We start from the raw sequence: 230686 nt of genomic DNA, 5'->3' as shown, positions 1-230686 counted from the left end.
CACCGGCCGCTACAAGATCTTTCCAGTCCTGGGCACGGCGCTGATGACACTCGCGTTTCTTTTGATGTCTCGCATGGACGAATCGACCACTGCGGCAGTGCATTCGGTCTACCTGCTGATCCTAGGGTCCGCCATCGGGATTTCCTCGCAGGTGCTGGTAATCATCGTGCAGAACACGTCGGAGTTCGAAGACCTGGGCGTTGCGACCTCTGGCGTTAGCCTGTTCCGAACCATCGGCGGCTCGTTCGGGGCCGCCATCTTCGGTTCCTTGTTCGTCAACTTCCTCAACTCGCGGCTGGCTTCGGCGCTGACGGCCACCGGCGCGGCCACCGAAGTGGCTAGTTCCCCCGAAGCGCTGCACCGACAATCCCCTGCCGTGGAGGCGCCGATCGTGCACGCCTACGCCGGATCACTAGCCCAGGTATTCCTTTGCGCGGCACCGGTCGCCGCCATTGGTTTCGTCTTGGCCTTATTCATGCGCGAAGTCCCGTTGCGCGATATCCACAACAGGGACCACGACGCACGCGTGCCGCCCGGCGATGGGTCGGGTCAGCAGAACAAGCTCGAGGGCGACTTGGACACCGGCGAATCCGTAGGCGCGCCGGGCAAGGAGCCGGATTTCGGTGTTGATCCCGCCATGGGGCCGGTTCGATAGTCCCGGCCCACCGTCACCTGCATGCCTTGGTGGCGCTTGTCGATACTACTGCGCGGCACACCAACTCATCGGCCGAGGATGTAGCCATTTTGTCGCGATCCCAGGCCCTGGGTTCAATCCCCTAGCGCATGCGTGCCGTGCAGAAGGCGGGCAGCCCAGCCGGCGCCAGAACACCACCAGGTTATCGTCACGATGTACTGCCTGAGGCATTTCTTCTCGCGGTCCGGGGGGCCGATGTGAAACCCGTCCGGGTGCGGGGCAATGTGCAACCCGAAGCCGCTGTGCTGACGTAGGTACCCCGCGCTCATCGCGTTGGGGTAGCCGGGCCGACAGACAATCTCACCGACCATGCCGGTAGGCAGTCCGGTGCCGTCGTCGTCGACGATCCGGACGTCGAAGTTCGGATTCGGCCGTGCCGCACGCCGGTCGCGCACCGCCGGGACCGTGAAGCGATCGACTCCGAGATCAGACGGACCGAAGGGCCCGCTCAGCTGCCGATCAGGCTTTCGACGCGGCCGAATCGGGCAGGCCGTCGGCGGTGTATCCGAAATCGGCGGGCGAGGTTTGCGCCCCCGGGTAGAAGCGGTGCGCCCAGCGACGAAGGGCGGCATAGTCGCGCGCGCCTCTTCGGGAGCCAGGTTCGGCTTCTCCAGGTATTTCATGTTCTCCCAGGTGAAGAAGTCTTGTTTGATGACTTCCTGCTGCAGCGCCAGGAACCTTGCGGCGCGACCGGTCGGTACGTCGCCGGCGTCGCCGGGTTCGCGGATGGAAGCCTGGGTGTAGAAGTAGTCGGTGTAGTCCTCGTCGACCGGTGTCTGTCCGGTGACTTGAACGGTGGCCACCAATTCGCTTGGAAAGCGCACAATGCCGAGGCCCAGTGAATAGTTGTCGTAGACGATCTTCGCATCAACCGGGCCATTCGGGGTCAGCCATGTCTTGGTCCGTCCGCCGCCGAAGTTCGCATTGACTGTCGCGTGCAGGTGATAGCCGGAGACCTCGAACGAGGCCGTGTTGGCGGGACTGGCCGCCTTGTGCACGTATTGAACGTGGTAGGGGTCCGCGGCGTTCTCGATGATCATCTGCGGATGCACCTTGACCCGGTTGAGCATCCGGGTATGTGGGTGCAACGGGTAGTACTCATTTGTTTCCAGCTCGGGCAGCACTGGCGGCTGCCAGTAGGGCGGCCGGCCGTGGCGCTCCTGCCAGACCAGGATAAAGCCGTACCACTGGATGCTCGGGTAGCTGCGGATTCGTACGTTCTTCTTGCAGCCGATCTTGCTGTAGGGAATCAGCGCGTTGGTGCCGTCACCGCGCCACTGCCACCCGTGCCATGGGCAGACGATGTGTTCACCCTCGACGGTGCCGCCGACGCCCAGGTTCGCGCCTAGGTACTGACAGTAGGCGTCCAGCGCATGCACCCGTCCCGACGCGGTGCGGAACAACACCAGCTCTTCACCAAAATAGTGCACTCGCTTGACTTCGCCGGCACCCAGCTCGGATGAGAACGCCACGATGAACCACCCCGTCGGGAACCGGTACGGCGACAGCGCGATGCCGGAGGGACCGAATTCTTGTTCGGAGAGTTCTTCGGCCGAGTTTGAGGCCGAGTTCGAGGTGGAAGGCGCCACAAGGCCTCCGTTTCCCAGGCGGCCAAGCGGCAACCGAGCCGCGCTCATGCTTCGTGGTCCGACGACCATGCCTATTTTTACTATTTTAGGCACCACACGTCAACGCGGGAGCGGACCGGGCAAGGCCGCTGTCCGAACAGGGTAGGCCCCGGCGCCGCGCGGCGCGGCGGAGTCATTCACTCTCGCGCGTCCGGCTCTCGGTTCTCTACCACTGTGCAGCAATCCGTTTCGGAATCGGCTCAGCGCCACCTTGCCGGCCTACAGCCCCCGATGGCGCCCCCTTCTTTGGCAACCGCCCAAGAGGCACCGCAGTTGCAGACGTTGGTACCGTCAGCGCTTTTCGACTCCCGCTGAGCGGCAGCGACATGTGTCTGATGTGGCCGAGTTTGAAGGTACGGGCGGCAAAGTCTGCACCTGCCCTACGGGGGCGCGAGGGCGATGAGATCAATCCATGCCGGGTTTCGCTTATCGAGTGCCGCCAAGCCCCCCCAGGGTGCGGAGTCATCCAACTCTGCGCTTCACCCAGCTCGGAGCACCTTCAATGACTGCGATGCGGCCGCTCCGGGCGCACGGTAGTTCGGACGTCAGTCGATGAGCCGCAGTGCGGCTTTCGGGCATTGGTCGACGGCAGCGTGCACATCGATCTGACGATCCGCAGGCACCGGGCCATCGGCGATCTGCACCACGTCAGCATCTCCGAGCGCAAAGATGTCCGGGGCGAGCGATTCACAGAATCCATTCGCCTCACACAAGGTCTCGTCAACGATCACTCGCATCGGCTACTCCTTTGCCATCAGACGCCCTTGGGGCGGGTCCCGATTACCTCACCGGCCCTGAGTCGCTCCAGTTCGTGCTCGTTCAGCCCGCACCGATCCCGCAGGATCTCCTTGGTGTGCTGGCCCAATGTTGGCGGCGGGCGCCGTAACCATTCGCTCTGGCCGGCCAGCCGGGCGAACGGCGGCGTGGGATAGAGCATCGGGCCGGTGCGTGGGTGGAGCAGCCCCTCGAAGAACCCGCGGCCGCGCAGTTGCGGGTTTTCGGTCACCGACGAAGGCGACACGACGGGCGCGGCTGGAATACCGGCTGCGGCCAATAATTCCACTGTCGAGTCCCGCGGCTGGATGGCAAACCATTCCCGCAACATGCCGTCGACTTCGTCGGCACGATCTCGCCGCCCGGCCGCGGTAGATAAGCCCGCATCGCACCACGGCGGATCATCCATCAGGTCAACCAGTGCCCGCCATTGCCGGTCGTCGCACACGCTGACCGCGATCCAATGATCGTCGTCACCGGCACAGCGATAAATGTTCTGCAACGCCCCGCCTAGGCCACGATTACCCCTTCGGCCCAGGGTAGTCCCGAACATCTCGAACTCGATGGGCTGAACTGCGGTGGTGTTCAGTACCGCTTCGACCATCGGCAGTTCGACCTGTTGACCCAACCCGGTTCGGTCGGCAAAGCTCAGCGCGGCAAGCACTGCAAAAGCGGCATGGACACCGGCCAGCGGGTCGCAGGCTCCCCGCGGCGTTACCGGTGGCGCGTCGGACAATCCGGTCAACCAGGTCAGGCCCCCGATCTGTTCCATGGTGGGAGCGAACCCGACCCGTTCGCGCCACGGGCCGTCCAGTCCGAACGCCGGCATCCTGGCGACAACAAGTTTGGGATTGGCCTGCAGCAGCACGTCGGCGCTGAGACCAAAGTGGTCCATTACCCGCGGCGAGAAGTTCTCGATAACCAGATCGGCATCGGCGATCAACCTCAGGAACAGACCGCGACCTTCAACCGAGCCCAAATCCATTGTTACCGAACGCTTGTTGGTGTTCATTGCATGGAACACCCAGCCGTATTCCCACCAGTCATCCACGTCGGTGCGCATGCCCCCCGAATAGCGAATGCCATCCGGACGCTGAATCGACTCGATCTTGACGACGTCGGCTCCGAACGCCGCCAGCAGGTGGGTGGCGGCGCGGCCGGCCCAGAAAGCGGTGAGATCGATGACGCGAACCCCCTCCAGCGGCAGGCCTTGGTCTACCGGCTTGGGCTTGGATTCGGCCGCGGACCAGCGGGGCTCGTCGTCGACGTCCGCACCGGGCGCAGCGGTGCGTCCAACCGGCGCCGGGGCGCAGCGCGACATCAACCACGGCGGGCGAGGCTGGTGAAAGCCCGCGGGATTTTCCACGAAGACCCCACGCGCGGTGATGTGGTCCATGTTGCGGATGGTGGCACCGTTGCCCAACGCCGCGATGGGTAGCCGGAAGAGCTGTCCCAGTTCGACGATCTCCTCGACGGTTCGTTCGGCCATCCAGGGACCGATCGATTCTCGGATCAGGTCCCGGTATTCCCATCGGCCGATCTGGAAGCGCAACTGCGGAATATCTTCCAGTTCGGGGCATTCCACCATCGCGCAGAAGTCGAGCCACTGCTGACCGGTGACCATGGTGATGCCGACGTAACCGTCTTTGACGGGCACGATGGAGGGGACCTCGAGGGTGCGTCGAACCGACGGAACCTGCAGCAGCTGCGAATGCAGCCATTCGCTGCTCTGCATCAGCGCCATCGCCTCGAGCATCGACAAGTCAAGGTGCTCCCCCGGACCGCCACGTTCGACACGGCGACTTATAGCCAGCGCACCGAATGCGGCGAACGCGCCGCCCATGTACTCGCCCAGGTCTCCGCCGATCGAGATGGGCGGTCCAGCCGGATCACCGCGAAAGCCAGGCGAGCCCGCCCACGCCTGCAGGGTGAACTCGCTAGCGGCACGCTCAGCGAACGGACCGGCCCAGCCGAAGTCGGAGATCGTGACGATGATGGCCTGCGGCGAGTCAGCAAGCAATTGCACCGGATCGATGCCCAGCCCCCCGGCCTGCGAGCGCCCGGCGGTGACGATCAGAACGTCTGCTGCGGCCAGCTCGGCGCGGTAGCGCTGCGAATCCGGCGCCAGGGTCAGGCTCTGCTTGCCGGCGTTGAGATAGCAGTACAACGGTGCGGCTGGCGCACCTTCTGGCACCGGAGCACAGCTCGCCGAGTAGGTCCTTAGCGGATCACCTTGTGGCGGTTCAATTTTGCGCACATGGGCGCCCGCATCAACCAACAGCTTGCCACAATAGCTACCGGCCATGCGGTCACTGATCTCGAGTACGTGCAACTTGTCCAGCGGGGTTGGTCGGCCCTCAGACCCATGACTCACGCTGCCGAGCATAGTTCTATCTATGCCATCACTGCTAAGATAGCTAAGCAAATCGAGTTCGCGGAGCCAGCGGCCGTGCGCTCCCCCTGTTGCCTAGCGCGAGGACCGGATGACCGCCTTGGGTATTGGCCCTGACCCCCGACGCAGACTGTCAGCACCGAGAATTGCCGAAATAGTAGCCGACGAGTTGCGCCGGCAGATCATCGACGGCGAGCTTGCCGACGGCGACCTGCTGCCACGCCAGGAAGTGCTGGTCGAACAGTTCAACGTCAGTCTGGTTTCCCTGCGAGAAGCGCTGCGGATCTTGGAAACCGAGGGATTGGTTTCGGTTCGGCGGGGCAATCGTGGCGGCGCGGTCGTGCACGCACCGGCCAAGACCAGCGCCGCTTACATGCTTGGGCTGCTCCTGCAGAGCGAGTCCGTGGCCGTGAGCGACCTCGGCGCGGCGTTGCAGGAACTCGAACCTGCCTGTGCCGCACTGGCGGCGCAGCGGCCCGACCGGGCCGACACGCTGGTGCCCGAACTCAAACGGGTCAACGAAGCCATGTCTGAGCACCTCGACGACGGCGCGATGTTCACCGAGATCGGCCGGCAGTTCCACGACCTCATCGTGCGCGGCTGCGGCAACCACACCATCATCGCGGTGGTCGGCAGCCTGGAGACGCTGTGGACCAGTCACGAACAGCAATGGGCGGACGAGAGCGCGGCCCGCGGCACCTACCCGTCACTGGCCAAACGCCGCGCGGTACTCAATACGCACATCAAGCTCACCGAGACGATCGCCGAAGGCGACGTGGACCGAGCCCGACGCATCGCCGGCCGGCACCTGGCCGACACCCAGACCTACGTCCTGTCGGGTCGCGCCGAACAACGCATCTACGCGCTTTCGCCCCAGGCATTGTCTCGCCCGCGTGATATGCGCCGTCCCTGAAATCCTGACGCCCTGCGAAGCCGCGTTGGCTACCGGTACCGAACCAACTCGTCCACGCTGCGGCAATCACGGCTTCAGGACTGGTGACCAAGCCCGCTCCTATCGCAACTGCGGTTGATGCGCCACGACGAACAGCGCCGACCAACCCCAAAAATGTCTGACCCTGCCTGGCCACCACCCAAACACCATCGGGATGGCCAGGCATTACCAAGAGATCTACAGGAAACTCCCAGGGGCAGGGAAGCCACCCACACTTCTGCCAAACTGCGCGCCGCCGGCACCGACCACCCGCGCCACAACGGCACGATCGAGTGGTTGCGAAGCACATCAAGATCTGCCCAGATAGGACAACATCGGCCTCTTTGATTCCCTTGCCGCGGAGTGCATCTCGGAATCCGTCGCGGTGTCGCGGACACTCGAGGCTGGATTTGCCCCGCGACCATGATCGGCTTGCCATGACCGAGCCGGTCGGAGCGGGGAGCACGCGCCCCAGCTGACAATGCCTCGCGCGCGAAGCCGAGAAAAGTTTTCGATGGGTTCACTTTTTGTCCTACATGTCGCATCATTGACGAAACCGACAATTAATAGAAACAATTAACAACCATAGAAACAGTGTTAGCAGTTCATAGTTCTTCCGTGAGTTGACCGGCTCCCCCCTCCCAGTCGCTCGGAGCGCAGCCATGACCGAACTAGTTGCCGCCGCCGCAGTACCCCCCGCCGTCAGGCTGCCCCTGGAGTTCCGAATGCCGAAGGCGCTGCAGGCCATTACCTACGTTGCACTACGCCGTTGGCTGCTGTTGCGATTGGCGCGCCGCTACGGAAAAGTCTTCTCGGTCAACTTGCCGCTCTATGGCCATATCGTGGTCGTCGGTGACTCCCTACTCGCTAAGCAAGTCCTAGCCACCAGCCCGGAGGAGCTGGGCAACATCGAGCCCAATCTCGGCCGGCTGTTCGGCCCGGGGTTGATTTTCTCCCTGGACGGTGAGGAGCATCGGCAGCGCCGGCGTCTACTGATGCCGCTGTTCCATGGCAACCTCATGAAGTCGTACGAGTCCATCATCGAAGACGAGACGCTTCGTGAAGTCGCCAATTGGCCCGAGGGCCAGTCGTTTCCCGCCATGCCCGCGATGGCTCAAATCACACTAGGTGGCATCTTGCGCGCCCTCTTCGGGCCCGAATGCGCCGAACTCGATGAACTACGGCGACTCGTTCCGCCATGGGTCACTCTCGGCTTGCGGATCGCATTGCTGCCCAGGCCTAGACGAGACTACGGCCGCTACAGTCCGTGGGCAAGGCTGGCGGAAATGCGCCACCAGTGCGAGATCGTCATCGAGAAACTGGTTGAAGCGGCTCGGACCGGGCCCAATCTAGCCGAACGAACCGACGTGCTCGCGCTGATGCTGCGCAGCTGCTACGACGATGGTTCGGCCATGTCGCACAACGATATTGTCGATGAACTGTTGACAATGATGGCCGCAGGGTATGAAACCACTGCAGCTACGCTCACCTGGGCGTTCGAGCGGTTGGGCCGGCACCCCGATGTGCTGGCGGCCCTGGTTGAGGAGGCCGACCGGGGCGGTCGCGCCCTCCGGCAGGCGACGATCCTGGAAGTCCAGCGGACCAGGCCGGCGGTCGATCGAGTAGTTCGACGCGTCTGCTCGCCCTATTACCGGCTCGGTCAATGGGTTCTGCCCCAAGGGTATTCGGTCCACCTTCATATCGAACAAGTTCAATCCGATCCCGAGGTCTTTCCCGACCCGGAGCGCTTCGATCCGCATCGCCACATGGGGGGCAAGCCATCGTCGCTCGGATGGATCCCATTCGGTGGCGGGACTCGCCGCTGCATCGGGGCTGCCTTAGCCAATCTGGAGATCGACGTGGTGCTACGCACGGTATTGCAACACTTCACCATCGAACCCAATGCGGCACCTGACGAGCGCTGGCACAACCGCGGGATTGCATTTACGCCGAAGGACGGTGGGCAGATTGTCGTACACCGACGCCACTAGACCGCAGGCGACATCCGCTTGCTCTCAACAAGTTCCGAACCCTGCGGATCACCCCTAGACAGCTGCGGCCAAGAGAGGCGATTACTGCGATGGTTCAGTTATCCAACGCCGTGCGGCGCGCCAGATCAACAACATCGGCCCTCCTCGGAAGCCCGGCAGACTCGCAGAAACCCTGGTATGCCCTCTGGGCATTGATGGTCGGCTGGTTCATGATCGGCTTCGACATCACCGTCGTCATGGTCGCCAACCCGAGCATCAAGGTTAGCCTCGACGCCGATTACAGCAAAGTGATCTGGGTAACCAGCGCATACTTGCTGGCGAGCACGGTGCCGCTACTAACGACCGGCCGGCTCGGTGATCGGTTCGGCCCCAGGGAACGCCGGAGCCCTGATGGCGCTATTCGTTTATTGGCAAGCAATCAGCTCTGGTGAGCCATTGATTCCGCTACGAATCTTCGGCAATAGGGAGTTTGCCTGGTCCAGTCTCGGGATCGTCGTTTACGGCCTCTTGATCATGGCGCTGGGACTGCCGACAATCTTTTATGCGCAGATGGTCTGTGGACTATCCCCGATGGGAACGGCACTGCTGTGTTCACCCATGCCAATCGCGGCGTTTCTGGTTACGCCCATAGTTGGCAAGATCGTGGATAGATCAAATCAGCGGCCGGTGCTCGGGTGCGCCTTCGCCACGGTGGCAGTAGCGTTGGCGTGGCTGTCGTTCGAGATGGTCCCCGATACCTCGATATCGCATTTGATAATGCCGACGATCGCGCTGGGCCTCGGGCTCGCGTTCATCAGGCCAGCACTGACCGCTACCGCTACCCGAAAGCGGGCGCCCCAGCTGGCCGGCGCCGGCTCGGGTGTGTACAACACAGCGGGAAGCCTCGGCCAGCTGCTGGGTAGTGCCTCGATGGCCGCATTCATCGCATCGCGGACCGCGGCCGAGATGCCGACCCCTTCCGATAGCGCGCAGCTATCCGCGCTCCGGGAAGCCGAGAAGACCGGTGTGCAACTGGTCGAGTCTTTGCGGGAGCCCTTCGCGGCCGTGATGTCGCAGTCAATGCTCCTGCTGGCGTTGATCGCGCTGATCGGCATGGCCACCGCATTCTTCATTGCCGACTGAACCCCGATTCACCGGTATCGATCAACGCCCCGGCCTCGACGTCCAGTTCGGCGCGCGCTGTGGATGGTTCCCCCTGCCGCCTGTCGGTGCCCTCAACAAAGCCCACCGGCCCCGGGTCACGGTCAACGGGGATCCGCAAACTCCTTGATGACAGATTCGCCGAACTCGGCCAACGTATCCGCAGCCGCGAAGTCGGCGAACCAAACGTAGAACCGTTGGACTCCCTGCGCGGCCAGGCCGGCAAAGTGTTCGATCATTTCTCCGGCGCCGCCGCAGACCAACCCCGTCCCAAGGTGAGCGAATCTGCGGGTGCTCACTTCACGCACGCTGGCCGAATCTTCACCGCTACGGACAAAGCCCACCAGCTGTTGAACCGATATTCGGGCTGACCCAACCGACGAGGCCAACCGTGGCAATCGGTCGAGCTGGTTCGCCTGAAGATTCCACCAATCAGCTTACTGTGCAACGAGTCTCATCATTCGGGGCCCGCTACCGCCCAACAGCAGCGGAATCGGGTACCAAGGCCGGGGGCGTTGAGCTTCATCGGTGTCCCCCCAGTACCGCATGATCAGCCGAAGATCTCGTTCGAGCTGTCGCACCCGGTCCACCGGATTCTGCTGTCCAACCTCGAATCTGGTGAATTCAACCGGCCAGGATCCGGCACCCAGGCCCAGCTCCAAGCGGCCGCCCGACGCGGCCGATAGGGTGACGGCTTGCTTGGCGAGCACGGCCGGGTGTCGGAACGCGTCGCAGAGCACCAGGTGCCCGACCCGCAATCGCGACGTCTTGGCCGCCACCCAAGTGGCGATACTCATTGCTTCCCAGATGCTTTCATCGCGCTGCCCGGGAGCTTCGAGATGATCGATGAACGCCACCCCGTCAAACCCGGCATCTTCCGCGCACATCGCCCGCTGCACGAACTCCGACACCGCCAACCGCAGCTGCGGCAGGAACAAGAACCACTCGATCATGCATCCACCCGTGTGTGTCCTGGACCGTTCGCTCGATTGCGTCCGATCGCCTAGTTTACTATTTTTATTATGTTAGGGGTGTTATGGATGTGGGTCTGACCTCGGAGCAGCTGGAGCTGCGCCACAACGCTCGCGACATCCTGCGCGCCGCGTGCCCACCGGACGCCGCCCGGCAGGCGATGACCGATCCGCAATGCTGGCGTGCACCGTGGAAGACCTTGGTAGACCTCGGCTGGACCGAACTCGCGGCATCGGATTGCCGGGATGATTTCGGCTCGGTCGAACGGGCGCTGGTCCTTGAAGAATGTGGTCGCGCCATCGCCCCCATCCCGTTGTTGAGCAGCATAGGTATGGCCGCGGGCGTGTTGCGCGGTTGCGGCCCTGCCGCAAAGGACGTCCTCAGCGAGATCGCCGCGGGTGTCGTCGCCACTCTGGCCGTGCAGTCCCCCGGCCATCGGTTGGCTCGCCCACCCATGGTGCTGCAGCACGGACGGCTGCGCGGGCATGCGGTCGCGGTCCCCAATCTGGCGCGCGCCGCGCTGATCGTCACACTCGCCACCACCGCCGACGGGCCGGTGGCCGCCGTGCTACGCCGCGGCGATGGCGTCACGACCAGGACAATGCCGTCATCCGACCCGGCCCAGCCCCTTGCCGACCTCGAGGTCGATGCCATCCCGGCGCTCATTGCGCCCGTTGCATCGATCGAATCCGTGGTCACCGCACCGCTACTGGCCGTTTCCGCCGACCTGGTAGGCGTGGCAGACGCCGTCCTGCAACATGCCGTCGAGCATGCGAAGTCGCGACATCAATTCGGAGTGCCGATCGGCGGGTTCCAGGGGATCAAGCACGCGCTGGCCGACAACTACGTCAGCGTGGAGCGCGCCCGCAGTCTTACCTACGCGGCAGCCTCGCATCCCGCGCCGGACTGGACCGCTGCCGCACTGGCCAAGGCCGCGGCGGCCGACGCGGCGGTTCGCTGCGCGACTACCGCGGTCCAGGTGTACGGCGCCATCGCTCAAACCTGGGAACACCACATCCACCTCTACGTCCGGCATGCGTGGCAGGGGGCCGCACAGTTGGGCGACAGTCGGGCGCTCTACCACGAGGTGGGACGCCGCTTTGCCGGAGGCCCGCAATGACGCCGGCTCCAGCGGTGCCAGTCGCCGAAGAATTCGCGAGCTGGCTCGCCGACTTCCTGCCAAGGGACTACTACCAGCGATACCCCCGGTGCCGCTGGGACATTGCCCTGCGGCGGGACTATCAACGTGCCGCCTTCGAGGCGGGGTGGATCCAACCCACCTGGCCCCGCCGCCACGGCGGGCGTTCGCTGGGCTTGGCCGAAGCCATGGAGATCCGGATCGAAGCCGCGTTGCGATCGGCGCCCAAGCTGCCCAACATCGCCGGGCCAAACGTCGTTGCGCCGGGTCTTCGTCAGTTCGGTACACCCAGCCAGATCGATCGCCTGATGGTGCCGCTGCTGCGCGGCGACCAATGGTGGGCATTGGGCATGTCCGAACCGGAAGCCGGGTCGGACTTCGCCGGTCTGCGCACCCGCGCCGAACTCGACGGCGCGCTGTTTCGGGTCAACGGCCACAAGATCTGGACCACCCAAGCTCACGAATCGCGTTGGTGCACGCTGTATGCGCGTACCGACCCGGATGCGCCGAAACACCGCGGCATCTCCTGCCTGATTCTTGACCTGCAGTCACCCGGGGTCCGTGTCGAACCCATTCGAATGGCATCGGTCTCCGATGAGATCTTCTGCGAGGTGTTCCTCGACGATGTCGAAGTGCCGTTCGACAACCTGCTGGGCCCTCTGCACGGTGGCTGGGATGTCGCATTGTCCTCACTGCACCATGAACGTCAGATGATCTGGATCATGAACTGGGTCGAAATCAAGCGCGGGCTGCAGGTGGCACGTAACACCCAGGACGACGACGTCTACAGCGAGCTGGGCTCGCTACTGGCCGACGCCGAAGCACTGCGTGCCACCGGATACCGCGCTCTGGACAACGAGCTCGCCGGGCGCCCCAGCCCGGAGGCCGACATCGTGAAACTGCTTGGTTCGGTTACGCTGCAGCGGGTTTGGGACCTTGCCGCCGTGGCCGCGAGGCCATCCTGGGCCGGCGACGCTGATCTGCTCCTCGAACGCCAGGACGCGCTGGCCGCCACCATCTACGGCGGAACATCTGAGATCCAGCGCAACATCATCGCCGAGCGACTACTCGGGCTGCCGAAGGGATGACCGATGGACTACGACCTCGGCGATGACGCCCGCCAACTGCGAGACCGACTGCGTAGGCTGATATCCGAGCACATCCCCGACGACTTCCTCGGTGCGTGCACCACCGATCCGCAAGATCTCGCGACCACCGAATCATTCTGCAAACTGTTGGCCGCCGAGGATCTGCTGGCACTGGCGTGGCCGGAGGAGCACGGTGGTGGTGGCGGTTCGATCTGGCAGCAGACCGTCTTGCGCGAGGAGATGTGGGCCCGCCATGAACCGCGCGGTCCGCAGTACATGGGAATCAACTGGGTCGGCCCGGCGATCATGCGCTACGGAACCCCGGCGCAGAAGACACAGCACCTGTCCGCAATCGCGGCCGGCGAGGTGGTGTGGTGCCAAGGATTCTCCGAGCCTGAGGCGGGAACCGATCTTGCGTCGCTGCGCACCCGTGCGGTACCCGAAGCTCCTGACGGCCCGGGGTGGCGTATCACTGGCCAGAAGGTCTGGACGTCATATGCGCAGATGGCGTCCTGGTGTGTGCTGGCGGCCTGCACTCATCCGGACGCGCCCAAACCCAAGCGCCTCACCCTGTTTCTGCTTCCCATGGACCGGCCGGGTTTCACGGTCCGGCCGATCCCCTCGATGCTGGGACCGCATCACCTCAACGAGATGTTCCTGGACGAGGTGCCGGCGTCGCCCAGCGACGTGTTGGGTGAGCCCGGTGACGGATGGCGAGTGATGCGCGAAGCGCTGGCATTTGAATGTGTCGGGATCGCCCGTTACGCCCGGTGCGAATCATTGCTGGATCGGATGCGCACCGAGCTCGGCGACGACTGGGCGCGATTACCCGAGTCGATTCGGGTCCGCTGGGTGCGGGCACTAGCGGACCTGCGCGTCGCGCGCCTGCTGGCCTACCGCGCGGTCGCGCTGCGCGACGATCCCACCGCGGGTGCCGCGGCAAGCGCCGCCCGCATCGTCACCACCAACTGCGATCAACAGGTCGCCGAGTTGCTGTTGGACGTGCTCGGACCGGCCGCGTTGGACAGCGGCGCCACGGCCCCATTGCACGGGGCGATCGAGGACCATTGACGTTACGCACAGGCAGCCACCGTCGCATCCGGCACCATTGAGGTGCAACGAATGCTCGTTGCACGTGATGTCTTGGGAGAACACCGGTGAATACCGAACTGCCGCAAGATGTTATCGACTTTGCCCGCGTCGCGGCCAAGCGCCTGGCGCGGGTGGGTGGGCCACCAGCGGCGCTAAGAGCCGAGACCGACGACGGCATCCGCCGCGCGGCCCGTGCCGCCCTCGACGACCTTGGCGCATTTGAACTGGACGTCCGATCCGGGCCCGATGACCTGCTGGCCGCCGCCGTGCTCTGCCGGGCTGCCGGCACCGTAGCGCTCCCCTACCCGCTCGTCGAGGAGTTGCTGTCCATCGACGGGGCCCGGCTGGCCTTGGTGAACCCAGATCTACCGCGCATTGACCACGGCGATCTGCCCGGCTCCTGGATCGCCGCCGATCTCGATGGAGCCCGTTATCGGCCACAGCCGGCGGCACGCACGGCCGCCAAGTTGGGCCCGTTCCTGGTGCCAGCCACGCTGGGTGCCCCAGAGGGAACCGTCGCGGCCAGTGACATCGATCTTCATCTCGTCCTGGGATCGTGGCGCATCCTGGGAGCGGTGCAACAATCACTGGACATCGTCACCGCCCACGTACGGACCAGGATCCAATTCGGCAAGGCGCTGGCGGACTTCCAGACAGTGCGGTTTTGTGTCGCGGATGCGGCCGTCGCGGTGCGCGGACTCGCTGAACTGGCCAAGTACACCATCAGCCGCACGGAATCGTATGCGGCGCGGGTTCGTTCAGCCGATGCGCTCTTGCTACGGCTCAAGGCCGCCGATACCGCGCGCCAGGTGCTGCGCATCTCACACCAACTGCTCGGCGCCCTGGGATTCTGCGACGAGTCCGACATCAGCGTGCTGGATCGGCATACCCAACCACTCATCCGGCTACCTCTGTGCGCCGAAGCGCTGGCCATCCGGCTGATACCTGACGCGGCGGACGGCTCTCTGGAAACTCTCTTCAGCGCACCGGTATCGGCATGAGCACCCAACCGATGGGGCCCGGCACCACGACGAACCCGTTGGCGGACGGGGTGCCCTTCGGAACCAGGCTCGAGGAGCTTGCCGAACAACGTCGCGACGAGACTGCGGTGACCATCGTCGCACCCGAGGGCAGCACGCAATCGATGACCTTCGGTGAACTCGACCGCCTTGCCAACCAGTGGGGACGGACTCTGGCCGCCCATGGCGCCCAGACGGGCTCCCTGGTGGCCTTGGCGATTCCGAACTCGCAGCATCTGGTGCTGGCCACATTGGGGTGCTGGAAAATCGGCGCGGTTCCCATTCCCATGCACTGGGATCTGCCCGAATGGGAGCGCGACCGGGTACGCGCGGTAATCGATCCCGCCGTGATCGTCGACGAACACAACCGTTGGCGGCTACAGGCCCACGCGGCTGGTGAATCCCGGGATCCGCTGCCCACGGCTGTTTCGCCCACCGCCAACGGCATCTGCAGCAGCGGATCCACCGGAGTACCCAAGGTGATTCTCAATCTCGCTCCGTCACTGTGGACCCCCGAACACGGCGAACCGTTCCTGTCGGCCTGGACCCCGGTAGCCCAGCCGCAGACCATCATGGTGCCGGCACCGATGTATCACACCAACGGTTTCGCCACCTTCCTGATGCTGCTGGGGGGCGACCATCTGGTGGTGCTCGAAAAGTTCGATGCGGCATTGGTGGTGGATGTGATCGAACGCTTTCGGGTCACCAACTTCACCGCGACTCCCACCATGCTGGCGCGCATTGCCGCGATCCCGGGTATCCGGCAGCGGGACTTGTCCAGCATCGTCTTTATCCTGCAAGGCGCCGCCGTGATGCCACCGTCGTTGTTGCACACCTGGTTCGAACTACTCGGCCCGGAGAAGATCGTGACCGCCTACGGAATGACCGAGAACCTCGGGCTCACCGCGCTACGCGGCGACGAATGGGTTTCCCATCCGGGCAGCGTCGGTCGCGGCTTCCGGGAAACCGAGATCCAGATCCTGGATTCCCAGCAGCAGCCGGTGGGCCCCGGCGAGCACGGTGACGTCTATCTGCGCGCGCCGATGAGCGCGGGATACCGCTATCTCGGTGGAGCACCGCCGCTGCCGTCGACCGGCGAAGGCTATCGCTGTGCGGGCGACATCGGATATCTGGACGAGGATGGCTACCTCTACATCGTCGACCGCCGCGTCGACATGATCATCACTGGCGGAGCGAATGTTTTTCCGGCAGAAGTCGAGTCGGCACTGGCCGGGCATCCAGGCATCGCCGACGTCGTGGTGATAGGCATCGCCGACGCACGCTGGGGACGTCGGGTACACGCGGTGGTACAAGTCGCGGCACCGCTGACCGAGCAGCAGGTGATCGAGTATGCCAAGAATCGACTCGCACCGTACAAGGTGCCCAAGACGGTCGAATTCGTCGACCAGATCCCGCGCACGGCAGCCACCAAAGTGAATCGATCGGCGATGATCGCCGCCCGCGGCGGCTGACCGCAACGGCGGATCGTGATCGACAAGCGGGTCTTCCACGTTGGGAAAGCCGGGCCCCGAACGCTCGCCGCGCAAACCCCGGACACACCGGATATATCCCTCTACGCTCAAGTAGCGCCTTCCCGGTGGCCGGCTTTTGCCGATCAGCACAACCGAGTACCGGCAACTGTCGGATGGCCTTCATCGTTGCGAAGGACGGTCCGATGACTTATGTGATCACGCAGCCAGACATTCTGACGACCGCGGCCGCGGACATCGCCGACATCCGGTCGGCGATCGGCATGGCGAACGCTGCCGCGGCAAGCCCGACAACCGCAATGATGGCCGCGGCCGGCGATGAGGTATCACAGCTCATCGCGAAGCTGTTCAGTGCATACGGCCAGGAGTGCCAAGCCGTCATCACAGACGCCGCGGTGTTTCACGACCACTTCGCTGCCACGCTCGCCGCGGCGGGAAGCGTTTACACGCAGGCCGAGGCCGCCGGCGCGGCCACCTTGTCGCAGGCGTTGACGACGCTGAGCTCACCCATCCGCGCATTGCTGGGCGGCACGGCGGCCAGCACGTCGGGTGCGATGGCGGCCGCCGCGCCGATGCCGCAGCCGGGGACCCGATCTACACCCTGGTCGTCGGCGGCAGCGGAAACCCGATCCCGTCGCCCGCCTACATCAGCAATGTTGTTTCCAAATTCGTCGCGCCGTATTTTCCGGTCGACCCGGCCTTGGTTCAGGGGCTGTTCACACCCGCCCAGTTCTACATCGATACCGGTATCAAGACCTTGCCCCTCAACGTGTCGGTCCCCCAGGGCGTAGCCATCCTCACCAACACCCTGGTCGGCACGAATCCGCCTTACCTAGGGCTGCTCACCAGCGGAAACACCGTAAACGTCACGGGCGACTCGCAGAGCGCCATGATCGCTTCGCTGGTGATGCGAGCACTCAATCCCACCAATTCAGGGGCCGCGGGCAGCCCGTATTTCGACGATCTGACCTTCTCATTGTTCGGCAACCCAATGAACCCCAACGGCGGGCTGTTTGCCCGCTTCCCCGGCCTCAGCCTGCCAAGTATGGGTCTCGACTTTTACGGCTCAACGCCAGACAATTCGTTTCCCACCAACGTTTTCACACTCGAATACGATGGCGCCGCGGACTTCCCTCGATACCCCATCAATTTCCTGGCGGACCTCAATGCCTTCCTGGGGATCCAGTCCTTGCACGGCCAGTACCCGAGTCTTACCCCCGAACAGCTGGATACCGCAATCCCATTGACGAACACGGTGGGCCCCACATCGACCAACTACTACATGATCCCCAGCCCCCATCTGCCGCTCTTGGATCCAGTGCGGGCAATCCCGGTCATCGGCACGCCGATTGCGGACCTGATCGAGCCTGATTTGAGGTATCTGGTCAACTGGGGCTACGGCGATCCCGCCTATGGATGGTCGACCTCGCCGCCGAATGTGCCCACCCCGTTCGGGGTCCTCCCGCCGCTGCAAGCAACCACTTCACTGCCGGGCTATCTGGCCATCGGAACCCAGCAAGGAGTCAACGCCTTCGTCAGTGACATCAACGCCGAGATATCGGCGTACTCCAACCTGCCGTCGACGCTGCTGTCCGCTCCACTAGGGGCGTCGGGCGCTGGGGGCACGCTACTGGCCGGGCTGTCGCCAGCGACGTTCTCCCCCAATGACTTTATCCACTTCCTACAGTCGGCAAACACCACCATCGTCAACGACATTTCGAACACCGCCGCCAACACCTACGCGTTCTTGCTTCCCACCGCTGACATCGCCAATGCGCTCGTCACCTCTGTCCCGTCCTACGACCTCAACCTGTTCCTGAGCGGGATCGAGCAAGCGATCAATGGGGACCCTGCCGGCGGGTTGGTCTATGCCTTCGGCGCCCCCATCGCCGCCAACATCGCATTGGGCACGCTCGCGGGCGGTTTCGAGTTGAGGGCTTTCTTGGGAGTTGCCAGCCAGTTCCTCTGACCCCTGCTCTGATGGGTGGCCCCGCCGGCCGGCAGCCGATCGCGTTCTCGCGACGGCCCAGCCATCGGCGGGTGGACGCCCGCGCCGACCGGTGTCGCCCTCCTCAGCAGCGAATCTCGTTGTCGCGCTGGGCAATGCCCTGGCGGAGTTCTTGGCTAAGACTCCATGGGCGCCCAGAACGCCGGCACCGCACGACTGCGGACGCCGCACCGTCCGGTTAAGGCTCTTCAAGAACTATTGAGGCGCGGCGCGCCCGGGCATACGCTGCCAATGGAATCGGCAACTATCTGGCGAGGAAACATGCCCCTACCGCGTCTGCGCCGGGCGGCCGCCGGCCTCGTCACCTGGGTGGCCACCATCGCTCTCGCGCCACCGGCCCTCGCGGACCCGATAGACCCGATTCCGGGCAACGGATTCTTTCTCGTCGGGCCCGACATTGCGACCGGCCTCTACCACACTGTCAGGTCGGCATCGGACTGGACGGTGTGGATAAACAATGTGCCGACACAGGACTCGATGTGCGTGTGGTTCACCTACAGCACGCCCGATGCGAACAAGGATCACGTCGTCGAAACGAATATTTCTGTCGGCCCGATGTATGCAAATATCAATTCGACGGTCAAGGCCTTCGAGTCGCAGAACTGCCAACCCTGGACTCGGGTCACCTGAATTGCCAGCGGGTCCAGCGTGCTGCCTCCAGTCCATCGACCAGGGTGGGGTCCGCCCGACCGCCCGGCTAGCAAAATCCGCCGCGGGTCGTCGACAAGGAGCGGCCCGGCGGTGCACCAAACTTGCTGCTTGCGACCGATCGTTTGCAGCGGTAGCGGTCTCGGTGTGCACCAAGCCGGTGGCGACTTCGGTGTACCAAAGCTGAAAGGTGGAACCGAGATGGGTCAGTCGCAGTTGATGGGCGGACTGCGCCGGGTGATTGTCGTGGTCAGCATGGTGTTCGGCGCCGCGACGTTCAACGCTGGTCAGGCAGGTGCCGACGGCCCGGTTCAGTTGAAGAGCCGGTTGGGCGATGTGTGTCTGGATGCCCCGAGCGGGAGCTGGATCACGCCGGTGGTGATCAACCCCTGCAACGGGACGGACTTCCAGCGCTGGAATCTCACCGACGCCCAGCAGCTCGAAAGCGTCGCCTTCCCCGGGGAATGTCTAAACATGCCGGGGCAGAGTTGGGCGGTGCACCTACAGCCCTGCGTCGATTGGTTCAGCCAGCATTGGACCATCCAGCCCAACGGCCAGGTCACCAATGAATTCGGCGGCTGCCTCACGGTCCTCGGCGGCCCGGCCCCTGGGACGTGGGTGGCCACACCACCGGAGAGCCGCTAGTCGCTCGGATAGCCGGCAAATCGCGGTAACCTCATTCTCAAAGCGTTCCGGACAACGCATCCAAAGAGGAGAATCCGCCCATGGCCGGCCCCAGCGAGCAAGTTGAAGCAACGCGCGCCGACCGCTTCATCAAAACGGCGGTGGAAATCCTGGGCGAGACCGGACGCACCGACTTCACGGTGCAGGAAGTCGTCACCCGCTCCAAGACGTCGCTGCGAGCGTTCTATCAACACTTCAGCAGCAAGGACGAGCTGCTGCGGGCACTGTTCGACCGGACCATGTCCCAGACCGCACAACTATGGCGCGCCGAGGCCGCCGGACTCGACAGCACCGCCGCACTCAAACTAGTCATTGATCGCATCAGCGCACAACCGGAGTCCAGCACCCAGGACAGCCTCAATCGTGCGTTGAGCCTCTACAATCAGCACCTCGCCGAAACCCGGCCTCGCGAATACGCCCGAGTGCTTTCCCCGCTGCATCGGTTGATTCGCGACATCGTCGGACAAGGCATCACCGAAGGCATGTTCAATCCCGGTCTCGACGTCGGGGCCGCGGCCGCGATCGTCATGCAAACCGTGCTCGGTGCGCTTCGATTACGTTGGCTCGGAACTGAATTGAATGCAACGCCGATAGACTTCGGCGAACTCTACGAGTTCTGCAGCCGGGCCCTGGGAGTTCGTGATACCGAGGAGTCGGCCGCATCCTCGCTGACCGAGCTGTTCGCGCAGATCGGGATGCGCCAAGAACCTTCCCACGATGACGGGTTCGCGATGACGATGCCCGTCAGCCCACAGGTGGTCAACACCTCCGGAGCCCTCCAAGGCGGCCTGATCGCCACGCTCGCAGACGTCGCGGGCGGCCAGCTCGGCCTGCAGTACTTGCCGCCCGGCGCGGCCATGACCACAGCCGACCTGTTCATCCGCTACCTGCGCCCGATCCGACAGGGCGCCGCCCGCGCGGTGCCGCGAATGCTCAGGGCCGGCCGGCGAGCGCTGGTCATGCAAGTCGATATTTTCGGCGATAACGCCGACGAGCTTGCCGCAACGGCGACGGTGAATTTCGCCATCATCGACCGTAATGACACCACCGAAACGGGTTAGCGGCAGCCTTGCATCTAGTGGTAACGTCATTACCACTAGGTGAGAATCGAGACTTTTCCAAGGAGATCGCCATGCCTTCTCGCGAGCTTCCCTTTCCGGTGTTTGACGCCGACAACCACATGTACGAGCCGCAGGAGGCCCTGACCAAGTTCCTCCCGGACAAGCGCAAACACGTAATCGATTACGTGCAGGTTCGCGGCCGCACCAAGATCGTGGTGCGCGGCCAGATCAACGATTACATTCCCAACCCGACATTCGAGGTGGTCGCCCGGCCCGGAGCCCAGGAGGAGTACTTCCGCAACGGCAGCGGCGGCAAGAGCTACCGCGAGGTGATGGGCGAGCCGATGAAGGCGATTCCAGCGTTTCGCGAGCCGGGGCCGCGACTCGAGGTCATGGACGAGCTCGGCCTCGATTACGCCCTGATGTTTCCCACGCCGGCCAGCCTGGTCGAAGAGCGGATGAAAGACGACCCGGAGATGACCCACGACGTCATCCATGCGCTCAACCAATGGATGTATGAGACGTGGGCGTTCAACTACAAACACCGCATCTTCGCCACCCCGGTGATCACCCTGCCCATCGTCGATCGGGCACTTGAAGAACTGGAATGGTGCCTGCAGCGCGGTGCTCGCACCGTGCTGGTCCGCCCAGCACCAGTTCCCGGCTATCGTGGCAGCCGCTCGTTCGGCTTCAAGGAGTTCGATCCGTTCTGGCAGGCCTGTATCAAGGCCGGGATCCCGGTCTAGATGCACGCCTCCGACAGCGGCTACTCCGAGTTCCTCAACGTTTGGGAGCCCGGCGACGAATTCCTGCCGTTCAAGCCCACCGCGTTTCGGATGCTGGCCATGGGTAAGCGGCCCATCGAAGATGCGATGGGCGCGCTGGTCTGCCACGGTGCGTTGTCACGCAACCCCGAGTTGCGCATCCTGTCGATCGAAAACGGTGCCGACTGGGTGCCAACACTGTTCAAAGGCCTCAAGGGTGTCTACAAGAAGATGCCGAACGGGTTCATGGAAGATCCGATCGAGGCGTTCAAGCGATGCGTATACATCAGCCCGTTCTGGGAAGACCGATTCGTCGAGATCGTGAAGATGGTCGGCACCGATCGGGTGGTCTTCGGCTCCGACTGGCCGCACCCCGAAGGCCTGAAGGACCCCATCTCATTCGTTGACGAGCTTGCCGGCTTCCCACCAGAAGATGTCGCAAAGATCATGGGCGGCAACATGATGGATGTCATGAAGATCGGCACAGCCGCCCCCAAACCGGTCAACGCCTAGCCGTAGGCCTCCCGCCGTACAAGACAGCGGACGCCGGTCAGCGACGAGGCTGCGCGGTAGCGGCGACCGTCAGGATTGCCCAAACTCACGTTCGAGTCCCCTAGCTGCACCGGGTGAGACGCGGTGCTGAGGGGGCTATTGCGCATCGCTAATCGCGCCTGAGGAGGGCGCCGAGTCGGCGCCCCACGTTCCCGGAATCATCGGCATGCGCGGGCCGCCGCTAAACGCATTGTCGCCCAGCGTGGTCAGGCCCGACGCGGCGGTGGTGGTCTGCCTGTGCCCGGTTCCGGCGAAACCCCCGTTTCGCGCGACCCGATCAGAGGTGGCAGCTGCAACCCGTTGCTCGTTGCACGAACGACTCCGGTCGTGGTCGGTATCGGGCTCCAGGTCCGCGTATTCAAAACCGCGGCCGACCTTTTCGATCTTGGCCCGCCGGCGGCGCTGCGATCGGGGTTGTTGTTGAGCCGGCGCCGTGCTCGCCGCGGCCTCCGCGTCACAGGGCTCCGGCGCCTTCGTTCGAGCGCTGGCATCGAACGCTGTCCTGGCAATGGGAGTCATGCCGCCCGCCAGGTACGCGTAGCCTTCCATGCCCACACCGGCCACCGGCTGTGGCGCGAACGCGGCGGCCGGCGCGGCCGGCGCCGTCGCCGCCGCGGGAGTCAGTTCGTCAGTTCCGTGCCCAAGGTGGCGGGCGGGGCCGAGGGCGGTGGCGGCGCCAGCGTTGCGCCGGGCGGCGCGGGTGGCGGGCCGGCGGCCAGCGATGAACCATCCGGCAGGACGAAGCCGGCACTCGACGTCAGCGCCACCGACGGAGCCACGCCAGTCAGAACGCCCCCGAGCAGCATCGGTACGTACGCGGCCGTGAGCTGCGTCAGAGTGGCCGCGAACTGCGTGACAAGTGACGTGATGTAGGAAATCGCTTGCATGAGCATCGTTAACGAGTATGCGACCGCCGTGTACACGGCATACACCATCTGCGCAATGGTGGTGACAAGGTTATAGATAAATGCCATCGCCGATGCGATCATGCTGACCGCGTTATAGACGGCAACAGCGGCGAAAAAGCGCAGCGCCCAGCCCAGAGCACGATCAACAAAACTGATGATGTTGCCGATCAGGCTAAACGTCTGGCCGACGAAGTTAGCGATTTGCCCGAGCGCCGCAACCAACAGTTGGGGAATCGTGGCGGGCTCGCCTTCCACCACGTTGGCGTTGTCGAAAACGACTAGCGCTCGGTCGGCGCCCACCTCAGCACCGTCGTCTGCGAGTTCCTCGATGATCGGTCCGGCCTCATTGTCGGGACGTTCCACTAGGCCGTTCGCATCACCGCCGTCCTCGATTGGATCGTCTTCGGGTTCCTCAATAATCGGTCCGGCAGGCTCCTGCTGATCAGGACCTCGCAGCATCAGCGGCGCCGGGCGGTTGCGTGGCGGGTTCAACGCCACCGCCATATTTGCCTGCTGCTGATACAACTGCATGACGCCCGCCGCCTGAACCCACATCCGCGCATAGTCGGCTTCATTGATCGCAAGCGGGATCGTATTGATCCCAAAGAAGTTCGTCGAAAGCAACGCCATATTGCTGGCGCGGTTGACCGACAACTCCGCCAGCGTTGGCATCTCCGCCAACGCAACGGAGTAAGCCACCGCCGCTTGCTCGTGTGCAATAGCTTGCTGTTGGCATTCCTGACCGGCCTCTTCCAACCACTCCAGGTAAGGCCCAAATGCACCCCGATAGCTCTCCGAACCCACGCCCTGCCACGGCACCACAGCCAGCTCATTGCTGAGATCTTTTGCTGCCCAATCGTATTCGAGGCCCAGCTGGTGCAGAAACGCGCCCGCCTCCGAAAGGGGGCCAGGGCCCGGACCGAAGCTCAGCGCACCCGAATGCACCTCCGGCGGCTGGCCCATCCAAAACGTCGGCACCACCGTGAAGATCGAGAGCAAGAATGGAAGCGTCACCTCGGCGCGCCAAACGTATACGAAGCCCCCGCCATGGCATCACGGGCCGCGTAGGCGGCCCCGGACTCGGCAACACCGACCCCCGAACGGGCGAGTTCATCGACTCCTTGGACACCCACCAGGGCGCGTTCCCCGCCCTGGGCGCTGAACACGACCGCGGTCTGCAGCGAGACCGGATCGACCGCCGGTGGCACTACCGCCGAAATCGCCGGCGCCGCAGCCGCATGCGCGGCCGCCCGCCGAGCGGTGATTGCTTGGGCCGCCGCACTGGCCGCCAACAAGCCTTCGGGAACTACTTGCAGTGTCATCACTTCCCGCCTCTTGAGGTCACTGGTACCGCTGATGCTTGGCACTGAATTGCCAACCGAAAAACGGGACCGACGCTAGCAGCAGCCTGCCCGCGGGCGTTGGGCAGCCCGGTCCGCCGGCGGCGAAATTCGTTTCCTGCCAGGCCTCGACGGCGCGCACTAAGGTGTGGAGGACGTCGCCCAACGCAGACCGGGTGTGCTGATGCTCGCGTTTCTGCGCTGCTAGATGCGGTGAAAGCGGCCCAGGCAGAGGCGCCGACCGGTGGCAACCCGAGTTTCGCGGTGATCGATCGACTCGCGTTTCGCCCGGGTTGCTGGGTTGGACCGCAAGCATTGCCGGACCATCGCTGAACACTCGGCGCGGCCAACCCCGTTGGGCCGCAGCAGCTATTGGCGCGGCCCCGGCAGGATACCGATGCGGTCCGTGACCGGCGGTCACCATCTGCTGATCCCGCGCGTTGCCGCCAACGGCGAGCCTGCCGACCCAAGCCCGCCGCGCCCGAAAGTGATACCAAACCAACACCGAATGGTGTGATGATGTTGACCGTCACCGAGTTTCGCAGACGCTTCAATGCCATGCCTTTTACCGCTCACCGCATCATGGAAACTCTGCTGGCCTGGCCACCATGATGGCCGCACTACCAATCGATCTTGTGCCTCAATCACATCCCTGCGCCCGATGTGTCATGGTTGCCCGCTGCTGAGTCATCGAATCCATTGTGCGCAGCACCGATGTGGGTCAGCTAGCGACGAATTCGCTGCCGCAATCACGTTCCCGAAGACGATCCGGATACCGCTGAGAAATTCCGTAGCAGGCGCTGCCCAATAGCTCCGGTGCCGCACCGCGATTTGGACCGCCCGAACCGCCGCGGCGACGCGTCAAAGCCGAACTTGACCAAAGTGACTTTTCCCGATCGCCGGCCGACCGAACCACCCCGACTCGCCGCCTCCACCGCGCGCCAAAACGCTGCAGCCTTGCTTTTCGGCCGCATCCGCGGGGCCAGAATCGACCGCCGAATCCACCCTGTCCTCATCACCCTGGTGGTCGCGGCCACGACCGGCCGCATTTTGGTGACGCGAGCAGGTAGCAGATATTGATAGCCTAGATGTTGCTGCTTGACCTGCTGCGTCAACGCACATACTCGTTTGTTCGCTCGGTCCACAGGAGGGACGGCCACATGGCGGCCGAAATGGACTGGGATAAAAGCGTTGGTACAGCAAACACGGTCCGTCGTATCTTCGAGAATGTCCCCACCATGCTTGTCGGTTTGGAGGGACCCGAGCACCGCTTCGTCGCCGCAAACGCGGCATATCGCAGGTTCAGCCCGACTTTTACCGCGGTAGGTCAACCAGCGCGAGAGGTCTATCCCGAACTCGAAAGCCAGCAGATTTATCACATGCTCGACCGGGTATATGAAACCGGCGAGCCACAGTCCGGGGCCGAATGGCGACTGCAGGCGGATTTCGACGGTTCTGGAATCGACGAACGATACTTCGACTTCCTGGTGACGCCGCGCCGCCGCGAGGACGGGTCCATCGAAGGCGTGCAGATTCTCTTTGACGACGTCACGACCAGGGTGCGAGCGCGGCTGGCCGCCGAGGCGCGCGTGGAGGAGCTCTCCGAGCGGTACCGCCATCTGCGAGATTCGGCGATCGTGATGCAGCAGGCGCTGCTCGCGCCGTCGGTGCCCGTCGTTTCGGGCGCCGATATCGCCGCACAGTATCTGGTCGCCGCACAGGACACCGCGGCCGGTGGGGACTGGTTCGACGCCGTGGCCCTCGGGGATCGGCTCGTGCTGATCGTCGGTGACGTGGTCGGCCATGGGGTGGAGGCCGCCGCGGTGATGTCACAGTTGCGTACCGCGCTGCGGCTGCAGATCGCTGCCGGACGCAGCATCGGCGAAGCGCTCGAGGCGCTGGACGCCTTTCATGAGCACATGCCCGGCTCCAATTCGGCGACCCTGTGTGTCGGATCCCTGGACTTCACCACCGGAGAATTCCAGTACTGCACGGCCGGACACCCGCCCCCCTTGGTGGTGACCGCCGAGGCCAAGGCCCGCTATCTAGAACCGTCCGGCGCCGGCCCGCTGGGCAGCGATACCGGATTCCCGGTCCGCACCGAGCTGATCGGGGTGGGCGACGTGGTACTGCTCTACACCGACGGTCTGATCGAACGCCCGGGTCGGCCGCTGGGGGCAAGCACCGCGGAATTCGCTGACTTGGCGGCAAACATAACTAGCGGCGGCGGGTTTGTGATCGATGCACAGTCACGCCCCATCGACCGGCTCTGCTCGGAGACACTCGAATTACTGCTGCGCTCCACCGGATACAACGATGACATCACGCTGCTCGCGGTGCAGCGCCGGGCACCAACGCCGCCGCTGAACATTACCGAGGATGCGACGATCCACGCCGCCCGGGCCATTCGCTCCCGGCTGCGCCAATGGCTTTCGGAGATCGGGGCTGACTCCGGCGACATCTCCGACATCGTCCACGCGATTTCCGAATTCGTCGAGAACGCGGTCGAGCACGGCTATAGCACTGATGTTTCCGATGACCTGGCCGTAGCGGCGGCGCTGGGCGGCGATGGCAAGCTGCGGGTCGCGATGATCGACCACGGCACCTGGAAGCATCACCGCGAAGGCGAGAGGGGCCGGGGCCGAGGACTGGCCATGGCCGAAGCCTTGGTCTCGGAGACGCATGTCAGCCACGACGGTGCAGGGACGACCGCGACCGTCGTGCACCGACTCTCACGACCGGCCCAGTTCGTCACCGACCCGGTCGTCAGCAGAGCACCAAACCGACCAGCCATCGATAGCGAGTTCGCCTCCACGGTCACCGAGTCCGGCCACATCGTCGTGCGCGGCGACGTCGATAGCAATACCGCCCCCACCCTCGACCGGCAGATCGCGGTCGAAAGCCGCTCCGGTATAGCGTCTTTGACGATCGATCTCAGCGCGGTCACCCATCTTGGATCGGCCGGCGTCAGCGCCCTGGTCACCGCCCGCGACCGGGCGCGCAAACAGGGCGGCAGGTGCGTACTGATGGCGCCGCCGGGAAGCCCCGCGCACCACGTCTTGTCACTGGTGCAGATACCGGTGATCAGCGGCGAAACCGAGAATGTCTTCGCCGAGGACTAGAAACGCACCCGGTCACCGTGGTGAGCCGCGGCGCACCTGGTTGAACGGCACGCCGCGGTCGGCGGCGAATTCGCGGGGAAAATTCAGCATCCGTTCGCCGATCACGTTGCGCGCCATCTCGGTGGTGCCACCGCCGATGGCAACCGACTGGCCGCCGGACCCGGCGATCGCCAACGAGGTATCCATCTCACACATCACCGTTTCGGCATGAAAAAGCCTGATCAGCGTTCCAGCGGCGGGCGGCAACGTGCCGTCGCGGGCACTGCGATACACGTGGTCGATCAATTGCTCGCAGACAGCGCGGTGCACCAGCGCGCGCCCGGCCATCTCTCGCACCCGATCGCTGTGCGCCTGGCCTGTGGTCTCCGCGAGTGCGACATAGTCGACCGGCGTCGCGTGACCGCCCTCGCTGCCCGCGCCGCTGGCGAATTCCGAACCCATTCCGACCGCACGCCGTTCGTGGTACAGCTGCCTCGATGCCACGGTCCAGCCGTTATTCACCTCTCCGACCACAGCGTCGTCGCCGACATCGACACTGTCGAGAAATTCTTCGCAGAACTCGGTGGAGCCATTGACCTGAGTGATGCGACGCAAGGTGATGCCGGGGTGATTGATGGGCACCAAGAACATGGTTAGACCGTCATGCTTGGGCACATCCCAGTTGGTGCGCGCCAAACACAGTCCATAGTCCGCGGCGAAGGCGCTGGTGCTCCACGTCTTGGCCCCGTTGATCACCCACCGGTCGCCCTGACGTTCGGCGCGGGTGAGGACACCGGCCAGATCGGACCCACCGCTAGGCTCAGATAGCAGCTGTACCAGCACCTCCTCACCCCGCAGGGCCGCGGCGATGTGCCGCTTCTTCTGGCTCTCGCGGCCGGTGTCAAGCAGGGTGGCGCAGCAGATGGTGAAGGTCGGGACGTTGAGGATCAACGGCATCTCATAGTGCAGGGATTCCTCGTCGAATGCCCGCTGGTACTCATACGCCAGGCCCTGGCCGCCGTACTCGCGCGGGAAGCAGATGCCCGCGAAACCTCCGTCGTGAAGCCGCCTTTGCAGTTGCCTGGCGCGTTGCCAGGAGGCTTCGTCATCGCGAGGCGCCTCCGGCGGCGACAACGGGTCGATCTGTGACATGTTGGCGGCCAGCCACTTTCTGGCCCGGGTCGCGAATTCGGCAACCGATTCAACCGCTGTCATGTGGCCGCCCGCTGCGCCTCATACACCCTTAGGTTGTGTTCTTCAGGAGTACCGAACATGGAGCGGTACAACATGATTCGCCTCAAATACAGATGCAGGTCGTGTTCCCACGTGACGCCGATGCCGTCGTGCAGTTGAACGCAGCTTTGCACGATCTGGCTGGCCATCTCCCCGACGTAGGACTTGGCGATGCTGGCGCAGCGGCCCGCCTCCGCAGAGCCGGCGGCAAGCTCGGCCACCGCAGCGGCCGTCGTCGCGCGACACGCTTCCACCCACATCTTCATGTCCGCGAATTTGTGTTTCAGAGCTTGGTAGGAGGCCAGCGGGCGTCCGAAGGTGTGCCGATCCAAGGCCCACTGCGCGGTGAAGTCGAAGACCGTTTGCAGGATGCCCACCACCTCGGCACACTGCAGCACCTGCGCGATCTGACTCTGCCGGTTGATCAACGACCGCGTCTCGGCGGCGGTACCGACCACAGCGGACTCCGGCACAACCACGCCGTCAAAGTCCACCCGCGCGTATTTCTTGACCAGGTCCACCGACTGCTGGGCGGTGATCCGCACGCCCGGGGCATCGGTGGGAACCAGGAACTGGCGGACCTGGCCGGCGCATCGCGCCACCACCAGCAGGACCGCACTTTGCGGCCCGGCCTCCACCTGATGTTTGCTGCCCTGGATCTGGTAGCCCGAGGCGATGGGGGTGGCCGTGACCGTCGGATCCACGGGGTCCCAGCCCCGGCCCGGCTCGGAAACCGCCCAGGACGCCACCGCTTCACCGGACATCAGTGACTCGATCAAATCAACGTGTGCGTCTCGCTGGGCGCAGTCCACCAAGGCGGCGAGCACCGTCGAGACCGGATGCAACGGGCCGGGCGCAACCGTCTTTCCGAGCTCCTCGGCAACCATCGCCAAGTCCACGACAGCGTTGCCAGAGACGCTGCCGCCCCCCAACTGCTCGGGGATCAGCAGACTCGTCCACCCGAGTTCGGCGGCCCGTCGCCACCATTTCGGATCGAACGACATACCCGCCGCGTTTAGCTCCCGGGCATGACGCAGCGACGCTTCTTTTTGCAGAAATGCGTGGGTGGTAGAGATAAAGAGTATGTTTTCGGAAGAGTCAACAGCGGTCATGACGCCGGCCGGACGTTCCTGGGCCATCCTTCGCCGCTGCGAAGGACGCAGGGGGGAAAGTCTGGGTGGCTGATCATCCGCCTAATCGATCCTCGTTGGAGCGGAGTTCGCGGGTGACTCTGATGTTAGCAATGAGCAATACCCGGAGTTCACTCGATAATGATCGTGACGGGCTGCAGCAGCGATGGCTGAGACGAACGAGCCGAGCTCGGAATTGCCGACCACGAAAGCCAACGCGATGGCGTTGGCCGCCGAAGCGGAAGCACTGGCCGCAGCGGCCCGCGCGCGGGCCCGCGCCGCGCAATTGAAGCGTGAGGCGCTGGCACTTGCCGAAGACGAAGAATACGACGAGTACGAAGACGGCGAGTACGAAGACGACGAGTACGAAGACGACGAGGAATACGAAGACTACGACGACTACGTCGCGGAGGATGAGGACGCCGAGTCAACCGAGGCAGAAGACGAAGAGCCCAACAAGCCGCTTTCGTGGCGCGACCGGGCTGTGAAGTGGGCGCGGGTAGCGCGGCTGTCAATCGTTGTCAAGGTTGCCGCACTTCTGATCGTCTTTGGCTTTGCCGGGCTGAGCGCCTACTTCGTATGGAATCACGGTCAAGTCACGCAACGGCAGGAGCGCGCCGAGGCCTTCACCGATGGGGCCAAGACCGGCGTCGTCAACATGACCTCCCTGGACTTCAACAAAGCCAAGGAAGACGTCCAGCGGGTGATCGATAGCTCCACCGGCGAGTTCAAGGAAGAATTTCAGTCTCGGGCAGCCGATTTCACGAAGGTAGTCGAGCAGTCGAAGGTCGTCACCGAGGGAACGGTGCACGCCGCGGCGGTCGAATCCATGGAGGGGCACACCGCGGTGGTGCTCATCTCGGCGACCTCACACGTAACCAATGGCGGTGACGGCAAGCAGGAACCGCGTATCTGGCGGCTCAGGGTAACCGTGACCGAAGAGGACGGACAGTACAAAATGGCGAAGGTCGAGTTCGTACCGTGACCGATGATGTGCGCAACCTCGACAGCGCCGAAACAACCCAGTTCTCCGCCGCCGATGAAACGGCGGCGATCGATCCTGATGCGCTCGAACTCGAAGATCCAGACGACACCGGCGAAGCATCAGATGCCGACTCCCCCGAGGCGTCCGGCAAACGCGACCTGTGGCGAATCAAGGTCAATTTGAGACCCGTCTCGATCATTTTGGTAGTGCTCGTGATGATCTCGGGTGGCATCGCGGCCTGGCTGTATGTCAAGACCTACCGGCCCGACCAACAGGTGGACCCCGCCGTCGCGCGCCAAGCGGTCAGTGCGGCCTCCGACGGTACGGTGGCACTGCTGTCCTACTCCCCCGACACCCTCGACGACGACTTCGCCGCCGCCAAGTCACATCTCTCCGGAGATTTCCTGGCCTACTACGAACAATTCACCGAGCAGTTCGTGGCTCCCGCCGCCAAGCAGAAGGCATTGAAAACCAGCGCTCAGGTGGTGCGCGCCGCGGTGTCCGAGCTGCATCCGGGCTCGGCGGAAGTTCTGCTGTTCGTCGACCAAAGCACCACGAGCAAGGACCACCCGGATCCCACCATGATGCCGATCAGCGTGCTGGCGAGCATGGCTCAGATCGACGGGAAGTGGCTGATCACGAAATTCACGCCGGTCTAGCGCTACGTCGCGAACGCGCGGCGCAGCGTCTGCGCATGCAAAGCCCGGACTTCCTGGGAAACAACCCAGTCCGGAGCCAGAGAATCAGCCCTTGTGGCCGTGCGGGATTCGTCTGCGTCGGGGCTGTCCGCCTCCCGGCCGCCCGAAGGTTCCCCGTCAAGGTAGACCCCGGCTCGGGGCAGCAAACCGTACGCCGCCCACGGCACCCGGACGGCCGCGAACCCCGTTGGGATTAGTTGCTATCTATACTATGATAGCGACATTCCAGCCCGGGGAGGAGCGCCGATGACGCTGCGCACCGATGCCGACGGCCAGCCCGTCACACTCGACCTGACCGGCGAGACAAGTCCCTACCCGTTCTTCGAGTACATTCGGCGCACCGACCCGGTCTGGCACGGTGCCCTGATGGACCACGGGCAGATGCCCGAGGAATTGCGGCCGAACGATGAGTGGGTGCTGTTCGGCTACGACGGCGTCTTTCAAGCGTTCCGAGACGGCAGGATCTTCACGTCGGCCGGATATGACAAAACCATCGGATTGGTCATGGGTCATACCATCCTGGCGATGGGCGGCAGAGAACACCACGATCACCGCAGCTTGGTGGCCAAGGCCTTCCGGGCCACCGCACTGGAGCGCTGGGAGCCCTCTGTCATCGGACCGGTCTGCGATCAGTTGATCGACGAAATACGAGCCGACGGTCATGCGGACCTGGTCAAGGCGCTGACATTTGAATTTCCGACCCGAATAATCTCGACATTGCTCGGGCTGCCCCGCGAGGACCTTGACCTGTTCCGGCGGCTGTCATTTGACCTCATCTCGATCCCCACCGACATCGTGGCGGGGTTCAACGCGGCAACCGAACTCCACGGGTACTTCCTCGACCAGGTCGAACAGCGGCGCCGCAAACTCACCGACGACATCATCGGCGACCTGGTCGCCGCCGAGATCGACGGGGAGAAGCTCGACGACGAGGCCATCATCGCGTTCTTGCGGTTGCTGCTACCCGCCGGCCTGGAGACCACTTACCGCTCTTCCGGCAACCTGCTCTACCTGCTGCTGACCCACCCGGAGCAATTGGCCATGGTGCAGCGGGACAGGTCGTTGATCCCCATCGCCATCGAAGAGGGGCTGCGGTTCGAAACCCCGCTCACCATGGTCATGCGGACCACCACCGAAGAAGTCGACATCGGCGGCAAGACGATTCCCCCTGATGCACAGATCGACCTTTGCATGGGTTCGGCCAACCGCGACGAGAGCCGCTGGCCCGACCCCAACAGGTTCGACATCCGCCGAACCCGGCACGCGCACATCAACTTCGCCGGTGACATCCACATGTGCCTCGGTATGCACCTGGCCCGCCTGGAAACACGGGTGATGCTCAATAGCCTTTTCGACCGAGTCACAAATCTGGCTTTCACACCCGACGACGGCACTGGGGTGCAATCTCGGATCATCGGGCTCACCTTCAGGTCGCCCAATAAGCTACCCGTCACCTTCACCCCCGCCGCATGAGAAGCCGGGCGGCCATCCTGCATGACGTTGGCGGGCCGTGGTCGGTCGAGGAATTCGAGTTGGACGCACCCCGCACCGGGGAAGTTCTCGTCGAAATGTCGGCCGCCGGCTTGTGTCACACCGACGACCACATTCTCAAGGGTGACATGTCCGCCCCGAACGAGGTGCTGCGGTCCCGGGGGCTGCCCACCATGTTCCCAACAATCGGTGGTCACGAAGGCTCGGGCATCGTGCGCGAAATTGGTCCCGGTGTAATTGATTTCGTGCCCGGCGATCACGTGGTGATGTCATTCGTCGCGGTATGCGGGCAATGCCGATGGTGCGCCAGCGGCATGGAGTACCTATGCGATGCCGGCATCGGCACCCTGACGCCCGGGATGCCCACCGATGGCACGTTCCGGCATCACACCGCCGACGGCACGCCACTGGGCCATCTGGCGAAGGTTGGCGCGTTCGCCGAGCACACCGTGGTGTCTCGGGATTCACTGGTCAAGATCGATCCGGACCTGCCGCTGGCCCCAGCGCGTTGCTGTCCTGCGCGATCCCCACCGGGTACGGGTCGGCAGCGAATCGAGCCGGCGTGCGCGGCGGTGACACCGTCGTCGTCCTGGGCGCCGGCGGGATCGGCACGAGAGCCATTCAGGGAGCTCGGATCAATGGCGCCGCGCAGATCGTGGCAATTGATCCGGTGGAGTTCAAGCAGAAATCCGCCTACCTCTTCGGGGCCACCCACGGCGCCGGATCGATCAGTGAGGCAATGGCTTTGGTTCGTGAACTGACTCACGGGGTGATGGCCGACTCGGTACTGGTCTCGCCGTCGCTGATCACCGCCGATGACGTGCGCGACGCCCTACGGCTCACCCGCAAGGGTGGCACCTGCGTGCTCGCCGGGATGACCTCACAACTGACCCGCTCGGTCAACATCGACCTGCAGGAATTCATCTTGATGAACAAGACCCTGGCCGGCACCATCTTCGGCTCGTGCAACCCCAGGGCCGACATCGCGCGTCTTGCCGGCTTGTATCAGAGCGGACAACTGCAACTCGACGAGATGATCACCCGCCGCTATCGCCTCGATGACATCAACGCCGCCTACACCGACCTGCTCAACGGTGACATCGTCAGAGGCATAATCGATTTCACGATCTGATGAATCCCGCTTGTCGCGGGCCGCGCTTCTCATCTCAGCTTTGCCAGTGTGCGGTCCCACAGCTCGCTGGCAAGGCGCGGGTCATAGGCCGCGCGATTGGCTTTGGCGATCTTGTGCCGCGAGTAGTACTCGCCCGACGTCCAATCGGTGCCGGCGGCGCTCGATGCCAACCAGACCAGTTGTTCGGCCCCCTGCTCGGCGGTGGAGGTGAATCGGGTGACCAGCGGTACGTGGTATTTCATGAAGGCGAGGGCGCGTGAGCCCGATGCCTCGCCGAAGTTGGAGTCGACATAGCCCGGATGAAACGTGGCCGCCGACAGCCCCTTGGCATGGTACCGGCGATGTAATTCCCTGGTGAACAACACGATCGCCAGCTTGGTCAGCGCGTAGGCGACGCTGGGGCGTCGCTGGGCGGTATTTTCCAGTTCGGCCAACGTGACTTTGGGTAGCAGTCTCTGTGATGAACTGGTGGTGTTCACCACGGTGGCGCGGGATTGGACCAGGACATCCAGGAGCAAAGTGGTGAGTAAGAATGGCGACAGATAGTTGACCTGGTAGGTCTTCTCGTAGCCGTCGGCGGTCAACTGGATTTCGTGACACATCGCGCCGGCGTTGTTGGCCAAGACGTCAATGCGTGGGTATTCGGAGCGAATCTTGTCTGCCAAGGCTCGGACCTGGGACAGGTCGGCGAAGTCGGCGACGAAGTAGTCCGCTCGCAGTTGCGCGGCGACCGCGGTGGTCTTGCTCTCCGACCGCCCAACCACCACGACCTTCTCGCCGTTTTGGGTCAGCCGGCGCGCCGCGGCGGCGCCAATGCCGTCACTGGCGCCGGTGATGACAATCGTCTTACCGGTCATGTTGGGTCCTCTGCGGGGGTCTATCGATACTGTGCCGGAACGTTGATCCGGTCAGGAAGCCACGTTGACCGGCGAATCCCTGCCGCACATTCTGCATAGGTCACTCACATCAGCGAGTAGCTCACCGGCAGGCGTTTGAGACCACCCACGAACGTGGTCGCGGTGAACTGTGGATCACCGCTCAATTCAATGGATTTAAGCCTGGGCAGCAGCTCCGTGAAGAAGCTGACGACTTCCATCCGGGCCAGGGCCGCACCCATGCAGAAGTGCACACCGTAGCCGAAGGCGACGTGTTTGTTGGGCTCACGCCCGATGTCGAACCGGAATGGCTGGTCGAACACCTCCTCATCACGGTTCGCCGATACGTAGGACAGCAGCACGGAATTCACCCGCGGCAATCGGGATTCCGCGCACGACGGTGTCGCTGGAGGCCGTGCGCATGAACTGCTTCACCGGGGTGACCCAGCGGATCATCTCTTCGGTGGCCAGCGACATCAGGGCCGGGTCGGCTTGCAGCCGCGCAAGTTGGTCGGGGTGTTCGATCAGTGCGTGCAGGCCACCAGAGATGGTGGCGCTGGTGGTGTCGTGGCCGGCGGTGGCGACAATGAGGTAGTAGGACACAGTGTCGATGTCCGACAGCGGTTCACCGTCGATGCGGGCGTTGCCGATCGCCGAGGCGAGATCCGCGGTCGGGTGCGCGCGTCGTGCCGTGGTCACCGCATTGAAGTAGCCGAACATGTCCAACAGCGCGGGCAACTGATCTTCGCTCGTGCTGCCCCGTTTGAACTCACTGTCGTCGCTGCCGAACAGTTCCTGGGTCAGTTTGAGCATCCGGGGGAAGTCGGCCTCGGGCAGTCCGAGCAGCGACATGATGACATAGAGCGGGTAATTGACGGCAATCTGCTGGACGAAATCGCACTCGGGCCCCGCGGCCATCATCGCGTCGACATAGTTCTTCGCCAGCTCATCGACGCGGACTTTCAGCGCCCGCATCGCCTTCGGGCGAAACCAATCCGCACCAATCGCACGCGCCACCCGGTGTTGCGAGTCATCCAGGTGGATCAGGGTGCGCACCCCCGCTGCGGCCTGCAACTCGTCGCCCGCAACGGTCGCCAATACCGGGCGCGGCTAATTGGTGAACAGCGTGTTGTCGCGCTCGATATCCATGACGTCGGCATGTCTGGTGATCGCCCAGAATCGGCGGTAGTTCGGGACGTCCGCCAAGGCGACTGGGGCTTGGGCCCGCAGCCGGGTCAGCGCCGCATGCAACCTCGTCTCATCGGTGTAGGCCAGCGGGTCGGCTAGCAGGGCGGCTTCGTCCATCGTCGGCGCACTCATCGGCGAAGCTCCTCGGGCGCCGGGGCTTGCTCAACGGCGCTGGCTGAGACCATCATCGTTGCGAGCTGAGTTGAGATTCTCGTCAATGGTGAGGCGGCGGGCGCTGGCCATGTGGGTAACTTTACAGTAAGCAATCCAGTATGTGAGCTTGGTTTATCCGGACCGACCCCATCCGAGGTAGGACAGAGCAATGACAAAGGCCCAGGACTGGGACGAAACGCTCGACGATCTCGACCGTCGCCGTGGACGTGCGCGCAGCATGGGCGGCCCCGAGCGGCTCGACAGGCACCACGGTCAGGGCAAGCTCGACGCCCGCGCGCGGGTCCAACGACTTCTCGATCCCGGCACGTTCCGCGAACTCGGCACACTGGTTGGCGGCGAGATCGCGGCCGACGCAATCATCACCGGGGCCGGCCAGATCAACGGCGTGCCGGTGCTGGTAGGCGCGGAGGACTTCACGACGCTGGCAGGGACCATCGCCCCGGGCAGCAATTCCAAGCGGTATCGCATCGCCGAGCTCGCAGTCCGCGACAAGATTCCGCTGGTGATGTTGCTCGAGGGCGCGGGCTTCCGCCCCACCGGTGTGCACTACGGCAGGACCCCCACCGACCTACTTGCGCAGGCACGCTGTTCAGGCCGGGTGCCCACGATCACCGCGGTGCTGGGACCGTCGGCCGGTCATGGTGCGCTGGTCGCCCCGGTGTGCGACTTCACCGTCATGACCCGCCAGGGCGCGATATTCACCGCAGGCCCCCCGGTGGTGAAAGAGTCCACGGGCGAAGATATTTCGAAGGAAGACCTGGGTGGTCCGGACATCGCGCTGGCCAGCGGGGTCATCCACAATGTCGCCGACGATGACGCAGCCGCTCTGGACATGATCCGCCGCTACCTGTCGTATTTTCCGCCCAGCGCGTGGTCGTACCCGCCTTCCCTGCCGGCCTCGGGCACAACAGCGCGACGCTCCACGCCGGAGTTGCTCGACATCGTCTCCCGCGACAACCGCCGCGTCTATGACATGCGCGCGGTGCTCGATGTGGTCTTCGACAGCACCGAATGGTTCGAGGTGCAACCACAGTTCGGTAAGGCGATCATCTGCGCGCTGGCGCATCTGGGCGGCCATCCGGTCGCGGTTGTGGCCAACCAGCCGCGGGTGCTGGCGGGCTCGATCGACGCGGACGCCGCCGACAAGGCCGCACACTTCATCATGGTGGCAGACTCGTTCCATCTGCCCATTGTGTTCCTGTCCGACAACCCCGGCATGCCGCCCGGTAGCCGCTCCGAGCGTGCGGGCGTATTGCGCAGCGGGGCAAGGATGTTCGCTGCGCAGACGGCGGCCACCACCCTGAAACTGCATGTCACGCTGCGCAAGGCGTACGGCTTCGGATCCATGGTGATGGGTCTGATCAGCTTCGACGGTCAGGTCGCGACATTCGCCTACCCTGGAGCGACGATGGGGGCGATGGGCGCCGCGGCACTCAGTCGCGCTTCGCATGCCGATGAGGATCTGTCCGCCAAGCTGCGCAATGCCGAGTTGCAGGCGTCCTATCGCTCAGCCGAGCAGATGGGTTTCGACGAGCTCATCGATCCCCGAGAGACCCGCGACGCGCTCCTGGCCGCCCTGCAGCGGGGTATTTACCACCGGCAGGCCGCTGCCGAACCGGTCAGCCGAACACTCATCATGCCGTGAGGGCGTCCAGGGCGCGATAGGCCCGCCACGCCTTGGGGATACCGTACTCGGCAACCAACAGCAGCACGGCCTTCAGTTGCGCGGGCCCGGCGCCAGCCGCGAGCGCAAGCTCGACGTGCATCGCAAAGGATTCGTCCAGGGTTTGGTTCAGCACGTCGGCGGCTAGGCAGCTCAGCGCACGCTCGCGCGGCGTCAGGCTTTGGTCGCCAGCCCACCGCTGATGGAACTGCCCCGTCACGAACCGCGCGAAGTCCTTATCGAGGGCGTCCAGGGCCTCGCCGATGTGGCCGGGCAGCGGCTGCGGTTCGACAGCCTGCGCCGGTTCTTCCCCCATCGGGCCCTGCTGACGCAGTTGCTGCAGCGCCACCGCGGCGGTCGGATAACCGACATAGGGCGCCAGATGTCGGATGCCCGCGGCGCACTCGGCAGGCGTCACGCCGTTGAACCCCGCCATCTGCACGTGGGTGAGCAGCGGGAAACCCAGGTTGGCGGTACACAGATCTGCCGCCAGGAATACGAAGCTCTTTTCGCGCATCGTCAGTTGCGGCAACGACCAGGCATGCTGACCCAGTTCGACGGCCATTTTCCCGAAGACAGGGTCAAGCGCCTGGACCTGGTCCTGGTTGGGCATCTCCATTGGGGCCATAGCGTCCACCACCTTCCTCTTTACGCGGACCTGGATATTGCCAGCGAACCCGGCTTGGGAAGCCCGAAAACCCTGCGGCACAGCGCATCCAAGGCCGGGGTCGGAAGCCAACGGGACACGGTCGCCAACATCCTGGCGTCCTTTCCCACCACATTGCGCCCGTGTGGCCGCGCCATGGTCAGCACCTTGAGCACCAGATCGGCAACCACGGTCGGCGGGCTGCCACGTCGCTCCCGAGACAATGCGGCCTTGACCATGCCCAGATACGCGTCGCGGTACAGCCGCGCCCCGTCGGCACCGAATTCGTCGATTGCCTTCTTGGCATCGCGTTCGAGTTTGTCGGCGGCACCGGAGTTGATGCTGGCCGGTTCGATCATCACCACCTTGATGCCCCACGGCGCGACCTCCTGACGCAGGGCATCGGCCAAGGTAGCGATCGCTGCCTTCGACGCGGCGAGGGGGCCACCGAAGGGCGGAGTGAACCGATCACCGATCGAGGCGATGACCACGATGCGGCCCGCCGCCCGGCGCAGCAGCGGGAGAAACGCTTGGGTGACCGCGATCTGACCCACCACGTTGACCTCTAGTTGCTGTCGCAGCGCGTCGAGCGGAACCATTTCGACCGGCGAGGCAACACCAATCCCGGCGTTGTCAACCAACCCGTCCAGACCCGCGGCGCCGATGTGCTCGCCGACTATCCCGACCGCGGCATCGATCTGCTCGGCGACCGTGACATCCATCAACAGCGGGCTGAGCTGCCCACCCGAGCTGGCCGCCTGCAACGCCTCACCATCGGCGGCCCGGCGCACTCCCGCGTATACGTGCCAGCCCGCGCTGGCCAGCCGTAGTGCGGTAGAGCGGCCGATGCCCGACGATGCGCCGGTAACCACCACATGTTGCCGAGTGCAGCTCATCTTTCCTCCAGCCAGGAGTCGACGGGAATCCGAGATCGCTTAGACACATTGGGCTGCAATGCTATTCAGAATATTGCGCACGGTTGAGCCATCGACTCGTCCGGACCGGCAGCCACGCATCGTCATTATCATACGTCGCGGCCACGGATCGCGGGGTTGTCGCTACTGGGCTTTCTGTCGATAGGCCGCGACGACGGGCTCCAATTCATCGGGCGTGGCACCGTGCATGATCACCGCGTCGGCCCCGTAGCCGAACTCAGCACGAATGCGATCCACGCACTGTTGCGCCGAACCGGTGGCCGACGGTTCCAGCCATTCGTCTGGCAACAAGGTGGCGATGTGCTCGATCTGCTCCGCAGTGGCCTTGTGGTCGATCCCACCGCGGACCGCTGTTACCACTGGATCCTCTCGAAATCGTTGCAGCACAGCCGGATCCCAATTGTTCGTGTGCACCAGAAGATCACCGTAGCCCTGCAGGTAGGTCGCCAGCCGGGCGACCGTCTTCTTGAGCCGCAACTGTTCGGGCAAGTGGTCACCGACCGTGGCGAAGCACGACCATACTCGCACGCTAGCCGGGTCCCGCCCGGCCCTGTCCGCCGCGGTCTTCACAATGCTGACGCAGCGCTGCAACGTTTCCGGGGTGAAGTAGGTGTGCAGGATGACGTCGTCAAACACTCGTCCGCCCAGCGCGAGAGACTTTGGTCCCAACGCCACCAATGCCAACCGAATGTCTTCGTTGAAATCGGGATCCAGAAACAGGACCGGGTACCGGCCCATCGGGCCATCGTGATTGAAGATCATCTCGCCTTTCCATAGGCGCCGCATGACCTGGGCCCAATCTTCCATCTGCGCTGTGGTGACCGCGGGGATGCCGAACGCCCCATAGATCGCGGCAATACCGCGGCCGATGCCCAACGTGAACCGGCCACCGGAGAGCCGGTGCATGGTGGTGGCCCAGGAGGCGGTGACCAGCGGATGGCGGGTGTTGTGATTCGTTGCGGCGGTGGCGATCTGCATCCGGCTGGTCACCGCGCAAGCGGCCCCGACGAGCGAGGATGCCTCCTTGACGTTCCAGCGTTCTGATACGAACGCGGTGCCCAAGCCCAACTCCTCCCCGCGACGGGCTTCGTCCATCAGCGTGGCAGGTCCTTCTCCCCCGGCCCCAGCCAGCAGGTAATAGCCAAGTTCGTTCAGCGTGCGATCGCTCAATTCCAAACTCCTTGCTGGTATCCGCAGTTCCATACCTCGGTGATCCGGCCTGCGACGACACGGAACACCTCGATGCTGGCGACATTGGTTTGCTGGCCATCGCCGGTAGTCATCGTCGAGTCGTAGACGATGGCGACGTGTTCCCCGTCTTGGCCCGCAATGACGACCCGCAGGGCGAAGTGCAGGGAGTCGAATAGCCTCCAGGCATCTGCCACTCGTTGGACTGCCTGAGCGTTTGTCAGCGTGTGCGTCGCGCCGACTTCATGACGAATAACGTTGTCGGCCAGTAACTCCCCCGCCAGCTCGAGGTTGCACTCGTTCCAGACCACGAGGTTGTAGAGCTCCACGACTTCGCGCGCCGAGCGGGCTGGCCCGGTCACCGCAACACCGTGGCCTCGGCGACCTCGCGCAGCAGGCGCTCAGACCTGCACTGAAGCGACGCCACCGGCGACCGCAACTGCAGGCCGAGTCCGGCACCAGACGCGCCCCGGTCCACCAGCAACGGTTTCGGGGCGGCAGGCGCACCGTCGATACGGCCCGCCGGATGCGAGCCCGTACCAACCACCAGCGCGGCGAGGGCCGCGCCGGGCTCAGCCGGGCCTCTTCGGGCCATAGAGCTCCCCTGGACGAGCGATGCGGAACTGCTGAAATCTATACTGTAACGAACTTAGTATCAGCCGGGCCGAGGCGAGGGGTGCGACTATCACCACGACCGACCAGCCAGTCGAGATCGGGGAGGCACCGTGACCGACACGGCACCCGAAGTCCGGGGCGGCTTTCCCGAAGTCAAACCCCTAGACGGCCCTCCAGAACTGGGCCGCTTCGTCGCCGCGATGCGCCGCCTGCAGGATTTGACCGTCTCCATCAATCCTGACGGCTCGACCTGGGCCGCGGCCGCCGAGCAGGTCGACGCCGTCTGCGCGTCGCTGGAGGGCCACCAGGTGCCCGAGCTTTCGGCGCCCGCCGGCCGCGTCATCGATCTCCCCGGCCTGGGCCATCCCTTGCTGCCACCCTGGACCGTTACCGGTTCCGGAGTCGACGGCGTCATCATGACCGGTCACTTCACCCGGTCGCATGTGGGTGGCAACAGTGCGGTGCACGGCGGGATGATCCCGCTCTGCTACGACTGGCTGTGCGGGATGGTGGTATCGACGGCCGGTATCCCTCCTACCCGCACCGCCTACTTGCACGTCGACTACCGCAACATCACCCCGATCGAGCAGACGCTGACCGCGCGCGGGCGGATCACGAAAACCGAAGGCAGGAAGATTTTCATCGCCGCGACCATGACAAGCGCCGAGGGCACCCTTCTCAGCGAGGCCGATGCCCTGATGGTCCGCCTCCTACCCCACCAACCGTGATAGCGCGAGCAGACGCGGAATCGCACCAGGCGAGCATTGCGGGTGCGATTTCGCGTCTGCTCGGCAAGAGAGGAAACCGGGTCCGACATGACTACCCAATTCACGGTGCCCGCTGTCGCCAGCGCCGTCACGGCCGCAATCGGTGACCGGGAACTGATCGCCCAAGGCGACCGGCGCCACACCTATCGCCAGATCCACCAGCGATCGAACCGCCTGGCCTCATACCTGCACTCGCAGGGCCTGGGTTGTCACACCGAGCGATCCGAACTCGCCGGCCATGAGGTGGGACAGGATCTGCTTGGCATCTACGCCTACAACGGCAACGAGTTCGTCGAAGCACTGTTCGGCAGCTTTGCGGCCCGAGTCGCTCCGTTCAACGTCAACTTCCGGTACGTGAAGAACGAGCTGCAGTACCTTCTGGCGGATGCGGGCGCCACCGCGCTGATCTACCACGCCACGTTCGCGCCGCGGGTCGCCGAATTGCTACCCGAATTACCCCGGCTCCGCGTCCTGATTCAAATCGCCGACGACTCCGGGAACGGCTTGCTGGACGGCGCGGTGGATTACGAGAGCATCATCGCCAACAGCTCACCCGAACCGCTACCGGTGCAGCCCTCCCCCGACGATCTCTATGTCGTCTACACGGGAGGCACCACCGGCATGCCGAAGGGGGTGTTGTGGCGCCAGCACGACATCTTCATAACATCGTTCGGCGGCCGCGACCTCTACAGCGGCCAGCCAGTGAACTCCGTCGACGAGATCGTGGCGCGAACGACCGCCGGGCCGGGGACCAAGCTGTTGGTCTTGCCGCCGTTGATTCACGGCGCCGCGCAGTGGACGGTAATGACGGCACTGACCACCGGACAGACGGTCGTATTCGCCTCGGTTGTCGATCATTTGGACCCACGGGACGTGGTGCGCACCATCGAGCGGGAGCGCGTCTCGGTGGTGACCGTAGTCGGCGACGCGATAGCGCGGCCCTTGGTCGCGTCGATCGAGAAGGGCACTGCGGATGTGCCGTCGTTGGTCGCGGTCGCCAACGGCGGTGCGCTGCTGACGCCCTACGTGAAGCAACGGTTGATCGAGGCGCTGCCCAACGCGGTCATCATCGATGGGGTCGGATCCTCGGAGACCGGCGCACAGATGCACCATCTCTCCGCGTCGGGTGCGGTATCGACCGGAACCTTCAACGCCGGCCCGGATACCAATGTGGCTGCCGAGGACTTGTCCGCGATCCTGCCTGCGGGCCACGAGGGAATCGGCTGGCTGGCCCAGCGCGGGTACGTTCCGCTGGGCTACAAGGGCGATGCCGCCAAAACCGCGGCGACATTTCCGGTGATCAACGGCGTCCGCTATACGGTGCCCGGGGATCGCGCCCGCCACCGCGCCGACGGATGCATCGAGTTGCTGGGCCGCGACTCGGCCACCATCAACTCCGGTGGGGAGAAGATCTTCGCCGAGGAGGTCGAGACCGCGATCGCGTCCCATCCTGCGGTCGCCGACGTGGTGGTCGCCGGACGCCCCAGCGAACGCTGGGGCCAGGAAGTCGTCGCCGTGGTCGCGCTCGACCCCGATGCCGCTGCCGATGCCGAAGAACTGGTCGCGCATGCCGCGAAATCGTTGGTGCGGTACAAGCTTCCCAAAGCGATCGTGTTCCGGGCCGGGATCCAACGCAGTCCGTCCGGCAAAGCCGACTACCGATGGGCAAAGGAGCAGGCGGCTGACGGCTAGCCAGCCATATTGCCTACTGTAACAATTACAGTACGATCTCCAACAGGTACTACGCCGCTGGAGAATGCTGGAGATCAGGTGACAAGCCCGGTTCACTCCGTCGCCGGCACCGGCGACCAAGCTGTCAATCCGCGCAACCCCTACCCCTTTTTTGCCCAACAGCGTCGACGCGGCGGCGTATTTCCAGGCACGGTGATGGACTACTCCAAGACGCCCGAGTCCTTGCGGCCGCGACGCGAGTTCTCGGCGATGTCGTTTGCCGCGGTCAACACGGTCTTTCGCGACAGTCGGGCGTTCACCTCCAAGACCTACTACAAAACGATCGGTCTATTCATGGGGCCCACCATCCTGGCGATGGAGGGCAAGCAGCACCGCGACCATCGCAACCTGGTCTCAGCCGCGTTCAAATCCAAAGCTCTGGCTCGCTGGGAGCCAGCCGTCATCCGGCCGATCTGCAACGCGTTGATCGACAATTTCATTGATGCCGGTAGAGCCGAGCTAGTCGGAGATTTCACCTTCGAGTTCCCGACCCGGGTCATCGCCAGGCTGCTCGGACTGCCCGACGAGGACCTCGCGATGTTTCACCAGCGAGCGGTGCAGTTGATCAGCTATACCGTCAACTATCAACTCGCCTTCGAAGCCTCAGCCGCGCTCAAGGAGTACTTTCTCGAGCAGATTGACAGACGTAGGTCCAAACCCAGCGAGGACATCATCGGCGACTTGGTCACCGCAGAGATCGACGGCGAAAAGCTCAGCGAGGAAGCGATCTACTCGTTTCTGTGTCTGCTACTGCCCGCCGGGCTGGAAACCACCTACCGATCCTCGGGCAACCTGCTCTACCTGCTGCTCGCCCATCCGGACCAGTTCATGGCCGTGCGGGCGCACCGTGAACTCATCCCGCAAGCGATCGAGGAAGGCCTGCGCTTCGAGACGCCGCTGACCACCGTGCAGCGATTCACCACCAAAGACACCGAAGTGCAAGGCGTTCCAATTCCGGCCCGTTCGGTGATCGGGGTGTGCATGGGTTCGGCCAATCGCGATGAGCACCGCTGGCAACGGCCAGAAGTGTTCGACATTTTCCGCGAGCGCATCCCGCACATCTCCTTCGCCGCCGGCGAGCACACCTGCTTGGGGCTTCACTTGGCCCGGCTGGAGACTCGGGTCGCGCTCGAATGCCTGCTGGATCGGTTGACCAACATCGATCTGGCCACAGCTGATGATCCGCACATCCACGGCCAGCCCTTCCGTTCGCCGAAAGCCCTTCCGGTGACGTTCGAAGCCGTGCCGACTTGATCAAGGTCATGGCCGGCTACCGGGTCCTCGAGGTAGCGCAGTTCACGTTCGTCCCGGCGGCGGGCGCGATCCTCGCCGACTGGGGAGCAGACGTCATCAAGGTCGAACACCCGAGACGCGGCGACACCCAGCGTGGCTTTCTCAACGTGGGGGGCATCGCACTCGATCCCGAGCGGCACCCGCTGATCGAGCACCCCAACCGGGGCAAACGCAGTGTCGGCATCGACCTCGCCACCTCCGATGGCCAAGACGTGCTGCACGAACTGGCCCGCACTGCCGACGTGTTCTTGACCAACTACTTGCCCAGCGCGCGGCAAAAGAACAAGTTTGACGTGGAACACGTCCGCGGCGCGAACCCGGACATCATTTACGCGCGCGGCACCGCTTATGGCGACAAGGGCGCCGAGCGCGATGTCGGAGGCTATGACGGGACAGCGTTCTGGACCCGCAGCGGCGTGGGACATGCGCTGACCCCTCCCGAATTGGGTGCTCCACTGGCACAAGGAATTCCGGCCTTCGGTGACTCCATCGGCGGGATGAACATCGCGGGCGGCATCTCGGCCGCCCTGTTGCATCGGGAGCGCACCGGGGAAACGCTGGAGGTCGATGTGTCCTTGCTGAGCACCGCGTGGTGGGCGGCGGGCGCAAGCGTGACTCAAGGCATGGACACCGGTGAGACGATGCGTTCGCGCATGCCGCAATCCGGCGGCATGCCGATGAACCCGTTCATGGGCAACTATCAAACCTCCGACGGCGGCACCATCAACCTCTGCATCCTCAGCCCGACCGGCTACATACGCGACACCTTTGAGCATCTGGGAATCCCCGAGGCCGCTGACGACCCGCGGTTTGGCGAAGCCGAGCAATTGCTACGCAATGCCGATGCGGCCGGAGCATTGATCGCTAGAGCGGTTGCCGCTAGGCCCTTCGAATACTGGCGACAGCGGTTGAAAACGATGAAAGGCCAGTGGGCGCCCTTCCAGAGCCTCATCGAATTGGCCGACGACGAGCAGGCCCTGGCCAATGACATGGTGGCCGAGGTCGACCTCGGTGCGGGCGGCCCACCGTTTCGGGTGGTACGCGGCCCGGTCCAGTTCAACCACGAACCGCTGACCACAACCCGGGCCCCACAGCCCGGCGAACACACCGAAACCGTGCTGCTCGAGCTGGGTATGGATTGGGACCGCATCGATCAGCTCAAGCGATCCGGTGCCATTTCATAACCGGCTACCATCGCAGCCTGTTCACGTTCGGTGCGGGTAACTCGGTTTGCCGAGCCCCAGGACGTGCTGGGCGATCATGTTGCGGAACACCTCGAGCGTGCCGCCGTAAATGCCGACCAGTGGGGCGCAACGGTAGACGTATTCGGCGCCGCCGTCATCGACCGCACCATCGGTCCCGAACGGTAGTGCGGCGGCGCTGCCGAGAATGTCCATCAGATCCGGTGAAATGTCGCGCATCGTCTGGGCAATCGCGACCCGGCCAAAAATGCTCGGGGCGGACAATGCGGCCTCCATCCGGGCGACACTGCGCCCCAACCGATACGCCACCGAAGTGTCGTCGATGGGGCGGCGTCCATCGGGGTCTGGCCGCATCACGCAGCTTGCGGCCCGGTCGACCGCTTCGGCCATGGACCCGGCCTGGTGCATCATGATCGAGGTGTCCTGCAGCCCATCGGGAGCCGCCGCAACCGCGCCGTGCTCGACGTTGAGCGGCTCACGCAGAACCGTCCATCCGCCATTCACCGCACCGAGCCGATATTTGTCGTCTATCCGGACGTCGCTGTAGTAGACGATATTGGTTCGGTCACCGTCGACGGTCCGGATACCCTGAATCTCGATGCCGGCAGAGTCCAGCGGAACCAGAAACATCGTGAGAATCTTATGTTTTCGCGCCTGCGGGTCAGTATTGGTGATCAGGAATACGTACTGGCAGTTGTGCGCTCCAGTGGTGAACATTTTCGATCCGTTGATCAGCCAGCTGTCTCCGTCGCGCAGCGCCCGGGTCTTGCAGGTCGCGACGTCCGAGCCGCCCTCGGGCTCGGTGTACCCCAGACACATGCGGACGTGGCCGCTGAAGACACCGGGGAGCACCTCTTCGACAAGCTCGGGCGAACCGAACTTCGCGACCGAGCGCGCCACCATGGCGGTGGTCCCCCAAGTCACCCACGGCACGTGGGCACGCCGCTTTTCCAGCTCCCAGATGCGCCGCCGCACCCGGCTGAAGCCGCCGTCGGCCTCTGGTTTCCACTCCGCTGCCAAGTAGCCTGCGGCGCCCAACGCCAGATGCAGACCTTCATGGAAGTTGTCGCCGGTCTCACGATCGTGCCGGCGAACCTCCTCGGTGACATGGGTGGCCAGGAAGCTACGCGCCGTTTCCCGAAACTCGCGGTCCGCGTCTGAAATCTGCACTCGGGAGAAATCCATCGCCCACTCCTGTCCTAGACTCCCGCGGTCTGTTCCGAACTCTCGCGGCCGGCCACGATCTCGGCGATTCGGCGGGCGGTGACGCCCGGATCACCACCGGCCAGTGCCCATCCCCTGGCCCGTACCAGATATGCGGTCGCAGCGGCCTCCGCCGAAACACCCAGGCCGCCTTGGATGTGCACCGCCATGGTGGCCGCCTTCGCGGCCTCTTCGGCCATGAAGACGAACGCCGAGAGCCCCAACTCCGGCCGCGCTTCGGGTTCGTTGTCCAAGAACCAGGCCGCGCGCCGAGCCAGGTTGCGGCCCCCTGCACCGTGATGGCCATATTCGCCAGAGGATGTGAGATGGCCTGCAATGTCGATATCGGCACTCCCAGCGTGTAGCGGGTCTTGGCGAACTCTGCCGCAATCTCCATCGTCGCCTCGACCAATCCCACCAGGGCGGCGGCGCTCAATAGTCGCCATTCATCCAGCACACGTTGGTAATTGGCGAGGGCATCGGGCCCCTGCGCGAGTACCCTGCGCAGATCGGCTGTTCCGGGATCTATCCATGCCATGGGCAATCGGCCGATGTTGTCGACCCGCGCCGGCCGACTGCTGAAGGAGAGCAGCACAATCGCGTCGCCGTCGCGAACGACGATGTGGTCGGCTATCGAGCCCGTCGGGATCAGCCGGGTGCCGTACCCGCTGTCGATGCGGGCGTCGAGTCCGGCAACCCGTTTGCCTTCGGTCACGGCCGCGGTCTCGGCATCCGGCGTCCCAAAGCGGGCTAGCAGTCGGGCCGCGCAGACATGGTCAATCCATGGCACCGGGGCCAGTGCACGACCGATCTCCTCGGCGACCAAGGTGGGGTCGACCAGGGTCGCACCGTCACCGCCCGCGGACTCGGGGACCGCCATCGTGGTAGCGCCCATCGCGCACAGCCGCTCCCATAGGTTCTTGTCGAACCCGGAAGGCTCTGCGGCACGCACGGTTTCAATCGGACAATGGGTCGCAAGAAACTGCCGGTAGGCCGATTGCAGCGCCAAGTGGTCCTCGGACAAGCTGTAGTCCAACCTGCGCAGTTCGAAACGGTTCATCGCCCACTCTCCTCCCCGAAGAAAAATTCTTGCGCGTTGTTGTAGAGGTAGTTGGCCAACACGTCGGCGGGCAGATCGAGCGCGCGCGCCTCGGGCACCACCCTGCGCATCCGCAGCACCGGCCAGTCGGAGGCGAAGATCACCTTGTTCTTGCCTCGCGTCCGCATGTAGTGCAGCAGGCTCTCCGGCAGCCGCTTGGGCGACCAAGCCGACGTCATCAGCCGCAAGTTGGAGTACTTGAGCAGCAGCCGGATTGCCACGTCCCACCAAGGATCGGCACCGTGGATCATGCACAGCCGAAGCTCAGGGAATCGCACGCACACCCGGTCAAGATGCATGGGATGCTGCACCTCGCCCGGGATGGGCGGCCCGGGGATCCCGGTGTTGATGCACAGCGCTAGCTCGAGTTCCGCGCACTTGGCGTAGAGCGGGTAGTAGACGGCGTCGCTGGGCGGGTATTGTCCTTCGCCCCAAAAGCTAGGCCCCACCGCGGCATAGGCGACTGGTAGTTCCCCAACGATCGCGGTGAGTTCCCGTAGCGGCCGCACCGGGCGCAGCAGATTGATGCCTCCCATAGCCAGGGCAAAGCGGTCGGGCTTGGCTTGAACAAACTTGCGTGCGGTGATCGAGGGACTGGCCAACGAGTCCATCAGGATCGCTCGTTGTACCCCTTGTTCGTCCATCACGTCGAGGAGCTGGGCCAGATCAACCGGCGAGAACATCGAGTCGGGGCCCTTGAAGTAGTCGTCGCGGACCTTCAGCATCCAGTTCGGCTGCGCCTCGGCTTCACCGAAGTGCACGTTCACCAGGCAGTCGATCGCCCTGTCAGTCATGCGGATCCCCCCACCGGAAGCTGCTGGGCCGCGGCTTGTTTGGCCCAGCGATAGTTCGGCTTGCCATTGCCAAGACGCTGAATGTGCGACACGAAGATGAAGGCCTTGGGCGCTTTGAAGTGGGCCAGCTTCGCAGTGCACAGGGCATAGAGCGCCCGCTCGTCGCCGGCCAGATCCACCCCGGGGCGCGCCGCGACGAGCTCGACCACTTCCTGCCCCCACCGCTGGCTGGCGCGCCCAACGACCAACGCATCCGCGATGTCGGGATGCCCACGCAGGACTTCCTCGACCTCTTCGACGAAGACCTTCTCACCACCGGTATTGACCACCAACGAATCCCGCCCCAAAAGTCGGATGGTGCCATCGTTCTCGATGGCGGCCCGGCCCCCGGGAATCACGACGCGATGACCCTCGATCTCGGGGAACGTCCGTCGGGTGGCCTCTGGATCGTTGAAGTACCCGAGCGGGATCCGGCCCATCCGGGCCGCCCAACCAATCTCAGCCGTACCGGGCTGCAGGAATCTGCTGCGATCAGCCGACGCGACCGCTCCGCCGAACCTCATCGCGAACGTCTCACTCGCCATGCCATTGCGGCTGTGGCCGAACGCCATATTGCCGGTTTCCGATGATCCATAGCCTTCGATGATCGTGACGTGCGGCAGCCGCTCCATCAGTGCGCGTTTGTACTTGGGGTTTGTTGCCGCGCCACCGGTTCCGATCGCCTGCAGGGCAGATAAGTCATAGGGGTGAGCGCTCAGCTCCGCGACCAGTGGGCCGGCGTAGGCATCGCCCACCATCGTGACCATGCCAACCTTTTCGCGTTCGGCGGTTGCCCACACCGACCGGACATCGAGCTTGGCGCGGTCGTCATACAGCACCACCGGAAACCCGCTGAGGAAACCCGAAAACGCGGTCCACAGGCCCGCCGCGTGCATCAGCGGCGAAACCGCGAACCAAGGTGAGCCACCGAGACGCACCTTCTGATGGATCTCGTCGACGTTGGCGTGATCGGCACCGACCATCGAGGCGACGTACATGTCGCCCTGTCGCCATAGGACTCCCTTGGGCCGACCCGTCGTGCCGCCGGTACACATCATGATCAGATCGTCGGGTGATCCAGTCGGCCGGTAGTTGGGTGCACCGGCGGTCACCACCTCATCCAGTGAGAGCGCACCGGGAAGTTCTGCGGCGCCGCTCCCGTCGTCGATGGACACCAGGAGGTCGGCCCCCGCTGCCGGCAGCAGATCAGCGAACCGCGCTCCCAGCGCGCGATGGTAGATGATGCCCCGTGGCCGGACATAGTCCAGCAACTCCGCGATCTCGCGCGGCGAGTAGTGGTGGTTGACGTTGACCGGGACCACGCGTGCCTTCAAGCAACCAATCACCATGTCGGGGTAGAGGTCGTTGTGCATGATCAGCGCAACCCGATCCTGACCGCATTCCCACCGCTGCAGTGTCTCTCGTGCGCGGTGCGCCCCGAACCCCTGTTTGTTGAGGTAGCTTGCCAACCGGCTGGTTCGTTGCGCCGCCTCGGCGAAGCTGGTGCGGCGGGGGCCGCACACGGTCATCGGGCGATCCGGAACGACCTCGGCGATAGCGTCCAGCACGGCGCCGATCGTCCATTCGGTCACGGCCACAACTCCGGAAAACCTAGGCGACCGACGCCACCGTGACACCGAGGAAGTCCAAGGCGTTGTCACGCATGATCTTTTGCACCTCTGCCCGGCTGAATCCGGTTAGCTCTTCGGTGAACGCCAGCGGCGACTCCAGCCCTTCACCGTGTGGCCAGTCCGAGCCGAACAGGATGCGGTCGACCCCGATCCTGTCGGCCAGCACCGTGAGATCTTCCTCGTAGTAGGGCGATATCCAGACATGCTCGCGCAACGCATCGACGGGGTCGTTGGGGAACGAGCGCGGGTGCTGATTGGCTAGTTTCTTCAGACGCTTGGCCAGCCTGTGCACCCATTCGGAGCCGTTCTCGATGCTGGCCACCCGCAGCGTGGGATGACGATCGAAGACCCCGTGGACGATCAACGACGCCATGGTGTCGTGGATGGCGCGGTCGTCGACGAGGATCTTGTCCAGCGGGTCGGGCGGAGCCGCGAAGGGCTCGAAGGTTTCCTTGCCTCCCCACATTCCGGCAATCTCAAGATAGCCACTGTCGCCCAAGTGAAACGCCACCGGAACGTTGGCCTCGGCCAACCGAGCCCAGACCCGGTCGTGCGACCTGTGACCGAGCGACCGGTTCCTGGGGACACCCGGTACCGGTGCCGGACGCACGTGCACCATCCGGGCGCCTCGCTCGAGCACGAATTCGACTTCCTGGAGCGCCTTCTCGGGGTCGGCCAGCGAGATCATGGGTGCCGCGATGATGCGATGGTCCGGCCGGTCGAAACCCCAATCCTCGTCCAGCCACAGATTGAACGCATGCAGCGATGCCGCGGTGGCCTCGATGTCCGCCTTGAGCGCCTCCTCGACTCCGCAGCCGAAGGTCGGGAACATGAAGATCGTCTCGATGCCCTGGCTTTCGACGACGACGACGCGTGCATCCCGGTTCCGGTATTCGGGACGAAGTTCCAGCTTCTCGACCTTCATCAGCGATGCCGGGTCTACGCCGTCGGGTATCTCGCCGCGGAACAGCAGGTCCAGGCAGCCCGGAACGATGATCGGGTCAAATGTCGGGTTGGGGATGAAGCGGTTGACCCGGTCGCCGATTATCACCTGAGTGTGCCGGCCGTCGGTAACCATTTGCACACCGCGTCTGCGGAACTTCTTGTCTAGATGCCGGGTGAACGCGTCCAGGGGCTCGTAGTAGTGGTTGTCGACGTCGATCGCCTTGTAACCCCTTGTAACCCAAGCTGTCCATGATCGTCCTTCCCGCAACGCCGAATCGCTCAGCGTTCCGATGAGGTCAGCGACGGAAACTGCGGTGGCCGCTTCTCCAGGAAGCTGACAATTCCCTCGATGACATCCGGCCTCGGCATCGCTTCACGCAGCAGCACTTCGGCGTGTGAGGTGGCTTCCACGACATCGCGGGTGGCGTCGCCGTAGACCTGGCGCTTGATCACCGCCATCGAAGATGGCGAACAGTAACGGGCGATGTCTTCGGCGTACTCGAGGGCGCGTGGCATCAACTGTTCGGGGGTGACGACTTCCTTGACCAACCCGAGCTGGGCGGCCTCCTCGGCCAGAAAGGTCCGACCGCTCAACAACAGATCGAGCGCGACCGCCCAGCTGGTCAGACGCGGCAAAATCCAGGAGATACCGAACTCTGCGATCAGGCCGCGCCGCGCGAACACCGCCGCGAACTTTGCCCCGGCCGCGGCGAATCGGACATCACACATCAGCGCCTGGGTCAGGCCGATGCCCACACATGGTCCGTTGATCGCGGCGATCACCGGCTTGCGCAGCATGGTCACGAAATGGGGTGGGCGTTCACCAACCAGATCGGCCAGGTTCGCGTCCTTCGCCTTCGCCATAGTCTTGTCGTACCCCGCCGCCGCATCCGCCGACCCAAGATAGGCGCCCGCGCAAAAGCCACGGCCCCGCCCGGTCAGCACGATGACCCTGATACCCGGATCCGCCTCAGCGCGATCGATCGCCGTGTAGAACCCGGCGGCAAGGTCGGGCCCCCAGGCGTTGAGGCGATCGGCCCGATTGAACGTGATGATCGCGACGCCGCCCGGCGTCGCTTCGTAGAGCACTGCGCCTTGCGCATCAGCAGCGCTCATCCGCATCTCCTCACCGCTGCCGGCCGACCGCGACCCCTATATGCATACTGTATACCTATCGGTACCGCATTCTACAACCGCCGCCGCAGGTCACCGGCCTGCAGCGGAACAGCGAATTGTGCCGCACCGGAGGACAACTTATGGCCACCATGCCGATGAACCCGATCCCCCGGCGCCCACGGTCTCGGCGGGCCCGGCCAGACCATCGACTTTGCCCCCTGGACACCTCAGTACAGCGAACCCACACGTGCGCCAGGGGTGTGACCGACTGACGCGCCGACCCAATCCATCGACGTTTGGGGCCACCGCCAGACCCCCACCCCACGTCTTGCCGAACTCATCGGGGTCAAAATCCGCCCCGCCTAGCCCACGGCAACATCACCAAAATCCCGAGTTCACGGCTACTTTTCCGGATCCCTTACGCCACGTCGACCATTGCCATGGTCAATTCTGTTGCACGTAAATAGATTCCATCCGAGGACTCGCCCCGCACAAAAGCTCAGCGCTAGCGCGCGGACCCCGGCACACGCCACGGTGGCGGCTAATACGGATTGGTCGCGGGCCGGGCCGCGGACCGTTCCAGCACGCCCGGATCGTCCCACGCCCCTTCCGGCCGCAACAACAGATAGGGGTCGCCCGCCAGCGTGATGGCGTCGGACCTCGGCCGTTTCTCGCACATCATTTCCAAATATTCATGATCGGAGAAAACAAGTTTGGCCCCTTTCCGCATGGGCTTGAACCCGAACTTCTCCCAAAAGTGCACAAGCCGCACCTGAGCATGGCCGTAGATTGCGGTGAAGCCCTTGCGGGTCGCCACATCAAACGACAACTCAATCACCGTGTTCACGACGTCAGAATTGCGGTACTGCGGGAGCACGCAAACACGTTCAAACTTTGCGAACTCCGCGAACCAGCGTACGCGCATCGTCCCGGCCGGTCGGCCTTCGACAAAACCCAGAATATGAGTGGCACAGAAATCGTTGCCATCAAATTCTTCCTCGTAAGGACATTCTTGCTCCGACATGAACACGGCGGAACGAATCGCAAAAGCTTCTGCCAGGCGATCATGGGTGACAACCACGGAGGCGGACAAGTTCACGGCAATACAGCTCGCACCGAGTTGGACACTCCCACCGCACGCTCGGGACGCTCTACCCGGTAGAGCTGGCCTGCGGATACGCCACCCTGCCCCTGGGCCAGAAAGCCGTAGCCCTGAGCCGCGTTCACGCCGTCCGTCGTTGCGGCGGTCGTGAACATCGGCGCACTCAGGGTTTCCGCACCCGCGGCATTGACGAAAAGCCACGTCACGATGCGCGAAATCCCGCGCACCGTCAGCAACATGACCCAGACGTAAAGTGCTGCGGGCTGGGTTCCCGACCCAACGATCAGGCCTAGATCGGGATCACGTCCATCAAATGCGCCAGATTCCAGGCGCTCAAGGCCGGTCTGATTCAAGTGAAGGAAGGCGTATGAGCCGATCAGTTCTGCATCGGCGCGCGTGTCATCACTCGAGCGATAGACGGCCCAAATGCTGTCAGCGTTCTTATTGAAAACACTTTCGAGCACTTCAAAACTCGCGACGTCGCCCACCTCACGCTTGATCAACGCATATAGCTCGGGGAGCTCTTCTCGCGTCGCACGGCGAACCCAAATCGTGCCGATATCGGGGACCGAGCAGCACGGTTCTTCTACGCCCTGCTCCGGTGCATGGTCCAGCAACTTGCCCAGGTTCTTCTCCATCTCGGGGTGCCCTCTCGCAGATCCTGACAGCCTGGCCTGTGTACCAATGCATCTGGACGCAACCCCGATCCGCGGATCAGGAAACGTGCGTCGCCCATTGGCGGGTATAAGGGCAGAGTAGCCGAACTACGGCGAGTCGCCCACCGAAGAATTTGCCGCGGTCGCGGTTGTCAACCTGTTCCGGTCGCCGACGACCACGCGGTCCAGGGCCAACGACCAGATGCTGTCACGCGCTGAGGCATTCGTCACGGATGCGCTGCCGCGACGGCCTCACATCGCCGTTGCGCCGGCGCCCGCCACCGGCGATAAGACTCAACCAATATCGATGAGCTTCCCGCTGCATCGTTGCGGCACAAGAAATTCGGCCCTATCATCCCCGCGCAACACCGCGGGAAGGCGTCTCATTGGAGGCGACGCGGCCCTGCTGGGCGATAGTACATTCACCGGTGACCACGCGCTCGTTGCGTACAATGAGACTGCTGGCGCGCCCTACCAGCGACCGGATCGGGCCGTACTCGAGCCCACCGTCCCGGTGCCGCGGGGTCGGTAGCTGAGCGGGCAACCTTGCACTCGGGTCAGACTGGGTTGTCGACAGCCAAACCCACAATCCCCCGACTAGATCGGCACCGCCTTCGCCGCAGCGGTCGTTTGGTTACCTCCGGCACAGCGCACTGCGCCACCGCGCCCGCACTCGATCGTGTTCACCCGCGCGCCGCTGGATACCAAAGTGCCTACGATAGGCATTACAGTAATAAAGGTAAGGCCGCCCGAATCAGTGCGGAGACGCTCCCACCTGGCATTACCGCATAGCTGTCGCCCTCAGCGATCGGCCCGCCCCCGGTAAGGTTGACGGTCAGGCTTGGCGACGACACGTCATCGTATACACAGGTCGGAGTGCAACTGCCGGTAGGTTCGTCCGGTGGTCGGCTTGGGATCGCACACGCAGGAGATTGATGGAGGTGCCGGTAGTGGCAAAGCGGGCAGCCGCCGACAAACGTCAACGACGCGAACGCGGTTCGATCAATCCCGATGACATCATCAGCGGCGCGTTCGAGCTTGCCGAGCAGGTATCGATCGACAACCTGAGCATGCCAATGCTGGGCAAACATCTTGGGGTCGGCGTTACCAGCATCTACTGGTACTTCCGCAAGAAGGACGACCTGCTCAATGCGATGACCGACCGCGCCTTGAGCAAGTACGTGTTCGCCACTCCCTACGTGGAGGCCAGCGACTGGCGCGAGACGTTACGCAACCACGCCCGTCTGATGCGTAAGACCTTCATGGGCAACCCAATACTGTGCGATCTGATTCTGATCAGGTCAGCCCTGAGTCCCAAGACCGCCCGACTGGGCGCGCAAGAGATGGAGCGGGCAATCGCGAATCTGGTGGAGGCGGGGCTATCCCCCGAGGACGCCTTCGACACCTATGCCGCGGTCTCGATACACGTGCGCGGATCAGTGGTGCTGCACCGGCTTTACGAGAAGACCCAGTCGGCCGACAGCGGCCCGCGGGCAATCGAAGACGCCATGAACATCGACCCGCTGACCACACCGCTGCTTGCGCAAGTCAGCGGAAAGGGACACCGGATCGCGACCCCCGATGAGGCCAACTTCGAATACGGCCTTGATTGCATTCTCGACCACGCCGGCAGGTTGATCGACGAACGGGCCAAAGCCGCCAAGTCGGCCCCGTCGCGGCCGCGCAAGGCGGCCAAGCCACCAGCGCCGCGAACCCGGGCAAAGGCTACGACGCGTTAGACCTTTCGGATATCAGGACTCGGGCTCGGGCACGTGAAAGTGCTCGTCACGCAGCCGGAATGCCTCCTTCGTTCCGTGCTCGGCCCGCGTTTTGACGAAATTGAACTCCCCCGGCGCGAACTGCAAGTTGGTGCCGAAGGCGTGGAAGAGATAGCTGGCGACTTCCTCACCCGCGTATGCCTGCGTCTGCTCAACCAGCCGAAAGGCCTCTTTGGCGATGACGATGCCGTCGGCGGGCATCTTTGCCGCCTTCTCTGCCCAGTACCGGGCTCGGGCCGCCACGGCGCCGCAATCGCAGGTGTCGGTGAAGATTCCAAGATGTTCGACGTCACCCGCTTCAATAATGTCACCGGTGAGCAGTACCCGGCGGGCCAACACCGGCCCCAGCCGGTGAAAGAACATGTGCAGACTGCCCAGCGCAGGCCCCAGGAATCGCGTTGCCGGCATACCGATTCGGGCGTTGCGCGCGATCACTGAGATGTCGGTCATCAGGGCCATCTCGAAACCTCCCCCCAGCGCATGGCCCGCGATCTCACCCACCGTGACCTTCGGAAAGCCCATGAGGTTGTGGTAGAAGCTGAATGACCTGCGGTCCACGGTAAGTCGGCGACGTTGGCTAGGGCGCCGCTGGGTTGGCGGATCCGCGGCCGGGGCGTCAGCCTCGCCGTACCACCCGTAGGCGTTGTTCATGTCAGCGCCGGCGCTAAAGACCCCGCCGGTGCCACGCAAGATGACGACGATGAGATCGTCATCCGCGGCAACGCGGTCCAGGTAGCCGGCAATGGCATCACGCATCGCCGCGTCATATGCATTGCGCCTCGTGAGGTTGTTCAGCGTGATGGTCGCGATTCTCGTACCCGGTTCCGCCTCGAACTGCATACGGTCATCCGGGCCGTCTGCGGCGGTCATGAGCCAGACACCTTTCGCCGTCGCCCGAATTGATACGTCGCCAACTCTTCCGGTCGCGATGCCAATGTCTGGACTTCGCCGGTGCAGAGCAGTTGTTCATCGACCATCAGCCACGCCTTCGAGGAGATGCCTTGGTCCGTCACCGATCTCGTGATGTCGAACCGCAGGTGGGTCAGTATTGGTGTAGGTCTGCGGAAGGTCAGTGCCAGGGAGCGGGTCTTGCCGGAAAGCCCACTGACGCAGTTGTGATGCTGGATGACGCAGTCGAAGAAGACACCAAGAAATCCGCCGTGCACCAGACCCGGCGGGCCCTCGTAGACCAACGGGAAATTGACCCCGCCGGCCGCGCGCTCGGGATCGAGTTGATCGAACTTGTATTCGGGAAAACACGGGTTGTAGGCGCCGATGTCAGTCGCGTGATTGAGGTAGACGCGGTTGCCGTCCGCATCCGGACCGATGCGCGCGGCATTGTCCGGGGCGGCCGCGGCCAGCTCACGTTCCCACTCGCAGCACTGCGCGAGCATGGCATCAACCGTGGGATGTGGGTGTTCCATCGCCAGCAACAGCGAGGTGAGGCGACGGATGACACCCGCGGCGGCGACGGTCTGGGCCAGCGGCGACTCGCCGAACCTGGCATCACCGGCAGCCGCCCGAGGTTCGCCTTGGGCCATGCGTCCCTCTTTCACCGGGATGTTCCGTCAGCAATGTTTCCTTGCTGACTTATACAGTGTAGCAATCGTATTGCCTACTGTATGGATAACGATATGGCGGAGAAAGGCCGGATTCGACGGTGAGTCTCGAGGCCGACTCGGCCGGGCCCGAGGGGTCGGTGACATCGCGCCGCGATGGCACCCTGCTGCGAATCACGCTCGATCGACCTTCACGGCGTAATTCGTTGACTCAGAACATGATCGAGATGTTGCTCGATACGCTGGGCGGCGCCGCCACTGACGACTCGCTGCGTGCGATTCTGATCCGGGGTGCCGGTGCCGATTTCTGCGCCGGCGCCGATTGGGTCGCGGCCAGCACCGGCACCCAACGCCCTCGCACCGGCGACCTGCTAAGGCGAATTCCGCACGCCGCGCACCGCGTCATCGAACTCCTGCACACCATCCACCTCCCGGTCGTGTGCGGTGTCCAAGGGTGGGCCGCCGGGCTGGGCGCCAACCTGGCGCTCGCCGCCGACTTCACCGTGGCCACCAGTGATGCCACGTTCTGGGAACCTTTCGTAGTCCGCGGGTTCAGCCCGGACTCGGGATCTACCTGGCTGCTGCCGCGCCTGGTTGGCTTGGCCCGGGCCCGGCGGATGCTGCTGCTTGGCGAGCAGGTGACCGCGCCCGAGGCAGCCGACTGGGGCTTGATCCACCAAGTCGTCGATGCGACGGACCTCGACAGCGCGGTCGACGAGCTGCTCACCCGACTGGCTCGCGGGCCGACTGTTGCGATCGGGCTTGCCAAGCAGGCCCTGAACCACGGCCAGCACGCAACCCTGACCGAGTCGATGACACATGAACTGTTCAACCTCGAACTAACTTGTCGGACCTCCGATTTCAAAGAAGGCTTGACCGCATTCCGGCAACATCGCACGCCGAAATTCGAGGGACGATGACCATGCCTGGCGACGCGTTCGACACCATCGGCTACGAGCTCGACGGACACACCGCCACCATCACGCTCAACCGACCTCACGCCCTCAACGCGCTGAGTCCGCACATGATCACCGAGTTGCGAGCCGCCTACGCCGAAGCCGAAGGTGACGACCGGGTGTGGCTGACCATCGTCACCGGCACGGGTCGCGCCTTCTGCACCGGGGCGGACGTGAAGGCCATTCCAGGCGACGGCAAGGTGATCTACGAGCGGCCCTACCTGGCAACCTACGAACAGTGGGAGGCGCCCCAAGAAGGTACGCCGCCATTTCGCAGCATGGCCAAACCCGTACTGACCGCAGTAAACGGCATCTGCTGCGGCGCCGGACTGGACTGGGCCACTACATCGGACATCGTCATCGCGTCGGAGACGGCAACGTTCTTCGACCCACACGTCAGCATCGGCCTGGTGGCCGGGCGTGAGCTGGTAAGGCTGGCCCGAGTGCTACCGCGATCGGTCGCGCTCAGGATGGCGCTGGTCGGCAAGCACGAGCGGATGGATGCAAGGCGCGCCTTCGACCTCGGCTTGATCAGCGAGGTGGTCGAGCACGACCGGCTGCTCGAGCGGGCACACGAGATCGCCGACATGGTCAACCGCAATGCCCCGCTGGCCGTCCGGGGTACTCGCCTGGCCATCCTCAAAGGGATCGACCTGCCGCTACCCGAAGCCGAGATGCTCGCCGAGGCATTCCGCGAGCGGGTACTGCGGACCCGGGATGCGCTCGAAGGCCCCAGAGCCTTCGCGGAGAAGCGAGACCCGGATTGGCAATGCCAGTGACACCGCAGCGATCCGAGAAACCGGACTTCACAACCATCCTGGTCGACGTCAACACCACCGACCACGTCGCCACCATCACGTTGCATCGGCCCGACCAACTCAACGCGTTCAACCGCACCATGTGCGAAGAGATGGCAGCGGCCTGGCACCTGATCAAACACGACGAATCGGTGCACGCGGTGGTATTGCGGGCGGCCGGCAGCCGCGCGTTCAGTGCGGGTCTCGACATCAAGACTCCGTACGGACAACCCAAAAATATCTGGAACCATGAGGATCCCGGCGAGTTCCTGAGCCCGAAATGGCAGAAGATGTGGAAGCCCGTGGTGTGCGCCGTTCAGGGCATGTGCACCGCGGGCGCGTTCTACTTCATCAATGAGTCCGACGTCGTCATCTGCTCCACAGGGGCAACATTCTTCGACTCGCACGTCTCGGCCGGTCTGGTCTGCGCGCTGGAGCCGATTGGCTTGATGCGGCGGATCGGCCTGGGCGAAACGCTGCGAATCGCCCTGATGGGCAACGACGAACGGGTCGGCGCCGAAACCGCACTACGGATCGGTCTGGTATCCGAAGTGGTCGCGCCACAGCGGTTGTGGGAGCGGGCACACGAGATCGCGGCGACGATCGCCGCCAAGCCGCCCTCCGCGACGCAGGGCACCGTGAAAGCGATCTGGGAGTCGCTGGACAAGCCCTACCGCGCCGCGGTGGAGCAGGGGCTGATCTACACCCGACTGGGCAACCCACTGGGCAGGGCCGAACTGGCCGACCTACCGCCCCGTCCTGACGGCAGCGAACCGAAGACTCGTTGATGTCGAATCACCCCCTGAGTCAACGCATCGCCGTCACCCTGGACCTGCAACCAGACGCCCGCGCTGTCGAGTACGACCGCGCCTGGCTGTCCTTGGGACAACTCGGCGCTGCGCCCCGGCGAGTGGCCGCACTCGCCGCCAAACAACCGAGCCCTGAAATCGGAATACTGTTGCGTAATCGTCCCGCACAGATGGCCGCGTTCCTCGGCGTCCTACTCGCCGGTGCCACCGTGGTCACCATCAACCCGTCACGCGGCGACGAACGCACCAGAGCCGACATCGCCGCTTTGGAGCTGCCGCTGATCGCCGGATCGGACGAGGACCTTGGGCTCCTGGTGACCAATACGACGGACAGCGCCACCGTGTCCCTATCGGATCTGTTCGACCACCCCGGCGAACCCGGCGACCACACCACCCGCGGCGCCGGTGCGGACGTCGCGGTGCGAATGTTGACCAGCGGCACAACCGGTCCGCCCAACCGGGTCGACCTGAGCTACGACATGCTCGCCCGCAGCGTCATGGGCCCAGCCCCGGATCGCGACCCGGCGCCCACCGAACCCCGACGCGGAGTTGCCATCGTGAACTCACCGCTGGTGCATATCGGCGGTGTCTACCGAGTGCTGCAGTGCATCGCGCAAGCCCGCCCCTTTGTGCTGCTGGACCGATTCGAGCTGAACGCCTGGGCCGCGGCGGTACGCAAACATCGGCCCCGCACCGTATCGCTGGTGCCTGCCGCGTTGCGGACGGTGCTGCACTCCGACCTCACCCGCGCCGACCTCGCCAGCGTCCGCACCGTCACCTGCGGCACCGCCCCCCTGGCCCCCGACGATGCCGATGCGTTCACCGAGAAGTACGGCATTCTCGTGCTGACTTCTTATGCGGCAACCGAGTTCGGCGGCGGCGTGGCCGGCTGGACCCTCGCAGATCACTCGCGATATTGGCACACCAAACGCGGTAGCGTCGGCCGGGCCAACCCGGGTGCGCAACTTCGGATCGTCGATACCGAGGGCGCCCCGGTCGAGCGGGCTAGCCTGGGCCTACTCGAGGTCAAGCCAGCCCAGTTGGGCGTTTCGGCCCCGTGGGTGCGTACCACCGATGTCGCCCGAATCGACGCGGATGGCTTTGTCTGGATTGTCGGGCGAGCCGATCAGGCGATCATTCGTGGAGGTTTCAAGGTGCTGCCCGACGATGTGCGAGCGGCGTTGGAGAGCCATCCGGCGGTGGCAGCTGCCGCGGTAGTGGGCCGATCCGACCAGCGCCTCGGTCAAACTCCGGTTGCCATGGTCGAACTGCGCGGTTCCGCCGACATCGGCGGTGCCGAGCTGGTGGAGTATCTGCGAACGCGGTTGTCCGGCTACGAGATCCCAACCCAGATTTCGATCGTCGCCGAAATTCCGAGAACAGCGTCGGGCAAGCCTGACCTCGGCGCAATCCGGCATTACTTTGGTGCCGCCGGTTCCCGCGCGGATCATGGCGGCTGACTCCCCGACGGTCGCGCAGATCCTGCGCCGCCAAGCCCGTTGTCGCCCAGATCACCCGTTCTTGGTGTGCGATAGCGACCGGATCAGCTATGCCCAGGCCGATCTGCGTTCGGCGGAGCTGGCCCGCGGGCTGATCGCCCTGGGCATCGGCAAGGCAGCACATGTCGGGTTGCTCTACCCGAACGGCTCCGACTTCGTCATCGGGATGCTCGCCGCGGCTCGAATCGGCGCGGTGGTCATCCCGATTTCCACCTTCGTCACGCCCCGGGAGCTGCACGAGCAGCTGGTCGACAGCGACACCCAGATCCTATTGAGCGCCGATACATTCCGCTCCCACGACTACGCGGGCCGATTGAGGCAACTACTTGGCGACACCGGCTTCGACGGAGAAGATCGGCTATTCTCCAGGGCAATCCCGCAGTTGCGGACGGCCTGGGTCAGCTATCGTCGCGGGGCACCACGACGAACCCGCAGTATCGAGTGCGTCTACCGCCTCAGCCAGACCATCGACCCCACAATGCTGCGCGCACTGGAAGATGACGTCGACGGCTCTGATGTACTGGCGATCGTGTACACGTCGGGCACCACCAGTGCCCCCAAGGGAGTCGTGCACACCCACAGCGCGCTGTTGAGACATCAGCAGAATCTCAACGTCATTCGCGGACTGGGCACCGACGACAAGTTGTTCTGCAACTCGCCATTCTGCTGGATCGGCGGGTTCGCCTTTGGGCTGCTGGCCACACTGCTCGCCGGATCGATACTGGTGTGTTCCAACGCCGACGCCGCTACCACCCTTGACCTGCTCGAGCGGGAAAAGCCGACCATGACAAACGGTTTCGCTTCCACAGTCGCACGGCTAGCCAACCATCCTAGCTTTGGTAGACGGGACCTTTCATCGATGCGCCGCGGCAATCTGTATCCGATCATGGCACCCGAAGCCAGACCGGTAGATCCCGAACTGCGGCACAACATGCTGGGGATGACCGAAGCCGGCAGCATCGTGCTGATCAGCGCCGACGAGTCAGACCAGCCCGAATCCCGGCGCGGGTCGTTCGGTAAACCCGCACCCGGGTTCGACACCATCATCATCGAGCCCGGCACCGGGGAAGTCGTCAACGTCGGCCAGGTTGGCGAACTGTGCATTCGTGGGCCCTTCGTCATGCAGGGCTACTACAAACGTAGCCGCGAGGAATGCTTCGATGCCGACGGCTGGTTCCATACCGGCGACTTGGTACGGGCCGACCAAGACGGATACATGTACTTCACCGGCCGTCTGAGCTCGCTGATCAAAACCGCGGGCGCAAACGTGTCGCCGGCCGAGGTCGAAAGGGCGATCGCCAAGCTGGGCATGGTGGCTCATGTCGTGAGCATCCCCGATCCCCAGCGCGAACAGGTGGTGGCCGCCGTGCTCGTCGTTGCAGACGGTGTCGGAGCGCTTGACGAGCTGGCGCTGCGCGAACGACTCGAGACGGAGTTGTCCGCCTACAAGATTCCGACCCGCCTCGCCACCTTGACCCCCAGCGAGATCCCGCTGCTGTCCAGCGGCAAGGTCGATACGCACCAACTGAAGAAGTGCTTCGATGCCTGACACCATCGACCACCTGGTGCGGTCGCAGGCCGCCCGGCACGGCGCCAAGCCCATGGTGATCGATCAGGCAAGTCGACTAAGCTACCGCGAACTTGATTCTTCCACATCGGATTTGGCTGCGGCATTCATCCAAGCGGGTGCCGGCATGGGCACTCGCGTTGGCCTGATCATGCCCAACGGTGTGCGCTGGGTACAGATCGCGATAGCGCTGACCCGCATCGGTGCGGTGCTGGTTCCGTTGAGCACTTTGTTGCGCCCCCGCGAGTTGGCATCGCAACTTCGTTCGGCCGCGGTGCAGTTCCTGATCAGCGTGCCGGAGTTCCGTGGCCACCGATACCTCGACGCGGTCGAGTCGGTACCTAGAGCCGAACTTCCAGCGTTGCAACGGGTTTGGGCGGACGACCAAGTCAGCTCTTCCAATGCCGGTGCCCGGGCACTCCGGATGGTCGAGCCGATCGCCGAAACAGTCACCGCGGCGGACACCCTGGTGATCATGTTCACCTCGGGCAGCACCGGAGCCCCCAAAGGGGTCCTGCATTCCCATGGAAGCGCTTTGGGCGCGGTGCGATCGGGCCTGACCGCGCGCCGCATCACCTCGGCACCCGGCTGTATCTGCCGATGCCGTTCTTCTGGGTGGGCGGGTTTGGTGGCGGAATCCTCTCTGCGCTGCTCGCGGGAGCCACCCTGGTGACCGAGGCGCGGCCGTTCCCCGAGAACACCTTGCGCCTGCTGGAGGCAGAGCGCGTCACGATGTTTCGTGGGTGGCCTGATCAGGCCGAGGCGCTCGCGCGGCACCCAAGCAGTGTCGACGTTGACCTTTCGGCTCTGCAGCCCGGCAGGCTACAGGCACTGCTACCACCCGAACGACGTGCCCAGCCCGGGGCACGGGCGAGGTTGTTCGGCATGACAGAAGCATTCGGACCGTATTGCGGCTACCGCGCCGACACCGATATGCCGCCCACCGCGTGGGGCAGCTGCGGCTAGCCTTTTCCCGGAATGGAAATCCGCATCGTGGACCCCGAGACCGGCACCCGAGTCCCCGCGGAAACGATAGGCCAGATCCAGATCCGGGGGCCGCACACGCTACGCGGCCTCTGCCGGCGCAGCCGCGAAGAGGTCTTCACGGCTGATGGTTACTACTGCAGCGCCGATCTCGGCCACCTCGACGCGAACGGCTACCTGTTCTACCACGGCAGGTCCGACGACATGTTCAAGGTCAGCGGTGCCACTGTCTACCCCGTGGAGGTCGAAACCGCCTTGCGGACAATCGACGGCGTCTCCAACGCCTTCGTCACCAACGTGGCTGGCGCCCAGGGCCAACGGCTGGCTGCAGCGGCGGTGTGCAGCACCCCGGCACTCACCTCCGAGGACCTCAGAACGTCGGCGGGCCAGGTGCTGAGCGCCTTCAAGGTTCCGACGGTGTGGCTGCTCTTGGCCGACGACGCTGATATTCCACGCGGCCCAACCGGCAAGGTCGATCTCCAGCGGCTGCGCGACATGCTGGCCAACACCGCATGACGCCTGCGAGCTCCGGCCGACATCTAGGATCCCGGAAATGACGTCGGTCGATGTTGCCGTCGACATCGTGATCGACCGGGACGCACCGTAGTCGCCGAGCACTGCTGCAGTCCGGACAACGCCACCCAGTGGTATGCGAACATCAAAGCTGTGCGGTGGCAGATGCCAAAGCCACTCGAGTTGGACCCGGCCCACCGATTCGTGATGCGCACGGCCCGGGGCCCGTTGCCGATGCAGACCACTTACGCCTGGACGGACGAGGCGATCTACGCAGGCGCAAAACGATTCTCCAACATTGACCGCAGCTCGGGTGGGGCTATCCGACCCGCATCCAGAGTTTGCAGTTCATCGTTTGAAAGGCCGCGACCGTTGGCGGGATCACCACCGACATCGGCCCCATGGAGGTATTGGTGTCGATGATGTCATCGGTGCTCGCCGCGGGTGTGCTGGGAGTCGACCACGAGCAGGTCGAAAGCTCCGATACCCGTCCGAAGACCAAGATGAGCGGATTGGCCGACCCCTCGGTGCGGTAGGTGCCCGGCAGCATGTCGGTGCCGACGAGAAATACCCCATTCCCGGGTATCTGATCACCTGGATCGGCAACGGTCGGTGCGGCGAACACGCAGGCTGTCATACAGGCAACAATTCCGGCGGTTGCGCCGGACAAGGACGCTAGGGCCATGGTGTTCCTCTCCCGGTAGCGTTGCCCGCCCTATACGCAGCGTATTCCCCGACGCACTCGGGCAACAACAGATCGCACCAAACTGGGTGCGGATATTCGACCGGACCCAGCAAACACCACACCGGGGCAGCAACCGGCAGGCCTGGCGCGCGAAGGGTGACCCTCCCGTCCGGCCCACGGGGCCGAGCCAGCACCGGGCGCTAGCCCCCTCGGGCCCGCTCGGCCGCGGACCCGGACGGCGCCGACTCCGCAACCACTCCCCGGGCGATGAGATGGTCGATCAACGGAACTGCGCTGGAGGCGAGGTGTTCTGACATCGCGGTTCGGGCAGCCTTGTCATCGTGTTTCTTCAGCGCCACCAACACCCGCCGATGGTCTTTGACCGCCCGGGCGGGCCAGTGCTCGATGCCGGGGAACACCGATTCGGGTTGGTAGCGGGTGATCTGTGACATCAGTTGGGAGAGCCGCGGAGAATCCGCAGCAAGATTGATGGCGCGGTGGAACTCGTGGTTCAACCGGACCGTCCGCTCGTCGTCGTCAGCGGCGTAGGCTTCCTCAAGCTGCGCTTGTATCTGCTGCAGTTCAGCTAGCTGCGCGGCGCCGATGTTGATCGCGGCCCGCGCCGCCAGCTCGCCGCCAACGTGAGCCTGCACATATGCGACATCGGCAAGGTCGCGCTTGGTCAGCGGCAACACCACGAAGCCGCGATGCGGCTGTTGGGCAACCAGGCCTTCGGCGCGAAGTGCGAACAGCGCCTCACGCACCGGTGTGACACTGATCCTCAACTCGGCCGCTAACTGGTCCAGCCGTATGTATTTGCCCGCGGCGTAGTTGCCTTCGTATATCCTCTTGCGGACGTATCGCGCAACGTCGTCGGAAAGTTGTGGCCGCGCCGCGAATTCCGGATCAGTCATCGCCCTACTAGCCCTACTCTCGGTACTCGTGCAGTAGCCGCTTGCTGATGATGGACTTCTGAATTTCGCTGGTGCCCTCGCCGATGAGCAGGAATGGTGCATCACGCATCAGCCGCTCGATCTCGTACTCCTTTGAGTATCCGTAGCCGCCGTGGATGCGGAAGCTCTGCTGGGTGACTTCCGAACAATATTCGCTGGCAAGATATTTAGCCATTCCAGCCGCGACGTCATTGCGCTCACCGGAGTCCTTCAGCCGCGCCGCGTGGACCATCATCAGGTGTGCCGCCTCGACCTTGGTCGCCATCTCGGCCAACTGGAATGAAATGGCCTGGTGCTCGGCGATCGGCTTGCCGAAGGTGTGGCGTTGTTGCGCGTAGCGAACCGCCAGCTCGAAGGCGCGCAGGCCAACCCCGCAGGCTCGCGCCGATACGTTCACCCGGCCGACCTCGATTCCGTCCATCATCTGAAAGAAACCCTGTCCCGGGGTGCCACCGAGGATGTCGTCAGCGGTTGCCCGATAGCCATCGAATATGAGTTCGGTGGTATCGATGCCTTTGTAGCCCAGCTTGTCGATTTTTCCCGGAATTGTCAGGCCCGGCAACACTTCCCCGAACCCGGTTGGCTTCTCGACCAGAAATGCGGTCAGGTTGCGGTGCGGCTGGGCAGCGCCTTCGTCGGTTCGCACCAGCACCGCTACCAATGTCGAACTGCCACCGTTGGTCAGCCACATCTTCTGCCCGTCAATGGTGTAGTTGCCGTCCGCGCCACGCGTGGCCCGGGTGCGGATCGCGGCAACATCGGAGCCCAGTTCGGGCTCTGACATCGAGAACGCACCGCGGGACTCCCCGGTGGCCATCCGCGGCAGAAAGCGTTGCCGCTGCTCCTCGGTGCCATGCTGGCGCAGCATGTAGGCCACGATGAAGTGGGTGTTGAGCACACCTGACACGCTCATCCAGCCACGGGCCAGCTCCTCCACGCACAACGCGTAGGTCAGCAGCGACTCGCCCAGCCCGCCGTACTGCTCCGGAATCATCAGGCCGAAAAGGCCGATGGAACGCATCTGCTCGACAATCTCGTGCGGATAGGCATCCTTGCGTTCCAGCTCGGACGCGTTGGGAATCACTTCCTTGTCGACGAATTGCCTTACCGTCGCGACAATCTCGGCCTGTAGTTCGGTTAGGCCCAGTGTCTGAGCGAGTTTGGCCACGCGTACTCCTTATCTTGCTGGCCGTCTGGACCGCCGATCGTCTTGGCGCTGGCCAAACGGGCGATATCTGCCGTCGTCAAACCCAGGTACTCGGTCAACACGTCGGCGGTGTGTTCTCCGAGCGCCGGGGCGGGCGCACCTGCGGGGTGACACCCGTCGAAAGCGGTCGGCAGGCCCGGAGCAAGGTAGTCCCCCACACCGGGCTGGCTCAGTTGAGAAAACAACGGGTTGGCAGTCACTTTCGGATCGGCTGCCACCTCCGCGAAAGTTCGGTACCGCTCGAAGAGCACAGTCGTGGCTGACAATGCCGCGCCGATCTGCTCGGCCGTGTGATCGGCGAACCAGGCGGCGAACAGACCATTGAGCACGCTGCGGTATCGGTATCGATCGCCTTCGGCATCGAAGTCCACCCCCAGCGCCTCGGCCAGCGCCGTTACCGCCGGACCGGTGCCGGTCACGTCGACCAGATCGCGAAAGTGCCGACGGGTCAGCGTGATGACCATGAACGATGTCCCGTCGCGGCTGGCGAAGTCCTGGCCGTACTGGCCGTAGATGGAGTTACCCAGCCGCTCACGCTGGGTACCGTTGACCTGCGGCTCGGTCAGCAGGCCCAGGTTCCCCGCCGTGGCCAGCGCCACGTCCTCCAACGCCAAACTGATCTGCGCTCCCGCCCCGGTCTGGTCGCGGCGGCGCAGCGCGGCAACCACGGCGAGCGCGGCGTAGAGCCCACAACTAACGTCCCACGCGGGCAGCACATGGTTGATCGGGCCGGCATGGTCGGCCGGACCGGTGACGAGCGGGAATCCGGTCGCCGCGTTGACGGTGTAGTCCACCCCGGTACCGCCGTCTCGCCGTCCCAGCAACTGCAGATGGATGACGTCAGAACGCGTGGCGGCCAATACTTCGTGGCTGAGCCAGGGCAGGCTGGCATTGGTCACCACGACTCCGTCGCCTTCCAGGACGAGGCGCTGGACCAGCCGCTGTCCTGCTGCCGAGCGCAGATCGATGGTGGCCGAACGCTTGCCCTTGTTCAGCCCGGTCCAGTAGATCGATGTGCCGCTGGCCGCCAGGGGCCAGCGGCGGATATCGGAGGCACCGCCGATCGGGTCGACGCGGATAACCTGCGCACCCAGCTGGCTCAGCGTCATGCCGCACAGCGGCGCCGCGACGAAGCTGGATACCTCTACAACGCTAATGCCGCTCAGCGGCAAGTCCGGCCCAGGCATGGCTACCCGACCCGCTCGAAGATCGCCGCCAGGCCCTGGCCGCCACCGATACACATCGTCTCCAGCCCGTAGCGCGCCTGACGGCGAGTGAGTTCACGAGCCAGGGTGGCCAGCATTCTGGCACCGGTCGCGCCCACCGGGTGGCCCAGCGAAATACCCGAACCGTGCACGTTGGTTCGGTCGCGGTCGGCGGCGCCGAAGTTCCATTCCCGCATCACCGCGAGCGCTTGGGCGGCAAACGCCTCGTTGAGTTCGATCAGATCGATGTCGGCCAAGCGCAGAGCCACCTTGGCGAGCGCGGCCTCGGTGGCTGGTACCGGACCGATGCCCATGACGTCGGGCGCCACCCCGGCCAGGCCCCAGGACACCAAACGCACCAAAGGTCTCAGCCCGTACTCGTCGGCCTTCTCCGGTGTGGTCACCACGCACATCGATGCGGCGTCGTTTTGCCCGCTGGCATTGCCCGCCGTCACCGTCGCTTCGGGATCATCTTGGTGCAGAACGGGTTTGAGCCCGCTCAGGGCCTCCACCGAGGTGTCGGCGCGTGGATGTTCGTCGGTGTCGATCATTTCCTCGCCTTGGCGGGTTCGCACCGGAACGGCAATGGTCTCCTCGGCGAAAATTCCATCCTTCTGGGCTGCGACCGCACGCTGATGCGATGTCACCGCCAGCTCGTCTTGCTCCAAACGCGAAATACCATACTGACGCCGTAGATTCTCGGCGGTCTCCAGCATCCCGCCCGGCACCGGGTAGTGTCTTCCACCCGCGGTGACGCGGCCGCGAGCCAGTCCGTCGTGCACGCGTATTCCGCCGCGGACACCGCCCCAGCGCATATCGGTGGAATAGAAAGTGACATTGCTCATGCTTTCGCAGCCTCCGGCAACGACGAGGTCGCTATCGCCGCTGCTGACTTGCTGGCAGGCCTGAATCACCGCTTGTAGCCCGGATCCGCAGCGCCGATCGACCTGCATACCGGGAACCGTCACCGGCAGGCCGGCATCCAGCGCCACCACCCGTCCGATGGCCGGGGCCTCGCTGCTGGGGTAGCAGTGCCCGAGGATCACATCCCCGACCGCAGCGGGCGCCAGGCCGGTGCGATCGAGCAGTCCGCGCAGCGCGACGACGCCCAGATCAACAGCGCTGTATGACTTGAACATTCCGCCGTAGCGACCGATCGGTGTGCGGACGGGTTCGCAGATGACAGCCTGGCGCATAGCGGCACTCATATGAACCGTCCTCCCGTCACGTCCAGCACGGTGCCGGTCATATACGAGGACAGATCGCAGGCCAAAAACAAGGCAACACTAGCGACTTCGCTGGGTTCGCCGGCTCGCCCCATCGGCACTTCAGCCAACTTCTGGTCCCAGATACGTTGCGGCATGGCTTCTGTCATCGCCGAGCGGATCAAGCCCGGAGCGATGGCATTGACCCGGACACCGACGTGGGCGAGTTCTTTGGCGGCCGCCTTGGTCATCCCGACGATCCCGGCTTTGGCGGCGGAGTAGTTGGTCTGGCCGACCATCCCCACCTTGCCCGACACCGACGACATATTGACGATTGCGCCGCGCTTGTTTTCACGCATGATGGCCGCGGCCAGCCGGATGCCGTTCCAGGTGCCCTTCAGGTGCACATCGATGACCTGATCGAACTGCTCCTCGGTCATTTTGCGCATCGTCGCGTCACGAGTGATGCCGGCGTTGTTGACCATGATGTCCAAGCCACCGAACCGTTCCAGCGCGGCCTGCAGCAGCGTCTCGACCTCGTCGGCCTTGGTCACGTCACACCGCACCGCCACCGCGACCTCCCCGCCGCCCAGCTGCTTGGCCGCGGCCTCAGTCGCCTCGAGGTTCACATCACCAAGGACTACCCGAGCACCCTCGGAAACGAACCGCTCCGCGATCGCCAAGCCCAAGCCCTGGGCCCCACCGGTAACTACCGCGATCTGACCGTTCAGCAACGACACCGACATCACACTTCCCTACGTCTTCTGGCCCTCGGAGGGCTCGGTCAGTCAAATATCATATTTCATATATGATCTTGCCGTGACAGCGGTGCCCAGGCGCCCACCCCAGAAGGAGCATCCGCCCATGACCGCCCCCCAGGTATCCGACGAGGACTTTGCGCAGATCCTGGCCCAGACCCGCCACTTCGTTCGCTCGGTTGTGCTGCCGCGTGAGCAGCAGATCCTCGACGAGGACCGGGTTCCCGAAGACCTACGTGACCAGGCCAAACAGATGGGACTGTTCGGATACGCGATACCGCCGCAGTGGGGCGGTCTTGGGCTGAATCTGGTGCAGGACGTCGAGCTGGCCATGGAATTGGGCTACACCTCACTGGCAGTGCGGTCGATGTTCGGCACCAACAACGGCATCGCCGGGCAAGTGCTAGTCGGGTTCGGCACCGATGAGCAGAAGGCGCGCTGGTTGGAGCCCATCGCGTCCGGCGACGTCGTCGCCTCTTTTGCCCTGACCGAACCGGGAGCCGGATCCAGCCCCGCCGGCCTGCGCACCAAAGCCGTTCGCGACGGCGATGATTGGCTGATTACGGGGCAAAAGCGTTTCATCACCAATGCGCCCGTCGCCGACCTGTTCGTGGTGTTCGCGCGCACTCGGCCCGCCAGCGACAAGAGCCCGGGCATCGCCGTGTTCCTGGTGCCCGCGCAGAGCGCCGGTGTCGAGGTGGGCGCCAAGGACGCCAAGATGGGCCAGGAAGGCGCGTGGACCGCTGACGTCAGCTTCACCGACGTCCGGGTTGACGACGCCGCGCTGGTCGGCGGCAGCGAGGACATCGGCTATCGAGCCGCAATGACCTCGTTGGCCCGCGGCCGGGTACACATAGCCGCGATCGCGGTGGGCGCCGCACAACGTGCGCTCGACGAGTCCGTGGCGTACGCATCCACCGCAACCCAGGGCGGTGTGACGATCGGCAGCTTTCAACTGGTCCAGGCGATGCTCGCCGACCAGCAGACCGGCGTGCTGGCGGGCCGCGCATTGGTGCGCGACGCCGCACGGATGTGGGTCTCCGGAGCGGATCGGCGGATCGCGCCGTCGGCGGCGAAACTATTCTGCACCGAAATGGCCGGTAAGCCGGTAAGGTGGCCGATCTCGCGGTGCAGATTCACGGCGGCAGTGGATACATGCGCGGAGTTCCGGTCGAGCGCATCTACCGCGATGTCCGTCTGCTGCGGCTGTATGAGGGCACCAGCGAGATTCAGCAACTGATCATCGGGTCCAACCTGATCAAGGCCGCGAATCGATGACCTCAGCCGATCAGCTCTAGCGTCTCTAGATCCCGGATGGCCTGACAACCTCGCCCCAGCATGGTCAACACCATCTCGTCGCCACTCTCGGTGGCGGTGGCGAAAGCAAATCCGAGGGCCGAGATGAGGACCGTGTGCGGCATGCCCAGTCGGTAGTCGCGCCAGCATGTTTCCCAGTCATATCCGGTGACGCCGTAGCTCAACAGCTTTCGGTGGTAGTCATCGACCAGGCTTTCCTCGATGTCCGAACGCAGCTGGGAATTCAGGCTGGTTGCCGTGAAGTACCCAAGGTCTCGAGCCGGAAGGCCGATACCAAGGGTTTGCCAGTCGACCACGGCGACGCGGCGCAGGTCAGGGTCGAACAATAGATTGTCGAGCCGGTAGTCGCCGTGCAGCAGCGCAAACCGGTCCCGCTCGGCGAGCAACCACGGCGTCACCAGATTCATGGTCTCGGTGAAGGTTTCGCGGTCGGCGGCGCTGAGCCGATCACCGAGCTTGTCCAGGGTGATCTCCGCACTCATCCGCGCCACCTCACCAAGACCGTTGGCGAAAGGTTCATCCGGGAAAGGGAATGCGATCCCGGGCTGGTCCAGCCAAACCGGATCACACCAGCTAGGCCCGTGCAGCCCGGCCAGCGCAACGACGGCCAGCCGCGCCTCCCGTTCGCCGCAGCCCGTGAGCTGGTCGCCCTGCACCGCGGGCGCCTGATCCTCCAGCAGCAGCGCGAAATCCATTGCATCTTCTGTGATCTCGCAGTAAAAGCAGCGGGGGGTCGGAACCCGGACCCGATCGGCAACCGAAGAATAGAACGCACATTCGCTGCGATAACCGACGACGACTCGGTCCCGCACGGTGTCATCCTGAGCCGGCAATTTGATCACAAAGGTGTCCGGCAGACCCGCCGGATCCGGGTCATAGGTGACGGTCAGCCGATAGGTGGCTCCGGTCTGCCCGGTGCCGATCGGGACCACATCGACTCCCGATACCCCGACCGGTGTGCCGCGTTCGCCAAGGACCGCCGCCAGCCACGGCGGGGTTACGTCGGTGGGGTGGCGAGGGATGGAAACCAAGGCGGCCACCTAGCAACTGTAAGCCATACGGCATCAGTTTCGGCCGACCTGATCTAGCCGGTGCGGATCCGCCATTCGGCGGCATCGTGCTGCTGTCGCCAGAACTCATGGAAGCGCCCCTGGGCGGCGAGCAGCTCATCGATCGATCCGTCCTCGACCACTCGACCATCCTCGACGAAGAGCACGCGGTCGGCATGACGAATGCTCGCCAGTCGGTGGGCGACGATCACCCGGGTGCGTGATTGCGGATCGGCCGTGAGTGCATCGACCACCGCGACCTCGTTCTCGGTGTCCAGCGCGCTGGTTGCTTCGTCGACCAGCAGCATCGGGGCGTCCTTGAGCAGGGCGCGCGCGATGCTGACCCGTTGGCGCTCACCGCCCGACAGCGCGGAACCGGCTTCGCCCACAACGGTGTCAGCGCCGTCCGGCAGCCTGTCGATCAGCTCGTCAACCCGCGCCAAGCGGATCGCCCGCCCCAATTGATCCTGGTCCGCACCCGGGTTTCCCGCCAGCACGTTCTCGCGGATCGAGCCATGAAACAGGTAGGGATGCTGGAACACCACGCTCGACAGCGTGCGACGGGTGTGCGCATCCAGCGTCGCGGCGTCGGCTCCGTCAATCAGGATGCGGCCTCCGGTCGGCTGGTGCAGACCCGCAATCAGCGCCAGGATCGTGCTCTTTCCCGATCCCGAGGGGCCCACGATCGCAGTCGTGGTACCCGGCTGCAAGCAAAAACTGACCCCGTCAAGCACCGGCTCGGTGGCGCCGTCGTAGCTGAATGCGACGTGGTCGAATTCGATCCGCGCCGCCGCAGGGCCGTCATCCAGCGTGGCGGTCCCGGCCGCCACGGCCGGCGCCGTCAACACCGACCGGATGCGATCGAGCATGGCGCGCACACTCTGCAGCGCGGGAGCGAGCTCGCTCACGGCGGTGAAGGGCTCCAGGTAACGGGCAATCACGACAATCAGGGCGATCGCCTCGGGAACCGTCAGCGTGCCGCCCACGGTCAGCGCCGCGGTCGCTCCGGCCAGCACGATGAGCGCCAGCTGGCTGGCGATGCTGAACAGCAGCTGGCCGGGAACCTGCATGGCGAACAACCGCATCAACGAGCCGTGCTGGCGCGCAAGCGCGGATCCGACCAGGCTGCGGGCAGGCTCGACACGACGCGCGGCACGTAGCGCCTGTTGGGTTCGGGCGAACTCGATGATGCGCTCAGTGAGCGCAATATTGGCTTCGTCGGCGACCTTGTCGGCACGTCGAGCAAATCGCCCCGACGCCCACAGCGCACCCAGCAGCAGGGGCACACCGGCAAGCGCGGCCAATCCCAGCTGCCAGGAAATGGGAAGCAGCGCCAGCCCGATGGCCAGTGGCAGCAGGACCGCCGAGACCAGCGGCGTCAGCAGGTAGACCACCAGTCCCACCAGTTCGGGCCCGCTGGCGGCGATCGCTTGGCGGGCGGTCGCCGTGTTGTCTGCGGTGAACCAGTCCAGTCGCACACCGGGCAGCCGGTCTGCCACACCGTGCTGGGAATGGTCGAGCACAGCGAAACCCAGCTCGAAACCGACGCGTGCGCCGATGGCATCGATCACCCACCCGGATACCGTCGCAGCGGTCAGCCAGCCCAGCCACACCAACGCCTGCTGTGGGGTGCTGCTGAACAGGGCACCAATGAGCGGAACCAGCAGCACCGTGCCGATCGCGCGGACCACAACCGAAAGCACCCCAACCGCGGCGCACAGGATCAACTTGCCGCGGCGGTCCGCCGGCACCAGCCCTATCCAGGTGCGGATCATCGTGCGCCCTCCTGGATCGCGGCCAGCTCCACCTGATTGCCACAACCGGTCTCCCACAACCGCCGGTAGCGCCCGTCGGCGGCGAGCAGTTCATCGTGGGTACCGCGCTCGGCGATCTGGCCACGATCGAGGACCACGATCTGGTCGGCTCCGGTGATGGTATGCAGTCGGTGCGCGATGACCAGCACGGTGCGATCCTTGGTCAGCCGATTAAGCGCCTGCTGCACCAGGTATTCCGATTCGGGATCCGCATACGCGGTGGCCTCGTCGAGGATGAGCACCGGTGTATCGGCCAGGATGGCGCGGGCGATGGTGAGACGCTGCCGTTCGCCGCCCGACAACGCGGCGCCGGCTCCCAGCACGGTGTCGTAGCCATCGCGCAACCGCAGCACGCGGTCATGGATCTGGGCCTGGCCGGCCGCGGCCTGGATCTGCGCGGCCGGTGCATCGGGAACGGCCAGCGCGATGTTCTCGGCAACAGTCCCGTGCACCAGCTGAGTCTCCTGCAGCACCAGCCCGACCCGCTCGTAGAGCTCATCGGCGCTCAGCGACCGAATATCTTGTCCCCCAACTCGTATCGAACCTTGCTCGACATCATGGAACCGAGCCAGCAGGGCGGCGAGGGTGGACTTGCCTGAGCCCGAAGGCCCGACGAGCGCGGTGACGGTGCCCGGACGCAGCTGCAGCGACACGTCCCGGATCACCGGCACTCCCGGCCGGTACCCGAAGCTGACCTTGTCGAACACCACCATCGCCGCCGAGTCGGCCTCGGCCAGCCCGGTGTGCTGTTCCAGTACCGGTTCATCGAGGGTGATTTGCAGCCGGCGAGCGGCCAGCACACCGGCGCTGATGCCGCCGATTCCGTAGGCGATGCCGAGTAGTCGGACACCGAACGTGGTGCCCAGCAATAAGAACGGCAGCAGATCTACCGGATCCATTCGGTGATTGATCACCAGCAGCGTGCCGGTGACGGCGATCAGCCACAGGAACGTCGAAGGCCGGGTCGCAAGGTCCATCATGGTCTTCTTGCCCACCAGCGGACGCTGCCAGGTGACCAGGAATTTGATGTACTCGTCGAGCTGGCGTTTGAAACTCGATGCCGCGGCGCCGCCAAAGACGCGAATCACCGGCTGGCCCTCCAGATAGGCCCCGGCCTCATCGTTCATCCGCTCGGCCCAGCGCTGCGAGGCAACCATGCGCGAGCCGGACTGGACCGCAAGCGATGACGTCATCACCAGATACATCAGCACCGGGATGAGCAGAGCCAGGGCAACCCGCCAGTCGACGATGAACAGGTAGACGAGCACCGCCACCGAGGCAACCACCGCGTTGACCGCGTCCGGAATCGCGTGCGTAACCAGATAGTGCAGCGACAGCGTGTCGTCCTGCACCAGTTGCTTGATGGAACCTGAACCGCGCCCGGTGAACCAACCCAACGGCAGCCCAGACATCTTGCCCAGCAGCCGCGCGCGCAACCCGCGAGCAAAGCGGGCGTCAACCACGTGCAGCCACAGCGTGAGGGCGGCACCAAGCAACGTGCCAAGGCCCAGCAGCGAAACGGCGGCCAGCCCAACGTGCCAGAGCCGGGATTCTTGGGCCCCCGACAACAATATTCGGGCCAACTCAACCAGCAGCACGAACGGGGCCAGCTGCACCAGGGTGGCCACCACCTGCAGCACCCCGGACAGAATCAGGGCGAAACGTAGCGGCGCGAGCAACCGGCCCGCGGCCTGGGCACGCCAACTGCCGCGCGGCGTGGCCGCCACCGGCGATTGGGCTACCGGCTCCGGGGTTTCGGCCTGCGCCAGCGCGACTTCGGGTTGGTCATCGAGGCAAGTCGAAGCACCGCCTGCGGCGGCGTCTGGCACGCCTTCACGGCAGGTGCCCATCTCGCGGCCGGCGGTCCAATACGCCTGGGCGTGCACCACGGACTTGGGGAATCCGAATGCGTCGCGCAGCCGCTTGCGAACGTGTTTGAGGGCGGTGGCCTCCGGCGTCGCCCACGCATACCAGTCCGACCAGTCCCTGGTCTCGATTGCTTCGGCCAACGATGTCTCGTCTCGGCGGCGAACCCAATGCACCCGCAATCGGGGATGTGCCGTGATGGGGATGCGCGTGTCGTTGTCGTCGTGTTGTTCGAGATACATCTCGATTGGTACGTCGTCGGGAACCGTTCCGATGATCCCGTTCATCCCCGGGATCGACGCCGAGTCTCCGATCAGCAAATAGCCGGCGGGTTGCTCCTTGGGTACGTCGAAGCGCGACGAGCTACCCATCAGCGACATCACTGCGATCGTGGCGCCGGGTTGCACGGTGCGGGCCCACTGCGATGCGGGGCCGGCCGGTTCGTGCAGCACCACGTCGACCGCGAAGCGGCCGGAAGCCGCATCGGCTTCGGAGAGGGTGTAAGCGCGCTGATACTCGGTGTTGGACCCCTTCGGGTCCGGGAACCAAAACCTCAGCCAGGCCGCGGGTTCGGCCTGAGCATCCTCGAAAAGCGTCGGCGAGACCATCCGGATCCGCAGGAAATGCGGTGCGATGTACACCGTTTCGACCACCGTTGCGGTGTGATCCCGAGCGCCGAAACCGCGCAACACTGCGCCTTGCAACCCGCGTGCCATCAGCGATCCTCTCTCGAGACGGTGCGCCCCACCGCGACTTTCCCGATCCGGCGACCCGGCGCAGTCTTCGCTACCGGCCCGCGGATCAACGCGGCCGACGACGGCCGCACCAACTCCGTAGGTACCCGACGATGGGCAACGGTCCGTTGCAGCACGATCACCTCACGTGTCCGGCCGGCGCCACGGACACCGGGATCGTCGCGTCGGCACCCGACCGCGATGGCCCGGGCGCGCGACCAACTCGAATGGTGTCGTCCATCGCGTTGAGCGGCGTTCCCCCGCCCATACGTGACGTCATGGTTTTCATCGAATGCGCACCTAGACCTAGGACCCCCACCGAATAAGGGTTGCCTTACTTTAAAGAATAAGGGTTACCTTACCTTAGAGCCCCACGTCTTCGCGCTCGTCGGCCCACCCCTGGTCCGGACGTACAGAAGGAGATAGAACGGCCCCGGCCAGACGCGACCGGCACCACCGGGCGTCAGCCCGGGAAACCACAACGGTGCGGGCGGAGGGACTCGAACCCTCAAGCTCTTTCGAGCACCGGCACCTAAAGCCGGCATGTTTGCCAATTTCATCACGCCCGCGCGCCTAGCGATATTACCCAGTCAGCCATCACACGAGACGTCAGCGGTACCGAACGCACCGTGACATCGGGTGCGGACTCGACCGTCGGGCCGTTGATCGCGACGGGCGGCATCAGCTCCCTACCGGGCCCGCGCGGTACCGTCAAGGGGTGTCCACCACCACCCCCCGCCGCCGCGCGCGCCGGCCCGCGCTGATCGCCCTGGTGATCATTGCGGCCAGCGGCTGCCTGGCGCTGGGCTGGTGGCAGTGGACCCGATTCGAGTCGACCTCGGGCAGCTTCCAAAATCTCGGCTACGCGCTGCAGTGGCCCATGTTCGCCTGGTTCTGCGTCTACGCCTACCGCAAGTTCGTGCGCTATGAGGAAACGCCCCCGCAGCCGCGCGACCCAGCAGCGGTAACGGAGATTCCCGCCGGACTGTTGCCGCAGCGAACCACGCCCGATCAGGCTGCGCCCGACGACCCCGCATTGCGCGAGTACAACTCGTACCTTGCCGCACTGGCCGAAGATGATGCCGAAAAGCAGAACAGGACTACCGCATGACCACACCCGAAACCCCCGAAGCACAGCAGACCACAACGACCTTTCCGGTCGAGAAGATCCGTAGCGCCCTCGTCGGCTATCGCATCATGGCGTGGACGACCGGGATCTGGCTGATCGCGCTGTGCTACGAGATCGTGGTGCGTTACGTCGTCAAGGTGGACAACCCGCCCACCTGGATCGGCGTAGTCCACGGCTGGGTGTACTTCGCTTACCTGCTGTTCACCGCAAACCTGGCGGTCAAGGTCCGGTGGCCGATCGGCAAGACGGTGGGTGTGCTGCTCTCCGGCACGATCCCGCTGTTGGGCATCATCGTCGAGCACTTTCAGACCAAGGACATCAAGACGCGCTTCGCCGTGTAAGCCCCCCGCGGCCCCCGGGTCAGGGTTGGGTTGTCACCAGGGCCCGCAGTGCGGGTAGCAACAGTGTCAACGCGCGCCCGCGATGGGAGACCGCGTCCTTTTCCGCCGGGCTCAGCTCGGCGGCGGTGCGGTTCGCGCCGTCGGCGATGAACACCGGGTCGTAACCGAACCCGCCGGCGCCGCGCGGCTCCTGCGCAACGGCACCGGGCCACTCGCCACGCACCACAACTTCGCCCGAGCCCGAGACCAGTGCGCACGCCGAGACGAACGCGGCGCCGCGGCGCTGCTCGGGTACGTCGCGCAACTGGGCCAGCAACAACGCCGTGTTGCCGGCGTCGTCCCCGTGGTTGCCAGACCACCGGGCGGAGAGCACGCCGGGCATCCCGTTGAGCGCGGCCACCGTCAAACCGGAGTCGTCGGCGACGCTGGGCAGACCGGTCGCAGAGAACGCTTCGCGCGCCTTGATCAGCGCATTTTCCTCGAATGTCGCGCCGGTTTCGGGCGCTTCATCAAACGGCGCGACGTCATTGAGGGACACCAGGGTCACCCCCGACAATCCGGCGGCATCGAGCACCCGGCGAAGTTCGGCCAGCTTCTTGGCGTTGCGACTGGCCACCAGCAGCTTGGTCACCACTCACTCCGAAACATGGTCATCTCCTCTGCAGAAACGATCTCGGCTCGCTCCCAGGGCTCCGGCGTTCCCTGGGCTCGCTCCCGTCTCGCGGGTGCCGGCTGCAGACGCGGAGGGTCATCGCATCCGCAGCGTCTGTTGGGTGCTGCCCAGCGCTGGCCGAGCGCGCGGCCAGGGTCGCGAACCTACGCGCGACTTTCCAAGTTTATTGCTGGACTTTCCTGGTTGATTTCCGGTCGTGTCGCGATTCCCCTGACGTAAGGGACCTCGCAATCCTCACAACCCCAAATCAACTTGTGCATGTAGCAGCCCACGCAAAATCCGAGCGTGGCCTCCGACCAGGTCAGGACAAAACAGATCGCGACAACAACCGCCATCGCCACGGGCGAGGCCCCCAACAGCCGCATGGCAAGACACGTCGCCGCCAAGGCGGCACCGAGCAACCACGCAAAGCGTTTTGGCCGCGTCGGTTTCCACACCGGGCGAGTACCCATCGTCAACGCCGTGCCCAGAATTCCGGTTGGGCTCAACGGTGTTAGTCCCGTGGCCGCCGCGGCCAACATGTCAAAAAGCACGAACGGACCAACGATGATCACCGGATCGGTTTCCGGCCGCAGCAAAAGCAACGCGATGGTGATTGCCGAGATGATGTTCAGCAAACCCGCCCGCGCGCGCGTCGCGACTTCGTTGATGCGTGGTTCCGCATGTCCATGCGTCATCTGCCCCATTGCCCACCACGGGGTATTGAGAAAGGCATGCTCGAGTGGGACTCGCCGACTAACCATTAATTGATCCTAGAAACGTGACGGAACATTGGTTTTGGCAAAACTCAATTTGGCGTCGCGAGTTTACCATAACGGTATGGCACGGAACGCTGACCAGCCACTTTGAGTCAACTAAAGTCAGCGAAAGCCAAGGCGAGCCAGCGGCAGCGACGTGCCCACGGCCGACCAATTTCCACCCCGAATCCACGCGGATTCGATGGCCCGGGAGGCCAGGTTGGCAGGCTCAGCTTGCGGCAAACAACGTGTCGCATGCCCCCAGCGCCATGTCCAGCAGCTTGTCCAAGGTCGACCGCGGGAACGTCGCACCCTCACCGGTGCCCTGCACTTCAACCAGCGTCCCGGTGTCGGTGGCAACGACATTCATGTCGACCTCGGCGCGGGAGTCTTCCTCGTAAGGCAGGTCCACCCGAACCCGGCCATCGACCACACCCACGCTGACCGCAGCGATGGCGCAGGACAACGGCCTCGGATCCGACAGCTTGCCGGCCGCCGCCAAGTAGTTCACCGCGTCTGCCAGTGCCACGTAGGCACCGGTGATGGCCGCGGTACGGGTGCCGCCGTCCGCCTGCAACACGTCACAGTCGACAGCGATGGTGTTCTCCCCCAGCGCCGCCAAGTCGATGCATGCCCGCAGCGACCGGCCGACCAGCCGGCTGATCTCCTGGGTGCGTCCGCCGACCCGCCCTTTCACCGATTCCCGGTCTGAGCGGGTGTGGGTTGCCGACGGCAGCATCGCGTATTCCGCGGTGAGCCACCCCAGCCCGGACCCCTTGCGCCAGCGCGGCACGCCTTCGGTGACGCTGGCCGTGCACATCACCTTGGTGCGACCGAATTCGATCAGTACCGAACCCGCGGGGTTTTCGGTGAACCCTCGGGTGATGACCACTGGGCGAAGCTCGTCGTCGCGGCGGCCGTCTTCTCGTTTGGACACGACGCCAACCCTAGCTCGACCGACAGAGACCAATCCGAGGGCGCCCGACACGCACGGGCGGCGCTGACGATCCGGGCCACCCGCGAGCCCGCCGCAGCAGTTCAGCCCAGGCTGACTTCGAAAGTCTCGTCGCACACCACCGCGTGCACGGGGCCATCAAATTCCGCTTTGGCCTCGCTGATCACGTCCTCACGCGACGTCCACGGCGGGATGTGGGTCAGCAACAGTTCGCGAACACCGGCGCGGGCCGCGGCTCTCCCGGCCTCAGTCCCGGACAGGTGCAAGTCCGGCGGGCGATCCGGCGAGTGCGTCCAGGACGCCTCGCACAAGAAAACGTCAACGCCGCGAGCCAGCTCGATGAGCTGATCACACATTCCGGTGTCACCGCTGTACGCCAGCGATGCGCCGGTGGAATCGGTGAAGCGCATGCCGTAGGACTCAGTGGGATGTGCGACCACCGTCGGCACCACTGTGACGCCGCCAAGGGTCACCGGTTCGCCGTCGACCCAATGGCGCACATCGAATATGTCCGAGCAATCGTCGATCTCTCCGCCGAAGGGTGATGAAGCCGCGCCCAAACGAGACCAGGTGTCACTCGGGCCGTATAGCAACGCCTTACCTTTGGGGCGCGACGGGTGGTAACGCCGCCACACGAACAACCCCGGCATATCGAGGCAATGATCGGCGTGCAGATGCGACAAAAGCACATGCACGGATGCGGGATCCAGATGCCGCTGCAGCGCGCCCACCACTCCCCCACCGAAGTCGATGACGATCGGTGGAGTGTCCGGAGCCCTCAGCAGATAACCCGACGCCGCCGAGTCCGGACCTACGACACTTCCGGAACATCCGAGCACCGTTATTCGCACGGACACTACTGTGCCATGCCCGTTACCTCGATGAGAAAAACATCGCCGCATTCGTTGATCAGAATCTTCCCGAGAATGCCGTTCTGCACTTTCAGCTTGCCAACGCGGCGGCGTTTCGCTGCGCGGCTACCGGTCGCGTCGGCGTGACGATGTGGGACCTGACGGCGCGGACCGCTCGCGGTCAAAGCCGAGGTCTATCGCCGCGAAATTCCCTAAGCGGGCTTCGCGTGCCAAGGTAATGTGGCCGCACGCACCGGAAGGTAGGGACACTGTGCCGATGGAGTGGCCACCATTGACCTCAACAATGTCGAGGCCCGTGCCCGACGGACCCTCCACGCCCGGGCACGCCGACGCGTGCCGCTCGGCGAGAAGAAGTAGCCGCCGTGGCTAAGGGGTCTGCCGAAACATCGGGCGACGAAGTATCCGGCAAGCCGCTGCCCGCGGACGAACCCGGGGACGAAGCGCAATCAAACCCGGCCGGCGCTGACTCCGACTCCGACTCCGATGCAGAGCCCGACACCGAACCCGACTCGGAATCGGATGGCGAGCCCGACGCGGACGCCCCGGCCGAAACCGAGGACGCCTCCCAGCCAGAGGACTCGCGGCCACGACGCCGCCGACCCCACCCCAAGTCCAGTTGGGCCGCCGTGTTGGCCTGGGTCGTGCTGCCGAGCCTCGCGCTGCTGCTGGCAATCACCGCAGGTGTCCTCCGCTGGCAGTACGACACGATGCGTTACGCCCAGATCGCCGGGGTCCAAGCGCTGCAGGCCGCCCGGGAGGGCACGGTGGCGATGTTGTCGTACAAGCCCGAGACAGTCGAAAAGGACCTGACCGCCGCCCAGGACCACCTCACCGGAACCTTCCGCGACTCCTACACCCAGCTGACCAAAGACGTGGTCATCCCCGGCGCCAAACAGCAACGGATTTCGGCGGTGGATCGGGTGCCCGCGGCCGCCACCGTATCGGCGGATTGGGGCCATGCCGTGGTGCTTGTCTTCGTGGATCAGACCACGGTCATCGGCGACGACCCACCCACCGATATGGCATCGACGGTGCGAGTGAAACTCGACAAGGTCGGCGACCGTTGGCTGATCTCCGAATTCCAACCCATTTGAGATCTACGAGTGCGCTAGCGCATTTGAATATCGCAAGAGCGTGACGGCTCTGCTGGTGGCCAATGTGGGCATTGTGAGCAATGAGTGATCATCGCGATCGGCCCAGCAGCCGCCCCTGAGGTTGCCCGTCTGGGCCTCACCGCGTGCCCGCGCACCAATTTGACGGGGCCTCCGGTGACTGCCGGTATATCGGGCGAACCGAAACCATTCGAAGCCGCAATCGACGTCAGCAGCGCTCATTCATCGATGCGATCCCACGTTTGGTTTTAGGTAGCCACATCCAGGGCCGCTCGCACAATGCTGTCGGTGTCGATGCCGTGGTAGCGGTAGACGTCCTCGAGCGTCCCGGCCTGGCCGAATCCGGATACTCCCAACGCGGTCAAACGGACCTGCTGGATGTTGGTCAGGAAAGCAAGGGCGTGAGGGTGTCCGTCGAGGACGGTGACCATCGGTGTCGCACGGTCGGCGGGGAAGAGCTGATCCAGAATCCAGGTATCGGCGGATCTCCTGCCCTGACGCGCCTGCCACGCTTGAAACAGCAGGCCGGGGCTGGTGATGCAGAGCACGTCGGCCGGCACCCCGGCCCGATTGAGCCGGTCGGCCGCGGCAAGGGCCTCGGTGATCACCGCACCCATCGCCGCAATGGTCACTTTCGCGCCGTCTGGGCGCCGCAACGGATAGCCACCCGCAACCACCTGGCGGCGACGACGCTCGCGGGCGGCGGGGTCATCCGGTACGGCGGCCAGGGCCTGGTCCACAGGCCGAGTCGACAACCTCAGGTAGGCCGACGTTCCATCGGGTCTTCCGAGCCGGGCGAGGCTGGCCAGCAGGGTCCATTCGACATCGATCGCGAACGCTGGCTCATAGCTGATGCAGCCCGGTTGTTCGAGCCCGATTGATGGGGTCTTGATGGACTGGTGTGCACCGCCTTCGGCGGCCAGGCTGACCCCTGACGGAGTGCCGATGAGGATGGACTGGCCGCCCGCGTGGATCCCGAAAGACCATGGTTCGAGCGCCCTCTCGACGAATGGGTCGTAGAGCACCCCGATAGGGAAAAGCGTTTGTCCCCAACGACTCCACGTGGCGCCCAGTTCGCCGATCAGGCCAACCAGGTTCGTCTCTGCGATGCCGAGTTCCATATGTTGCCCGCTGGGACGTTCGTTCCAGTGCATCAGAGTCTGGGCATCATCGGCGAACCAGTTGTGTCGCTCGCTCGCCGACCACACCCCGACCTTGTTCACCCATCCAGCCAGGTTAGTCGTCGAGCTGACGTCAGGGCTGACCGTGACGACACGCTTCGCCGCGTCGGGTGCCTCGCGGATCAGGTCGAGCAGGACACGGCCGAGAGCGGCCTGGGTCGTTGCGGTGCCTTTGGGAGTACGACCGATGTCGCTCGGGACGGTTGGGGATTCGGCGGCCGGAATCGGGTCGCGCCGCAGCCGCTCTGCGGTCTCGGCGCAGAGCCGCCCCATCGGGCCCTCAGGCGCGAAGCGTTGCCAAGGGCTATTGGGGTTCATTCCCAGTCGTGCTGCCAGAGCGGCGTATTCGTCATGGCTGAGCAGGGCGGAATGGTTCTGTGGATGGCCCTCTGTGGGCAGGCCGAAACCCTTGATCGTGTAGGCGATGATGACCGTGGGTCGGGTGTCATCGATCTGTTGGTATGCCTCGATCAGGGCGGCCAGGTCGTGACCGCCCAAATTGCGGATCGCCGCCGTGAGCGTCGCGTCATCGATGTCGGCGATCAACGCGGCGATTTCGCCGGAAAGTGGACCGTCACCGGGGAGTCGCTGGCGGATCTGCTCGGCATCGCAGCGCAGCAGACGTTGGTATTCCGCGTTTTCCATCGCAACGATGCGCCGGCGCACCGCTTCCCCTCCGGGACGGCTGAACAGGGACCGGAGAAGTCGGCCAAAGTTGACTGTTATGACCTGCCAGCCTGCCGCGTCGAACATTGTCTCGAGTCGGTGCGCAGCGATGTTGGGCACCACTCGGTCCAAGGACTGGCGGTTGAGGTCGACGATCCAGACGACTTCGCCGAGTTCGGCGATCCCGGGATCCAGTATGGCCTCCCACACCGCACCCTCGTCGAGTTCGGCGTCGCCGACCAGAGAGTACTGCCGACCGTTGCCGCCGGCATCCAACTGGGCGTTGACGTAACGGCGCGCCACTGCCCCCCAGATCGGGGCGGTTGCCCCGATCCCGACTGACCCGGTCGAGTAGTCCACCGGATCCGGATCCTTGGACCGGCTCGGATAGGACTGCAGGCCACCGAACTCACGCAGCGTGGTCATGTGTTCTTCGTCCAGCGCGCTGAGCAGGTAATTGATGCTATGCAACACCGGTGAGGCGTGGGGCTTGACCGACACCCGATCCCCGGCCTGCAGTTGTTGAAGCCACAGTGAAGTCATGATGGTCACCATTGACGCGCTCGAGGCCTGATGGCCGCCGACCTTCAATCCCGAGCTATCCGACCGCACCCGGTTGGCGTGATGGACCATCGACGTCGACAGCCACAGCACCCGCTCGGCGATGGCCTCGAGTGTGTCGACACTGACGATTCCACGACTGGTATCGACTGAGGTGGTCGAGTTCATGGTGCCCCGCCTAGGAGATTGGCCTGTGCAGATGAATCAGCAAGTGCAACGGTCTCATATGATTTCGGCAAGTAGGTCGATAAAATCTGAGCAATATGCTCACATGGGATGTGTTACTTCGGCCTCAAGGAGGGCAATATGCCCAAGCGGGATCACCTCATCGATGACATCGATACGCAAATCCTGCACGCCCTGATCAAGGATCCGCGCGCGGCCGTAGTCGCGCTGGCGCACACTACGGGGTTGGCCCGCAACACGATTCACGCACGGTTGGCCAAGCTGGAAGCGGACGGCGTCCTTCAGTCTTTCGAGCGCCGCATCGATCCTGCCGCACTTGGCTATTCGCTGACCGCCTTCATCATGGTGACCGTCACGCAACGCAAACTGGGCGAGATCGGCAATGCACTCGAGGGTGTGCCCGAGGTTCTCGAAGTCCACGGGCTCAGCGGTGTCACCGACTTGCTGGTCCACATCGTCGCCCGCAACGCCGAGGACCTTTACCGCATCGCAGGTCAGATCCTTGACATCGACGGCGTCGAGAAGACCACAACGGGGCTGGTGATGAGGCGCCTGGTCGACTATCGGCTCAGCCCGTTGCTGGCTTCCGCCCAGTCGACCGGCAAGTGAACGTCGGCGACCAGAGCATCCGAAAGACAGGGCTCCGGCGTTAACGCCGGAGCCCTGGGGGCCAACCGCTTTCAACTGGGTTTCCGGGTGCCGCCGGACCCAAACACCGATAACCCGGGAATTGTTTTGCCACACCGATCTAGCTGCGGGGACTGTGCATTTTCAGTTTGTTTCCTTTTACACTGCAGCATCATTGGCATCAGCTCTTACAGCGGCATCAATTGCCGGCCTTTGCTGAACCAAGCGCTTCCCGGCGACGATCGCGACCGCCTTCCGCGCGATATGTCAGGATGGTTGACATGGGTCAAGCCGAAGAAGCCCCGCTAGGGTTCCTGCTCTACCGGGCCGCAGCGGTGCTGCGGCCAGAGGTTTCTACCGCACTGAGCCCCCTGGGGCTGACGTTGCCGGAATTCGTCTGTCTACGCATACTCTCGGCGTCGCCCGGCCTGTCCAGCGCCGAGTTGGCCCGCCACACCAATGTCACACCGCAGGCGATGAACACGGTGCTGCGCAAATTGGAAGAGGTCGGCGCGGTATCGCGCCCAGCATCAGTGCCCTCCGGTCGCGCCCTGCCTGCCACCTTGACCGCACCCGGACGGGCCTTGTTGAAGCGCGCGGAGGTCGTCGTGCGCGGCGCCGATGACCGCATCCTGGCCAAGCTGACCCCAGCTGAGCAGCGTGAGTTCAAACGGATGCTGGAGATGCTGGGCACCGAATAGCGGGCACGTCTACATTCACCCGGGTACGTGGATGCGCGCGAAAGGCTGCGCTTCCTCCAATTCGTAGGCCAGCTCGAGCAGGCGGGCTTCGCGGCCGATGTCAGCCGTGAGCATCATGCCCACCGGCAACCCATCCGAGGATTGGGCCAGCGGTAGCGAAATCGCCGGGTCACCGGTGACGTTCTGCAGCGGAGTAAAGGTGACCCACTTGCGCAGCCGCTCGATGACCTGGTGGTAGTCAGTGGGCGAAAGGTAGCCGACCTGCGGCGGCGGGTCCGCGAGGGCAGGCGTGAGTACCACGTCATAGCGTTGGAAGAACCGCTCTGTGTGCCGCCGCAGCGTACGCAACCGGGCCACCGCCGTGGGTAAGCGGTGCACATTGCGGTTGGCGTGGCGAGCCAACCCGAGTGTCAAACTGTCCAACCGGTTGCGATCGAACGACTTACCGAAAGAATAGCGGCCGGTAAGCACCTGCGCGGTGGCCAAGAAGCCCCAGTACAAGATGAAGTCGTCGGGCAAAGACTCCGGTACCGGAACCTGTTCGACATATTCGACCCGGTGCCCAAGTTCCTCGAGAAGCCCGGCGGTCTTCAATGTCAGTTCCCGCATCTCGGTGCCGCATTCACCGTCGACCGAGCGAGTCACCACCGCGATCTTGAGCCGCTCGGTGCCGGGCCGGGTGACGTCCCCGATGGGTGGCAATCCACTCGGCCGCCAGCTGCGCTCGACCTCGCGGTAGATGGCAGCGGTGTCGCGCACCGACCGGGTCAGCACACCATTGGCGACGATGACCAGTGGCAGTCGGCGCAATTGCGAATTCAATGGCAGCCGACCGCGCGACGGCTTGAGCCCGACGAGGCCGTTACAGGATGCCGGAATTCGGATCGAACCCCCGCCGTCGTTGGCGTGCGCGATCGGCACCACGCCCGCGGCCACCAACGCCCCCGATCCCGACGAGGAGGCGCCCGCGGTGTGGCCGGTATTCCACGGATTACGGACCGGGCCCAACCGGGGATGCTCGGCCGCGGCGCAGAAGCCGAACTCCGACATCTGCGTCTTACCCAACGCGATCAATCCGGTAGACAGCAGTTCCCGGGCAATCTCACTGTCGGTACCGGCCCGACGGGGCACCCACGCGTCAGTGCCCCGCATCGTCGGCAGGCCACTGACGTCGACGTTGTCCTTGATATAACTCGGCACCCCGCCGAAGAAGCCGCGCCCCGACCCGCGCCCGTGCTGCTGAGCCGCGTCTCGCGCCCGGTCAAAATCGGCGTGCGCCACGCCGTTGAGCCGGGCGTTGACCGCTTCGGTCCGCGCGACGGCGGCCTCGACAACCTCGACCGCACCCAACTGGCCGGACCGGATGGCATCGGCTAGGCCGACAGCGTCAAGGTCACCGAGGACGTCGTCACCGAAAGCGTGGACACGGACCATACGGTCGACGGTAGCCCAAGCTAGGCCTGGCCCACCTCGAACCGGACGAACTGCGTGACCGTCACACCAGCGTCGTCGAGCAGAGCCTTGACGCTCTTCTTGCTGTCGGACACCGAGGGCTGTTCGAGCAGCACAGCGTCCTTGAAGAAGCCGTTGAGCCGGCCCTCGACGATCTTGGGCAGCGCCTGCTCGGGCTTGCCCTCTTCCTTTGCGGTCTCCTCGGCGATACGGCGCTCGCTGGCCACCAGGTCTTCGGGCACATCCTCGCGCGAGAGGTAGCGCGCCTTGAGCGCGGCGATCTGCAGTGCCACCGCATGCGCCGCTTCGGCACCGGCACCGGTGTACTCGACCAGCACCCCGACCGCCGGCGGCAGGTCGGCCGCCCGACGGTGCAGGTAGGTCTCGACCGTGCCGCCGAAGATCGCGACGCGACGCAGTTCCAGCTTCTCGCCGATCTTGGCCGAGAGCGCCCCGATGGCCTCCTCGACCGTCTGACCGCCGATGCTGGCCGCCTTGAGCGCGTCAACATCAGCGGCCTTCGACGCCACCGCCGCAGCGACGATGTCGTCGGCAAGCTTCTGGAACTCCGCATTCTTGGCGACGAAGTCCGTCTCGCAGTTCAGCTCGATGAGCGCGCCATCCTTGGCAGCAACCAGACCCTCGGCGGTCGCACGCTCGGCGCGCTTGCCGACGTCCTTGGCACCCTTGATCCGCAGCGCCTCGACGGCCTTGTCGAAGTCTCCGTCGCTTTCGGCGAGCGCGTTCTTACACGCGAGCATGCCAGCACCGGTCAGCTCCCGAAGTCGCTTGACATCGGCAGCGGTGAAGTTCGCCATTTCAGCCTTCCGTGGGGGTTGTTTCGGTTGCGACAGCGCCTTCGGCCGGGGCGGTGGCAGTGGCACCGGCAAGCAGCTCCTGCTCCCATTCGGCCAGCGGCTCCGCGGCCTCGACCACAGGCTTGCCATCACCGCGGCCCGCTCCGGCACGTGCCTGCAGGCCCTCGGCAACCGCGGAGGCAATCACCTTGGTCAGCAGCGCGGCCGAGCGGATCGCGTCGTCGTTGCCCGGGATCGGGTAGTCGACCTCGTCGGGGTCGCAGTTGGTGTCCAGGATCGCGATGACCGGGATACCCAGCTTGCGGGCCTCGCCGACGGCGATGTGCTCCTTGTTGGTGTCGACAACCCAGATCGCCGACGGCACCTTGGCCATGTCGCGAATACCACCGAGGCTGCGCTCGAGCTTGTTCTTCTCCCGGGTCAGGCCCAGGATCTCTTTCTTGGTGCGGCCCTCGAAGCCACCGGTCTGCTCCATGGCCTCGAGCTCCTTGAGGCGCTGCAGCCGCTTGTGCACGGTGGAGAAGTTGGTGAGCATGCCACCCAGCCAGCGCTGGTTCACGTACGGCATGCCGACGCGGGTCGCTTCGGCGGCGACGGACTCCTGCGCCTGCTTCTTGGTGCCGACAAACAGCACGGTTCCACCGTGGGCGACGGTCTCTTTGACGAACTCGTACGCCTTGTCGATGAAGGTCAGCGTCTGCTGAAGGTCGATGATGTAGATGCCGTTGCGGTCGGTGAAAATGAACCGCTTCATCTTGGGATTCCAACGACGGGTCTGGTGCCCGAAGTGGGTGCCGCTGTCAAGCAGCTGCTTCATGGTTACAACAGCCATGCTGATGCCTTACTTGTGTCGGTTGTTCGCCCGGTATCGGCTGAAACCGGGGCCCTGGCGCCTGCCGCGATGCCGAACCCGCTCCGGAGACTCCGGCTACGGGACCGCTCGGCATGCTGTTGCGGATCCCTGAACTACCGGGCCGCGAAGCAGACGCGCGAAGTCAGCCCGCGGTTGCGAGCTGCGTCGAGAAGTTTACACCGAAGCCGGCGACGGTTTTTCCACAGCGGCCCCGTGGCGCATAGATCCGCGAATTTGGCTGGCAAGGACGCCGGCGGCGCATTGAACTGATCATGTGCGACGGGTGACGGTGGCTGCATCCTGGTTGGCATCCTGGCTTGCCGCCTGGTCGCTGCTGGGCGCGGCGGCGGCACATGCCGACGACACCCGGTTGCAGTGGCCGTTGCGGCCGCCGGCGGTCGTGTTGCGTGGTTTTGATGCACCCACACCGAATTGGCGCCCCGGGCATCGCGGCGTCGACTTGGCCGGGGTCCCCGGCGAGCCGATCTTTGCCGCCGGTGACGCGACCGTCGTGTATGCCGGAACCTTGGCGGATTGGCCGGTCGTTTCGCTGGCCCATCCAGGCGGCTTGCGCACCAGCTACCAGCCGGTGCGCCCGACGGTGCGAGCCGGCCAGCACGTGACGGCGGGATCAGCGGTAGGCACCCTGGTGGCTGGGCACCCGGGCTGCCCAGCCAAGGCGTGGCTGCATTGGGGCGCGATGTGGGGGCCGGCGTCGGACGCCCACTATGTCGATCCGCTCGGCCTGCTGAAATCCACCCCGATCCGGCTCAAGCCCGTGACGGGCTGAGCTCCCCGCCGGAGGGCCCGGCTAGGCCCGCGGATGGGCCTGATCGTGTACGGCGCGCAGTCGCGAGACCGCCACGTGGGTATAGAGCTGGGTGGTGGCCAAACTGGAATGCCCGAGCAACTCCTGGACCACCCTCAGGTCGGCTCCACCTTCAAGCAGATGGGTGGCCGCGCTGTGACGCAACCCGTGCGGCCCCATGTCGGGGGCCCCATCCACCGCGGCGACGGTTTGATGAACCACCGTGCGGGCTTGCCGCACATCGAGGCGCCGGCCCCGGGCGCCGAGCAGCAGCGCCGGACCGGACTCCGCCGTTGCCAGTGCCGGACGTCCGTCTGCCAGCCAGGCCTGAAGCGCTTCGGCAGCGGGCTGGCCAAACGGCGCGGTGCGCTGCTTGTTTCCCTTCCCGAGCACCCGCACCAGCCGATGGCCGGTGTCGACGTCGTCGATGTCAAGACCACACAGTTCGCTCACCCGGATCCCGGTGGCATACAGCAGTTCGACGATCAAGCGGTCCCGCAAGGCCAGCGGATCCCCTTGCTGCGCGCCGGACTTCGCCGCCGTCATGGCCGCCAGCGCTTGGTCCTGGCGCAGCACGGCGGGCAGGGTGCGGTGCGCCTTGGGCACCTGCAACCGCGCCGCGGGGTCGGTGGCCAACAGCCCGCGCCGCACCGCCCAGGCGGTGAAGGCCTTGACCGCAGAGGTGCGCCTGGCCAGCGTCGTTCGGGCCGCCCCGGCCCCCGCAGCGGTAGCCAGCCACGACCGCAGCACGGGCAGACTCAGTGCCCGCAGGTCAGCGCCGCGGCCGGCGAGGTAATCCAGCAGCGATCGCAGGTCGCCCAGATACGCGCGACGAGTGTGGGCCGAGCGGCCGCACTGCAGTGCGAGGTATTCGTCGAACTCCTCGAGAATCGCTTCGCTGTTGTCCGGCACTCCCCCACCGTCGCAGACAGCGCTGCGGGTTTCAGTTGACGCGCCGCAATGTGTCCGGGGTGAGATCTTTGCGCGTGGGATACCCGTCGACGGCCATGATCAGGTCGGCTTCGGCGAGCAGCATGCGCAGTACATGCACGACGCCGTCCACGCCGCCCAGCGCCAATCCGTAGGCGTAGGGCCGCCCGATGCCGACCGCCGTCGCGCCCATCGCCAGCGCCTTGATGATGTCGGCGCCACTGCGAATCCCCGAGTCGAAAAGCACCGGCAGCCCGTCGGCCGCCTCGACCACACCCGGCAGACAGTCCAGGGCCGGAAGACCGCCGTTGGCCTGGCGTCCGCCATGGGTGGAGCAGTAGATGCCATCCACGCTCCCGTCCTTGGCGCGCCGGGCGTCATCGGGATGGCAGATGCCCTTGACGATGAGTGGCAGATCGGTGAGTTCGCGCAGCCAGGCGAGATCGCTCCAGGTCAGCGGGTTTCCGAAGAGCTGGGCCCAGCGCAGCACGGTCCCCTGCGGGTCTTCCTCCGGGGGGCGGGGCAGGCCGGCGCGGAACACCGGGTCGCTGGTGTAGTTGCTCAGGCAGTGTCCGCGTAGTTGGGGAAAATTGGCGGTGCTCAGGTCACGCGGCCGCCAGCCGGGGATCCAGGTGTCGAGGGTGACCACGATGCCCTTGAAACCCGCGGATTCGGCGCGCTGCACCAGGCTGGCGGCCAGCTCGCGATCCTTCGGCGTGTACAGCTGAAAGAACCCGGGGGTGTCACCGAACTCGGCGGCCACGTCTTCCATGGGGTCGGCTGTCAGGGTGGAGACCACCATCGGGACTCCGGTACGGGCCGCCGCGCGCGCGGTGGCCAGATCGCCGTGGCCGTCCTGGGCGCACAGTCCGATGACGCCGATCGGTGCCAGGAAGATCGGTGAGGGCAGGGTCAGTCCGAACATCTCCACGGTCAGGTCGCGTTCCGCGGCACCGACAAACATGCGCGGCATCAGACCCCACCGGTCGAAGGCCTCACAGTTGGCGCGCTGGGTGCGCTCGTCGCCGGCCCCGCCGACCACGTATGACCACACCGACGGCGGCAGCGCCATCTGAGCCCTGGACTCCAGTTCGGCGAAGGCCATCGGCAGCCCTGGCACTACCCCGGATAGCCCCTGGAAGTAGATCTCGTACTGATAGTCGCCGAATGCCATGCGATGAGAATGCCAGCCGGCGGTCAGCTACCCGCTTCTGACTCCGCCAATTCCCTTTTCCAATGCCGGAACGTCTCCTCGGTGCGCCCGCGTCGCCAGTAACCAGAGATTGAGGACGCCCATTTCGCATCCACACCCCGCTCCTTGCGGATCTAGGGGCGCAAGTTGTGCATGACGGCCTGGGCCTCGCCGTGGATGAAGACGTGCACCTGACCGGGAAGCCACAGGGCGGTCTTGACGGCCTCGATCAGCGGCGCATGGTCGCCGGCACGATCCGCTGAAACCAGATCGGCGCGACCACCGCGGTAGACCCAGTTGATCTGGACCGACTCCGGCGCGCGCAATTCGATCTCGTCGTCGGGACCGGCAACCTCGATGAACGCTTTGCCGACAGCGTCGGCGGGCAGCGCCTCGAGCGCAGCGGCGATGGCCGGCAGCGCGGATTCATCGCCGGCCAGCAGATGCCAGTCGGCCTCCGGGTCGGGCTTGTAAGCGCCGTTAGGACCCATCAGGTAGACCGGCTCGCCAGGTTGCGCGGCCGCCGCCCACTGACCGGCTACCCCGTGTTCGCCATGCGCCACGACGTCGAGCACGATTTCGCGCGCCGCGGCGTCGACACGACGGACGGTCAGGGTCCGCACCGCGGGCTGCTTCTCGGGCGGAAGACTGGAAAAGCAATCCAGTGTCAACGGCCGAGGCAGTGCGGCCACGCCGACGTCATGCGCGACGAAAACCAGCTTGACGTAAGAGTCGGTGAATTCGCTGGGAACGAATGTGTCGAAGCCGCTGCCACCGACTCGCACCCGGACCATGTGGGGCGCGAGTTGTTGGGTACCCACGACTTCGAAGGTGTGTACAGGTCGACCCGCCACTACGCCTCCTGTCCAGATCCGACCCCAGTCGACTATACGAGCCGCGCCCGCACGCCCTCGGCCGCGGGCCGTGCGCGGCCGGCGCGCACCAGGCGCCACCGCCCGCCGTCACGCTCGGCCAGTCCGGCCACCTCGAGGATCGCCAACCGCCCCATCACCTGTTCGGCCACCAGCCCGGATGCGACAGCGATCTCGTCGACGCTCATCGCGCCGCGACCCGGCAATGCCTCATAGGCCTGACTTTCGGACTGGCTGAGTCCGTCCAGGACGGACGTGGGACGCGATTGTTCGAGGGACAATTCGCCGATCCGACCGACCAGTTCGACTATCTCATCGGCGCGGGTGATCAGCTGCGCCCCGTTGCGAAGCAGCACATGGCAGCCCGCCGAAGCCGATGATGTCGCCGGCCCGGGCACCGCGGCCACGATCCGCCCCAGCGCCCGAGCCCACGCGGCGGTGTTGGCGGCACCGCTACGCAGCCCCGCTTCGACCACGACCGCGGCGCCACCGAGAGCAGCCACCAACCGGTTGCGGGTGAGGAACCGATGCCGGGCCGGCCGCACACCCGGCGGGTATTCGGTGACCAGCAAGCCGTGCTGGCCGATCCGATGAAGCAGGGCCGAATGCCCGGTGGGGTACGGGATGTCGATCCCACCGGCCAGTACCGCCACCGTGGTGCCCTCGGCAATGAGCACTGCGCGATGGGCCGCTCCGTCGATTCCGTAGGCACCGCCGGAGATGACCGCAACGTCACGTTCGACCAGGCCGCCAGATCCGCGGCCATGTGCTCGCCATATGCCGTCGCGGCGCGGGTTCCCACGAGAGCGGCGGCGCGCTGAACCACCTGGTCGAGGCGAGCGGGGCCCTGCACCCACAACGCCATCGGAGCTCCGCCGTTTCCCTTCGCCCGGATCGCCGAACCAGAAAAAGCCGTGAAGGCCACCACCGGCCACTCGTCGTCGTCGGGTGTGATCAAGCGCCCGCCACGGCGCGCGAGTTGCTCGAGATCCGCTGCGGCCCGATCGATTTCGCATCTGGCCCGGGTCAAGCGGGCAAGCTCGCCGTCAACCTGGCCGCGCCGGATCCGCTCGGCCGCCTCTACCGGGCCGACTCGTTGCACCAGGGCAGCCAATTCCGCGCACGGCGGCTCCGCCACGCGCGACAGGTAACCCCAGGCCCGCAAGGCACTATCGGACGCGCTCATCGGCAAGCTCCCGGCTGCCGAAAGCTCAGCGCGGTCGACACCTCGTCCAGGCCGGGTGCCGCCCGGCCGGCCAAGTCCGCCAGACTCCACGCGACTCGCAGAGTTCGATCGACACCGCGGATGCTGAGCAGCCCCCGATCCAGCGCCGTGCGCAACGGGACCATCGCTGAGTTGCCAAGCCGGAATTCCCGACGCAGCAGGGGGCCGCTGACTTCTGCATTGGCGCGAAAGCCGTGCGGCTGCCACCGCTGGGCGGCCGCGTTGCGGGCCTGGGCCACCCGGTCACGAACCTGCGAGGTCGACTCGCCCGCCACCGCCGAGAAGGCTCCGGCCCGCACCGGATGCATCTGTACCCTCAGGTCCACCCGGTCCAGCAACGGCCCCGACAGTTTGCCGAGGTAACGTCCCTTCACCGCCGCCGCACAGATGCAGTCTTGCGGGTCCGCTGGAGCGCATGGACACGGGTTTGCGGCAAGCACCAGCTGAAATCGGGCCGGGTAACACGCCACTCCGTCGCGGCGGGCAAGGCGGATTTCTCCGTCCTCCAACGGAGTTCGCAACGCTTCCATGGCGCTGACGCTGATCTCGGCGCACTCGTCGAGAAACAACACCCCACGATGTGCCCGGCTGACGGCGCCAGGGCGGGCCATGCCCGTGCCGCCCCCCACCAGCGCGACGACGCTGGAACTGTGGTGCGGCGCCACGAACGGCGGCCGGGTGATCAGCGGGGTGTCCCCCGACAACAAACCAGCCACCGAGTGGATCGCGGTGACCTCCAGTGACTCGCCGCGCGACAGCGGCGGCAGTAAACCCGGAAGGCGTTGTGCCAGAATCGTTTTGCCTACCCCGGGAGGACCGGTCAGCATGAGATGGTGCGCACCGGCCGCCGCCACCTCGACCGCAAAACGCGCTTGGGACTGCCCGAGCACATCGGCCAAGTCGGCCGAAGTCCCCTCGCTGGTGGCCGCGGGCCCGCTGCGACTGTCCAAACCGGCAGCACCCGTCAGCCAGCCCTGCAGTTGTCCCAGGGTGCGCACACCCCAGACATCGATGCCATCCACCAGGCTGGCCTCGGCCAAGTTATCCGCCGGAACCACCACGGCCGGCCAGCCATCGCGCTTGGCGGCCAACACGGCCGGCAGCACGCCACGCACCGCGCGGACCCGGCCGTCCAGCGACAACTCCCCCAACAACAGCGTCTTTTCCAAACGCTGCCACGGCTTTTTTCGCTGCGCCGACAACACCGCGGCGGCCAGGGCAATGTCGTAGACCGAACCCATTTTCGGCAGGGTGGCCGGCGACAGTGCGAGCGTCAGCCGAGCCAATGGCCAGCTGTTGCCGCAGTTGGTGACCGCCGCGCGAACCCGGTCGCGGGATTCCTGCAGTGCCGCGTCGGGCAGACCCACCAGATGCACCCCCGGCAGCCCCGAGCTGATGTCGGCTTCGATTTCCACGATCTCGCCGTCCAGCCCGCACACCGCCACCGAGAACGCCCGCCCCAGCGCCATCAGCCCACGCCCATCAGATGCGTAATCTCGGGGTTGGCGCTGCGGCCGATGCGCACCCCGATGACATCGAGGCGCACGGCCGCCCAGCCGCGGTCCTGACCGGCCAGCCACAACCCGGCCAGGCGGCGCAGCCTGCGGACCTTGCCTTCGGTCACCGCCTGGGCCAGCCCGCCGTACCCGTCGCCGGTGCGCGTCTTGACCTCAACGAACACCACGGTGCGGGTGGCAGCTTCACAGGCGATCACATCGAGTTCGCCATAGCGGCACCGCCAGTTTCGGGTCAAGATCTGTAGCCCCTGACCGCTCAGATGCTCCACGGCCAGCTGCTCCCCCAGGGCTCCCAGTTGCATGCGAGTCAACGTCTTCATGCGCCCAAACCTGCACGCCGGACCCGACACTGGCCGCCGGACCGAGGGCGTCAGGGAAGCAAAACCGCCCGATTATCAACAGTCGCGCACTCGTCCACAACGGGCCGACAGTGGATTCAGACGATGCGGTCCGGGCGCGTGTAGACGTTCATCGAGTCTTCCCGCAGAAACGCCACCAGCGTCATCCCGGATTCTTCGGCCAGCGAGACCGCCAGCGACGACGGGGCGGAGACCGCGGCCAGCACCGGGATCCCGGCCATCAGCGCCTTCTGCGTCAGCTCGAACGATGCGCGACCGCTGACCAGCAACACCGACCCCGCCAACGGAACCCGATCGTGCTCGATGGCCCAGCCGATGACCTTGTCTGCCGCGTTGTGCCGGCCGATATCTTCGCGGATCACGTGCATTGTGCCGTCCGCGCTGAACAACGCCGCGGCGTGCAGGCCGCCGGTGCTCGCGAAAACCTTTTGGCCACTACGGAGTTGGCCGGGCATCGCCTCGAGCGCACCGGCCGTGATGGTGGCCGGATCGTCGCCGGGCAAAAATCGGCTGATCAGCCGCACCGCGTCCAGCGACGCCTTGCCGCAGACTCCGCACGACGAGGTGGTGTAGAAGTTGCGGGTCACATCGAGGCCCGGCGGGCTTACCCCGGGCGCCAGCGTGATGTCCAAGACGTTGTAGGTGTTGGCGCCATCGGCACCGCGCCCGCCGCAATAGCGGACCGTCAGCACATCGTCACGGTGGGCGATCACCCCTTCGGTCAGCAGGAAACCGCGCGCGAGCTCAAAATCCGAGCCGGGGGTGCGCATGGTGACCGATATCGGCACACCGTTGACGCGGATCTCCAGCGGCTCCTCGACGGCCAGGGTTTCCGGTCGGGTGATCGCATCACCGGCGGCGAGGTGCTTGACCCGCCGACGCGCCGTTACGTGGCCCACTGACCGGCTTCGATTGGCCCCGCCGCCGAATCGCACCGGCAGGAGGCCACGGCATCGGCAGGGACCGCAGAACACCCGAACACGGCCTCAACGTACCTCGATTGCGAACCGCCTGTCGGATCGGCCGGCCGCCGTCATATCGCTGCAGCCAGCGCCGACAAGGTTTCAGCTGACGAGTGCGTCGGCGACCACCCGAGTTCGCGTTTCGCCTTGGCGGTGTCCATCACCACGGGTTGTCGCACCGCATGAAGCCATTCGAGCAGCGGGGGTACCAGCGGCAACCGGGAAATAGCCGCGGATGCGACCGAGGCGGCGGCCGCTGGGACCCGGACCGGACGGCCGCCCAGCGCCCTGGCCATGTCGGTGATCGTCACGACCCCGTCAGCGGCGATGTTGTAGGCCCCCGCGGGCACCGGTGCGGTCGCCGCCAACGCTATCGCGGCTGCCACGTCGTCGTGATGCACCAGCTGCACCGGGACACCCGGATCCGGCACGATCGGCTTCAGCATCGGCACCACCCGGCTCAGCGCGCGCACCGGCGCGGGCACCTGCCTGCACGGCATGGCCTCGGCCAACGAGTAGGCGTGCGGGCCCGCGACGATACACGGGCGCAGGACGAACACCTGCAGTAACGAGTCCTCGGTGATCTTGGCGAGCTCTGCCTCGCTTTGCGCCTTCTGCTCGGAGTAGTAGTGCTCCGGTGATCCGCGCGCGGGTACGTCCTCGGTGATGGCCGCCGGGTTGTCCGAGTGGTAGCCGTAGGCCGCCACCGACGACGTGTAGACCAGGCGGCGTGGCCGGCGCGCCGCGACGGTCGCTTCGAAGACGTTGCGGGCGCCCTGCAGATTGACCTGCGCGCTCTCGGCACGCGATCCGAGCTTGATGAACGCCAGGTGGACCACCACATCGGCCTGGGCGACCAACGCGTCGACCGCATCGCGATCCAGGATGTTGCCCCGCTGATAGGTGGTCTTGGACCAGCCGTAGATGGCCGGGTCAAACGGCCGGCGCGCCATACCGACGATCGACGCCACGGCCGGCTCCCGCTCCAGCGCGGTGACCGCCGAGATGCCGATATCTCCAGTCGGCCCGGTAACCGCGACAGCAACACCCACCTAGAATGGGTTTCCGCCAGCGACCGCGCCCAAACGCAGGACCAAAACCCGCAATGTGTGCGGGGCCTTGCGCGCGGCTATCCCGGTTGGTGTTGCTCGAGTTCGGGGAGACGAATGATGAAGCTGATCGCACCCACCGATTCCATGTTCTTGCTCGGCGAATCGCGCGAACACCCGATGCATGTGGGGGGCCTGCAGCTGTTCCAGCCGCCCGAGGATGCCGACGAGAACTTCGTCACCGAGGCATATGAAGCCATGCTCGGCTGCACCGACGTCCAGCCCATGTTCCGCAAGCATCCCGCGTTCTTGGGCGCGATGACCAACTTCGCGTGGACATTCGACGACGACGTGGAGCTCGACTATCACTTCCGCCGGTCCGCTCTCCCCCGGCCAGGCCGGGTACGGGAGCTCCTCGAGCTGACCTCTCGGCTGCACGGCAGCCTGCTCGACAGGCACCGGCCCCTCTGGGAAGCCCATCTGGTGGAGGGACTCAACGACGGGCGCTACGCGGTCTACATCAAGTTCCACCATTCCTTGCAGGATGGGGTTTCCGCGCAGAAGCTGATGCAGCGCGCATTCAGCACCGATCCGGATGACGATGAGATCCGGGTGCCGTGGGAACTAAAACCGCGGCGCCGCTCGAACCCGGGGCACAGATCCTCACCGCTTCGGCTACTCACCGAGACGGTTGGCGCCACAGCATCTCTGGCGCCCTCGGCGCTGTCACTGGCCCGCGCGGCGCTGCTCGAGCAGCAACTGACCCTGCCATTTCGAGCCCCGAAGACGATGTTCAATGTCCGGATCGGTGGAGCACGCCGGGTCGCCGCCCAGTCCTGGTCCCTCGATCGCATCAAGGCGGTGAAGAACGCGGCAGACGTCACCGTCAACGATGTCGTGCTGGCGATGTCGGCCGGCGCGCTGCGCGCCTACCTGATCGATCAACACGCGCTTCCCGACGCCCCACTGATCGCCATGGTTCCGGTGAGTCTGCGAAAGGAAGGCGATGCCGATCGCGGCGGCAACATGGTCGGCACCCTGCTGTGCAACCTCGCGACCAACCTCGACGACCCGATGAAACGCCTCCAGGTGATCAGCCAGTCGATGTCGGACAACAAGAAGGTGTTCGCTCAGCTTCCCCGCATCCAGCAGCTGGCGTTGTCGGGCTTACTGACCGGCGGTTTGGTGTTCGGACTGGTTCCCGGTTTCGTGGCCACCGCGCCGCCACCGTTCAACGTCGTCATATCGAATGTTCCCGGCGCGCCCAACCCGCTGTATTGGCGGGGCGCGCGGCTGGTCGGAAACTATCCACTCTCAATTGCCCTGGACGGCCAGGCGATGAACATTACAGTGACCAACAACGCCGACAATCTCGATTTCGGGCTCGTCGGTTGCCGGCGCAGCGTGCCTCGCCTGCAGCGCATGCTCGGGCACTTGGAGACATCGCTGAAAGAGTTGGAACGCGCTGTCGGAGTTTGAGGGCCCGGCCAGGCCCGATAATCTACGCCAGCGCACTGGGGGGCGACTCCCCCCTGCCACCCGAAGTGAGGGAACACGTGACGGCCACACCGAAGGACAGCAACCCGGACTCGGTACCGGGTGGGACGACCGCCGACCCGGCGACAGTCTTTGCGGCCCTCGCCGAGATCATCTATCAGGGCGCCCAACCCGCCGAGATGTACTCCGCGATCTGCATCGCCGCCACCCTGATCGTTCCGGGGTGTGACCATGCCAGCTTGCTGGTCCGCACCAATGACCGCTACATCACCGTCGGCGCCAGCGACCGGCTGGCCCAGCACGTCGACGAACTCGAGCGCAAAGCCGGCGACGGCCCGTGCATCGACGCCATCGAGGAAGAAACGCCGCAGATCGAAACGGACCTGACCACTCCGACGCAATGGCCGAAGTTTGCGGCCGCGCTTCTGGCCCAAACACCGGTACGCGCGCCATGGGATTCCGGCTGCTGGTCGACAAGCGCAAGGGCGCCGCACTCAACCTATTCAGCGAAACCCCCAACAGTTTCGATACCGAGTCCGCCGGCCGTGCGGCGGTGCTGGCATCGTTTGCGAGCGTGGCGGTCAACGCCATCGCACACGGCGAGGATGCCGCCAGCCTGCGCCGCGGGCTGCTCAGCAACCGCGAGATCGGAAAAGCCGTCGGCATGTTGATGTTGCTGAATGGGTTCACCGAGGAAGAGGCGTTCGACCTGCTCCGCCACCATTCCCAGAGCCTCAATATCAAGCTCGCCGATGTTGCCCGCACCGTCATCGAAAACCGTGGCCAGCTGCCCCCCGAAGCCCTCGAAACCGACGACACGGCCAACCCCACCGTCAGCGGCTAGGAGAACTATTCGGGCAGCCTCAGCTCGGGCTTCTCCACCTCTTCGATGTTGACGTCCTTGAAGGTGACCACCCGCACCTGCTTGACGAACCGAGCCGGCCGGTACATGTCCCATACCCAGGCATCGGCCAGTCGTAGCTCGAAATACACCTCGCCATCGGCGTTGCGCGGCACCATCTCCACGCTGTTAGCCAGGTAGAAGCGTCTCTCGGTTTCCACGACGTAGCTGAACTGGCCGACGATGTCCTTGTATTCGCGGTACAGCGAGAGCTCCATCTCGGTTTCGTACTTCTCGAGATCCTCTGCACTCATCTGCTCAGACGTCCTTCTCCCAACAATTTGCCAGATCTCCCGCTCGGGGCCCTGCAGGACTCCGCGCGCCACCGGCGGCGCCGATCGCCGCCCGGTCGGAAATCTTGCCCCATCTTTCCCTACCCGGTTCCGTCACGCTCTTGGGGAGGGTCCGCTTCGCGCTCGGCCGTCGCGGCGCCGTTGGACCGGGTGGCCACTCGGCGAACGTTGATGAACGACCGACGATGCTCGGGGCAGGGCCCTAGCTGGGTCAGCGCCAGGGTGTGTGCGCGGGTGCTGTAGCCCTTGTGCTCGGCGAATCCGTATCCGGGGTACTGGGTGTCCATCGCCACCATCAGCCGATCGCGGCTGACCTTTGCCAGCACGCTGGCCGCGGCAATGCAGGCGGCGGCCGCGTCGCCACCGATCACCGGCAGCGACGGCACCGACAGTCCCGGGACCCGAAAGCCGTCGCTGAGCACATAGCCGGGGCGCACCGACAGCCCGGCCACCGCCCGCCGCATGCCTTCGATGTTGGCCACGTGCACACCACGACGGTCGACCTCCACCGACGGAATGAACACCACGTGATAGGCCAGGGCATAGCGGCAGATCAACGGGAACAGCTTTTCCCGAGTCTTTTCGGTGAGTTTTTTCGAATCGTCGAGGGCGGCCAGGCTCTCGTAGCGATTCGGCCCGAGTGCGCAAGCGGCGACCACCAGCGGGCCCGCGCACGCACCTCGCCCCACCTCATCCACACCGGCTACCGGTCCCAGACCGCTGCGCTGCAGCGCGGACTCCAGAGTGCGCAGTCCGGAAGACTTGCGGATCACGGTTCGTGGCGGCCAGGTGGTGGCCACGGTTAATGGCCCGTTTGGGGGTTCACCGAACGCACCACGCCCCACCGCGACGGCGGCCACACGATGAACCGCGCCTTGCCGATGACGTTGGCCACCGGCACGGTGCCGGCCATGGCGTCCCCGGTGCACAGCATGGGGCAATGTGCCCGCGAATCCGCCGAGTGGGTCCGATTGTCGCCCATCACCCACAGCCGGCCCGCCGGGACGGTCACCGGCCCGAATTCGCTGCCCAGGCAGGGGTAGACGGATGGGTCAGCCAGCATGGTGGCCGGATCCAGATATGGCTCCTTGAGCGGCTTACCGTCGACGGTCAACCCGGTGTCGGAGCGGCATTGGACGGTCTGTCCGCCCACCGCGATGACGCGTTTGACCAAATCGTTCTCGTCCGGGGGCACGAAACCGATGAACGAGAGGGCGTTTTGCACCCAGCGCAGCGCGGTGTTGCTCGAACGTATCGACTTGTAGCCGACGTTCCACGACGGTGGCCCCTTGAAGACGATGACGTCACCGGGCTTGGGTGAAGTGAACCGGTAGGTGAGCTTGTCCACCATGATGCGGTCACCGACGCAGGTCGAACACCCGTGCAGGGTGGGCTCCATCGACTCCGACGGAATCAGGTATGGACGCGCCACAAACGTCAACATCACGTAGTAGATCACTATCGCGATGACGGCCAGGGTCGCGAATTCACGCAGGGTCGATTTCTTGGCCGGCTTCGACTCGTCCTCGTCGGCCGCCCTCGACTCCGCCCCAGGTTCTTCCTGAGCCGCCGCACCCGGGGCATCAGCACCTCGAGCAGCGAGCGGCGCCTCCGACTGACCTGCGTCGGGCTCGCGCTCAGATGGGGAGTCCGTGGTTTCGGTCACGTGATCAGCGTAGCCAGCGCGCGCCGTAGCCTTCGAGACTGGCGAGCCACTGGCGAGTTGAACCGCCCGTGGTGCCCAGGCAGGCCGGGATGGCCACCAAGGCCGCGCCGGTCAGCGCTTCTCCTTGATCTTGGCCTTCTTGCCGCGCAGTTCACGAAGGTAGTACAGCTTGGCGCGACGAACGTCACCACGCGTTACCACCTCGATGTGGTCGATGTTCGGCGAGTGCACCGGGAACGTCCGCTCGACGCCGACGCCGTAGCTTTCCTTGCGCACTGTGAACGTCTCGCGGATGCCCCCACCCTGCCGGCGAATCACCACACCCTTGAACACCTGGATACGCTCCTTGGCGCCCTCGATGACTTTGACGTGCACATTGATGGTGTCGCCCGGGCTGAAGGCCGGGATGTCGTCGCGCAGCGACGCCTGGTCGACGAAGTCCAGCCTGTTCATTGGAAAGACACTTCCTCCGGATCGCGGCTCGGCAGACCGCATACACGCAGGCACGCGGCACTTACCAAGCCAATGGATATGGGCTTTATGGGTGTATCTCGCAACAGGCGGAGCAAGCGGCCCGCCGACAACTGCTAAAGACAACTGACCAATTGTGCCAGACGGTACGCATGCAGTGAAAATCACAGGAAATCCGGGCGGTTCACATCGTCCGCAAAGCGCCTGCAAGTGGTACATAAGACAGGTGCCAAACCGCGCAGGCCGAACCCTCAGCTTTGCGTGATTCCCGGGGCAGATGGCAGTGCGGCCGCCACACTTGCGCGTCTTCGCGTTACCGGAGAGTGCTGAAGGAGAAGCATGCGAGCACGGCCGCTGACGATGCTGACCGCCGCGGCGGCGGTGGCATTGGTGGTATCGCTGGTGCTCACCGGTTGCGAGGCAAAGGTGCAGGCCAAGGCGTATGGGACCGATGATCGCGAATCATCCCGGCAACAATCCCAGCCCCAGCAGCAACAGCTGATCGAACTGCTGCTGCGTGCCATCACGCCGCCCGAAGATCCGGCCGCGCTATTGCCCTCGGCCGGTCTGGTCGGGGTTCAAGAACGCATCCAGCGGGCAACCGAGGAAGCCGCCGCCAAGGGCGCCACCATCACGGTCGCGATCCTGGACCGCGCTACCCACCAGCTGGTCTCCAACGGCAAGACCTCGATCATCGCCACCGCCTCGGTGTCCAAGCTGTTCATCGCCGACGAGTTGTTATTGCGGGCGTCCCAGGGCAAGAACACCCTTTCTGCCCAGGATCGCCAGGCCCTCGAAAACATGCTGCGCTCATCGGATGACGGCGCCGCCGAGCAGTTCTGGGGCGAGCTCGGCGGCGATGCCATCGTCACCGAGATCGCGACCCGGTACGGATTGGCCGCCACCGCACCACCCAGCGACGGGCGCTGGTGGAACACCTTCAGTTCCGCACCTGACCTGATCCGCTACTACGAGATGTTGCTCGACGGGGAGGGTGGGCTGCCGTTGCAGAGTGCCGCCATCATCGTCAACGACCTGGCCCAGTCCACTCCGAACGGAATCGACGGCTACCCACAACGGTTTGGCATCCCCGACGGCCTCTACGCCGAACCGGTCGCGGTCAAGCAGGGGTGGATGTGCTGCATCGGCGCCGACTGGATGCATCTGTCGACCGGAATCATCGGCTCGGACCGCCGCTACATCATGGTGATCGAATCGCTGCAGGCCTCCGATGACGCCACCGCGCGCGAAACGATCACCCAAGCCGTCAAGACGATCTTTCCCGCCGGCCGGATCTGACCCGGTCCAGCGCGGGCCCTACGGCCCCGCAACGCCCCTCTTGCCGGCGAGCAGACGCGGAATCGCGCCAAACCGCTTCGCGATGTGCGATTCCGCGTCTGCTCGGCAGGGCTACTCCGGTGGCGCGAGGTCGGGCCGGCGCTCCCGGGTGCGCCGCAACGAGACCTCCCGGCGCCAAGTGGCGATGCGCGCGTGGTCACCGGAGAGCAGGATCTCGGGCACGTCGAGCCCCCGCCAGCTCGGTGGCCGGGTATAGCTGGGCCCCTCCAGCAACCGATCCAGTTCCGGCGAAAACGAATCCTCTTGGTGGGATGCGGGATTGCCCAGCACTCCGGTCAACAATCGCAGCACGGCCTCGATCATCACCACCGCCGCGGACTCCCCGCCGGGCAGGACATAGTCGCCGATCGAGACTTCCTCGACCCGCATGCGCCGGGCCGAGTCCTCGGCGACCCGCTGGTCTATCCCCTCATACCGGCCGCAGGCGAACACCAAGTGCTGCTCGGCACTCCACCGTTGCGCGGTGGCCTGGTCAAACAGCGAGCCGGCGGGCGTCGGGACAACCAGAAGCGTTTCAGCCGAACATATTTCGTCGAGCGCTTCCCCCCAGACCGGCGCCTTCATGACCATTCCGGGCCCGCCGCCGTAGGGCGAGTCGTCTACCGAGTGGTGCACGTCGTAGGTCCACCGGCGCAGGTCATGCACCTGTAGGTCGACGAGGCCCGACGCAATCGCCCTGCCCGGCAACGATTGCCGCAGCGGGTCCAGGTACGCCGGGAAAATCGTCACCACGTCGATTTTCATGACACCCCTAGGACCCCAGGTCCAGCAGCCCGTCGGGCGGGTCGATCTCGAGAATGCGATCGTCCAGCGACACCGACGTGACGATCGCGCCGACGAACGGCACCAACACCTCGCCGGAATCACATTTGACCGCCAGCAACTCGCCGGCACCGGTGTGCAGTACCTCGGCGACCACTCCGACGTCTTGGCCCGCCGTGGTCCGGACCCGAAGTCCCTCCAACTGGTGGTCGTAGTAGGTGTCGGGCTCCTCGATCGGCGGCAGGTCGGCGGAATCGATGACGAACAGACTGCCACGCAGCCCATCGGCCGTGTCCCGGTCGTTCACCCCGGCCAATCGCACCAGCAGCCGCGCACCGTGCTCACGCACGCCTTCGATCACATAATTGCGGCCGGTGCCGCCGTCTCGGGATCTCTTGGCGCGCAGGCTGGCGCCCGGCGTGAACCGGCGGTCCGGTTCGTCGGTTCGGATCTCGACGACAACCTCGCCGGTAATCCCGTGCGCTTTCACCACGCGCCCGATTACCAGCTCCATCGGTGCTCCATGAGCAAGGCTTCGCTACTGGTCGGTGTCCACCACGTCAACGCGGATACCACGGCCGCCGATGCCGGCGACCAGTGTCCGCAGTGCCGTTGCGGTACGTCCCCCGCGCCCGATCACCTTGCCCAAGTCGTCGGGGTGGACGTGGACTTCGACGGTGCGTCCGCGACGGCTCGTCACCATGTCCACCCGCACATCGTCGGGGTTGTCCACGATTCCGCGGACCAGATGCTCGACAGCGTCGACCACGACAGTGCTCATAGCGGTCGTCAGCTCTCGGCCGATTCGGTCTGCTCACCCTCGGCGGAAGCTTCCACCTTCTCGGCCGCCGCATCGGCGTCGCCTTCGCCGCCCTTGGCCTTCTTGGCCGGCGACTTCTTCTTCGGCTTGGTGGCCTCGGTGGTGGGACCACCCTCGGCGGCAGCCAACGCGGCGTTGAACAGTTCGAGCTTGCTGGGCTTGGGCGGCTTGACCTTCAACCGGCCCTCGGCGCCGGGCAGGCCCTTGAACTTCTGCCAGTCACCGGTGATCTTGAGCAGCTTGAGAACGGGTTCGGTGGGCTGCGCCCCCACGGACAGCCAGTATTGGGCCCGCTCGGAGTTGATCTCGATCAGGCTCGGCTCTTCCTTGGGGTGGTAGCGGCCGATGACCTCGATCGAGCGACCATCACGCCGGGTGCGAGCGTCCGCCACCGCGATGCGGTACTGCGGGTTACGGATCTTGCCGAGCCGGGTGAGCTTGATCTTTACAGCCATGAAAGCGATTTCTCCTGTGTGTGCACGCTGCAATTCAGCGATCCGGGCGGGATGCCGGGAACCGGTTTTGCCTCGCGTGTTCGACCACCGGGCGGTATCGCAACGATGCACGGTCGCGCGGTGGACAGCCGCCCATTGTGCCAGAGCACCCTGCGATCCCGGAAATTCGCTCGATCCGCCAACGCACCGCTGGGGCGCGCCGGCGTCAGGGGCGTCGATCGAAGCACTTCGTTTCGGCGCGGCGGCTCATCCGCCAGCCCTCGGCGGTGCGCACGAACTCGTCGTCGTACCAGAGCCCGAGCAACATGGTGGTGGGCTTCTCGCCGGCGAACACCATCGGGTTGAAGCAGAAAGTGCGCGCGGTCGCGGTGTCGCCGGCGAGCCGAATCGATGGCAGACCCAGCATGTGCGCGTAGTTGGCGAAGTTGGGCAACACCTCGGCAAGCCACGCCTTGACGTGCGGGTACTGGCCGTCGATGCCGCCCATCGCGCGGTAGTCGATATAGGCGTCCGGGGTGAACACCTTGTCGAGGTCATCGAATCGGCGCAGGTCAATGGCGGTGGAGTAGTCCACGAGCAGCTGCTGGATCTCTAACCGGTCAGAAATTTCGGGCAAGCTCAACATGATTCGATTCAACACCGCCGATCCGTTCGAAAATAGGCGTCCCGAAGCCGCGGAAGTTACACTTTGCGCCCATGCGAAAGGTCATGGCCGTAGCCGCGGTGCTGCTCACGGCCGCCACCATCAGCGGTGCCACCGCATCGGCCGATACCGAAATGCAGCCGGCCGGATCGGTGCCAATCCCCGACGGTCCCGCACAGACCTGGATCGTCGCCGATCTGGACACCGGCCAGGTGCTTGCCGGGCGCGACCAGAATGTCACCCACCCGCCCGCGAGCACCATCAAGGTGCTCCTGGCTTTGGTGGCGCTCGACGAACTCAACCTGAACTCGACCGTCGTCGCAGACGAGGCCGACACGCACGTGGAGTGCAACTGCGTCGGCGTCAAAGCGGGTCACACCTACACCGCCCGTCAACTGCTCGACGGCCTGCTGCTGGTGTCGGGCAACGATGCCGCCAATACGCTGGCGCAGATGCTCGGCGGCCAGGACGCCGCGGTCGCCAAGATGAACGCCAAGGCCGCCGCGTTGGGCGCCATGAACACCCACGCGGCCACTCCCTCGGGATTGGACGGCCCCGGCGGGTCGGGATGGTCGACCGCTCATGACCTCGCGGTGATCTTCCGCACCGCGATGGCTAATCCGGTGTTCGCGCACATCACCGCGGAGCCGTCGGCGATGTTCCCCGGCGAGGATGGTGAGCACCCGATCGTCAACCAAGACGAGCTGTTACAGCGCTATCCGGGCGTGATCGGGGGCAAGACGGGCTACACCAACGCCGCCCGCAAGACCTTTGTCGGTGCGGCGGCCCGAAACGGCCGCCGGCTGGTGATTGCCATGATGTACGGGCTGGTCAAAGAGGGCGGGCCCACCTACTGGGACCAGGCCGGAAGTCTTTTCGACTGGGGATTCGCCCTCAACCCGCAGTCCGGCATCGGATCTCTGTAGCCGCCGGCGGGCTCGACCGCTAGGGAGCGGTATCCGGCACCGCGGCGCTCAGTAGCGCGGCGAGCACCGGGATTCGCTGCTCGTCGATGTCCGGCTGAGGCAACACCGCCCCCACGATCGCGGCTCCGTCGAACACGTTGGTCAACACCGCCACGATGGCCGGGAAGGTCTCCTCCGGGAAGCCCTCAGCGCCGGGCAGGGTGCGCGCGGCGTCGTAGATCTTGGCGCGATATTGCCCCAGCACGTGCTGCAGGGTTTCTTTGAGCTTGTCGTCGGTGCGCGCCGCGATCATGAGTTCATACAGCACCGCGTTGGTCGCCCCGGCGGTGATGTCGCGCAGTATTGCCAGCGCCGCTTCCAGCGCCGGCCGGTCCGCGGGTATTTCGGCGACTTGCTTGGTGAAGATGTCCAGTTGCCGGCGCAGCACCTCGTAGGCGGTCGCCGCCATGAAGTCGCCCATCGTCTCGAAGTGACGGAACAGAGCGCCCACCGACACGCCGGCACGCTTGGTGATGATGGCCGCCGACGCCCGGGCGTATCCAACCTCGACGATGGTGTCGATGCTGGCCTGCAGCAGCCGCGCGACGGTTTCTTCGCGGCGTTGCTGCTGGGTCCGGGCCATCTCAGGCGCTGACGCTAGCTGCCGTGTATCGCTGCCCCGCCCTCAGGTACCGGCCCGACCGCACCGTTTGACCATAGCCGTCCCGGAACTGGCCGGTGCCGAACACCACGGCACCGGCCACACCGGTGGCGATCACGGTCGCGTCGTTGCGATTGACCATGCGCGACAGGCCGCCATAGAACGGCACCTGCGCCTCGTGATAGCCGTCTACCGATTCGTCGCGGTGGGCCGGGTCGATCACCACGAAGTCCGCGCGGTCACCCTCGCGCAACGTGCCGGCATCGACGCCAAACCACTCGGCCAGTTCACCGGTCAGGCGATACACCGCCTGCCCCAGGGACAGGAACGGCTTTCCGGCCCGCTCGGCGTCCCAGGTTCGCTTGAGCAACCGCAAGGGGAAGTTGTAGAAGGCCATGTTGCGCAGGTGCGCGCCGGCGTCGGAGAAGCCCATGTGAACGCCGGGCTCGGCGGCCAGCTTGTTGAGCTGTTTGGGACGGTGGTTGGCGACGACGGTCGTCCAGCGCACGTTGCGTTCGCCGTTTTCGACGAGCACGTCGAGGAACGCATCGAGTGGATGCAGCCCGCGCTCGTCTGCGATGGCCCCGAAGCTCTTGCCGATCAACGACTCGTCGGGGCACTCGACGATCACTGCGTCGTGAAAGTCTTTGTTCCACAAGGACGGTCCGAGTTTGGTGCGGTCGAATTCACGCCGAAACTCGCGACGGTAGGACTCGTCGGCCAACAACTGGTTGCGCTGCACTTGTTCGCGAAGGTGCAACGCCGCGGTGCCGGCGCCGAACTCCTCGAAGACCGGCAGGTCGATTCCGTCGGAGTAGAGCTCGAACGGCACCGGCAGGTGCTGGAATCGGACGCTGGCGGCCAACAGCTTGTTCAGCAGCCGGGCACCCAATCCGAACGTGTGCACCGCCATCGGCATCGACTTGGAGTCGGCAGAGACCAGCAAGCTCATCCGAACTCCCTTGCGGCGGTTCAGGATCCGACTGCTGGCCAGGAAGAACAGCAGCGCCGAAGCGGGCTTGTCGACGTTGGGTGCGCTCTGCAGGATTCGCCCGCGCTTGCGCAAAACTTTGATCAGCCGGCGCCGTTCCCGCCACGTCGCGAAGGTCGACGGCAGCGCGCGCGACCGGAAGCGCTCACCGTCGAGCTTGTCGATCGCCGAGTCCATCCCGGACATGCCGAGCATCCCGGCATCTAGTGCCTCATCGAGCAGCGTGGCCATGCGCCCCAGCTCGGCTTCGCTGGGCCGCACGCTCGCGTCGGTGGCGCGTTCGAGCCCGAGGACGGTGGCTCGCAGGTCCGAATGACCAAGCAGTGAGCTCACATTCGGCCCAAGCGGCAGGGAGTCGATGGCCGTGATGTATTCGGCCGCGTTCGACCATGCGCGTTCGCTCTTGGCGGCGGACAAGGCACCCAAGACGAACTGGCGCGGCACCGCCTCGACCCGACTGAACAGGTCGGCGGCATCTTCGGCGCCCGCGTAGACCGTCGACAGGGAGCAGTTTCCGAGCAACACCGTGGTGACACCGTGGCGCACCGACTCGCGCAGCCCGGGATCGAGTAGCACCTCGGCGTCGTAGTGGGTGTGCACGTCGATGAAGCCGGGCATGACCCACTTCCCGGCCGCGTCGATGACCTGGGCGCATCCGGTCTCATCCAGCGGGCCTGCCGACACCGTCGCCACCATGCCGTCGCGGATTCCGAGCGTGCGGGTTTGCGGCGCGCTGCCGGTTCCGTCGAACCAGAGTCCGTCACGGATGATCACGTCGTAGGTCACAGTTCCTCCAGATTGCGGGTTGCAGACAATCTAACATAGATAGCGATCACTCGCAATCTTTTTTGGATTCGCGCTCCTCCCCCATTTGTGCTGGGCAGTTATCGATCAGCGGCCGGGGCCCGACGGCGCAGTGGTCGGGGTGACCGTTGGCGTCTCGGACGGGGACTCGGACGTGGCAGGCGCCTGAGGGGCTTTGGGGATCGTCACCGGGTTGGGCACCTTGATCCCAGGCGGAATATCGCCACTGCGGCTAGCCACCGCGGGGATCCGGATCACGGCCGATTGTTGGCCGCACTCATTGGTTTCCACGGTGACCACCAGAGCACCGACGAGGTCACCCGTGGATTGCGGGCGCAGCGTCAGCACCTGCACTGTGGTCTGGGTGTTCGCCTCGCCATTGGGCCCGATGCAGGCAAACCGCACCGTATCGGGCCGCGATCGCCACTGACCTTCGGAAAACTCCATGATGATGGGGGGAATCCCCTGCTTGGCCTGCCCATGACCGTAGCCGTCGAGCATGGCGGCAGCCGCGAGGCACCCCGTCGGTATGCACGAGGATTGGATGGCCCACCAGGTGGTCACATTGGGCGGCTGTGGGCTGGGTCTGCCGTTGTAGAGCTGCTTGGCGCGTTGAATTTCGATGCTGTAGGTGCCGTCCAGGGGCTCCGGGGTGGCGGCCTGGGGGCTGGTGGCCGACGTGCTGGGCGCGGGCGGTGAACTGGTTGCGGGGGCCGCTGCTGGAGGTGGGCTGCTGGTTATCTCACGCAGGCTCGGGATGGCGACGGCCAGCATGCCCACCGACAGGATCGCGACCACCGACCCGATGAGAATGCGCCGTAGCCTGCGCTTGCGCGGTTCACGGCCCGCCGCGGAGAATTCGTTGAGCCGCCGTGCCAGCGACGCTGCCACCGCCTGCAGCAGGGTGGCGGGCGGCTGGGGAGCCATCGGCATGGGTCCGGGGTGGACCGGGGGCTGCGGCGGTGCGACCGCCGGCCAGCCGTAGGCCGGGTAGTCAAGGACCTCGCGGTCCTGGCTCGCACCGGTGGCCCCGGCCTCCGGAGAGAGGTCCCAGGACGCGCCCACCTCCATGTCGTCCCGGCCGGCAGCGCCGAAACTGCCCCCGACCTCATCGCGCAGCGCATCCGCTAGCTCGTGGCAGGTCCGGAAGCGGCCGGCCGGCTCGGTTGCCAGCGCTCTGGCGAACAGCGCATCCAGCCGTGCCAGGTCGGGACGCAGGTCGCTGAGTTTGGGCGCCGCGGATGGGGAACCGCCACCCGGGGCCGCGCCGGTGAGCAGGATCATGGCGGTGGCCGCCAACGCATGCTGGTCGGAGCGCCCGTCGGCCTCGGCGCCGGTGAGTTGTTCGGGCGCCACAAATCCGGTCGCGTCGCCCGGCGCGCCGTGGGGAGCGGCTATGCCGAAGCCTTTCAACAGGATCCGGGGTTGGCCCTCCCCCGCATTCGTCATCACGATGTCGGCGGGTTTGACGTCGCCGTGGACGAGCCCGCGTTGATGGGCATAGTCGAGGGCGTCGGCAACCGGAGCCACGATCTCGAGTACCTCGCCGACCGGCAAGACCGCGGGAAACCGATCGCGCATCAGTTGCCCGACATCGATGCCCTCGATGTAGTCCATCGCGATCCACAGCCTGCCGTCCAGCTCACCGTGGGCGCGAACCTCCACGATGTGCGGGTGATAGAGCCTGGCCGCGATCGCGCTGTCGCGCTCGAATCGCCGGCGGAATGCGTCATCCGACGACCACGACTGCGGAAGGATCTCGAGCACCTGCCAGCCCGGAAAGCCGGGTTCGCTAACCAGATAGCTCTCACCGGTCGCGTCCGCGCGCAACCTGCGAACCACGGTGTAGCCGGCATAGACCGCACCGTTGTCCAACGCCATTTCGCGATAGTAGCCAGGCGCGAGTAGCCGCGCACGACCGCCGCTGAGCTAGCGGTGACCTAGTTGGTTGGGGCGATAGGTCCGGCCGCGCAGGATCACCAGATCCGGCCGGTTAAGTATTGCGGCACCCCGACGGGGGTCTTCGGAAAAGCACACCAGGTCCGCCGATGCCCCGTGCTCTACCGTGGGCCGGCCCAGCCAGCGCCGCGCCTCCCAGCACGCGGCACCCAGCGCCTCGGTGGCGCTCATTCCGATCTTCTTGAGGGCTTCGACCTCGTCGGCGATCCGCCCGTGTTGGATCGTGCCGCCCGCGTCGGTGCCGGCGTAGATCGCAATCCCCGCCTCGCGCGCCGCCGCGACCCGCGGGTAGGTGCTCGCATACAGGTCGCGCATGTGGGCGGCGTAGGTCGGATAGCGGACGGCGGAATCGGCGATGCCGGGAAAGTTCTCGACGTTGATCAGCGTGGGGACCAGAGCGGTCCCGTGGTCGCGCATGAGCGAAATCGTGTCGTCGGTCAGGCCGGTGCCGTGCTCGATGCAGTCAATCCCGGCGTTGATCAATCCGGGCAGCGCATCCTCTCCGAAAACGTGCGCGGTGACCCTGGCACCGTTGGCGTGTGCCGCGTCGATGGCGGCTTTGAGTACCTCGTCGGACCACAGCGGGGCGAGATCGCCGATTTGGCGGTCGATCCAGTCCCCGACCAGCTTGATCCAGCCGTCGCCGCGGCGGGCTTGGGCGGCCACCGCGGCGGGCAACTCGGATTCGTCTTCGAGTTCTGGCGCGAATCCCGGAATGTAGCGTTTCGGTCTGGCCAGATGGCGGCCCGCGCGGATGATTCGCGGCAGGTCTTCGCGGTCGTCGAGGGGGCGGGTGTCAGTGGGTGCCCCGCAATCGCGCAGCAGCAGCGCCCCCGCGTCGCGTTCGGCTTCGGCTTGGGCGATGGCCTGGTCAAGCTCGATGGCACCTTGGTGGCCCAGCCCAACGTGGCAATGCGCGTCGACCAGCCCGGGCAGAATCCAGCCGCCGTCGAAGACCGTGTCGGCGCCGCTGACCGGCTCCGTGCTGATGTGGCCGTCGACGATCCACAGCTCGACCGCAGTCTCGTCGGGCAGCCCCCGCCCCCGCACGTGCAGTCGCACGGCGGACTACTTCTTGCCCGGGAAATTCAGCTTGGACAGGTCGAAGTCGGCCAGGCCGGGCGGCAGCTCATTGAGCCCTTCGGGCATCTGCGACAGATCCGGGAATCCGGCCCGCATACCCGGCATACCCGGCATGCCCGGCATGCCGAAGGGGCTTTTCACCTTCGGCGGAGTCGGACCGCGGGCGCCCCCCTTCTTGCCCTTCTTGCCGGCCTTGCCTTTTGCACCCTTGCTTTTTCGGGTCGCGGACTTGCGCCCCATGCCGGGGATGCCCATGCCGCCGAGCATCGACGACATCATCTTGCGAGCTTCGAAGAAGCGGTCGACCAGCTGGTTGACCTCCGACACCGATACACCGGAGCCGTTGGCGATACGCAGCCGCCGCGACGCATTGATGATTTTGGGGTCGGCCCGTTCTTCGGGTGTCATACCGCGGATGATGGCCTGGATCCGATCCAGGTGCTTGTCGTCGACCTCGGCCAGCGCATCCTTCATCTGCGCACCACCGGGCAGCATGCCCAGCAGGTTGCCGATCGGGCCCATCTTGCGCACCGCGAGCATCTGCTCGAGGAAGTCTTCCAGGGTCAGTTCGCCGGCGCCGATCTTGGCGGCGGCTTGTTCGGCCTGCTCGGCGTCAAAGACCTGTTCGGCCTGTTCGATCAGGCTCAACACGTCGCCCATGCCCAGGATGCGACTGGCCATGCGGTCCGGGTGGAAGACGTCGAAGTCCTCGAGCTTCTCCCCGGTTGACGCGAAAAGGATCGGAACGCCGGTCACTTCGCGGACCGACAACGCGGCACCACCGCGGGCATCGCCGTCGAGCTTGGTCAGCGCCACCCCAGTGAAGCCGACCCCTTCCCCGAATGCCTGGGCGGTGGCCACGGCGTCCTGGCCGATCATCGCGTCCAGGACGAACAGCACCTCGTCGGGGTTGATGGCCTTGCGGATGGCCGAGGCCTGGGCCATCAACTCCTCGTCGATGCCCAACCGGCCGGCGGTGTCCACGATGACGACGTCGAAATGCTTGGCCTGGGCTTCGGCCAGCCCCGCCGCGGCGACGGCTACCGGGTCGCCGGGGCCGGATTCGGGCGAGGCGCCCGGATGCGGCGCGAATACCGGCACCCCGGCCCGCTGGCCGACCACCTGCAGCTGGTTCACTGCGGCCGGTCGCTGCAGATCACACGCCACCAGCAGCGGCGTGTGGCCTTGGCCGCGAAGACGTGCGGCCAACTTGCCGGCCAGCGTCGTCTTGCCGGACCCCTGCAGACCGGCCAGCATCACCACGGTCGGCGGTGTCTTGGCGAAAACCAACTCGCGCGTCTGGCCGCCGAGGATGCCGACAAGCTCCTCGTTGACGATCTTGACAACCTGTTGCGCCGGGTTGAGGGCTCCGGATACCACGGCCCCACGGGCGCGTTCTTTGATCCGGTGGACAAAAGCCTGAACCACCGGCAACGAAACGTCGGCCTCGAGCAGGGCCAGCCGGATCTCACGGGCAGTGGCATCGATATCGGCGTCGGTGAGGCGGCCCTTGCCGCGCAGCCCCTGCAGGGCACCGGTCAACCGGTCGGACAGCGATTCAAACACGACCGCCAGCCTAATGCGTAATCATGGTGCGGCACCGTCGTGGCCCTTGGTCCGCTCGCCGGCGCGACAAATCCCGCCGTGCCACAGCGCGACCTCCCGCCGCGATTGAAAGCCCGCCGGAAGGGCTAACCAAGCCCCATGGTTGCGTTCCGAGTTATCGATCCGCACGGCGCGATCGTCGCGACGAAGAACTGCGACAGCGCCGAGGACGCACACACGTGGTTCACCGGCTCGGTTGCGGGCAGTTCCCGGCTGGGCTGGCGGTTGGAGGTCAACGACGGCGGCCAGTGGGCGTTCTTCGACGACACCGGCGGATTCACCGCGCCGGCAAGCCGCCACCGAGCGTCCGGGTAGCTCCCAGCACCGCACCGACCGGTGTCGTGCACGTGCCGAAATGTGTTGTCATGCTAGATTTCACACTCGCCAAGTCGTCGACCGGCCGATGAAGACCGTCGTGAGCTGCGCCGCGAGGGCGCCGCGAGGGCACCGCGCGGCAGCGACGCCGCGGATCCGGGGCTTGGCAGTGGCTCGATTGGTGAACGCCAGGCGCGGCCGAACAGCTACGGGGGGAGCAAGGTCGATGCAGTCGGTAAGCCCCGCCGAACCCATCATCGAGGGCACTCGACCGCTGCGCAGCTGGCAGCGCAGGGCGCTGGTGAAGTACCTGGGCACCCAGCCGCGTGATTTCCTGGCGGTGGCCACCCCCGGGTCCGGCAAGACGGCATTCGCCCTGCGGATCGCGGCCGAAGCGCTTGGTCAGCGGGCCGCAGAGCAGATCACGGTGGTGGTGCCCACCGAGCATCTCAAGACCCAGTGGGCGCAGGCGGGCGCTCGGCTGGGCCTCTCGCTGGACCCGAAGTTCAGCAACTCCAACGCCCAGACTTCGGCCGAGTATCACGGCGTGGTGGTCACCTATGCCCAGGTCGCAGCGCATCCGACGCTGCACCGGGTGCGCACCGAGCAGCGCAAGACCCTGGTCATCTTCGATGAGATCCACCACGGCGGCGATGCCAAGACCTGGGGCGACGCGATCCGGGAGGCGTTCAGCGACGCGTCGCGCCGGCTCGCGCTGACCGGGACGCCCTTCCGCAGCGACGACTCCCCCATCCCGTTCGTCAACTATGAGCCCGACGGGGAAGGTGTGTTGCGCTCCCAGGCCGACCACACCTACGGCTACGCGGAGGCCCTTGCCGACGGCGTGGTCCGGCCGGTGGTGTTCCTCGCCTACTCCGGGCAGGCCCGCTGGCGCGATAGCGCGGGCGAAGAGCACGAGGCGCGACTGGGCGAGCCGCTGTCGGCCGAACAGACCGCACGGGCGTGGCGCACGGCGCTGGATCCGGCCGGCGAATGGATGCCCGCGGTGATCGCGGCCGCGGACCGGCGACTGCGTCAGTTGCGCGAGCACGTGCCCGATGCCGGGGGCATGATCATCGCCTCCGACCGCACCGCCGCCCGCGCCTACGCCGCGTTGCTGCAGAAGATGACCGGGGAAACACCCACGGTCGTGCTCTCCGACGACCCCGGATCATCGGAACGGATCACGGAATTCTCCAACAGCACCAGCCGCTGGCTGGTCGCGGTGCGCATGGTGTCCGAAGGCGTCGACGTGCCCCGCCTGTCCGTGGGGATCTACGCCACCAGCGCTTCGACACCGTTGTTCTTCGCGCAGGCCATCGGCAGATTCGTCCGGTCCCGCCGACCGGGCGAAACCGCGAGCATTTTCCTGCCCTCGGTGCCCAACCTGTTGCAGTTGGCCAGCGAACTCGAGGCCCAGCGCAACCACGTGCTGGGCAAACCGCATCGCGAATCCCTCGATGATCCGCTCGACGGCGATCCGGCCACCAAGACACAAGACGAGCAGGGCGATCTCGAGAAGGGCTTCACCTCGCTAGGAGCCGACGCCGAACTCGATCAGGTCATCTTCGACGGCTCCTCGTTCGGGACCGCCACCCCGGCGGGCAGCGACGAGGAAGCCGATTATCTGGGCATCCCCGGCCTGCTGGATGCCGATCAGATGCGCGCCTTGCTACACCGTCGCCAAGACGAACAACTGCAGAAGCGGGCCCAGCTGCAACAAGGGGTCACACAAGTCGGGACGCTGGCCGAGCCGGCCACCACCCACGGCCAGATCCGCGAGCTGCGCCGCGAGCTCAACACCCTCGTGTCGATAGCCCACCACCGGACCGGCAAGCCGCACGGATGGATCCACAACGAACTGCGGCGGCGCTGCGGTGGACCACCGATCGCCGCGGCAACCCGCGACCAGCTCAAGGCGCGCATTGACGCGGTGCGCCAACTCAACGCCGAACATGGGTGAGGCCGGCCGGCCCCCGGTTCGCACGGCTAGTCGCCGACGGGCTCGTCGAGCAGCACGTCCGCGGACCCACCCAGCACGGCCGAGAGCTGCTGCTCCATCGCGGCCCGTGCTTGGGGCTCCTCGAGCCCGGCCGAAACCGTCACGCAGAACACGTCTGCGGCGGTCGAACCGAACGTGTTCACCTTGGCCCAGACGATGTCTGCGCCCGCCCGTTCCAGCGCGCGCGTCAGCAGCGCGAGCAGTCCCGGCCGGTCCATCGAACGAACTTCGAGCACCAGCTGATCGGGGGCGGCGGAGTCGAGCCAAAGGATGCGCGGCGGCGCGGTCGAACGCGTGACCGGCACCCCCGCGACCACCTCGCCGGCTCGCCGGGACGCGTTGCTGGTGGCCTCGCTGTCCCGCTTTTCCACCATGGCGAGGGCGTCGATGTCGCCGCTGAGCGCGCCGACGAACTGCTGACGCAACAGGTCGGCGGCGGCCGGGGTGCCGAAAAGCGGGGACACCACGAATTGGGTGATCGCGACGCCCTCGTGGCTGTTCACCCACGCCGAATGCACACCCAGCGAATTCAGCGCCAACACCGCCGCCGCCTTGGACACCAACCCGGGCTTGTTCGGAGCGGCCATCACCACCTGGTACATGCGAGCACTCTCGCCGGGCGCGATCTCCACGTGCACTCCGTGGTCGGCCGACAGCGAAACATAGTGTGGTGCTTCGGGATCGGCACGCGGCAGCGGTTCGCCCGCCATCGCCAAGCGGCAGCGCGACACCAGGTCGTCGACCAGCGACGCCTTCCAGTCACTCCACACACCCGGACCGGTCGCCTTCGAGTCCGCTTCGGTCAGCGCACGCAGCACCTCGAGCAATTGCGGATCCCCGCCCAGGGCCTCCGACACCCGCGTGATGGTGCTGGGGTCATTCAGGTCGCTTCGGGTGGCCACGACCGGTAGCAACAAGTGGTGGCGGACCAGCTTGGACAGCAGATCGATGTCGGGGGCGGAAATGCCCAGCCGCTGGCCGATCGCCACGACCATCTCGGCGCCGAGCACGCTGTGATCGGCTCCCCTGCCCTTGCCGATGTCGTGCAACAGCGCGCCGAGCGCAAGCAGGTCGGGCCTGGCCACCTGCGTGGTGAGCGGCGCCGCCTGCACGGCGGTCTCGATCAGATGGCGATCCACCGTCCATTTGTGGGCCACGTCGCGCGGCGGCAGGTCTCGGATCGCACCCCACTCCGGCAACAGGCGCCCCCATAGCCCGGTGCGATCGAGCGCTTCGATGGTCACCACCGCGGTAGGACCGGCCAGCAGCACCACCAGCAGGTCGTCGAGGACCTCTCGGGGCCACGGCGTCGGCAATTCCGCAGCGCTGTCGGCCAACCGGCGCAGCGTGGCGGCACCGATCGGCAACCCGGCGTGGGCCGCCGCGGCGGCCACCCGCAGCACCAGACCGGCATCTTGTTCGGGTTGGGCATCGCGGGCCAGCACGATTTCGTTGGCACATTCGACCACGCCCTCGTCCAGCGGGCGCCGCTTGGGGCGCCGCCGCAGGGCTGAGATGCCGCGCCGGGGCAGGGCATTGCAGGCGGTCCGCAGCCCGCTTTCGGCGTGGTAGGCGATGGTGCGGCCAGCACTGGACAGCATCCGGGCCAGGTCGAACCGATCACCGAAATGCAGCGCCGCGCTGATGTCGTCGGCATGTTGAGCCAACAGCAGGTCGCGGCCACGGCCGGAGACCCGGTGCAACTCGGTACGCACATTGAGCAGGGTGAGGTATGCGGCATCCAGTGAACCCACCGGCATGTCGGGCGTGACCAGGCCGTGGCGATCGATGAGCTGGGCGATCGCCAGCGCGTCAAGCAACTGGACATCGCGCAGGCCACCGCGACCCGACTTCAGATCGGGCTCGGCGCGGTTGGCGACGCGCCCGCAGCGCGGCCAACGGTCGTGGGTCATGTCGACGAGTTCGTTCATCCGCGAACGGATTCCGCTGCGCCACTGGCGGCGTACGCCGTCGATCAAGCTCGCCGAGAGCTGTTGGTCCCCGACGATGTGGCGGGCTTCCAACATGCCCAGCGCGGCCGCCATGTCGGCACCGGCCACACCCAGGGCATCCGAGACGGTGCGCACACTGTGGTCCAGCCGAATGTTGGCGTCCCACAGTGGATACCACAGCGCATCGGCGACATCGCCCAGTTCCTCGACGGGTTTGCCGTCGTGCAACAGCACCAGATCCAGGTCCGAATACGGCAGCAGCTCGCGCCGGCCGAGCCCGCCGACCCCGACGATCGCATAACCGCTGTCATCGGCGATCCCGATCTGCGCGGCCTTGACGATCAGCCAGGACTCATGCAGATCCAGCCACGCCTGCCGCAACTCGGCCGGATCCATGTCGCGATGATCATCGGACAACAACTGGCGCCGCGCGGCAGCCAAATCGCTTGCCGCGCGGACACTCCCCGGCTCCATGACCTCCGAATCAGATAGCCCGGACGGGTCCGGCCGGTGCTGTCTCACGCCCGGCCGGCCTATCCGGATTCGTTGCGCAATGCGCGGCTATTCTCACAGCGCGTCAGGTCCGCGTTCACCCGTGCGTACTCGCACGATGGTGTCCACGGGGCTGACCCACACCTTGCCGTCGCCGATCTTTCCGGTGCGCGCGGCCCGGACGATGCTGTCCACGACCTTGTCCACGATGGAGTCGTCGACCACGACCTCGATTCGGACCTTGGGCACGAAGTCCACCGAATATTCGGCGCCCCGGTAGACCTCGGTGTGCCCCTTTTGCCGCCCATAGCCCTGGATCTCGCTGACCGTCATTCCCAAGACTCCAGCTTCTTCGAGGCTGGTCTTGACGTCGTCGAGGGTGAACGGCTTTACGATCGCTGTGATCAGCTTCATTTCGGCTCCGCCTCCACTTTCTCGCCTACTCGCTCCTCTAGGCCGTTACGCGAATCCGCGACGATGCCGGGACGAGGTAGAACCGAACCGCTAGCGACCGCGAAGTCGTATCCGTTCTCGGCGTGCTCAGCCTCGTCGATGCCCGCGGACTCCTGCTCCGGACCCAGACGCAACCCGATGGTGTACTTCAGGATCAAAGCAAGGATGAACGTGATTACACCAGAATAGATGAGAACGCTAGAGGCTCCGACAGCTTGTCGTACCAGCTGATCGAAGCCGCCGCCGTAGAACAGGCCCTTGGAGACACCCTCGACTCCGTTGATGGCCGGGCTCTCCGGGGCGGCCATCAGGCCCACCAGCAAGGTGCCGGCCAGACCACCGATCAGGTGCACGCCGACCACGTCGAGCGAGTCGTCGAATCCAAGTCTGAACTTCAATCCGACCGCCAGCGCACACAGCACCCCGGCTACCGCGCCGACCACCAGCGCGCCCAGCACGTTGACCGAAGAGCACGACGGGGTGATGGCAACCAACCCGGCGACAATGCCCGAGGCGGCACCCAGCGTGGTCGCCTTGCCGTCCCGGATTCGCTCGGTGAGCAGCCAGGCGAGCATCGCCGCGGCCGTAGCGACGGTGGTGGCGACGAACGTCGTGGCCGCGGTGCCGTTGGAGCTGGTCGCCGAACCGGCGTTGAACCCGTACCAGCCGAACCACAGCAGCCCCGCCCCGAGCATCACGAACGGCAGGTTGTGCGGTCGGAACAGCGTCGTGGGCCAACCGCGGCGCTTGCCCAGCACCAGCGCCAGCACCAAGCCGGCCACACCGGCGTTGATGTGGACCGCGGTTCCCCCCGCGAAGTCGATCGCGTGCAGCTTGTTGGCGATCCAGCCGCCGGTGGCAGCGGTGACGCCGTCGAACGAGAAGACCCAGTGCGCGACCGGGAAGTAGACGAAGGTCGCCCACAGTCCGGCGAACAGCAACCAGGCGCCGAACTTGAGCCGGTCAGCCACCGCCCCCGAGATCAGTGCGACCGTGATGATGGCGAACATCAGCTGGAATGCCACAAACACCGTCATGGGCAGCGAACCGGCCAGCGGGATGTCCACCGCCGCGGTCTGCGTGGCGGGATCCGCGGGCGCCCCATTGCCCCCGATCAGCCCCTTCAACCCCAGGTATTCGGTCGGGTTTCCGGCGACGCCGCCCATGTCGTTGCCGAAAGCGACCGAGTAGCCGTAGAGCACCCACAGCACGGTCACAACGCCCATCGCGCTGATGCTCATCATGATCATGTTCAGCACGCTCTTGGCGCGCACCATGCCGCCATAGAAGAACGTCAGCCCCGGCGTCATCAGCAGCACGAGCGCGGAACTCGCCAGCATCCAGGCAGTGTCGCCGGTGTCGGGCACGCCCATTATCGGGAAGTCACTCACTCGTTATCACCTCCAGTCAGCGTTGGGAGGGCCCCAGATTTGTTGACTGGTGACCTGATCCAGAACCATGCGCAGTAGTTGTTGCAGCAATGGTGCCGACGTGTTTCATCAGGATTAACGTAAAACTTGCTGTGGAGTAGCTTTCAGCCGAGCAGGGCGTCGACAAACGCGGCGGGTTCGAACGGCGCCAGGTCGTCGGGGCCTTCGCCGAGCCCAACCAGCTTCACCGGCACGCCGAGTTCCTGTTGAACGCGAAAGACAATGCCGCCCTTGGCTGTTCCGTCCAGTTTTGTCAGCACCACCCCGGTGATGTCGACGACCTCGGCAAAGACCTTGGCCTGAGCCAGCCCGTTCTGCCCGATGGTGGCGTCGAGCACCAGCAACACCTCGTCGACGGCCGCGCGCCGAGTCACCACACGCTTCACTTTGCCCAGCTCATCCATCAGGCCGACCTTGGTGTGCAGCCGACCGGCGGTATCGATGAGGACGACGTCGGCGCCCGCGGCAACCCCCTTGTCGACGGCATCGAAGGCCACCGATGCCGGATCGGCTCCCTCGGCCCCGCTGACCACCTCCGCGCCCACCCGGGCCGCCCATGTCTGCAGCTGGACCGCCGCCGCCGCCCGGAAGGTGTCCGCCGCACCCAGCACCACTCGCCGGCCATCGGCCACCAGCACCCGCGCCAGCTTGCCGACCGTGGTGGTTTTGCCGGTTCCGTTCACGCCGACCACCAGCAGCACCGACGGATGGTCCGGATGCGGCAACGCGCGGATCGAACGATCCATGTCGGGTTGCAGCGCCTTGATCAGAACATCGCGCAGCACCGCCCGGGCGTCATCCTCGCTACGGACATTGCCGCTGGCCAGCCGGCTGCGCAACTGTGACACCACCGCCTCGGTGACAACCGGCCCGAGGTCGGCGACCAACAGGGTGTCTTCGACGTCCTGCCAGGAGTCCTCGTCCAGGTCACCGCCGCCGATCAGGCCCAGCACACTGCGCCCGAGCGCGTTCTGCGACTTGGCGAGGCGTCCGCGCAGGCGCTCCAAGCGGCCTTCCGGCGGCTCGATGACCTCGGCCTCGGCAACCTCGGGCGCTTCGGGCGCTTCGGGTGCTTCGGGCGCTTCAGGCACTTCGGGCGCTTGGGGGGTCTCAGGTGCGACCGGCGGCGCCACCGGTTCTGCGGCAACCGGGGCGGGGGTCTCGGGTTCGGGCTCGATTTCTGGTAGATGAACCTCGGAGATGGTGCGTTTCGGGGCGTCGCGCGGGATGGTCGCGTCGTCGCCGACCGCGGGCAGGCCGCTGGTGTCTATCCGATCGGCCGGTTCGGTGGTCGTTGGCGTCTGGCTGAAGGTGATGCCCGAGGACGCCGTGTAGCCGCCCGAACGGTCTTTGGACTCCACCTCCGGCCGGGCCGCCAGGCTGATCCGGCGCCTGCGGTAGCGCAACAGACCCACAACCAGCGCGACGATGACAAGCAATGCGGCAATGACCGCGATCGCGACCCACAGACCTTCCGACACGCTGACAATCCTTCCAGTGCTAGACGCGAGGCAGTTTCAGCCGAACGCTACGACGAGTTGGCAACCAGCCGATCGACCTGCTGACCGCGGATCCGCTGCGAGATCACCGCGGTGATGCCATCGCCCTGCATGGTGACCCCATAGAGCGCATCGGCGACTTCCATCGTCGGCTTCTGGTGCGTGATGATGATGAGCTGCGATCGGTCCCGCAGCATCTCGAACAGGCCGATCAACCGGCGCAGGTTCGTGTCATCGAGGGCCGCCTCCACCTCGTCCATGATGTAGAACGGCGACGGACGGGCCCGGAAGATCGCCACCAGCATCGCCACCGCGGTCAGCGCCTTCTCACCACCGGAGAGCAACGACAGCCGGGAGACCTTCTTGCCGGGCGGGCGGGCCTCCACCTCGATGCCGGTGGTGAGCATGTCCTCGGGCGCGGTGAGCCGCAACCGGCCCTCACCCCCCGGGAACAACGAACTGAAGACGATCTGGAACTCACGTTCCACGTCGACGAAGGCGTCGCTGAACACCTGCAGGATGCGGGCATCGACGTCGGCAACCACATCCAGCAAATCCTTGCGGGCCGCTTTGACGTCCTCGAGCTGGGTGGACAGGAAGTTGTAGCGCTCCTCTAGCGCAGCAAATTCTTCCAGGGCCAGCGGGTTGACCCTGCCCAGCTCCGTCAGTTCACGCTCGGCGCGTTTGGCGCGGCGCTGCTGGGTGGCGCGATCAAAAGGCATCGGGGCCGGCGCGACGACCTGCTCGCCACGTTCGCGGGCCTGTTCGAATTCGGCCATCTCCAGCTCGGTGGGCGGCAGCGCAACATCTGGGCCGTACTCGGCGACCAGATCTGAGGGCGCCATCCCGAACTGCTCGAGCACCATCTGTTCGACTTGCTCAATTCGCAACGCCGCCTGGGCATTTGCCACCTCGTCACGGTGCAGCGAATCAGTCAGTGTGGCCACTCGGGCGCTCAGCGAGCTGGTTTCTTCGCGAACCGCCGACATCGCCGCTGAACGCTGCTGCCGCTCGGCCGCCAACTCGTCACGAAGCTGCGATGCCGCGTCGACCACCCGGTTCAACCGCCACGCCAACAGCCGCCCGGATTCTGCGACGGCCGCGGCCACCGCCGCCGAGCGCAATCGAACCGCCCGCGCAAGCTCGGCGCGCACCCGGGCTTCGCGTTCCGCCGCGGCGGCCCGGCGCAGCGAGTCAGCCCGCCCGCGCAACGCGTTGGCACGCTCCTCGGCGGTCCGCACGGTGAGCCTGGCCTCCACTTCAATGGCGCGCGCGCTCTCGGCAGCCGCCGCTATCTCCTGGCGGTCGACCGGTTCGGCAGCCTGGACGTGCTGGGACTCTTGAGCGTTGCGCAGCCGGCTCTCCAGCTCGAGGACCTCTTCGAGGGTCTGCGTTCGCCCAACCTCTAATTCCTCACGCTGTCGCAGCAGCCTGGTCCACTCTTCCTCGGCCCCACGCGCATCCTGTCCGATGCGGCCCAGTTGCTCATACATCGCCGAAATGGCGGTGTCGGATTCGTTGAGCGCCGCCAAGGCCTGTTCGGCCGCATCCTGGCGGGCGGTCTGATCGGTCAACGCGCCCGAGAGCGCCGCACCGAGTTCCGCCACCCGCACCTCCGCGGCGGCCAGCTCGCTACGGGCCTTGTCGATCTCCGATGTGATCTCCAGCGTGCTGGGTTTGCGGTCCGAACCGCCGCTCACCCAGCCGGCACCCACCAGATCACCGTCGAGGGTGACCGCACGCAGTTGAGGTTGGGCCTGCACCAGATCCAGCGCTTCGGACAAGTCGTTGACCACGACAACGCCCGAGAGCATCGCCGTCATCGCTGGCCGTAACCGCGACGGCACCTCGATCAAATCCAGCGCCCACAGCGTCCCGGACGGCAGGCCACCGGCCGCCCGGTGGTCGTGGGCATCCGGCCAGTCACCCAGCACCAGCGCGGCGCGGCCGCCGTCGGCCTGCTTGAGCGCGGTGACCGCGCTGCGGGCTGCCCCGAAACTGTCGGCGGCCAGCGCCTCGGCCGCAGACCCGAGCACTGCGGCAACTGCCGCCTCGTAACCCGAACGCACCTTGACCAGCTGGGCAACCGATCCGAAAAGCCCCGCGTCGCTGTGATTGCGGGCCAGCCACGCCGCGCCGTCTTTGCGGTCCAGACCCACCGACAGCGCCTCGATGCGGGCCCGCAGCGACGCCACCTGCCGCTCGGCGTCACGTTCGGCGACCTGCAGTTCGGCGAGCCGCTGCTCAGCCAGCCGCAGTGCCGCCACCGTGCGTTCGTGCTGCTCGTCCAGACCGACCTCGCCCTGATCCAATTCGCCGACGCGGGCCTGCACGGTCTCGAACTCCGCGCGGGTCTGCTGGGCCCGGGCGGCGGCATGTTCGATGCGCTCGGAGAGCCGCGCAACGCTGTCGTCGATCGATTCGACGCGCGCCCGCATGGTTTCCACCTGTCCGGCCAGGCGCGCCAGCCCCTCACGGCGGTCGGCCTCGGCGCGGACCGCTGCCAGGTGCGCGCGGTCGGACTCGGCGGCACGATGCTCACGGTCGGCCAACTCCGCGCGCGCGGCATCCAGCCGGTCGCGGGCTTCGGCCAGCTCGACCAGCAGCTGTTGTTCGGCGATCGCGACCTGCTCGGCCTCTGCGTCCAACGCGTCCGGGTCGGTGTCGCTGTTGGTCACCGGCTCGACGTCGAGATGCTGAGCACGCTCGTTGGCGATGCGCACCGTGGTGCCCACTCGTTCGGCCAATGCCGACAACCCGAACCAGGTGTGCTGAACCGACTCCGCCCTGGACGTGAGCTCGGCCAGCGCCGCCTCGTGAGCGGCCAACTCTTCGGCCGCGACGGTCAGGCGGGCAGCGGCCTCGTCGTGCTCGCGACGCATCGTCGCCTCGGCTTCGAAAATGGCTTCGCGCTCGGCGCGCCTGCTCACCACATCGTCGGCGGCCAGCCGCAGCCTCGCATCGCGCAGATCGGCCTGAATGGTCTGGGCACGGCGGGCCACCTCGGCCTGTCGGCCCAACGGCTTGAGCTGGCGACGCAGTTCGGTGGTCAGGTCGGTGAGCCGGGCCAGGTTGGCCGACATCGCGTCGAGTTTGCGCAAGGCCTTTTCCTTGCGCTTGCGATGTTTGAGCACACCCGCGGCTTCTTCGATGAATGCGCGGCGGTCCTCCGGTCGCGACTGCAGGATCTCGTCCAGCTTGCCCTGACCGACGATCACATGCATCTCACGGCCGATGCCCGAGTCGCTCAGCAGTTCCTGGACATCCATCAACCGGCAACTGCTGCCGTTGATTTCGTACTCACTGGCGCCATCGCGGAACATGCGCCTGGTGATCGACACCTCGGTGTACTCGATCGGCAGGGCGTTGTCGGAATTGTCGATCGTGACCGTGACTTCGGCGCGCCCCAGCGGTGCCCGCGACGACGTACCGGCGAAAATGACGTCTTCCATCTTCCCGCCACGCAGGGTCTTGGCGCCCTGCTCCCCCATCACCCAGGCCAGGGCATCCACCACATTGGACTTGCCGGATCCGTTGGGCCCGACCACGGCCGTGATGCCCGGCTCGAAGCGCAGAGTCGTCGGCGCAGCGAAGGATTTGAAGCCCTTCAGCGTCAGACTCTTGAGGTACACGACCAGCCAGACTACCTAGCAGCGCATTCGCCCCACCCGGTCCCCCGCAAGCTGGCGGACCCGCGCACCCTCAGTCGCGGTGCGTCTCGCCGCCCGGGCTATCGCTCGCTGAACCCACTGATCGGTTCAACCCGTTGCGACCAGTCCGCGACGACCTTGTCCACCCGGCCGGGAGTGGTATCTCCCTCGAGCAGCCGCAGCAGCTGCACACCCGAGTCGCGCGGCCCCTGGGCGACCACCATCACCCGGCCGTCAGCGTGATTGGCGGCGTAACCGGTCAGGCCCAGCTCCAGCGCCCGGCAGCGGGTCCACCAGCGGAAACCGACCCCCTGGACGTGACCGTGCACCCATGCGGTCGGCCGCACATCCGGCTGTGACACGGGCGCGACATCGGCGACCTCGAAGTTGACCACGGTGCCCGACTTCAGCGTGCGGCCCACGGTGCAGACCAGGTCGATGGCCCGGTCGACGACCACGCGCACGCGCTCCTTCTCCTCTTCGGACAAACCCGACAGGTCCAGCTCCAGGGTCTCCTCCAGCAGCGGATAGCGTTCCTGATCGCGGTCGGCGGCACCGGAAACCCTGACCACGGCTTGGTAGTCGTCGCCGAGACGACGAGCCAGCGGCCGGTCACTGGACATGCCGCTGCACGCGGCAAGCGCAATCTTCATCAACTCGCCCGGGGTGAACACCCCATCGACGTCCTCCGAGCCGATGAGTACCTGCGCACCCCGCGAGCTGTGTCCGGTATAGCGGCGAGCACCGGTGCGTTCGACCCACAGTTGCGTCATGGCTTCTTTCTACTAAATTGCGGTGCCGCCTCCGGACACCACTACCGCCCCCGGACGGCGCCAGGTCACCCCCCACGAACTCAACTCTGGCTACCGGCGGGGCCGCGGCTGACATCTCGGGCAGTAGAACGACGAGCGGTTCATGAACTTTTCTCGACGCATCACCGCACCACAGCGCCGGCAGTGTTCTCCTTCGCGGCCGTAGGCGTCCAGCGATCGGTCGAAGTAACCCGACTGACCGTTGACGTTCACATACAGCGAATCAAACGAGGTACCGCCCTTGGCCAGCGCCTCACGCATCACATCGGCGGCCGCATCCAAGACCGCGCCCAGTTGCCGACGGGTCAGCGTGGCGGCCACCCGGGCGCCATGCACCTTGGCCCGCCACAGCGCCTCATCCGCGTAGATGTTCCCGATTCCCGAGACCGCCTGCTGGTCGAGGAGTTGGCGTTTGATCTCAGAGTGCTTGCCCCGCAACACTTTAATGACGGAGTCAACGTCGAATAGCGGATCAAGCGGGTCACGCGCCAGGTGCGCGACCGGCGCCGGTACCACGCTGCCGTCGACGCTCACCAGGTCGGCAAGCTGCCACCCGCCGAAGGTCCGTTGGTCGGCGAAGCTCAGCACCGTCCCGTCATCGAGCACGGCGGAGATCCGCACGTGCTCGGCGCGTGGAACACCCCCCAGCAACATCTGCCCACTCATCCCCAGGTGCACCACCAGCGCGGCGTCCGGATCATCGCGCCCGGTCGTGGGCGCCCCAGCGTCCAGCGTCAACCACAGGTACTTGCCGCGCCGATCGGTTCCGCTGATGCGCGCGCCGAGCAGCCGCGCCGTCAGGTCGGCCGGCCCGGCTTCGTGGCGGCGCACCGCACGGGGGTGGTGGACCCGCACCGCGGTCATCGTCTTGCCCACCACGTGGTCCTGCAGGCCGCGCCGCACCACCTCGACTTCGGGCAGCTCGGGCATCTAGGCCGACGAATTGCCGGGCATGGCGCCGTCGAGGACTTCCAGACGTTCGAGTGCCTGGTAGGCGGCGGCCGCCGCCTTCTGCTCGGCTTCCTTCTTGGAACGCCCGACACCCGATCCGTATTCGGTGTTGTTCACCACGACCACCGCGGTGAACTCCTTGTGATGATCCGGACCGGTGGATGTCACCGCATAGGACGGGGCGCCCAGACTGCGCGAGGCGGTCAACTCCTGCAGGCTGGTCTTCCAATCCAATCCGGCGCCCAGCGTGGGTGCCGCGTCGAGCAGCGGACCGAAGATGCGCAGGATCGCCTCGCGCGCCACCTCCATGCCGTGGTGCACGTATATCGCGCCCAGCAGCGATTCCATGCCGTCGGCCAGGATGCTGGATTTATCGGCACCACCGGTGTTGGCCTCACCCCGCCCCAACAGCATGTGGGCACCCAGACCGTGGTCAGACAGGTGGCGCGCCACATCGGCCAGCGCCTGAGTGTTGACCACGCTGGCCCGCAGTTTGGCCAGGTCGCCTTCCGAGCGTTCCGGGTGCCGGTGGAAGAGTTCGTCGGTGATCGTCAGCCCGAGCACCGCGTCGCCCAGAAACTCCAGCCTCTCGTTGGTCGGCAACCCGCCGTTCTCATAGGCGTAGCTGCGATGCGTCAACGCCAGCGTGACAAGTTCCTCAGGCAGCTCGACGCCCACCGCGTCGAGCAGCGCTTGCCGTGACACGCTCACCGCCCACCCCGCCCCGTCGCCTCGGGGCCGTCGGGGGTGAACATGTCGGCCAGCTTGGACCACCTCGGATCGATTTGGTCATGGTGATGACCGGGCTCGGCATCCAAGGCGACACCGCACTGTGGGCACAGTCCCGAGCAATCGGGCCGGCACACCGGCGACAACGGCAGTTCCAGACCGACGGCGTCGATGATCGGTTGCTCGAGGTCGATCCTCTCGTCGACGACGCGGCTGACCTCGCCTTCCTCCGTGGTCGCCTCGGTGGTGCTGTCGGGATAGGCGAATAGCTCGGTCAGGTGCACCTGCACGCTGCCGGTGACGGGAGTAAGGCAGCGGGAGCACTCACCGACGGTGTCCGCGGCGACGGTCCCTGTCACCAGCACTCCCTCCGATACCGACTCCACCCGCAGGTCGAGCTCCACCGGCGCACCCTTGTCGATCGCGATCAGGTCCAGCCCGATGCGTGAGGGGCTGTCCACAGTGGTGTGCACGGTGACCATCGACCCGGGGCGGCGCCCGAGTCGTGCAATGTCGACCGTCAAGGGGCTACTTACATGTCCCGATTTTGTCTGGCTGCGCTGCCTTGCCATAGACGAAATCCTACGGCGCGAGCCCGCGATCTGGCGCCATCCGGTTTGCCCGGCCTCCCGGCGCCCGCTCGCGACTAGCGCGTGGCGTAGTCGTGCGTACCGGCCGCGGTGCGTAGCTGGTGGCGTCCCCGCCCGACAGAACGGAGCGTGCCGTTGAGCATTTCCTCGAACTCGGCGAGTTTGGTGTCCACATAGACATCGCATTCACCACGCAGCCGGTCGGACTCGGCGTGGGCGGTATCGACCAGCCGGGTGGCTTCCGCATTCGCCGCCTGGACCACCTCGTTCTGCGAAACCAGGCGCTGCTGTTCTTTGATGCCCTCCTGCACGGCGTTCTCGTAAGAGATGTTGCCGCTTTCGATGAGCCGATCGCATTCCGACTTGGCCCGACTCATGCTCGCTTCGTATTCGCGCTTGGCCGCGGCCGCGATACGAATGGCCTCCTCGCGTGCTTCCCCCACCATCCGTTCGCTGTGCTGGCGCGCCTCACCAACCATCCGATCGGCCTGAGCTTTCGCATCGGAGAGAATCCGGTCAGCCTCCGCACGGGCGTGGTTGAGCATCGATTCCGACTCGGTGGTCGCCGAGGACACCATCGAGTCGGCATGGGCCTTGGCCTCCTGCAGCATTGAGTCGCGCGCGTCGAGCACATCCTGGGCGTCGTCGAGTTCACCCGGAATCGCGTCTTTGATGTCGTCGAGCAGCTCGAGCACGTCGCCGCGGGGCACAACGCATCCGGCCGTCATCGGCACGCCGCGGGCTTCTTCGACGATTGCGCCCAATTCGTCGAGCGCTTCAAAGACTCGGTACACGGCCATACCCTCCTGGTATCACTGGCACTGCTGTTGTTACCAGTGTGCCCGGTGTTATCCCTGTGACGATGGTTCGGCACCGGTGTGTCGGGTCTATTTCCAGATTTCAACGCAGCCTCGGCGACCCGCGATACGGCGGTTCCCGCAGCACACGGCCACGCCCAGCGGCCGGCCGGGCCGGCGGGCGTGGCCCCCGAAGCGGTCATCGCCGGGCCCGCGCGGCACCGCGCCAGTGAGTCGGCTAACCACCACGACGAGCAAGAACGCCGATACAAGCGGTTTGTAAACCAAGGTATGGTGACCCCGTGAACGGGCGCTCAAGCAACAGTAAAAGCGACGAAAAGCTAACTGCACCTACGCTATACATCTTCCCACATGCCGGTGGAACGGCGAAGGATTACGTTCCATTTGCTAAGGAGTTTTCCGGCGAAGTGAAGCGGGTAGCCGTCCAATACCCCGGCCAGCAGGACGGGTACGGCCTGCCACCACTGGAAAGCATCCCCGGCCTCGCCGAGGAAATCTTCGCGATCATGAAGCCAGCGGCTCGGATTGACACTCCGGTCGCGCTTTTCGGTCACAGCATGGGCGGAATGCTGGCCTTCGAAGTGGCACTGCGATTCGAAGCGGCGGGATATCGGGTACTTGCCCTGTTTCTGTCCGCCTGCTCGGCGCCGGGTCACATCAAGTACAAGCAACTCAAGGGCTACTCGGATAACGAGATGCTCGACCTCGTCGCCCGGGCAACTGGAACCGATCCAGAATTCTTCAACGATGAAGAATTTCGAGTGGGAGTCCTGCCGACATTGAGGGCAGTTCGAGCCATCGCCGGTTATAGCTGCCCACCGGAAAACAAATTATCGTGCCCAATCTACACATTTATCGGGAGCAAAGATTGGATTGCCACCCGAGAAGACATGGAACCGTGGCGCGAGCGCACCACCGGAGACTTTTCGCTCCGCGAGTTTCCCGGCGACCATTTTTACCTGAACAAAAATTTGCCAGAGCTGGTAAGTGACATAGAGATCGGAACGCTGCAGCAGTTTGACCAAATTTAGCTAGGGCGAAACCTGGGCCCGCGACGCCGGCTGACGGGCGGCTTACGCCGCTCCGGCATCCCGGTTCGCTGCACGCTGACGGGGCCGCCGGGCCGCCGCAAGCCCACCCAGTTTCGCCCCCGCATGCCACCTAGCCTGGGCCGATGTGCCATGGATCACCCGCGACGGAGGTTTCGCCGATGTTACCTTTGTCACAACTGGACGCCAGTCCCAAAACCGCTGGCATCCTGGTCCTAGCAGTCGAAACCTCATATCTCACGCAACTGGACATTGGTCACACATGCCTCAAATTTCACAGAACGTACGACCGCTTCCCCCGGGGGGCATGAAATTAGCGCTCAATGCTGATCAAAGCGCTGGGATACTAGATAGTGCGATCTGCGGGCGTCGCAAGCAGCGACCAGATTTTCCGAATACCGCCCGCACCTGTCTCCGAAGGCGCATACCCTACAGCTAGGGATTCGTTATTCGGGGAACTGGGTTTAGTCTAGGGCCGACTGCTGGTGCCACGCAGGCGTGCTTTGCCAGGTGCAAAACTGCGGCAGCAACAGAGCGGCCTGGTCAATGCGGACCAGCGCGGTTAGTTAGACAGCGCCGCGAAGTCTCGCTGTGCGATCGCAAGCGGGTTCACAGCTTCCGCAACACATAATTGAGCAGACAGCCGAATGGGAGTGTAGTGCGATGCCGGTGACCGACCGTTCCATCCCTTCTTTGCTGAAGAAGCAGGCCGACCAGCGGCCCAACGAGACTGCCTTTACTTTTCTGGACTACGACTTAGACCCCAACGGCTTTGCCAAGACGTTGACTTGGTCGCAGGTTCATGCGCGTGCCTGCGTCGTTGCTGACGAACTCACAATGTATGGCGTTCCGGGTGACCGAGTAGCACGAGTAGCAATTTTGGCGCCGCAGGGGCTGGAATACATTGTCGCGTTCCTCGGGGCACTACAGGCCGGATTTATCGGGGTCCCACTTTCCACACCGCAGTACGGCGTTCATGACGAACGTGTATCCGCGGTACTGCGGGATTCCCAACCGGTCGCCATTCTCACGACCTCGGCCGTGGTAGGCGACGTAACAAAATACGCCAGCTCACAAGACGGACAGCCCGCTCCGTCGGTCATCGAGGTCGACCTGCTCGACCTGGACACCCCGCACCCGCAGCAAGCTCTCCCACAGCCCGCCTCCGGGTCCGCGTATCTGCAGTACACGTCCGGGTCGACCCGCACCCCGGCTGGCGTCATCGTCTCGCACGAGAATGTCATCGCGAACGTGACGCAGAGCCTGTACGGGTACTTCGGCGGTCCCGACAAGTTCCCCGCGGACACCACCGTGGTCTCATGGCTGCCACTGTTTCACGACATGGGACTCATCCTCGGAATTTGCGCCCCGTTGGTGACCGGTTGCACCGCCGTCTTGTTGAGCCCGATGTCGTTCCTGCGCCGGCCGGCCCGTTGGATGCAGTTGCTGGCCAGCCATCCCAAATGCTTTTCCGCGGCGCCGAACTTTGCCTTCGAATTGGCGGTGCGCAGGACGACCGACGAGGACTTGGCCGGACTCGACCTGGGTGATGTGCTCGGGATCGTCAGCGGCAGTGAGCGCATTCACGTGGCAACGATCAAGCGGTTCACCGAGCGTTTCACTCCCTTCAACCTCAGCCCCGCTGCGGTGCGGCCGTCCTACGGCCTCGCCGAGGCAACCCTCTACGTGGCCGCACCGGAACCCGGCACCACCCCCAGGACGGTCCGGTTCGACTACGAGTCCCTGACCGCCGGCCACGCCAGGCCGTGCCGGGCTGACGGATCGGTCGGCACCGAACTCATCAGCTACGGCTCGCCCGACCCGTCGGCCGTGCGAATCGTCAACCCCGAGACCATGATCGAGAACCCATCGGGGACGGTCGGTGAGATCTGGACGCATGGCGAGCACGTGGCCATGGGGTACTGGCAGAAGCCCGAGCAGAGCGACCGCACGTTCAACGCACGGATCGTCAATCCCGCGCCCGGAACACCTGAGGGGCCGTGGCTGCGCACCGGAGACTTGGGCGTCATGTCCAATGGCGAACTGTTCATCATGGGCCGGATCAAGGACCTCGTGATCGTGGACGGCCGCAACCACTACCCCGACGACATCGAAGCGACGATCCAGGAAATCACCGGCGGGCGCGTGGCGGCCATTGCCGTGCCGGACAACATCACCGAGCAACTGGTGGCGATCATCGAGCTGAAGCGACGGGGGGCTTCCGCGGAGGAAGCCATGGTCAAGCTCCGCTCGGTGAAGCGCGAGATCACTTCGGCGATCTCGAAGTCACACAGTCTGCGGGTGGCCGACGTCGTGCTGGTACCGCCCGGCTCGATCCCGATCACCACCAGCGGAAAGATCCGGCGTGCGGCCTGCGTCGAACGCTATCGCAGCGACGGATTCAATCGGCTGGACGTGACGGTATGACACCGAGCATCGGTGGAGAAGCCGACCTCCGCCACTGGCTCGTCGATTACCTGGTCACCAACATCGGCTGCCCACCCGATGAGGTCGACCCCAACCTTTCGCTGGCTGACCTCGGCGTGAGTTCCCGTGACGCCGTTGTGCTGTCGGGCGAGTTGACCGAGTTGCTGGGCAGGACCGTCTCCCCGATCGACTTCTGGGAACATCCGACCATCAATGACCTAGCCGCATACCTGACCGCGCCCGAGCCCAGCACGGGGGCCGAAGCCGCAGTGAGCCGCACCGTGCGCGGCTCACTCGAGGAGCCCATCGCCGTTGTCGGCATGGGGTGCCGGTTTCCGGGCGGGATATCCGGACCGGAAGCGTTGTGGCAGTTCCTCTGTGACCGCAAGTCCTCGATCGGTCGGGTTCCCGACGAACGGTGGGCGCAATTCGACGACGGATCGCCCGCGGTAAAAGCGCTGCTGGCCCGCACCACCCGGTGGGGCTCGTACCTGACCGACATCGATGCCTTCGACGCGGATTTCTTCGAGATCTCCGCCAGCGAGGCCGACAAGATGGACCCGCAGCAACGCCTGCTGCTGGAGGTGGCGTGGGAAGCGTTGGAGCACGCGGGAATTCCGCCGAGCTCGCTGCGCCGTTCGCAAACCGGGGTGTTCGCCGGCTCATGTCTGAGTGAATACGGCGCCATCGCTTCCACCGACCTCACTCAAGTCGATGGCTGGAGCAACACCGGCGGCGCGATGAGCATCATCGCCAACCGCCTCTCCTACTTCCTTGACCTGCGTGGCCCTTCGGTGGCAGTTGACACCGCTTGCTCGTCGTCGTTGGTGGCGATTCATCTCGCCTGCCAGAGCCTTCGCATGCAGGACTCGAACCTGGCGATCGCCGCCGGGGTGAATTTGCTGTTGTCTCCGGCGGTGTTTCGCGGATTCGATCAGGTCGGCGCATTGTCGCCAACCGGCAACTGCCGCGCCTTCGACGCGGCCGCCGACGGTTTCGTCCGTGGTGAAGGTGCCGGGGTGGTGGTGCTCAAGCGGTTGACCGATGCGCAGCAAGACGGCGATCGAGTGCTCGCAGTGATCTGCGGTTCGGCGATCAACCAGGACGGTCGCTCCAACGGTCTGATGGCTCCCAACCCGGCCGCGCAGCAGGCCGTGCTCCGTGCGGCCTACACGAACGCGGGGATGCAGCCCAGCGAGGTCGACTACGTCGAAGCGCACGGGACCGGAACATTGCTGGGCGACCCGATCGAGGCGCGCGCCCTGGGCTCGGTGCTGGGCCGCGGTCGTCCCGAGGAATCTCCGCTGCTCATCGGCGCCGTCAAGACCAACCTCGGCCACACCGAGGCAGCGGCCGGAATCGCCGGTTTCATCAAGGCGGTGCTGGCGGTGCAGCATGGCCGGATTCCGCCCAACCAGCGTTTCGAGAGCCCCAACCCACACATTGCCTTCGCCGACCTGCGGATGAAGGTCGTTGACGAACTGACTGATTGGCCGGACACGGGTCATCCGCGGCGGGCCGGCGTGTCGTCATTCGGATTCGGCGGCACCAACGCCCACGTGGTGATCGAGCAGGGTCAAGAAGCGGCTTCCTCGCCCGAGGCGGGCTTGACCCCTGCGCTGTCGACGCTGGTGGTGGCGGGTAAGACGCCGGCGCGGGTGGCTGCGACGGCCGGGATGCTGGCCGATTGGATGGAGGGCCCGGGCGCCGAGGTGGCGCTGGCCGATGTGGCCCACACGCTCAACCATCACCGTTCCCGGCAGGCCAGGTTCGGCACCGTGGTCGCCCGGGAACGCGCCCAAGCGGTGGCCGGACTACGCGCGCTGGCCGCCAACCAACACGCCCCCGGCGTGGTCAATCCAGCCGACGCCCCGCCCGAGCCGGGCACCGTGTTCGTCTACTCCGGCCGCGGATCGCAGTGGGCCGGAATGGGCCGCCAACTGCTGGCCGACGAACCCGCCTTCGCCGCAGCCGTCGCCGAACTGGAACCGGTATTCCTGGCCGAAGCCGGTTTCTCCCTGCACGACGTCCTGGCCAACGGAACAGAACTAGTCGGCATCGAACAGATCCAGCTAGGTCTGATCGGCATGCAGCTCACCCTCACCGAGCTGTGGCGTTCCTACGGAATCCAGCCCGACCTGGTCATCGGCCACTCCATGGGCGAGGTCGCCGCCGCCGTGGTCGCCGGAGCACTGACCCCCGCCGAAGGATTGCGGGTGACCGCCGTGCGCTCGCGGCTGATGGCCCCACTGTCCGGACAAGGCGGTATGGCCCTCCTGGAGCTCGACGCGTCCCAGACCGAGGCGCTGATCGCCGACTACCCACAGGTCACGCTGGGCATCTACAACTCGCCACGCCAGACCGTGATCTCCGGGCCCACCGACCAGATCGACGAGTTGATCACCGTCGTACGCGCCCGCGACCGTTTCGCCACCCGAGTCAACATCGAAGTGGCCCCGCACAACCCCGCCATGGACGCGCTGCAACCCCAGATGCGTTCGGAACTAGCGGATCTGGCGCCGCGGACCCCAACAATCCCGATCATCTCCACCACCTACGCGGACCTGGGCGCCGCCCGCGAATCCGGCCCGACCTTCGACGCCGAGCACTGGGCCATCAACATGCGCAACCCAGTGCACTTCCAACAAGCCATCACCGCAGCGGCAACCGACAAGCACAACTTCATCGAAATCAGCGCACACCCGCTGTTGACCCAAGCGATCCTGGAAACCCTGCACACCGTGCAGCCCGGAAGTAAATACACCAGCCTGGGGACCCTGCAACGCGACAGCGACGACACCATCGTCTTTCGCACCAACCTCAACACCGTGCGCACCGCTCCACCCCAAACCCCCCACCCCCCGAACCACACCCCCAAATCCCCAGTCGCCAGCCGATCGGCATCAACCCCGGACAAGGACGCCGCTGGGTCCAGCGAGCCCTCGGTGTCGGGCGACTCCGACGATGCGGTTGACTCCTGCCACTACCGGGTGGGCTGGCCCACCAAGCCGTTGGCTGATGCCAAGGCAAGCACCGAGACCGCAAGCGGTACCCGGTGGCTGGTGTTCGCGGACGCAGAGCTCGGTGCCGAGCTGGGCCTGGCCGCCGGCGCACAAACACGCGTCGACGTCATCGACCCGTCCGCGCTGACCGAGGAGAGCGAGCTGCTCGCGGCGCTTGCCGGCGTCGAGCATGTGGTCTACGCCCCACCCGCAGGAAAGTCCCTCGACGTCAACGCGGCCTACCAGCTCTTCCACCAGGTGCGCCGCCTGGTCACGGTGATGACCAAGGCGTCTTTGACGGCCAAACTGTTGCTCGTTACCCGCAACGCGCAGCCGATCGCCGAGGGCGATCGCGCCAACCCCGCGCACGGAGTGCTGTGGGGCCTGGGCCGCACCATCGCCCTGGAGCACCCCGAAATTTGGCGCGGCATTATCGATTTGGACGAATCGATGCCGGCCGAGCTGGCGGCGCCGAAGATACTGGGCGAAGTCACCGGCACCGATGGCGAAGACCAGGTCGTTTACCGGTGTGGCGGTCGCCACGTGCCCCGCTTGCAGCGCCGCACGGCGCCTGCCGTGGCGCCGGTGACGCTGGACCCCAACAGCAGTCAACTCGTCATCGGCGCGACTGGTAACATCGGCCCGTACTTGATCCGCCAGCTCGCGCAGATGGGCGCCAAGACCGTTGTCGCGGTGTCGCGCAATCCCGGACAGCGACTCCAAGAACTGGCTGAAAGTCTTGCCGCAGAAGGGACCAACCTCGTCATCGAAGCTGCTGATGCCACCGACGAAGCAGCGATGACAGCGCTGTTCGACCGGTTCGGTGCCGACTTGCCACCGCTGGAAGGCATCTATCTGGCGGCCTTTGCCGGCGGACCGGTCCTGCTCAACGAAATGACCGATGCCGACGTGCGCGCCATGTTTGCACCCAAACTCGACGCCGCGGCCCTGCTGCACCGGTTGTCGCTGAAGGTCCCGGCGCGCCACTTCGTCTTGTTCTCCTCCATCTCCGGCTTGATCGGCTCACGCTGGCTCGCCCACTACACCGCCACCAGCGGCTACCTCGACGCACTGGCCTACGCACGCCACGCCCTGGGGTTGCCGGCCACCACGGTCAACTGGGGCCTGTGGAAGTCCCTCGCGGACGCCGAGCACGACGCCAGCCAGGTCAGCGTGGGATCCGGACTACTGCCGATGCAGGACGAGGTCGCCATCGGCACACTGCCGCTGCTGATGAACCCAGCCGCCGGAGTGCATTCCGTTGTGGTCGAAGCGGATTGGCCGCTGCTGGCCGCCGCCTACCGAACCCGCGGGTCCCTGCACATCGTTGACGATCTGCTGCGCGATTTTGCGGAGGCTTCGACGATTCCGGCGCGAGATTGGTCGCACCTGTCGGCGCAGGAAGTGCGCACCGAGTTTGAAGCGGGGCTACGCAGGATAGTCGCCCGCGAGCTGCGGGTTTCGGAGTCAGATCTGGAAACCGACCGGCCGCTTGCCGAACTGGGGCTCAATTCCCTGATGGCGATGGCGATTCGGCGCGAGGCCGAGATGTTCGTGGGTATCGAGTTGTCGGCAACCATGCTGTTCAATCACCCGACTGTCGCATCACTTGCCAGCTATCTCGCTAACCGTGTTGCGCCACAAGATAATTCAAGTAACGACCAGATGGCCGAATTGTCCGCTTCAGCGGGAAGCACATTGGACAGCCTGTTCGACCGCATCGAGTCGTCTTCACTGCTCCCGGAGGGCCCTGGGTAATGCGATCTGTGTACAGCCGCATCTCGAGTATGACGGCTCAGCAGCGTGCTGCCCTGTCCGAGGAGTTCTCCCGGGCCTCACGCACCACCACGGCAGAGCCCGTGGCGGTCGTGGGTATCGGCTGCCGTTTTCCGGGGAACGTGACGGGCCCCGACAGCTTCTGGGACCTGTTGGTCGAAGGCGGCAACGCCATCTCGGGGATTCCCGCGGAGCGCTGGGACGCGGACGACTATTACCACCCCGACCCGTTGACGCCCGGGCACATGACCACCAAGTGGGGCGCCTTCGTAGCAGACATCGCCGGATTCGACGCCGAATTCTTCGGCATCACCCCGCGCGAAGCGGCGTCGATGGACCCGCAACAGCGGATGCTGCTCGAGGTCACCTGGGAAGCCCTCGAACATGCGGGCATTCCAACGGAATCCCTCGCCGGCACGCGAACCGCGGTCATGATGGGCGTCTACTTCAACGAGTACCAATCCATGTTGGCGTCCAGCCGCGAAAACGTGGACGCCTACACCGGAACCGGCAACTCGCACAGCATTACCGCCGGGCGGATCTCCTACCTGCTGGGGCTGCGTGGCCCGGCCGCGGCAATCGACACGGCCTGCTCGTCGTCCTTGTCGGCGATCCACCTGGCGTGCCAGAGCCTGCGCCTGCGCGAAACCGATCTGGCACTGGCGGGCGGGGTCAGCGCGACCCTGCGCCCGGAGACCCAGATCGCCATCTCAGCGTGGGGCCTGCTCTCACCGGAAGGCCGGTGCGCCACCTTCGATGCGGCCGCCGACGGGTTCGTACGTGGTGAAGGCGCCGGGGTTGTGGTGCTCAAGCGTCTTACCGACGCGCTACGTGACCAGAATCAGATACTGGCGGTGGTGCGCGGTTCCGCGGTCAACCAGGACGGGCGCTCCAACGGCATCACGGCACCGAACACGGCCGCCCAGTGCGATGTGATCGCCGACGCGTTGCGCTCGGCCGATGTCGCGCCGGAGAGTGTGCACTACGTGGAGACCCACGGCACCGGAACCCAACTCGGGGACCCGATCGAGTTCGAGGCGCTGGCGGCCACCTATGGCCTCATCAAAGGCCAGGATGGCGACTCGTGCGCACTGGGAGCCGTCAAGACCAACATCGGTCACCTCGAGGCCGCATCCGGCGTGGCCGGGTTCATCAAGGCGGTACTGGCCGTACAACACGGCCAAATCCCCCCGAACCTGCACTTCTCACAATGGAATCCGGCCATCGACGCGGCATCGACGCGGCTTTTCGTTCCGCTCGACAACATTGCTTGGCCGTCAGATTCGGGTCCACGACGGGCGGCGGTTTCCTCCTTCGGCCTGGGCGGGACGAATGCGCATGCAATCGTCGAGCAGGGTCCGGAACTGTCGCCAGCCGGCCGGCGCGGCACCGACGATGAGGTCATCCCCACCACACCCTGGCACCACACCCACCACTGGATCGACAACGCGGCCTCGAGTTCACCCGCGCTGTCGCGGTCGGAGTCTCGAGACGGTACCGGGGCCGCGTTGGATACCCGCTGGTCACCGGAGAGCGGCAGCCTCCTCGACGAGTGGTCCCACAAGGTTGTGTGGGCGGCGCAGTCCTTGCCGGACACGCCGAGTGCGCAGACCGCGGTCCACGGCCGGTGGCTGGTGCTGGGCAATGCCGACCTGGCCGCCGAACTGGGCCGTGGCGCGGACGTGCTGGACAGCGATAGCGAGCCGGCCGCGTTGGCCCGGGCGCTCAACGATGTCGACTACGTGCTCTACGCGCCGCCGGTCCCCGCCGACCTGCTCGATGTCGCAGAGGCCTACCAGCTGTTCCACCAGGCGCGCCGCCTCGCCACTGCGATGATCGCCAACGGCTCACCGGCCAAGTTGCTCATCGCCACCCGCAACGCCCAGCCGATCGCCGAAGGCGATCCCGCGAACCCCAGCCATGGCGTGCTGTGGGGCCTGGGCCGCACCATCACCCTCGAGCACCCCGAAATCTGGGGCGCAATAATCGATTTCGACAACTCGGTGCCGGCCCAGGTGGTCGCGCGCCAGGTGCTGGACGAAGCCGACGCCACCGACTCGGAGGACCAGGTGGTCTACCGGTCCGGGGTGCGCCACGTTCCCCGGTTGCGCAGACACTCCCTCGCCGCGCAACCGGTCGCGCTGGATGCCGGCGCTAGCCAATTGGTGATCGGCGCCACCGGTAACATCGGGCCGCACCTCATCAACCAGCTCGCCGAGATGGGCGCCAAGACCATCGTCGCCGTATCGCGCAATCCCGGTCAGCGGCTGCAGAAGTTGGCTGAAAGCCTTGCCGCAGAAGGGGTTAACCTCGTCATCGCGGCCGCTGATGCCACCGACGAAGCCGCGATGACCGCGTTGTTCGACCGGTTCGGTGCCGACTTGCCACCGCTGGAAGGCATCTATCTGGCCGCCTTCGCGGGCCAGCCCGTGCTGCTCACCGAGATGACAAACGACGACGTGACGGCCATGTTTGCGCCCAAACTCGACGCCGCGGCCCTGCTGCACCGGTTGTCGCTGAAGGTCCCGGTGCGTCACTTCGTCTTGTTCTCCTCCATCTCCGGCCTGATCGGCTCACGCTGGCTAGCCCACTACACCGCCACCAGCGGCTACCTCGACGCACTGGCCTACGCGCGCCGGGTGATGGGGTTGCCGGCCGCCACGGTCAACTGGGGCCTGTGGAAGTCCCTCGCCGACGCCGAGCACGATGCCAGCCAGGTCAGCCTCGGCTCCGGGTTGGTGCCCATGCAGGACGACGTCGCCATCGGCGCATTGCCGCTGGTGATGAGCCAAGCCGCCGGAGTGCATTCGGTAGTCGTGGCGGCGGATTGGCCGCTGCTGGCCGCCGCCTACCGAACCCGCGGGTCGCTGCGCATCGTCGATGATGTGCTGCCGGTCTCGGACGAGACGACGGTGCTGGAAAGCGAATTCCGTGTCGCCCTGCGCAACTGTGCACCGGAGCGTCGCCACGACATGCTGCACGACCAGGTGGCAATGCTTGCCGCCAACGTGATGGGTTTACATGCGGGCGAATCGCTGGATCCCTCCACGGGCTTCTTCCAGCTCGGGATGGACTCATTGATGAGCGTGACGCTGCAGCGGGCGCTGTCGGACAGCCTCGGCGAGTTCCTGCCACCGTCGGTGGTTTTCGACTACCCGACCGTTTACAGCCTTACCGACTATCTGGCGACTATCCTGCCCGAGCTGGAGACCGACGATGAGTCGACAGCCGATGTTTACGACGAACTGACCGAAGCCGAACTATTGGAACAGCTTTCGCAGAGGCTGCGAGGAACCTGATGACCGCGACACCGGACCGCAGAGCGGTCATAACCGATGCGCTGCGCAAGATCGATGACCTCAGCGCACGCCTGGAAATCGCCGAAAAGGCGGGCACCGAGCCAATCGCAGTGGTTGGCATGGGGTGCCGATTCCCTGGTGGAGTCGACAACCCGGAACAGTTTTGGGACTTGCTGCACGAAGGCCGCAGCGGCATCGTCCGGGTTCCCTCCCAGCGGTGGGACGCCGACGCCCTCTACACCGACGACCACACCCTTGCGGGAACGATCTGTAATCGCGAAGGCGGCTTCCTCTCGACATGGGAGCCGAGCGAATTCGATGCGGAGTTCTTCTCCATCCCGCCGCGCGAGGCGGCGGCGATGGACCCGCAACAACGGTTGTTCCTCGAAGTTGCCTGGGAAGCCCTGGAAAACGCGGGAATCCCGCCGCAGACCATTCGCGGCACCCAGACCGGGGTTTTCGTCGGCGTAACGGCCTATGACTACATGCTGATGATGTCGGGCGCCGTGCGAGCCGAAGAACTGGACGCCTACCTGCTCACCGGGAACTCGGCGAACTTCGCTGCCGGACGAACCGCCTATCTGCTCGGGGCCCGAGGTCCCGCCATGGTCCTGGACACGGCGTGCTCGTCGTCGTTGGTGGCCATCCACCTGGCCTGCCAAAGCCTGCGCTGGCGCGAAACCGACATGGCCTTGGTCGGCGGGACCAACCTGTTGCTCAGCCCCGGAACCAGCATCGCCTGCTCCCGGTGGGGCATGCTGTCGCCGGAGGGTCAATGCAAGACCTTCGACGCGGACGCCGACGGGTACGTACGCAGCGAAGGCGCTGGCGTGGTGGTGCTCAAGCGGTTGTCCGACGCGCAGCGCGACGGCAATCGGATCCTCGCCGTGGTGCGCGGTTCGGCGGTCAACCAGGACGGCGCCAGCAGTGGCGTGACGGTTCCCAACGGCCCGGCCCAGCAAGCGCTGCTGGCGCAGGCGCTCGATTCGGCCAAGTTGACGCCGGCCGACATCGACTACATCGAGGCGCACGGAACCGGCACTCCCCTCGGCGACCCGATCGAACTCGACTCGCTGAGTAAGGTTTTCGCCGATCGGGAGGGCCGCGAGCCGCTGGTGCTCGGCGCGGTCAAGACCAACCTCGGCCACCTGGAGGCCGCGGCCGGGATCGCCGGATTCATGAAGTCGGTGCTGGCCGTCGGACACGGCCGTATTCCACGCAACTTGAACTTCCGCCAGCTCACTCCCCACGCCAGTGAAGGCGTGTCGCGGCTGACCATTGCCACCGAGGAAATGGAATGGCCGGCCACCGATCAACCGCGCCGGGCCGGCGTGTCGTCGTTCGGTGTCAGCGGGACCAATGCGCACGTGGTGATCGAGCAGGCCCCGGATCCGGCGCCGGTGCCGCGAGACGCTGCTCCGGCGGTGTCGACGCTGGTGGTGTCGGGTAAGACGGCGCAGCGGGTGGCCGCAACGGCCGCTGCGCTGGCCGATTGGATGGAAGGCCCCGGTAGCGAGGTGCCACTGAGCGATGTGGCCCACACGCTCAACCATCACCGCGCCCGCCAACCCAAATTTGCCACGGTGGCCGCCGTCGACCGCGAGCAAGCCATCACGGGGTTGCGTGCGCTGGCCGCCGGCGAGCCGGCCACCGGCGTAGTCGGCTGCCCCGAGAAGCCGCTCGGGCCCGGCACCGTGTTCGTGTACTCGGGTCGCGGGTCGCAGTGGGCCGGAATGGGCCGCCAACTTCTCGCCGACGAACCCGCATTCGCCGCGGCGATCGCCGAACTGGAACCGGTGTTCCTGGCCGAGGCCGGGTTTTCGCTCCACGACGTGATCGCCGACGGAAAAGAACTGGAAGGCATCGAACAGATCCAGCTGGGTCTGATCGGGATGCAGTTGGCGCTCACCGCGCTGTGGCGCCACTACGGAGTTACACCCGATCTGGTGATCGGCCATTCCATGGGTGAAGTGGCCGCCGCGGTGGTGGCCGGTGCCTTGACGCCGGCCGAGGGCCTGCGGGTGACCGCGACCCGGTCCCGGCTGATGGCACCGCTGTCGGGCCAGGGCACCATGGCGATGCTCGAACTGGACGCCACGGCTACCGAGGCACTGATCGCTGGCTACCCCGAGGTCACGTTGGCCATCTACGCCTCGCCACGCCAAACCGTCATCGCGGGCCCGCCCCAGATGATCGACGAACTCATCGAGCAGGTACGCGCGCAGAACCGCTTCGCCGGCCGGGTCAATATCGAAGTGGCCCCACACAACCCGGCGATGGATGCCCTGCAGCCCCTGATGCGGTCCGAGTTGGCCGACCTCACCCCACGGCCGCCCTCCATTCCGATCATCTCAACCACCTATGAGGATCTGGAAAGTCGCCCGGCCTTCGACGCCGAGCACTGGGCCACCAACATGCGCAACCCGGTGCGCTTCCAGCAGGCCATCACCCATGCCTTCAACGGTGCCGACACCGCCCACCACACCTTCATCGAGATCAGCGCACACCCGCTGTTGACACACGCCATCAGCGAGACGCTGGCCGCAAGCCAGGACAGCGCCCAAGGCGAAACCGATTCCGGTGCGAGTTATCTGAGCATCGGCACCCTGCAGCGCGATGCGCATGACACCCTGACGTTCCACACCAACTTCAACGCGACCCACACCACCCGCGGCCCCCAGACGCCGCACCCTGCCGAACCGCACCCGGTGCTACCCACCACCCCCTGGCAACACGGCCAGCACTGGATTTCCAGCACGACCGCGTCTCGCTATGCGACCGGATCCCACCCACTGCTCGGCATCGGTGTCACCGATCCCACCAATGGCACCCGGGTATGGGAATCCCAGCTAGGCCCGGATCTGCTGTGGCTCGGAGATCACGTCATCGACGACCTTTGCGTGCTGCCGGGGTCGGCCTACGCCGAGGTCGCGCTGGCAGCAGCGATGGACACCTTCAAAGACGCTGAAGGCGACCAGGGTTCGGCAGACCCAGCCGGCCCGGACGGTTCGGTGGCCTCAAACGCGCATCAGCCCTGGGTGATTCGTGAACTGAGCCTCCATCAACTGCTCCACGTCACCGACGGCACCAAACTTGTCACCACCCTCACCGGGGACGAGCACACCTGCCGGATCGAGATCAGCACCCAAAGCGGCGCCTCGGGGTGGGTCAAGCACGCCTCCGCGACACTCGCGCGCCACGACGCCTCCGATAGCGACGCACCGCGACCGGCGGTCGAGGAAGCGGGCGCCCCAACCGACGAACTCGACCCGGAGCAGCTCTATCAGCGGCTCCGCGGCGCCGGGCAACAGCACGGACCCGCGTTTCGCGGAATCGTCGGCCTCGCCGTCACCGAGTCGGGTGCCGCCCGTGCGGACGTCCGGCTCCCCTCTTCGGCCAGGATCGGTTACCGCGGCTTCGCGCTACACCCGGTGATGATGGATATCGCGGTGCAGACCCTCGGGGCCACCCGGATGGCCCTCGAACTCGCCGAACAGCAGGATTCTGGCCACACCCTGGTGCTGCCAATACGTTTCGCGGGTATCCACGTGTACGGCGACATCGCCGAGGGAGTCCGCGCGATCGGCTCGCTCGCCGCCACCGATCGCCCGGACCGCCTCGTGGGCCGAGTGACCCTGGTTGATCCCGATGGCCAGCCGCTGCTGGTCATCGACGAGGTAGAGATGGCGGTGCTGGGGTCCAGCGCCAGCCCGACCGAACTCACCAGCCGCCTGTTCACTCTGGAATGGGAGCCAAAACCCCTCGACCAAACCGCCGCCACACCCGGTGCCGTGTTGTTGATCGGTGACCTCGGCGCCGACGACCGGCTGTTGCCGGCCCTGCAGACGTCGCTGACCGGCAGCGCCGCCGAGCTGGACGTGGTGTCACCGGCCGACGCAGCCAAGCTGCGCGCGGCCATCACCCGAACCGATGCCCGGTGGCAGGACATCGTCGTGGTCTGTCCGCCACGAGCCGTCGATGAGGCCCTGCCGCAGGACGCTCAACTGGACCTGACCCAGCAGCGCACGCTGATGATCGCCGACGTGGCACAGACCGTGACGCGGATGGGGGCCCGGAACAGCCCACGACTGTGGATCGTCACCCGGGGCGCACAACAGCTGAGTCCGGCCGACGAGGTCACCCTGGCACAGACACAGCTTAGAGGAATCGCGCGCGTGCTCACCTTCGAGCACCCGGAACTCAAGACCACCCTCGTCGACATCGAGGGCGACGGCGAGGGCTCACTTGCCGCCCTGACCCAAGAGTTGCTGGCCGGCGCGGACGACGACGAAATCTCGCTTCGGGACGGACAACGCTTTGTCCACCGACTGGTGGCCGCACCGACGGTTGGCACCGGGGATCTCGAACTCGAATCTCGCCGCACCGTGGTAAATCTGGACGCCGGCGGGGCGGTACAGCTGCGGACCGATCAACCCGGACGGCTGGACTCGCTGACCGTGCATCAGGTGAAACGATGCCGGCCTCAAGGCGATCAGGTGGAGGTTCGTGTCGCCGCCGCCGGGCTCAACTTCAGCGATGTGCTCAAGGCGATGGGCGTCTACCCGGGACTCGACGGTGCGGCTCCGGTGATCGGCGGCGAGTGTGTCGGCTACGTGACTGCCATCGGCGACGACGTCGACTCACTCGAGATCGGGCAGCGCGTGATCGCCTTCGGCCCAGGCACATTCGGATCGCATCTGGGCACGATTGCCGATCTCGTCGTCCCGATCCCCGACACGTTGCCCGATAACGAGGCGGCCACCTTCGGCATCGCCTATCTCACCGCGTGGCACTCGTTGTGCGAGGTCGGGCGGCTGTCCCCCGGCGAACGCGTGCTGATCCACTCCGCCACCGGCGGGGTCGGAATGGCAGCGGTGTCGATCGCGAAGATGATCGGCGCGCGCATCTACACGACGGCCGGCTCGGATGCCAAACGCGAAATGCTGTCCAGCCTGGGCGTCGACTACGTCGGCGACTCGCGCACCGTCGACTTCGCCGACGAAATTCTGGAGCTCACAGACGGCTACGGTGTCGACATCGTTCTCAACTCGCTGGCCGGCGAGGCGATTCAGCGCGGCGTGCAGATACTGGCCCCTGGCGGCCGGTTTATCGAACTGGGCAAGAAGGACGTCCACGCCAACGCCAACCTGGGATTGGCCGCGTTGGCGAAGAGCGCGTCGTTCTCGGTGGTGGACCTTGACCTGAATCTGAAGCTGCAGCCGGCCAAGTACCGCGAACTTCTGCAGGAAATTCTCGAGCATGTGGCCGATGGCACGCTGGAAGTGCTTCCGGTCACCGAATTCGGTCTGCGCGATGCGGCCGACGGATTTCGGCTCATGGCCTCCGGCAAGCACACCGGCAAGATCGTCATCTCGATCCCCGATGGCGGCACTGTCGAGGCGATCGCCTCGCCCCCACCGGAGCCGTTGGTCAGCCCGGAGGGCGGCTACCTCATCGTGGGCGGCATGGGCGGTTTGGGTTTCGTGGTCGCGCGGTGGCTGGCCGAGCAGGGCGCGGGTTTGATTGTGCTGAACGGACGTTCGGAGCCCAGCGACGACGTTCGGGCGGCCATCGCGGATCTGAGCTCCGGTGGCACCCGGATCGAGGTCGTCACCGGCGACATCGCCGAGCCCGGCACCGCCGAACGGCTGGTGCAGACGGTGCAGAACAGCGGCTTCCGGCTGGCCGGAGTCCTGCACAGCGCGATGGTGCTCGACGACGAGATTGTCTTGAACATGTCGGAATCGGCCGCGCGGCGGGTGTTCACTCCGAAAGTCGCCGGTAGCTGGCGGCTGCACGAGGCCACCGCCGACCTCGACCTCGATTGGTGGCTGACCTTCTCGTCGGTGGCTTCGCTGCTTGGGGCGCCCGGTCAGGGTTCCTACGCCGCCGCGAACTCGTTCGTCGACGGCCTGGTCGCCTATCGCCGTTCGCTCGGACTGCCCGCCGTGGGAATCAACTGGGGCCCGTGGGCCGAAGTCGGCCGCGCCCAGTTCTTCGCCGATCTCGGTGTCTCGATGATCACCGTCGAGCAGGGACTGGCGGCAATGCAGCTGGTGCTATCGGCAGACCGGGCACGCACCGGTGTGTTCATTCTCGACGCCCGGCAGTGGTTCCAATCCTTCCCGGCCGCAGCGGGTTCGTCGCTGTTCTCGAAGCTGCAGGAGTCGACCACGCCGGAGCGCCGTGCTGGCGGCGCGATCCGTGCGGAATTGGATGCCTTGGAGGGTGCGGCCGCCGCCGAGCGTCCCGCCCGGCTCGCGGCCGCGATCGCCGGCGAGATCCGGGCGGTGCTGCGCTCAACCGAGCCGATCGACGTCGACCGGCCGATGGAGTCCCTCGGTCTGGACTCGCTGATGGCCCTCGAGTTGCGCAACAGGCTCGAAGCGAGCCTGGGCACCACGTTGCCGGCGGCTTTGGTCTGGGCATACCCGACCATCACCGATCTTGCCGGCGCGTTGTGCGAACGCCTTGGCTATGCGCAGCTAGCCGATGTCGAGCAGACGCCCGACGCGGAGGCGGCATTGTCGGACGAAGAAATGGAATTGCTGTCCGACCTCGTGGCAGCAAGCGAGCTGGAAACGGCAACGGGGAGCAGCGAGTAATGACAAGTCTTGCCGAACGCGCGGCACAGATGTCACCGAAGGCGCGCGAGGTCCTCGCGCGTGAACTTGTGCGGGCGGGAACGGCGTTCCCGACAGATATCGCCGAGCCGGTGGCAGTGGTTGGGATCGGTTGCCGGTTGCCGGGGAATGTCTCGGGGCCGGACAGCTTTTGGCAGCTGCTGGTAGACGGCAGGGACGCCGTCGACGAGGTGCCGGCCGATCGATGGGACGCGGACGCGTTCTATGACCCCGATCCGCGGGCACCGGGGCGGATGACGACGAAATGGGGCGGATTCATCGACGACGTCGCCGGGTTCGACGCCGACTTCTTCGGCATCACCCCGCGCGAGGCCGTGGCAATGGACCCCCAGCAGCGGGTGCTGCTCGAAGTTGCCTGGGAAGCCCTCGAGCATGCCGGCCTGCCACCGGATCCGCTGAGCGGCACCCGAACCGCGGCGGTGATGGGGTTGTCGGCGTGGGACTACACGATCGTGAACCTCGAGCGTCGCGCCGAGATCGACGCGTACATCAGCACCGGCAATCCGCACAGTGCCGCGGTGGGGCGGATTTCCTATCTGTTGGGACTGCGCGGCCCAGCCGTGGCCGTGGACACCGCGTGTTCGTCGTCTCTGGTGGCGCTGCACTTGGCTTGCCAGAGCCTGCGATTGCGCGAAAGCGACGTGGCGCTCGCGGGTGGGGTTCAGCTCATGCTGTCACCGTTCACCAGCATCGCGCTGTCCAAGTGGTCCGCCCTGTCACCGACCGGCCGGTGTAAAACCTTCGACGCCTTGGCCGACGGGTTCGTCCGCAGTGAAGGCTGCGGGGTCGTGGTGCTCAAGCGGTTGGTCGACGCCGTCCGCGATGGCGACCGCGTGCTGGCAGTGGTCCGGGGCTCGGCGATCAACCAAGACGGTCGATCCAACGGCATGACCGCGCCGAACGCGGCAGCGCAGCGTGATGTGATCGGCACGGCGTTGAAGCTGGCCGATGCGACCGCCGACAGCGTCAACTATGTCGAGACCCACGGCACTGGAACGGTGTTGGGCGATCCCATTGAATTCGAGGCGCTCGCGGCCACCTATGGCCTTGGCAAAGACAAGGGTGCGGACTCGTGCGCCCTGGGGTCGGTGAAGACCAACCTCGGTCACCTCGAGGCGGCCGCCGGGATTACCAGTTTCATCAAGGCGACGTTGGCGGTGGCGCACGGATACATTCCGCCCAATCTGCACTTTTCCCGCTGGAATCCGGCCATCGACGCATCGTCAACCCGGCTGTTCGTGCCCACGCAGGGCGCGCAATGGCCCGCCGGCCTGCGCAGGGCGGCCGTTTCCTCGTTCGGCCTGAGCGGGACGAATGCGCACGTGGTGCTCGAGCAGCCCCCGGCGCCCGCGCCGGCGGATCAGCCCCGTTCCGGGTTGTCGGCGTTGGTCGTCTCGGGCAAGACGCCGCAGCGGGTGGCCGCGATGGCGTCCGCCTTGGCCGACTGGGTGGACGGACCGGGGGCCCAGACGCCGCTGGCCGATGTGGCACACACGCTCAACCATCATCGGGCCCGCCATGGCAAGTTCGGCGCCGTGGTTGCGCGTGATCGAGCCGGCGCGGTCGAGGGGCTGCGGGCACTGGCCGCCGGCCAGCCTGGCCCCGGAGTCCTGGGCTGCCAGGACGTCCAAAACCAGCCGGGCACCGTGTTCGTGTACTCCGGACAGGGCTCGCAGTGGGTTGGCATGGGCAGGCAGTTGTTGGCCGACGAGCCGTCATTCGCCGCAGCCATCGCCGAGCTGGAGCCCGATTTCGTTGCCCAGGCCGGTTTTTCGCTGCAGCAGACCCTTACCGAGGGCCGCGAGGTGGTCGGCATCGACCGCATCCAGCCGGTGCTGGTGGGTATCCAACTGGCGCTGACCGCACTGTGGCGCTCCCACGGCGTGACACCCGACGCGGTGGTGGGCCACTCGATGGGCGAGGTGTCCGCCGCCGTGGTAGCCGGGGCTTTGACACCGGCGGACGGGTTCAAAGTCATCGCCACCCGCTCGCGACTGATGGCGCGGCTGGCCGGCCAGGGCGCGATGGCCCTGTTGGAACTCGACTCCGATGCCGCCGAGGCTCTGATAGCCGACTATCCGCAGGTGACGCTGGCCGTGCACGCCTCGCCACACCAGTCGGTGGTGGCCGGCCCGCCCGAGTCGGTGGACGCCGTGATCGCCGCGGTGGCCGGCCAGAATCGGCTAGCCCGACGGATCGAGGTCGATGTCGCCTCGCATCACCCCATCATCGATCCGATCCTGCCCGACTTGCGAAGCGCGCTAGCGGATTTGACTCCCCAGCCGCCCGCCATCCCGATGATCACGACCACCTGCGAGCAGCCTCAGCCGGTGCTCGACGCCGACTACTGGGCGGCCAACCTGCGCAATCCGGTGCGGTTCCACCAGGCCATCACCACCGCCGGCGCGCAACATCACACCTTTGTCGAGATCAGCCCCCACCCGCTGCTGACGCATGCCATCACCGACACGTTGGCCGCAGCCGAGAGCCGAACCCGACTGATAACCGCCACCTTGCAACGCGACGGAGACGACGCCATCACCTTCCACACGAACCTGGCGGCGGTCGGCAAAAAGCCCGCCGACGCTGTCACTGGTCAACTCGCCGACATCCCGGTGACGCCCTGGCAACACACCCAATTCTGGGTCGAGGATCGGTCCGGGATATCTGAATTGGTGGCCGCCCACCCGTTGCTCGGCGTGCACATCGAGGTTCCCTCTGGCCACGACCACGTCTGGCAGGCCGACGTCGGAACCAAGGCTTGCCCCTGGCTCGGCGACCACAAGGTGTTCGGTCAGGCCATCATGCCGGCGGCGGGTTTCGCCGAGATCGCGTTGGCGGCGGCCAGCGAGGCTTTCGATCTGCCGGTCGATGCCCTCTCGATCAACCAGCTCGAGATCGAACAGATGCTCGATCTGGACGAGCACACTCAGGTCACAACGCAGTTGACTCGACGGGCCGACGACAAGACGCGCATCGAGATCTATTCCCGCTCCGCCAGCGGCTGGCGCCGGCATGCCGTGGCCAAGGCCGAAACGTCCACGCCGAGCGCGGCCCCGGTGCTGGAAGAACGCACGTCACGTCAGGACGAGACCGACATCAAACCGGCCGACCTGTACGCCCTGCTGCGCCAAGCCGGCCAGAACCATGGTCCGGCGTTTGCCGCCCTGACTCGCATTCTCCGACGGCCAGACGGATCCGTGGAAACCGAGATCACCCTTTCTGACGAGGCGCCCAGGCACCAGGGCTATCGCATCCACCCAGCAATGCTGGATGCGGCTCTGCAAAGTCTGGCGGCCGCCGTCCCCAACGACGAGTTCGCCGGGTCGGCCGAAGCCAGTTATCTGCCGGTGTCGTTCGAGACGTTGCGGGTGTACAGCAACCCCGGCCGGCATGCTCGCTGCCGGGCCCAGCTGACAAACCTCAACGACGGCGGCGCCGGGAAGCTGGGCCGAATCACCCTGACCGACGACGCGGGAAATGTGACCGTCGAGATCAACGACATCTACCTGCGTCGCGTCGAGCGCCGCAGTGTGCCGCTGCCGTTGGCGCAGAAGATCTTCGACACCGAGTGGGTGGAGAAATCCATCGCCGGCGCAGACCAACCCGATGCTCCCGGCAGTTGGCTGGTGCTCACCGACGCCAAGTCCAACGCCGACGAGTTCGTCGCGCGGTGGAGTTCGCCGCAACGCCGGGTGATCACCGCAGACCTAGGCGATGAAGCCGCCATGCTCGCCGCGTTCGCCGAAACCGCGGGCGATCCCGAGCGGCTTCCCGTCGGTGTCGTCGTTTTCGTTGGGGGCGCGGGGAACAACTCCGGCGCTGCCGACGACGGCCGCATCAGCTATGACGGCCTGATCCAGTCCCGCGATACCGTCTGGCAGATCTCGACGGTCGTTCGCGCGATCGTCGGCACCTGGCATGGGCGGGCACCGCGGCTGTGGTTGGTCACCGAAGGCGGCCTCGTGGTTCACGACGAGCCGGGCCGCCCCGCGATCGGTGCGTTGCAGGGTCTGGTGCGGGTGCTCGCCTACGAGCACCCCGAACTGCGCGCCACCCTCGTGGACCTGGACACGGGTGCGGATTCGGTAACGAGGTTGGCCGGCGAACTCAGTTCGCCGCGTGACGACCCGAACTACGACGACGTTGTCGCTTGGCGAGATGGGCGCCGATACGTCACCCAGCTGTGCCGCGCGATCCTCGACCCCGAACCGCAGCGCGACCCGGTCATTCGCCCGGGAGCGTCCTATATCGTCACCGGCGGTCTCGGTGGTCTCGGCTTGGTTGTCGCCCGATGGCTGGTGGACAGCGGCGCGGGCCGCGTGGTTTTCAACGGCCGCAGCGAACCCTCCGATGAGCAGCGCAAAGTTCTGGCCGAGCTGGAAAGCCGGGCAGAGGTGGTCGTGGTCTGCGGCGATTCGGCCACCGAAGGCGTGGCGGAAAGTCTGGTTGCCGCGGCCGAGGACCAGCAGCGCCAGCTGCGCGGCATCGTGCACGGAGCGGCGGTCATCGACGACAGCCTGCTGTTCTCGATGACCAAGGACAGCCTCGAACGAGTGTGGGCCCCCAAGGCCGCCGGCGCGCTGCGACTGCACGACGCAACCGCGACTCGCGAACTCGACTGGTGGCTGGGATTTTCCTCTACCGCTTCGCTGTTGGGCTCCCCCGGCCAGACCGCGTACGCGTGCGCGAGCGCGTGGCTGGACGGTCTGGTTGCGTGGCGCCGGGCGGCCGGTTTGCCGGCCGCCACCATCAACTGGGGCCCGTGGTCAGAGGTGGGTGTGGCCCAAGCGCTGGTCGGCACCCCGCTGGACCCGATCACTCCGGCCGAAGGCGTGGTGGCACTGGACGCCTTGCTCGCCGCCGACCGCGGCCGCACCGGCGTTGCGCGGCTGCGTTCGGACCGAGCGCTGATCGCCTTCCCCGAGATCCGCAACCTCGGTTACTTCACCCTGGTGGTCCAAGAACTCGACGCGGCCGGCGACGGCGGCGACTGGGCTGGTCCCGAGGCGCTCAAGGAAATGGACCCGGCCGAGGCACGTCAAGTTGTGACCGAGCGGTTGCACACGCGCATCGCCGCGGTGATGGGCTACGCTGACCGGTCGGCTGTCGATGCCTCCATGCCGTTGACGGAGCTGGGTCTGGACTCTCTGATGGCGGTGCGTATCCGAAACACCGCACGAGCGGACTTCGGTGTGGAGCCGCCGGTGACACTGATTTTGCAAGGCGCGTCGTTGCATGGCCTGACGGTCGACGTGATCCGCCAGCTCGACTTGGCCGGCGATGAGCAGACCCACGAACATGTCGACGTTGTTCGCGACCGGGCGCAGCAGCGCGCGGCAGCGCGACACGGAGCCGCGATGCGGCGGAAGCGAGGATAGAACCTGTGAGCACCATCCCCGACAACGCGATCGCGGTCGTCGGCATGGCCGGCAAATTCCCTGGCGCCAAGGATGTTTCGACCTTTTGGAGCAATCTGCGGCGGGGCAAGGAATCGATCGTCACGCTGTCCGAAGAGGAACTGCGCGAAGCCGGAGTCAGCGACAAGACGCTGGCCGACCCGTCCTATGTGCGTCGCGCTCCCCTGGTCGACGGGATCGACGAGTTTGACGCCGATTTCTTCGGGTTCCCACCGCTGGCGGCGCAGGTCCTGGACCCGCAACACCGGCTGTTCCTGCAGTGCGCGTGGCATGCACTCGAAGACGCGAACTGCGACCCCGCCAAGTTCGACGGCTCGATCGGCGTCTACGGAACCTCCTCTCCCAGTGGCTATCTGCTGCACAACCTGCTCTCGCACCGGGACCCGAACACGGTTTTGGCCGAAGGGCTCAACTTCGATCAGTTCAGCCTGTTCCTGCAGAACGACAAGGACTTCCTGGCAACGCGGATCTCGCACGCGTTCAACCTGCGTGGCCCCAGCATTGCCGTCCAAACCGCGTGCTCGTCGTCGCTGGTCGCGGTCCACCTGGCCTGCCTGAGCCTGCTGTCCGGCGAGTGTGACGTCGCACTGGCCGGCGGATCCTCGCTGTGCGTCCCCCACCACGTCGGTTACTTCACCTCGCCCGGATCGATGGTGTCGGCCGTGGGCCACTGCCGACCGTTCGATGTGCGATCGGATGGAACGGTCTTCGGCAGCGGCGTCGCGATGGTGGTCCTCAAGCCATTGCAGGCCGCCATCGACGCCGGGGATCGCATTCACGCCGTCATCCGCGGATCGGCGATCAACAATGACGGATCGGCGAAAATGGGTTACGCGGCACCTAACCCCGCCGCCCAGGCCGATGTCATCGCGGAAGCTCACGCGGTGTCGGGCATCGACGCGTCGACGGTGAGCTACGTCGAGTGCCACGGCACCGGCACCCCGCTCGGCGACCCCATCGAAATCCAAGGACTCCGAACGGCTTTCGAGGCATCTGAGACCACCCGTACGGGTCCTTGCGTGCTGGGTTCGGTCAAGTCGAACATCGGCCACCTGGAAGTTGCCGCCGGGATCGCGGGTCTCATCAAGACGATTCTGTGCCTGAAAAACCGGGCGATCCCCGCGACGCTGCACTACACCAGCCCGAACCCGGAACTGCGGCTCGAGCAGAGCCCATTCGTCGTGCAGAACAAGTACGGCCCCTGGGAATGGGATGGGGTGCTGCGCGCCGGGGTGAGTTCGTTCGGCGTCGGCGGCACCAACGCGCACGTCGTGCTCGAGGAGGCACCGACGGTGCCTGCGCACGACGAGCCGGCCGGCCCCCAGGTGCTGCTGCTGTCGGCGCAAACCGCTGCGGCGCTTACGGAGTCGCGGACCACCCTGGCCGAGGTGTTGGAGCGGTCGGACAGCCCAGACCTCTCCGATGTGGCCTACACGCTGTCCCGGCGGCGCAAGCACAACGTCACGATGGCCGCCGTCGTCAGCGACCGTGAAGAAGCGGTAACGGCGCTGCGTGCGGCCGACAACGACAGCATATTCGTCGGCGAATCCGTAGCCGGCGTCGCCGATGCCACCGCAGCGGCAGCAGAACGGGTCGTCTTCCTGTTCCCCGGCCAGGGCGCCCAGCACGTCGGAATGGCCAAGGGGCTCTACGAGACCGAACCGGTCTTCGCCGAACACTTCGACGCCTGCGCCGCGGGATTCCGCGCGGAGATGGGTGTCGACCTCAATGCCGAGATCTTCAACGGAACCGCCACCGACTTGGAGCGCATCGACCGCTCACAACCGGCGCTGTTCACGGTGGAATACGCACTGGCCAAATTGGTCGACACCTATGGCGTGCGCGCCGGCGCGTATATCGGGTACAGCACCGGCGAATACATCGCGGCCACCCTGGCCGGGGTCTTCGATCTCGAGACGGCGATCAAGACGGTCTCGTTGCGGGCCCGCCTGATGCACGAGTCACCCCCCGGCGCCATGGTCGCCGTGGCTGTGGGCCCCGATGACATTGCGCAGTACCTCGGCGACGGGGTGGAGCTGTCCGCGGTCAACGATCCCGGCAACTGCGTGGTCGCCGGGCCCAAGGACGAGATCCGGGCATTCAGCCAACGCCTCAACGAGGCCGGGATACCGGTGCGCCGGGTCCGCGCGACCCACGCTTTCCATTCCAGCTCGATGGAACCGATGCTCGGAGGGTTCCAGGAGTTTCTGTCCCGCCAGCAGTTGCGCGCCCCGCAAACACCGTTGTTGAGCAACCTCACCGGAACGTGGCTGTCCGAGCAGCAGGTCACCGATCCGGCTACCTGGGCGCGTCAGATCAGTTCCACGGTCCGGTTCGCTGACGAACTCGACGTGGTGCTGTCCCAACCGAACCGGATCCTGGTTGAAATCGGGCCCGGTGGCAGCCTGACCGGTTCGGCGATCCGGCATCCGAAATGGTCGGATGGGCACCGCAGCGTCCGGCTCATGCGTCACCCGATCCAGAACCTGGATGACCGCGAAACTTTCCTGCGCGCGCTGGGTGAACTCTGGTCGGCCGGAGTTGACGTGGACTGGACGCCACGGCGTGCGGCTTCGCCGCGCATCGTCTCCCTGCCCGGTTATCCGTTTGCCCGCCAACGGCATTGGGTCGAGCCCAAGCACATGGCCTGGGCGCAGATTCCCACCGCGAGCAACGGCTCATCGGTTGGCGCAAAGCTCGGCTCGGGCGCCGACTCGGGCATCCGCGGCGGTGCGCAAACCGGGGAGTCGCAGACCGAAGACGTCTTGCAGCGGATCTGGTCGCAGTGCCTGGGTGTCGGCTCGGTCGATCGAAACGCCAACTTCTTCGACATGGGCGGCGATTCCCTGATGGCGATCAGCATCGCGATGAGCGCCGCCAACGAAGGTCTGACCATCACGCCGCAGGATCTGTATGAACATCCCACCCTTGCGTCGTTGACGGCCGCCATCGATGCCTCGTTCGCGTCCAGCGGGTTGGCCAAGCCCCCGGAGGCCGACGCAAATCCAGCAGTTCCGCCCAACATCGCGTACTTCCTCGACCGTGGGTTGCGCGACACCGGCCGCTGGCGGGTACCCCTGATCCTGCGACTGGATCCCCAAGTGGGCCCCGAGGACATTCGAGCGGTGCTCAGCGCGGTGACCAACCACCACGACGCGTTGCGCCTGCGCCTGGTCGAGAACGGCGGAGTGTGGGAGCAGCACATCGCAGCGCCTGCAGACTTCACCGAGCTTGCCACCCGGCAGCTTCCCGGTGACCTGGCCGCCGACGAGGCGGATGAGCACAGCGCGGTCTCCAACATCGTGGCCGAGCTGATTGCCGAGCAAGGTGATTCGAACGCGCCGCTGATCGCCGTGCATGTCACTGCACCCAATGGTGGTGCGCAATACCTCGGTTTGGCATTGCACGAAATGGTTGCCGACGACGCCTCGCGTCAGCTGCTGGGCGCAGACATCATCACCGCGTTCGCGCAGCGGCTCGGCGATCAAGAGATCAAGCTGGACCTGGTCACCACCGGGTGGCGGGATTGGTCGGTACGCTGCGCGGCGTTGGCGACCCACCCGGCGGCCCTCGACACCCGTTCGTACTGGATCGAGCAGTCGACCAAGGCCAACCTGTGGTTGACCGATGGCGATGCCGCCCAGCCACCCAGCGCCACCGATCTGACCAAGCTGCCCAGCGTGCTCAACGCCGAGCAGACATCCGAGCTCGACGATGCCCGGCGCCGGTTCCGGCGGTCGATTCAGACCATCTTGCTGGCCGCGCTCGGCCGAACGATCGCCCAAACCGTCGGTGACGGCGTGGTGGCCGTCGAGCTCGACGGCGAGGGCCGCTCGGTGCTGCGGCCGGATGTCGACGTGCGCAGGACCGTCGGCAGGTTTACCACCTACTACCCGGTTGCCCTGACGTGTGCCACCGGGCAAGGCGCGGCAGCGCTCAAGGGGCTCGACGCCGTTCACGACACCCTCAAGTCGGTTCCGCACTATGGGATCGGATACGGGCTGCTGCGGTACCTGTATGCCCCGACCGGACGGGTGCTGGGTGCGCAGCGCACACCCGACATCCACTTCCGGTACGCCGGCACGATTCCCGAGCTGCCCCCCGTGGATGCTCCGGTACAGTTCGATTCCGACTTGGCAATGCCGGTGCGAGAGCCGCTCCCTGGGCTCGGCCACGCCGTCGAAATCCGGGCCTACCGGTCCGGCAGCTCGCTACATGTGGATTGGTGGTACGACACCCGGCGTATCACCGCGGAAACAGCAACGGCGCTGGCGCGGTCGTTCCCCACCGCACTCAGCGAACTGATCCAGGAGAGCATCGCGGCGGAGCAGGAAGAGCGCGACGAAGACGAAAAGGTTGGGGTAATCGAAGCCGGCGCTCTGGTGGACCTCTCGAGCCTGGATGCCGGCTGAGGAGGATTGGATGCGTAACAACGACTTGGCGGTAGAGGTTCGCGGGGTTCGCAAGGCCTTTGGCGACGTCGTGGCTCTCAACGACATCAGTTTCGAGGTTGGCCGCGGCGAGGTCATCGGTCTACTCGGCCCGAACGGGGCGGGCAAGACGACCATGGTGGACATCTTGTCCACCTTGACCCGCCCGGATACCGGCTCGGCCCACGTCGCCGGCTACGACGTCGTCGCCCAGCCGGCCGGAGTGCGGCGCTCGATCATGGTCACCGGGCAACAAGTGGCCGTCGACGACGGGCTGACCGGGGAGCAGAACCTGGTGTTGTTCGGCCGCCTCTACGGGCTGCGCAAGTCCCGTGCTCGCCAGCGGGCGCAGGAACTCCTCGATCAATTTGGCCTCACCTATGCCGGCAAGCGGCTGGTGCGCACCTACTCAGGCGGGATGCGTCGACGCATCGACATCGCGTGCGGACTGGTGGTCGAGCCGCAAGTGGCGTTCTTGGACGAGCCGACCACGGGGCTGGATCCCAGAAGCCGACAAGCCATTTGGGACCTGGTCACCAGTTTCAAGAAGCTTGGCATCGCCACCCTGCTGACCACGCAGTATCTCGAGGAGGCGGACGCGCTCAGCGACCGGATCATCCTGATCGATCACGGCAAGATCATTGCCGACGGTACTGCCAATGAGCTCAAGCACCGCGCCGGCGACACCTTCTGCGAGATTGTGCCGCGGCATCTGAAGGATCTGGACGCTACCGTCGCCGCCCTCGGCTCGCTGTTGCCCGAGCACAACAGGGCCATGGTGACCTCGGAATCGGACCGCATCACGATGCCGGCTCCCGATGGCACCCGCACCCTCATCGAAGCGGCCCGAAGGATCGCTGAGGCCAATATCGAGCTGGCCGACATCGCGCTGCGCCGGCCGTCTCTTGATGACGTATTCCTTTCCATGACAACCGATCCCAGCGAGGCCCACGCGCTGAGTCACGTGGCGTCGGGGGCCATGCTGTGAGCATCTCGGCGGTCGACCCAACCCCGGTCCCGACCTTCAAGGGGGCAGGCCCGAGCGCGGCGAAACCACGTCTGTCGACGCTGCAGCAATGGTGGGTGCTCGTTGGACGCTTCACCAAACCGCGCCTGCGCGACCCGGAGCTGATCACCATGGTCGGCGCGCCAGTGGTCTTCACGGTGGGCTTCTACATACCGTTCGCCATACCGTGGAATCACTATGTGGGTGGCGGCGCCTCCGGTGTCGCCAGCAGCTTGGGGCAATACATCGCCCCGCTGATCGTGCTGCAGTCCATTTCGTTCGCCGCCATCTCCTCGGCCTTTCGGGCGGCCACCGATTCCCTGCAGGGCATCAATCGACGGTTCAGGTATATGCCGATCGCCCCGTTGACACCGGTAGTCGCCCGCGTGACAGCCGCGATCTACCGCTGCTGCGTCGGTCTGACGGTGGCGCTGATCTGCGGATACGCGATCGGCTTCCACTTCAATCGCGGACCGCTCTACATCGTCGGCTACTGCCTTTTGGCGATCGCGATCGGGGCGGTGCTGTCATTCGGTGCCGACCTACTCGGCACCGGCACCAAGAACCCCGATGCCATGCTGCCGTTGCTGTCGTTGCCCATCTTGATCTTTGGGCTGTTGTCCGTTGGTCTCATGCCGCTCAAGCTGTTTCCGCATTGGATCCACCCGTTTGTTCGCAACCAACCGATAACGCAGTTCGTGGTGGCGCTGCGCGCGTTGGCCGGGGATACCACCAAGGCGGCCATACCGGTGACGTGGACGGTAATGACGCCGACCTTGGCGTGGCTAGCCGGCTTCGCCCTGTTCCTGGTGCCCGTGTCCATCATCGTTTTGTCCCGGCGGCCATGATCGGTATGACAAGTCAAGAAATCGCGTTTGCGCCCGCACAGTCCCAGCACACCGACCACTCTGCCCGGCTGGTCATTTGGCAGACTCTGGTGCAGACCCAGCGGATACTCACGCGCTGGTCGCGTGACTTCGTCACCCTCATCGAAGCGCTGGTCTTCCCGATTCTGTTCATGCTGGTGTTGAAGATCGTGCTCGGCAATCTGATCTATGCCGTAACCCACCATGATGCGATGTACAGCATCGTTCCGTTGATCGCACTCGGCGCCGCGATCACCGGATCGGCGTTCGTCGCGATCGACCTGATGCGAGAACGCACCAGCGGACTGCTGTCCCGACTGTGGGTGCTGCCCGTGCACCGGATGTCGGGTCTGATGGCCCGCATCCTGGCGGACGCGGTTCGGATTCTGTTCACCACTCTCGTGATGCTGGGCGTGGGGATCCTGATGGGCTTCGAGTTTCGCCAAGGTCTGATCGCGAGCCTCATGTGGCTGTGCGTTCCGGTGACGCTGGGCATCGCCTTCGCCGTCATGGTCACCACCGTGGCGCTCTATTCGTCGCAGGCAGTGATCGTCGAGGGGGTCGAGCTGACCCAGGCGATCGCGATCTTCTTCTCCACGGGCCTGATTCCGCTGGACCAATACCCACACTGGATTCAGCCGGTGGTGGCCCATCAGCCAGTAAGCTATGCGGTCTCGGCGATGCGCGGACTGTCGATGGGTGGCCCGGTCCTGTTACCGATGATCGGGGTGCTGTTGTGGACCGCGGGCGTCTGCGCGGTGTGCGCGGTTCCCCTGGCCGTCGGCTGGCGACGGGCCAGCACGCATTGATCCACCATGCAGTGAAGAACGGAGAGTCTTAACGTGTTCCCCGGAGCCGTAATCCGGAAGCTGGCGTTCAGCGAGGAAATATACGCCCGATACCAGGCTTTCACCTCGTTCACAGCGCATGTGCGAGGTCCGGTCGATATCGATGCGATGTCGGAGGCCTTCGACGCTCTCTTGCAGGCCCATCCGGTGTTCGCGGCCCATCTGGAGGAAGGTCCCGACGAGAACCACCACATCGTCGCCAATGACCTGCTGCACTCGGGGCTGGTGGTCATCGACGGCAGGCGGGCCGAAAACCCGCATGTGCAGCTCGATCAGCGCGACTCGCTGTTCAGGCTGCAGTTGACGCTCGGCGAGTCGGAGAACCTGGTCACCGCGTATGTCCATCACAGCCTGGCCGACGCTCACCACCTCGGCAGCCTGCTTGACGAGCTGTTGTCCCGCTACACCGACGTGGTCACTACCGGCGACCCCGGTCCGATAACGCCCGAGCCGGCGCCCCAACCAGCTGAAGACCTGCTGAAGCGCCGCGGTATCAAGCAATCAGCGCTGACCGGGTTCGAGCGTTTCTTGCCGCTCTTGTTCGCCTATGACCTTCCGCCCATCGCCGAGGAGATGCGCAAGTTCGAAGCGCCCGAGCCGGTTCCGGTCACCAGGTGCCGACTCACCAGCCAGGAGACCGCTGACCTGGTCTCGTTCAGCCGAGACAATGGGCTCAGCTTCAACGCGGTGCTGGCGGCCGCTATCCTGCTCGCCGAGTGGCGGTTGCGCGAGACGCCGCACGTCCCAATTCCCTACTGCTACGCCGTAGATCTGCGCTTCCTTTTGAGCCCTCCGGTAGGGGCGACCGAGAGCACCAACCCGGTGGGATTGGCAACCTATCTCGCCGAGATTGGTCCCGACACCGACATCACCGAGTTGGCAGCCGACATCGTCGCAACTTTCCGGGCTGACTTGTCCGACGGCATGATTCACCAATCGGCGCTTCGTTCCGGCCGGATCCTGGAGGGAACTCCCCCCGGACTGCCACCATTTGTCTTGTGCACGAACGTCAGTACGCTGCCGCCGATCCGCACACCGGAAGACGTGGAGCTGGTGGACTTCCACAGCAGGATCCACTGCGCGATGGATGTCCCCTTCGGCTTCTACGCCTGCTCGATTGCCACCGACCGGCTCTCGATCGAGCTGCACGGCAGCATCCCGGCGCCTCAGCTCTTGTTGGACGCCATCCGCGACATCCTGTGCTCTGTTCCCTCAGAGTACGGGTTGTTCATGGAATGACCTGCGCCTGCGCGCTTTTGTAGATCCGACCTTTTGTCGGATCGGACCCTTTTGTTGGATCGCACGTTGTGCAGATCGGCTCTCGTTCGCCTTCGCCACCATCAAGCCTAGTTCGCTGCCATAAGGCACCGTTGCACTGCAGCGCCCCTCGCGGTCTCACGAAGAACGCTACAGTGCAACGGATCCGCCGTTATGACGCCGCGGGTTGGGCTTCTTCCTCGGCCAACGTGTCGGCCAGATGCTGCGACAAGGCACGCGCAGTGTTATGGCTGGCGATGACCTTGGGCGACAGCCGCACCCCGGTCTCGGTTTCGATGTGGGTCCGCATCTCGAGCATGCCCAGCGAGTCCAGGCCGTACTCGACGAACGGCCGGTCCGCGTCCACCGTGCGACGCAGGATCACACTGGCCTGCTCGGCTATCAGGCGCCGCAGCCGACCGGCCCACTCCTCTTGCGGCAGCAACTTCAGCTCCGCGAGGAATTTACTTGGGCCCCTCGTGTTTTGACCGCTGGACTGGAACATCTCAGCCCACGGGCTGCGCCTGACGAGGTCTGCCAGCCATGGCGCACCGATGATCGGGATGTAGCCGGTATAGGTGCGGGCATGGCGCAGCATCTGCTCGAATGCGTACATACCCTCGTCGGGGGCGATCATGATCTCGCCACCTTCGGCCAAGAATGTGGCGCGGCCGACCTCACCCCACGCACCCCAGCCGATGGCGCAGACCGGTAGGCCCTGGGCACGGCGCCAGTGAGCGAACGCGTCGACCCAGCTGTTGGCCGCCGCGTAGGCACCCTGACCGGGCGAACCCATCAGGGCCGCACCCGAGGAGAACAGGCAGAACCAGTCGAGCGGCTGTCCGGTCGATGCGCGATGCAGGTTCCAGGATCCGTAAACCTTGGGCGACCAGTCCCGATCGATCAGTTCGTCGGTGATGTTGCTCAACGTGGCGTCCTCGACCACCGCGGCCGCGTGCAGCACACCCCGCAGCGGAAGCCCGGTGGCGGTCGCCGCACTGACCAGACGGTCAGCGGTCTCGGGCTCGGCAATATTGCCGCACTCCACCACGATGTCAGCCCCATTGGCCCGCAGCCGCTCGATAGCCTGCCGCGATTTGGGGTTGGGCTGTGAGCGGGCAGTCAGCACGATCCGGCCGCATCCCGCCGCGGCCATCTTCGAGGCGAAGAAGAGCCCCAGGCCACCCAGGCCGCCGGTGATGATGTAAGACCCGTCGCCGCGGAACACCTCAACCTGCTCCGGAGGTACCACTACCCCTCTGCGTCCACTTCGCGGCATGTCGAGCAGCAGTTTGCCGGTGTGTGCGGCGTTGCTCATTGTCCGGATAGCCTCGGCGGCTTCGGCCAATGGGTAGTGAGTGCACTCCGGTGCACTCAGCACACCTTCGGCGGTGAGGTTGTACACCGTGGAAAGCAACTCGCGGACCCGTTCGGGCTGGATGACCGACATCAGCCCGAGGTCCACGTAGTAGAACGTCAGGCCGCGCCGGAACGGGTACAGCCCCATTCGGGTGTTGCCGTACACGTCGGCCTTGCCGATCTCGACGAACCGTCCACCGAAGGCCAACAGTTCCAGGCCCGCGCATTGGGCGGCACCCGTCAGCGAGTTCAGCACGATATCGACGCCGTACCCGTTTGTGTCGCGCCGGATCTGATCCGCGAACTCGATGCTGCGCGAGTCGTAAACGTGCTCGATGCCCATGTCATTCAACAGTTGCCGACGTTCTGCGTTGCCGGCCGTTGCGAATATCTGTGCTCCTGCGGCGCGCGCGATCGCGATGGCCGCCTGCCCCACACCACCGGTTGCGGAGTGGATCAGCACCCGGTCGCCGGCCTTGATTCCGGCCAGGTCGTTGAGGCCGTACCACGCGGTGGCGTGGGCGGTGGAGGACGCGGCCGCATGCTCGTCGGACAGGCCCGCCGGCAGTGTGACAGCGAGGTTGGCGTCGCAGGTGAGGTAGCTCCGCCAGCATCCGTCCTTGGAGAAGCCGCCAACCCGGTCACCGACCTGATGATCCGTGACGCCCTCCCCGACCGCCGTCACCACGCCGACGAAGTCGGTGCCCGTCTCCGGCAGCCGTCCCTCCAAGCTGGGGTACCGGCCGAAGGCGATCAGGACATCGGCGAAGTTGATGCTGGACATGGTCACCGCGACCTCGATCTGACCGGGCCCCGGCGGAACGCGGTCACAGGCGGCGAGTTCCAGCGTCTGCAGGTCACCCGGCGTGCGGATCTGCAGACGCATGTTGTCACGCTCGTGGTCGACGATGGTGGTTTGCCGCTCGTCAGCGCTCAGTGGGCCGGGGAACAGGCGCGCCACGTACCACTCGCCACCGCGCCAGGCGGTCTCGTCTTCCTCGGATCCTCCCAACAGTTGCTGGGCGAGCTGTTCGGACTGCGTGCTTTCGTCAACGTCAACCTGGGTTGTCTGCAACAGCGGATGCTCACTGCCAATCACCCGCAACAGGCCACGCAGTCCGGCCTGCTCCAGGTTGATCTCGTCTTCTGGCCGAACTCGCTGAGCTTGCCTGGTCACCACGAACAGACGCGGAAGCTCACCTTCTAGCTCGGCCAGCTCCCGGGTGATCCGAACCAGGTGGCGCACCTGCTCACGACCCTGCAGCAGGCTCTGCTCATCCGCGTCGCCGCTACGTGGCCCACAGACGATCACTACACCCTTGTTGGTACGGGCCCGAAGCTGGGCGCCCAGCTTTTCGATGCCGCCGGCCAGATCGTCCTGTGCCGACCAGACCATGCTGGCGCACTCCGCGCCCTGGGATTTCAGCGCATCAGCCAACATCGTTGCCATCAAGTCCTCACCATCGGAGGCGCTGATGAGCAACCACGAGCCGGTCTCCTCGTCGAGGACCTCGGGCAGCTGTCGTTGTTGCCACTCGAGGGTGAGCAGACGCTCGCTGAGCACGCGGTCGCGTTCACCGCTTTCGGAGGTTCCGGTGCCCAGGCGTAGGCCACGCACGGCCAATAGCACGCAACCCTGCTCATCGAGCAGCTCCAGGTCGGCCTCGCCTCCATTGGCGTCGGCCTTGGTCACCCGCGTGTAGCAGTACTGGGCATTGCGGGTCGGCCCGTAGGCACGCAGGCTGCGCACCCCCAATGGCAACAGCAAGCCGCCACCGCCGGTGCTCTTGACGCCCGCGGCGACGGACTGGAAGCAGGCATCCAGCAGCGCCGGGTGCACGCCGTAGGCCCCCTGCTGGAACCGAATCGACGCGGGCAGCGCCACTTCGGCCAGCACCGTGCCGCCTTCTGTCTCCGCGGTGCGCGCGATGGCCAGACCGCTGAATGCGGGACCGTGCTGAATGCCACGTTCGACGAACGCTTCGCGCAACTCGGCTCCGTTGACCGAGACGGGATGGGCCGCCAACAGTGCTGCGATGTCGTAGGCCGGCGGCACGGATTCGTCGTCGCTGGCGCGCAACGCCGCGGTGGCGTGGCGGGTGGTCTCACCGTCAACGTGGGTCTGCACCACGAAGTTGGCGGCACCCGGCGAGTCCAGCGATGCGACGGCGTCGATCGGGGTCTCCTCGTCGAGCAACAGCATCTGCTCAAAGGCCAGGTCGCGGACCTCGAACGCTTCGCCGAATACCTCGCCAGCGGCCGCCAACGCCATCTCGCAGTAAGCCGCGCCGGGAAGGGCGGCCACGTTGCGCACCTGGTGATCGCTGAGCCACGACAAGGTGTCGGTGCCGACATCGGTCTGCCACACATGGCGCTCCGGCTGCTCGCTGAGCCGCACGTGTGCGCCGAGCAGCGGATGCACGGTGACCGAGCAGGCACCTTGCGCCTTGCTGTCTTGTCCTTCACCGTCGACGAAGAAGCGACGGTGCGTCCACGCCGGCAGCGGCGCATTCACCAACCGTCCGGCTGGATAGAGCACCGAGAAGTCCACGGCGGCGCCAGCGCTGTGCACATCGGTCAGCAGGCCGCGCAACCCGTGCGGCAGCGGCTGCTCCCGCCGCATACCGGCCAGGGCGGCCGCCGACATGTCGAGACTGCGGGCGTTCTGGTCGACGGCGTGGGTCAGCAGGGGGTGCGGCGAGAGCTCGGCGAAAACTCGGAAGCCGTCCTCCAGCGCGGCCTGCACCGCCGCAGCAAACTGCACGGTGTTGCGCAGGTTGTCCACCCAGTAGGCGGCGTCGCAGGTGGGCCGCTCACGCGGATCGAACAGAGTGGCCGAGTAGTACGGAACCTTGGGATCCGACGGAACGATATCCGCCAGCGCCGTGGCCAGATCTTCGAGGATTGGATCAACTTGAGGCGAGTGCGACGCCACGTCCACTGCAACCTCGCGCGCCATCACCTCCCGCTGCTCCCACCGCGCGACGAGATCACGCACCGTGTCGGTGGCACCGCCGACTACCGTGGACTGCGGCGAGGCCACCACCGCGACGGCGACGTCATCGATGCCGCGGGCCATGAGCTCCGAATTCACTTGCTTGGCAGGCAGTTCCACCGATGCCATCGCGCCGGCGCCGGAGATCCGCAGCATCAGCTTGGACCGGCGACTGATGACGCGTGCGCCGTCTTCCAGCGACAGCGAGCCGGCGACGACGGCCGCGGCCGCCTCACCCAGCGAGTGCCCGATGACGGCACCCGGGCGCACCCCGTAGGTCTTCTCCATGGTGGCGGCCAGCGCAACCTGCATGGCGTACAGGGTCGGCTGCACCTTGTCGATCCCGGTCACCTTCTCCGGCGCCGTCATCGCCTCGGTCACCGAAAAACCCGACTCGTGGGCGATGATCGGCTCTACCGCGGCAACGGTCGCAGCAAACACTGGTTCGTTGGCCAACAGGTCGGCTCCCATGGCGGCCCACTGCGACCCCTGCCCCGAGAACACCCATACGGGTCCCCGGTCGCCGCGTCCGACCGCGGCCTCATACATGAGGTCGCCCTCGGCGACCTCATGCAAACCCTCGACCAGTTCGGGCAGGCTGGCGGCGACTACCGCGGTGCGCACCGGCCGGTGCGCACGCCGGCGCGCCAGCGTGTAGGCCAGGTCAACAGCCTCGGTGGAGTCCGCGGAGTCCGCGCGACTACCCACCCACTCGGCGAGCTCGCGTGCGGTCTGGCGGAGCCCGTCGGCCGAGGTGGAGGACAAAACGAACAGCAATGGGCTGGCCATGCCGGGCTCCGCGGGGGCTTGATCCCTTGCCGGCGCTGGGGTGGGCGGTTCTTCGAGGATGGCGTGCACGTTGGTCCCCGACATCCCGAACGAGGACACCGCGATCCGCCTCGGCCCCTGATCCTCCGGCCATGGCGTGATCTCGTGGGGCACATAGAGCCCCGTCTCGATCTCCGCAAGCTCGTCGGGCAGTCGGGTGTGGTGCACCATCGGCGGCACCACCCCGTGTCCAAGCGACAGGGTCGCCTTGATCAGTCCCACCGTTCCCGCGGCGGACTCGCTGTGCCCAATGTTGGTCTTGACCGATCCCAGCATGCAGCGGCTGCCGCCGGAGCCGTACACCTGCGCCAGGCTCCGGTACTCGATCGGGTCACCGACCGGGGTGCCGGTGCCGTGCACCTCCACCGCTCCGACGCTGGCTGCGTCCACTCCCGCCGCCGCCAGGGCTTCGCGGTAGACGGCGACCTGCGCGGTCTCCGAGGGCATGAGCAACGTCTCGGAGCGACCGTCCTGATTGGCAGCCGTACCGCGTACCACCGCGAGGATCCGGTCTCCGTCGGCCAGCGCATCCGACAGTCGCTTGAGCACGACCACCGCGCAACCCTCGGAACGCACAAAGCCGTCCGCGTCAACGTCGAATGCGTGGCAGCGACCGGTCGGAGAGAGCATGCCCTGCGAGGACAACGAAACACTGCCGTTGGGCTCCAGCAGCAACGCACAGCCGCCGGCCAACGCGAGGTCGCTCTCCCCCTCGTGCAGGCTGCGGCAGGCCAGATGCACCGTGAGCAGACCGGAAGAGCATGCGGTGTCCACCGTCATCGCCGGACCGTGCAGGCCCAGCGTGTGGGCAATGCGCCCGGACGCCACACTGTTGATAAGGCCCGTCGACGCGTAGGGGCCCGCCAGGTCGCCCGCGAGGACGCTGCGCACCAGGTAGTCCTCGTGGGACAGCCCAACGAACACCCCCGTCGAGGAGCCCGACAACGACGCCGGATCGAGACCGGCGTGCTCGATCGCCTCCCACGCGGTCTCCAGCAACTGCCGGTGCTGCGGGTCGATCGAGGTCGCTTCTCGTTCGCTGACGCCAAAGAACTCGGCGTCGAAACCGGCGACGTCGTCGATGAACCCACCCCATCGCGATACCGTTCGACCCGGGACGCCCGGCTCGGGGTCGTAGTAGTCGTCAACGTCCCACCGGTCAGGCGGAATCTCGGAGACCAAGTCGTCACCGCGCAGCAAGGACTCCCAGAGTTTCTCGGGCGAGTCGACGCCTCCGGGCAGCCGGCATCCCATCCCGATAATCGCAACGGGCGTGGCAGGTTTTTGCATAAATCTATATTCCTTGTCTCAGCTCGACCGATCTCACACCGTTCAACCGGTGTGACACCGACGACACCACCGAATCATTCACAAGGGCAACGAAATGGCTACAGCGCCGGTTCCGAAGCCGCCAATCCAGGCCAAGCCGGATCTCGACACCGCTGGCGGGTCTCGCAAGCAAGCCTAGACGACTCAGGGCATGCCGGGGGCACGGCTTGTCCGAATGCCCGGCCTGTGACGGGTCCGACCGATTGAGCGGCAAGTGGCCTTGGCCACCACGGCGTATATCGAGGGTCCGGACCCGAAGAACCCCGAGATCGGACGGTCCGACCGGCCTGCTGTGAGAAGAATGACCTTCAGCTGTGAGATGAATCGATCCGGCCGGCCAATCTCGCGTCACCCGGTGGCACACGTGGGCGAGGCCCCGAACCAGGACGCAGGGCCCCCCGAAGCCCCGAAGCCGCGCGCGGACCCACCAGGACAGCCCTCAATCCCGCCGTCAATCTTGTTCTGCTCCAACGCATTCGCATGACGTTGCTGCGGAGTAGGCAGGGGGCCGGTGGGGCGGCTACTCCTTGACGAAGCAGTACATCCGGTAGGAGATATCACCGCTTTGCATCAGGCGGTATAGGGGGGTGCCCGTCGCACCGATGTAGTTGCGGCCGGCGGCGCGCAAAAAGATCGGCAGATGGCGCTTTACCAGTTCTCGCGACTTCGTCGTATTGATGTCGATGCCGCGAAGGACCTCCGCGTTGATCTCGCGGTGCAAAATTTGCTGTAGCCCGGCGGCGGCCAGGGCAGCCTCCCATTCAGCGATCTCAGTGCAGGGGCGGATATTCGCGTATGCGAAGTACCCTCCTGGGCGCAGCACCCGCTTCACCTATTCGAGGAAAACTGGAAACCGCGGGTAGCAATGTGAGGCTTCCACGTTGAGCACCACATCAAAGGATTCGTCCTCGAAAGGCAGGTCCTCGGCATCGCCTTGCACGAAATCCAAACCGGGCAGGTGGTGCCGTTGTTGGCAGAACTTGATGCCGGCCGGGTTCAGGTCCAATGCCGTATACGAGGCGGGGCCCAGGGTGCGGGTGAGGTAGGAGGCTCCCCCGCCATGGCCGCAACTGACCTCCAGCACGCGCTTACCACTCAGATCAGCCTGGGTCGCCGTCCGGTGATACAGGTTGATGTGGCATCGGTCCGGCTCGTCGGTCGCCTCCAATAGCAGGTCCATCGGCGGATCTTCCTCGTAAGCCCAGTTGATGAACACAAGCTCATCGGCACCGAGCCCACGGGCCATAAGCGGATACCAGTATTTCCAAATTTTCTTGTAGACCCGGGTGTGTGCGACGCCGGCGACGACACGGTGGGTACGACTTAAGGCCACGGGGAAGCAGTATGGCAGAGAACCTGTCCAAGAACGGCAAGAATGGCAAGAACGACAACGGCGCGTCCAGGAAAATTCGGCGTACCCCGCCACCGCAGTGCGGTGGCGGCCGGGAATATGGACAACGCCATTTGCTGTGCCCCTCGATTAACCGGCCCCCACCGCCGGTAGTGACCCGACCCGCCCCCCAAGAAATGGGGCCCATCGACGGCAATCATTTCCCCGCGCATCCGGGCGCACAAGAAATCAAGATCAACCGGGTGGCTCGACCTGCCCGGCGTTGCGTGAACGTCCACTAAGCCACCGTTAAGCCACCGTTTAAACCATCGTTGAACTCGCGAAATGCGGCTTTTAGGGCCCGGTGGGGTGCCCGCCGCCCGGATTCGTGGGCAGGCCGGGGCAACGTTGCATCCAGGCCGGTAACGTGATGCCCATGAGTGTGCGTTCCCTTCCCGCGGCGCTTCGTGCCTGCGCCCGCCTGCAGCCCAACGACCCAGCGTTCACCTTCATGAACTACGAACAGAACTGGGACGGTGCAGCGGAGACGCTGACGTGGTCGCAGCTGTATCGGCGGACTCTGAACGTGGCCCGAGAGCTGAGCAGTTGCGGGTCGGTCGGTGACCGTGCGGTGATCTTGGCTCCGCAGGGACTCGAGTACGTCGTCGCTTTCCTCGGCGCGCTACAGGCCGGACGGATCGCGGTTCCGCTTTCGGTTCCCCAGGGTGGCGCCAGCGATGAGCGCGCCACATCGGTGCTTCGTGACGCGTCCCCGGTCGCGATTCTCACCACATCGCCGGTGATCGACGATGTGACCCAGCATGTTTCGGCTCAGTCCGCCGGGCCGGCTCCCTCGATCATCGAACTCGACCGGCTGGACCTGGACGCTGCGGCTGGATCCGGCGCCGGGACGGAGAACTACCCGGCCACAGCGTATCTGCAATACACCTCCGGATCGACCCGGGAACCGGCCGGCGTCATGCTTTCCCATCAGAATCTGGTGACCAACTTCGAACAGCTGATGTCGGGTTACTTCGCCGACACCGATGGGATCGCGCCACCGGACTCGACGCTGGTGTCGTGGCTGCCCTTCTACCACGACATGGGTTTGGTTCTGGGTGTCTGCGCACCGATTCTGGGTGGGTATCAGGCAGTGCTCACCAGCCCGGTGTCGTTCCTGCAGCGTCCGGCGCGGTGGCTGCAGATGCTGGCAACCAGTTCGCACGCATTTTCGGCAGCACCGAACTTCGCCTTCGAACTTGCGGCCAAGAAGGTATCGGATGACGACATGGCCGGGCTCGATCTCGGCAACGTGCTGACCATCCTCAGCGGCAGCGAGCGGGTACAGCCGGCAACCCTGAAACGCTTCGCCGACCGCTTTGCCCGCTTCAACCTGCAGGAAAAGGTGCTCCGCCCCTCCTACGGCTTGGCGGAGGCAACGGTGTATGTGTCGACCAGCAGACCGGGTCAACCACCCGAACTCGTCGAGTTCGATGCGGAGAGTTTGTCCACCGGCCAGGCCAAGCAGTGCGAAAGCGGAGCCGGCACCCAGTTGGTCAGCTACGTCTTGCCGCGCTCACCGATCGTGCGGGTCGTCGACCCCGACACCTGCACCGAGTGCCCGGACGGGACCGTCGGCGAAATCTGGGTGTGCGGCGACAACGTCGCCATCGGCTACTGGAACAAGCCCGAAGAAAGCGAACGGACCTTCGGCGGCAAGCTGGCCTCTCCCTCTGAAGGCACCCCGGAGGGGCCGTGGCTGCGAACGGGAGACTCCGGTTTCATCACTGACGGCAAGATGTTCATCATCGGCCGAATCAAGGATCTGTTGATCGTCTACGGGCGCAACCACTCTCCCGACGACATCGAGGCGACGATCCAGGAGATCACCCGGAGCCGCTGCGCGGCGATATCGGTTCCCGGAGACCGCAGCACCGAGAAGCTGGTGGCCATCATCGAATACCGACGCCGCGGCGACTCGGACCAAGAGGCGATGGACATGCTGGTCGCCGTCAAGCGTGAAGTCACCTCGGCCCTGTCGAATTCGCACGGCCTCAGCGTCGCGGATCTGGTTCTGGTAGCGCCGGGTTCGATCCCGACCACCACTAGCGGCAAGGTCAGGCGGGCTGCGTGCGTCGAGCAGTATCGACAGCAGCAGTTCGCCCGCCTGGACGCCTAGCGTGTCAACCGACGGTACCCATAGGTCGTCGCGGCTGGTCAACTTCCTCATCGTCGCCGCCTGGATTGCGGTGGCGGTGATCGCGAATCTGGCTGTGGTGCTAGCGCCGGGAAAGTCCAGCGATGCCGGCTCGGCGCTGTTGTCGCCGGATTCCACGGCGTCTGCCGCCAGCAGCCGGATTGGGCAGGCCTTCCCGGGCACCGGCACCAACGCGGTCGCCTACCTGGTGGTGGATGGGCCCGACACCCTTGGGCCCGCCGATCAGAGCTACTACGACGCGGCGGTTAACGCGCTGCGCGCGGACAGCCGCCACATCGGTTCCGTCCTCGACTGGTGGTCAGATCCTCTGACGGTCCCGCTGGGAACCGGCTCCGATGGCCACTCGGCGATGGCGATGGTCTGGCTGGTGGGCCAGGCCGGGTCGACCCAGGCGCGGGAATCGCTGCAAGCCGCGCAATCGGTGGTGCACAATCTGCCGGCAAGTGCGGGGCTGCGTGCCCGCGTCGTAGGTCCGACCACGTCGAGCAGCGTGCCCGCGCACATGACGGTGTGGCAGGGCGCGGTGATCGTGCTCGCCACTGCGGTGATTGCCGTCCTATTACTGCTGTGGGCGCGCCGCTCGCTCGTGGCCGCCGCAGTCGTGCTGCTGACCGCCGGCCTCTCGCTCGCGGTGGCGTGGCCGCTGGCCGCCGCGCTGCGCGCTATCCCCGGACAGAACATCTCGGTCTTCACCGTGTTCTCCGCGACCCTGGCCGCGGTCCTGACAATCGGCGCGATCGCCGCTTCCACCATGCTGGTCGCACGGCCCGGACATGCCCCGGGTGCCACCGCGGCCCAGCCGCTGGGCCGATCGGCATCCCGCGACAACCTGGCCGCGTTGGCCATGCCCGCAGCGGGCGTCGCGATACTCACCGCCCCGCTACTGCTGGCCCGAACGCCCGCGCTCCACGGCGTCGGCGTCGCCGCGCTGGGTGTCGTTGTGGCACTCGCGGCTTCGCTGACGCTGTTGCCTGCCCTGATCGGGCTCACCGGGCCGTCACGGCTGTCCTCGTCACGACCCGTCGGCGCCCGCCGCACACTGCCCGTGTCGATACCGCGCACCGCCGTAGTCGCCGCCCTGGTGCTCGCGGTGTGTGCGGTACCGGTCATCGGGATGCAATGGGGCATCGGTGACGGCCCGGTGAACCCGGCCGCAGGCGGCACCAAGCGGGCGTTACCTTGGCAACCGCTGCCTGACGTGGTGATGCTGGAAGCCAAGCACGATCTGTCAGATCCAGCCGGGCTCATTGCCATCGACCAGGTCAGCCACCGGCTGATGGAGATTCCCGGCGTCCGCAGGGTGGAGTCGGCGGCATGGCCGGCCGGTGTGCCCTGGACCGACGCGTCGCTGACCGCCGCTGCCGGAAAACTCAGCGATGAGCTCGATCGCGGGGCCGGCTCCTTCATGCCGCAGGTGAGAGCGATCAAGACGTTGGGGTCGATCGTCGATCAGATGTCCGGCGCGGTCGACGAACTGGACCGCAGCGTCACCGCCGGTCTGGCCGGGGCGGCCCAAATCCAGCAGAACGTCGACCTGCTGATATCTGGCACCAAGAACATCAAAGGCGTGACCGTGGAGTTGTCCGGATATTTGGATCCGGTCCGCGGTTGGATGGGCGACGTCCCGAACTGTCCCGGCGACATGTTGTGTGTCGCCGCGGGCAAGGTGATCGATCCCGTCGACAGGGTGGTCGACGACGTGAAGTTGCTCACCGACGGGGCCGATCGCATCGCCGCGGTATCGCGCAAGACGGTGGGCGCGTTCTCCTCCGCGCCGCAGGTGGTCGCTCAGATGCAATCGGCACTGGCCCAGCTGCAGTCTTTTGTGCCCAACCTGGAAACGACCATCGAGAACACCCTCCCGCAGCTGGTGCAGGTGTCGGCGTTCTTGAAAAATCTCAGGCTCGATTTCGCCAACACCGGCCAGGGTGGCTTCTATCTATCCGGTAAGGCCCTCGCGGACCCGTCTTATCAGCAGGTCCGGCAGTCGATGTTTTCGGCGGACGGGACGGCCACCCGGCTACTCGTCTTCTCCGAGGGCAACCCCGGTCTGGACGCGTCGGCAAGGGCACAACAGCTCGAAGCCGCGGCCGGCAAGGCGATGAAGTACGGGAGCCTCGAGGACGCCGAGATCACCGTGAACGGGGCCGCCCAAGTGGCCACCGACGTCCGGGACTCCCTCACCCACGATGCCGTGCTGCTGGCCGCCATGATGCTGGCGGCGGTGGTTCTGGTCAGCATGTGGCGCGGAGCGCTCACCGCCGTTGTGATGGCAGTCGGGTTGCTCGCGGCCTACCTCGCCGCGCTGGGCATTTCGACGGCCCTCTGGCAATACCTGGCGGGGCGTGAGATCCCCGCGGCGGTGCCGTTGGTGTCCTTCGCCATCCTGGCGGCGTGCGGGCTTCCCTATCTGCTGGATCGCACCGCCACCCCGATCAGCACCGAAGCCCCGATCACCTCCGACGCACAACCCGCGGATACCGCGGCGCTGCGCAACGCCGGTGCGCCGCTGACGGCCCTGACCGCGGTCTTCGGCCTGGGTTTGGTGCTGGTCTCAGCCGGGTCGTTGGGCGCGCTGAGTCAGATCGGCACCGTGGTGCTGTTCGGCGTCGCCGCGCTGACGGTGCTGGCACGGGTGTGCATTCCAGCCGCGATGCAAGATCGGGCTGACCGCACCACCGTCGCGACCGAACCGGTCGCCCAGCCCGACTAGCAATCGACTTGGCACCGGTCAACGGCCGGCCCGCCGCAATCAGTCGACGTTGACCGGTTCATTCCATTTGGACAACGTGACCTCGACGGCCCCGGAACCGAGGTCCACGTTGGCCCGAACGAGGCGGTGCGAACCGTCCTGGGCGATCCACACGGTCGCCGGTCGCGGACTGCGCGCGCCAGGATCCAAGATCTTGACGCTGTCCGTTGGCAGCGTTCCGGTGATCTTGCTGGTCTGAATTCCGTTGATGACCTCGTTGCCCTGCGACTGCAGGTTGTTAACACCGGAGAGCAACTTCGTCACCCCATTGATGGGGTCCAGCACGCGTGAGGCCGACAGGTCGGACACGGAGCCCAGATTGCTCCAGTCGTCGAACAGTTTGACCGAGATGTTGTCGTCCTTGATGCGGAACGGGACACCCGCCTCGCCGTTGTAGGTGCAGTCACCCTTGGCGGCAAGCGGTTTGGCCTGGACATTCACGTCGGCGCTACTGATCCCGAGCATGCTGTCGACTTTCCCGGTCGTGCGGATCGCCAGATGCGCGCTGGTCAAGGCCTTTGTCGCGTCGAGCGACTGCTCGATCTCGGCCATCAACGCCGGGTCGGCCGGTACCGTGGTCGAACTTTGAGCCTCGGGTTGCGTTTTGTCAGAAGAACATCCGGACAGCCACAACACCAGTCCAAGCGCTACCAGAAGGGCGGAAATAACCGCCGGTTTCCTATGGTTCATTCCCTACCACCTCGCTGATATTCGCTGTATTGGTCCAAGCCGCTTGCACCGCGGGCAGCACAGAACCCAGCGCAGGGTTCGGTCATGAGCGGGCCGACAGCAATACCGCTCACCGCTCTGGTGTCCGGCACTGTGCCCTCTGGCGGCCCTACGGCGCAGCACGATTGGCCGCGCGTCGTCCATCAAATTGGCCAACAAAACATTCGGCGCGTCTCGGTGGACCCGAACATCATGCGCTTGCTGGCGTACCCGATCGTAGCGTGCGTCGACGTGGCCTCGCGGCCGCGGCCAGCATCGGCTCATCGACCACCCTGATGCACATACCGGCCATACCGGTGAGTTAGCCAGCGCTTCAGTCCTTTCCAGCGATCCGTCGCGTCCCGCCAACTCACCGGCAACCGGCGCTCGTCCCTGCTACGCAGTTACCGAAACCATCTCGCCGTCGGATTCGGGCAGCTTTTCTTCTTCGGCTTGGGTCGCCTGGCTGTCCGGAATCTGCCGGCCGACATATTCGGCGATCGCAGTCGGTGTCGGATGGTCGAAGATCACCGTGGGTGGCAACGTCAGGCCCGTGGCGCTCTTGAGCCGGTTGCGCAGTTCTACCGCGGTCAGCGAGTCGAAGCCAAGGTCCTGGAATCCTGCCTCCGGATCGATGTCCTCGGGGGACGGCCGGCCCAGCACCGCGGCGGCCTGCAAACACACCAGGCCGACCAGGGCGTCTTGGCGTTCGCCTGCGCTCAGCCCATTGAGGCGCTCGGCCAGCGCCGACTTCGACTGGGCGGCATCACCGGTGTCCTCGATCTGGCGCCGCCGCGGCCGGCGCACCACCCCGGCGAACAACGGCGGCAAGCCGCCGGCCTGAGCCCGGGCCTCCAGGGCGGGCCGATCCAAGAGCGTAGCCACCATGAGGGGATGGTTGATCGCCAGCACCGCATCGAGCAGCCCTACCGCCTGCTCCGGGTTCATCGGAGCCAGCCCACTGCGGCTCATCCGGGCCAAGTCGCGGCTGCTCAGATGGGCAGCCATGCCGCCGGACTGCTCCCACAGCCCCCACGCCACCGATATCCCGGCCAACCCCGCGGCTTGCCGATGCGCCGCCAACCCGTCCAGGAACGAGTTTGCTGCCGAGTAGTTGCCCTGCCCCGGCGAGCCGACGGTCGCCGCGATCGAGGAACACAGCACGAACATCGACAAATCCAGATCCAAGGTGGCCTCGTGCAGATTCCAGGCCGCATCCACCTTGGCCCGCAATACGGTATCGATCCGCTCCGGTGTCAGTGAGCTGATCACCGCGTCGTCGAGCACACCGGCGGCGTGAATCACGCCACGCACCGGCGGGTACTCCCCCGACAACCGGGCCAACATCGCCTCCACCGCGCCGCGGTCCGCCACATCACAGGCCACCACCTGCACATTGGCGCCGGCCTCGGACAACTCGGCGGCCAGTTCGGCAGCCCCCTCGGCCCGATCGCCTCGCCTACTGGCCAACACCAGATGACGCACGCCGTAGGCGTCGAGCATGTGGCGGGCCAGCACCGCACCAACCGCCCCGGTGGCACCGGTGATCAGCACCGTTGCATCGGCGAGCCCGTCGGCCAGCGCCGACGGCATGGTCAGCACCACCTTGCCGATGTGGCGGGCCTGGCTCATGAACCGGAAGGCCGCCGGCGCGCAGCGCACGTCCCAGGTGGTGACCGGCAACCGATGCAGCACTGCGGTGTCGAACAGCTCCCGCACCTCGGCCAGCATCTCCTGCATGCGCACCGGGCCGGCCTCGGACAGGTCGAAAGCCCGGTACCACACGCCGGGGTAGTTGGCGGCGATCTTGTCGGCGTCGCGGATATCGGTCTTGCCCATCTCGAGGAAACGCCCGCCGCGTACCAGCAGTCGCAGCGAAGCATCCACGAAATCACCGGCCAGCGAGTCGAGCACCACATCGACCCCACGGCCGTCGGTGACCGCGAGGAACTTCTCCTCGAAGTCCAGCGTGCGGGAGTCGCCGATGTGGTCGTCGTCAAATCCCATGGCGCGCAGCGTGTCCCACTTGCCGCGGCTGGCGGTGACGAAGATCTCGACGCCCCAGTGGCGAGCCAGCTGCACCGCCGCCATGCCCACACCACCGGTTCCGGCATGGATCAACACCGATTCGCCGGGCTGTATCTTGGCCAGGTCCTGCAACCCGAACAGGGCCGTCAGGAACACCACCGGCACGGCGGCAGCCTGGGCGAACGACCACCCTTGTGGCATCCGGGTGATCAGCTGCTGGCCCACGACCGACAGCGGACCGGCACCACCAAGGAAACCCATCACCGAGTCACCGACGGCAACCCCGGATACCTGCGGACCGACCTCGAGGACCACCCCCGCGCCTTCTGCCCCCAGCGGCGGGGCCTCACCGGGATACATCCCCAATGCCGCCACCACGTCGCGGAAATTGACACCGACCGCACGCACCGCCACCCGGACCTGTCCGGCCGCCAAGGGCGCCTGGACCTCCGGACAAGGCTCGATCACCAGGTCCTCCAACGTTCCGCCGCCACCGGCGGCCAACCGCCACGCCGACTCATCCGCCGGCACCGCCAGCAGCGGCGCGGCCGGGGCCAGCCGAGCGGCGTGTGCCACGCCGGAGCGCACCACGAGTTGGGGTTCCCCAACTGCGACCAGCTCCGCCGCCTCCACCGCGGCGTCCGCGTCGACCAGCACGATCCGGCCGGGATTCTCGGCCTGCGCCGACCGCACGATTCCCCATACCGCAGCGCCGGCCAGGTCGCTGACGTTCTCGCCGGGCATCGCCACGGCGCCGTGGGTCAACACCACCAAGGTGCCCGCGCGGTCCCCGTCGAACCAGGACTGCAACACCTCCAGGGCGGCGTGGGTGGCCGCATACACCGACCCCGCCACATCCTCGCCTGCGGGGTTGGGCTCCCACACCACCACACCGGCATCGCCGGCCGCGCCACCGTCACCGCCGGCGCAGAAGTCCGCCCACGACACCACGGCGGGCTGAGCAGACCCGTTGGTGCCGCTCCCGCTCAGCGGTATCGGCGACCAGATCACGTCCAGTGGTCCCTGGTCGGGTGCGCCACCGCCGGCCGCCGCAACCGCGGCGCGCAGCTGGGCCGCCGACATCGCCCGGGTGACCAGCGCGCCCACCGTCAACACCGGCAGCCCCGCGGCATCGGCGATCTCCACCGAGATCGAATCCGGCCCGGACATGGTCAGGCGCGCCCGCACCCGGCCGGCACCGCCGGCGTGCAGCGACACGCCCCACCAGCAGAACGGCAGCTTTGTCTCATCGGAATCCGGGTTCTGCTCGGCGGTCAGCCCCAGCGCGTGCAGCACCGCGTCCAGTACCACCGGGTGCATTCCCATCTTGTCGACGGCCACTCCGGAGGGAGCGACCACCTCGGCGAACAGCTCGGAATCGCGCCGCCAGACCCCCACCAGCCCCTGAAATCCCGGGCCGTAGGCATAGCCGCGGTCGGCCAGCTGCGCATAGCCATCGGAGATGTCGACGCTCTCGGCGCCCTCCGGCGGCCAGACCGACAGATCCGCACCGGAGCTTGCCGCCTCGACCCCCAACATGCCCTCGGCATTGAGCAGCCAGTCCTCGCTCTGATCACCGCGCGAATACACCGACAGCGCCCGGTTCCCGGAGTCATCGGCGGCTCCCACGATCACCTGCACCTGCACGCCCATTCCGGGGTGCAGCACCAGCGGCGCGGCCAGCACCAACTCCTCGACGACGGCACAGCCGACCTCGTCACCGGCGCGGATGGCCAATTCCACAAAGCCCGCCCCGGGGAACAGCACGACTCCGCCGATCACGTGATCGGCCAGCCAAGGCTGATCGGCCAGCGCCAGCCGGCCGGTCAACACCACGCCACCGGAATCGGGACGCTCGACCACCGCACCCAACAGGGCATGCTCGGCACCGCCGAGACCCAGTCCGGTCGCGTCGGCGGGCCCATCGGCGCCCGGTACCTCCCAGAACCGCCGGCGCTGGAAGGCGTACGTCGGCAGGTCCACCCGGGTGGCACCCGAGCCGGCAAATACCGCCGGCCAATCCACCGACATCCCGGTGCTGAACAGCTGGCCGAACGCGGTGAGCACCGAGGCCACCTCGGGACGGTCCTTGCCCAGCATCGACACCACGACCGCCTCGGCGGGCGCCAGCGACTGCTCGATGGAGCCGGTCAATCCGCTACCGGGTCCGACCTCCACGAAATGGGTCACCCCGAGTGTGTGCAGCTGCCGCGCGCTGTCGGCGAAGCGCACCGCCCGCCGAACGTGCTCGACCCAATACTGCGCAGATCCGAAACCGCCATCGGCACTGGCCAATTCGCCCGTCACATTCGACACCAGCGCGATCTGTGGTTCCCGCGCCTCAACCTGGACGGCGATCCGCGCGAACTCCTCGAGCATCGGCTCCATCAGGGGCGAATGGAACGCATGCGAGACCGCCAGCCGATGCACCCGCCAACCCTGCTGGGCGAACTGGTCGGAGATGGCGGTCACCGCGGCCTCGGCCCCGGAGATCACCACCGATTTGGGGGCGTTGATCGCGGCGATGCCCACACCGTCGGTCAGTGACGGCAACACCTCGTCTTCGGCGGCGGCCACCGCCACCATGGCTCCGCCGGCCGGCAGGGCCTGCATCAACCGGCCGCGCGCAACCACCAGCATGGCCGCATCGGCCAATGTCAGCACCCCGGCGACGTAGGCCGCGGACAGCTCTCCCACCGAGTGGCCCATCACGAAGTCGGGCTGCAGTCCCCAGCGTTGCAGCGCCGCGAACAACGCCACCTCCACCGCGAACAATGCCGGCTGAGCAAATTCGGTGCTATCCAGCAGCGCCGCATCGGATCCCCACATAACTTCACGCAGAGGGATTCTCAGATGGCGGTCCAGCTCGTCGGCCACCGCGTCAAATGCTTCAGCAAACACTGGAAGTTGGTCATGGAGTTCCCGGGCCATGCCGATGCGCTGCGAGCCCTGCCCGGGGAATACCACGGCGGTCTTGCCTACCGACCCCGCTTGCCCGGTCACCACGCCCGCGCCCGGCGCGCCGTCGGCCAGCGTCGCCAGACCGGTCAGCAATTGCTGGCGATCGGCGCCGACCACCACGGCCCGATGCTCGAACGCCGATCGGCCCGCCAACGAGAACCCGATGTCGACCGGGTTGGACTGCGGGTCGGCTTGGACATGGGCCAACAGTCGGCCGGCCTGCGCCGTCAGCGCCTCGGCCGATCGCGCCGAAATCACCCATGGCACCACCGGCAAACTCGGCTCGCCCTTGTTGGATTCGCTGTCCGGCACCGCTTCCGGTGCCGGAGCCTCTTCCAGGATCACGTGCGCGTTGGTGCCGCTGATCCCGAACGAGGACACACCGGCCCGGCGCGGGCGCCCGGCATCCGGCCAGTCCCGAGCCTCGGCCAGCACCGACACCGCGCCGCTTTCCCAATCCACTCGTTTGGAAGGCTCATCGACGTGCAGCGACGCCGGCATCAGGCCGTGCCGCATGGCCTGCACCATCTTGATCACCCCTGCCACACCCGCGGCGGCCTGAGTGTGACCCATGTTCGATTTGATCGAGCCCACCCACAGCGGCTGATCCGTCGGGCGTCCCTGCCCATAGGTGGCCAACAACGCCTCGGCTTCGATGGGATCACCCAATGTGGTTGCGGTCCCGTGGGCCTCGACCACGTCGACATCGGCGGAAGTCAGCCCACAATTTGCCAATGCCGCCTGGATCACGCGCTGCTGGGCGAGCCCATTGGGCGCGGTCAGGCCGTTGGACGCGCCGTCCTGATTGATCGCGCTGCCCCGCACCACCGCCAATACGTTGTGTCCGTTGCGTTGCGCATCGGATAGCCGCTCGAGCACCAGCACCCCGGCACCTTCGCCCCAGCCGGTCCCGTCGGCCGCCGCGGCAAATGCCTTGCATCGCCCATCTGCGGCCAACCCCCGCTGCCGACTGAACCCGACGAAGATCGACGGCAGCCCCATCACCGTCACACCGCCGGCCAATGCCATGTCGCATTCCCCGGAACGCAACGAGGCCATCGCCCAATGGATCGCCACCAACGACGACGAGCACGCCGTATCCACCGACAGCGCCGGGCCTTCCAGCCCCAGCACGTAAGCGACCCGTCCCGAGGCCACACTCACCGGCGAGCCGGTCAGCCCGTACCCCTGCAACGCACCGACGTCCTTGCCGCCGTAGCTGGGCGCGAAAATTCCGGTGAAGACCCCCGTCGAGGACCCGCGCAACGACATCGGGTCGATCCCGGCATGCTCGAGCGCCTCCCAGGAGACCTCCAGCATGAGCCGCTGCTGGGGATCCATCGCCAGGACCTCACTTGGCGGGATGCCGAAGAACCCGGCATCGAAGTTGGTAGCGTTCTCGACAAACGCACCCCACCGCGTGTAGGTCTTGCCCTCGGCATCCGGATCCGGGTCAAACAACCCCTCGGTGTCCCACCCTCGGTCATTCGGGAACTCCGTTACGGCGTCGCGCCCCTGCGAAACCAGATCCCACAGCCCTTCCGGGCCATCCGCGCCGCCGGGAAACCGGCAGCCGATTCCTACCACCGCCACCGGCTCGGTTGCGCGTTGTTCGTATTCCCGCAGTCGCGCGCGTGCCTCGTCGAGCTCGACAGCGACCTTCTTCAGGTAGCGGAAGAGCTTGTCGTTCTGCTGGTCGGCGCTTTCACCGCTGGTGGTCATACTCAGTTGCTCCTGTTCATGATTCGCCAAATTCCGAATCGATCAGCTGGAAAATTTCGTCGGGGGTCGAGGCGGCGGCGATGCGCTGGCCCCAGTGCTCCTGCCCTTCGGTGATCGTGCCGAGCAGGGCACGCAACCGTTCGGCCACTCGCGGCTTCTCACCGTCGGCGATGGCCGCGGTCAGCTCTTCGACCTTGTTCAGCTGCGCTTCGATCAGCGGCAGCGCCCGCGCGCCGCTGCGCGCTGACTGCGGCGTCACCCGCCGGTCCGCGCCGGACAGTTCGGCCTCCAGGTACTGGGCCAGTCCCAATATCGAGCCGTAGTCCCACCCAACCGTCTCGGGCACGCGCAACCCGGTGGCCGCGGCCAATCGGTGGCAGAGTTCGACGGTCATCTGCGAGTCGAAGCCGAGCTCCGAGAAGGCGAGATCGCGATTGACCGAGCGCGGATCCGGCTCACCGAGCATCTTCGCGGTCTCCCCGCATACGGCGTCGAGTACCAGCCGGTGACGTTCCTGCTGCAGCGCGGCCAGCCGCTCTTTGAGGCTCACTTCGCGGGAGCCCGAAACCAGGGCAGACGCCGACTGATCATCGAGTTGGCCGGGCGCGTCGGACCGGTGCTCGGCCGAAGCGAGTTCCCAGATCGGCTTGGCCGGGGTCTGGCCACGCAGCGCGCTGCGCAACAACTTCCCGTTGGCGGTTCTGGGAAGTCGCTCAACAACGGCAAATCGGTGCGGCACCTTGAATGCAGACAGGCGGGTGAGCAATCGTCGGTGGATGTCGCGCATGACCGACCCGTCAATGCCCTCGGCGCTCGCCGGAACGAGAAATGCCTGCAGTGTCGATGCGCCGGTGGCTTCCTTGACTCCAACCACCGCGACCTCGGCGACAGCGTCCTCCTCGACGATCAGCCGCTCGATCTCGCGCGGATTGATATTGACCGCCCCGACGATTTCGGTGTCGTCCGCGCGGCAGGCGTAGGTGACCCATCCGTCGTCGTCGATGCAGACCCGGTCACGCGTGTCCAGCCAACCCTCATCTGTCAGCAGCGGCTCCGGCCAGTTCCAATAGCTCTCGGCAATCGACGGTCCGCGGACCCAGAGGTCACCCTCCACCCCGGGCCCGGCGGCCGCACCGTCCGGTGCCACGACGCGAATCTGGTAGGGCGGAAGAACCTTGCCCAGGCTCCCCGGGCGCCACTCGTCGACGGTATTGGATACGAACGTCTGCCCGACCTCGGTCGATCCGACCCCGTCCAGGATCGGGATACCGCCAAAGAATTCGGTGAGCCGCTCGGCCAGCCCCACCTCCACGGCCTCGCCCGCCGATACCACGCATCGCACCGAACGGAACGAATCCGCAGAACACGCGTCGACAACTCTGGCAAAGAAATTCGGCACACCGTAGAGCACCGAGGGCTCGAATCGGGCGCTCAGCGTCGCCGCGACTTCCGCGCCCACCGGTAGCGGATTGACCACCGCCGAACTGCCGGTGGCCAGCGGAAACCAGACCGAATTTCCCAGGCCATAGGCGAAATACATGCGCGCGCTGCTCAGCCCGATGTCGGCGGGAGTCAGCCGCAACGCATTGCGACACATGGCCTCGACAAACGCGAACACGTCGCAGTGCCGGTGAATCGCCGCCTTGGGCGGACCCGTTGTACCGGAGGTGTAGGTGGCATACGCGGCGGCGTCACCACCCAAGATCTCGTAGTCCGCCGGCCCGACCCGGGCCGCCTCGGAAAATAGATCCGCGGCATCCGCCACCGTCGACGGCGCAAATCGGTCACAAAGAGGACCGGAGGTGATTACCAGCGCCGCCTGCGTGTCCCGCTCCTGGAACGCGTGGTCGTCACGGTGCAGCTCCGGGTTTGCCAGAAACGCCAGGATCCCGCGTGCCAGGCATGCCAGCAAAACCTGCACCAGCTCCGGCGAATCCGGCATACACAGCAGGACACGATCCCCCCTGCAAAGGCCACGATTGGCTAGCACCGCGCCGAGCCGTGCGGCTCCATCATGGATCTGACCATGAGTCACCACATCCGGCGCGTAATAGGCAGGCTGGTCAGTCCATCCCGCTTCCGATGCCCGCTCGGCGAGCAGTCCCGCTACATTCTCATTCCGCATTATTGGATGACCGCCCTAGCCGATGCTGTTTCTGGCTTGCCGACTGAATTGGATCCATGGATACAAATTCTGCGACCTCTGGCATCGTCACCCCCATAAACCCACGGGGAACCGGCCATTAGGTACAAATCGATCTCCCACTCCTCGCACTGGTACCGACGGAACGTTGGTGACGAATAGGTTCTTCACGCGAATTATCTTCGAATACACTTCGGAGAAAATACTCGGTGATGATAATCACCGGCCGGCCTTCCGCGATCACACGGTACTGACGGCCGACAACTTTCGGCGGCAAGTTACGACGCCGATCGAGCGCGAGCCAGGCCGGTGACTCTCCCGCCCAGACCTTCGCCTCTTCTTTAAAGGTTTCAATACAGCTGGCGGCCATCACCTCGCCAATAGGACGATGCGTTTCCAGCAGGCTCGCCACGATTTCGGGAGGCAGCAAGTCGATGGCAATGAATGATTCTGCGGCGACGAACGGAATTCCCGACCTGCGGCCCTTCAGCACGATATCGCGCCGCAAGACGCGGCCGATCGAAGAATGGTCGCACCCATCCATTTCCGGCGCGGCATCCTGAATCTGCTGCTTGACTATCTCTACGACGATCTCGTCGTTGGCAAGCACGTTCAGAATCCGAGTGAGGGTGCCGTTCGTCGCTATCAGTATCCGAAGGTCGCGATTGAGCTTTCGGATATCTTCATCAGACAGATGACACTCGGTCATTTCTTGTTTCTCGGGTAAAGCCGCCAACATGCCGTCATGCGGACCGGTCCAAACGGGTGAATCCGTCGTTTCGGTAACGCTCCACACAGGATGAACGTCGAACTTTGCCGCTGGTCGTGACCGGAATCGAACCGGTCGCCACCAACACGACATCTGCGACCCGCACTCGGTGTGCCCGCGATATCGCGGAGCTGATCTCCCGCTTGACCGAGCGCAGCTTGTCGATGGCCTCCTCACCCGAGTGGCCCCAGCTGGCGAACTCCACGATGGTGACCAACTTCTCACCGTCGGCATCGGGCACCGCTATCGCCACCACCCGGCCACCGGTGATTTCCTGAATCGTCGACTCAATATCGTCGGGATAGTGATTGGATCCGTCCACGATCAGCAGATCCTTGATGCGGCCCGTGATGAACAACTCGCCTTCGAACATCACCCCGAGGTCTCCGGTTCGAAGCCACGGACCGATCGAGGTGCCCGGCGAGGGGTCGGTCAGCTTCGCATCGAACGTGCGCTCGGTGAGCTGGGGGTTACGCCAATAGCCCATGGCAACATTATCCCCCTGCACCCAAATTTCGCCGACCGTCCCCGCCGGACATTCCGTCCTGGCCTCGGGGTCGACGATCCGCACCTCAGATGTCCAGCTCGAACCGTAGCTGACCAGCTTGGCACCGTCGTCGGCTTCATTCGCGCACCGCTCGACCCGACCGACCGACAAGCTCTGGTAATCGAAGTTGACGCTTCTGGGCGGGCGTCCCGGTTCCGCAGTGGCCACGAACACCGTCGCCTCGGCGAGCCCGTAGGAGGGTCGGATCGCCGTGTCGCGCAGGTTGAAGGGGGCGAACCTGTCGATGAAGCGCTGCAGCGTCGCCGGATTCACGCGCTCCGCACCGCTACCGATCCCCCGGACGTGTCCGAGATCCAATCCGGCCATATCTTCGTCCGACGTGCGGCGGACCGCCAATTCGAAACCGAAGTTTGGCGCACAGGAAATCTGTCCACGAAATTTGCCCATCAATTGCATCCAGCGGGCCGGCCGCTGCAGGAATGCCATCGGATTCAGCAATACCGCGGTGTCTTGATTGATCATCGGCAGAATGATGCCAAGCATCAGCCCCATGTCGTGATAGAACGGCAGCCACGACACCGCGGTCGAGGGAACTTTCTCTGTCTCCCCAAGGTAATCGGACATCAACTGGACGCAGTTGGTGATGACGTTCTTGTGGGAGAGGACCACACCGGCGGGCGAACGGGTCGACCCCGACGTGTATTGCAGATACGCGGTGCTCGAATGGGCCGGCGGCGTGAGATCGAGCTCCCGCGCGGAATCCAAGTCCAGCAAGTCGACCGCCACCACAATGGGTGTGCCGCCCTGCCCGGCGCGTGCGTGTGGCGCATATTTGGTGACCTCGTCGATCACCGGCGAAGTCGTAAGAATGACGCTCGGCGTGGAATCCTGCAGCGCTGCCGAGATTCGTTCGTCGTGAATGCCGAACTGGGGCACTGGAAGGGGGACAGCGATAAGTCCGGCTTCTAGCACGCCCAGAAAGGCGATGATGTATTCAAGGCCTTGCGGAGCCAATACCGCGACCCGATCACCGCTGGCCCCGTAGCCGCGCAGCTCTTCGGCCACGATCTTGGCGCGCCGATAGATTTGCCACCAGGTGAGCGTTTCGGTGAACCCGTCCGGGTTCACGTCGTAGTCGATGAACTTGTAGGCCGCGCGATTGGGGTACTGGGTGGCCGCCTTGTGCAGCAGATCGGTAAGCGAGGACTCGCTCATCGCGAATCGCGTCATCATCCCATTGGACGTTGGTACTGCTTGGCCACCCGTTCCCGGCGCCAGTTGCGTCGTCACCTCGTCCCGGGCACGAAACGAAACGGCGTTGGTGTCCATGATCATCCTTGCTCTCGACGGAAGAGACTACGGGCGTTTCGCTGCTGTGTCAGTCGAAACCCGAATCAGCGGGACGGCGTGCCGCGCAAAGCCGCGCCGCAACTCGAAATCGATATGGCCGCACCGCCATAACAGCCCTCGCGCCACCGGCTCGCAGCAAGATTTAACATGGTCGTCACTCACGGCCATGGCTCTTGCTGGAACCCGTTTGGTGGACATGAGCTTTGAGGTTACTAAGGATCAGCGATAGGTGAGATGTTGGGACCGACGGTCCTGGGAAAATTTGGGCCATCCAATCACCCTTCCCAGGGCCCGGACGCCGGGTGCAATCTGAAGCATCGAGGGGTCTACGAAAATCACCTCAGCAAATCATCTCTGGATAACCAACCAACAGCCGATTTTCATGAGAAGTGCTAAGTACGAGCACTGCTAAATAAGTTTGGCGCGCGCAACGTTTGGCGATACACGCCGCTGCGGTAACCACGCCCGGCGGTGATCGCCCCACTCCCCTAGCCCCGAGCAGGCCGTAACCAGTCGCGGCAAAACCGTTGCGACAAAGGCAATGTGGCATCTCGGGCACGCGGTGTCGCGCGGCGGTGCGCTGAGGCGTCGCCGCTAAATCGTTACCAGGCAACGGGTTGGGGCCAACTCGCCGCGCCCCCGAGGCCACCGATTCAGCGCTGCGGATCCATCCACCAAAGTGCCCGCAACGACTTCCGGCCGATCGCTGAGCGACCCGAATAGCTAACTTCAGCAATGGCTTTGATCGATCTGCGGCCGCAACGAGCCCAGGCTAGCCGCGAACCGGCTCCGAGCGGATTCGCCGGTGGCCGGTCACAGCTTCTTCAGCCCCCGCAACACCTTGGCGTGCGGCAGCACCGCAGTGACGGTCTTGCGCAGGCTCGGGTTGACCAGGCTGCCATTGATCACCAGCAGATACCTCAGACCGTGGTCACGCCACTCGGCGACCTGATCGATGACCTCGTCCGGCGTGCCGCTGGCCACCACTTCGCGGATCAGGCCGGGCGGAACCTTCGCGGTGTAGGAGAGGACCGTTTCCCTGTCCATCGTCTGGGGGATCAGATCCTGCACGCCGGTGAAGTCGGCTCCCATCGGGTGCTCGACACCGTGGCGCGCCCAGGCCTCCGCGGGCATTCCGAGCGCGTTCATTTTGACGATCACCGAGTCCAGTGCTTCATCCACGTCGTCGCGACTCCACCCGGTGACCACGCCGCGCACTGCCGAAGGGGTGATGGACATCGGGTCACGACCGGCATCGGATGCCGCGGCACGCACCGCTTCCAGCGCGCGGCTGTAGTCGGTGGGCCGGATGATGACGATGGGCACCCAGGCGTCCGCGTAGCGTCCAGTAGCCCTCAGCATCCGCGGACCGTGCGCCGCGACCCAGATTTCGGGCCACTTTCCCTTGTAGGGCGGCAGGTCGAACAGGGCATTGCGCAGTGGAAAGTACGGCGACTCACGCGTGACCAGCGCCCCGTTCGAATCCCACAGGGCACGAATCGTCGCGAGGCCCTCTTCGAACCGCGCAACGGGCTTGCTCCACTCCACCCCGTAGGGCTCGTTGCCCTCACGTTCTCCAACACCGATGCCAAGAATGGCTCGGCCTCTGGTCCGCAGATGCACAGTCGCCGCGGCTTGCGCGGTAACCGCTGGATTGCGACGGCCGACATCGGTCACGCACACACCGAGCCGCAAGCGGTTGATCCGGTTGCCCGCGGCGAGGTTTCCCAGCATCGTCCAAGGCTCGTAGTTGGCATCAACCTTGGGCACCAGCCGCGCCCCAAGACCGAGAAATTCGGGGGTCGCCACCGACCGTGGCACCAGCGCGTTGAGATGGTCACCGATCCAATACGAGTCGGCGCCCATCACTGCGCCGGCCATCATGCTCGACCGCGCGATCATGCTCGGTGGGAGGCGCGAGTGCACCGGAGCGTCGACAAAGCCGTAACGAGAACCGCTCGATTTCTTCAAAATCCGCCTACCTTGCCGTCCGTCGCGGTGTGACTGCGGCGAGGTTACCTGACGTTTCTGTGGACATCCCGCAGCCAACTGGCGGCCTGCGGATCGCCGGCCGGCCCTACCATCTCGCGCCGATGACGCGGCGACTGCGTTCCTACGCAATTGCATTCATCGCTGGTCGCCCGTAACTCAGCCTCCCCAGCCCGCTCGGGTAGTCTCGCCCGATGAGTTCAGCGCAACGCGAGTTCGACATCTTCTTATACGGCGCAACCGGCTTCTCCGGCATGCTGACCGGCCAACACCTTGCGCAACGTGACACGAACGCTCGGATCGCCCTGGCCGGCCGTTCGCCCCAACGGCTGCGGGCCGTGCGGGACAAGTTGGGCCCACTAGCCAGCGACTGGCCACTCGTCGTCGCCGACGCATCACAACCGGCGACGCTCGAGGAGATGGCCACCCGGGCACAGGTCATCCTCACCACCGTTGGCCCCTACACGCGCTATGGCCTGCCTCTGGTGGCGGCCTGCGCCAAGGCTGGCACCGACTACGCCGATCTGACCGGCGAATTGATGTTCTGCCGCAACAGCATCGACCTGTACCACAAACAGGCCGCTGACACCGGCGCCCGAATAGTGCTCGCGTGTGGATTCGATTCAATTCCATCGGATCTGAACGTCCACCACTTGTACCGCCGTGCCGCCGAAGACGGCACCGGAGAATTGGCCGAGACCAACCTGGTGCTCCGCTCGTTCTCCCAGCGTTGGGCCTCCGGCGGCTCGGTGGCAACCTATTCCGAAGCGATGCGCACCGCATCGAGCGATCCCGAGGCGTACCGGTTGGTCAACGACCCTTATACGCTGACCACCGACCGCAGTGCCGAACCCGATCTCGGTCCGCAGCCGGACTTTTCCATGCGGCGCGGACGCGACCTGGCTCCTGAGCTCGCGGGCTTCTGGACCGGCGCATTCGTACAGGGCCCATTCAACACTCGAATTGTCCGACGTAGCAATGCATTACAGGATTGGGCTTATGGCAAGCAATTCCGCTACTCGGAGACGATGAGTCTCGGTCGGTCGTTTGCGGCACCAATCGCCTCCGCTGCCGTCACGGGCGCTATCGCCGGCGGCATCGGTTTGGGCAACAAGTACTTCAGTCGCCTACCGCAACGTGCGTTAGAGCGGGTCACTCCGAAACCAGGCACCGGCCCGAGCCAAAAAAGCCGGGAACGCGGCCATTACCGCTGTGAGACGTACACCACCACGACCACCGGTGCCCGCTACCTGGCGACGTTCACACACAACGTCGACGCGTATGCCTCGACGGCCGTGCTGCTCGGCGAAAGCGGTCTGGCCCTGGCGCTGGACCGCGATCGGCTCTCCGAGTTGCGCGGTGTGCTGACCCCCGCCGCCGCCATGGGGGATGCACTGCTGGCGCGGCTGCCCCAGGCCGGCGTCGTTGTGAGCGCGACCCGACTGCACTGACTCCTGGCGCCGCCGCTCAGGTCAGCGCCCGAGCGGCGGTCGCCGGCCGATCAGATCTTCGGGCTGATTCCGTCGGATGCGAGAAAGTCGTCGAAATACGTGGGCGGCTTCAGGTTGAGTAGGCGCTCGCGGTCGGCGACCAGATCCACGTAGTCGAGGGCCTCGATCTGGTCCGCCGTGTAGGACAACTGCGATTCCGCCGAGCCCTTACGCACGATCCCGACGCCGAAATCGCAATTGAGCACCGCGACCTGCAGATCCGCCCGAGTGCTGCGCAGATGAACGATCGCCTTCCAGACGTCGCCGCTCCACAACATCTGCCACCAGCGGTTCTCGGCACGAAAGTCTTCATAGGACGCCGCCGGATAGGCGATCGAAGGATGCGTGGGGTTGCAGTCGTGCAGGACGATGACCCCGTCGTCCTTGAGGTAGCGCAGGATGTTCTCGACATCACGCACTACCTGCTTGTAGGTGTGCAGCCCGTCGACCAAGGCCACATCGACACCGTTGTGCTCGAGATAGCCGGCATCATTGGCGAAAAAGGCGTCACTGGTCGTCTCGAAGTAATGGGTGACACGCGCCTTGGCCGAGGCCAGCTTGCGGGTCCGCGCCGACAGCTTGAACTCGGGGTCGATTGCCGTCTTCTCGTCGGCAGCTATTCGCCGGAACGCAAACCCATGGGAGACACCGATCTCGAGGTAAACAGGCGCCGCCCTACCGGCGAGCGCCCGTTGCACGGCCCTGACCCGGTTCATCCGACGATCCTTCCCGAAGTGGAACTGACCGTAGTTCCATGACTCTTCGGTGAGGCGCCACACCAGCGCCTTTGAAGTTTCGGTTGCTCCCATGAAGGGTTCCTTTCGCCGAGAGGAGAAACGTTAGCCGCAGTGCGGCATCGAACTAACGTTTGAATCGAGGATCTGTGGGGACCGAATCGTCCGATGCCGCCGATGAGCCGACCGCTGGTCCAAACCTACTAATTGACCTGATTGACAGGCGCTACCCCTGCTAGCCGGCCGCCGATTTCGCGACCGCACCCTCGGATACGCGCCGCAAAGCGCTCTCCACATGCTGAGGAAAGCGAGCCAATTCGCGTCCGAACACCTCGGCGAGCTCCTGAGCGGATTGCCGGTATCCAGGTCGGTCGAGCAGCTGGCGCACGGCCGCCGACACCGAGCGAGCCTTGAGCCGCTCGGTGCGCAGCAGCAAGCCCGCTCCGGCTGCCTCGATGGCCTGCATGTTGAGGTGCTGGTCCAGGTTGCTAGCGATCCCCAGCACCGGCACCCCAACCACCAGGGCCTGCTGCGTCGTGAGGCTGCCCCCGTTGCAAATCACCACGTCGGAGCGAGCCGCGGCCGCCTCGCCCGGCAGATAGTCCGCCACATAGGCATTGGCCGGGATATTGTCCAGGTCGCTACGGTCGGCGGTGGCAGCGATGACCGTCACCGGCAGATCGGCCAGGCCGTTCAACACCACCTGCAACAGATTCCGCCCCCCGGAGGTACCCAGGGTCGCGTAGACGATCGGCCGGTCCGCCGGCAGCGAATCCCACCAGTCCGGCGTCTCCCCCGACGGCGACCAGAGAACCGGGCCGAGATACTGGTGGTTGTCCGGCCGGTTGTAGGTCGGCTGCAGCTCGGGGATATCCGCGTACAGGGTTTGGTCGCCATCGGTGAAAATGCGGCACAGGTTCAAACCCAGGCTCGGCAATCCGTGCTTGCGCCGGACCCGATTCAGCGGCATGCACTGCAGAGCGAAGAACAACGGTCGCTCCAGCCGGTAGGCGCGCTTGACCAGCCGAACACCGAACAGGCGGCTCCAGAACACCTCGGGCAGCGGAAAACGACGGCGCGAGTAGGGACTCCAGTAGGCGTTGGCGATGGCGACGTAGGGAATGCCGGCCAGTCGGGCGCTGGCCGATAGCGAAATGCGAAGGTCACCGACGACCAGATCCGGCGCAACCTCGGCCAGCACCCTGCTGTCCTCCTCGACGTACTGGCGCAATGTCCGGGTCGTATAGAAACGGCCCTGCACCAGGTTGCCGAGAAATCGCTCGCTGGGGATGGTGTAGATCGGGTGATGGGGAAACGGGATCGGCCCCAGCAGCTTGTTGAACCGCGGGTCACACGCGAAATGCACCTCATAGCGGCTCGGGTCCAGCGACAGCGCGACGACGAACGGTCGCACGACGTGGGCCAGCGTCGTTGCCTCGGCGACAAACAGGACCCGCTGCCTCCTGACGGGCTGCGGTGCGTTTGTTGCGATGCTCATGACCGCGTCCCTTCACGACGTTTGTCGGCAAGTTGTCGGTAACCGTTGTTCGTTACGCCCCACCCAAACGCCGTAGCGTACCCCCTGGACGCCCGCGGTCTGGAAGATCGGGCCAAAATGGCGTGGGCGATGCCGATCCGGTCGACTCGTTCACCGCAGCGCCCGGTCGCGATCACATCCACCCGGGCGCCCGCGCTTCATTGCCCATCTCGAACATCGTGTTTCATTGTGTGCCAACGCTTTTGCGCAGCCGCCCGGAACTCTATCGCCAGCCAATGCGACGCTGCCGCCAACCGGTTCACCGACGGCCGGGACGCCCGGTCGCCAGCAAGCGGGAGGCGAACCCGCATGCGCCCCCCAAAACAGCCGCATATCCTGCGGATTCCGGACACGGCACCCCCTTGTGCCGATACCCCCATAGGGTATATGTTGCCGCAAGGGAGCGGGTCGGCCCAGAATGAAGACTTGCCGGATGGATGATGCGAAACGGAGGACCGGGTGGCGGGCACAGTATTGGGAGCGGTCGGCCATGCACTGGCCCTGACCGGATCGATGACCTGGGAAATCTTGTGGGCGCTGATCTTGGGCTTCACGTTGTCGGCGATGGTGCAGGCCGTGGTGCGCCGCTCGACGATCGTTGCTTTGATGGGCAACGACAAACCGCGCACGCTTGCGGTTGCCGCCGGACTGGGCGCCGCTTCGTCGTCCTGCTCCTACGCCGCGGTGGCGCTGGCACGATCGCTGTTTCGCAAGGGCGCGAACTTCACCGCAGCCATGGCGTTTGAGATAGGTTCCACCAACCTGGTCGTCGAGCTGGGCATCATCCTGACGTTGTTGATGGGCTGGCAGTTCACCGCCGCGGAGTTCGTCGGTGGCCCGCTGATGATCATCGTGTTGGCCGTGTTGTTCCGGCTGTTCGTACGCACCCGGCTCATCGACGCGGCCCGCGAGCAGGCCGAACGCGGGATCGCCGGCTCCATGGAAGGTCACGCCGCCATGGACATGTCGGTGGGCGGCGAGGACTCGTTTCTGCGCCGGCTGTTCTCCCGCCGCGCCTTCACCTCGGTGTCGCACGTGTTCGTGATGGAGTGGGCGGCAATTCTGCGCGACCTCGTTCTCGGTCTGGTGATCGCCGGCGCAATCGCGGCTTGGGTTCCCGAAACTTTCTGGCAGAACTTCTTTTTGGCGAATCATCCGAACTTGTCGGTGGTGTAGGGACCGCTCGTTGGCCCCGTCGTCGCGATCGTCTCTTTCGTCTGCTCGATCGGCAATGTGCCACTTGCCGCGGTGCTGTGGAACGGTGGCATCAGCTTCGGCGGTGTCATCGCCTTCATCTTCGCCGACCTGCTGATCCTGCCGATCTTGAACATCTACCGGAAGTACTACGGAACGAAGATGATGTTGACCCTGCTGGGCACCTTCTATGTCTCGATGGTCGTCGCTGGATACCTGATCGAACTCATCTTTGGCGCGGCGAACTTGATTCCTCGACAGCGCAGCGCCACGGTCCTGCACGCGGGCATTTCGTGGAACTACACCACCTGGCTCAACATCATCTTTCTCGGAATCGCGGCAGTGCTGGTGACTCGCTTCATCACCAGTGGCGGCATGCCGATGCTGCGTATGATGGGCGGCTCTCCCGAAGCCGAAGGCCACCAACACGGCCATCAGTGTCACTAGCCGAGGGCGCCGGCGGTATCCTTTCCGGCGGCAATGTCTCAGAATTTTCCACCGCCGCCTGGCGGTCCACCGCCGCCGGCCGATATCGGTCGGCTACTACTGCGTTGCCACGACCACCCTGGGATCATCGCCGCCGTCAGCACGTTCCTGACCCAGGCCGGCGCCAACATCATTTCCCTGGACCAGCACTCCACCGCCCCCGAGGGCGGAACATTCCTGCAGCGGGCGATCTTTCACCTACCCGGGCTCACCGCTGCCATCGACGAACTGCAGCGCGAGTTCGGCAGTGCCGTCGCCGACAAGTTCGACATCGACTACCGGTTCACTGAAGCGGCCAAACCCAAACGAGTCGCGATCATGGCTTCCAAGGAAGACCACTGCTTGTTAGATCTGCTGTGGCGCAACCGACGTGGCGAACTCGAGATGTCGGTTGCCATGGTGATCGCCAACCACCCTGATCTGGCCGACCATGTGCGCCCGTTCGGTGTGCCGTTCATCCACATCCCCGTGACTCGGGACACTCGCGCCGACGCCGAACAGCGTCAACTTCAGTTGTTAAGCGGCAACGTGGATCTGGTGATCCTGGCTCGCTACATGCAGATCCTCAGCCCCACGTTTCTCGACGCCATCGGTTGCCCGTTGATCAACATTCATCACTCGTTTCTTCCCGCCTTCACCGGCGCGTCTCCTTACAAACGCGCCCGGGAACGTGGCGTCAAGCTGATCGGCGCCACCGCACACTACGTGACCGAAGCTCTCGACGAGGGGCCGATCATCGAACAAGACGTCGTTCGGGTCGACCACAATGACACCGTGCACGACCTGGTGCGAGTCGGCGCCGACGTGGAGCGCGCCGTGCTGTCGCGTGCGGTGCTGTGGCACTGCCAGGACCGCGTCATCGTGCACCACAACCAGACCATCATCTTCTGACGCCGCGGCCGGCCGTCAACGCCGGCATACCCGCGACACCGATGCACCCCGGGGCACCAAGAATGTGCCAAGGTTTCGCCAAGCGCGCGCCATCAACCTTGCTTGGACGGCGACATTCGCCTCACCCGCACCCGATGACCGAACAGAAAGGCATCTATGATCGCTGCCCGAATCCGTGCCCTCGCCGGGATGTCGCTGTTGGCCTCGGCCATCGGCCTGGCCGCCTTCGCAGCGGCCGGAGCCGCCAGCGCGGCCCCCAGCCACCAGCCCGACTACGGCACCTACACCTGCTACGACACGGCGACGCAAACCTTCTACGGCTGCTTCGACCCACGCTAGTCGGGGCCGCATCGTCACTCGACACTGTGGACAGGTGAGCGGACCTAGTCGCCAACCGCGGCTAGGTCCGCTGCTATTTTGTCCGCTCCCGCAGGCGGCGGTTCACCGGTTCCGGCAGTAGTTCGGAGACGTCGCCGCCGAGCATCGCCACCTCTTTGGCCAGCGACGACGACACAAACGAATACCGCGGCGCCGTCGCGACGAAGAATGTGTCGACGCCAGCGATGTGTTTGTTCATCTGCGCCATCTGCAGCTCGTACTCGAAGTCGGTGCCGGTGCGCAACCCCTTGACGATGGCGTTCATCCCCTGGGCCTTGACGAAGTCGACCACCAAGCCTTGCCCGGCCTCGACCCGCAGGTTGGGCAGGTGAGCCGTCGACTCCTCGATCATCGCGATCCGCTCATCGAGGTCGAACATGCCCTTCTTGGCGGGATTGACCAGAATCGCCACCACCACCTCGTCGAACTGGGCGGCGGCGCGTTCGAAGACGTCGACGTGCCCCAACGTCACCGGGTCGAACGAACCCGGACATACCGCGCCCGTCATATGCGCCGCTTCTCCTCGTCGCTTCGGCCTGCCTGGTCGCCGGCGGTCATGACCGATGACGGTACACGCTGGCCTACGACCGGTCGGCCAGCTCCAAACGGGTGTCGCCGTAAACCCGCTCGGGCCACACCGACCAGCCGGCCGGCCAGGTCAACGCCGCACCGGTGGCCGGCCGCTCCACGACGGCCACCGTTGCCTGGTGCACCCACCCGTGGGAGTCCAAAGCCGCCAAGACGGCTTCGATCTCGGCGCAGGAGACATCGTAGGGCGGGTCGGCCAGGATCAGGTCGAACGGCGACGCGGTGCCACCCGCCAGGACCGCAGCGACCGCACCCCGGCGCAGTGTCGCGCCGGCGAGCCCCAGAGCCTCGATGTTGCGGGCCAGAACGGCCGCGGTGCGCTGATCGGACTCCACGAACAGCGCGGCGGCCGCGCCGCGCGAGAGTGCCTCCAGTCCGAGCGCTCCCGAACCGGCATACAGGTCCAGCACGGCCAGGCCGGTCATCGCGCGTCGCGCCGCAAGAATGTTGAACAGCGACTCGCGCACCCGATCGGTGGTGGGTCTGGTACCACGCTGCGGGACAACGAGGCGACGGCCGCCGGCGACGCCACCGATGATCCGGGTCAGCTCACCACCACCAGCAGGTCGCCGCCCTCCACCTGGGCGGTCGACGACACGGCAACCCGTTCGACGGTGCCATCGTTGGGCGCGGTGATCGGGGCCTCCATTTTCATCGCCTCGATGGTGGCGATGGTTTGCCCGGCGCTCACCCGATCCCCGACCGCGACGCCCACGCTGACCACGCCGGCGAACGGCGCGGCGATGTGTCCAGGATTGCCGCGGTCGGCCTTCTCGGCGGTCGGGACCGCACTGGCAATGCTGCGGTCACGCACCAGTACCGGCCGCAGCTGACCGTTCATGATGCACATGACGGTTCGCATTCCACGCTCGTCGGGTTCGGAGATGGCCTCCAGGCCGATCAACAGTTCCACCCCGCGCTCCAGCTTGACCCGGTGCTCCTCGCCCTGTCGCAGGCCGTAGAAGAACTGGTTGGCCGACATTTGGGACGTGTCGCCGTAGGCTTCGCGGTGCTCCTCGAACTCCTTTGTCGGCGCCGGGAACAGCAACCGGTTCAAGGTCGCCTGGCGTTTGGGTCCCGGCGCGGCCAGCGCGCTGTGGTCCTCGCCGGTGAGCTGACCAACGGGCTTCGCCGGTGCGCGCCCGGCCAGGGCCGCACTCCGCAATGGTTCCGGCCACCCCCCGACCGGGTCGCCCAGATCGCCACGCAAGAAGCCCAAGACCGAGTCCGGAATGTCGAATCGTGCGGGCTCGGCAGCGAATTCGTCCGCACTCACCCCGGCACCAACCAGCGCCAGGGCCAGATCGCCGACCACCTTCGAGGATGGGGTGACCTTGATCAAGCGGCCCAGCACCCGGTCGGCTCCGGCGTAGGCATCTTCGACCTCTTCGAACCGGTCCCCCAGCCCCAGCGCAATCGCCTGCTGGCGCAGGTTCGACAGCTGGCCGCCCGGAATCTCGTGGTGGTAGACCCGACCCGTCGGACCCGGCAACCCGGACTCGAAGGGCGCGTAGACCTTTCGCACCGCCTCCCAGTAAGGCTCGAGCGCGCAAACCGCCGCCAGTGACAGACCGGTGTCGTATTCGGTGTGCGCGGCGGCGCCAACGATCGAACTCAGCGCGGGCTGGCTGGTGGTACCGGCGAGCGGGGCGGCGGCGCCGTCGACGGCGTCGGCCCCCGCATGCCAGGCGGCGACATAGCTGGCGAGCTGGCCGCCCGGGGTGTCGTGGGTGTGCACATGCACCGGCAAATCGAAGCGACTGCGCAGTGCGGTGACCAGCTGGTGAGCCGCCGGGGCCCGCAACAGTCCGGCCATGTCCTTGATGGCCAGCACATGCGCGCCCGCCTCCACGATCTGCTCGGCCAGCCGCAGGTAGTAGTCCAGCGTGTAGAGCTGCTCGGCCGGGTCGCTCAGATCGCCAGTGTAGCACATCGCGACTTCGGCTATCGCAGAACCGGTTTCGCGCACCGCGTCGATCGCGGGCCGCATGGACTCCAGGTTGTTGAGCGCATCGAAGATCCGGAAGATGTCGATGCCGGTCGCGGTCGCTTCCTCGATGAAGGACGAGGTAACCACCTCGGGGTAGGGCGTGTACCCCACCGTGTTGCGGCCACGCAGCAGCATCTGCAGGCAGATGTTGGGCATCGCCGCGCGCAGCGTGGCCAGCCGCTCCCACGGGTCCTCTTTGAGGAAGCGCAGCGCCACGTCGTAGGTCGCACCACCCCAACACTCCACCGAGAGCAGCTGCGGCATGGTCCGCGCCAGATAGGGCGCCACCCGGCTCAATCCGCTGGTGCGCAGCCGAGTGGCCAGCAACGACTGGTGGGCGTCTCGGAAGGTCGTGTCGGTGACCCCCACCGCCGGCGATTCCCGGAGCCAGCGCGCGAAACCCTCCGGCCCCAATTCGACCAGGCGCTGCTTGGAGCCGGCCGGCGGCGGGGCATCCAGATCAACCTGGGGCAGCTTGTCGTTCGGGTAGACCTTGGACGGGCGGCTGCCGTGCGGCTTGTTGACCGTGACATCAGCCAGGTAGTTCAGAATCTTGGTGCCGCGGTCGGCCGAGGTGCGCGCGGTCAGCAGCTGGGGGCGTTCGTCGATGAACGCCGTCGTGATGCGCCCGGCTTGGAAGTCCGGGTCATCCAGAACCGCCTGCAAGAAGGGAATGTTGGTCGATACGCCGCGAATCCGGAACTCGGCGATCGCCCGGCGTGCCCGGTTCACCGCCGTCGAGAAATCCCGTCCCCGGCAGGTCAGCTTGACCAGCATGGAATCGAAGTGCGCGCTGATCTCCGCACCGAGGTTGGTGCTGCCGTCCAGGCGGATGCCCGCGCCGCCGGGGGCGCGCAGGGCGCTGATCCGCCCGGTGTCGGGCCGGAAACCGTTGGTCGGATCCTCGGTGGTGATCCGGCATTGCAGGGCGGCGCCGTGCGGCCGGACGGTTTCCTGTCGTAGACCCAGATCTTCGAGCGACTCCCCCGCGGCGATCCGCATCTGGCTGGAAACCAGGTCGACGTCGGTGATCTCCTCGGTTACGGTGTGCTCCACCTGAATCCGCGGATTCATCTCGATGAAGACGTATTCACCACTTTGGTCCAGCAGGAACTCGACGGTACCGGCGCAGGTGTAGCCAATGTGACGGGCGAAGGCGACCGCATCCGCGCAGATCTTGTCGCGCAGCTCACCGGGCAGGTTAGGCGCCGGCGCCAACTCGATGACCTTCTGGTGACGGCGCTGCACACTGCAGTCGCGCTCGTAGAGGTGAATCACGTTGCCTTGCGTGTCCGCCAGGATCTGCACCTCGATGTGACGGGGGTTCAACACCGCCTGTTCGAGATACACCGTCGGGTCACCGAATGCGGACTCGGCTTCGCGGCTGGCTGCCTCGATCGCTTCGGCCAGCGCGGAGATGTCGTTGACCCGGCGCATGCCACGGCCACCACCGCCGGCAACCGCCTTGACGAAGAGCGGAAAGCGCAGGCCGGTGGTCTCCGACTGCGCCGCAGCCACCAGCTCCTGCACCGAGGCCGACGGCGCCGACGACCTCAGCACGGGCAGCCCGGCCTCCCTGGCCGCGGTGACCGCGCGGGACTTGTTTCCGGTCAGCTGGAGCAGCTCGGCGCGGGGGCCGACGAAGGTGATGCCCGCCGCCGCACACGCCCCGGCCAGATCCGGGTTCTCCGACAGGAACCCATAGCCCGGGTAGATGGCATCCGCACCCGCACGGAGGGCGGTTTCGACGATCTCGTCCACCGACAGGTAGGCGCGCACCGGGTGCCCGACCTCGCCGATCTGGTAGGACTCGTCGGCCTTGGACCGGTGCAGTGAATTGCGGTCCTCGTACGCGTAGACGGCAACGGTGCCGACGCCCAATTCGTAGGCGGCGCGAAACGCGCGGATCGCGATCTCACCGCGGTTGGCCACCAGCACTTTTGAGATCATGATTGACCCCTTACTTCACCCGTCGCAACGCAAACTCGACACCTAGAGCAGTGTCGACCAATAGTTCCAGAAGCGAACCATGATCAGCAGAAACACTGCGGTGAGCCACAGCGTGGCAATCGACCACCGCCATTGGAAAAGCACCCGCACAGCAGCGCCGCTGGTGCTGTCCGGGTCCGGACGGAATGCTATCGAGCCAACCACGACTAACAAAGTCGCGGTGATGATCCAGACCACCATGCAGTACGGACACAGCGACCCGATGCGGTAGAGACTCTCGAAAATCAGCCAGTGCACGAACACCGTTCCGACCAGGACACCGATCGTCAGCCCCACCCAATACCAACGTGGCAGGGGTACTTTCGTCACCGCCAGCACGCCGGTGACCACCACCACGGTGAACGCCGCGATGCCGAACAGCTGGTTGGGAAAGCCCAGCAGCGAGGCCTGCGCGGTCGTCATCACCGAGCCGCACGACACGATGGGGTTGATGTTGCATGCGGGAACATAGCTGGGGTCGAGCAGGATCCTGACCTTCTCCACGGTCAGCGCTCCGGACGCAAGCAGGCCCGTCACACCGCAGATCAGCACCCACCATGCGCTGGCCATGGGCACGTGCACCTGGCGAACGGCGCCTGACGTCAGGTCGCTGGATCGCTCGGCGGAGTCAGCTGACACCACAATGGTCAGGATGTCGCGTTGGCTGCGACCGCGTCAATGCCCGAAATGGGGCCCACGATCTCTTTGATCTTGGCCACCAGCGCTTCCGGCGTCGACCATTCGTATTCCTCGCCATTGATCTTGACCGTCGGGGTGGCATGCACATTGGCTGCCACCGCCAACCCGTTGACCTTGTCGAGGTACTTGCCGCTGTTGATGCAGTCCGGCACCGTTCCCGCCGCACCCGCCTCACGCGCGATTTCGATCAACTTCGCGTTGTCGGGGAATGTCTTGCCGACCTCGGACGGCTGAATGTCCTTGCTGAACATCGCGGTGTGGAACCGCCGGAACGCATCGATGGACTCATCGGCGACGCAGTACGCCGTGGCGGCGGCTCGCGCCGAATAGTTCTGGTTGCGCGGGCTGGAGAGAATGTCGACCATCGTGTAATCGGCGGCGACCGCCCCGATGCCGACCAGCCTGGACACCGTCGGGCCGAACGCGCGCTCGAACATGCCGCACGCCGGACACAGGAAGTCCTCGTAGAAGGTCATCACGACCTTGGGGTCCTGGGTCCCCGGCTGGGTGACCAGCTTGCTCGACGTCACCCGGACCGAGTCGTCGGGACCGGCGGCACCGCCGCCCTTTTTCTGATGCGAGGTCACGATGTAGAAGACCAGGGCGACCGCGAAGAACACGACGAACGCGGTGCCACCGATCTGGATGAGCCGGCCGAACTTGCCGTCGGGCGAATTCAGGTCGATCCGCGGGGGACGCTTGTTTTTGTCGGCCACAGGTTTGCTGATCCTCACATGTATTGGTCGGCTGCGCTTCGCTTGCGGGCTCGTTCAGCCTCCGGTGGTCGGGCGCCTCTAGAGTACCGGCGGCCGGCCAGCCGCAGCTGAGACCCACGACGATATTGACCGATGGTGCCCGCAACGGTCCGCACCCACGGCGCGAAGCCACCCCACCGGCACCGCTCAAACCCGGGTCAGGTGTGCACGCAGCGCAGAAATCAGCTCGCTGGTTGCGGCGGCACAACCACCACCGAGCGGAAACAGATTGAGGAACCCGTGCGTCAGCGACCCCATGGCGCGCAGGTCAACCGGGGTGCCGGCGGCCCGCAGGGCGGTCGCGTAGTTCTCGCCTTCGTCACGCAACGGGTCGAAGCCTGCCACCGCGATCAGCGCCGGCGCCAGCCCGGCCAGTGATTCGGCTCGTAACGGCGATACCCGCGGGTCCGTGGGCTCAATGCCGGAGCCCTTCAGGTACTGGGAGTGAAACCAGTCGATGTCGCGTTTGGTCAGCAAGAACCCTCGGGCGAACAGGCTCGCGGAACGGGTCCGCCCGGCAAAGTCGGTTCGTGGGTAGATGAGCCACTGGAAAATCGGGGCCGGGCCTCCGCTGTCTCGGGCCAGCTGGCTCACCACGGCCGCCAGGTTGCCCCCCGCACTGTCGCCACCGACCGCAACCCGTCCCGGCAGAGCACCAAGCTCGGCGGCGTGCGCGTGCGCCCACTCAAAGGCCGCGAACGCATCGTCGATCGCGGCGGGGGCGCGATGCTCGGGCGACAGCCGGTAGTCGATCGCCAGGACATGGATGCCCGCATCGCGACAAGTCAGTCGGCAGACCGCGTCGTGGGTGTCGAGGTCGCCGAGTGCCCACCCGCCCCCGTGGTAGAAGACCAGCAACGGCGCGGCCGCATCGCCGGGCGGACGGTAATGCCTGGCGCTGATGTCGCCGGCAGGTCCGGGCAGGGTTAATTCCTCGACATCGACATGGATCTGCGGACCGGGAAATCCCAACATCGCCTCGCGCATGTGGGCGCGGGAAGCGGCCAGGTCGTCATCGATCACCAGCCCGTCCAGACCCACGACCCGCATGCCCGACAACATCAGCTGCAATGCGGGATCGAGGGTGTTTCCGTCGATGATGACCGAGCGACCCCGTGTGATCAGCCGTTTGGCGACATCGGGAACCCATGGGATGACCTTGGCGCCGACGACGGTGACGGTGTTCTGCACGCGACTCAGCCAGCTCATCGTCGCGTGCACCGTTTCGGGATGGAGGTCCGTCTCACCTGGCAGGCTATTTGTCATGGGCTACTCCCTAGAATCGCTAGACAAGCCTCGTCTTGCTGGACGACGATCATTCGGTAGCCGTCGTCGGGCTCGGCAACTGCTGGATCCCGACAACCCCCGAGGTAAACCGCAGTGAACGGGAAACCCGGCGCGCGGTCGGCGAGTCCGACGTGCCCTGCGACCAACTGTACGTGGTAGCCCTGTTGCCGAATCTGGACCACGGTTGCAGCCGCGGGCCGGATGCGCGGCAGCCATCCGACCATCTTCCACGCATCGGCGCTGGCCACCGCCGGACAAGTTCACCCGAAGCGCCCCCCGACACCGAGCGTCACAGGGCGCAACGCCGTCGCCGTCACCTGCGACGAAGCAGCGGCACGGGCGTTGATTAGGTGACATATACAACTCGGTAATATCGTGATCCCCTGAGTCGGTAAACCCCCAGACGGATTGCGAGCGACTTCCACCGTGTTCGACTTTGAACTGAGCGCCGATAAAATCACGGTGGCCTGGTCGCCAGAGGTTCGAACCCGACTTAGTCAAAATCCGCGAACGTTCAATTTTCACAGGTAGGCGAGATGATGCCGGGCGCCCCCAGCCCCTCTGCCCCATCGATAGCGCTCAATGACGAGAACACCATGCCGGTCCTCGGCATGGGCGTCGCTGGGTTGTCGGATGACGAGACCGAGCGCGCGGTGTCCGCGGCATTGGAAATCGGCTGCCGGCTCATCGACACCGCCGCCGCATACGGCAACGAGGCGGCAGTCGGGCGGGCCCTCGCCGCATCCGGCATTCCCCGGGCGGAGTTGTTCGTCACCACCAAAGTCGCCACCGCCGACCACGGCTTCACCGCGTCCCGCGAGGCCTGCAAGGCCAGCCTGGACCGGCTGGGCTTGGACTACGTCGACCTGTACCTGATTCACTGGCCGGCCCCGGCGGTGGGCAAGTACGTGGACGCGTTCGGCGGCCTCATCCAGGCCCGCGGTGAAGGCTTCACCCGCTCCATCGGGGTGTCCAACTTCACCGAGGAACACGTCTCCAACGTCATCGACCTGACCTTCGTCACCCCCGCGGTCAACCAAGTCGAGTTGCACCCGCTGCTCAACCAGGACGAGCTGCGCAAGGCAAATGCCCAGCACAACGTGGTGACGCAGTCCTACACCCCGCTGGCGCTCGGCCAGCTGGCCGACAACCCGACCGTGACCTCGATCGCGGGCGAGTACGGCAAGACGCCCACCCAGGTGCTGCTGCGCTGGAACCTGCAACTGGGCAATGCCGTCATCTTCGGTTCCTCCAATGCCGAGCACATCGCCACCAACCTGGACGTGTTCGAGTTCGAGCTGGCCTCCCAGCACATGGACGCCATCAACGGCCTCAACGACGGGACCCGCCTGCGTGAGGACCCGATGACCTTCGCCGGGGTGTAACCGGCTACCCGGTCGGGCAGGTCGCCGCGGCCTGGCGCAGGACGTCGCTCGACGCCCGATCGACCGGCAGCGCATATCCGCGCAGCACGGCGATGAATTGCATGGCGTATTGGCAGGCAAACGCGGCGTTGGGCGGCATCCACCCGGCCGGCGGGGAGTCCCCTTTGTCCTGATTGGCGTGCCCCTGCACGGCCAGCAAGTTGGCCGGATCGTTGGCGAACCGCAGCCGCCGCGCTGCCGGCCAGTCCGATGCGCCCATGTCCCACGCATACGACAGCGGGACGATGTGATCGATCTGCACCGATTGCCCCACTCTGGCGCCACGCTGGAAGACGACGATGGTGTTGGTATACGGGTCGTGCAGCGTGCCGGTGGCCACCGCATTCGGACACCGCTTGGTCACCACATAGGTCTTGTCGACGAGATCGCGGTCGAGGATGTCGTCACGAGTGTCACACCCGTTGTGGCCGCCGGGGGCGTCGTTGTTGTCGTCCCAGGCCGCGCCGAATGCGGCCCTGCGGTAGTCGTAGCGGTGCATTCGCCGCGGCAGCACGCCGATCCCGGCGAGCACGTCGGTCCCGGGTTGGACCGTCGGAACGCCGGCCCGCGCGGCGAACTCCTCTGCGTGCCTGGCCGTCGACGCCCGCACGCTCTGATAGGCGACCAGCACCGCAAGCAGCGCGGCCACCGACAGCCACAGCAGCATCTTTCGGTTCACGACGTTATGACTTGTCCAGGTAGTCGATGCGATCGGTGTTGGTGAAGCGCGCCGCCATCAGAGCCAACCCGGGATGTGGGCCACCGCCGCCAGTGCTCTGCTGATACGCCTGGTTGCAGAAGTCCCGGGCGGCCTCGATGAATACCCGATGCTCGGCCAGCGACAGCAAGCGTAGGGTGATCGCCTTGCCGGACTGGTTGCGGCCCAGCACGTCTCCTTCCCGGCGCTCCTTGAGGTCCAGCTCGGCAAGATCAAAGCCGTCCATGGTCTCAGCGACCGCGCGCAGCCGTCGCCCCGCCGGCGAGCCCGGCGAAACCCAGCTGGCCAGCAGACAAAGGCTGGGATGTTCGCCACGCCCGATGCGGCCGCGCAGCTGGTGCAGCTGGCTGATGCCGAAGCGGTCGGCGTCCATCACCAGCATCACCGTGGCATTGGGGACATCGACACCCACCTCGATGACCGTGGTGCACACCAGCACATCAACGTTGCCGGCGCGGAAGGCCGCCATCGCGGCTTCCTTCTCGTCGGCAGACAGGCGTCCGTGCATCAACGCCAATCGCAGCCCCGCCAGTTCGGCGGCCTGCAAACGGGAATAGAGCCCCACGGCGGTCGCCGACGGGCGGGCGCCGTTTTCGGCTTTGTCGCTCTCGTCGCTCTCGTCGATGCGCGGGGCCACCACGTAGGCCTGGCGACCCGCGGCAACCTCTTCGACGATGCGCTGCCAGGCCCGATCGAGCCAGGCGGGTTTGTCTTTCACAAAGATGACGTTGGTGGTGATCGGCTGACGCCCGCGCGGAAGCTCACGCAGGGTGGAGGTCTCCAGGTCGCCGTAGACGGTGAGCGCTACGGTGCGCGGTATCGGCGTGGCCGTCATCACCAGCAGATGCGGTGTGATGCCGGCGGGAGCCTTGGCCCGCAGTTGGTCTCGCTGCTCGACGCCGAAGCGGTGTTGTTCATCGACCACCACCATGCCGAGATTGTGGAATTCCACCGCGTCCTGCAGCAGCGCATGGGTACCGATGACGATGCCGACCTGACCGCTGGCGATTTCGGCCCGAACCTGCTTTTTTTGCCCCGCTGTCATCGAGCCGGTCAGCAGCGCCACCCGGGTGGCGTTGTCGGCGCCGCCCAGCTGGCCCCCCATCGCCAGCGGACCGAGAACATCGTTGATAGACAAAAGATGCTGTGCGGCAAGCACTTCCGTAGGAGCCAGCAGCGCACACTGGTAGCCCGCATCGACCATCTGCAGCATCGCCAGCACCGCCACGATCGTCTTGCCCGAGCCCACCTCGCCTTGCAGCAAGCGGTTCATCGGACGGGTCGCCGCCAGCCCGTCGGACAACTCGTCGAGCACTTCGCGCTGCCCCGCGGTGAGCTCGAAAGGCAACCGTGCCAACAGCTCGGCGGCCAGGCCGTCGGATCGGGCCGGGGCCGGCGGCCCCGACTCGGATAGCTCACCGTGCCGGCGGGCCACCAACGCCCACTGCAACCCGACGGCTTCGTCGAAGGTCAGCCGCCGGCGCGCTTGTTCGCGTTCGGACTCATCCTCGGCGAGGTGGATCGCGCGCAAGGCGTCGTCCTCGGAAATCAGGCCGTGCTCGGCGCGTAACGCCGCTGGCAGGGGCTCGTCCACCGGGTCGAGCACTTCGAGCACCTGGCGCACACACTTGAAGATGTCCCAGCTCTGCACCTTGGTGCTGGCCGGATAGATCGGGAAAAAGCGCCGCTCGAACTCCTCCATCGCCAGTTCGCCGCTGATGGCCTGGGAGGCGTCGGCGATGCTCTTCAATGATTTGGTGCCGTGATGCTGGCCGTCCGGCGAATCCAGGATCAGAAACGCCGGGTGCGTGAGCTGCATGACGCCCTTGAAGTACCCGACTTCGCCGGACAGCATCACCCGGGTGTTCTTGGTGAGGCCCTTTTTGATGTAGTCGGCGTTGAAGAAGGTGGCGGTCACCTTGTTGCGCCCCGACCCGAGGGTGATCCGCAGACACAACCGCCTCGGGGTCTTCTTCATCGGAAACGACTTGGTTTCGGTGATGACATCGACGATGGTGATGTGCTCCCCCACTTCGGGCTGCTCATCGTCGGTGCCGCGGCGTGCCCCGCCTTCGACATAGCTGCGCGGGTAGTGCCGCAAGAGGTCGTCGACAGTCCGGATGCCGAACTCCTCGTCGAGAGCCTCGGCCGCCTTGGCACCCAGAACGAAGTCGAGCCGATCGCTCAATGCCACCATGGCTACTCCACCCCGATCAGCAGCGCGTCACCGCGATGACCGGTGCGGTAGATCACCAGCTCGGTCCCCGGGTGATGGTCGTGCATGTGTTTTTCCAGGCTCTCAACCAGCCTGGCAATCCGTTCATCATCATCGATACCGGCGCCTATCAGCACCGTCACCAAGTCTCCTCCCGGCGCCAACAACAGATCGACCAACCCGATCGCCGCCGCGGCGACGTCATCGGCGACGATCAGCACCTCATCGCCGGCGATACCCAGACCATCGCCCGGTTTGCAGGTTCCAGCCCAGGTCAGTGCCGTCTCGGTGGCGATACGTACCGATCCGTGCCGGGCGGCCCCGGCGGCCCCGGCCATGATGTAGCCGTCGTCGACCGCCTGACTGGCCGGGTCGTGCACGGCCAGCGCGGCCAGGCCCTGCACCATCGACCCCGTCGGCACCGGGACCACGTCAACGCCCCAGCCGATGGCCGCCGTACAGCCGGCCACCAGTTCCTCGACGGCGGCGTAGCCGTTGGGCAACACCATGACCTGCGCGGCACCGGTGTCGACCACCGCGCGCACCAACTGGTGTGCGCTCAGGTCGGACGCGGGCGCCGCGGCCCCCGCGCCGGGACGCAACACACACGCACCTTCGGCGGCAAACAGTTCGGCGGCACCATCGCCGTCGACAATGGCCAGCACGGCGCGCTGGCGGGTCCAACCGCCGGCCGCCAGTGCAGTGGTCCCGGAACTGAGCGCCGAGATCACGATCTTGCTCAGCCGCCCCGCCGCCAGCCCGGCCTCGACGGCCGCGCCCGCGTCGTCGGTATGCACATGCACCGAATAGCTCTCCGATGGTGCGGCGGCAATTGCCACCGAATCCCCCAGCTCCGAGAGCCGATCGCGCAGCGTGTCGGCCGCCGCAGCATCGCAACCGGCCAGCAGGTACATCACCTCGAACTGCGGTACGGGTGCCGGCACCCCCGCCCCGAGCGCCGGCGAGCGCGGGGCCGGCTCGTAGACCGATCGCGCGGGAGTCTGACCGGTGATGGTCGAGCGCAGCGCGTCCAGCAGGACCAACAATCCTCGTCCGCCGGCATCGACAACACCCGCGTCGGCCAGCACGTCGAGCTGCTCGGGGGTCTTCTCCAGCGCAACCACCGCCGCGTCCCCCGCCGCGGCGACGGCGGCGGCCAACCCTTCGCCGGCGTCAGCACACTGCCGGACCGCGACCGCGGCGGCGCGCAGGACCGAGACGATGGTGCCCGGCACTTCCTCACCGCCCATCGACGTGATGACCAGCTCGACGCCGCGCCACAGGGCCGCGGCCAGCAGTGCCGCGTCGATTGCGGCCAACGGTTGACCGGCGGCGGCGCTATCGGTCACATCGGAAACACCGCGCAGGATCTGTGACAGGATCACCCCGGAATTGCCGCGTGCGCCGTTGAGGGCGCCGGCCGCCAACGCGGCCGCGACCTGGGCGACATCCCTGTGCTCGGGGTCTTCGGGGTGTTCGGGCCCCGCACCACCCGTCGAATCGACCTGAGCAAGCGCGGATCGCATAGTGAACAGCATGTTCGCGCCGGTATCGGAATCGGCGACCGGAAACACGTTCAGCCGGTTGATCTCGTCAAGGTGGGTGATCAGGTCGCTGACGCCGGTGTGCGCCCAGTCTCGCAGGGCCAAGGCATCCAGCGGGCGTTCAGTCGTGCCCAACCTGCCCCCACCTCCTCTGCCTAGCCCCGGTGGGCGCCAGCGTAGCTCCGGTGACGTTGCGGATAGTTTGCGTCGGTTCATGCGCGAGGGAACACCCCGGGCCACCGGGGACCCGGCCCATCGAGCCTAGCCAGGCGGTCCGACGAGACCGGCCCTGACGCCACCCTTAGCGGTGGCTCGTTTGGTGCTTGCCGGGGACGTCGGTATCCTAGGACGGCCTGGGTAGATCTAGGCTGTCCCGGCCGGGTCGCCGGAACCCAACAGACTTGAGGAGTGCAACAATGGCCGCTGTGTGCGATATCTGCGGGAAAGGCCCCGGCTTCGGCAAGTCGGTGTCGCACTCCCACCGCCGCACCAGTCGCCGGTGGGACCCCAACGTCCAGACCGTGCGCGCCGTGACCCGCCCTGGCGGCAACAAGAAGCGCCTCAACGTCTGCACCTCGTGCATCAAGGCCGGTAAGGTCAGCCGCGGCTGAACAGCCACCGGCGGGTTCGGCCCAGCCAGTAGCGGCGCCACCGAGTTCGTGGTTGCTCGCGCCTGTTCGCCCGTCTCGATAGAGCCGGGCGATTTGGCGTGTACGGGCCCGCCCAACTCCGGTCACCGCAAGCTCTTCTCGCGCCCGCTGGCCAGTCAATCGTCGAGAAAAACGACGTGTTCAGCAACATCGTCGCGACCAACGCGCAGCTGATTGCCGGCAAAGTCCGGGTCGGGATAGCCGATCGCCAGGCCACACAGGATGGTCAGGTGCGAAGGTATGCCCACCTGCTTGCGGACGATCTCGGGATAGCCGGCGATGGAGACCTGTACGCAGGTGCCCAGACCGCGCGCGGTCAGCGCCAGCATCAGGTTCTGCAGGAACATGCCGACACCCATGCTGTCGACCAGCCCCAGCTCCTGGTGCATCGATACGATGCCACCCAGCGGGGCCCGGAAGAACTCCCAGTTGCGCAGCACAGCGGTCTGTCGGGCCTGCGTGTCATCGCGAGCAATGCCCATCGCCCCGTAGACCTGTGCTCCCAGTGCGCTGCGTAGGTGGGTGAATGCCGGCGGCAATCGCGCAACATTGGGCGGCTCGGAGCGCGCCCTTTCCAGCATCGCCGCGACCAATCGGTCGCGTGCCGCACCGCTGGTAAACACGACATGCCAGGGCTGCACATTGGAGTTCGAGGGGGCACACATCGCAAGTTCGAGCGCTTCCTGCACCAACCGCCGCGGCACCGGGCGGGGCAGGAACATGCGCGTCGAACGCCGCAGACGGATGGTCTCATCCAAGTCGTACATGCCTCGATGGTCTCAGGCCGTAGCGCAATCCGCGTCGAGCCGGCCGCTGTCACTGTCCAACCGTGATGACGGTCTTGCCCGCTCGCCGAGCGGCACCCCGTCCGCTTTCGAACGCCTCGCGCCCCTTTGCCAGCGGAAAACTCTGCGCAATCTCGACATGCAGCCGCCCACTGCCGACCAGCTCGCCGAGCCTGTTGAGCTGATCGCGGTTGGGCGTCACGATGAAAAACACTGCAGTAACGCCATGTTCGTCGGCCTTGCCGGCGGGCGGCGGTGCCGAGAGGGTGACCAGCCGTCCGCCTGGGCGCAACACCGCGAAGGATCTGTCCAATGTGTCCCCGCCCACCGTGTCGATGACGACGTCGAAATCCGTGGCGGTCCGCTCGAATGCTTCGGCGCGGGTGTCGATTACCCGCTGGGCACCCAGGCGGCTGACCAGCTCGCCGGCATCGCTGCGAACGGTAGCGGTGACGTTGGCGCCGAGGATGGCCGCCAGTTGGACCACCAGGGCCCCGACTCCCCCGGCCCCTCCGTGCACCAATACCGCTTCGTCGGGCCGTACCGCCGCGTGATCGACAAGTGCCTGCAGCGCGGTCAACCCGGCCAGCGGCAGCGCCGCCGCCACGGTATGGCTGATCGTCGCAGGCTTGGCGGCCAGGTGTGCGGCGGGCACCGCGACGAAATCGGCTGCCGCACCGTCTCGATCGAAACCGATCAGCCCGTAGACCTCATCACCACAATGGAAATCTTCGGTACCCGATCCGATTTCATGGATCACTCCGGAGACTTCGCGTGACGGGATCACCGGTGTCCGGCTGACACCATCGCGGGTCCAGGTCTGGTCCCAGGTCAACTCGTCGAACGTGATGCCGGCAGCGCGCACGGCTACCACGACCTCGCCGGCCGCCGGCACCGGCACCGGTGCGCGCTCGACGGCCAGCGTTTCCGGGCCGCCGCGCCGGTGCGCACGCAACGCCCTCATGGCGCTCAGGGCAAGCGCCAGTCAATCGGGTCGGCTCCCCTGCCGGTAAGCAATTCGTTGGCCCGGCTGAACGGCCGTGAACCGAAGAAACCACGAGACGCCGATAGCGGCGATGGGTGTGGAGATTCGATCGAAGCACAATCGCCGTCGGCCAACATCGGCTTCAGGGTCGACGCGTCGCGCCCCCAGAGAATGGCAACCATCGGCTGCGACCGCGCGGCCAAAGCCCGGATGGCGCACTCGGTCAACGCTTCCCAGCCCTTGCCCCGATGTGACGCCGGGTTGCTGGGCCGAACCGTGAGCACCCTGTTCAACAGCATGACACCGCGCTGCGCCCACGGCGTCAAGTCGCCGCAGGCGGGCATCGGATAGCCCAGATCGTCCGCATACTCCTGGAAAATGTTGGACAGGCTGCGTGGGAGCGGGCGGACATCGGGGGCTACCGAAAAGCTCAGTCCCACCGCGTGTCCGGGTGTCGGGTAGGGATCTTGGCCAACGATCAGAATTCGCACCTGGTCGAAGGGAAAAGTAAACGCGCGCAAGACGTTCGGCCCCGCGGGCAGGTACTTACGGCCCGCCGCGAGTTCGGCCCGCAAGAACTGCCCCATCGCAGTTACCTGGTCGGCGACCGGCTCGAGAGCTTTCGCCCACCCCGGCTCGACCAGTTCATCGAGCGCCCGCGCGGTCACTGCACCCCCCGAGCCAGCAACACGACCGTATCGGCGCCCTCCCGGCGATCCTTGGCGATGTCCTGGTAATCCGGCGACTGCGCCCAGTCCCGAAATGCCGCTTCGTCAGGGAACGACATCAGCACCACTTTCTCGCGGTCCCACTGCCCCTCGACCACCGTCGGTGACTCGTCGGCAGCGAGCAGCGTTCCCGCGTAGCGGTCGAAGACCTGCATAAACGCTGCCTGGTACCGGTCATAGGCGGGCCGGTCGGTGAATCTCAATTGGGCGATCGCGTAGACGGTCACCGCGTCACCCTACTCAATTGCCGCGCTAGTCAAATGACTGCCAGCCGGCGTAGCCGCTCCACTGCTGGCCGTCGACCAGCACCCGGGCCGGCCCGTCCAACACCCGCCCGATCACCCGCCAGCCATCGGGCACCGCACCGGAAAAACACGCCACCAGCGCGTGGTCCTCACCCCCACCGAGCACCCACCCCCACGGATCGGCGCCCACCGCATCCGCGGCTGCGATCAGCGCGCGATGATCTTGGGCCAACGCCGCCGTGGCGACGTCGATGCCGACCGCAGCGGAATCGGCGATATGGCGCAGGTCGGCGACCAAGCCGTCGGAGACGTCGATCATCGCTTGAGCCCCGGCCACCGCGGCCGCCACACCCTGGCCGTAGGGCGGGTCGGGTACCAGATGGCGGCGGCGAAGTTCGTCAAACCCGGCAATCTCGTTGTGCCACAGCGCATATCCGGCCGCCGAACGGCCCAGTTCGCCAGCGACCGCAACCGACGAGCCCGGCTTGGCGCCGCCACGGGTGACCGGCGGGCGACCTTCGAGGTCACCCAGAACGGTGACCGACACCACCCATTGCGGACACCGGACCATATCGCCGCCGACGATTCCGGTGCCGATCCGCCCGGCCTCCTCCCACATGCCGTCGAGCAACGCAGTCACCTCGGCCACCGGCGTGTGGGCGGGTGCGCCCAAGCTCACCACGAACGCGGTAGGCCTGGCGCCCATCGCGGCGATGTCGGCGGCGTTCTGGGCGATCGCTTTTCGACCGACGTCGTGGGGACTCGACCAGTCCAGCCGGAAGTGGCGATCTTGGACCAGCATGTCGGTGGAAATCACCGTACGGCCGTCGGGGGCGGCCACCACCGCAGCATCATCGCCTGGCCCCAGCTCAACGACAGCGGGCTGGTTGCGCCCCTGCACCAACCGGTCGATCACGGCGAACTCCCCGAGCTCGCGCAGGGTCGGTGTCTGTCCCGACGTGTCCTGACCCACGCCACCTCCTTCGTGGTGTACCGGCCCGGACTCGCATACCCGCGAACCGAGAGCGGTCTGCGGTAATTTTGGGGTTCCTGCCCGCCCGGGCGGACCGCGTTAGTGTATGAGCCCTGACGACCCGAAACACCCGCGCGGGCCGGTTGCGGTTCCGGGGCGGACCGGGTGGGACAGGAGAGTCGAGTTGAACCGGAGGTATCCGACGCGGTGACAGGCGACACCCCGGCCAACCCCCAACCCGATCCCGATGGTCCGCCACGAGTCCTGATCATCGCCGCCGCACTGCTGGCCGTGGCCGCCCTCGGGACAATTCTGGTGATCGCGGCCAACCGCGAGGTACCGCGACAACCGGTCGCCGTCCCCTCGGTTCCGGCCCCGCAGGCGGCCAGTCCTGCGTGCCACGCGCTGCTGACCGCGTTGCCGCAGCGTCTCGGCGACTATCAGCGCGCGCCCATGGTGCAACCCGCACCGCAAGGCACCGGCGCCTGGAGCTCCGCGGCCGCCGATGAGCCGGTGATATTGCGCTGCGGGCTGGACCGCCCGGCCGACTTCGTGGTGGGGTCGCCGATTCAGGTCGTCGACCGGGTGCAGTGGTTTCGGGTCAGCGACCAAACCGAGGCCGCCGGCACCGCGACGGCGGGGAGCAGATCCACCTGGTACACCGTGGACCGTCCGGTCTACGTGGCGCTGACCTTGCCCGCGGGGTCGGGGCCCACCCCCATCCAGGAGTTGTCCGAGATCATCGACCGCGCCATTGCGCCGGTGCCGATCGACCCGGCCCCGGCGGGTTAGCGCAGGCCGATGCCCCGCGACAACGCGGTCTCCACCATGGTGGCCAGCAAGGTGGGATAGTCGACCCCGCTGGCCGCCCACATCCGCGGGTACATCGAGATCGTGGTGAACCCTGGCATCGTGTTGATCTCGTTGATCACCGGGCCGTCGTCGGTGAGGAAGAAGTCGACTCGGGCCAGGCCTTGGCAGTCGATGGCCTCGAAAGCGCGAATCGCCAGCTGGCGCACCGCGTCAGCGACGTCGTCTTCGACCTTGGCCGGCACGTCCAATTCGGCAGCGTCGTCGAGGTATTTGGTCTCAAAGTCATAGAATCCGTCTTCGCGTCCACGCACACCGGCCACCCGGATCTCTCCCAGGGTGCTGGCTTCCAATCTGCCGTCGGGGAACTCGAGCACGCCGCACTCCAGCTCGCGACCGTTGATCGCGGCCTCGACGATCACCTTCGGATCGTGTCGCCGGGCGGCGGCGATCGCGGCGGGCAGCTCATCGAAGCTCGAGACCCGGCTGACACCGATCGAGGAGCCGCCGCGCGCGGGTTTGACGTAAGCCGGCAACCCCAGCCGCTGCAGTTCCTCGCGGTCCAGCGATTGTCGCGATGGGCGCAGCACGGCATGCGGGCCGATCGGTAGCCCCGCCGCACTCCACAGTTTCTTGGTGAACTCCTTGTCCATACCGGCCGCGCTGGCCAGCACCCCGGCGCCAACATAGGGAACGCCGGCGAGTTCGAGTAGTCCCTGGATCGTTCCGTCCTCGCCGTACGGTCCATGCAGCACTGGAAACACCACGTCGACCGAGGCCAGCACCTCTCCGGCACCGGGCGGCAACGAGACCAATTGGCCGCCCCAGCGCGGATCTGCCGGCAAGGCCAGCTCGGTGCCGGACTGGGAGCTCACCTCGGGTAGCCGCCGGTCGGTGATTGCCAGCGCATCCGGGTTGCCGTCGGTGAGCACCCACGAGCCTTGCGGGGTGATCCCGATCGCGATCACCTCGAAGCGTCGCGGGTCAAGATTGCGCAGAATGCTGCCCGCAGACACGCATGAGATCGCATGCTCGTTGCTGCGTCCGCCGAACACGACGGCAACCCGGAGACGTTCGCCACGCCGGCTGCTGCCACTCACAACCTGGAGAGGCTACCGGGTGCTGAGCGACCAGGCCGGACTACCCGCACTAACCAGGGCAATCGGGCGGCGCCGACAGAGCGGGTCTGACCTATTCGGGTTTGGTACTACGCCCCAGCAACAACGCGATCGCGTCGTCTACCGACAGGCCCTTGTAGCAGACCCGGTGTACGGCGTCGGTGAGCGGCATTTCGACGTCGTAGCTGGACGCCAGCGCGAGCACCGATTCGCACGACGTCACCCCTTCCACGACGTGGCCTTCCTTGCTGTGCAGTGCCGATTGCAGGATCTCGCCGCGGCCCAGGCACTCGCCCAACGACCGGTTGCGGGAGCGCGACGACGTACAGGTCGCTACCAAGTCACCTACCCCGGCCAGCCCGGCCAGCGTCGCCCCCTTGGCGCCCAGGGCGATACCGAGCCGGATGATCTCCGCCAATCCGCGGGTGATGATGGTTGCCACGGTGTTTTCACCCAGGCCAACGCCCGCGGCCATACCGCACGCCAGCGCGATGACGTTTTTGCACGCTCCCCCGATCTCGGTGCCGACGACATCGGTGTTGGTATAGGGACGGAAGTAGCCGCTGTTGAGCGCACGCTGTAACGCGACGGCCCGGCCGGAGTCGCTGCAGGCCACGACGGTGGCAGCGGGCTGGCACTCGGCGATCTCGCTAGCCAGGTTGGGGCCCGAGATCACCGCGACCTGGGCCGGGTCTGCTCCGGTGACCGAGACGATCACCTGACTCATCCGCATCAGAGTGCCCAGCTCGATGCCCTTGGCCAGACTCACCAGGGTCGCGCCACGTGGAATCAGGGTTGTCCAGTGCTCGAGATTGGTCCGCATCGTCTGCGCGGGTACACCCAGCAGCACCGTATCCGCGCCGGCGAGCGCCTCTGCCGCGTCGGCGGTGGCCCGGATCCCCGGCGGCAGCAACGTACCGGGCAGGTAGTCGGGGTTGTATCGGCTGTCGTTGATCTGGTTGGCAACGTCGGCGCGCCGGGCCCACAGCTTGACCTCGCCCCCGGCATCGGCCAACACCTTGGCCAGGGCGGTGCCCCAGGCACCGGCTCCCATCACCGTGACGGTTCCCGTGCTGGCCATCCCCACACCCCTATTTGTCCCATTTGTCGTTTGCGACGGCACCGGTAGCCGCTACACAGTAGACCCCGGCAGGGGCCGCCGTCACGCTGTTGCGGCGGGGGTCACTGCGGCAGGCGCCAGCCCAGTGAAAGCGGGCGGCGGCGGGGTGGCAGCTGGGTAGCACCGAAACCAGCGCTGGCAGGATGGCCTTCATGAGCGGCATACGGGCCGACGGTACGGGTGATGTCGGCCTGATCATCGCCGTCAAGCGATTGGGTGCGGCCAAGACGAGATTGGCCCCGGTGTTCTCCGCGGCGGCCCGGGAAAGTGTGGTGCTGGCCATGCTGATGGACACTTTGACCGCCGCGGCGCGGGTAGGCGACCTGCGCTCGATCACCGTCATCACACCGGACGAATCCGCCGCGGCCGCGGCAACCGAGCTCGGCGCCGAGGTGTTGGCCGACCCGACTCGCCAAGGTGATCCCGACCCGCTGAACAACGCCATCCTCACCGCCGAACAGGTGGTATCCGGTTCCGTGCCAAATATTGTTGTGCTGCAAGGCGATCTGCCTGCGATGCAGACCCAGGAGCTCGCCGATGCGATCTGCGCCGCACGCGCTCACCAGCGCAGCTTCGTCGCCGATCGGCTCGGCACCGGCACCGCGGCCCTGTGCGCCTTCGGAAGCGCACTCGATCCCCAGTTCGGGCCGGATTCCAGCGCCCGACATCGCCGTTCCGGGGCCGTCGAGCTGACCGGCGCGTGGCCCGGCCTGCGTTGCGACGTCGACACTCCGGCGGACTTGGCGGCCGCCCGCAGCCTCGGGGTCGGACCGGCCACTGCACGAGTCGTCGCCCACCATCGCTAGCCCGCATGGCGGCTGTGCGGGGATGAACGGAACAAAAACAGCAAACGGATGTCGGTTCAGCGCTGGCAACGTCACCCGGTGATAGGCAATGATCGCTGGGTGACCGAAATCGAAACCGGCCCAGTCACAGAGGCACGGCCAGACACGAACGCACGGGAGCCAGGCGACAGGACCCCGGCGGCACCGCCGGCCGCGACGCCGGCCGCGACCACCGACCAGCTGCCCGAGGACCGCTACCTCAACCGCGAACTGAGCTGGCTGGAGTTCAACGCCCGGGTGCTCGCGCTCGCCGCCGACGACTCGATGCCGTTGCTCGAACGGGCAAAGTTCCTGGCCATCTTCGCGTCCAATCTCGACGAGTTCTACATGGTTCGGGTGGCCGGTCTCAAACGCCGCGACCAGATGGGATTGTCGGCTCTGTCCGCCGACGGCCTCACCCCACGGGAGCAGCTGGGCCGCATCGGCGAGCAGACGCAGCGCATCGCCAGCCGCCATGCGCGGGTGTTTCGCGATTCGGTGTTGCCCGCGCTCGGCGAGGAAGGCATCTACGTTGTCACCTGGGCCGACCTGGATCAGGCTGAGCGCGAGCAACTGTCGACCTATTTCCACGAGCAGGTATTTCCGGTACTGACTCCGCTGGCCGTCGACCCCGCGCACCCGTTCCCGTTTGTCAGCGGGTTGAGCCTGAACCTGGCGGTCACGGTGCGCCAACCCGAAGACGGTGGCCAGCACTTCGCCCGGGTAAAGGTGCCCGACAACGTCGATCGCTTCGTCGAACTGGGCGGCACAGATACCGACGGAGCCGAAGGGGCGGCCGTACACCGTTTCCTGCCCGTGGAGGAACTCATCGCGGCCTTTCTTCCGGTGCTCTTCCCCGGGATGGAAATCGTCGAGCATCACGCGTTTCGCATCACCCGCAACGCAGACTTCGAAGTCGAGGAGGATCGCGACGAAGACCTGCTGCAGGCGCTCGAGCGGGAATTGGCTCGCCGACGGTTCGGTTCGCCGGTGCGGCTAGAAGTTGCCGACGACATGACCGAAGGCATGCTGGAGTTGCTGCTGCGTGAGCTCGACGTGCATCCCGGCGATGTCATCGAGGTGCCGGGGCTGCTGGATCTCTCATCGCTGTGGCAGATCTACGGTTTGGACCGCCCCGCCCTCAAGGATCGGACCTTCGTTCCGGCCACCCATCCCGCCTTCGCCGAGCGCGAAACGCCCAAGAGCATCTTCGCGACGCTGCGCGAGGGTGACGTCTTGGTGCACCATCCCTACTATTCGTTTTCCACCAGCGTGCAGCGGTTCATCGAACAAGCCGCCGCAGACCCCAACGTGCTGGCGATCAAACAGACGCTGTATCGCACCTCCGGGGATTCGCCGATTGTTCGGGCGCTGATCGACGCGGCCGAGGCGGGCAAACAGGTAGTGGCGCTGGTCGAGATCAAGGCCCGCTTCGACGAGCAGGCCAACATCCGCTGGGCCCGCGCGCTGGAGCAGGCGGGCGTGCACGTGGCCTACGGCATCGTCGGGCTCAAAACGCACTGCAAGACAGCACTGGTCGTGCGTCGTGAGGGCCCGGTGATCCGGCGGTACTGCCACATCGGGACGGGAAACTACAACAGCAAGACCGCGCGCCTGTATGAGGATGTCGGCCTGCTGACCGCCGCGCCCGACATTGGCGCAGACCTCACCGACCTGTTCAATTCGTTGACCGGCTACTCGCGAAAGCTGTCCTATCGCAATCTGTTGGTGGCCCCGCACGGGATTCGTGCCGGCATCATTGAACGCGTCGAACGCGAGGTGGCCGCACACCTTGAACACGGCCCCCAGGCGGGAAAGGGCCACATCCGGCTCAAGATGAACGCCCTCGTCGACGAACAGGTCATCGACGCGCTCTACCGCGCTTCGCAAGTGGGGGTCCGGATCGAGGTCGTGGTGCGTGGCATCTGCGCGCTGCGCCCCGGGGCCGAGGGGTTCTCGGAAAACATCACCGCCCGCTCGATTCTCGGCCGATTCCTAGAACATTCGCGAATCCTGCATTTCCGCGCGATTGACGAGTTCTGGATTGGCAGCGCCGACATGATGCACCGCAATCTCGATCGGCGGGTGGAGGTGATGGCTCAGGTCAAGGACCCGCGGCTGACCGCGCAGTTGGACGACTTGTTCGAGTCCGCACTCGACCCTGCCACCCGCTGCTGGGAACTGGGGCCCGACGGTCAGTGGACCGCGTCGCCTCAGGAAGGCCGTACCGTTCGCGACCATCAGGTATCACTGATGGAGCGGCACCGCAGCCCCTAACACTGTGAAACTCCGGCGAGTTTTGTGCCACCTAACCGACCGCGCGCGGCCCAGGCCGAATTGACCTGCAGGAGTTAACTTGTCGATCCCCAGCTCGTCTGTCCGCCGACGCTCGGGAGACCGAATCGTATATGCCGCCGGTGCGGTGCTGTGGCGCCCGGGAAAGGCCAAGGGGGCAATCGAGATTGCATTGATCCACCGCCCTCGCTATGACGACTGGTCGCTGCCCAAGGGCAAAGTGGATCCCGGCGAGACCGCAGCGGTTGCGGCCGCGCGTGAGGTGTGCGAGGAGACGGGCCAGCACGCCCACCTCGGCAGGCGACTGATCATGGTGAGCTATCCCGTCGAGCAGGGCCTCAAGAAGGTCTACTACTGGGCCGCGCGCAGCCTCGGCGGGGAGTTCACCGCCGGAAACGAGGTCGACAAGCTGATCTGGTTACCGGTCGCCGACGCGATGACCAAGCTTGACTACGCACAGGATCGAAAGGTCTTGCGGCGGTTCGGCAAAAAGCCGGCGGATACCAAGACCGTCCTGGTGGTCCGGCACGGCAGCGCCGGCAGCAAGTCACGCTTCTCCGGAGATGACACCCAACGGCCACTCGACAAGAAGGGACGAGCCCAGGCCGAGGCACTCGTGCCACAGCTACTCGCTTTCGGTGCCGACACGGTGTACGCGGCCGACCGGCTGCGCTGCCATCAGACGGTGCAGCCGCTGGCCGAGGAATTGGGAGTGGTCATCCACAACGAGCGCACCCTCACCGAAGAGGCCTACGCCAAGAACGCCAAACGCGGCCGGCAACGGCTACTGCAGATCGCTACGCGCGATGGCACACCCGTGATCTGCTCACAGGGCAAGGTGATTCCGGACCTGATCGCTTGGTGGTGCGAACGCGACGGCGTCCGCTCCGACCGATCGCGCAACCACAAAGGCAGTACGTGGGTGCTGTCGCTTTCCGGCGGCCGCGTCATCGCCGCCGACCACATCGGCGGCGCGCTGGCCGCCAACGTGCGGGCCTAACGCACGAATACCCTTCGGGGGGCATCGCTGCCACCCGAAGGGTATTTGCGTGTGAGCTGACTTACTTGCGACCGCGCCGGGTGCTCGTCGCCTTCTTGGCGGGAGCCTTGGTGGCCGGCCTCTTTGCCGCAGCCTTCTTGGCGGGAGCCTTGGTGGCCGGCCTCTTTGCCGCAGCCTTCTTGGCGGTGCCTTGGTCGCAGCCTTGCGGACTGGCGCCTTGGCGGCGGCCTTCTTCACTGTTGCCTTGGTCACCTTCTTGGTCGGAGCCTTGGTGACCTTGGTCACGGCCTTCTTGGCGGGAGCCTTGGTCGCGGCCTTCTTGGCGGGAGCCTTGGTCGCGGCCTTCTTGGCGGGAGCCTTGGTCGCAGCCTTCTTGGCAGCGGTCTTGGTCGCGGCCTTCTTGGCGGGAGCCTTCTTTGCTGCCTTCTTGGCAGCGGCGCTCGCCATCACGCCACGCTTGACCGCCGGGCCCTCCGCCGGGAGACGCTGTGCGCCAGAGACAACCGCTTTGAATTGCGCGCCTGGGCGAAATGCCGGGACGGACGTCGGCTTGACCTTCACCGTCTCACCGGTACGCGGATTGCGGGCCACCCGGGCCGCACGGCGACGCTGTTCAAACACCCCAAATCCGGTAATCGTGACGCTGTCGCCCTTGTGCACGGCGCGCACAATGGTGTCGACAACATTCTCGACGGCCACGGTTGCCTGCCTACGGTCCGAGCCCAATTTCTGTGTGAGCACGTCAATGAGCTCTGCTTTGTTCATCCAACCCTCCGAAGCTAGCGGTCCTCGTTTATGGAACCGACTAGTGGACACGGTAAACCCTCACCTGCCTGATTTCCAAGAGCCACGCGCAATTTCAGGACCCGTCGAACGCAATTTCGGCAATCCGATTGCCGCCCTTGACCGGTGGAGTGACCCCAAAATGGGTGTTGCTTGCCCACACCACAGCGGCTCACGGAAGGGAAAATTCCCCGCCCCAAGAGCCTTCAGGAGGTAGGCAAAGTGCGCGGTTTCCACGCCGGATAAGCAGCCTCGTATGCCTCGATTTCATCGAGTTTACGCAGCGTAAGGGCTATATCGTCAAGACCTTCAAGGAGTCGCCACGCGGTGTGGTCGTCAATCCTGAACGGCAGCACCACTGTTCCGGCAATCACATTTCGATCTTGAAGATTGACAGTGATTTCCAAACCTGGACTCTGCTCGATGAGCTTCCAAAGAAGTTCAACGCCATCTTGGTCGACTTCGGCGGCCAACAGGCCCGCCTTGCCCGCGTTCCCGCGAAAAATATCGCCGAACCTCGAGGAGATGACCACCCGGAATCCGTAGTCCATGAGCGCCCAGACGGCATGCTCGCGGGAGGATCCGGTGCCGAAATCCGGCCCGGCCACCAACACCGAGCCCCGGTCAAAGGGGCTGAGGTTTAGCACGAATGACGGATCCGAGCGCCAGCTGGCGAACAACCCGTCCTCGAAACCGGTTCGCGTGACACGCTTCAGGAAAACCGCGGGAATGATCTGATCGGTGTCGACATTGGACCGGCGCAGCGGTACACCGATGCCGGTGTGGGTGTCAAAGGCTTCCATGACTCTTCCTCTGTTTGTTTGAGTTCAATTCAAATCGGCAGGCGCGGATAGGGTGCCGCGAACCGCGGTTGCGGCGGCCACCGCCGGCGAGACCAAATGTGTCCGCCCGCCCTTGCCCTGGCGCCCCTCGAAGTTGCGGTTGGACGTCGCCGCACAGCGCTCCCCCGGCGCGAGCTGATCGGGGTTCATCCCTAGGCACATAGAGCATCCCGCCTGCCGCCATTCGGCGCCCGCGACCGTGAAGACCTCACCCAGGCCCTCCTTCTCGGCCTGGGCACGCACCCGCATGGAGCCGGGAACGATGAGCATTCGCACCCCTGGGGCGACCTTGCGGCCACGCAGCACTTCGGCCACGACCCGCAGATCCTCGATCCGGCCGTTGGTGCACGACCCGACGAACACGGCATCGACCGCGATATCGCGCATGGCTTTTCCTGGCTCAAGGTCCATGTACGCCAATGCTTTCTCGGCGGCCTGGCGCTCGCCGTCATCGCCGATGAGCTCGGGATCGGGCACCGTGGCGCAAAGCGGCACGCCCTGGCCGGGATTGGTTCCCCACGTAACAAAGGGGCTCAGCTCGGCGGCGTCGAGATGGACCTCGGTGTCGAAGACGGCGCCAGGATCGGTCCGCAGTTGTTGCCAGTACCCAAGCGCGGCATCCCACTGGGCACCGGTTGGGGCGTGTGGCCGGTTTCGCAAGTACTCGTAAGTGGTCTCGTCCGGCGCCACCATCCCGGCTCGGGCGCCGGCCTCAATGCTCATGTTGCAGATCGTCATCCGGCCTTCCATGGACAGCGATTCAACCGCGCTGCCCTGGTATTCGATGACGTGCCCCTGCCCACCGCCGGTGCCGATCTTGGCGATCAGCGCAAGGATGATGTCCTTGGCCGACGCTCCTTCGGGTAGTTGCCCATCCACATTGACCGCCATCGTCTTGAACGGCCGCAACGGCAGCGTCTGTGTTGCGAGCACATGCTCGACTTCGGAAGTGCCGATGCCCATCGCCAAGGCACCGAACGCGCCATGGGTCGAAGTGTGGCTGTCACCACAGACGATGGTCATTCCCGGCTGAGTGAGGCCCAACTGAGGTCCCACGACGTGCACGATGCCCTGCTCGACATCACCCATGGGGTGCAGCCGGATGCCGAATTCCGCGCAATTACGCCGCAATGTCTCCACCTGGGTCCGAGACACCGGGTCGGCGATCGGCTTATCGATATCGACGGTCGGCACATTGTGATCCTCGGTGGCGATGGTCAGATCGGGCCGTCGCACCGGGCGGCCGGCCAGGCGCAGACCATCGAATGCCTGCGGGCTGGTGACCTCATGCACCAGATGCAGATCGATGTAGATCAGGTCGGGAGCCTCGTTCCGACCGGACACCACGACGTGGTCGTCCCAGACCTTCTCAGCCAGCGTGCGCGCCTCGCGCGTCTGCAGTGCCATCTCGAATTGCCTCGATTCGTGTATCCGCGGCTCGCGATCAATGAGGGTTCCATCTCATAATACGAGACGCTAGTATCTCCTTGTGAGACAGGATAGCGGCATCGGCGTCATCGACAAAGCGGTGGGTCTGTTGCGCGCCACCGCGGAATCACCCTGCGGTTTGGCCGAACTATGCGAACGGACCGGCCTGCCCAGAGCCACCGCATACCGGCTGGCGGCGGCCCTGGAGGTCCATCGCCTGCTGGGGCGGGACGAGGACGGACGCTGGGGCCTGGGCCCCGCGATCACCGAGCTCGCGGCCCATGTCGACGATCCCCTGCTGACCGCCGGCGCGACCGTGCTGCCCCGATTGCGCGAGACCACCGGCGAAAGCGTGCAGCTGTACCGCCGCGAAGGCACGTCACGGGTGTGCGTGGCGGCGCTGGAACCACCTGCGGGCCTTCGCGATACGGTTCCGGTCGGCGCCCGGCTACCGATGACGGCGGGCTCCGGAGCCAAGGTGCTACTGGCCCACAGCGACCCGGCCACCCAGCAGGCCGTCCTACCAACCGCCAAATTCACCGACCGGGTGCTGGCCGAAGTACGCCGCCGGGGTTGGGCGCAGAGCGTGGCCGAGCGCGAACCCGGAGTAGCAAGCGTCTCGGCGCCGGTGCGCGATGGCCGCGGTGTCGTCGTCGCCGCCATATCGGTATCCGGTCCGATCGACCGGATCGGTCGACGGCCCGGGGCGCGTTGGGCCGCCGACCTGTTGGCCGCGGCCGACGAACTCGCCCGCCGGCTCTAGCGCTACCCGTTTGGCCGGCGGCCCCAATCTTGTGACACACCACCCGGTTCAGCCGCCCGCGCGTCGAGGCCTGGTGGCGATCGCCGCGCCCCTGCCTGCGGCAATCGATTCATTCCCGAAACGCCGCAGCCCCGGGCGCGCTAGGTTATTGTCGTTACCGTAATCCTGTCTGTAACCGGAACCACACGGCCGCGCTCGCCGACCGTTCGCACATTAGGTCAGGACCAATCAGATGCGCTCGATCCTCGTAGCGGCGATCCAGGATGCGGCGCCGTCTGCGCCGGAGTGCCGGCGCTGCAACGACGCTCGGGTGCGCACAATTTTGCCGAATCCGCGCTTTGGCGAAACGCGAGCGGCTTACCGGCCACGCTCACCTGACGCGGCACGGCTTGGGCGGTGAGCAATCCCCGACCGCCTCGGGCCGCAACCACCAAGCACTACCCGGCTCCACCGTCGGCAACCTGATCCGTTACCGCCGGGCACTAAGCCGCTGTCTCGTCGACATCCTCGTAGCTCGCAGAGCCAACCAATCATGGGGAACCATGGATCTATTCGCCAAACTTGTCGCAGATCAGGATCCGCTGTTTCAACTTTCACGTGCCATCCACGGGATAGCGACATTTCCCAAGTTAGGCGGAGCCGCCGGCACGCGAATGACGTGGCGCGACGATGAATACATCATCTGGAACCTCAACAACTACCTTGGGCTGGCCGATCATCCCGAAGTCCGGGCGGCCGATGCCGAGTTCGCAGGCCGCTACGGACTGGCGACTCCCATGGGCTCGAGAATGATGTCCGGCGAAACCGACGATCTCGAGCTACTCGAGAGCGAACTGGCCGACTATGCGCAAAAGCCGGCAGCACTGGTCCTCAACTATGGCTATCAAGGCATGATCTCGCTGATTGACTCCCTGACCACCGAGGTGGACTGGATCGTGTCGGATGCGGAAAACCATGCCTGCATCATCGATGGGATTCGATTGCACCGTAAACGCGGTGAACGGACCCGAATGTTCGCCCACAACGACATTGACCAACTCGAGACACACCTGGCCGAAATCAACCGGGTGCGGGGCCCCGACTCCGGGGTGTTGGTGGTCACAGAGGGAGTCTTCGGAATGTCCGGCGATCAGGGCGCATTGCGCGAAATCGCGGCACTCAAGCAGCAGTACGACTTCCGGTTGCTCGTTGACGACGCACATGGATTCGGCGTTCTCGGCCCCAACGGCGGCGGCACCGGGGAACAACAGGGCGTCCAGGACGATATCGACCTCTATTTCGGCACCTTCACCAAGGCCGCCGCGGGCGCCGGAGCATTCGTCGCATCACAGGCCGATGTCATTTGGAAGCTTCGCTACACGATGCGGTCCCAGATCTTCTCCCGCGGCTTGCCCTGGCCGATCGTCGCGGGTAACCGGGTGCGTTTGGGGTTGCTGCGGCGTAGCGACGACCTGCGCCGACGAGCGCACGCGGTGGCCGGCAAACTTCAGGCCTCGCTGACCGAAGAAGGTCTCAACATCGGGAAAGCGAACTCTCTCATCACGCCGGTGTACCTGCCGATGGACCCGCTGTCGGCTCTCGCATTCTTGACCGAATTGCGCCATAAGCACGGAATATTCTGCTCAGCGGTGACCTATCCGGTGGTACCGCCCGGGATCGTTCAACTGCGCTTGATCTCAACCGCGGGCCACGACATCGCTGATGTCGAGCCGACGGTAAAAGCCATCGCGGCCGTCTACAAGGAATTGACCGGAAACCGGACCATCCCGCAGCTCGATAATGCGCCCACCTGAGCGATGTCGCCTTCGGGCACCGCGACCCGATGACGCCCTCTCGGCGGCGGACCCGCCCCAGCGCGTAGTTTCACCCGCTTTGTTCCCAGGATTCGGGCGCGAGCCGGTCCGATGAAATGCAAGAATTTACCCGCCTCGCGGCGCAATCACGGTGCCCTCATGGTCACGATGGGTTCGTCGCATAACGCGACGACCGGGCGATACCGAACGGGGGTTCAATGGTCAGCCTTTTTAGGCGGATGTGGGTGCCGATCGTGATGATCCTCGTCGCAATTGTCGGGGCATCGGTGGTAATGCGCTTGCATGGCGTCTTCGGCTCACATCGATATGTGCCGGATGCGGGCAACTCCGACGCCATTGTCGCGTTCAACCCGAAGTACGTTCGCTACGAGGTTTTTGGCCCTCCGGGAACGGTCGTCACGGTCAATTACCTCGATGCCCAGGCCGAACCACACGAAGTCGCCAACGCCGCGATCCCGTGGTCGTTGACCATCGTGACCACACTGACCTCGGTGGTTGCCCACCTCGTGGCGCAGGGCAACAGCGCGACCCTGAGCTGTCGCATCACCGTCAACGGCGTGGTCCGCGCCGAGCGCACGGCCGATGCCCACGATGCCGCGACTAGCTGCCTAGTGAAATCTGCGTGACGCCGGCACACAGCGCGGGGCGCCCCTTTATCGCCCGGACTATCCAAAAGTTTTCGCTACCGGTCATTTTGCTCTGGATCGCGCTCACCGTCGGCGCCAACCTGCTGGCACCACAACTAGAAGAGGTCGCCAAAGAGCATTCGGTGTCGTTGAGCCCCAGTGATGTTCCGTCACTGATCGCGATGCGGCGCATCGGCAAAGACTTTCAGCAGTTCGACTCCGACAACACCACGATGATCGTGCTGGAGAGCAATGCCAAACTCGGCGACGAAGCCCACCGCTACTACGACGCACTAATTGCCAAGCTGTCGCAGGACAAGACGAACATCCAACACATCGACAATTTCTGGGGCGACAGGCTCACGGCCGCGGGTTCGCAAAGCGTCGACGGCAAGGCCGCCTATGTGCAGCTGTACCTCACCGGTGGCCTGGGCAGTGCCAGAGCCAACGATTCCGTTGCCGCAGTTGCGCGGATCCTCGACGATGTGCCGCCGCCGCCCGGAATCAAGGCCTACCTGACCGGCCCCGGTGCACTCGGCGCCGATCAAGACACGTCCGGCAACAGCAGTCTGCAACGGTTGACCGCGGTCACGATTGCGGTGATCACCATCGTGCTGTTGATCGCCTATCGATCGATTGCGGCCGTTGTGGTGATGCTGCTCACAGTCGGGATCGAGCTGCTTGCGGCACGCGGCGTGATCGCTGCGCTGGCCGCCAACGACCTGATTGGCCTATCGACCTTCGCCATCAATGTCTTGACGGCACTGACGATCGCGGCGTCGACGGACTACATCATCTTTCTGGTCGGCCGCTACCAAGAGGCCCGGATGGCCGGCCGGGACCGAGAGCTCGCGTACTACACCATGTTCCGCGGGACAAGTCACGTCGTCTTGGGATCCGGGCTGACCGTCGCCGGAGCGATGTACTGCCTGAACTTCACCAGGCTCCCCTACTTCCAAACCCTCGGGTCACCATGCTCGATCGGTCTGCTGGCGGTGATCCTGGCCTCATTGACCCTGGCGCCGGCAGTCATCGCCCTAACAACCAAATTCGGCGTATTCGAACCCAAACGCGCCACCACAACCCGGCGTTGGCGTCGCATCGGCACCATCGTGGTGCGCTGGCCGGGCCCGGTCCTGGTCGCCGCGGCACTGATCTCGCTGATCGGACTGCTCGCCCTGCCCAAGTACCAAACCAACTACAACGAGCGCCATTACATCCCGGCCGGCGCCCCCTCCAACATCGGCTACCGCGCATCGGACCGCCACTTCCCCCCGGCCCGCATGGAACCCGAAGTGCTGATGATCGAGGCGAACCACGATCTGCGCAATCCCACCGACATGATGCTGCTGGACCGGATCGCCAAAGGCGTGTTCCACCTTCCCGGCATCGCACGTGTCCAAGGCATCACCAGGCTA

The 230686-nt window shown here is 65.5% G+C and carries 163 protein-coding genes, 1 tRNA gene and 20 pseudogenes (2 of these 184 only partly in view); 74 read left to right on the top strand and 110 right to left on the bottom strand.

From position 1 onward, the window contains the following. A pseudogene (locus MMSP_RS10855) lies at positions 1-655 on the top strand (MDR family MFS transporter); it begins 1032 nt to the left of the window's first position. A gap of 113 nt (positions 656-768) precedes the next feature. On the opposite strand, the gene MMSP_RS10850 reads toward MMSP_RS10855, so the two are convergent. From MMSP_RS10850 to MMSP_RS10835, 4 genes and pseudogenes are all read right to left on the bottom strand, one after another. After that, positions 769-1089, bottom strand: a complete 321-nt coding sequence (locus MMSP_RS10850) for a hypothetical protein (protein ID WP_036426428.1) — start codon at positions 1087-1089, stop codon at positions 769-771. Positions 1090-1153: 64 nt separating this feature from the next. Further along, positions 1154-2331: pseudogene (locus tag MMSP_RS10845) on the bottom strand (aromatic ring-hydroxylating dioxygenase subunit alpha). A 536-nt stretch (positions 2332-2867) separates the two neighbouring features. Continuing rightward, positions 2868-3059 carry a ferredoxin gene (locus MMSP_RS10840; RefSeq protein ID WP_011741528.1) on the bottom strand — a complete coding sequence of 64 codons (192 nt, stop codon included), beginning with the start codon at positions 3057-3059 and terminating at the stop codon, positions 2868-2870. A 17-nt stretch (positions 3060-3076) separates the two neighbouring features. Then, the gene (locus MMSP_RS10835) at positions 3077-5482 is read right to left on the bottom strand and encodes a CoA transferase (RefSeq protein ID WP_020786643.1); all 2406 of its coding nucleotides are present in this window, start codon (positions 5480-5482) and stop codon (positions 3077-3079) included. Positions 5483-5579: 97 nt separating this feature from the next. Here MMSP_RS10835 and MMSP_RS10830 point away from each other — a divergent pair, with 97 nt between their 5' ends. From MMSP_RS10830 to MMSP_RS10820, 4 genes are all read left to right on the top strand, one after another. Further along, a complete protein-coding gene (locus MMSP_RS10830; protein ID WP_020726071.1) occupies positions 5580-6401 on the top strand; it encodes a FadR/GntR family transcriptional regulator in 822 nt (273 codons plus the stop codon). Between the two features lie 680 nt (positions 6402-7081). Then, a complete protein-coding gene (locus tag MMSP_RS10825; RefSeq protein WP_020786641.1) occupies positions 7082-8410 on the top strand; it encodes a cytochrome P450 in 1329 nt (442 codons plus the stop codon). 89 nt (positions 8411-8499) lie between these two features. Further along, complete coding sequence (locus MMSP_RS28345) at positions 8500-8841, top strand: hypothetical protein (protein ID WP_235065725.1); 342 nt, start codon at positions 8500-8502, stop codon at positions 8839-8841. Further along, positions 8801-9532, top strand: a complete 732-nt coding sequence (locus MMSP_RS10820) for an MFS transporter (protein ID WP_020786640.1) — start codon at positions 8801-8803, stop codon at positions 9530-9532. The genes MMSP_RS28345 and MMSP_RS10820 overlap by 41 nt, the downstream gene beginning before the upstream one ends. 122 nt (positions 9533-9654) lie before the next feature. Here MMSP_RS10820 and MMSP_RS10815 read toward each other — a convergent pair. Further along, positions 9655-10503: pseudogene (locus MMSP_RS10815) on the bottom strand (LLM class flavin-dependent oxidoreductase). An 83-nt stretch (positions 10504-10586) separates the two neighbouring features. Between MMSP_RS10815 and MMSP_RS10810 the strand changes: the two are divergent. The 11 genes and pseudogenes from MMSP_RS10810 to MMSP_RS10765 all read left to right on the top strand — a co-directional run bounded on the left by MMSP_RS10810 (position 10587) and on the right by MMSP_RS10765 (position 22027). Continuing rightward, positions 10587-11642: an acyl-CoA dehydrogenase family protein gene (locus tag MMSP_RS10810; RefSeq protein ID WP_036426427.1), complete on the top strand. Its 1056-nt coding sequence runs from the start codon at positions 10587-10589 to the stop codon at positions 11640-11642. Then, positions 11639-12748: an acyl-CoA dehydrogenase family protein gene (locus MMSP_RS10805; RefSeq protein WP_020786635.1), complete on the top strand. Its 1110-nt coding sequence runs from the start codon at positions 11639-11641 to the stop codon at positions 12746-12748. The genes MMSP_RS10810 and MMSP_RS10805 overlap by 4 nt, the downstream gene beginning before the upstream one ends. Before the next feature lie 3 nt (positions 12749-12751). Then, positions 12752-13909: pseudogene (locus MMSP_RS10800) on the top strand (acyl-CoA dehydrogenase family protein). Then, complete coding sequence (locus MMSP_RS10795) at positions 13906-14841, top strand: acyl-CoA dehydrogenase family protein (protein WP_020786633.1); 936 nt, start codon at positions 13906-13908, stop codon at positions 14839-14841. The pseudogene MMSP_RS10800 and the gene MMSP_RS10795 overlap by 4 nt, the downstream one beginning before the upstream one ends. Then, entirely contained in the window at positions 14838-16331 is a 1494-nt protein-coding gene (locus MMSP_RS10790; RefSeq protein WP_020786632.1) for a class I adenylate-forming enzyme family protein, read from the top strand. Before MMSP_RS10795 ends, MMSP_RS10790 begins: the two co-directional genes overlap by 4 nt. A 203-nt stretch (positions 16332-16534) precedes the next feature. Then, on the top strand, positions 16535-17140 hold the full coding sequence (locus MMSP_RS28340) for a PE family protein (protein ID WP_235065724.1): 606 nt from the start codon (positions 16535-16537) through the stop codon (positions 17138-17140). Continuing rightward, a complete protein-coding gene (locus MMSP_RS10785) occupies positions 17050-18318 on the top strand; it encodes a PE-PPE domain-containing protein (RefSeq protein ID WP_235065723.1) in 1269 nt (422 codons plus the stop codon). The genes MMSP_RS28340 and MMSP_RS10785 overlap by 91 nt, the downstream gene beginning before the upstream one ends. A 300-nt stretch (positions 18319-18618) precedes the next feature. Next, positions 18619-18987 carry a hypothetical protein gene (locus MMSP_RS10780; protein ID WP_036426426.1) on the top strand — a complete coding sequence of 123 codons (369 nt, stop codon included), beginning with the start codon at positions 18619-18621 and terminating at the stop codon, positions 18985-18987. Between the two features lie 219 nt (positions 18988-19206). Next, entirely contained in the window at positions 19207-19650 is a 444-nt protein-coding gene (locus MMSP_RS10775) for an RICIN domain-containing protein (RefSeq protein ID WP_020786628.1), read from the top strand. Between the two features lie 80 nt (positions 19651-19730). Next, positions 19731-20750: a hotdog fold thioesterase gene (locus tag MMSP_RS10770; RefSeq protein ID WP_020786627.1), complete on the top strand. Its 1020-nt coding sequence runs from the start codon at positions 19731-19733 to the stop codon at positions 20748-20750. A gap of 71 nt (positions 20751-20821) precedes the next feature. Further along, positions 20822-22027: pseudogene (locus MMSP_RS10765) on the top strand (amidohydrolase family protein). 135 nt (positions 22028-22162) lie between these two features. Here MMSP_RS10765 and MMSP_RS28335 read toward each other — a convergent pair. The 3 genes from MMSP_RS28335 to MMSP_RS10750 all read right to left on the bottom strand — a co-directional run bounded on the left by MMSP_RS28335 (position 22163) and on the right by MMSP_RS10750 (position 24296). Further along, a complete protein-coding gene (locus MMSP_RS28335; protein WP_020786624.1) occupies positions 22163-22615 on the bottom strand; it encodes a hypothetical protein in 453 nt (150 codons plus the stop codon). A gap of 71 nt (positions 22616-22686) precedes the next feature. Next, the gene (locus MMSP_RS25295; protein ID WP_235065722.1) at positions 22687-23973 is read right to left on the bottom strand and encodes a PPE family protein; all 1287 of its coding nucleotides are present in this window, start codon (positions 23971-23973) and stop codon (positions 22687-22689) included. Positions 23974-23984: 11 nt separating this feature from the next. Beyond that, complete coding sequence (locus MMSP_RS10750; RefSeq protein ID WP_036426425.1) at positions 23985-24296, bottom strand: PE family protein; 312 nt, start codon at positions 24294-24296, stop codon at positions 23985-23987. 1178 nt (positions 24297-25474) lie between these two features. Between MMSP_RS10750 and MMSP_RS10735 the strand changes: the two genes are divergently transcribed. Continuing rightward, entirely contained in the window at positions 25475-27436 is a 1962-nt protein-coding gene (locus tag MMSP_RS10735) for a SpoIIE family protein phosphatase (RefSeq protein WP_020786620.1), read from the top strand. A gap of 12 nt (positions 27437-27448) precedes the next feature. Here MMSP_RS10735 and MMSP_RS10730 read toward each other — a convergent pair whose 3' ends face one another. Further along, positions 27449-28630 carry an acyl-CoA dehydrogenase family protein gene (locus MMSP_RS10730; RefSeq protein WP_036426422.1) on the bottom strand — a complete coding sequence of 394 codons (1182 nt, stop codon included), beginning with the start codon at positions 28628-28630 and terminating at the stop codon, positions 27449-27451. Further along, positions 28627-29760: an acyl-CoA dehydrogenase family protein gene (locus tag MMSP_RS10725; RefSeq protein ID WP_200861945.1), complete on the bottom strand. Its 1134-nt coding sequence runs from the start codon at positions 29758-29760 to the stop codon at positions 28627-28629. The genes MMSP_RS10730 and MMSP_RS10725 overlap by 4 nt, the downstream gene beginning before the upstream one ends. Before the next feature lie 184 nt (positions 29761-29944). Between MMSP_RS10725 and MMSP_RS10720 the strand changes: the two genes are divergently transcribed. The 4 genes and pseudogenes from MMSP_RS10720 (at position 29945) to MMSP_RS10705 (ending at position 34084) form a co-directional block, all read left to right on the top strand. Further along, positions 29945-30763 carry a hypothetical protein gene (locus MMSP_RS10720; RefSeq protein WP_036426421.1) on the top strand — a complete coding sequence of 273 codons (819 nt, stop codon included), beginning with the start codon at positions 29945-29947 and terminating at the stop codon, positions 30761-30763. Continuing rightward, positions 30760-31422, top strand: a complete 663-nt coding sequence (locus MMSP_RS10715) for a hypothetical protein (RefSeq protein ID WP_020786617.1) — start codon at positions 30760-30762, stop codon at positions 31420-31422. The genes MMSP_RS10720 and MMSP_RS10715 overlap by 4 nt, the downstream gene beginning before the upstream one ends. Positions 31423-31707: 285 nt before the next feature. Beyond that, positions 31708-32934 carry a cytochrome P450 gene (locus MMSP_RS10710; RefSeq protein WP_020786616.1) on the top strand — a complete coding sequence of 409 codons (1227 nt, stop codon included), beginning with the start codon at positions 31708-31710 and terminating at the stop codon, positions 32932-32934. Next, positions 32931-34084, top strand: a pseudogene (locus MMSP_RS10705) (Zn-dependent alcohol dehydrogenase). Before MMSP_RS10710 ends, MMSP_RS10705 begins: the two are co-directional and overlap by 4 nt. A 29-nt stretch (positions 34085-34113) precedes the next feature. On the opposite strand, the gene MMSP_RS10700 reads toward MMSP_RS10705, so the two are convergent. After that, on the bottom strand, positions 34114-34941 hold the full coding sequence (locus tag MMSP_RS10700) for an SDR family NAD(P)-dependent oxidoreductase (protein WP_020786614.1): 828 nt from the start codon (positions 34939-34941) through the stop codon (positions 34114-34116). A gap of 104 nt (positions 34942-35045) precedes the next feature. Beyond that, positions 35046-36264 (bottom strand): annotated as a pseudogene (locus tag MMSP_RS10695) (cytochrome P450). Between the two features lie 205 nt (positions 36265-36469). Between MMSP_RS10695 and MMSP_RS10690 the strand changes: the two are divergent. Continuing rightward, a complete protein-coding gene (locus MMSP_RS10690) occupies positions 36470-37966 on the top strand; it encodes an acyl-CoA carboxylase subunit beta (protein ID WP_020786610.1) in 1497 nt (498 codons plus the stop codon). On the opposite strand, the gene MMSP_RS10685 is transcribed toward MMSP_RS10690, so the two are convergent. From MMSP_RS10685 to MMSP_RS10665, 5 genes are all read right to left on the bottom strand, one after another. Then, positions 37956-38612, bottom strand: coding sequence for a carboxymuconolactone decarboxylase family protein (locus MMSP_RS10685; protein WP_020786609.1), 657 nt, complete (start codon positions 38610-38612; stop codon positions 37956-37958). The two genes, MMSP_RS10690 and MMSP_RS10685, sit on opposite strands and share 11 nt — an antisense overlap. 20 nt (positions 38613-38632) lie before the next feature. Next, positions 38633-39526, bottom strand: coding sequence for an SDR family oxidoreductase (locus tag MMSP_RS10680; protein ID WP_020786608.1), 894 nt, complete (start codon positions 39524-39526; stop codon positions 38633-38635). A 162-nt stretch (positions 39527-39688) separates the two neighbouring features. Continuing rightward, positions 39689-40735: a TIGR03857 family LLM class F420-dependent oxidoreductase gene (locus tag MMSP_RS10675; RefSeq protein ID WP_200861944.1), complete on the bottom strand. Its 1047-nt coding sequence runs from the start codon at positions 40733-40735 to the stop codon at positions 39689-39691. Next, positions 40732-41115 (bottom strand): ester cyclase, encoded by a 384-nt coding sequence (locus MMSP_RS10670; protein WP_020786606.1) that lies wholly within the window; start codon positions 41113-41115, stop codon positions 40732-40734. The genes MMSP_RS10675 and MMSP_RS10670 overlap by 4 nt, the downstream gene beginning before the upstream one ends. Next, positions 41112-41348 carry a hypothetical protein gene (locus tag MMSP_RS10665; protein WP_020786605.1) on the bottom strand — a complete coding sequence of 79 codons (237 nt, stop codon included), beginning with the start codon at positions 41346-41348 and terminating at the stop codon, positions 41112-41114. The genes MMSP_RS10670 and MMSP_RS10665 overlap by 4 nt, the downstream gene beginning before the upstream one ends. Positions 41349-41478: 130 nt before the next feature. On the opposite strand from MMSP_RS10665, the gene MMSP_RS10660 reads away from it, so the two are divergent. The 4 genes from MMSP_RS10660 (at position 41479) to MMSP_RS10645 (ending at position 46343) form a co-directional block, all read left to right on the top strand. Next, positions 41479-42096, top strand: coding sequence for a PaaI family thioesterase (locus MMSP_RS10660; RefSeq protein ID WP_020786604.1), 618 nt, complete (start codon positions 41479-41481; stop codon positions 42094-42096). Between the two features lie 87 nt (positions 42097-42183). Continuing rightward, positions 42184-43827 (top strand): acyl-CoA synthetase, encoded by a 1644-nt coding sequence (locus MMSP_RS10655; RefSeq protein ID WP_020786603.1) that lies wholly within the window; start codon positions 42184-42186, stop codon positions 43825-43827. Positions 43828-43905: 78 nt separating this feature from the next. Further along, positions 43906-45120, top strand: coding sequence for a cytochrome P450 (locus MMSP_RS10650; protein WP_020786602.1), 1215 nt, complete (start codon positions 43906-43908; stop codon positions 45118-45120). Positions 45121-45128: 8 nt separating this feature from the next. Then, a complete protein-coding gene (locus MMSP_RS10645) occupies positions 45129-46343 on the top strand; it encodes a CaiB/BaiF CoA-transferase family protein (protein ID WP_084472669.1) in 1215 nt (404 codons plus the stop codon). A 21-nt stretch (positions 46344-46364) separates the two neighbouring features. On the opposite strand, the gene MMSP_RS10640 is transcribed toward MMSP_RS10645, so the two are convergent. The 8 genes and pseudogenes from MMSP_RS10640 to MMSP_RS10605 form a co-directional block, all read right to left on the bottom strand. After that, positions 46365-47546: an acyl-CoA dehydrogenase family protein gene (locus MMSP_RS10640; RefSeq protein ID WP_036426420.1), complete on the bottom strand. Its 1182-nt coding sequence runs from the start codon at positions 47544-47546 to the stop codon at positions 46365-46367. Positions 47547-47560: 14 nt separating this feature from the next. After that, a pseudogene (locus tag MMSP_RS10635) lies at positions 47561-48624 on the bottom strand (acyl-CoA dehydrogenase family protein). Further along, the gene (locus MMSP_RS10630; protein WP_020786598.1) at positions 48621-49457 is read right to left on the bottom strand and encodes an amidohydrolase family protein; all 837 of its coding nucleotides are present in this window, start codon (positions 49455-49457) and stop codon (positions 48621-48623) included. Before MMSP_RS10630 ends, MMSP_RS10635 begins: the two are co-directional and overlap by 4 nt. Beyond that, positions 49454-51088 (bottom strand): acyl-CoA synthetase, encoded by a 1635-nt coding sequence (locus tag MMSP_RS10625; RefSeq protein WP_020786597.1) that lies wholly within the window; start codon positions 51086-51088, stop codon positions 49454-49456. The genes MMSP_RS10630 and MMSP_RS10625 overlap by 4 nt, the downstream gene beginning before the upstream one ends. Before the next feature lie 19 nt (positions 51089-51107). Then, the gene (locus MMSP_RS10620; protein WP_020786596.1) at positions 51108-52340 is read right to left on the bottom strand and encodes an amidohydrolase family protein; all 1233 of its coding nucleotides are present in this window, start codon (positions 52338-52340) and stop codon (positions 51108-51110) included. A gap of 11 nt (positions 52341-52351) precedes the next feature. Continuing rightward, positions 52352-53188, bottom strand: coding sequence for an enoyl-CoA hydratase (locus MMSP_RS10615; RefSeq protein WP_020786595.1), 837 nt, complete (start codon positions 53186-53188; stop codon positions 52352-52354). Positions 53189-53729: 541 nt separating this feature from the next. Beyond that, positions 53730-54287: a GNAT family N-acetyltransferase gene (locus MMSP_RS10610; protein WP_235065721.1), complete on the bottom strand. Its 558-nt coding sequence runs from the start codon at positions 54285-54287 to the stop codon at positions 53730-53732. Then, on the bottom strand, positions 54284-54928 hold the full coding sequence (locus MMSP_RS10605) for a hypothetical protein (RefSeq protein WP_020786593.1): 645 nt from the start codon (positions 54926-54928) through the stop codon (positions 54284-54286). The genes MMSP_RS10610 and MMSP_RS10605 overlap by 4 nt, the downstream gene beginning before the upstream one ends. Positions 54929-55881: 953 nt before the next feature. Here MMSP_RS10605 and MMSP_RS10600 point away from each other — a divergent pair. Further along, the gene (locus tag MMSP_RS10600) at positions 55882-56685 is read left to right on the top strand and encodes a TetR/AcrR family transcriptional regulator (RefSeq protein ID WP_036426419.1); all 804 of its coding nucleotides are present in this window, start codon (positions 55882-55884) and stop codon (positions 56683-56685) included. Between the two features lie 12 nt (positions 56686-56697). Here MMSP_RS10600 and MMSP_RS10595 read toward each other — a convergent pair whose 3' ends face one another. Both MMSP_RS10595 and MMSP_RS10590 read right to left on the bottom strand, forming a co-directional pair. Then, positions 56698-57594 carry an enoyl-CoA hydratase/isomerase family protein gene (locus MMSP_RS10595; RefSeq protein WP_036426418.1) on the bottom strand — a complete coding sequence of 299 codons (897 nt, stop codon included), beginning with the start codon at positions 57592-57594 and terminating at the stop codon, positions 56698-56700. Further along, positions 57591-58265, bottom strand: a complete 675-nt coding sequence (locus tag MMSP_RS10590) for a hypothetical protein (protein WP_020786589.1) — start codon at positions 58263-58265, stop codon at positions 57591-57593. Before MMSP_RS10590 ends, MMSP_RS10595 begins: the two co-directional genes overlap by 4 nt. A gap of 119 nt (positions 58266-58384) precedes the next feature. Between MMSP_RS10590 and MMSP_RS10585 the strand changes: the two genes are divergently transcribed. The 6 genes and pseudogenes from MMSP_RS10585 to MMSP_RS10560 all read left to right on the top strand — a co-directional run bounded on the left by MMSP_RS10585 (position 58385) and on the right by MMSP_RS10560 (position 65411). Further along, complete coding sequence (locus MMSP_RS10585) at positions 58385-59203, top strand: enoyl-CoA hydratase-related protein (protein ID WP_015356650.1); 819 nt, start codon at positions 58385-58387, stop codon at positions 59201-59203. A gap of 2 nt (positions 59204-59205) precedes the next feature. After that, complete coding sequence (locus MMSP_RS10580) at positions 59206-60018, top strand: enoyl-CoA hydratase/isomerase family protein (protein ID WP_036427201.1); 813 nt, start codon at positions 59206-59208, stop codon at positions 60016-60018. Next, positions 60009-60824, top strand: coding sequence for an enoyl-CoA hydratase/isomerase family protein (locus MMSP_RS10575; RefSeq protein ID WP_015356652.1), 816 nt, complete (start codon positions 60009-60011; stop codon positions 60822-60824). Before MMSP_RS10580 ends, MMSP_RS10575 begins: the two co-directional genes overlap by 10 nt. After that, complete coding sequence (locus tag MMSP_RS10570; protein WP_020786586.1) at positions 60824-62305, top strand: class I adenylate-forming enzyme family protein; 1482 nt, start codon at positions 60824-60826, stop codon at positions 62303-62305. Before MMSP_RS10575 ends, MMSP_RS10570 begins: the two co-directional genes overlap by 1 nt. Beyond that, on the top strand, positions 62295-63893 hold the full coding sequence (locus MMSP_RS10565; RefSeq protein ID WP_020786585.1) for a class I adenylate-forming enzyme family protein: 1599 nt from the start codon (positions 62295-62297) through the stop codon (positions 63891-63893). The genes MMSP_RS10570 and MMSP_RS10565 overlap by 11 nt, the downstream gene beginning before the upstream one ends. After that, a pseudogene (locus tag MMSP_RS10560) lies at positions 63886-65411 on the top strand (class I adenylate-forming enzyme family protein). Before MMSP_RS10565 ends, MMSP_RS10560 begins: the two are co-directional and overlap by 8 nt. A 316-nt stretch (positions 65412-65727) precedes the next feature. Here the strand turns inward: MMSP_RS10560 and MMSP_RS10555 are convergent. The 6 genes from MMSP_RS10555 to fabG form a co-directional block, all read right to left on the bottom strand. Then, positions 65728-66093: a hypothetical protein gene (locus MMSP_RS10555; protein WP_036426417.1), complete on the bottom strand. Its 366-nt coding sequence runs from the start codon at positions 66091-66093 to the stop codon at positions 65728-65730. Between the two features lie 200 nt (positions 66094-66293). Then, positions 66294-67007: a GntR family transcriptional regulator gene (locus tag MMSP_RS10550; RefSeq protein ID WP_020786580.1), complete on the bottom strand. Its 714-nt coding sequence runs from the start codon at positions 67005-67007 to the stop codon at positions 66294-66296. Between the two features lie 13 nt (positions 67008-67020). Continuing rightward, positions 67021-68214, bottom strand: a complete 1194-nt coding sequence (locus MMSP_RS10545) for an acyl-CoA dehydrogenase family protein (protein WP_015356657.1) — start codon at positions 68212-68214, stop codon at positions 67021-67023. Next, positions 68184-69440 (bottom strand): CoA transferase, encoded by a 1257-nt coding sequence (locus tag MMSP_RS10540; RefSeq protein WP_015356658.1) that lies wholly within the window; start codon positions 69438-69440, stop codon positions 68184-68186. Before MMSP_RS10540 ends, MMSP_RS10545 begins: the two co-directional genes overlap by 31 nt. A 2-nt stretch (positions 69441-69442) precedes the next feature. Then, positions 69443-70666, bottom strand: coding sequence for an acetyl-CoA C-acetyltransferase (locus MMSP_RS10535; protein WP_020786578.1), 1224 nt, complete (start codon positions 70664-70666; stop codon positions 69443-69445). After that, the gene (gene fabG, locus MMSP_RS10530; RefSeq protein WP_015356660.1) at positions 70663-71409 is read right to left on the bottom strand and encodes a 3-oxoacyl-ACP reductase FabG; all 747 of its coding nucleotides are present in this window, start codon (positions 71407-71409) and stop codon (positions 70663-70665) included. The genes MMSP_RS10535 and fabG overlap by 4 nt, the downstream gene beginning before the upstream one ends. 118 nt (positions 71410-71527) lie before the next feature. On the opposite strand from fabG, the pseudogene MMSP_RS10525 reads away from it, so the two are divergent. Continuing rightward, a pseudogene (locus MMSP_RS10525) lies at positions 71528-72699 on the top strand (acyl-CoA dehydrogenase family protein). 2 nt (positions 72700-72701) lie between these two features. On the opposite strand, the gene MMSP_RS10520 reads toward MMSP_RS10525, so the two are convergent. From MMSP_RS10520 to MMSP_RS10505, 5 genes are all read right to left on the bottom strand, one after another. Continuing rightward, a complete protein-coding gene (locus MMSP_RS10520; protein ID WP_036427199.1) occupies positions 72702-73769 on the bottom strand; it encodes a phosphotransferase family protein in 1068 nt (355 codons plus the stop codon). A gap of 53 nt (positions 73770-73822) precedes the next feature. Further along, on the bottom strand, positions 73823-75562 hold the full coding sequence (locus MMSP_RS10515; RefSeq protein WP_012395627.1) for an ABC transporter ATP-binding protein: 1740 nt from the start codon (positions 75560-75562) through the stop codon (positions 73823-73825). Continuing rightward, complete coding sequence (locus tag MMSP_RS10510; RefSeq protein ID WP_036426416.1) at positions 75559-78183, bottom strand: ABC transporter ATP-binding protein/permease; 2625 nt, start codon at positions 78181-78183, stop codon at positions 75559-75561. The genes MMSP_RS10515 and MMSP_RS10510 overlap by 4 nt, the downstream gene beginning before the upstream one ends. Positions 78184-78340: 157 nt before the next feature. After that, positions 78341-78481 carry a hypothetical protein gene (locus tag MMSP_RS27490; protein WP_162604269.1) on the bottom strand — a complete coding sequence of 47 codons (141 nt, stop codon included), beginning with the start codon at positions 78479-78481 and terminating at the stop codon, positions 78341-78343. Positions 78482-78686: 205 nt separating this feature from the next. Next, positions 78687-78770 (bottom strand) — tRNA-Leu (locus MMSP_RS10505). A gap of 149 nt (positions 78771-78919) precedes the next feature. Here MMSP_RS10505 and MMSP_RS10500 point away from each other — a divergent pair. Both MMSP_RS10500 and MMSP_RS10495 read left to right on the top strand, forming a co-directional pair. Then, positions 78920-79312, top strand: a complete 393-nt coding sequence (locus MMSP_RS10500) for a lipoprotein (protein WP_020786573.1) — start codon at positions 78920-78922, stop codon at positions 79310-79312. Continuing rightward, positions 79309-79671, top strand: a complete 363-nt coding sequence (locus tag MMSP_RS10495) for a DUF3817 domain-containing protein (protein WP_012395630.1) — start codon at positions 79309-79311, stop codon at positions 79669-79671. Before MMSP_RS10500 ends, MMSP_RS10495 begins: the two co-directional genes overlap by 4 nt. Positions 79672-79690: 19 nt before the next feature. Here the strand turns inward: MMSP_RS10495 and rdgB are convergent, their stop codons facing one another. From rdgB to MMSP_RS10470, 5 genes and pseudogenes are all read right to left on the bottom strand, one after another. Next, on the bottom strand, positions 79691-80305 hold the full coding sequence (gene rdgB / locus MMSP_RS10490) for an RdgB/HAM1 family non-canonical purine NTP pyrophosphatase (protein ID WP_011741582.1): 615 nt from the start codon (positions 80303-80305) through the stop codon (positions 79691-79693). 182 nt (positions 80306-80487) lie between these two features. Then, positions 80488-81021, bottom strand: a complete 534-nt coding sequence (locus MMSP_RS10485) for a DUF4395 domain-containing protein (RefSeq protein ID WP_020730078.1) — start codon at positions 81019-81021, stop codon at positions 80488-80490. A 173-nt stretch (positions 81022-81194) separates the two neighbouring features. Beyond that, a pseudogene (gene rph / locus MMSP_RS10480) lies at positions 81195-82018 on the bottom strand (ribonuclease PH). Positions 82019-82119: 101 nt separating this feature from the next. Beyond that, complete coding sequence (locus MMSP_RS10475; protein WP_011741585.1) at positions 82120-82893, bottom strand: cyclic nucleotide-degrading phosphodiesterase; 774 nt, start codon at positions 82891-82893, stop codon at positions 82120-82122. Continuing rightward, positions 82893-83072 carry a hypothetical protein gene (locus MMSP_RS10470; protein WP_012395635.1) on the bottom strand — a complete coding sequence of 60 codons (180 nt, stop codon included), beginning with the start codon at positions 83070-83072 and terminating at the stop codon, positions 82893-82895. The genes MMSP_RS10475 and MMSP_RS10470 overlap by 1 nt, the downstream gene beginning before the upstream one ends. A gap of 198 nt (positions 83073-83270) precedes the next feature. Between MMSP_RS10470 and MMSP_RS10465 the strand changes: the two genes are divergently transcribed. Next, a complete protein-coding gene (locus MMSP_RS10465) occupies positions 83271-84002 on the top strand; it encodes a hypothetical protein (protein ID WP_020786571.1) in 732 nt (243 codons plus the stop codon). A gap of 266 nt (positions 84003-84268) precedes the next feature. On the opposite strand, the gene MMSP_RS10460 is transcribed toward MMSP_RS10465, so the two are convergent. Then, the gene (locus MMSP_RS10460) at positions 84269-86596 is read right to left on the bottom strand and encodes a pyruvate dehydrogenase E1 component (RefSeq protein WP_020786570.1); all 2328 of its coding nucleotides are present in this window, start codon (positions 86594-86596) and stop codon (positions 84269-84271) included. Between the two features lie 138 nt (positions 86597-86734). Here MMSP_RS10460 and MMSP_RS10455 point away from each other — a divergent pair, with 138 nt between their 5' ends. Both MMSP_RS10455 and MMSP_RS10450 read left to right on the top strand, forming a co-directional pair. Next, positions 86735-87223: an Lrp/AsnC family transcriptional regulator gene (locus tag MMSP_RS10455; RefSeq protein ID WP_012395638.1), complete on the top strand. Its 489-nt coding sequence runs from the start codon at positions 86735-86737 to the stop codon at positions 87221-87223. A gap of 299 nt (positions 87224-87522) precedes the next feature. Further along, positions 87523-87942 carry a MarR family winged helix-turn-helix transcriptional regulator gene (locus MMSP_RS10450; RefSeq protein WP_012393620.1) on the top strand — a complete coding sequence of 140 codons (420 nt, stop codon included), beginning with the start codon at positions 87523-87525 and terminating at the stop codon, positions 87940-87942. A gap of 15 nt (positions 87943-87957) precedes the next feature. Here MMSP_RS10450 and MMSP_RS10445 read toward each other — a convergent pair whose 3' ends face one another. The 3 genes from MMSP_RS10445 to rpsB are packed head-to-tail and all read right to left on the bottom strand — an operon-like array spanning position 87958 to position 91044. Beyond that, on the bottom strand, positions 87958-89376 hold the full coding sequence (locus MMSP_RS10445; RefSeq protein ID WP_020786569.1) for an amidase: 1419 nt from the start codon (positions 89374-89376) through the stop codon (positions 87958-87960). A gap of 20 nt (positions 89377-89396) precedes the next feature. Continuing rightward, positions 89397-90212 carry a translation elongation factor Ts gene (gene tsf / locus MMSP_RS10440; protein WP_011740116.1) on the bottom strand — a complete coding sequence of 272 codons (816 nt, stop codon included), beginning with the start codon at positions 90210-90212 and terminating at the stop codon, positions 89397-89399. A 1-nt stretch (position 90213) separates the two neighbouring features. After that, on the bottom strand, positions 90214-91044 hold the full coding sequence (rpsB, locus tag MMSP_RS10435) for a 30S ribosomal protein S2 (protein WP_015355195.1): 831 nt from the start codon (positions 91042-91044) through the stop codon (positions 90214-90216). 304 nt (positions 91045-91348) lie between these two features. Here rpsB and MMSP_RS10430 point away from each other — a divergent pair, with 304 nt between their 5' ends. Next, positions 91349-91855 (top strand): M23 family metallopeptidase, encoded by a 507-nt coding sequence (locus MMSP_RS10430; protein WP_020786566.1) that lies wholly within the window; start codon positions 91349-91351, stop codon positions 91853-91855. Between the two features lie 21 nt (positions 91856-91876). On the opposite strand, the gene MMSP_RS10425 is transcribed toward MMSP_RS10430, so the two are convergent. From MMSP_RS10425 to MMSP_RS10390, 8 genes and pseudogenes are all read right to left on the bottom strand, one after another. Next, positions 91877-92785, bottom strand: a complete 909-nt coding sequence (locus MMSP_RS10425) for a tyrosine recombinase XerC (protein WP_012393616.1) — start codon at positions 92783-92785, stop codon at positions 91877-91879. 31 nt (positions 92786-92816) lie between these two features. Continuing rightward, positions 92817-93977 (bottom strand): lactate 2-monooxygenase, encoded by a 1161-nt coding sequence (locus MMSP_RS10420; protein WP_020786565.1) that lies wholly within the window; start codon positions 93975-93977, stop codon positions 92817-92819. Between the two features lie 23 nt (positions 93978-94000). Next, positions 94001-94849: pseudogene (locus MMSP_RS10415) on the bottom strand (siderophore-interacting protein). 32 nt (positions 94850-94881) lie between these two features. Continuing rightward, positions 94882-96053: pseudogene (gene dprA / locus MMSP_RS10410) on the bottom strand (DNA-processing protein DprA). Then, positions 96050-97561 (bottom strand): YifB family Mg chelatase-like AAA ATPase, encoded by a 1512-nt coding sequence (locus MMSP_RS10405; protein WP_020786562.1) that lies wholly within the window; start codon positions 97559-97561, stop codon positions 96050-96052. Before MMSP_RS10405 ends, dprA begins: the two are co-directional and overlap by 4 nt. Beyond that, positions 97561-97929, bottom strand: coding sequence for a YraN family protein (locus MMSP_RS10400; protein ID WP_011740111.1), 369 nt, complete (start codon positions 97927-97929; stop codon positions 97561-97563). Before MMSP_RS10400 ends, MMSP_RS10405 begins: the two co-directional genes overlap by 1 nt. Positions 97930-98045: 116 nt before the next feature. Continuing rightward, on the bottom strand, positions 98046-98867 hold the full coding sequence (gene fdhD, locus MMSP_RS10395; protein WP_020786561.1) for a formate dehydrogenase accessory sulfurtransferase FdhD: 822 nt from the start codon (positions 98865-98867) through the stop codon (positions 98046-98048). A gap of 134 nt (positions 98868-99001) precedes the next feature. Beyond that, entirely contained in the window at positions 99002-99982 is a 981-nt protein-coding gene (locus MMSP_RS10390) for an NAD-dependent epimerase/dehydratase family protein (RefSeq protein ID WP_015355188.1), read from the bottom strand. Between the two features lie 117 nt (positions 99983-100099). Between MMSP_RS10390 and MMSP_RS10385 the strand changes: the two genes are divergently transcribed. Both MMSP_RS10385 and MMSP_RS10380 read left to right on the top strand, forming a co-directional pair. Continuing rightward, positions 100100-101458, top strand: a complete 1359-nt coding sequence (locus MMSP_RS10385) for a wax ester/triacylglycerol synthase family O-acyltransferase (protein WP_011740108.1) — start codon at positions 100100-100102, stop codon at positions 101456-101458. Positions 101459-101535: 77 nt separating this feature from the next. Next, positions 101536-102320 (top strand): annotated as a pseudogene (locus tag MMSP_RS10380) (ANTAR domain-containing protein). Between the two features lie 5 nt (positions 102321-102325). Here MMSP_RS10380 and MMSP_RS10375 read toward each other — a convergent pair. The 4 genes and pseudogenes from MMSP_RS10375 to rplS form a co-directional block, all read right to left on the bottom strand. Then, positions 102326-102631, bottom strand: a complete 306-nt coding sequence (locus tag MMSP_RS10375) for a DUF2469 domain-containing protein (protein ID WP_012393608.1) — start codon at positions 102629-102631, stop codon at positions 102326-102328. Between the two features lie 4 nt (positions 102632-102635). Beyond that, positions 102636-103470 (bottom strand): annotated as a pseudogene (locus tag MMSP_RS10370) (ribonuclease HII). 2 nt (positions 103471-103472) lie between these two features. Continuing rightward, a complete protein-coding gene (lepB, locus tag MMSP_RS10365) occupies positions 103473-104336 on the bottom strand; it encodes a signal peptidase I (protein ID WP_020786558.1) in 864 nt (287 codons plus the stop codon). Positions 104337-104447: 111 nt separating this feature from the next. Then, positions 104448-104789, bottom strand: a complete 342-nt coding sequence (rplS, locus tag MMSP_RS10360; protein ID WP_012393605.1) for a 50S ribosomal protein L19 — start codon at positions 104787-104789, stop codon at positions 104448-104450. A gap of 357 nt (positions 104790-105146) precedes the next feature. Here rplS and MMSP_RS10355 point away from each other — a divergent pair, with 357 nt between their 5' ends. After that, entirely contained in the window at positions 105147-106106 is a 960-nt protein-coding gene (locus tag MMSP_RS10355; protein WP_020786557.1) for a lipoprotein precursor, read from the top strand. A gap of 111 nt (positions 106107-106217) precedes the next feature. Here the strand turns inward: MMSP_RS10355 and trmD are convergent, their stop codons facing one another. From trmD to MMSP_RS10330, 5 genes are all read right to left on the bottom strand, one after another. Continuing rightward, entirely contained in the window at positions 106218-106910 is a 693-nt protein-coding gene (gene trmD, locus MMSP_RS10350) for a tRNA (guanosine(37)-N1)-methyltransferase TrmD (protein ID WP_011740102.1), read from the bottom strand. Positions 106911-106917: 7 nt separating this feature from the next. Next, a complete protein-coding gene (gene rimM / locus MMSP_RS10345; protein WP_011740101.1) occupies positions 106918-107442 on the bottom strand; it encodes a ribosome maturation factor RimM in 525 nt (174 codons plus the stop codon). 24 nt (positions 107443-107466) lie between these two features. Continuing rightward, complete coding sequence (locus MMSP_RS10340) at positions 107467-107709, bottom strand: RNA-binding protein (RefSeq protein WP_003878715.1); 243 nt, start codon at positions 107707-107709, stop codon at positions 107467-107469. 8 nt (positions 107710-107717) lie between these two features. Continuing rightward, complete coding sequence (gene rpsP / locus MMSP_RS10335) at positions 107718-108203, bottom strand: 30S ribosomal protein S16 (RefSeq protein WP_011740100.1); 486 nt, start codon at positions 108201-108203, stop codon at positions 107718-107720. Between the two features lie 205 nt (positions 108204-108408). Next, on the bottom strand, positions 108409-108828 hold the full coding sequence (locus MMSP_RS10330) for a nuclear transport factor 2 family protein (protein WP_036427198.1): 420 nt from the start codon (positions 108826-108828) through the stop codon (positions 108409-108411). 71 nt (positions 108829-108899) lie between these two features. Between MMSP_RS10330 and MMSP_RS10325 the strand changes: the two genes are divergently transcribed. Continuing rightward, positions 108900-109772, top strand: coding sequence for a D-alanyl-D-alanine carboxypeptidase family protein (locus MMSP_RS10325; protein WP_036426415.1), 873 nt, complete (start codon positions 108900-108902; stop codon positions 109770-109772). A gap of 19 nt (positions 109773-109791) precedes the next feature. Here the strand turns inward: MMSP_RS10325 and MMSP_RS10320 are convergent, their stop codons facing one another. The 5 genes from MMSP_RS10320 to ffh all read right to left on the bottom strand — a co-directional run bounded on the left by MMSP_RS10320 (position 109792) and on the right by ffh (position 116815). Further along, complete coding sequence (locus MMSP_RS10320; protein WP_012393599.1) at positions 109792-110394, bottom strand: TetR/AcrR family transcriptional regulator; 603 nt, start codon at positions 110392-110394, stop codon at positions 109792-109794. A 1-nt stretch (position 110395) separates the two neighbouring features. Continuing rightward, positions 110396-112219, bottom strand: coding sequence for an amidohydrolase family protein (locus MMSP_RS10315; protein WP_152522442.1), 1824 nt, complete (start codon positions 112217-112219; stop codon positions 110396-110398). 75 nt (positions 112220-112294) lie between these two features. After that, positions 112295-114088, bottom strand: a complete 1794-nt coding sequence (locus MMSP_RS10310) for a serine/threonine-protein kinase (protein ID WP_020786553.1) — start codon at positions 114086-114088, stop codon at positions 112295-112297. A gap of 48 nt (positions 114089-114136) precedes the next feature. Continuing rightward, a complete protein-coding gene (locus tag MMSP_RS10305) occupies positions 114137-115228 on the bottom strand; it encodes an amidohydrolase family protein (RefSeq protein WP_015355179.1) in 1092 nt (363 codons plus the stop codon). A gap of 6 nt (positions 115229-115234) precedes the next feature. Continuing rightward, positions 115235-116815 carry a signal recognition particle protein gene (ffh, locus tag MMSP_RS10300; protein ID WP_020786552.1) on the bottom strand — a complete coding sequence of 527 codons (1581 nt, stop codon included), beginning with the start codon at positions 116813-116815 and terminating at the stop codon, positions 115235-115237. 138 nt (positions 116816-116953) lie between these two features. Here ffh and MMSP_RS10295 point away from each other — a divergent pair, with 138 nt between their 5' ends. After that, positions 116954-117169, top strand: coding sequence for a hypothetical protein (locus MMSP_RS10295; protein WP_011740092.1), 216 nt, complete (start codon positions 116954-116956; stop codon positions 117167-117169). 226 nt (positions 117170-117395) lie between these two features. Continuing rightward, positions 117396-119132 carry a DEAD/DEAH box helicase gene (locus tag MMSP_RS10290; protein WP_020786551.1) on the top strand — a complete coding sequence of 579 codons (1737 nt, stop codon included), beginning with the start codon at positions 117396-117398 and terminating at the stop codon, positions 119130-119132. A 26-nt stretch (positions 119133-119158) separates the two neighbouring features. On the opposite strand, the gene MMSP_RS10285 is transcribed toward MMSP_RS10290, so the two are convergent. The 11 genes and pseudogenes from MMSP_RS10285 to sepIVA form a co-directional block, all read right to left on the bottom strand. Then, the gene (locus MMSP_RS10285) at positions 119159-121597 is read right to left on the bottom strand and encodes a [protein-PII] uridylyltransferase (RefSeq protein WP_036426414.1); all 2439 of its coding nucleotides are present in this window, start codon (positions 121595-121597) and stop codon (positions 119159-119161) included. A 93-nt stretch (positions 121598-121690) separates the two neighbouring features. Next, positions 121691-122029, bottom strand: coding sequence for a nitrogen regulatory protein P-II (glnB, locus tag MMSP_RS10280; RefSeq protein WP_012393592.1), 339 nt, complete (start codon positions 122027-122029; stop codon positions 121691-121693). Further along, the gene (locus MMSP_RS10275) at positions 122026-123459 is read right to left on the bottom strand and encodes an ammonium transporter (protein WP_020786549.1); all 1434 of its coding nucleotides are present in this window, start codon (positions 123457-123459) and stop codon (positions 122026-122028) included. Before MMSP_RS10275 ends, glnB begins: the two co-directional genes overlap by 4 nt. A gap of 143 nt (positions 123460-123602) precedes the next feature. Continuing rightward, a complete protein-coding gene (ftsY, locus tag MMSP_RS10270) occupies positions 123603-124979 on the bottom strand; it encodes a signal recognition particle-docking protein FtsY (protein ID WP_015355175.1) in 1377 nt (458 codons plus the stop codon). A 47-nt stretch (positions 124980-125026) separates the two neighbouring features. Further along, a complete protein-coding gene (gene smc / locus MMSP_RS10265; RefSeq protein WP_020786548.1) occupies positions 125027-128629 on the bottom strand; it encodes a chromosome segregation protein SMC in 3603 nt (1200 codons plus the stop codon). Between the two features lie 98 nt (positions 128630-128727). Next, on the bottom strand, positions 128728-129009 hold the full coding sequence (locus tag MMSP_RS28330; protein ID WP_232022893.1) for an acylphosphatase: 282 nt from the start codon (positions 129007-129009) through the stop codon (positions 128728-128730). Between the two features lie 6 nt (positions 129010-129015). Beyond that, a pseudogene (locus MMSP_RS28325) lies at positions 129016-129420 on the bottom strand (OsmC family protein); the annotation flags it as partial. A gap of 90 nt (positions 129421-129510) precedes the next feature. Beyond that, a complete protein-coding gene (mutM, locus tag MMSP_RS10255; protein WP_020786546.1) occupies positions 129511-130389 on the bottom strand; it encodes a DNA-formamidopyrimidine glycosylase in 879 nt (292 codons plus the stop codon). Next, positions 130390-131121, bottom strand: a complete 732-nt coding sequence (gene rnc / locus MMSP_RS10250; RefSeq protein WP_020786545.1) for a ribonuclease III — start codon at positions 131119-131121, stop codon at positions 130390-130392. Then, the gene (locus tag MMSP_RS10245) at positions 131118-131711 is read right to left on the bottom strand and encodes a DUF177 domain-containing protein (protein ID WP_051153652.1); all 594 of its coding nucleotides are present in this window, start codon (positions 131709-131711) and stop codon (positions 131118-131120) included. The genes rnc and MMSP_RS10245 overlap by 4 nt, the downstream gene beginning before the upstream one ends. Positions 131712-131785: 74 nt before the next feature. After that, complete coding sequence (sepIVA, locus tag MMSP_RS10240; protein ID WP_015355171.1) at positions 131786-132523, bottom strand: cell division protein SepIVA; 738 nt, start codon at positions 132521-132523, stop codon at positions 131786-131788. 269 nt (positions 132524-132792) lie between these two features. Between sepIVA and MMSP_RS10230 the strand changes: the two genes are divergently transcribed. The 12 genes and pseudogenes from MMSP_RS10230 to MMSP_RS10180 all read left to right on the top strand — a co-directional run bounded on the left by MMSP_RS10230 (position 132793) and on the right by MMSP_RS10180 (position 164553). Beyond that, the gene (locus MMSP_RS10230) at positions 132793-133578 is read left to right on the top strand and encodes a thioesterase II family protein (protein ID WP_036426411.1); all 786 of its coding nucleotides are present in this window, start codon (positions 132793-132795) and stop codon (positions 133576-133578) included. A gap of 681 nt (positions 133579-134259) precedes the next feature. Beyond that, positions 134260-136023 carry a long-chain-fatty-acid--AMP ligase FAAL26/FadD26 gene (fadD26, locus tag MMSP_RS10225; protein WP_020786543.1) on the top strand — a complete coding sequence of 588 codons (1764 nt, stop codon included), beginning with the start codon at positions 134260-134262 and terminating at the stop codon, positions 136021-136023. After that, positions 136020-138910 (top strand): annotated as a pseudogene (locus MMSP_RS28320) (acyltransferase domain-containing protein); the annotation flags it as partial. The gene fadD26 and the pseudogene MMSP_RS28320, both read left to right, overlap by 4 nt. Positions 138911-139304: 394 nt before the next feature. Beyond that, positions 139305-140783 carry a beta-ketoacyl reductase gene (locus MMSP_RS28315; RefSeq protein WP_369797350.1) on the top strand — a complete coding sequence of 493 codons (1479 nt, stop codon included), beginning with the start codon at positions 139305-139307 and terminating at the stop codon, positions 140781-140783. Next, positions 140783-144100 (top strand): type I polyketide synthase, encoded by a 3318-nt coding sequence (locus MMSP_RS10215; protein ID WP_036426408.1) that lies wholly within the window; start codon positions 140783-140785, stop codon positions 144098-144100. The genes MMSP_RS28315 and MMSP_RS10215 overlap by 1 nt, the downstream gene beginning before the upstream one ends. Continuing rightward, positions 144100-150705 (top strand): type I polyketide synthase, encoded by a 6606-nt coding sequence (locus tag MMSP_RS10210; RefSeq protein WP_020786540.1) that lies wholly within the window; start codon positions 144100-144102, stop codon positions 150703-150705. The genes MMSP_RS10215 and MMSP_RS10210 overlap by 1 nt, the downstream gene beginning before the upstream one ends. Further along, complete coding sequence (locus tag MMSP_RS10205) at positions 150705-156125, top strand: type I polyketide synthase (protein ID WP_020786539.1); 5421 nt, start codon at positions 150705-150707, stop codon at positions 156123-156125. The genes MMSP_RS10210 and MMSP_RS10205 overlap by 1 nt, the downstream gene beginning before the upstream one ends. A gap of 5 nt (positions 156126-156130) precedes the next feature. Further along, entirely contained in the window at positions 156131-160576 is a 4446-nt protein-coding gene (locus MMSP_RS10200; RefSeq protein ID WP_020786538.1) for a type I polyketide synthase, read from the top strand. A 10-nt stretch (positions 160577-160586) separates the two neighbouring features. Further along, positions 160587-161582, top strand: coding sequence for an ATP-binding cassette domain-containing protein (locus MMSP_RS10195; RefSeq protein WP_020786537.1), 996 nt, complete (start codon positions 160587-160589; stop codon positions 161580-161582). Beyond that, entirely contained in the window at positions 161579-162448 is an 870-nt protein-coding gene (locus MMSP_RS10190; RefSeq protein WP_012393577.1) for an ABC transporter permease, read from the top strand. The genes MMSP_RS10195 and MMSP_RS10190 overlap by 4 nt, the downstream gene beginning before the upstream one ends. Further along, the gene (locus tag MMSP_RS10185) at positions 162445-163275 is read left to right on the top strand and encodes an ABC transporter permease (protein WP_020786536.1); all 831 of its coding nucleotides are present in this window, start codon (positions 162445-162447) and stop codon (positions 163273-163275) included. Before MMSP_RS10190 ends, MMSP_RS10185 begins: the two co-directional genes overlap by 4 nt. A 33-nt stretch (positions 163276-163308) precedes the next feature. Continuing rightward, entirely contained in the window at positions 163309-164553 is a 1245-nt protein-coding gene (locus MMSP_RS10180) for a phthiocerol/phthiodiolone dimycocerosyl transferase (protein WP_020786535.1), read from the top strand. 190 nt (positions 164554-164743) lie between these two features. On the opposite strand, the gene pks2 is transcribed toward MMSP_RS10180, so the two are convergent. Both pks2 and MMSP_RS10170 read right to left on the bottom strand, forming a co-directional pair. Continuing rightward, positions 164744-171043 carry a type I polyketide synthase gene (pks2, locus tag MMSP_RS10175; RefSeq protein ID WP_020786534.1) on the bottom strand — a complete coding sequence of 2100 codons (6300 nt, stop codon included), beginning with the start codon at positions 171041-171043 and terminating at the stop codon, positions 164744-164746. A 559-nt stretch (positions 171044-171602) separates the two neighbouring features. Beyond that, positions 171603-172415 (bottom strand): annotated as a pseudogene (locus MMSP_RS10170) (phthiotriol/phenolphthiotriol dimycocerosates methyltransferase). Positions 172416-172848: 433 nt separating this feature from the next. Here MMSP_RS10170 and fadD28 point away from each other — a divergent pair. Beyond that, a complete protein-coding gene (gene fadD28 / locus MMSP_RS10165) occupies positions 172849-174591 on the top strand; it encodes a fatty-acid--AMP ligase FAAL28/FadD28 (protein WP_020786530.1) in 1743 nt (580 codons plus the stop codon). 1 nt (position 174592) lies between these two features. After that, complete coding sequence (locus MMSP_RS10160; RefSeq protein ID WP_020786529.1) at positions 174593-177343, top strand: MMPL family transporter; 2751 nt, start codon at positions 174593-174595, stop codon at positions 177341-177343. A 39-nt stretch (positions 177344-177382) separates the two neighbouring features. Here MMSP_RS10160 and MMSP_RS10155 read toward each other — a convergent pair whose 3' ends face one another. The 6 genes from MMSP_RS10155 to MMSP_RS10130 all read right to left on the bottom strand — a co-directional run bounded on the left by MMSP_RS10155 (position 177383) and on the right by MMSP_RS10130 (position 191473). Continuing rightward, positions 177383-178072: an LppX_LprAFG lipoprotein gene (locus tag MMSP_RS10155; RefSeq protein WP_011740064.1), complete on the bottom strand. Its 690-nt coding sequence runs from the start codon at positions 178070-178072 to the stop codon at positions 177383-177385. Positions 178073-178486: 414 nt separating this feature from the next. Then, entirely contained in the window at positions 178487-184801 is a 6315-nt protein-coding gene (locus tag MMSP_RS10150) for a type I polyketide synthase (RefSeq protein WP_020786527.1), read from the bottom strand. Between the two features lie 16 nt (positions 184802-184817). Beyond that, the gene (locus MMSP_RS10145) at positions 184818-186926 is read right to left on the bottom strand and encodes a p-hydroxybenzoic acid--AMP ligase FadD22 (protein WP_020786526.1); all 2109 of its coding nucleotides are present in this window, start codon (positions 186924-186926) and stop codon (positions 184818-184820) included. A 118-nt stretch (positions 186927-187044) separates the two neighbouring features. Continuing rightward, positions 187045-187683: a chorismate pyruvate-lyase family protein gene (locus tag MMSP_RS10140; RefSeq protein ID WP_012393568.1), complete on the bottom strand. Its 639-nt coding sequence runs from the start codon at positions 187681-187683 to the stop codon at positions 187045-187047. 4 nt (positions 187684-187687) lie between these two features. After that, entirely contained in the window at positions 187688-189436 is a 1749-nt protein-coding gene (locus tag MMSP_RS10135; protein ID WP_086084768.1) for an AMP-binding protein, read from the bottom strand. Positions 189437-190384: 948 nt separating this feature from the next. Beyond that, a complete protein-coding gene (locus MMSP_RS10130) occupies positions 190385-191473 on the bottom strand; it encodes an LLM class flavin-dependent oxidoreductase (RefSeq protein ID WP_020786523.1) in 1089 nt (362 codons plus the stop codon). 281 nt (positions 191474-191754) lie between these two features. On the opposite strand from MMSP_RS10130, the gene MMSP_RS10125 reads away from it, so the two are divergent. Continuing rightward, on the top strand, positions 191755-193011 hold the full coding sequence (locus tag MMSP_RS10125) for a trans-acting enoyl reductase family protein (protein ID WP_020786522.1): 1257 nt from the start codon (positions 191755-191757) through the stop codon (positions 193009-193011). Between the two features lie 50 nt (positions 193012-193061). On the opposite strand, the gene MMSP_RS10120 is transcribed toward MMSP_RS10125, so the two are convergent. Further along, positions 193062-193859 carry a class I SAM-dependent methyltransferase gene (locus tag MMSP_RS10120; RefSeq protein WP_020786521.1) on the bottom strand — a complete coding sequence of 266 codons (798 nt, stop codon included), beginning with the start codon at positions 193857-193859 and terminating at the stop codon, positions 193062-193064. Positions 193860-194019: 160 nt separating this feature from the next. Continuing rightward, on the bottom strand, positions 194020-195282 hold the full coding sequence (locus tag MMSP_RS10115) for a glycosyltransferase (RefSeq protein ID WP_020786520.1): 1263 nt from the start codon (positions 195280-195282) through the stop codon (positions 194020-194022). A gap of 552 nt (positions 195283-195834) precedes the next feature. On the opposite strand from MMSP_RS10115, the pseudogene MMSP_RS10110 reads away from it, so the two are divergent. The 3 genes and pseudogenes from MMSP_RS10110 (at position 195835) to MMSP_RS10100 (ending at position 198231) form a co-directional block, all read left to right on the top strand. Further along, positions 195835-196962, top strand: a pseudogene (locus MMSP_RS10110) (permease). Positions 196963-196995: 33 nt separating this feature from the next. Then, positions 196996-197892 (top strand): formyltetrahydrofolate deformylase, encoded by an 897-nt coding sequence (purU, locus tag MMSP_RS10105; RefSeq protein WP_015355151.1) that lies wholly within the window; start codon positions 196996-196998, stop codon positions 197890-197892. A gap of 156 nt (positions 197893-198048) precedes the next feature. Further along, positions 198049-198231: a hypothetical protein gene (locus MMSP_RS10100; RefSeq protein ID WP_011740056.1), complete on the top strand. Its 183-nt coding sequence runs from the start codon at positions 198049-198051 to the stop codon at positions 198229-198231. A gap of 73 nt (positions 198232-198304) precedes the next feature. On the opposite strand, the gene coaD is transcribed toward MMSP_RS10100, so the two are convergent. The 6 genes from coaD to MMSP_RS10070 all read right to left on the bottom strand — a co-directional run bounded on the left by coaD (position 198305) and on the right by MMSP_RS10070 (position 205500). Next, positions 198305-198778, bottom strand: coding sequence for a pantetheine-phosphate adenylyltransferase (coaD, locus tag MMSP_RS10095; RefSeq protein WP_011740055.1), 474 nt, complete (start codon positions 198776-198778; stop codon positions 198305-198307). A 73-nt stretch (positions 198779-198851) separates the two neighbouring features. Beyond that, positions 198852-199406: a 16S rRNA (guanine(966)-N(2))-methyltransferase RsmD gene (rsmD, locus tag MMSP_RS10090; RefSeq protein WP_081435690.1), complete on the bottom strand. Its 555-nt coding sequence runs from the start codon at positions 199404-199406 to the stop codon at positions 198852-198854. Next, entirely contained in the window at positions 199403-202798 is a 3396-nt protein-coding gene (locus tag MMSP_RS10085) for a pyruvate carboxylase (RefSeq protein ID WP_020786516.1), read from the bottom strand. The genes rsmD and MMSP_RS10085 overlap by 4 nt, the downstream gene beginning before the upstream one ends. 42 nt (positions 202799-202840) lie before the next feature. Beyond that, complete coding sequence (locus MMSP_RS10080) at positions 202841-203479, bottom strand: vitamin K epoxide reductase family protein (RefSeq protein WP_020786515.1); 639 nt, start codon at positions 203477-203479, stop codon at positions 202841-202843. A gap of 5 nt (positions 203480-203484) precedes the next feature. After that, positions 203485-204252, bottom strand: coding sequence for a DsbA family protein (locus MMSP_RS10075; RefSeq protein ID WP_020786514.1), 768 nt, complete (start codon positions 204250-204252; stop codon positions 203485-203487). A 186-nt stretch (positions 204253-204438) separates the two neighbouring features. Continuing rightward, the gene (locus tag MMSP_RS10070; RefSeq protein ID WP_272890004.1) at positions 204439-205500 is read right to left on the bottom strand and encodes an alpha/beta hydrolase; all 1062 of its coding nucleotides are present in this window, start codon (positions 205498-205500) and stop codon (positions 204439-204441) included. 614 nt (positions 205501-206114) lie between these two features. On the opposite strand from MMSP_RS10070, the gene MMSP_RS10060 reads away from it, so the two are divergent. Then, a complete protein-coding gene (locus MMSP_RS10060) occupies positions 206115-206963 on the top strand; it encodes an aldo/keto reductase (RefSeq protein ID WP_036426399.1) in 849 nt (282 codons plus the stop codon). Between the two features lie 4 nt (positions 206964-206967). Here MMSP_RS10060 and MMSP_RS10055 read toward each other — a convergent pair whose 3' ends face one another. From MMSP_RS10055 to MMSP_RS10045, 3 genes are read right to left on the bottom strand one after another with little or no spacing between them, the layout of a single operon-like run. Continuing rightward, the gene (locus tag MMSP_RS10055) at positions 206968-207681 is read right to left on the bottom strand and encodes an HNH endonuclease family protein (RefSeq protein WP_020724652.1); all 714 of its coding nucleotides are present in this window, start codon (positions 207679-207681) and stop codon (positions 206968-206970) included. Between the two features lie 4 nt (positions 207682-207685). Continuing rightward, the gene (gene recG, locus MMSP_RS10050; RefSeq protein ID WP_015355144.1) at positions 207686-209917 is read right to left on the bottom strand and encodes an ATP-dependent DNA helicase RecG; all 2232 of its coding nucleotides are present in this window, start codon (positions 209915-209917) and stop codon (positions 207686-207688) included. Positions 209918-209919: 2 nt separating this feature from the next. Next, positions 209920-211614 carry a DAK2 domain-containing protein gene (locus tag MMSP_RS10045; protein WP_020786512.1) on the bottom strand — a complete coding sequence of 565 codons (1695 nt, stop codon included), beginning with the start codon at positions 211612-211614 and terminating at the stop codon, positions 209920-209922. A 281-nt stretch (positions 211615-211895) separates the two neighbouring features. On the opposite strand from MMSP_RS10045, the gene rpmB reads away from it, so the two are divergent. Next, complete coding sequence (gene rpmB, locus MMSP_RS10040; protein ID WP_011740047.1) at positions 211896-212090, top strand: 50S ribosomal protein L28; 195 nt, start codon at positions 211896-211898, stop codon at positions 212088-212090. Between the two features lie 155 nt (positions 212091-212245). Here the strand turns inward: rpmB and MMSP_RS10035 are convergent, their stop codons facing one another. From MMSP_RS10035 to MMSP_RS10015, 5 genes are read right to left on the bottom strand one after another with little or no spacing between them, the layout of a single operon-like run. Further along, entirely contained in the window at positions 212246-212896 is a 651-nt protein-coding gene (locus tag MMSP_RS10035; RefSeq protein ID WP_012393550.1) for a nitroreductase, read from the bottom strand. Positions 212897-212945: 49 nt separating this feature from the next. Further along, positions 212946-213878, bottom strand: coding sequence for an NADP-dependent oxidoreductase (locus MMSP_RS10030; RefSeq protein WP_020786511.1), 933 nt, complete (start codon positions 213876-213878; stop codon positions 212946-212948). A gap of 5 nt (positions 213879-213883) precedes the next feature. Continuing rightward, entirely contained in the window at positions 213884-214567 is a 684-nt protein-coding gene (locus MMSP_RS10025) for a uracil-DNA glycosylase (protein WP_020786510.1), read from the bottom strand. After that, positions 214564-214854, bottom strand: coding sequence for a DUF1330 domain-containing protein (locus MMSP_RS10020; RefSeq protein WP_011740044.1), 291 nt, complete (start codon positions 214852-214854; stop codon positions 214564-214566). Before MMSP_RS10020 ends, MMSP_RS10025 begins: the two co-directional genes overlap by 4 nt. Positions 214855-214879: 25 nt before the next feature. Then, complete coding sequence (locus MMSP_RS10015) at positions 214880-215845, bottom strand: thiamine-phosphate kinase (protein WP_015355141.1); 966 nt, start codon at positions 215843-215845, stop codon at positions 214880-214882. 207 nt (positions 215846-216052) lie between these two features. Between MMSP_RS10015 and MMSP_RS10010 the strand changes: the two genes are divergently transcribed. After that, the gene (locus MMSP_RS10010) at positions 216053-216637 is read left to right on the top strand and encodes a DUF3515 domain-containing protein (RefSeq protein WP_015355140.1); all 585 of its coding nucleotides are present in this window, start codon (positions 216053-216055) and stop codon (positions 216635-216637) included. On the opposite strand, the gene MMSP_RS10005 is transcribed toward MMSP_RS10010, so the two are convergent. The 3 genes from MMSP_RS10005 to MMSP_RS25845 all read right to left on the bottom strand — a co-directional run bounded on the left by MMSP_RS10005 (position 216634) and on the right by MMSP_RS25845 (position 219056). Continuing rightward, entirely contained in the window at positions 216634-217755 is a 1122-nt protein-coding gene (locus MMSP_RS10005; RefSeq protein WP_012393545.1) for a D-alanine--D-alanine ligase family protein, read from the bottom strand. The two genes, MMSP_RS10010 and MMSP_RS10005, sit on opposite strands and share 4 nt — an antisense overlap. A 91-nt stretch (positions 217756-217846) precedes the next feature. Then, complete coding sequence (locus MMSP_RS10000) at positions 217847-218854, bottom strand: NAD(P)H-dependent glycerol-3-phosphate dehydrogenase (RefSeq protein ID WP_020724647.1); 1008 nt, start codon at positions 218852-218854, stop codon at positions 217847-217849. A 10-nt stretch (positions 218855-218864) separates the two neighbouring features. Beyond that, positions 218865-219056, bottom strand: coding sequence for a hypothetical protein (locus tag MMSP_RS25845; protein ID WP_235065720.1), 192 nt, complete (start codon positions 219054-219056; stop codon positions 218865-218867). Between MMSP_RS25845 and cofC the strand changes: the two genes are divergently transcribed. The 3 genes from cofC (at position 219046) to MMSP_RS09985 (ending at position 223012) form a co-directional block, all read left to right on the top strand. Further along, on the top strand, positions 219046-219699 hold the full coding sequence (gene cofC / locus MMSP_RS09995; RefSeq protein WP_012393543.1) for a 2-phospho-L-lactate guanylyltransferase: 654 nt from the start codon (positions 219046-219048) through the stop codon (positions 219697-219699). The genes MMSP_RS25845 and cofC overlap by 11 nt on opposite strands. Positions 219700-219777: 78 nt before the next feature. Beyond that, entirely contained in the window at positions 219778-221994 is a 2217-nt protein-coding gene (locus tag MMSP_RS09990) for an RNA degradosome polyphosphate kinase (protein WP_012393542.1), read from the top strand. Positions 221995-222073: 79 nt separating this feature from the next. Beyond that, positions 222074-223012 (top strand): NUDIX hydrolase, encoded by a 939-nt coding sequence (locus tag MMSP_RS09985; RefSeq protein WP_011740037.1) that lies wholly within the window; start codon positions 222074-222076, stop codon positions 223010-223012. A gap of 61 nt (positions 223013-223073) precedes the next feature. On the opposite strand, the pseudogene MMSP_RS25840 reads toward MMSP_RS09985, so the two are convergent. The 3 genes and pseudogenes from MMSP_RS25840 to leuC form a co-directional block, all read right to left on the bottom strand. Next, positions 223074-223777 (bottom strand): annotated as a pseudogene (locus MMSP_RS25840) (HU family DNA-binding protein). A gap of 224 nt (positions 223778-224001) precedes the next feature. After that, positions 224002-224598: a 3-isopropylmalate dehydratase small subunit gene (gene leuD, locus MMSP_RS09975; protein WP_011740035.1), complete on the bottom strand. Its 597-nt coding sequence runs from the start codon at positions 224596-224598 to the stop codon at positions 224002-224004. 24 nt (positions 224599-224622) lie between these two features. Beyond that, a complete protein-coding gene (gene leuC, locus MMSP_RS09970; RefSeq protein WP_020786507.1) occupies positions 224623-226044 on the bottom strand; it encodes a 3-isopropylmalate dehydratase large subunit in 1422 nt (473 codons plus the stop codon). An 82-nt stretch (positions 226045-226126) separates the two neighbouring features. Between leuC and MMSP_RS09965 the strand changes: the two genes are divergently transcribed. From MMSP_RS09965 to MMSP_RS09950, 4 genes are all read left to right on the top strand, one after another. After that, entirely contained in the window at positions 226127-226828 is a 702-nt protein-coding gene (locus MMSP_RS09965; protein ID WP_012393539.1) for an IclR family transcriptional regulator, read from the top strand. A 542-nt stretch (positions 226829-227370) separates the two neighbouring features. Then, a complete protein-coding gene (locus MMSP_RS09960; RefSeq protein WP_036426398.1) occupies positions 227371-228621 on the top strand; it encodes an aminotransferase class I/II-fold pyridoxal phosphate-dependent enzyme in 1251 nt (416 codons plus the stop codon). A gap of 218 nt (positions 228622-228839) precedes the next feature. Beyond that, positions 228840-229268 carry an MmpS family transport accessory protein gene (locus tag MMSP_RS09955; RefSeq protein ID WP_012393537.1) on the top strand — a complete coding sequence of 143 codons (429 nt, stop codon included), beginning with the start codon at positions 228840-228842 and terminating at the stop codon, positions 229266-229268. Beyond that, positions 229265-230686 carry the 5' portion of an RND family transporter gene (locus MMSP_RS09950; protein ID WP_020786504.1) on the top strand. It continues 1440 nt past the right edge of the window, so 1422 of the gene's 2862 nt are visible here — the first part of the coding sequence; its start codon is at positions 229265-229267; its stop codon lies off the right edge, out of view. Before MMSP_RS09955 ends, MMSP_RS09950 begins: the two co-directional genes overlap by 4 nt.

This window comes from Mycobacterium sp. 012931 (assembly GCF_000419295.1).
GTDB classification, from domain to species: domain Bacteria; phylum Actinomycetota; class Actinomycetes; order Mycobacteriales; family Mycobacteriaceae; genus Mycobacterium; species Mycobacterium marinum.
This window is presented reverse-complemented; position numbering and strand designations above follow the sequence as displayed.

Coding starts and splice junctions, on each gene's coding strand:
- MMSP_RS10840 (WP_011741528.1), bottom strand. CDS start 3,059: ATGCGAGTGATCGTTGACGAGACCTTGTGTGAGGCGAATGGATTCTGT.
- MMSP_RS10835 (WP_020786643.1), bottom strand. CDS start 5,482: ATGCTCGGCAGCGTGAGTCATGGGTCTGAGGGCCGACCAACCCCGCTG.
- MMSP_RS10830 (WP_020726071.1), top strand. CDS start 5,580: ATGACCGCCTTGGGTATTGGCCCTGACCCCCGACGCAGACTGTCAGCA.
- MMSP_RS10825 (WP_020786641.1), top strand. CDS start 7,082: ATGACCGAACTAGTTGCCGCCGCCGCAGTACCCCCCGCCGTCAGGCTG.
- MMSP_RS28345 (WP_235065725.1), top strand. CDS start 8,500: ATGGTTCAGTTATCCAACGCCGTGCGGCGCGCCAGATCAACAACATCG.
- MMSP_RS10820 (WP_020786640.1), top strand. CDS start 8,801: ATGGCGCTATTCGTTTATTGGCAAGCAATCAGCTCTGGTGAGCCATTG.
- MMSP_RS10810 (WP_036426427.1), top strand. CDS start 10,587: ATGGATGTGGGTCTGACCTCGGAGCAGCTGGAGCTGCGCCACAACGCT.
- MMSP_RS10805 (WP_020786635.1), top strand. CDS start 11,639: ATGACGCCGGCTCCAGCGGTGCCAGTCGCCGAAGAATTCGCGAGCTGG.
- MMSP_RS10790 (WP_020786632.1), top strand. CDS start 14,838: ATGAGCACCCAACCGATGGGGCCCGGCACCACGACGAACCCGTTGGCG.
- MMSP_RS28340 (WP_235065724.1), top strand. CDS start 16,535: ATGACTTATGTGATCACGCAGCCAGACATTCTGACGACCGCGGCCGCG.
- MMSP_RS10780 (WP_036426426.1), top strand. CDS start 18,619: ATGCCCCTACCGCGTCTGCGCCGGGCGGCCGCCGGCCTCGTCACCTGG.
- MMSP_RS10775 (WP_020786628.1), top strand. CDS start 19,207: ATGGGTCAGTCGCAGTTGATGGGCGGACTGCGCCGGGTGATTGTCGTG.
- MMSP_RS10770 (WP_020786627.1), top strand. CDS start 19,731: ATGGCCGGCCCCAGCGAGCAAGTTGAAGCAACGCGCGCCGACCGCTTC.
- MMSP_RS28335 (WP_020786624.1), bottom strand. CDS start 22,615: ATGGAAGGCTACGCGTACCTGGCGGGCGGCATGACTCCCATTGCCAGG.
- MMSP_RS10750 (WP_036426425.1), bottom strand. CDS start 24,296: ATGACACTGCAAGTAGTTCCCGAAGGCTTGTTGGCGGCCAGTGCGGCG.
- MMSP_RS10735 (WP_020786620.1), top strand. CDS start 25,475: ATGGCGGCCGAAATGGACTGGGATAAAAGCGTTGGTACAGCAAACACG.
- MMSP_RS10730 (WP_036426422.1), bottom strand. CDS start 28,630: ATGACAGCGGTTGAATCGGTTGCCGAATTCGCGACCCGGGCCAGAAAG.
- MMSP_RS10725 (WP_200861945.1), bottom strand. CDS start 29,760: ATGACCGCTGTTGACTCTTCCGAAAACATACTCTTTATCTCTACCACC.
- MMSP_RS10720 (WP_036426421.1), top strand. CDS start 29,945: ATGGCTGAGACGAACGAGCCGAGCTCGGAATTGCCGACCACGAAAGCC.
- MMSP_RS10710 (WP_020786616.1), top strand. CDS start 31,708: ATGACGCTGCGCACCGATGCCGACGGCCAGCCCGTCACACTCGACCTG.
- MMSP_RS10700 (WP_020786614.1), bottom strand. CDS start 34,941: ATGACCGGTAAGACGATTGTCATCACCGGCGCCAGTGACGGCATTGGC.
- MMSP_RS10690 (WP_020786610.1), top strand. CDS start 36,470: ATGACAAAGGCCCAGGACTGGGACGAAACGCTCGACGATCTCGACCGT.
- MMSP_RS10685 (WP_020786609.1), bottom strand. CDS start 38,612: ATGGCCCCAATGGAGATGCCCAACCAGGACCAGGTCCAGGCGCTTGAC.
- MMSP_RS10680 (WP_020786608.1), bottom strand. CDS start 39,526: ATGAGCTGCACTCGGCAACATGTGGTGGTTACCGGCGCATCGTCGGGC.
- MMSP_RS10665 (WP_020786605.1), bottom strand. CDS start 41,348: ATGGCCCGAAGAGGCCCGGCTGAGCCCGGCGCGGCCCTCGCCGCGCTG.
- MMSP_RS10655 (WP_020786603.1), top strand. CDS start 42,184: ATGACTACCCAATTCACGGTGCCCGCTGTCGCCAGCGCCGTCACGGCC.
- MMSP_RS10645 (WP_084472669.1), top strand. CDS start 45,129: ATGGCCGGCTACCGGGTCCTCGAGGTAGCGCAGTTCACGTTCGTCCCG.
- MMSP_RS10640 (WP_036426420.1), bottom strand. CDS start 47,546: ATGGATTTCTCCCGAGTGCAGATTTCAGACGCGGACCGCGAGTTTCGG.
- MMSP_RS10630 (WP_020786598.1), bottom strand. CDS start 49,457: ATGACTGACAGGGCGATCGACTGCCTGGTGAACGTGCACTTCGGTGAA.
- MMSP_RS10615 (WP_020786595.1), bottom strand. CDS start 53,188: ATGAGCGCTGCTGATGCGCAAGGCGCAGTGCTCTACGAAGCGACGCCG.
- MMSP_RS10605 (WP_020786593.1), bottom strand. CDS start 54,928: ATGGAGAAGAACCTGGGCAAGTTGCTGGACCATGCACCGGAGCAGGGC.
- MMSP_RS10600 (WP_036426419.1), top strand. CDS start 55,882: ATGGAGGTGCCGGTAGTGGCAAAGCGGGCAGCCGCCGACAAACGTCAA.
- MMSP_RS10595 (WP_036426418.1), bottom strand. CDS start 57,594: ATGACCGCCGCAGACGGCCCGGATGACCGTATGCAGTTCGAGGCGGAA.
- MMSP_RS10590 (WP_020786589.1), bottom strand. CDS start 58,265: ATGGCCCAAGGCGAACCTCGGGCGGCTGCCGGTGATGCCAGGTTCGGC.
- MMSP_RS10580 (WP_036427201.1), top strand. CDS start 59,206: ATGCCTGGCGACGCGTTCGACACCATCGGCTACGAGCTCGACGGACAC.
- MMSP_RS10575 (WP_015356652.1), top strand. CDS start 60,009: ATGCCAGTGACACCGCAGCGATCCGAGAAACCGGACTTCACAACCATC.
- MMSP_RS10570 (WP_020786586.1), top strand. CDS start 60,824: ATGTCGAATCACCCCCTGAGTCAACGCATCGCCGTCACCCTGGACCTG.
- MMSP_RS10565 (WP_020786585.1), top strand. CDS start 62,295: ATGGCGGCTGACTCCCCGACGGTCGCGCAGATCCTGCGCCGCCAAGCC.
- MMSP_RS10555 (WP_036426417.1), bottom strand. CDS start 66,093: ATGGCCCTAGCGTCCTTGTCCGGCGCAACCGCCGGAATTGTTGCCTGT.
- MMSP_RS10550 (WP_020786580.1), bottom strand. CDS start 67,007: ATGACTGATCCGGAATTCGCGGCGCGGCCACAACTTTCCGACGACGTT.
- MMSP_RS10540 (WP_015356658.1), bottom strand. CDS start 69,440: ATGCCTGGGCCGGACTTGCCGCTGAGCGGCATTAGCGTTGTAGAGGTA.
- MMSP_RS10535 (WP_020786578.1), bottom strand. CDS start 70,666: ATGAGTGCCGCTATGCGCCAGGCTGTCATCTGCGAACCCGTCCGCACA.
- fabG (WP_015356660.1), bottom strand. CDS start 71,409: ATGTCGGTGTCGTTGCTGAACGGTCAGATCGCGGTAGTTACCGGTGGG.
- MMSP_RS10515 (WP_012395627.1), bottom strand. CDS start 75,562: ATGATCCGCACCTGGATAGGGCTGGTGCCGGCGGACCGCCGCGGCAAG.
- MMSP_RS10510 (WP_036426416.1), bottom strand. CDS start 78,183: ATGGCACGCGGGTTGCAAGGCGCAGTGTTGCGCGGTTTCGGCGCTCGG.
- MMSP_RS27490 (WP_162604269.1), bottom strand. CDS start 78,481: ATGACGTCACGTATGGGCGGGGGAACGCCGCTCAACGCGATGGACGAC.
- MMSP_RS10495 (WP_012395630.1), top strand. CDS start 79,309: ATGACCACACCCGAAACCCCCGAAGCACAGCAGACCACAACGACCTTT.
- MMSP_RS10485 (WP_020730078.1), bottom strand. CDS start 81,021: ATGACGCATGGACATGCGGAACCACGCATCAACGAAGTCGCGACGCGC.
- MMSP_RS10460 (WP_020786570.1), bottom strand. CDS start 86,596: ATGAACTCGACCACCTCAGTCGATACCAGTCGTGGAATCGTCAGTGTC.
- MMSP_RS10455 (WP_012395638.1), top strand. CDS start 86,735: ATGCCCAAGCGGGATCACCTCATCGATGACATCGATACGCAAATCCTG.
- MMSP_RS10450 (WP_012393620.1), top strand. CDS start 87,523: ATGGGTCAAGCCGAAGAAGCCCCGCTAGGGTTCCTGCTCTACCGGGCC.
- MMSP_RS10445 (WP_020786569.1), bottom strand. CDS start 89,376: ATGGTCCGTGTCCACGCTTTCGGTGACGACGTCCTCGGTGACCTTGAC.
- tsf (WP_011740116.1), bottom strand. CDS start 90,212: ATGGCGAACTTCACCGCTGCCGATGTCAAGCGACTTCGGGAGCTGACC.
- rpsB (WP_015355195.1), bottom strand. CDS start 91,044: ATGGCTGTTGTAACCATGAAGCAGCTGCTTGACAGCGGCACCCACTTC.
- MMSP_RS10420 (WP_020786565.1), bottom strand. CDS start 93,977: ATGGCATTCGGCGACTATCAGTACGAGATCTACTTCCAGGGGCTATCC.
- MMSP_RS10405 (WP_020786562.1), bottom strand. CDS start 97,561: ATGGCGCTGGGGCGGGCGTTCTCGGTGGCGGTGTGCGGGCTGGACGGC.
- MMSP_RS10400 (WP_011740111.1), bottom strand. CDS start 97,929: ATGAAGACGTTGACTCGCATGCAACTGGGAGCCCTGGGGGAGCAGCTG.
- MMSP_RS10385 (WP_011740108.1), top strand. CDS start 100,100: ATGAAGCTGATCGCACCCACCGATTCCATGTTCTTGCTCGGCGAATCG.
- MMSP_RS10375 (WP_012393608.1), bottom strand. CDS start 102,631: ATGAGTGCAGAGGATCTCGAGAAGTACGAAACCGAGATGGAGCTCTCG.
- rplS (WP_012393605.1), bottom strand. CDS start 104,789: ATGAACAGGCTGGACTTCGTCGACCAGGCGTCGCTGCGCGACGACATC.
- MMSP_RS10355 (WP_020786557.1), top strand. CDS start 105,147: ATGCGAGCACGGCCGCTGACGATGCTGACCGCCGCGGCGGCGGTGGCA.
- trmD (WP_011740102.1), bottom strand. CDS start 106,910: ATGAAAATCGACGTGGTGACGATTTTCCCGGCGTACCTGGACCCGCTG.
- rimM (WP_011740101.1), bottom strand. CDS start 107,442: ATGGAGCTGGTAATCGGGCGCGTGGTGAAAGCGCACGGGATTACCGGC.
- MMSP_RS10340 (WP_003878715.1), bottom strand. CDS start 107,709: ATGAGCACTGTCGTGGTCGACGCTGTCGAGCATCTGGTCCGCGGAATC.
- rpsP (WP_011740100.1), bottom strand. CDS start 108,203: ATGGCTGTAAAGATCAAGCTCACCCGGCTCGGCAAGATCCGTAACCCG.
- MMSP_RS10330 (WP_036427198.1), bottom strand. CDS start 108,828: ATGTTGAGCTTGCCCGAAATTTCTGACCGGTTAGAGATCCAGCAGCTG.
- MMSP_RS10325 (WP_036426415.1), top strand. CDS start 108,900: ATGCGAAAGGTCATGGCCGTAGCCGCGGTGCTGCTCACGGCCGCCACC.
- MMSP_RS10320 (WP_012393599.1), bottom strand. CDS start 110,394: ATGGCCCGGACCCAGCAGCAACGCCGCGAAGAAACCGTCGCGCGGCTG.
- MMSP_RS10310 (WP_020786553.1), bottom strand. CDS start 114,088: ATGGCGTTGGACAACGGTGCGGTCTATGCCGGCTACACCGTGGTTCGC.
- MMSP_RS10295 (WP_011740092.1), top strand. CDS start 116,954: ATGGTTGCGTTCCGAGTTATCGATCCGCACGGCGCGATCGTCGCGACG.
- MMSP_RS10290 (WP_020786551.1), top strand. CDS start 117,396: ATGCAGTCGGTAAGCCCCGCCGAACCCATCATCGAGGGCACTCGACCG.
- MMSP_RS10285 (WP_036426414.1), bottom strand. CDS start 121,597: ATGGAGCCGGGGAGTGTCCGCGCGGCAAGCGATTTGGCTGCCGCGCGG.
- glnB (WP_012393592.1), bottom strand. CDS start 122,029: ATGAAGCTGATCACAGCGATCGTAAAGCCGTTCACCCTCGACGACGTC.
- mutM (WP_020786546.1), bottom strand. CDS start 130,389: ATGCCCGAGCTGCCCGAAGTCGAGGTGGTGCGGCGCGGCCTGCAGGAC.
- MMSP_RS10245 (WP_051153652.1), bottom strand. CDS start 131,711: ATGGCAAGGCAGCGCAGCCAGACAAAATCGGGACATGTAAGTAGCCCC.
- fadD26 (WP_020786543.1), top strand. CDS start 134,260: ATGCCGGTGACCGACCGTTCCATCCCTTCTTTGCTGAAGAAGCAGGCC.
- MMSP_RS28315 (WP_369797350.1), top strand. CDS start 139,305: ATGACCAAGGCGTCTTTGACGGCCAAACTGTTGCTCGTTACCCGCAAC.
- MMSP_RS10215 (WP_036426408.1), top strand. CDS start 140,783: ATGCGATCTGTGTACAGCCGCATCTCGAGTATGACGGCTCAGCAGCGT.
- MMSP_RS10210 (WP_020786540.1), top strand. CDS start 144,100: ATGACCGCGACACCGGACCGCAGAGCGGTCATAACCGATGCGCTGCGC.
- MMSP_RS10205 (WP_020786539.1), top strand. CDS start 150,705: ATGACAAGTCTTGCCGAACGCGCGGCACAGATGTCACCGAAGGCGCGC.
- MMSP_RS10195 (WP_020786537.1), top strand. CDS start 160,587: ATGCGTAACAACGACTTGGCGGTAGAGGTTCGCGGGGTTCGCAAGGCC.
- MMSP_RS10185 (WP_020786536.1), top strand. CDS start 162,445: ATGATCGGTATGACAAGTCAAGAAATCGCGTTTGCGCCCGCACAGTCC.
- pks2 (WP_020786534.1), bottom strand. CDS start 171,043: ATGCAAAAACCTGCCACGCCCGTTGCGATTATCGGGATGGGATGCCGG.
- fadD28 (WP_020786530.1), top strand. CDS start 172,849: ATGAGTGTGCGTTCCCTTCCCGCGGCGCTTCGTGCCTGCGCCCGCCTG.
- MMSP_RS10155 (WP_011740064.1), bottom strand. CDS start 178,072: ATGAACCATAGGAAACCGGCGGTTATTTCCGCCCTTCTGGTAGCGCTT.
- MMSP_RS10150 (WP_020786527.1), bottom strand. CDS start 184,801: ATGACCACCAGCGGTGAAAGCGCCGACCAGCAGAACGACAAGCTCTTC.
- MMSP_RS10145 (WP_020786526.1), bottom strand. CDS start 186,926: ATGCGGAATGAGAATGTAGCGGGACTGCTCGCCGAGCGGGCATCGGAA.
- MMSP_RS10140 (WP_012393568.1), bottom strand. CDS start 187,683: ATGTTGGCGGCTTTACCCGAGAAACAAGAAATGACCGAGTGTCATCTG.
- MMSP_RS10135 (WP_086084768.1), bottom strand. CDS start 189,436: ATGAGCGAGTCCTCGCTTACCGATCTGCTGCACAAGGCGGCCACCCAG.
- MMSP_RS10130 (WP_020786523.1), bottom strand. CDS start 191,473: ATGATCGCGCGGTCGAGCATGATGGCCGGCGCAGTGATGGGCGCCGAC.
- MMSP_RS10125 (WP_020786522.1), top strand. CDS start 191,755: ATGAGTTCAGCGCAACGCGAGTTCGACATCTTCTTATACGGCGCAACC.
- MMSP_RS10120 (WP_020786521.1), bottom strand. CDS start 193,859: ATGGGAGCAACCGAAACTTCAAAGGCGCTGGTGTGGCGCCTCACCGAA.
- MMSP_RS10115 (WP_020786520.1), bottom strand. CDS start 195,282: ATGAGCATCGCAACAAACGCACCGCAGCCCGTCAGGAGGCAGCGGGTC.
- purU (WP_015355151.1), top strand. CDS start 196,996: ATGTCTCAGAATTTTCCACCGCCGCCTGGCGGTCCACCGCCGCCGGCC.
- MMSP_RS10100 (WP_011740056.1), top strand. CDS start 198,049: ATGATCGCTGCCCGAATCCGTGCCCTCGCCGGGATGTCGCTGTTGGCC.
- coaD (WP_011740055.1), bottom strand. CDS start 198,778: ATGACGGGCGCGGTATGTCCGGGTTCGTTCGACCCGGTGACGTTGGGG.
- MMSP_RS10085 (WP_020786516.1), bottom strand. CDS start 202,798: ATGATCTCAAAAGTGCTGGTGGCCAACCGCGGTGAGATCGCGATCCGC.
- MMSP_RS10070 (WP_272890004.1), bottom strand. CDS start 205,500: ATGAGCTGGCTGAGTCGCGTGCAGAACACCGTCACCGTCGTCGGCGCC.
- MMSP_RS10060 (WP_036426399.1), top strand. CDS start 206,115: ATGATGCCGGGCGCCCCCAGCCCCTCTGCCCCATCGATAGCGCTCAAT.
- recG (WP_015355144.1), bottom strand. CDS start 209,917: ATGGTGGCATTGAGCGATCGGCTCGACTTCGTTCTGGGTGCCAAGGCG.
- rpmB (WP_011740047.1), top strand. CDS start 211,896: ATGGCCGCTGTGTGCGATATCTGCGGGAAAGGCCCCGGCTTCGGCAAG.
- MMSP_RS10035 (WP_012393550.1), bottom strand. CDS start 212,896: ATGTACGACTTGGATGAGACCATCCGTCTGCGGCGTTCGACGCGCATG.
- MMSP_RS10030 (WP_020786511.1), bottom strand. CDS start 213,878: ATGAGGGCGTTGCGTGCGCACCGGCGCGGCGGCCCGGAAACGCTGGCC.
- MMSP_RS10000 (WP_020724647.1), bottom strand. CDS start 218,854: ATGGCCAGCACGGGAACCGTCACGGTGATGGGAGCCGGTGCCTGGGGC.
- cofC (WP_012393543.1), top strand. CDS start 219,046: ATGAGCGGCATACGGGCCGACGGTACGGGTGATGTCGGCCTGATCATC.
- MMSP_RS25845 (WP_235065720.1), bottom strand. CDS start 219,056: ATGCCGCTCATGAAGGCCATCCTGCCAGCGCTGGTTTCGGTGCTACCC.
- leuD (WP_011740035.1), bottom strand. CDS start 224,598: ATGGAAGCCTTTGACACCCACACCGGCATCGGTGTACCGCTGCGCCGG.
- leuC (WP_020786507.1), bottom strand. CDS start 226,044: ATGGCACTGCAGACGCGCGAGGCGCGCACGCTGGCTGAGAAGGTCTGG.
- MMSP_RS09960 (WP_036426398.1), top strand. CDS start 227,371: ATGGATCTATTCGCCAAACTTGTCGCAGATCAGGATCCGCTGTTTCAA.
- MMSP_RS09955 (WP_012393537.1), top strand. CDS start 228,840: ATGGTCAGCCTTTTTAGGCGGATGTGGGTGCCGATCGTGATGATCCTC.